The 222960-nt window shown below is 65.2% G+C and carries 228 protein-coding genes, 1 tRNA gene, 4 pseudogenes and 1 riboswitch (2 of these 234 cut by a window edge); of the genes and pseudogenes, 121 read left to right on the top strand and 112 right to left on the bottom strand.

Translation table 11 applies throughout. From position 1 onward, the window contains the following. Window positions 1–662, top strand: partial view of a 2-keto-4-pentenoate hydratase gene (locus tag WI560_RS21685; RefSeq protein ID WP_375304781.1) — the 3' portion only. 118 nt of this gene lie to the left of the window's left edge; 662 of the gene's 780 nt are visible here — the last part of the coding sequence; its start codon lies off the left edge, out of view; its stop codon occupies window positions 660–662. Window positions 663–936: 274 nt separating this feature from the next. Here WI560_RS21685 and flgH read toward each other — a convergent pair whose 3' ends face one another. Genes flgH through flgF form a run of 4 tightly spaced genes read right to left on the bottom strand, consistent with a single transcriptional unit; the run spans window position 937 to window position 4431 of the window. Further along, window positions 937–1701 carry a flagellar basal body L-ring protein FlgH gene (flgH, locus tag WI560_RS21680; protein WP_257196246.1) on the bottom strand — a complete coding sequence of 255 codons (765 nt, stop codon included), beginning with the start codon at window positions 1699–1701 and terminating at the stop codon, window positions 937–939. 9 nt (window positions 1702–1710) lie between these two features. Next, window positions 1711–2844 (bottom strand): flagellar basal body P-ring formation chaperone FlgA, encoded by a 1134-nt coding sequence (gene flgA / locus WI560_RS21675; RefSeq protein WP_375304780.1) that lies wholly within the window; start codon window positions 2842–2844, stop codon window positions 1711–1713. 20 nt (window positions 2845–2864) lie between these two features. After that, window positions 2865–3653: a flagellar basal-body rod protein FlgG gene (flgG, locus tag WI560_RS21670; RefSeq protein ID WP_375304779.1), complete on the bottom strand. Its 789-nt coding sequence runs from the start codon at window positions 3651–3653 to the stop codon at window positions 2865–2867. 16 nt (window positions 3654–3669) lie between these two features. Further along, the gene (flgF, locus tag WI560_RS21665) at window positions 3670–4431 is read right to left on the bottom strand and encodes a flagellar basal-body rod protein FlgF (RefSeq protein WP_375304778.1); all 762 of its coding nucleotides are present in this window, start codon (window positions 4429–4431) and stop codon (window positions 3670–3672) included. Between the two features lie 377 nt (window positions 4432–4808). On the opposite strand from flgF, the gene fliL reads away from it, so the two are divergent. The 5 genes from fliL to WI560_RS21640 all read left to right on the top strand — a co-directional run bounded on the left by fliL (window position 4809) and on the right by WI560_RS21640 (window position 8557). Next, a complete protein-coding gene (gene fliL, locus WI560_RS21660) occupies window positions 4809–5309 on the top strand; it encodes a flagellar basal body-associated protein FliL (RefSeq protein WP_028137460.1) in 501 nt (166 codons plus the stop codon). A 30-nt stretch (window positions 5310–5339) separates the two neighbouring features. Next, the gene (gene fliM, locus WI560_RS21655; RefSeq protein WP_018321852.1) at window positions 5340–6542 is read left to right on the top strand and encodes a flagellar motor switch protein FliM; all 1203 of its coding nucleotides are present in this window, start codon (window positions 5340–5342) and stop codon (window positions 6540–6542) included. After that, complete coding sequence (locus WI560_RS21650; protein ID WP_028137458.1) at window positions 6539–6985, top strand: DUF6468 domain-containing protein; 447 nt, start codon at window positions 6539–6541, stop codon at window positions 6983–6985. Before fliM ends, WI560_RS21650 begins: the two co-directional genes overlap by 4 nt. Before the next feature lie 9 nt (window positions 6986–6994). Then, window positions 6995–7759, top strand: coding sequence for a MotE family protein (locus WI560_RS21645; RefSeq protein ID WP_375304777.1), 765 nt, complete (start codon window positions 6995–6997; stop codon window positions 7757–7759). A gap of 600 nt (window positions 7760–8359) precedes the next feature. Then, window positions 8360–8557, top strand: a complete 198-nt coding sequence (locus tag WI560_RS21640; RefSeq protein ID WP_375304776.1) for a hypothetical protein — start codon at window positions 8360–8362, stop codon at window positions 8555–8557. A 20-nt stretch (window positions 8558–8577) separates the two neighbouring features. Here WI560_RS21640 and WI560_RS21635 read toward each other — a convergent pair whose 3' ends face one another. Further along, window positions 8578–12729, bottom strand: a complete 4152-nt coding sequence (locus WI560_RS21635; protein ID WP_375304775.1) for a VCBS domain-containing protein — start codon at window positions 12727–12729, stop codon at window positions 8578–8580. Between the two features lie 367 nt (window positions 12730–13096). On the opposite strand from WI560_RS21635, the gene WI560_RS21630 reads away from it, so the two are divergent. From WI560_RS21630 to WI560_RS21620, 3 genes are all read left to right on the top strand, one after another. Next, window positions 13097–13747 (top strand): FecR domain-containing protein, encoded by a 651-nt coding sequence (locus WI560_RS21630; protein WP_375304774.1) that lies wholly within the window; start codon window positions 13097–13099, stop codon window positions 13745–13747. A 92-nt stretch (window positions 13748–13839) separates the two neighbouring features. Then, entirely contained in the window at window positions 13840–14703 is an 864-nt protein-coding gene (locus WI560_RS21625) for a tetratricopeptide repeat protein (RefSeq protein ID WP_375304773.1), read from the top strand. 226 nt (window positions 14704–14929) lie between these two features. Then, window positions 14930–18673 (top strand): tetratricopeptide repeat protein, encoded by a 3744-nt coding sequence (locus tag WI560_RS21620; RefSeq protein ID WP_375304772.1) that lies wholly within the window; start codon window positions 14930–14932, stop codon window positions 18671–18673. Window positions 18674–18931: 258 nt separating this feature from the next. On the opposite strand, the gene fliP is transcribed toward WI560_RS21620, so the two are convergent. Next, complete coding sequence (gene fliP / locus WI560_RS21615) at window positions 18932–19690, bottom strand: flagellar type III secretion system pore protein FliP (protein WP_375304771.1); 759 nt, start codon at window positions 19688–19690, stop codon at window positions 18932–18934. Continuing rightward, window positions 19687–20649, bottom strand: coding sequence for a flagellar biosynthetic protein FliO (locus WI560_RS21610; RefSeq protein WP_375304770.1), 963 nt, complete (start codon window positions 20647–20649; stop codon window positions 19687–19689). The genes fliP and WI560_RS21610 overlap by 4 nt, the downstream gene beginning before the upstream one ends. A 351-nt stretch (window positions 20650–21000) precedes the next feature. Between WI560_RS21610 and flgB the strand changes: the two genes are divergently transcribed. The 10 genes from flgB to WI560_RS21560 all read left to right on the top strand — a co-directional run bounded on the left by flgB (window position 21001) and on the right by WI560_RS21560 (window position 30258). Beyond that, window positions 21001–21405 (top strand): flagellar basal body rod protein FlgB, encoded by a 405-nt coding sequence (flgB, locus tag WI560_RS21605; protein ID WP_257175499.1) that lies wholly within the window; start codon window positions 21001–21003, stop codon window positions 21403–21405. Between the two features lie 41 nt (window positions 21406–21446). Further along, window positions 21447–21872, top strand: coding sequence for a flagellar basal body rod protein FlgC (gene flgC, locus WI560_RS21600; protein ID WP_375159591.1), 426 nt, complete (start codon window positions 21447–21449; stop codon window positions 21870–21872). A 16-nt stretch (window positions 21873–21888) separates the two neighbouring features. Next, window positions 21889–22197, top strand: coding sequence for a flagellar hook-basal body complex protein FliE (gene fliE / locus WI560_RS21595; protein WP_257196237.1), 309 nt, complete (start codon window positions 21889–21891; stop codon window positions 22195–22197). A gap of 177 nt (window positions 22198–22374) precedes the next feature. Beyond that, entirely contained in the window at window positions 22375–22638 is a 264-nt protein-coding gene (fliQ, locus tag WI560_RS21590) for a flagellar biosynthesis protein FliQ (RefSeq protein ID WP_007612284.1), read from the top strand. A 17-nt stretch (window positions 22639–22655) separates the two neighbouring features. Continuing rightward, entirely contained in the window at window positions 22656–23426 is a 771-nt protein-coding gene (gene fliR / locus WI560_RS21585; RefSeq protein WP_375304769.1) for a flagellar biosynthetic protein FliR, read from the top strand. A gap of 13 nt (window positions 23427–23439) precedes the next feature. After that, window positions 23440–24519 carry a flagellar biosynthesis protein FlhB gene (flhB, locus tag WI560_RS21580; RefSeq protein ID WP_375304768.1) on the top strand — a complete coding sequence of 360 codons (1080 nt, stop codon included), beginning with the start codon at window positions 23440–23442 and terminating at the stop codon, window positions 24517–24519. A 154-nt stretch (window positions 24520–24673) separates the two neighbouring features. Continuing rightward, window positions 24674–27250 carry a cell cycle histidine kinase CckA gene (gene cckA, locus WI560_RS21575; RefSeq protein ID WP_028137448.1) on the top strand — a complete coding sequence of 859 codons (2577 nt, stop codon included), beginning with the start codon at window positions 24674–24676 and terminating at the stop codon, window positions 27248–27250. A gap of 186 nt (window positions 27251–27436) precedes the next feature. Continuing rightward, a complete protein-coding gene (locus tag WI560_RS21570; RefSeq protein WP_375304767.1) occupies window positions 27437–28450 on the top strand; it encodes a Tim44 domain-containing protein in 1014 nt (337 codons plus the stop codon). Between the two features lie 150 nt (window positions 28451–28600). Further along, window positions 28601–29284: a lectin gene (locus WI560_RS21565; protein WP_375304766.1), complete on the top strand. Its 684-nt coding sequence runs from the start codon at window positions 28601–28603 to the stop codon at window positions 29282–29284. A 266-nt stretch (window positions 29285–29550) separates the two neighbouring features. Further along, window positions 29551–30258, top strand: a complete 708-nt coding sequence (locus tag WI560_RS21560; RefSeq protein ID WP_375304765.1) for a glutathione S-transferase — start codon at window positions 29551–29553, stop codon at window positions 30256–30258. A gap of 185 nt (window positions 30259–30443) precedes the next feature. On the opposite strand, the gene WI560_RS21555 is transcribed toward WI560_RS21560, so the two are convergent. Next, entirely contained in the window at window positions 30444–30617 is a 174-nt protein-coding gene (locus WI560_RS21555; RefSeq protein WP_196236045.1) for a hypothetical protein, read from the bottom strand. Window positions 30618–30914: 297 nt separating this feature from the next. After that, the gene (locus WI560_RS21550) at window positions 30915–31388 is read right to left on the bottom strand and encodes a hypothetical protein (RefSeq protein WP_257196231.1); all 474 of its coding nucleotides are present in this window, start codon (window positions 31386–31388) and stop codon (window positions 30915–30917) included. Window positions 31389–31598: 210 nt separating this feature from the next. Between WI560_RS21550 and WI560_RS21545 the strand changes: the two genes are divergently transcribed. Further along, window positions 31599–33254: a fumarate hydratase gene (locus WI560_RS21545; protein WP_375304764.1), complete on the top strand. Its 1656-nt coding sequence runs from the start codon at window positions 31599–31601 to the stop codon at window positions 33252–33254. 148 nt (window positions 33255–33402) lie between these two features. Here WI560_RS21545 and WI560_RS21540 read toward each other — a convergent pair whose 3' ends face one another. The 5 genes and pseudogenes from WI560_RS21540 to WI560_RS21520 all read right to left on the bottom strand — a co-directional run bounded on the left by WI560_RS21540 (window position 33403) and on the right by WI560_RS21520 (window position 37249). Then, complete coding sequence (locus tag WI560_RS21540; RefSeq protein ID WP_375304763.1) at window positions 33403–34317, bottom strand: SH3 domain-containing protein; 915 nt, start codon at window positions 34315–34317, stop codon at window positions 33403–33405. Between the two features lie 14 nt (window positions 34318–34331). After that, the gene (locus WI560_RS21535; protein ID WP_375304762.1) at window positions 34332–34628 is read right to left on the bottom strand and encodes a hypothetical protein; all 297 of its coding nucleotides are present in this window, start codon (window positions 34626–34628) and stop codon (window positions 34332–34334) included. A 106-nt stretch (window positions 34629–34734) separates the two neighbouring features. Then, window positions 34735–35288: pseudogene (locus WI560_RS21530) on the bottom strand (inner membrane-spanning protein YciB). A gap of 228 nt (window positions 35289–35516) precedes the next feature. Then, window positions 35517–35774 (bottom strand): hypothetical protein, encoded by a 258-nt coding sequence (locus WI560_RS21525; protein ID WP_375304761.1) that lies wholly within the window; start codon window positions 35772–35774, stop codon window positions 35517–35519. 77 nt (window positions 35775–35851) lie between these two features. Beyond that, the gene (locus tag WI560_RS21520; protein WP_375304760.1) at window positions 35852–37249 is read right to left on the bottom strand and encodes a carotenoid oxygenase family protein; all 1398 of its coding nucleotides are present in this window, start codon (window positions 37247–37249) and stop codon (window positions 35852–35854) included. 106 nt (window positions 37250–37355) lie between these two features. Between WI560_RS21520 and WI560_RS21515 the strand changes: the two genes are divergently transcribed. After that, window positions 37356–38087: a TetR/AcrR family transcriptional regulator gene (locus WI560_RS21515; RefSeq protein WP_375304759.1), complete on the top strand. Its 732-nt coding sequence runs from the start codon at window positions 37356–37358 to the stop codon at window positions 38085–38087. Window positions 38088–38136: 49 nt separating this feature from the next. Next, on the top strand, window positions 38137–38766 hold the full coding sequence (locus WI560_RS21510; RefSeq protein WP_375304758.1) for a DUF6321 domain-containing protein: 630 nt from the start codon (window positions 38137–38139) through the stop codon (window positions 38764–38766). Here WI560_RS21510 and WI560_RS21505 read toward each other — a convergent pair. Next, window positions 38763–39368, bottom strand: coding sequence for a hypothetical protein (locus tag WI560_RS21505; RefSeq protein ID WP_375304757.1), 606 nt, complete (start codon window positions 39366–39368; stop codon window positions 38763–38765). The two genes, WI560_RS21510 and WI560_RS21505, sit on opposite strands and share 4 nt — an antisense overlap. Window positions 39369–39528: 160 nt before the next feature. On the opposite strand from WI560_RS21505, the gene WI560_RS21500 reads away from it, so the two are divergent. After that, window positions 39529–40092 carry an SET domain-containing protein gene (locus tag WI560_RS21500; RefSeq protein WP_257175480.1) on the top strand — a complete coding sequence of 188 codons (564 nt, stop codon included), beginning with the start codon at window positions 39529–39531 and terminating at the stop codon, window positions 40090–40092. A gap of 133 nt (window positions 40093–40225) precedes the next feature. Here WI560_RS21500 and WI560_RS21495 read toward each other — a convergent pair whose 3' ends face one another. The 5 genes from WI560_RS21495 to WI560_RS21475 form a co-directional block, all read right to left on the bottom strand. Continuing rightward, window positions 40226–40624, bottom strand: coding sequence for a hypothetical protein (locus tag WI560_RS21495; protein ID WP_257175479.1), 399 nt, complete (start codon window positions 40622–40624; stop codon window positions 40226–40228). A 32-nt stretch (window positions 40625–40656) separates the two neighbouring features. Further along, complete coding sequence (locus WI560_RS21490) at window positions 40657–40887, bottom strand: hypothetical protein (RefSeq protein WP_375304756.1); 231 nt, start codon at window positions 40885–40887, stop codon at window positions 40657–40659. A 139-nt stretch (window positions 40888–41026) separates the two neighbouring features. Further along, window positions 41027–42106, bottom strand: a complete 1080-nt coding sequence (locus tag WI560_RS21485) for a YeeE/YedE family protein (RefSeq protein ID WP_375304755.1) — start codon at window positions 42104–42106, stop codon at window positions 41027–41029. 71 nt (window positions 42107–42177) lie between these two features. Beyond that, a complete protein-coding gene (locus WI560_RS21480; protein WP_028137430.1) occupies window positions 42178–42528 on the bottom strand; it encodes a metalloregulator ArsR/SmtB family transcription factor in 351 nt (116 codons plus the stop codon). Between the two features lie 28 nt (window positions 42529–42556). After that, window positions 42557–42940, bottom strand: a complete 384-nt coding sequence (locus tag WI560_RS21475) for a thioredoxin (protein WP_375304754.1) — start codon at window positions 42938–42940, stop codon at window positions 42557–42559. Window positions 42941–43027: 87 nt separating this feature from the next. On the opposite strand from WI560_RS21475, the gene WI560_RS21470 reads away from it, so the two are divergent. After that, entirely contained in the window at window positions 43028–43759 is a 732-nt protein-coding gene (locus WI560_RS21470; protein ID WP_375304753.1) for a cytochrome c biogenesis CcdA family protein, read from the top strand. 11 nt (window positions 43760–43770) lie between these two features. Here the strand turns inward: WI560_RS21470 and WI560_RS21465 are convergent, their stop codons facing one another. After that, entirely contained in the window at window positions 43771–44490 is a 720-nt protein-coding gene (locus WI560_RS21465) for a hypothetical protein (protein WP_375304752.1), read from the bottom strand. Window positions 44491–44577: 87 nt separating this feature from the next. On the opposite strand from WI560_RS21465, the gene WI560_RS21460 reads away from it, so the two are divergent. The 14 genes from WI560_RS21460 (at window position 44578) to WI560_RS21395 (ending at window position 55306) form a co-directional block, all read left to right on the top strand. Beyond that, window positions 44578–45159, top strand: coding sequence for a SoxW family protein (locus WI560_RS21460; protein ID WP_375304751.1), 582 nt, complete (start codon window positions 44578–44580; stop codon window positions 45157–45159). 131 nt (window positions 45160–45290) lie between these two features. Next, window positions 45291–45734 (top strand): sulfur oxidation c-type cytochrome SoxX, encoded by a 444-nt coding sequence (gene soxX / locus WI560_RS21455; RefSeq protein WP_257175473.1) that lies wholly within the window; start codon window positions 45291–45293, stop codon window positions 45732–45734. Between the two features lie 18 nt (window positions 45735–45752). Continuing rightward, window positions 45753–46205 carry a thiosulfate oxidation carrier protein SoxY gene (gene soxY, locus WI560_RS21450; protein ID WP_257196213.1) on the top strand — a complete coding sequence of 151 codons (453 nt, stop codon included), beginning with the start codon at window positions 45753–45755 and terminating at the stop codon, window positions 46203–46205. 18 nt (window positions 46206–46223) lie between these two features. After that, complete coding sequence (gene soxZ, locus WI560_RS21445; RefSeq protein ID WP_375304750.1) at window positions 46224–46550, top strand: thiosulfate oxidation carrier complex protein SoxZ; 327 nt, start codon at window positions 46224–46226, stop codon at window positions 46548–46550. Between the two features lie 28 nt (window positions 46551–46578). Continuing rightward, complete coding sequence (soxA, locus tag WI560_RS21440) at window positions 46579–47400, top strand: sulfur oxidation c-type cytochrome SoxA (protein WP_375304749.1); 822 nt, start codon at window positions 46579–46581, stop codon at window positions 47398–47400. A gap of 27 nt (window positions 47401–47427) precedes the next feature. Beyond that, window positions 47428–49119, top strand: coding sequence for a thiosulfohydrolase SoxB (gene soxB, locus WI560_RS21435; protein WP_375304748.1), 1692 nt, complete (start codon window positions 47428–47430; stop codon window positions 49117–49119). Window positions 49120–49125: 6 nt separating this feature from the next. Then, the gene (gene soxC / locus WI560_RS21430; RefSeq protein WP_375304747.1) at window positions 49126–50397 is read left to right on the top strand and encodes a sulfite dehydrogenase; all 1272 of its coding nucleotides are present in this window, start codon (window positions 49126–49128) and stop codon (window positions 50395–50397) included. Further along, window positions 50381–51073, top strand: a complete 693-nt coding sequence (locus tag WI560_RS21425) for a c-type cytochrome (RefSeq protein WP_375304746.1) — start codon at window positions 50381–50383, stop codon at window positions 51071–51073. Before soxC ends, WI560_RS21425 begins: the two co-directional genes overlap by 17 nt. Beyond that, the gene (locus tag WI560_RS21420) at window positions 51070–51534 is read left to right on the top strand and encodes a hypothetical protein (protein WP_375304745.1); all 465 of its coding nucleotides are present in this window, start codon (window positions 51070–51072) and stop codon (window positions 51532–51534) included. Before WI560_RS21425 ends, WI560_RS21420 begins: the two co-directional genes overlap by 4 nt. 14 nt (window positions 51535–51548) lie before the next feature. Continuing rightward, window positions 51549–52451, top strand: coding sequence for an alpha/beta hydrolase (locus tag WI560_RS21415; RefSeq protein ID WP_375304744.1), 903 nt, complete (start codon window positions 51549–51551; stop codon window positions 52449–52451). Between the two features lie 10 nt (window positions 52452–52461). Continuing rightward, on the top strand, window positions 52462–52905 hold the full coding sequence (locus WI560_RS21410) for a DsrE family protein (protein WP_375304743.1): 444 nt from the start codon (window positions 52462–52464) through the stop codon (window positions 52903–52905). Between the two features lie 94 nt (window positions 52906–52999). Then, complete coding sequence (locus tag WI560_RS21405; protein WP_375304742.1) at window positions 53000–54091, top strand: YeeE/YedE family protein; 1092 nt, start codon at window positions 53000–53002, stop codon at window positions 54089–54091. Window positions 54092–54198: 107 nt separating this feature from the next. Then, the gene (locus tag WI560_RS21400) at window positions 54199–54750 is read left to right on the top strand and encodes a YeeE/YedE thiosulfate transporter family protein (RefSeq protein WP_375304741.1); all 552 of its coding nucleotides are present in this window, start codon (window positions 54199–54201) and stop codon (window positions 54748–54750) included. A gap of 10 nt (window positions 54751–54760) precedes the next feature. Beyond that, window positions 54761–55306 (top strand): YeeE/YedE thiosulfate transporter family protein, encoded by a 546-nt coding sequence (locus WI560_RS21395; protein ID WP_375304740.1) that lies wholly within the window; start codon window positions 54761–54763, stop codon window positions 55304–55306. 42 nt (window positions 55307–55348) lie between these two features. Here the strand turns inward: WI560_RS21395 and WI560_RS21390 are convergent, their stop codons facing one another. Beyond that, on the bottom strand, window positions 55349–55666 hold the full coding sequence (locus tag WI560_RS21390) for an ArsR/SmtB family transcription factor (RefSeq protein ID WP_375304739.1): 318 nt from the start codon (window positions 55664–55666) through the stop codon (window positions 55349–55351). 101 nt (window positions 55667–55767) lie between these two features. On the opposite strand from WI560_RS21390, the gene WI560_RS21385 reads away from it, so the two are divergent. Then, the gene (locus tag WI560_RS21385) at window positions 55768–56589 is read left to right on the top strand and encodes a helix-turn-helix domain-containing protein (RefSeq protein WP_375304738.1); all 822 of its coding nucleotides are present in this window, start codon (window positions 55768–55770) and stop codon (window positions 56587–56589) included. 172 nt (window positions 56590–56761) lie between these two features. Next, window positions 56762–57427: a DsbA family oxidoreductase gene (locus WI560_RS21380; RefSeq protein WP_257196203.1), complete on the top strand. Its 666-nt coding sequence runs from the start codon at window positions 56762–56764 to the stop codon at window positions 57425–57427. 7 nt (window positions 57428–57434) lie between these two features. On the opposite strand, the gene WI560_RS21375 is transcribed toward WI560_RS21380, so the two are convergent. The 5 genes from WI560_RS21375 to WI560_RS21355 form a co-directional block, all read right to left on the bottom strand. Further along, the gene (locus tag WI560_RS21375) at window positions 57435–58598 is read right to left on the bottom strand and encodes a GNAT family N-acetyltransferase (RefSeq protein ID WP_375304737.1); all 1164 of its coding nucleotides are present in this window, start codon (window positions 58596–58598) and stop codon (window positions 57435–57437) included. Window positions 58599–58748: 150 nt separating this feature from the next. After that, complete coding sequence (gene ccoG, locus WI560_RS21370) at window positions 58749–60188, bottom strand: cytochrome c oxidase accessory protein CcoG (protein ID WP_375304736.1); 1440 nt, start codon at window positions 60186–60188, stop codon at window positions 58749–58751. A 37-nt stretch (window positions 60189–60225) separates the two neighbouring features. Further along, complete coding sequence (locus WI560_RS21365; protein ID WP_375304735.1) at window positions 60226–60429, bottom strand: DUF2892 domain-containing protein; 204 nt, start codon at window positions 60427–60429, stop codon at window positions 60226–60228. Window positions 60430–60457: 28 nt separating this feature from the next. After that, window positions 60458–60901, bottom strand: a complete 444-nt coding sequence (gene trxC / locus WI560_RS21360) for a thioredoxin TrxC (RefSeq protein WP_375304734.1) — start codon at window positions 60899–60901, stop codon at window positions 60458–60460. Continuing rightward, complete coding sequence (locus WI560_RS21355; protein ID WP_375304733.1) at window positions 60898–62184, bottom strand: NAD(P)/FAD-dependent oxidoreductase; 1287 nt, start codon at window positions 62182–62184, stop codon at window positions 60898–60900. The genes trxC and WI560_RS21355 overlap by 4 nt, the downstream gene beginning before the upstream one ends. A 115-nt stretch (window positions 62185–62299) precedes the next feature. On the opposite strand from WI560_RS21355, the gene WI560_RS21350 reads away from it, so the two are divergent. The 4 genes from WI560_RS21350 to WI560_RS21335 all read left to right on the top strand — a co-directional run bounded on the left by WI560_RS21350 (window position 62300) and on the right by WI560_RS21335 (window position 67306). Continuing rightward, a complete protein-coding gene (locus tag WI560_RS21350; protein ID WP_375304732.1) occupies window positions 62300–62626 on the top strand; it encodes an ArsR/SmtB family transcription factor in 327 nt (108 codons plus the stop codon). A 96-nt stretch (window positions 62627–62722) separates the two neighbouring features. Then, window positions 62723–63718 carry an efflux RND transporter periplasmic adaptor subunit gene (locus tag WI560_RS21345; RefSeq protein WP_257197878.1) on the top strand — a complete coding sequence of 332 codons (996 nt, stop codon included), beginning with the start codon at window positions 62723–62725 and terminating at the stop codon, window positions 63716–63718. Further along, window positions 63715–66939 (top strand): efflux RND transporter permease subunit, encoded by a 3225-nt coding sequence (locus tag WI560_RS21340; protein WP_375304731.1) that lies wholly within the window; start codon window positions 63715–63717, stop codon window positions 66937–66939. The genes WI560_RS21345 and WI560_RS21340 overlap by 4 nt, the downstream gene beginning before the upstream one ends. 10 nt (window positions 66940–66949) lie before the next feature. After that, window positions 66950–67306: a carboxymuconolactone decarboxylase family protein gene (locus WI560_RS21335; protein WP_375304730.1), complete on the top strand. Its 357-nt coding sequence runs from the start codon at window positions 66950–66952 to the stop codon at window positions 67304–67306. 79 nt (window positions 67307–67385) lie between these two features. Here the strand turns inward: WI560_RS21335 and WI560_RS21330 are convergent, their stop codons facing one another. The 3 genes from WI560_RS21330 to WI560_RS21320 all read right to left on the bottom strand — a co-directional run bounded on the left by WI560_RS21330 (window position 67386) and on the right by WI560_RS21320 (window position 68852). Beyond that, window positions 67386–67718, bottom strand: coding sequence for a hypothetical protein (locus tag WI560_RS21330; RefSeq protein WP_375304729.1), 333 nt, complete (start codon window positions 67716–67718; stop codon window positions 67386–67388). A gap of 102 nt (window positions 67719–67820) precedes the next feature. Beyond that, window positions 67821–68225 carry a hypothetical protein gene (locus WI560_RS21325; protein WP_375304728.1) on the bottom strand — a complete coding sequence of 135 codons (405 nt, stop codon included), beginning with the start codon at window positions 68223–68225 and terminating at the stop codon, window positions 67821–67823. Between the two features lie 384 nt (window positions 68226–68609). Then, complete coding sequence (locus WI560_RS21320) at window positions 68610–68852, bottom strand: PilZ domain-containing protein (protein ID WP_375304727.1); 243 nt, start codon at window positions 68850–68852, stop codon at window positions 68610–68612. A 182-nt stretch (window positions 68853–69034) separates the two neighbouring features. On the opposite strand from WI560_RS21320, the gene WI560_RS21315 reads away from it, so the two are divergent. Beyond that, window positions 69035–69328: an HdeA family protein gene (locus tag WI560_RS21315; RefSeq protein ID WP_164718979.1), complete on the top strand. Its 294-nt coding sequence runs from the start codon at window positions 69035–69037 to the stop codon at window positions 69326–69328. A gap of 105 nt (window positions 69329–69433) precedes the next feature. On the opposite strand, the gene WI560_RS21310 is transcribed toward WI560_RS21315, so the two are convergent. After that, window positions 69434–69898, bottom strand: coding sequence for a PaaI family thioesterase (locus WI560_RS21310; RefSeq protein WP_375304726.1), 465 nt, complete (start codon window positions 69896–69898; stop codon window positions 69434–69436). 321 nt (window positions 69899–70219) lie between these two features. Here WI560_RS21310 and WI560_RS21305 point away from each other — a divergent pair, with 321 nt between their 5' ends. Together WI560_RS21305 and WI560_RS21300 are read left to right on the top strand one after the other, a co-directional pair. Beyond that, entirely contained in the window at window positions 70220–70519 is a 300-nt protein-coding gene (locus WI560_RS21305; protein WP_375304725.1) for a hypothetical protein, read from the top strand. A 106-nt stretch (window positions 70520–70625) separates the two neighbouring features. After that, the gene (locus WI560_RS21300) at window positions 70626–70880 is read left to right on the top strand and encodes a hypothetical protein (protein ID WP_257196189.1); all 255 of its coding nucleotides are present in this window, start codon (window positions 70626–70628) and stop codon (window positions 70878–70880) included. Between the two features lie 23 nt (window positions 70881–70903). Here WI560_RS21300 and WI560_RS21295 read toward each other — a convergent pair whose 3' ends face one another. After that, window positions 70904–71137: a DUF6894 family protein gene (locus tag WI560_RS21295; RefSeq protein WP_018316629.1), complete on the bottom strand. Its 234-nt coding sequence runs from the start codon at window positions 71135–71137 to the stop codon at window positions 70904–70906. A 344-nt stretch (window positions 71138–71481) separates the two neighbouring features. Here WI560_RS21295 and WI560_RS21290 point away from each other — a divergent pair, with 344 nt between their 5' ends. Continuing rightward, on the top strand, window positions 71482–71739 hold the full coding sequence (locus WI560_RS21290; RefSeq protein WP_375304724.1) for a DUF2798 domain-containing protein: 258 nt from the start codon (window positions 71482–71484) through the stop codon (window positions 71737–71739). Between the two features lie 524 nt (window positions 71740–72263). Here WI560_RS21290 and WI560_RS21285 read toward each other — a convergent pair. Beyond that, window positions 72264–72431 carry a hypothetical protein gene (locus tag WI560_RS21285; protein WP_375304723.1) on the bottom strand — a complete coding sequence of 56 codons (168 nt, stop codon included), beginning with the start codon at window positions 72429–72431 and terminating at the stop codon, window positions 72264–72266. 144 nt (window positions 72432–72575) lie between these two features. Next, complete coding sequence (locus WI560_RS21280; RefSeq protein WP_375304722.1) at window positions 72576–72776, bottom strand: hypothetical protein; 201 nt, start codon at window positions 72774–72776, stop codon at window positions 72576–72578. A gap of 368 nt (window positions 72777–73144) precedes the next feature. Between WI560_RS21280 and recA the strand changes: the two genes are divergently transcribed. Continuing rightward, entirely contained in the window at window positions 73145–74233 is a 1089-nt protein-coding gene (recA, locus tag WI560_RS21275; protein ID WP_126260835.1) for a recombinase RecA, read from the top strand. 193 nt (window positions 74234–74426) lie between these two features. Here the strand turns inward: recA and gcvP are convergent, their stop codons facing one another. From gcvP to gcvT, 3 genes are all read right to left on the bottom strand, one after another. Next, the gene (gcvP, locus tag WI560_RS21270) at window positions 74427–77294 is read right to left on the bottom strand and encodes an aminomethyl-transferring glycine dehydrogenase (RefSeq protein WP_375308882.1); all 2868 of its coding nucleotides are present in this window, start codon (window positions 77292–77294) and stop codon (window positions 74427–74429) included. 178 nt (window positions 77295–77472) lie between these two features. Continuing rightward, window positions 77473–77841: a glycine cleavage system protein GcvH gene (gene gcvH, locus WI560_RS21265; protein WP_375304721.1), complete on the bottom strand. Its 369-nt coding sequence runs from the start codon at window positions 77839–77841 to the stop codon at window positions 77473–77475. Between the two features lie 9 nt (window positions 77842–77850). Next, window positions 77851–78999 carry a glycine cleavage system aminomethyltransferase GcvT gene (gene gcvT / locus WI560_RS21260; protein WP_375304720.1) on the bottom strand — a complete coding sequence of 383 codons (1149 nt, stop codon included), beginning with the start codon at window positions 78997–78999 and terminating at the stop codon, window positions 77851–77853. 141 nt (window positions 79000–79140) lie between these two features. Beyond that, window positions 79141–79231, bottom strand: a riboswitch (glycine riboswitch). Window positions 79232–79552: 321 nt separating this feature from the next. Here gcvT and alaS point away from each other — a divergent pair. Both alaS and WI560_RS21250 read left to right on the top strand, forming a co-directional pair. After that, on the top strand, window positions 79553–82234 hold the full coding sequence (gene alaS, locus WI560_RS21255; protein ID WP_375304719.1) for an alanine--tRNA ligase: 2682 nt from the start codon (window positions 79553–79555) through the stop codon (window positions 82232–82234). A 6-nt stretch (window positions 82235–82240) separates the two neighbouring features. Then, window positions 82241–83473, top strand: coding sequence for a cyclic nucleotide-gated ion channel (locus WI560_RS21250; protein WP_375304718.1), 1233 nt, complete (start codon window positions 82241–82243; stop codon window positions 83471–83473). A gap of 148 nt (window positions 83474–83621) precedes the next feature. Here the strand turns inward: WI560_RS21250 and WI560_RS21245 are convergent, their stop codons facing one another. Continuing rightward, window positions 83622–84836, bottom strand: coding sequence for an NADP-dependent isocitrate dehydrogenase (locus WI560_RS21245; RefSeq protein ID WP_257175440.1), 1215 nt, complete (start codon window positions 84834–84836; stop codon window positions 83622–83624). Between the two features lie 342 nt (window positions 84837–85178). Between WI560_RS21245 and WI560_RS21240 the strand changes: the two are divergent. Then, window positions 85179–86374: pseudogene (locus tag WI560_RS21240) on the top strand (TrmJ/YjtD family RNA methyltransferase). A 488-nt stretch (window positions 86375–86862) separates the two neighbouring features. On the opposite strand, the gene WI560_RS21235 reads toward WI560_RS21240, so the two are convergent. After that, window positions 86863–87060 (bottom strand): hypothetical protein, encoded by a 198-nt coding sequence (locus WI560_RS21235; RefSeq protein ID WP_375304717.1) that lies wholly within the window; start codon window positions 87058–87060, stop codon window positions 86863–86865. 74 nt (window positions 87061–87134) lie between these two features. Between WI560_RS21235 and WI560_RS21230 the strand changes: the two genes are divergently transcribed. Further along, window positions 87135–88574 carry a DUF1254 domain-containing protein gene (locus WI560_RS21230; RefSeq protein WP_375304716.1) on the top strand — a complete coding sequence of 480 codons (1440 nt, stop codon included), beginning with the start codon at window positions 87135–87137 and terminating at the stop codon, window positions 88572–88574. Between the two features lie 203 nt (window positions 88575–88777). On the opposite strand, the gene WI560_RS21225 is transcribed toward WI560_RS21230, so the two are convergent. Continuing rightward, on the bottom strand, window positions 88778–89425 hold the full coding sequence (locus WI560_RS21225; protein WP_375304715.1) for a TetR/AcrR family transcriptional regulator: 648 nt from the start codon (window positions 89423–89425) through the stop codon (window positions 88778–88780). Between the two features lie 246 nt (window positions 89426–89671). Here WI560_RS21225 and WI560_RS21220 point away from each other — a divergent pair, with 246 nt between their 5' ends. From WI560_RS21220 to WI560_RS21185, 8 genes are all read left to right on the top strand, one after another. Next, window positions 89672–90214 (top strand): OsmC family protein, encoded by a 543-nt coding sequence (locus tag WI560_RS21220; RefSeq protein WP_257175433.1) that lies wholly within the window; start codon window positions 89672–89674, stop codon window positions 90212–90214. 35 nt (window positions 90215–90249) lie between these two features. After that, window positions 90250–91383, top strand: coding sequence for an acyl-CoA dehydrogenase family protein (locus WI560_RS21215; RefSeq protein ID WP_375304714.1), 1134 nt, complete (start codon window positions 90250–90252; stop codon window positions 91381–91383). Between the two features lie 51 nt (window positions 91384–91434). Then, the gene (locus WI560_RS21210; protein ID WP_375304713.1) at window positions 91435–92313 is read left to right on the top strand and encodes a sulfurtransferase; all 879 of its coding nucleotides are present in this window, start codon (window positions 91435–91437) and stop codon (window positions 92311–92313) included. A 117-nt stretch (window positions 92314–92430) separates the two neighbouring features. Then, on the top strand, window positions 92431–93813 hold the full coding sequence (locus tag WI560_RS21205) for a CmpA/NrtA family ABC transporter substrate-binding protein (protein WP_375304712.1): 1383 nt from the start codon (window positions 92431–92433) through the stop codon (window positions 93811–93813). 169 nt (window positions 93814–93982) lie between these two features. Then, window positions 93983–94822 (top strand): nitrate ABC transporter permease, encoded by an 840-nt coding sequence (gene ntrB, locus WI560_RS21200; RefSeq protein WP_375304711.1) that lies wholly within the window; start codon window positions 93983–93985, stop codon window positions 94820–94822. A gap of 5 nt (window positions 94823–94827) precedes the next feature. Then, window positions 94828–95751, top strand: coding sequence for an ABC transporter ATP-binding protein (locus tag WI560_RS21195; RefSeq protein ID WP_375304710.1), 924 nt, complete (start codon window positions 94828–94830; stop codon window positions 95749–95751). A gap of 16 nt (window positions 95752–95767) precedes the next feature. Then, window positions 95768–96256, top strand: a complete 489-nt coding sequence (gene cynS / locus WI560_RS21190; RefSeq protein WP_025037304.1) for a cyanase — start codon at window positions 95768–95770, stop codon at window positions 96254–96256. 112 nt (window positions 96257–96368) lie between these two features. Then, window positions 96369–96749 (top strand): hypothetical protein, encoded by a 381-nt coding sequence (locus WI560_RS21185; RefSeq protein ID WP_375304709.1) that lies wholly within the window; start codon window positions 96369–96371, stop codon window positions 96747–96749. Between the two features lie 16 nt (window positions 96750–96765). Here WI560_RS21185 and WI560_RS21180 read toward each other — a convergent pair whose 3' ends face one another. Beyond that, a complete protein-coding gene (locus tag WI560_RS21180; protein WP_239624998.1) occupies window positions 96766–97089 on the bottom strand; it encodes a DUF1476 domain-containing protein in 324 nt (107 codons plus the stop codon). Window positions 97090–97411: 322 nt separating this feature from the next. Between WI560_RS21180 and purC the strand changes: the two genes are divergently transcribed. After that, window positions 97412–98179 carry a phosphoribosylaminoimidazolesuccinocarboxamide synthase gene (purC, locus tag WI560_RS21175; protein WP_173015815.1) on the top strand — a complete coding sequence of 256 codons (768 nt, stop codon included), beginning with the start codon at window positions 97412–97414 and terminating at the stop codon, window positions 98177–98179. A gap of 13 nt (window positions 98180–98192) precedes the next feature. Further along, entirely contained in the window at window positions 98193–98435 is a 243-nt protein-coding gene (gene purS / locus WI560_RS21170) for a phosphoribosylformylglycinamidine synthase subunit PurS (protein ID WP_063682443.1), read from the top strand. A 158-nt stretch (window positions 98436–98593) separates the two neighbouring features. Here purS and WI560_RS21165 read toward each other — a convergent pair whose 3' ends face one another. Continuing rightward, window positions 98594–99610 carry a magnesium and cobalt transport protein CorA gene (locus WI560_RS21165; RefSeq protein WP_375304708.1) on the bottom strand — a complete coding sequence of 339 codons (1017 nt, stop codon included), beginning with the start codon at window positions 99608–99610 and terminating at the stop codon, window positions 98594–98596. A gap of 177 nt (window positions 99611–99787) precedes the next feature. On the opposite strand from WI560_RS21165, the gene purQ reads away from it, so the two are divergent. Beyond that, window positions 99788–100489 carry a phosphoribosylformylglycinamidine synthase subunit PurQ gene (gene purQ, locus WI560_RS21160; RefSeq protein WP_375304707.1) on the top strand — a complete coding sequence of 234 codons (702 nt, stop codon included), beginning with the start codon at window positions 99788–99790 and terminating at the stop codon, window positions 100487–100489. Further along, the gene (locus WI560_RS21155; protein ID WP_375304706.1) at window positions 100486–101457 is read left to right on the top strand and encodes a tripartite tricarboxylate transporter substrate binding protein BugD; all 972 of its coding nucleotides are present in this window, start codon (window positions 100486–100488) and stop codon (window positions 101455–101457) included. Before purQ ends, WI560_RS21155 begins: the two co-directional genes overlap by 4 nt. A gap of 20 nt (window positions 101458–101477) precedes the next feature. Here WI560_RS21155 and WI560_RS21150 read toward each other — a convergent pair whose 3' ends face one another. Then, the gene (locus WI560_RS21150) at window positions 101478–101876 is read right to left on the bottom strand and encodes a RidA family protein (protein WP_375304705.1); all 399 of its coding nucleotides are present in this window, start codon (window positions 101874–101876) and stop codon (window positions 101478–101480) included. A 136-nt stretch (window positions 101877–102012) separates the two neighbouring features. Between WI560_RS21150 and WI560_RS21145 the strand changes: the two genes are divergently transcribed. Further along, window positions 102013–102609, top strand: a complete 597-nt coding sequence (locus WI560_RS21145) for a TetR/AcrR family transcriptional regulator (protein WP_375304704.1) — start codon at window positions 102013–102015, stop codon at window positions 102607–102609. A 31-nt stretch (window positions 102610–102640) separates the two neighbouring features. Here the strand turns inward: WI560_RS21145 and WI560_RS21140 are convergent, their stop codons facing one another. Together WI560_RS21140 and WI560_RS21135 are read right to left on the bottom strand one after the other, a co-directional pair. Then, window positions 102641–103606, bottom strand: a complete 966-nt coding sequence (locus tag WI560_RS21140) for a DMT family transporter (protein ID WP_375304703.1) — start codon at window positions 103604–103606, stop codon at window positions 102641–102643. 75 nt (window positions 103607–103681) lie between these two features. Next, a complete protein-coding gene (locus WI560_RS21135; protein WP_257196164.1) occupies window positions 103682–104161 on the bottom strand; it encodes a PaaI family thioesterase in 480 nt (159 codons plus the stop codon). A 184-nt stretch (window positions 104162–104345) separates the two neighbouring features. Here WI560_RS21135 and purL point away from each other — a divergent pair, with 184 nt between their 5' ends. Further along, window positions 104346–106556, top strand: coding sequence for a phosphoribosylformylglycinamidine synthase subunit PurL (gene purL / locus WI560_RS21130; protein ID WP_375304702.1), 2211 nt, complete (start codon window positions 104346–104348; stop codon window positions 106554–106556). 156 nt (window positions 106557–106712) lie between these two features. Here the strand turns inward: purL and WI560_RS21125 are convergent, their stop codons facing one another. Further along, window positions 106713–107903, bottom strand: coding sequence for an acyltransferase (locus tag WI560_RS21125; protein ID WP_375304701.1), 1191 nt, complete (start codon window positions 107901–107903; stop codon window positions 106713–106715). Window positions 107904–108068: 165 nt separating this feature from the next. On the opposite strand from WI560_RS21125, the gene WI560_RS21120 reads away from it, so the two are divergent. Continuing rightward, window positions 108069–108242 carry a DUF1328 domain-containing protein gene (locus WI560_RS21120; protein WP_007612121.1) on the top strand — a complete coding sequence of 58 codons (174 nt, stop codon included), beginning with the start codon at window positions 108069–108071 and terminating at the stop codon, window positions 108240–108242. Window positions 108243–108303: 61 nt separating this feature from the next. Here WI560_RS21120 and WI560_RS21115 read toward each other — a convergent pair whose 3' ends face one another. Beyond that, window positions 108304–108663 carry a DUF427 domain-containing protein gene (locus WI560_RS21115; protein WP_257175415.1) on the bottom strand — a complete coding sequence of 120 codons (360 nt, stop codon included), beginning with the start codon at window positions 108661–108663 and terminating at the stop codon, window positions 108304–108306. A gap of 196 nt (window positions 108664–108859) precedes the next feature. On the opposite strand from WI560_RS21115, the gene WI560_RS21110 reads away from it, so the two are divergent. Both WI560_RS21110 and WI560_RS21105 read left to right on the top strand, forming a co-directional pair. Beyond that, window positions 108860–109114: a BolA/IbaG family iron-sulfur metabolism protein gene (locus tag WI560_RS21110; protein WP_028137365.1), complete on the top strand. Its 255-nt coding sequence runs from the start codon at window positions 108860–108862 to the stop codon at window positions 109112–109114. 23 nt (window positions 109115–109137) lie between these two features. Next, on the top strand, window positions 109138–110319 hold the full coding sequence (locus WI560_RS21105; protein WP_375304700.1) for a low temperature requirement protein A: 1182 nt from the start codon (window positions 109138–109140) through the stop codon (window positions 110317–110319). A 10-nt stretch (window positions 110320–110329) separates the two neighbouring features. Here the strand turns inward: WI560_RS21105 and egtD are convergent, their stop codons facing one another. Together egtD and egtB are read right to left on the bottom strand one after the other, a co-directional pair. Continuing rightward, window positions 110330–111301 (bottom strand): L-histidine N(alpha)-methyltransferase, encoded by a 972-nt coding sequence (gene egtD, locus WI560_RS21100; RefSeq protein ID WP_375304699.1) that lies wholly within the window; start codon window positions 111299–111301, stop codon window positions 110330–110332. 53 nt (window positions 111302–111354) lie between these two features. Next, window positions 111355–112650, bottom strand: a complete 1296-nt coding sequence (gene egtB, locus WI560_RS21095; RefSeq protein WP_375304698.1) for an ergothioneine biosynthesis protein EgtB — start codon at window positions 112648–112650, stop codon at window positions 111355–111357. Between the two features lie 240 nt (window positions 112651–112890). Between egtB and grxD the strand changes: the two genes are divergently transcribed. From grxD to WI560_RS21075, 4 genes are read left to right on the top strand one after another with little or no spacing between them, the layout of a single operon-like run. Next, the gene (grxD, locus tag WI560_RS21090) at window positions 112891–113217 is read left to right on the top strand and encodes a Grx4 family monothiol glutaredoxin (protein ID WP_080140390.1); all 327 of its coding nucleotides are present in this window, start codon (window positions 112891–112893) and stop codon (window positions 113215–113217) included. After that, window positions 113217–113774, top strand: coding sequence for an O-acetyl-ADP-ribose deacetylase (locus WI560_RS21085; RefSeq protein WP_375304697.1), 558 nt, complete (start codon window positions 113217–113219; stop codon window positions 113772–113774). The genes grxD and WI560_RS21085 overlap by 1 nt, the downstream gene beginning before the upstream one ends. A 43-nt stretch (window positions 113775–113817) precedes the next feature. Then, window positions 113818–115104 carry a serine hydrolase domain-containing protein gene (locus WI560_RS21080; RefSeq protein ID WP_375308881.1) on the top strand — a complete coding sequence of 429 codons (1287 nt, stop codon included), beginning with the start codon at window positions 113818–113820 and terminating at the stop codon, window positions 115102–115104. Further along, the gene (locus WI560_RS21075) at window positions 115085–116350 is read left to right on the top strand and encodes a serine hydrolase domain-containing protein (RefSeq protein ID WP_375304696.1); all 1266 of its coding nucleotides are present in this window, start codon (window positions 115085–115087) and stop codon (window positions 116348–116350) included. Before WI560_RS21080 ends, WI560_RS21075 begins: the two co-directional genes overlap by 20 nt. Before the next feature lie 99 nt (window positions 116351–116449). Here the strand turns inward: WI560_RS21075 and WI560_RS21070 are convergent, their stop codons facing one another. From WI560_RS21070 to WI560_RS21030, 9 genes are all read right to left on the bottom strand, one after another. Continuing rightward, window positions 116450–117517, bottom strand: coding sequence for a threonine aldolase family protein (locus WI560_RS21070; protein ID WP_375304695.1), 1068 nt, complete (start codon window positions 117515–117517; stop codon window positions 116450–116452). A gap of 20 nt (window positions 117518–117537) precedes the next feature. After that, the gene (locus WI560_RS21065) at window positions 117538–117852 is read right to left on the bottom strand and encodes a type II toxin-antitoxin system RelE/ParE family toxin (RefSeq protein WP_375304694.1); all 315 of its coding nucleotides are present in this window, start codon (window positions 117850–117852) and stop codon (window positions 117538–117540) included. Then, entirely contained in the window at window positions 117827–118042 is a 216-nt protein-coding gene (locus tag WI560_RS21060) for a hypothetical protein (RefSeq protein WP_049820196.1), read from the bottom strand. Before WI560_RS21060 ends, WI560_RS21065 begins: the two co-directional genes overlap by 26 nt. 68 nt (window positions 118043–118110) lie before the next feature. Next, the gene (gene rpsD, locus WI560_RS21055) at window positions 118111–118728 is read right to left on the bottom strand and encodes a 30S ribosomal protein S4 (protein ID WP_028137354.1); all 618 of its coding nucleotides are present in this window, start codon (window positions 118726–118728) and stop codon (window positions 118111–118113) included. A 199-nt stretch (window positions 118729–118927) separates the two neighbouring features. Next, window positions 118928–119695 (bottom strand): acyltransferase, encoded by a 768-nt coding sequence (locus WI560_RS21050; protein WP_375304693.1) that lies wholly within the window; start codon window positions 119693–119695, stop codon window positions 118928–118930. A 239-nt stretch (window positions 119696–119934) separates the two neighbouring features. Beyond that, window positions 119935–120708 (bottom strand): HpcH/HpaI aldolase/citrate lyase family protein, encoded by a 774-nt coding sequence (locus WI560_RS21045; RefSeq protein WP_375304692.1) that lies wholly within the window; start codon window positions 120706–120708, stop codon window positions 119935–119937. A 61-nt stretch (window positions 120709–120769) separates the two neighbouring features. Continuing rightward, on the bottom strand, window positions 120770–121567 hold the full coding sequence (gene murI / locus WI560_RS21040) for a glutamate racemase (protein ID WP_257175401.1): 798 nt from the start codon (window positions 121565–121567) through the stop codon (window positions 120770–120772). A gap of 151 nt (window positions 121568–121718) precedes the next feature. Then, on the bottom strand, window positions 121719–122525 hold the full coding sequence (locus tag WI560_RS21035; RefSeq protein WP_375304691.1) for a Crp/Fnr family transcriptional regulator: 807 nt from the start codon (window positions 122523–122525) through the stop codon (window positions 121719–121721). 249 nt (window positions 122526–122774) lie between these two features. Beyond that, window positions 122775–123854, bottom strand: coding sequence for a preprotein translocase subunit SecD (locus WI560_RS21030; RefSeq protein ID WP_375304690.1), 1080 nt, complete (start codon window positions 123852–123854; stop codon window positions 122775–122777). Between the two features lie 250 nt (window positions 123855–124104). On the opposite strand from WI560_RS21030, the gene WI560_RS21025 reads away from it, so the two are divergent. Then, window positions 124105–126012, top strand: coding sequence for an acyl-CoA synthetase (locus tag WI560_RS21025; RefSeq protein WP_375304689.1), 1908 nt, complete (start codon window positions 124105–124107; stop codon window positions 126010–126012). 191 nt (window positions 126013–126203) lie between these two features. Continuing rightward, window positions 126204–128018, top strand: coding sequence for a caspase domain-containing protein (locus tag WI560_RS21020; RefSeq protein ID WP_375304688.1), 1815 nt, complete (start codon window positions 126204–126206; stop codon window positions 128016–128018). A gap of 114 nt (window positions 128019–128132) precedes the next feature. Here WI560_RS21020 and WI560_RS21015 read toward each other — a convergent pair whose 3' ends face one another. Together WI560_RS21015 and purB are read right to left on the bottom strand one after the other, a co-directional pair. Next, window positions 128133–129305 (bottom strand): M20 aminoacylase family protein, encoded by a 1173-nt coding sequence (locus WI560_RS21015; protein WP_375304687.1) that lies wholly within the window; start codon window positions 129303–129305, stop codon window positions 128133–128135. A gap of 145 nt (window positions 129306–129450) precedes the next feature. Further along, a complete protein-coding gene (gene purB, locus WI560_RS21010; protein WP_375304686.1) occupies window positions 129451–130758 on the bottom strand; it encodes an adenylosuccinate lyase in 1308 nt (435 codons plus the stop codon). Between the two features lie 553 nt (window positions 130759–131311). On the opposite strand from purB, the gene WI560_RS21005 reads away from it, so the two are divergent. Beyond that, window positions 131312–131899, top strand: coding sequence for a TetR family transcriptional regulator (locus WI560_RS21005; RefSeq protein ID WP_375304685.1), 588 nt, complete (start codon window positions 131312–131314; stop codon window positions 131897–131899). A 35-nt stretch (window positions 131900–131934) separates the two neighbouring features. Here WI560_RS21005 and WI560_RS21000 read toward each other — a convergent pair whose 3' ends face one another. The 3 genes from WI560_RS21000 to WI560_RS20990 all read right to left on the bottom strand — a co-directional run bounded on the left by WI560_RS21000 (window position 131935) and on the right by WI560_RS20990 (window position 134379). Beyond that, on the bottom strand, window positions 131935–132240 hold the full coding sequence (locus WI560_RS21000; RefSeq protein WP_375304684.1) for a hypothetical protein: 306 nt from the start codon (window positions 132238–132240) through the stop codon (window positions 131935–131937). Window positions 132241–132350: 110 nt separating this feature from the next. Then, the gene (locus WI560_RS20995; protein WP_257175394.1) at window positions 132351–133001 is read right to left on the bottom strand and encodes a response regulator transcription factor; all 651 of its coding nucleotides are present in this window, start codon (window positions 132999–133001) and stop codon (window positions 132351–132353) included. Window positions 133002–133008: 7 nt separating this feature from the next. Then, window positions 133009–134379, bottom strand: coding sequence for a sensor histidine kinase (locus tag WI560_RS20990; protein ID WP_375304683.1), 1371 nt, complete (start codon window positions 134377–134379; stop codon window positions 133009–133011). Between the two features lie 199 nt (window positions 134380–134578). On the opposite strand from WI560_RS20990, the gene WI560_RS20985 reads away from it, so the two are divergent. The 5 genes from WI560_RS20985 (at window position 134579) to WI560_RS20965 (ending at window position 138939) form a co-directional block, all read left to right on the top strand. Next, a complete protein-coding gene (locus tag WI560_RS20985; protein WP_375304682.1) occupies window positions 134579–135358 on the top strand; it encodes a MotA/TolQ/ExbB proton channel family protein in 780 nt (259 codons plus the stop codon). Then, entirely contained in the window at window positions 135355–136041 is a 687-nt protein-coding gene (locus WI560_RS20980; protein ID WP_028137341.1) for a hypothetical protein, read from the top strand. Before WI560_RS20985 ends, WI560_RS20980 begins: the two co-directional genes overlap by 4 nt. Further along, window positions 136034–136639 (top strand): hypothetical protein, encoded by a 606-nt coding sequence (locus WI560_RS20975; protein ID WP_257196139.1) that lies wholly within the window; start codon window positions 136034–136036, stop codon window positions 136637–136639. Before WI560_RS20980 ends, WI560_RS20975 begins: the two co-directional genes overlap by 8 nt. A gap of 114 nt (window positions 136640–136753) precedes the next feature. Further along, window positions 136754–137494 carry a metallophosphoesterase family protein gene (locus WI560_RS20970; RefSeq protein ID WP_375304681.1) on the top strand — a complete coding sequence of 247 codons (741 nt, stop codon included), beginning with the start codon at window positions 136754–136756 and terminating at the stop codon, window positions 137492–137494. Window positions 137495–137499: 5 nt separating this feature from the next. Next, window positions 137500–138939, top strand: a complete 1440-nt coding sequence (locus WI560_RS20965) for a serine/threonine protein kinase (protein WP_375304680.1) — start codon at window positions 137500–137502, stop codon at window positions 138937–138939. 26 nt (window positions 138940–138965) lie between these two features. Here WI560_RS20965 and WI560_RS20960 read toward each other — a convergent pair whose 3' ends face one another. The 5 genes from WI560_RS20960 to rpe form a co-directional block, all read right to left on the bottom strand. Continuing rightward, complete coding sequence (locus WI560_RS20960; RefSeq protein ID WP_028137337.1) at window positions 138966–139157, bottom strand: hypothetical protein; 192 nt, start codon at window positions 139155–139157, stop codon at window positions 138966–138968. 24 nt (window positions 139158–139181) lie between these two features. After that, the gene (locus WI560_RS20955) at window positions 139182–139355 is read right to left on the bottom strand and encodes a hypothetical protein (RefSeq protein WP_375159676.1); all 174 of its coding nucleotides are present in this window, start codon (window positions 139353–139355) and stop codon (window positions 139182–139184) included. A gap of 5 nt (window positions 139356–139360) precedes the next feature. Then, window positions 139361–139504, bottom strand: a complete 144-nt coding sequence (locus tag WI560_RS20950) for a hypothetical protein (RefSeq protein ID WP_375304679.1) — start codon at window positions 139502–139504, stop codon at window positions 139361–139363. Window positions 139505–139595: 91 nt separating this feature from the next. Further along, complete coding sequence (locus WI560_RS20945; RefSeq protein WP_375304678.1) at window positions 139596–140186, bottom strand: hypothetical protein; 591 nt, start codon at window positions 140184–140186, stop codon at window positions 139596–139598. A 51-nt stretch (window positions 140187–140237) separates the two neighbouring features. Continuing rightward, window positions 140238–140939, bottom strand: coding sequence for a ribulose-phosphate 3-epimerase (rpe, locus tag WI560_RS20940; RefSeq protein WP_375304677.1), 702 nt, complete (start codon window positions 140937–140939; stop codon window positions 140238–140240). A gap of 251 nt (window positions 140940–141190) precedes the next feature. On the opposite strand from rpe, the gene WI560_RS20935 reads away from it, so the two are divergent. After that, a complete protein-coding gene (locus WI560_RS20935) occupies window positions 141191–141979 on the top strand; it encodes an EF-hand domain-containing protein (protein WP_375304676.1) in 789 nt (262 codons plus the stop codon). Between the two features lie 13 nt (window positions 141980–141992). On the opposite strand, the gene WI560_RS20930 is transcribed toward WI560_RS20935, so the two are convergent. The 3 genes from WI560_RS20930 to WI560_RS20920 all read right to left on the bottom strand — a co-directional run bounded on the left by WI560_RS20930 (window position 141993) and on the right by WI560_RS20920 (window position 146216). Next, the gene (locus WI560_RS20930; RefSeq protein ID WP_375304675.1) at window positions 141993–142205 is read right to left on the bottom strand and encodes a KTSC domain-containing protein; all 213 of its coding nucleotides are present in this window, start codon (window positions 142203–142205) and stop codon (window positions 141993–141995) included. Between the two features lie 150 nt (window positions 142206–142355). Continuing rightward, on the bottom strand, window positions 142356–143351 hold the full coding sequence (locus tag WI560_RS20925) for a P1 family peptidase (RefSeq protein WP_375304674.1): 996 nt from the start codon (window positions 143349–143351) through the stop codon (window positions 142356–142358). Between the two features lie 57 nt (window positions 143352–143408). Continuing rightward, window positions 143409–146216, bottom strand: a complete 2808-nt coding sequence (locus tag WI560_RS20920; RefSeq protein WP_375304673.1) for a PAS domain S-box protein — start codon at window positions 146214–146216, stop codon at window positions 143409–143411. A gap of 236 nt (window positions 146217–146452) precedes the next feature. On the opposite strand from WI560_RS20920, the gene WI560_RS20915 reads away from it, so the two are divergent. Further along, entirely contained in the window at window positions 146453–146839 is a 387-nt protein-coding gene (locus WI560_RS20915) for a response regulator (protein WP_375304672.1), read from the top strand. 83 nt (window positions 146840–146922) lie between these two features. Here WI560_RS20915 and WI560_RS20910 read toward each other — a convergent pair whose 3' ends face one another. From WI560_RS20910 to WI560_RS20890, 5 genes are all read right to left on the bottom strand, one after another. Then, window positions 146923–148041, bottom strand: coding sequence for a branched-chain amino acid ABC transporter substrate-binding protein (locus WI560_RS20910; RefSeq protein ID WP_375304671.1), 1119 nt, complete (start codon window positions 148039–148041; stop codon window positions 146923–146925). A gap of 161 nt (window positions 148042–148202) precedes the next feature. Then, entirely contained in the window at window positions 148203–148946 is a 744-nt protein-coding gene (locus WI560_RS20905) for an ABC transporter ATP-binding protein (RefSeq protein WP_375159682.1), read from the bottom strand. Next, on the bottom strand, window positions 148943–149776 hold the full coding sequence (locus WI560_RS20900; RefSeq protein ID WP_375304670.1) for an ABC transporter ATP-binding protein: 834 nt from the start codon (window positions 149774–149776) through the stop codon (window positions 148943–148945). The genes WI560_RS20905 and WI560_RS20900 overlap by 4 nt, the downstream gene beginning before the upstream one ends. Then, window positions 149773–151074 (bottom strand): high-affinity branched-chain amino acid ABC transporter permease LivM, encoded by a 1302-nt coding sequence (gene livM, locus WI560_RS20895; RefSeq protein WP_375304669.1) that lies wholly within the window; start codon window positions 151072–151074, stop codon window positions 149773–149775. Before livM ends, WI560_RS20900 begins: the two co-directional genes overlap by 4 nt. A gap of 27 nt (window positions 151075–151101) precedes the next feature. Further along, window positions 151102–152019: a branched-chain amino acid ABC transporter permease gene (locus tag WI560_RS20890; protein ID WP_028137325.1), complete on the bottom strand. Its 918-nt coding sequence runs from the start codon at window positions 152017–152019 to the stop codon at window positions 151102–151104. A 280-nt stretch (window positions 152020–152299) separates the two neighbouring features. Here WI560_RS20890 and WI560_RS20885 point away from each other — a divergent pair, with 280 nt between their 5' ends. Beyond that, the gene (locus tag WI560_RS20885) at window positions 152300–152470 is read left to right on the top strand and encodes a hypothetical protein (protein WP_164718993.1); all 171 of its coding nucleotides are present in this window, start codon (window positions 152300–152302) and stop codon (window positions 152468–152470) included. Between the two features lie 275 nt (window positions 152471–152745). After that, entirely contained in the window at window positions 152746–153285 is a 540-nt protein-coding gene (locus WI560_RS20880) for a hypothetical protein (RefSeq protein ID WP_257175375.1), read from the top strand. On the opposite strand, the gene WI560_RS20875 is transcribed toward WI560_RS20880, so the two are convergent. The 3 genes from WI560_RS20875 to WI560_RS20865 form a co-directional block, all read right to left on the bottom strand. Next, window positions 153247–153639 carry a carboxymuconolactone decarboxylase family protein gene (locus WI560_RS20875; RefSeq protein WP_128920868.1) on the bottom strand — a complete coding sequence of 131 codons (393 nt, stop codon included), beginning with the start codon at window positions 153637–153639 and terminating at the stop codon, window positions 153247–153249. The two genes, WI560_RS20880 and WI560_RS20875, sit on opposite strands and share 39 nt — an antisense overlap. Window positions 153640–153764: 125 nt before the next feature. Beyond that, window positions 153765–154547: a 3-oxoadipate enol-lactonase gene (gene pcaD / locus WI560_RS20870; RefSeq protein WP_375304668.1), complete on the bottom strand. Its 783-nt coding sequence runs from the start codon at window positions 154545–154547 to the stop codon at window positions 153765–153767. A gap of 28 nt (window positions 154548–154575) precedes the next feature. After that, window positions 154576–155931, bottom strand: a complete 1356-nt coding sequence (locus WI560_RS20865; protein WP_375304667.1) for a 3-carboxy-cis,cis-muconate cycloisomerase — start codon at window positions 155929–155931, stop codon at window positions 154576–154578. Window positions 155932–156103: 172 nt separating this feature from the next. Between WI560_RS20865 and WI560_RS20860 the strand changes: the two genes are divergently transcribed. The 12 genes from WI560_RS20860 to WI560_RS20805 all read left to right on the top strand — a co-directional run bounded on the left by WI560_RS20860 (window position 156104) and on the right by WI560_RS20805 (window position 166605). Then, a complete protein-coding gene (locus tag WI560_RS20860) occupies window positions 156104–156550 on the top strand; it encodes a carbon monoxide dehydrogenase subunit G (RefSeq protein WP_028137320.1) in 447 nt (148 codons plus the stop codon). Window positions 156551–156684: 134 nt separating this feature from the next. Beyond that, a complete protein-coding gene (locus tag WI560_RS20855) occupies window positions 156685–157170 on the top strand; it encodes a (2Fe-2S)-binding protein (RefSeq protein WP_028137319.1) in 486 nt (161 codons plus the stop codon). Between the two features lie 27 nt (window positions 157171–157197). Beyond that, window positions 157198–158004, top strand: coding sequence for a xanthine dehydrogenase family protein subunit M (locus WI560_RS20850; RefSeq protein WP_257175371.1), 807 nt, complete (start codon window positions 157198–157200; stop codon window positions 158002–158004). Between the two features lie 60 nt (window positions 158005–158064). Then, window positions 158065–159003: a MoxR family ATPase gene (locus tag WI560_RS20845; RefSeq protein ID WP_257175370.1), complete on the top strand. Its 939-nt coding sequence runs from the start codon at window positions 158065–158067 to the stop codon at window positions 159001–159003. A gap of 146 nt (window positions 159004–159149) precedes the next feature. Next, window positions 159150–160352, top strand: coding sequence for a VWA domain-containing protein (locus tag WI560_RS20840; RefSeq protein WP_257175369.1), 1203 nt, complete (start codon window positions 159150–159152; stop codon window positions 160350–160352). 10 nt (window positions 160353–160362) lie between these two features. After that, a complete protein-coding gene (locus tag WI560_RS20835; protein WP_007602422.1) occupies window positions 160363–160686 on the top strand; it encodes an XdhC family protein in 324 nt (107 codons plus the stop codon). A 2-nt stretch (window positions 160687–160688) separates the two neighbouring features. Next, window positions 160689–161390 (top strand): XdhC family protein, encoded by a 702-nt coding sequence (locus WI560_RS20830; RefSeq protein ID WP_375304666.1) that lies wholly within the window; start codon window positions 160689–160691, stop codon window positions 161388–161390. Then, on the top strand, window positions 161387–162991 hold the full coding sequence (locus WI560_RS20825; RefSeq protein WP_375304665.1) for an NTP transferase domain-containing protein: 1605 nt from the start codon (window positions 161387–161389) through the stop codon (window positions 162989–162991). The genes WI560_RS20830 and WI560_RS20825 overlap by 4 nt, the downstream gene beginning before the upstream one ends. Window positions 162992–163203: 212 nt before the next feature. After that, entirely contained in the window at window positions 163204–163593 is a 390-nt protein-coding gene (locus tag WI560_RS20820) for a DUF4189 domain-containing protein (protein ID WP_375159689.1), read from the top strand. Window positions 163594–163731: 138 nt separating this feature from the next. Continuing rightward, window positions 163732–164142, top strand: a complete 411-nt coding sequence (locus WI560_RS20815) for a DUF2000 family protein (RefSeq protein ID WP_375304664.1) — start codon at window positions 163732–163734, stop codon at window positions 164140–164142. 139 nt (window positions 164143–164281) lie between these two features. Beyond that, complete coding sequence (adhP, locus tag WI560_RS20810) at window positions 164282–165307, top strand: alcohol dehydrogenase AdhP (protein ID WP_375304663.1); 1026 nt, start codon at window positions 164282–164284, stop codon at window positions 165305–165307. A gap of 17 nt (window positions 165308–165324) precedes the next feature. Then, window positions 165325–166605, top strand: coding sequence for an alpha-glucosidase/alpha-galactosidase (locus tag WI560_RS20805; RefSeq protein ID WP_375304662.1), 1281 nt, complete (start codon window positions 165325–165327; stop codon window positions 166603–166605). 29 nt (window positions 166606–166634) lie between these two features. On the opposite strand, the gene WI560_RS20800 is transcribed toward WI560_RS20805, so the two are convergent. From WI560_RS20800 to WI560_RS20790, 3 genes are read right to left on the bottom strand one after another with little or no spacing between them, the layout of a single operon-like run. Beyond that, complete coding sequence (locus tag WI560_RS20800) at window positions 166635–167048, bottom strand: GFA family protein (RefSeq protein WP_375304661.1); 414 nt, start codon at window positions 167046–167048, stop codon at window positions 166635–166637. 12 nt (window positions 167049–167060) lie between these two features. After that, entirely contained in the window at window positions 167061–167525 is a 465-nt protein-coding gene (locus tag WI560_RS20795; protein WP_375304660.1) for an SRPBCC domain-containing protein, read from the bottom strand. Beyond that, window positions 167522–167857: a helix-turn-helix transcriptional regulator gene (locus tag WI560_RS20790; RefSeq protein WP_011088398.1), complete on the bottom strand. Its 336-nt coding sequence runs from the start codon at window positions 167855–167857 to the stop codon at window positions 167522–167524. The genes WI560_RS20795 and WI560_RS20790 overlap by 4 nt, the downstream gene beginning before the upstream one ends. 114 nt (window positions 167858–167971) lie before the next feature. Between WI560_RS20790 and WI560_RS20785 the strand changes: the two genes are divergently transcribed. The 6 genes from WI560_RS20785 to WI560_RS20760 all read left to right on the top strand — a co-directional run bounded on the left by WI560_RS20785 (window position 167972) and on the right by WI560_RS20760 (window position 174025). After that, complete coding sequence (locus WI560_RS20785; RefSeq protein ID WP_375304659.1) at window positions 167972–168658, top strand: TetR/AcrR family transcriptional regulator; 687 nt, start codon at window positions 167972–167974, stop codon at window positions 168656–168658. Then, the gene (locus WI560_RS20780; RefSeq protein WP_257196106.1) at window positions 168655–169443 is read left to right on the top strand and encodes an HlyD family secretion protein; all 789 of its coding nucleotides are present in this window, start codon (window positions 168655–168657) and stop codon (window positions 169441–169443) included. The genes WI560_RS20785 and WI560_RS20780 overlap by 4 nt, the downstream gene beginning before the upstream one ends. Continuing rightward, a complete protein-coding gene (locus WI560_RS20775) occupies window positions 169440–170369 on the top strand; it encodes an ABC transporter ATP-binding protein (RefSeq protein WP_375304658.1) in 930 nt (309 codons plus the stop codon). The genes WI560_RS20780 and WI560_RS20775 overlap by 4 nt, the downstream gene beginning before the upstream one ends. After that, window positions 170366–171529 (top strand): ABC transporter permease, encoded by a 1164-nt coding sequence (locus WI560_RS20770; RefSeq protein ID WP_375304657.1) that lies wholly within the window; start codon window positions 170366–170368, stop codon window positions 171527–171529. Before WI560_RS20775 ends, WI560_RS20770 begins: the two co-directional genes overlap by 4 nt. A gap of 129 nt (window positions 171530–171658) precedes the next feature. Next, complete coding sequence (locus tag WI560_RS20765) at window positions 171659–172966, top strand: adenylate/guanylate cyclase domain-containing protein (protein WP_375304656.1); 1308 nt, start codon at window positions 171659–171661, stop codon at window positions 172964–172966. A 144-nt stretch (window positions 172967–173110) separates the two neighbouring features. After that, window positions 173111–174025, top strand: a complete 915-nt coding sequence (locus WI560_RS20760) for a PhzF family phenazine biosynthesis protein (protein ID WP_375304655.1) — start codon at window positions 173111–173113, stop codon at window positions 174023–174025. A gap of 117 nt (window positions 174026–174142) precedes the next feature. On the opposite strand, the gene WI560_RS20755 is transcribed toward WI560_RS20760, so the two are convergent. Together WI560_RS20755 and WI560_RS20750 are read right to left on the bottom strand one after the other, a co-directional pair. Further along, the gene (locus WI560_RS20755) at window positions 174143–174604 is read right to left on the bottom strand and encodes a DUF488 family protein (RefSeq protein ID WP_375159699.1); all 462 of its coding nucleotides are present in this window, start codon (window positions 174602–174604) and stop codon (window positions 174143–174145) included. 7 nt (window positions 174605–174611) lie between these two features. After that, entirely contained in the window at window positions 174612–175433 is an 822-nt protein-coding gene (locus WI560_RS20750; protein ID WP_375304654.1) for a DUF72 domain-containing protein, read from the bottom strand. A 117-nt stretch (window positions 175434–175550) separates the two neighbouring features. Between WI560_RS20750 and WI560_RS20745 the strand changes: the two genes are divergently transcribed. The 4 genes from WI560_RS20745 to WI560_RS20730 all read left to right on the top strand — a co-directional run bounded on the left by WI560_RS20745 (window position 175551) and on the right by WI560_RS20730 (window position 179090). Continuing rightward, on the top strand, window positions 175551–175931 hold the full coding sequence (locus WI560_RS20745; protein WP_375304653.1) for a hypothetical protein: 381 nt from the start codon (window positions 175551–175553) through the stop codon (window positions 175929–175931). 71 nt (window positions 175932–176002) lie between these two features. Continuing rightward, window positions 176003–176206, top strand: a complete 204-nt coding sequence (locus WI560_RS20740) for a hypothetical protein (protein ID WP_257196098.1) — start codon at window positions 176003–176005, stop codon at window positions 176204–176206. A gap of 241 nt (window positions 176207–176447) precedes the next feature. Next, a complete protein-coding gene (locus tag WI560_RS20735; RefSeq protein WP_375304652.1) occupies window positions 176448–177581 on the top strand; it encodes a glycosyltransferase family 2 protein in 1134 nt (377 codons plus the stop codon). Window positions 177582–177587: 6 nt separating this feature from the next. Beyond that, window positions 177588–179090 (top strand): glycosyltransferase family 39 protein, encoded by a 1503-nt coding sequence (locus WI560_RS20730; protein WP_375304651.1) that lies wholly within the window; start codon window positions 177588–177590, stop codon window positions 179088–179090. A 2-nt stretch (window positions 179091–179092) separates the two neighbouring features. Here WI560_RS20730 and WI560_RS20725 read toward each other — a convergent pair whose 3' ends face one another. Together WI560_RS20725 and WI560_RS20720 are read right to left on the bottom strand one after the other, a co-directional pair. Further along, window positions 179093–180982 (bottom strand): CHASE2 domain-containing protein, encoded by a 1890-nt coding sequence (locus tag WI560_RS20725; protein WP_375308880.1) that lies wholly within the window; start codon window positions 180980–180982, stop codon window positions 179093–179095. A gap of 47 nt (window positions 180983–181029) precedes the next feature. Further along, complete coding sequence (locus tag WI560_RS20720; protein WP_375304650.1) at window positions 181030–181554, bottom strand: FecR domain-containing protein; 525 nt, start codon at window positions 181552–181554, stop codon at window positions 181030–181032. Between the two features lie 680 nt (window positions 181555–182234). On the opposite strand from WI560_RS20720, the gene WI560_RS20715 reads away from it, so the two are divergent. Then, window positions 182235–183314, top strand: a complete 1080-nt coding sequence (locus WI560_RS20715; protein ID WP_375304649.1) for a DUF2778 domain-containing protein — start codon at window positions 182235–182237, stop codon at window positions 183312–183314. A 31-nt stretch (window positions 183315–183345) separates the two neighbouring features. Here the strand turns inward: WI560_RS20715 and WI560_RS20710 are convergent, their stop codons facing one another. The 3 genes from WI560_RS20710 to WI560_RS20700 all read right to left on the bottom strand — a co-directional run bounded on the left by WI560_RS20710 (window position 183346) and on the right by WI560_RS20700 (window position 186053). Beyond that, entirely contained in the window at window positions 183346–184701 is a 1356-nt protein-coding gene (locus tag WI560_RS20710) for a caspase domain-containing protein (RefSeq protein ID WP_375304648.1), read from the bottom strand. A 108-nt stretch (window positions 184702–184809) separates the two neighbouring features. Further along, window positions 184810–185448: a glutathione binding-like protein gene (locus WI560_RS20705; protein WP_375304647.1), complete on the bottom strand. Its 639-nt coding sequence runs from the start codon at window positions 185446–185448 to the stop codon at window positions 184810–184812. An 11-nt stretch (window positions 185449–185459) separates the two neighbouring features. Then, window positions 185460–186053, bottom strand: coding sequence for a cysteine hydrolase family protein (locus WI560_RS20700; protein WP_375304646.1), 594 nt, complete (start codon window positions 186051–186053; stop codon window positions 185460–185462). Between the two features lie 130 nt (window positions 186054–186183). On the opposite strand from WI560_RS20700, the gene WI560_RS20695 reads away from it, so the two are divergent. Both WI560_RS20695 and lepB read left to right on the top strand, forming a co-directional pair. After that, window positions 186184–187023, top strand: a complete 840-nt coding sequence (locus WI560_RS20695) for a LysR family transcriptional regulator (protein WP_375304645.1) — start codon at window positions 186184–186186, stop codon at window positions 187021–187023. A 128-nt stretch (window positions 187024–187151) separates the two neighbouring features. Continuing rightward, on the top strand, window positions 187152–187898 hold the full coding sequence (lepB, locus tag WI560_RS20690) for a signal peptidase I (RefSeq protein WP_375304644.1): 747 nt from the start codon (window positions 187152–187154) through the stop codon (window positions 187896–187898). Between the two features lie 145 nt (window positions 187899–188043). Here lepB and groL read toward each other — a convergent pair. Both groL and WI560_RS20680 read right to left on the bottom strand, forming a co-directional pair. Beyond that, window positions 188044–189683: pseudogene (groL, locus tag WI560_RS20685) on the bottom strand (chaperonin GroEL). Window positions 189684–189728: 45 nt separating this feature from the next. After that, window positions 189729–190043 carry a co-chaperone GroES gene (locus WI560_RS20680; protein WP_025037205.1) on the bottom strand — a complete coding sequence of 105 codons (315 nt, stop codon included), beginning with the start codon at window positions 190041–190043 and terminating at the stop codon, window positions 189729–189731. A gap of 379 nt (window positions 190044–190422) precedes the next feature. Between WI560_RS20680 and WI560_RS20675 the strand changes: the two genes are divergently transcribed. Both WI560_RS20675 and WI560_RS20670 read left to right on the top strand, forming a co-directional pair. Continuing rightward, window positions 190423–190710: an usg protein gene (locus WI560_RS20675; protein ID WP_049820194.1), complete on the top strand. Its 288-nt coding sequence runs from the start codon at window positions 190423–190425 to the stop codon at window positions 190708–190710. A gap of 151 nt (window positions 190711–190861) precedes the next feature. Then, window positions 190862–191374 carry a cupin domain-containing protein gene (locus tag WI560_RS20670; RefSeq protein WP_375304643.1) on the top strand — a complete coding sequence of 171 codons (513 nt, stop codon included), beginning with the start codon at window positions 190862–190864 and terminating at the stop codon, window positions 191372–191374. A 141-nt stretch (window positions 191375–191515) separates the two neighbouring features. Here WI560_RS20670 and WI560_RS20665 read toward each other — a convergent pair whose 3' ends face one another. The 7 genes from WI560_RS20665 to WI560_RS20635 form a co-directional block, all read right to left on the bottom strand. Beyond that, entirely contained in the window at window positions 191516–192766 is a 1251-nt protein-coding gene (locus WI560_RS20665) for a NupC/NupG family nucleoside CNT transporter (protein WP_375304642.1), read from the bottom strand. Window positions 192767–193060: 294 nt separating this feature from the next. Continuing rightward, window positions 193061–193819: an SDR family oxidoreductase gene (locus WI560_RS20660; protein ID WP_375304641.1), complete on the bottom strand. Its 759-nt coding sequence runs from the start codon at window positions 193817–193819 to the stop codon at window positions 193061–193063. 24 nt (window positions 193820–193843) lie between these two features. Beyond that, a complete protein-coding gene (locus WI560_RS20655) occupies window positions 193844–194602 on the bottom strand; it encodes a proteasome-type protease (protein ID WP_126257829.1) in 759 nt (252 codons plus the stop codon). A gap of 224 nt (window positions 194603–194826) precedes the next feature. Continuing rightward, window positions 194827–195234: a carboxymuconolactone decarboxylase family protein gene (locus WI560_RS20650; RefSeq protein ID WP_257196073.1), complete on the bottom strand. Its 408-nt coding sequence runs from the start codon at window positions 195232–195234 to the stop codon at window positions 194827–194829. 63 nt (window positions 195235–195297) lie between these two features. After that, the gene (locus tag WI560_RS20645) at window positions 195298–196146 is read right to left on the bottom strand and encodes a transglutaminase family protein (protein WP_126257830.1); all 849 of its coding nucleotides are present in this window, start codon (window positions 196144–196146) and stop codon (window positions 195298–195300) included. Window positions 196147–196260: 114 nt separating this feature from the next. Next, window positions 196261–197205: an alpha-E domain-containing protein gene (locus WI560_RS20640; protein ID WP_257175332.1), complete on the bottom strand. Its 945-nt coding sequence runs from the start codon at window positions 197203–197205 to the stop codon at window positions 196261–196263. A 4-nt stretch (window positions 197206–197209) separates the two neighbouring features. Next, window positions 197210–198628 carry a circularly permuted type 2 ATP-grasp protein gene (locus tag WI560_RS20635; protein ID WP_257175331.1) on the bottom strand — a complete coding sequence of 473 codons (1419 nt, stop codon included), beginning with the start codon at window positions 198626–198628 and terminating at the stop codon, window positions 197210–197212. Between the two features lie 279 nt (window positions 198629–198907). Between WI560_RS20635 and WI560_RS20630 the strand changes: the two genes are divergently transcribed. The 3 genes from WI560_RS20630 to WI560_RS20620 all read left to right on the top strand — a co-directional run bounded on the left by WI560_RS20630 (window position 198908) and on the right by WI560_RS20620 (window position 200960). Continuing rightward, a complete protein-coding gene (locus WI560_RS20630) occupies window positions 198908–199645 on the top strand; it encodes a competence/damage-inducible protein A (protein ID WP_375304640.1) in 738 nt (245 codons plus the stop codon). A 41-nt stretch (window positions 199646–199686) separates the two neighbouring features. Then, complete coding sequence (gene gpt, locus WI560_RS20625) at window positions 199687–200214, top strand: xanthine phosphoribosyltransferase (RefSeq protein WP_063195254.1); 528 nt, start codon at window positions 199687–199689, stop codon at window positions 200212–200214. Between the two features lie 128 nt (window positions 200215–200342). Continuing rightward, window positions 200343–200960 (top strand): hypothetical protein, encoded by a 618-nt coding sequence (locus WI560_RS20620; RefSeq protein WP_375304639.1) that lies wholly within the window; start codon window positions 200343–200345, stop codon window positions 200958–200960. Between the two features lie 25 nt (window positions 200961–200985). Here the strand turns inward: WI560_RS20620 and WI560_RS20615 are convergent. Next, window positions 200986–202006: pseudogene (locus WI560_RS20615) on the bottom strand (methionine synthase). 322 nt (window positions 202007–202328) lie between these two features. On the opposite strand from WI560_RS20615, the gene WI560_RS20610 reads away from it, so the two are divergent. Together WI560_RS20610 and WI560_RS20605 are read left to right on the top strand one after the other, a co-directional pair. Beyond that, window positions 202329–202937: a 2-hydroxychromene-2-carboxylate isomerase gene (locus WI560_RS20610; protein ID WP_257196067.1), complete on the top strand. Its 609-nt coding sequence runs from the start codon at window positions 202329–202331 to the stop codon at window positions 202935–202937. Then, a complete protein-coding gene (locus WI560_RS20605; protein WP_375304638.1) occupies window positions 202937–203914 on the top strand; it encodes an NADPH:quinone oxidoreductase family protein in 978 nt (325 codons plus the stop codon). Before WI560_RS20610 ends, WI560_RS20605 begins: the two co-directional genes overlap by 1 nt. 103 nt (window positions 203915–204017) lie before the next feature. Here the strand turns inward: WI560_RS20605 and WI560_RS20600 are convergent, their stop codons facing one another. The 8 genes from WI560_RS20600 to WI560_RS20565 form a co-directional block, all read right to left on the bottom strand. Beyond that, window positions 204018–204908, bottom strand: a complete 891-nt coding sequence (locus WI560_RS20600; RefSeq protein ID WP_375304637.1) for a crotonase/enoyl-CoA hydratase family protein — start codon at window positions 204906–204908, stop codon at window positions 204018–204020. Between the two features lie 302 nt (window positions 204909–205210). After that, the gene (locus WI560_RS20595; RefSeq protein WP_375304636.1) at window positions 205211–206629 is read right to left on the bottom strand and encodes an amidase; all 1419 of its coding nucleotides are present in this window, start codon (window positions 206627–206629) and stop codon (window positions 205211–205213) included. Then, on the bottom strand, window positions 206622–207794 hold the full coding sequence (locus WI560_RS20590; RefSeq protein ID WP_375304635.1) for a M20 aminoacylase family protein: 1173 nt from the start codon (window positions 207792–207794) through the stop codon (window positions 206622–206624). The genes WI560_RS20595 and WI560_RS20590 overlap by 8 nt, the downstream gene beginning before the upstream one ends. Window positions 207795–207807: 13 nt before the next feature. Next, window positions 207808–209313 (bottom strand): M81 family metallopeptidase, encoded by a 1506-nt coding sequence (locus tag WI560_RS20585; protein ID WP_375304634.1) that lies wholly within the window; start codon window positions 209311–209313, stop codon window positions 207808–207810. Window positions 209314–209581: 268 nt separating this feature from the next. Further along, window positions 209582–211231 (bottom strand): ABC transporter ATP-binding protein, encoded by a 1650-nt coding sequence (locus WI560_RS20580; RefSeq protein WP_375304633.1) that lies wholly within the window; start codon window positions 211229–211231, stop codon window positions 209582–209584. A gap of 135 nt (window positions 211232–211366) precedes the next feature. Then, window positions 211367–212254 (bottom strand): ABC transporter permease, encoded by an 888-nt coding sequence (locus WI560_RS20575; RefSeq protein WP_028137266.1) that lies wholly within the window; start codon window positions 212252–212254, stop codon window positions 211367–211369. A gap of 21 nt (window positions 212255–212275) precedes the next feature. After that, window positions 212276–213217 carry an ABC transporter permease gene (locus WI560_RS20570; protein WP_257196060.1) on the bottom strand — a complete coding sequence of 314 codons (942 nt, stop codon included), beginning with the start codon at window positions 213215–213217 and terminating at the stop codon, window positions 212276–212278. Window positions 213218–213464: 247 nt separating this feature from the next. Beyond that, complete coding sequence (locus WI560_RS20565) at window positions 213465–214595, bottom strand: M20/M25/M40 family metallo-hydrolase (protein WP_375304632.1); 1131 nt, start codon at window positions 214593–214595, stop codon at window positions 213465–213467. Between the two features lie 269 nt (window positions 214596–214864). Here WI560_RS20565 and WI560_RS20560 point away from each other — a divergent pair, with 269 nt between their 5' ends. Beyond that, the gene (locus WI560_RS20560; protein WP_375304631.1) at window positions 214865–216472 is read left to right on the top strand and encodes an ABC transporter substrate-binding protein; all 1608 of its coding nucleotides are present in this window, start codon (window positions 214865–214867) and stop codon (window positions 216470–216472) included. Between the two features lie 278 nt (window positions 216473–216750). Here the strand turns inward: WI560_RS20560 and WI560_RS20555 are convergent, their stop codons facing one another. The 3 genes from WI560_RS20555 to WI560_RS20545 form a co-directional block, all read right to left on the bottom strand. Further along, window positions 216751–218001, bottom strand: coding sequence for a multidrug effflux MFS transporter (locus WI560_RS20555; RefSeq protein WP_375304630.1), 1251 nt, complete (start codon window positions 217999–218001; stop codon window positions 216751–216753). A gap of 158 nt (window positions 218002–218159) precedes the next feature. Beyond that, a complete protein-coding gene (locus tag WI560_RS20550) occupies window positions 218160–219677 on the bottom strand; it encodes a hypothetical protein (protein WP_375304629.1) in 1518 nt (505 codons plus the stop codon). Window positions 219678–219902: 225 nt separating this feature from the next. Further along, window positions 219903–219991: transfer RNA gene (locus tag WI560_RS20545), tRNA-Leu, on the bottom strand. 173 nt (window positions 219992–220164) lie between these two features. Here WI560_RS20545 and WI560_RS20540 point away from each other — a divergent pair. Next, window positions 220165–220596 (top strand): twin-arginine translocation pathway signal, encoded by a 432-nt coding sequence (locus WI560_RS20540; RefSeq protein WP_375304628.1) that lies wholly within the window; start codon window positions 220165–220167, stop codon window positions 220594–220596. A gap of 18 nt (window positions 220597–220614) precedes the next feature. Here WI560_RS20540 and WI560_RS20535 read toward each other — a convergent pair whose 3' ends face one another. After that, entirely contained in the window at window positions 220615–221817 is a 1203-nt protein-coding gene (locus WI560_RS20535) for an FAD-dependent monooxygenase (RefSeq protein ID WP_375304627.1), read from the bottom strand. Window positions 221818–221836: 19 nt separating this feature from the next. Beyond that, on the bottom strand, window positions 221837–222082 hold the full coding sequence (locus tag WI560_RS20530; protein ID WP_007602543.1) for a zinc-finger domain-containing protein: 246 nt from the start codon (window positions 222080–222082) through the stop codon (window positions 221837–221839). A 307-nt stretch (window positions 222083–222389) separates the two neighbouring features. Here WI560_RS20530 and WI560_RS20525 point away from each other — a divergent pair, with 307 nt between their 5' ends. After that, on the top strand, window positions 222390–222960 hold the 5' portion of the coding sequence (locus WI560_RS20525) for a hypothetical protein (protein ID WP_375304626.1). It continues 566 nt past the right edge of the window; only the first 571 of its 1137 coding nucleotides appear in the window; its start codon is at window positions 222390–222392; its stop codon lies beyond the right edge, outside the window.

Below are 222960 nucleotides of genomic sequence, written 5' to 3'. Positions count from 1 at the left end.
CGCTGCACGATCTGCTGCTGGCGCATGTCGGGCCGCAGGTCGGCTACAAGATCGGCTGCACCAGCCAGGTGATGCAGGACTATATCGGCATCCCGCATCCCTGCGGCGGCGGCGTGTTCCAGAAGGGCGTGCATGACAGCGGCGCCAGGCTGGCCGCCTCCGACTATGTCCGGGTCGGCGTCGAATGCGAGATCGCGGTGCGGCTGAAGCGGGATCTCGCCGCCGGCGAGGCGCCGTTCACGGCCGAATGGGTCGGCGAGGCGGTCGAGGCCTATCATCCCGCCATCGAGATCGTCGACGACCGCTACGTGAAGTGGGAGACCATGGGCGCCCCGACGCTGATCGCGGACGATTTCTTCGCGGCCGGCTGCGTGCTGGGGCCGTCCGTGCCCCGCTCGTCCGTGCCGGATCTGAAAGCGGTCAAGGGCCGCGCCATCGTCAACGGCGAGGAGGTCAGCCACGGCACCGGCGCCGACGTGCTCGGTCACCCCCACAACGCGCTCGCCTGGCTCGCCAACCATCTCGCCGCCGAAGGCAAGGGTCTTCACGCGGGGCAGCTGGTGCTGACGGGCAGCCTGGTCAAGACGCTCTGGCTCAAGGCCGGCGACAAGGTGCGGATGGAGCTGGACGGGCTGGGCACGGTGGAGGCGGAGTTTACGTGAGGATGGAGGGATCCCTCCGCCGTCATTGCGAGGAGCCCTTCGCGACCAAGCAATCCAGGGTCGCTCCGCGGAGGCACCCTGGATTGCGTCGCTTGGCTCGCAATGACACTGGTTGAGTAGCGATCTCGCTGCAATGGCGCGACCTCGCTCGCGGCCGCGATGGCACACCGCTCAAAATACATGCGGCCTCCGGCAGGGGAGCTACCGGAGGCCGCGTCGTACATCGTCGTTCGCGCCTAGGTTCGCGAACACGATGTGGGAGCTCTTGAAGAGGCTAGAAGGGCAGCAGCACGTCCATCACCTGCTGGCCGTAGCGCGGCTGCTGCACGTCCATGATCTGGCCGCGGCCGCCATAGGCGATGCGGGCCTGGGCAATCTTGGTGGAGTCGATGGTGTTGTCGCTCTGGATGTCCTCGGGGCGCACGATGCCGGCCACGATCAGCTCGCGAATTTCGAAGTTGACGCGGATCTCCTGCTTGCCTTCGACGACCAGGTTGCCGTTCGGCAGCACCTGGGTGACGACGGCGGCGACGTTGGTCTGCAGGGCTTCCTTGCGGTCGACGCTGCCCTTGCCCTCGCTCGATGAGGTCGAGTCGGCGGTCAGGATGCGGCCCGGCAGGACCTTCTGCGCCTGCGTGCCGAGCGTCTTCGCGCCGATGAAGTCGGTGATGCCCGAATCTTCCTTGTTGGTGCGGCTGCGCGAGGTGTCGTTCTCGATGTTGGCCTTGTCCGTGATGTTCACGGTCACGGTCAGGAGGTCGCCGACCTGGCGGGCGCGCTGGTCCTTGAAGAAGGCGCGGCTGCCGTTGCGCCACAGCGAGTTCGGATTGTAGGAGGCGACTTCCGGCTTTGGCATCGGCATCTGCACCGGCTTGTAACCGGGCTGCGCCGTCGGATTCTCGATCGCCGACAGCTTCGGTTGCTCGCCGATCTGCGACAGGCGGTCGATCGAGGAGCAGCCGCCAAGCGCGCAGGAGGCGAGCAGCAGGGCAGAGATCGCGATGCGACGAAGGCGGAAAGCCGAACTGGAAGCGGACATGACGAACTCTTACTTGGCTTGAGCTTGCGAGACGCGAGCTTGCGGGGGGTGGGCTTCTGCGATCTGGGCCGGCGAGGCGGGGGCCTGCACCAGGTTCCGGAGGAGAGCTGCGGTGTCGACGGGGGCCGGCGTCTCGTCGCGCCGGAGCGAGGAGGTCTGGTCGACCGCCGGCGCCATCGGCGCGGACTGGCTCGCGCCCTGGATCGTCACCTGGCCGCGGCCGGTGACGACCCCGGTCAGCGTGCGCTTGGAATGCAGATTGAGCACGCTGACGGTGTCGCCATCGGCGCCGCTCTCGATCGCCTTGCCGCGCGTGGTGAGATAGAGGCCGGGCGCCTGAAAGATGATGGTCACGCTCTGGTCGCGCACCACGAAGTCGGGCTTGACGATGTCGGCAGCGCGAAGCGGCATGCCCGCCCGCATCGCCCGACGCAGCTGCATGCCGACGCTGCGCTCGCGCGAAGCCGGCTCGCCGGTGACCTCGGCCTTCGGCCGGCGCTCCAGCGCGATGTCGGAGGACTTCAGCACGTCGGCACGGTCGATGTCGCGCGTCAGCACGGCCACTTCGACCGTCTCGATCGCGGTACCGGCGAAGCGCAGCTTGGTCGGGGTCGGATTGTTGTCGTTGGCGATCTCGAAGGCGACGTCGAAGCGGCCGCTGCGGGCATCGTAGCGGGTTGCGACCGGCTGCAGCGCGCCGCTGTAGGCGGCGTCCAACCGCATCTCGGTGACGGCGCGGTCGAAGGTGATGGTGATGTTGGCGGCATCGCCGAGGCCGAAGCGGCGCTCGAGCGCCGAGGCGACCGCGCTTTCGATATCCTTGCCCGCGAGCGTGCGGGCGAGGCGGGTGACGTGGACCTCCTTGATGTCGCCGGTCATCACGCCGATCACCTGCTTGGCGCGGAGCACCGACAACACCTGGCCGACGGTCAGCGTGCCGGTGGTGCCGAGATCGGGCGAGCGGTAGACCGGGATCGTCGCGGCCGATCCGGCATTGTCGATGAGATCGCCGACCCGCACCACGTCCGAGGTCACGCTGACGCTTGCGCGCAGCGCCGGGGCGGCGATGAAGTCGTCCGCGGCCGCTGCCGGCAGGGCCAGCGCGAGCAGGGCGGAGATGGTGGCGAGAGTGGTGCGGATCATCGTCATTGCTTCAGTTGGCCTCAGCGGAACAGCGCCGTGGTCGATTGCATCATCTGGTCGGCGGCGCTGATCACCTTGGCGTTCATCTCGTAGGCGCGCTGGGCGGCGATCAGGTCGCTCATCTCGGAGACCACGTCGACATTGGCCTGCTCGAGGCTGCCTTGCGTGATCTTGCCGTAGCCCTCGGAATTCGCGGTGCCGTCCTGCGGCGGGCCGGACGAGGGGGTCTCGGTGAACTGGTTGCTGCCGACCGGCTGCAGGCCCGCTTTGTTGATGAAGCGGGTCACGCCGATCTGGCCGACGATCGAGGAGGTCGATGAGCCCGGCAGCGTCACCGAGACCTGGCCCTGCTCGCTCACGGTGATGCCGGAAGCGTTGTTCGGGATCGTGATGGTCGGCTGCACCGGGTTGCCCTGCGCGGTGACGACGCGGCCCTGGTTGTCCATCTGGAAGGTGCCGTCGCGGGTGTACTGGTAGGTGCCGTCGGGCATCAGGATCTTGAAGAAGCCTTCGCCCGACACGGCGAGGTCGAGATCGTTGCCGGTCTGCGACAGCGTGCCCTGGGTCATGCTGCGCGGGGTGCCGACGGTCTTGACGCCGCCGCCGATGTCGACGCCGACGGGCAGGATGGTGCCCTGGTCCGAGGCCTGCGCGCCGACGCGGCGCACGTGCTCGTAGATCAGGTCCTGGAACGCCGCGGTCTGCTTCTTGAAGCCGGTGGTGCGCAGGTTGGCGATGTTGTTGGAGATCACCTGAACGTTGAGCTCCTGTGCCGCCATTCCGGTCGCTGCGGTGTGAAGTGCCTGCATCTCAGTTCTCCCTCAATCAGGCCGGAACGTCGGCGAGCTTTTCGATCGCCGATTTGTGGAGGTCGCTCTGCTGCTGGAGCAGGTTGGCGACGGCGGTGTAGCTGCGCATGACCTCGACCATGCGGGTCATCTCGATGACCGAATTCACGTTCGACTTCTCGACATAGCCCTGCTCCACGGTGGACTTGGTGGCGGGCTGCAGGGTTGCTCGGCCGGTGTCGTAGAGATTGGCGCCGAGCTTGGTCAGCTTGGCCGGATCGTCGAACGACACCATCTTGATCTTGCCGCGGATCGAGTCGTTCCTGGCGGTGCCCTCGAGCACCGTGATGGTGCCGTCGGGCGCGATGTTGATGTCGTGGTCGGTCGGCTGGAAGGTGATCGGGCCGCCGGTGCCGAGCACGAGGTTGCCGTCGGAGGTGACGAGCTGGCCGGTCGAGTTGAGCGAGAACTTGCCGTCGCGTGTGTAGCGCTCGCCACCATTGACCTGCACCGCGAAATAGGCGTCGCCGGTGATCGCCAGGTCGAGCGGGTTCTTGGTCATTTCCATCGGCCCTGGGCCGACGTCGCGGAAGGTGCCGCGATCCTGCACGTAGGAGACGCGGCGGTCGGCGCCGATGAAATTGTCCTCACGCGCGTTCGAGTTGAGATACTCCTCGAACAGCGAATGGTCGGCCTTGAAGCCGTTGGTGTTGGCATTGGCGACGTTGTTGGCGATGACATCCATCTGCCGTTCCAACGTCATCTGCCGTGACAACCCGATCAGAAGCGCGTTCTGCATCGGAAATCTCCCCTGAGTGGATCCGCCATCTCGCTCTCCCAAGCGCCTTGGCCGACCCCGTGGACGAGACCTTCAGGTTCTCCCAAACCGGTGGGTCTCGGCCCTTTCTCAGCGAAAGCCGTGCCAACCTGGAAAAATTTGCGATTTCAATGTCTTGCCGATTTTCGAGGGGCGCGGGAGGGCGGCAGAAAGGTTCTGTTAGCCATGTCTGCCCGGCAGATTTTTCCTAGCGCGAGCCCGATCGAAAGATTCCGTTAACCATTATTACCGTAGCGTTTGCCATGAAAAGGAGCGCATTGCGCCGGGGCATTTGTATCGCGTCACTGTCTTGAGCCTTCGCTCTTTCGACCCCTTTGAGAAATCCGGGCGCGGCGACCATGGCAGAGAACGAAGCGGAAGGCGGCGCAGCCGGTGAGGGCACCGAAGGCGCTCCGCCGAAGAACAAGCTGAAGCTCATCATCATGGCCGTCGGCGTGCTCGCCATCCTCGGCGGCGGTGCTGCGACCTGGTTCTTCTTCTTCCGTCACGGCGATGCCGAGCACCATGCCGAGGCCGCGCCGCCGCCGAAGCCGCCGGCCTTCGTCGACGTCCCCGACCTGATGGTCAACCTCGCCGGTTCGCCCGGCGAGCGCGTGCAATATCTGCGGCTGAAGATCGTGCTGGAGCTGAAGGAAGAGAAGCAGATCGAGGCGATCAAGCCGACGATGCCGCGCGTCACCGACATCTTCCAGACCTATGTGCGCGAGCTGCGCCCCTCCGACCTCAACGGGTCCGCCGGCATTTTCCGCCTCAAGGAGGAACTGACCAAGCGCGTCAACGCCGCGGTCGCCCCGATCCAGGTCAGCGCGGTGCTGTTCAAGGAAGTCGTGGTCCAGTGATGGCGCTGCGGGAGGCAACGGACTAGCGCCATGGCCGGCAACGAGCAAATGGACCAGGATGCGATTGCCGCCCAATGGGAGGCGTCGCTCGATTCCGAGGATCCCGCGGAGGCCGCAAAGGCTGCCGCCGAAAACGAGCTGTCGGAGACCATGGCCCTGCAATGGGCCGCCATGGTCGAGGACGGCAGCCGCGATCTCGGCAGCGGCAAGAACTCCGGCGAGCGGGTACTGTCGCAGGAGGAGATCGACAATCTCCTCGGCTTCACCGTCGGCGACGTCACGCTCGACGACCATTCCGGCATTCGCGCCATCATCGATTCGGCGATGGTCTCCTACGAGCGTCTGCCGATGCTCGAAATCGTCTTCGACCGCCTGGTGCGGTTGATGACAACGTCCCTGCGCAATTTCACCTCCGACAACGTCGAAGTCTCGCTCGACCGCATCACCTCGGTGCGCTTCGGCGACTACATGAACTCGATCCCGCTGCCCGCCGTCCTCACCGTGTTCAAGGCCGAGGAGTGGGAAAACTTCGGCATGGCGACGGTCGATTCCAACCTGATCTATTCGATGATCGACGTGCTGCTCGGCGGGCGCCGCGGCACCAGCCAGCTCCGCATCGAGGGCCGGCCCTACACCACGATCGAGACCGAGCTGGTCAAGCGGCTGGTCGAGGTGGTGCTGGCCGACGCCGAGCAGGCGTTCCGGCCGCTGTCGCCGGTGACCTTCACGATCGACCGGCTCGAGACCAATCCGCGTTTCGCCGCGATCAGCCGTCCGGCCAATGCCGCGATCCTGGTGCGCCTGCGCATCGACATGGAAGACCGCGGCGGCAACATCGAGCTGCTGCTGCCCTATGCGACCATCGAGCCGATCCGGGGCGTCCTGCTCCAGATGTTCATGGGCGAAAAATTCGGCCGCGACCCGGTCTGGGAAGGCCATTTCGCCACCGAGATCGTGCAGGCCGAGATCGCCGTCGATGCCGTGCTCTACGAGGCCGACATCCCGCTCAAGCAACTGATGCGGCTCAAGGTCGGCGATACGCTGCCGCTGGACATGCGCGCCGACGCCAACGTCACCGTCCGCTGCGGCGACGTCACGCTGACCGAGGGGCGGATGGGCCGGGTCGGCGACCGCGTCGCGATCCGCGTGACGAAGCCCTTGCGCAAGCCAAGCACGACACTTGCGATGTTCGAGAAGGTGGACGAGCAGAACAAGATGATGGAGGCCCCATGAACCACTCCCTGGGAATGGCGATCGAGACGCTGGTGGCTATCCTGCTGATGCTGACGATCGTCTACTGCGTCATGCTCAACAAGCGGCTGACGCGGCTGAAGGCGGACGAGCATTCGCTGAAGGCGGTGATCGGCGAGCTGATCACCGCGACCGAGATCGCCGAGCGCGCGATCGGCGGGCTGAAGCTAGCGGTGCGCGACGTCAACGAGAATCTCGGCAGCCAGCTCGCCGCGGCGACGCAGATGTCGGACCAGCTCTACAAGCAGCTCGGCGAAGCCGACAACGTGGTGCGGCGCCTGTCAAAGATCGCGATCGCCGCGCGCCCCGTCACCAATCCGGAAGCGGTCTCCGCGCCCACGCCCAAGCCCTCGACCGCGAAGGCGGTGGCGGCGGCGGCCGAAGCCTTCTCCGAGCGCCGACGCTCCAACGGTCTTGCCGCATGAAGTCAGGGCATGAAATCCTTTCGTAACATCCGCGTCATCCCGGTCGTCCTGATCGCCGTCGCGGGCCTCGCCACGTTGAAGGTGGCGGGCCTCGCGATCAACGGCGGCTACGTGTTCGACTACAAGCCGAACCAGGGCAAGAAGTCCTGGGCGGAAGAGAACCTGAATTTTCCGACCGGCCGCGACGATCCCGATATCACGGGATCGACCCATGGCGCGCCGAAGGAACCACCGAAGCCGGCCGCGCCCGAGACCAAGATGGAAGGCGGCACCCCGGTCAAGATCGACGAGACCCAGCCGCAGGTCTCGGCCTCCGAGCGCGCGATCCTGGAGCGGTTGCAGGCGCGCCGGCAGGAGATCGAGGCGCGCCAGCGCGAGATCGACATCCGCGAAAGCCTGCTCAAATCGGCCGAGAAGCGCATCGAAGGCAAGGTCGAGGAGATGAAGGCGGTGGAAACCCGCATCTCCGCGACGCAGGCCGAGCAGAAGGCCGCCGAAGCCCAGCGCATGAAGGGCCTCGTCACCATGTACGAAGGCATGAAGCCGAAGGATGCCGCACGGGTGTTCGACCGGCTGGAGATGGGCGTGCTGATCGAGATCGCCTCGGCCATCGCGCCGCGGAAGATGTCGGACATCCTCGGACTGATGTCGTCGGAGGCCGCCGAGAAGCTGACGGTCGAGATGGCGCGGCGTGCCAATGGCGGCGGCGACCAATCGGCCTCGGCCGCGGAGCTGCCCAAGATCGACGGCAAGCCGACGCAAAAGCCGAATTGAGGGCGCGAGGCGAACAGTGCTATCGCGGCCGGTCGCGTCGTGGCGTGGTCGTTCGACTGAATCCCAGCGAGACGCCTTGCGTGCCTAATTCACGAAAACCTGTTGCACCCTCCGAGCAGGCGGGCGCCACCGCTTCTCCACCCGAGGAAGAATATCTACCTGCTGCTTGATCGGCGGCGCTTCCGTGACGCGAGTCACGAGCTGCAGCGTGCTATGGCAACAGGAGCACTCAAATGTTTTCAGGGCATATCCTCTGGCAATCGGAACGATCGCGACGACGGCTCTTGCCCTGCTACACACAATGCAACCGGCTTCTCCGTTCATTGATTACCCCCGAAGCTAACCAATGCGATTCGCATCGCCGAGGTCACATCTGATTCAGAGTCGCGCGCGGACCGCAACCTCCCGCAGGTTGTGAGCGCGCGCCCGGCAACTCATCAAGGCGACAGATCGAACTCCCGCGGCGGATGCAGTCGCACCAGGGGGCACCCTCTGAGACTGCGATGAGTTGACGCGCGCAGGTGTGAACTGGCGTACAGGGGCGCTCAAGGCGCGGTCCTACGCTTCGGCCATTCGCAATCGGCAGCGCAGGAGAAGGCCATGAACTACTCGTCCGCAGCAGAACGCGTCATTGAGGCCGTCAACCGGCTGCTCATAGCGGCGATGACATCCGCGTGGACGTCCGCCCTGAGCCATCAGCATTCAGCTCCGCCAGAAGTTGACGACGGCTACGAGGAAGACTCTTCTCTCGACGAACAGAGCTCCTCGGCGCCGGAAGGCGCTGACAAGCAACACTGACGAGGCAATCGACTTGAGCGTCATAGGATTAGATCGTGCAACACATGGCCGTGAACTGTTCCTGCCCCGTGAGGTGGGGCAGCATCGGATGGCGACGTTTCAGCCATGAACGCCAGCTCGGACCCATGGAATCCCTCAGCCTGCCCATGCTGACCGACGAAGTCCGAGGGATTCTCCAACACTGCGCTGTGCAGCGAGCCCGGCGAAGCGTCATCTGTAAACTGGAACGAGTCGCCGAGCTGCTGCGGATTGACGGGCTTGGATCCGGACGCTCCCTGGGACGGGTTGTGCTGCTCCGCCTCGCTTGACGGCAAATGGTTGGCGCCGCCGCTCGCTGACTTCAGGGGGCTTGGGTTGGGCGTCGTGTCTGCCGTTTCATCGCTGGCATGATCATGGGCATGAGCCGCCTTGGCGGCGCTTCCCGGTGGCAAGATGCCGTCGTCAGCATTGCTCCCCGGTGCAAAACTGCCCCCGGCGTGGTGTTCGGCACCGTCATGGACAGACTTCAGCATGGCGACCGGAATGCCGGGCACCTGGCCGCTCGCGGCAATCGCGCCGCTTTTGCCAGCCATTGAGGCCGCGTCGAGCCCGGTCAGGTTGTCGAATATAAAGCTGGTCTCCGTGTGTGTGACGATGTGCTGCACGATCAGCGCCAGTGCGCCGGCTGAGGGAGGTGCCGCGTCGCTGCGCAGCGGCTCGATCGCGAGCGTTTGCACTTCGTCTGAACTGGAGAAGCTGGAATATTCGGTCCGTCCGATCTGGTCCCAGCTCGAATCGAGGCTGTAGACCGGCTCGGTCGATTGGATCGTCGAACTCTCCGCCGCGAGAAGCGTGCCGTCGATGCTGCCGAAATCGGACGAGACTCCGGAGGCGGTCGTCGCCTCAGCGCTTGCGTCACTCTGCGCGGTTGCGGTGAAGTCGAGCAGTTCTCCGGAAACCGCCATCACAGGTGCCGCCGCCGGCGCCATGATGAAGTCCGACGCGTCGATCGTTGCAATCCCCTGCAAATGAATTTCGAGCAGAGCGGAATCGCCAACGTGCAGGGTCTCGTCGGTTGGATTGACGTACACGATCGTTTCATTCGCCGCGCTGTCATAGAGCCAGGCGATCGTATGTGGCGGCACGGCCGTGCTGGTTGAGCTCAAGGCCAATATGACAAACCCAAGCGCGCCAAGAGCAGTCAAGTCGATCTTGTCGGCCCCCGAGGCGAAGTCGGTGATGGTGTCGAACTGGCTTGCGTTGGAATCGGCTACGAACAAATAAGCGAAGCGGTCGTTCCCATTGCTGCCGGTGAGTTGATCCGCACCAAATCCACCGGTTATGGTGTCGCTGCCGTTATTGCCGTTGATTGTATCGCTGCCCGAGCCGCCGTAGATGGTGTCATCCCCGTCATTGCCTTTGATCGTGTCATTTCCCGAGCCGCTATAGAGGACGTCGGCTTTGCCGGTCCCGTTGACGGTGTCGCTGCTGGCCCCTGCGTAGATGATCTGACCTTCATCGCCGCCGCCGGCAATGGTTTCGCTCCCCGGCGTTCCATACACGTTGGGTGGATCGGAGATCACTGCAGATCCGGTGGCCAAATTATCAAAATCGTTGGGGTCAGCGTCGCTGGCGCCATGAATGGCGACGGTGACCGTCTGCGTCGTACCGTCGATGGCAGTTACCGTGAATGTGTCGGTCAACATGTCGCCGACATCGAGCGCCTGAACCACGCTGTTGTTATTATCAAGAGTGTAAGTCCATACGCCGGCCGCGGTCATCGTGAAGGTACCGTACCCGCCGTCACTTGCTGTCGAAGAGACTGCGGTGAACGTGTTCGGCGCGTTGTCGACGTCTGTATCGGCGAGCGTGCCCGTCGCGATCCGAGCGCCAGATGAGAAGGTTCCTGCCTCGGTCACTGAGCCGGTCGTGGTGCCAAAAATGAGGGCCGCGTCGTTGCTGCCCTGAATGGTGATCGTCACCACCTGCGGCGTGCCGTCGAGGGTCGTGACGGTGAAACTGTCGGTGAGCGTGCCGCCGACATTGAGCGCCTGCACCGCGCCATTGGCGTTGTCGAGCGTGTAGGTCCACACGCCGGTGGCGGTTAACGTAAAAGCGCCATAACCATTCGTGCTTGCCCTGGGTGAACTCACCACGGCGAAGGTGTTAGGCGCATTGTCGACGTCGGCGGCAGAGAGCGTGCCAGTTGCGCTCGGGCTGCCGGGTGACGCATTGGCAATGCCGCCCGCCTCAGTCACCGAGCCGGCCGTGGTTCCTGAAACGATGGCAGCATCGTTGGTGCCATGGATGGTGACCGTCACGACTTGGGCAGTTCCGTCCAGTGTGGTGACTGTGAACGTATCGGTCAGTGTCTCGCCGGTATTGAGCGCCTGCACCGCGGCGTTGGCATTGTCGAGCGTGTAGGTCCAAGCGCCGGCGGCCGTCATGGTGAAGGTGCCATAGCCGGCGGTGCTCGCTGTTGGCGAGGTGACTGCCGTGAAAGCATTTGCAGTCGTGTCGACGTCTGTGTCGGTGAGGATGCCGGTCGCGGTCGGCGTGCCAGGCCTTGTATTGGCGAGACCGCCAGCCTCGATCACTGCACCGGTCGTCGCGCCGGAGATGATCGCGGCGTCACTGGCTCCGTGGATCGTGATCGTCACCACTTGGGCGGTGCCGCCGATCGTGGTCACCGTAAAGGTGTCGGTGAGCGTGTCGCCGGCGTTGAGCCGCTGCACTGTGAGATCGGCATTGTCCAAGGTGTATGTCCACACGCCGGACGTCGTCATCGTGAAGGTGCCATAGCCACCGGTGCTCGTGGTTGGCGAACTCACTGCCGTGAACGTATTGGGCGGATCGTCGACGTCGGTGTCAGAAAGGGTGCCGGTCGCAATCGGCGTGCCAAGCGCTGCATTGTCTATGCCGCCGGCCTCGACGACCGAACCGGTCGTATTGCCGGAGATGATTGCAGCGTCGTTGACACCGTTGACGGTGATTGTGAACGTCTTGCTCGCGGAGGTGAGGCCGTCGGAAACCGTGATAACGAAACCGTCGGTCGAGGGCGATTTCAGCGCGTTGATCGCGACGCTGTTCGGCACGAACGTGTAGGCGCCGCTCGTACTGTTGACGTAGAGCGTCCCGTACGGACCTGGCTTTGACAGATCGTATGCCACTCCTTCGAGGATCGTCTCGTTGGCGGCCGCCCCAATGACCCCAAAGGTCAGCTTGGCGCCGCTGCTGGTGCTGCTGGCGGTGAAAACTCCGCTCGTCGGAGTGAATGTATCAAACACCACCGTATCGAGCTCGGTTGGCCCCGCTCCGGTGCTGAGCGTCGGCGGCACAGGGTCAAGAATGGGAATAACGAATGGTGACACGGGGGCCAGCAGGTTCTGCGGCGCGGGCGCATCGGATGGAATGAAATTGATTGGCTGCAGCGACAGCGATTTGACAAAGGGTGGTGTGCTCGATCCGCGTGGACCTTGCCCGTCTGTGAGATTGGCGAGCACGTCCTGCTGAGCGGCGCGCAACTCGTCCATGCGAGCGGCCGTGTTCGCGACTTGGTTGATACTGATGGTGGAGCCCACCTTCTTGAGGACGATCGTCTCGCCGGGATCTTCGACGATGATGTGTCGCGGGATCCGCTCCTTGGTCACGAGCTCGAATGCGCCGTGCGCAAGGTCCTTGTAGGTAATGGAATCGTCATCCAGGAAAGTGACATCCGGATCCGCGGCTTCGGCATCTTGCGCGGTCGAGAAAGTCAATGCTGCCAGCGTCAGCATCCCGAAACCGCCCGCGTGGCTCCGGGCGCGAATGCCTGCAATGGGCGTATTCACCTGGAGCGCCCCGCCTTTTGCCAGCCGGCCCGGGACGAAACTGAAGCTCCCTCGGGTCACGTCGAACAGGGCTGCGAGTGGCATGCCTTCGACGTCCAAGACGAACTCGCTCAGCTCAACGTGAGTGCCGCAGCCGATGCCGAAAAAAGTACCGTCGATGAAGCAAATTGTGATCTGTCCGTCGGCATCGCTCTCCAGCACGTCGCCCCTGTAGATCGGCGCACCAGCTACCGCTTGTGTGGCGATGCCGCTCGCTCGCGTAAGCGTACAGCAACCGATCACCGTATGAATATGGCCGATGAATTCGGCGGGCAGGGCCATGGCGGCCCCGTTATCAGCCTGGATGCCGGAAGCTACTAACATGGCTCGCCCTCGCCTGGGTGATCGTTTCAGGCTCGGCGTGCCGCCTTGCTCGGGGTCCTCGCCAAGGCACAAAATTTCCTAGCGCCGGCAGCCCCGAAGGCTTGCCCGCCGAAAAATCAAGTCTGAGAGGGAGAGACGCATTGTGCCGGGGACAACGAAGCGTACCGCCATCCCCCGCCGTGCCCCTCCCGCCAATGTGATTAAATGGACAAACGAGATGTATTTAATTTGTGGCGCTCGCTTGGCGCTGGATATAAGGTAGTCCGGTTAATAAGATTAAACAATAATTATATTTATAGTGGCGGCGTTGCGCGGTTCAAAAAATGGACCGCCGATAGCGGCAAGATCTTCTCAGAAAGGGGGGATCATGTGCAGACCTGCGATAGCCGCTCTGGCGACCGTCCTTGTTGTGGCACTTGCCTGCTTCTTGCCGAGTGCCGCTCGAGCGCAAATCGATTCCGCCAAGCCCGCCGTCGCTACCGCGTCACCGAAACCGATTGGGAAGGTGGTAGCGGCCACAGGCTCGGTCACCATCGAACATGCGGGCGCAGTGATCGTTCAGGCGAATGTGGCGAGCGACCCCGGCCGGGCCAACACCGGTGACCCCGTATATCTTGGTGATGTGGTGCAGACCGGGGCCGACGGCCGAGTCGGCATCAATTTTACCGACGGCAGCTCGTTCAATCTATCGAGCAACGCCCGTATGGTGCTGGATCATTATGTATATGAGCCGGCCGGCAAGTCCAATGCGAGCCTATTCAATCTCGCCAAGGGAACGTTCACTTTTGTTGCAGGCAGCGTCGCAAAGACAGGCGACATGAAGGTCGATACCCCCGTCGCCACGCTCGGGATCCGGGGCACGACGCCGCATATCGAGATTTCGGATGATGGGTCGGTCAGATTCTCTACCTTGATCGAAGAGGGCAAGAGCAAGCTCGTGAAGAAGCCGCCGACATCCGCGGCGCCGGAGCCCGATCGAAGCAGCAATCGCAGGCTCAATATCTGTCGGGGATGCTGAGAAACTGGCCTGGTCCGAAGCCGTGTTGATGCCGCAGCGCCGGCCGGGCATTGGTGCTTCGCTCGCTGTCGGAGTGGGATTTTGGTGTGGCAATGACCGCAAGAGCCGGTTTCATCAACGCGGTGATGCTCGTTCTTATCATTGTGCTGTCCAGTTCGGCTGGCTGGGCGCAGAAGACGAAGAAGGGCAGCTCCCTCAAGAACGTCGAACTGTGTAACAGCTCAGACCGCGTGTCGCCCGAAGCCCGGATCGATGGCTGCACGGCGTTCATCGAAGCGGGCGAGGGGGCGGTGAACGGCTTCGTTATCGCCTACAACAACAGGGGGAATGCCTATAGCGCTAAAGCCGACTACGAACGCGCGATCAAGGATTTCCTCGAAGCGGCCAGGCTTGACCCGAACTATGCGAAAGCCTTCAACAACCTCGGCGTGGCCTATCTGAGAAGGGGCGCGAACGATCTAGCGATCGGCGCTCTTGAGGAGGCGCTCAAGCTCAACCCGAACTATGGCGCTGCCTACGCCAACCGCGCGGCAGCCTACTTGAAGACGAACGCGTTCGACCGTGCGGCGCGGGACTATGACGAGGCAATTCGCCTTGATCCGAAGCTGGAGGCGGCGCGGAGCGGCCGCTGTTGGACCCGCGCCGTCCTTGGCGCCTTACAGGCTGCGCTGGAAGACTGCGATATTGTGCTTCGATCGGAAACAAACAACGCGGCAGCATACGACTCGCGAGCTCTTATAAATCTGAAAATGGGGCAATTCTCCGCGGCTATAGATGACTACAACTCAGCACTGCGGCTCGTGCCCAAGCTTGCCAGCGCGCTGTACGGCCGAGGGCTTGCCCGATTCAAGCTGGGCGACACAGACGGTGGCCATAGCGACATCTCCGCGGCTAAGAGGATCGACGCTGCAATTGACGAAGCTTTTGTCCGCTATGGGGTGCCGCGAAGGGACTGACCATCCGCGACAGCACCGTTGTGCAGGCGTTAACAAGTCCTTAACCATCGGCGCCTCAAATTCAAATCCAGCGGATCCGTCGACGCTCGATGCGGCACGGCGTGCAGCTCCCCAGAGCAAATCAAGATTTAGCATTAACAAGTCCTTAATTGGCGAGACCTACAGTCGAGGGCAGGGGCCGGCGTCAGGACCGGCGTCGACCGTCGAAACGGAAGAAATGCCGCCAATGGCGCGAGAGGCTGCCGCTGGATTTGTGTCGCGAGCCCGCGCTTTCGCGCCGGGCCTGTCGCGTCGTGTCCGCTCGGCAGGCATGCTGGCGGTCTGTCTGCTGATCGGTTTCGGTGCACCTAGCCGGGCGGCCGATCCGGTCAGGGGCGAGGCGACTTTTTCGGCCGGCGGCGGCTTTGCCCGCCTCGTCATCAAGCTCGGCGAGGACGTTCCCTCCGAGGTGGCGACCGCGGGCTCCATCCTCATCATCCGCTTCGACCGGCCCGTCGAGGTTCCCGTCGACCGCGTGCCGGAAGGCGCCCCCGATTACATCAATTCCGCGCGCCGCGATCCCGATGGCACCGCCATCCGCCTGTCGCTGGCGCGGCGCGTCACGGTCAACACCATGAACGCCGGCGAGCGCACCTTCATCGACCTCCTGCCCGAGGGCTGGAAGGGGCCGCCGCCGAGCCTGCCGATGGACGTCGTCAAGGAACTCGCCGAGCGTGCGCGCATCGCCGAGCGCGCGCTGCGCGCCCAGCGCGCCGCGGCCGAGACCAGGAAGCGTCCGCCGATCCGCGTGCGTGCCTCGGTGCAGCCGACCTTCGTGCGCTTCGTGTTCGAGATGCCCGACGGTGTCGGCGTCTCCTCCGTGCTCAACGAGCAGAAGCTCACGCTGGCTTTCAATGCCAACCTCAACTTCGACCTGGCGGACGCGGTCGTCGCGGCGCCGCCAAACGTTGCCTCGATCAAGCAGAAGGCCGACATCGACCAGACCAACGTCGAGATCGCGCTGATCGGCGATTCCGACGTGCATTCGTTCCGCGACGAGAAGAACTACATCGTCGACGTGTCTTTCCAGCCCGACAAGGGCAAGAGTGCCGCGACGCCCGAGGCGGCGTTCACACAGATGAAGCCCGGAGGTTCCGGACCTCGGCCTTCGCCCGACAAGCCCGCGGCCGAGAAGCCGAAGGATGCCCAACGCGAGATCGTGCCGCCGACCTCCGAGACGATCGCGCGCGAAGCCAAGGTCGACGTCAAGCCGGACGTCAAGCTCGAGCTGAAGCCGGAAGCGCCGGCGGCGATGCCGGCAGCCGAAGCGCCGAAACCGGTGCCGGCTCCCGCGACCGAGGCGGCGCGCGCTCCAGAGGCGGCCAAGGAGGCCGCGAAGGAAGTTGCGAAGCCGGCGCCCCCTGCTGCCGAAGCTGCGACCGTGCCGGCCAAGCTCGCGCCGGCCGAAGAGGCCGCGAAGGAGCCGGTCAAGGAAGCCGCCAAAGAAACTGCCAAGGAAACTGCCAAGGAAATTGTCAAGCCTGCGCCGCAGCCCACGGTCGCCGGCGTCGATGCGCGTCGCGACAGCGACGGCTTGCGCGTGACGTTCCCGATTCAGGTCGCAACGGCCGCGGCCGCGTTCCGCCGCGGCGATACCGTCTGGCTGGTGTTCGATACGCCGAAGCCGATCGACGTCGAGGCGATCCGCACCAAGGGCGGCGCGATGATCGGCGAGGTCGGTCGCATCCCCCTCGACAAGGGGCAGGCGGTGCGCATCCGTCTCACCCGCCCGCTGGTCTACTCGCTGGCGAGCGAGGAGGTCGGCAAGGAAACCAACTGGCTCCTCACGCTGGCCGACAAGATCCAGTCGACGCCGCTGCCGCTGATGATGTCGCGCAACATCACCGACCCCGCGCTTGCAAACATCGCGATCCCCTTCGCCAACCCGGGCCAATTGCACAAGCTCACCGACCCCGATGCCGGCGACATGCTCTATGTCGTCACCGGGCAGCGGCCGGTGCGCGGCTTCATCAAGCGGCAGGACCTCGTCGATCTCTCGCTGCTGGAATCCGCGCACGGCATCGCGATCCGGCCGAACTCCGACGAGGTCGGCGTCGAGGTCGGCGCCGACAAGGTGATCCTCGGCAAGAAGGGCGGATTGACGCTGTCGCCAGTCGACATCTCGGCCGAGCGGGCGCCGACCGCGGTGCGCCCGGTGTTCAGCCCCGAAGCTTGGCGCAAGGGCCAGTCGGAAAACTTCATGGCGCGCCAGAACGAGCTGATGACGGCGATCTCGGCGGTCGAGCCGGCGCTGCGCTCGCTGCCGCGGCTCGACCTCGCGCAGTTCTACATGTCGCGCGCGATGTATTACGAGGCCAAGGCCGTCACCGACGTCATGCTGACCGATCCCCTCAACAAGGAGGAGAGCGGCGCGCTGATCATTCATGCGATCGCCAGCATCCTGATCGGCCGCCCGGCGCAGGGCCTGAAGGACCTCGCCAACCCCGTGATCGGCAACAGCCATGATTCCCAGCTCTGGAAGGCGCTCGCCTTCGCGCGCCAGGGCAAATGGGCGGACGCGCGCGAGAAGTTCAAGAACGTCGAATTCGCCATCGCCTCGCTGCCGCTCGACATCCAGCGCATCGTGACGATGGATGCGATGCGCGCGTCGCTCGAGGTGAAGGACTATGCCGGCGCCTCCAAGCGCCGCAGCGAGCTCGAAGTGGTCGGCGTCTCGCCCGAGGCAGGGCCCGGCTTCGCCGTGCTGCGCGGCCGGCTCGCCGAGGCGCTCGGTCACGACAAGGACGCGCTCGACGACTACAGGTTCGCAGCCGCCTCGGCCGACCGGCCGGCGGCGGCGGAGGCCAAGCAGCTCGAGATCGCGCTGCGGCAGAGGCGCGACGAGATCGGCAAGGAAGACGCGCTGCGCGAGCTCGAGACCCTGTCCATGACCTGGCGCGGCGACTCGATCGAGGTCAAGACGCTGCAGATGCTGTCGCAGATGTATGCCGAGAGCGGTCGCTACCGCGACGCGCTCACCGCGGCGCGCACCGCGACGAGGCTTCAGCCGAACGCGGAAGCCTCCCGTCAGGCGCAGGACCTCGCCTCCGAGCTGTTCACGCAGATCTTCCTCGGACCGAAAGGTGACGACCTGCCGCCGGTCGAAGCGCTCGGCATGTTCTACGAGTTCCGCGAGCTGACGCCGATCGGCCGCCGCGGCGACGAGCTGATCCGCCGGCTCGCCGACCGTCTCGCCTCGATCGACCTGCTCGACCAGGCCGCGGAGCTCCTGCAATACCAGGTCGATCATCGCCTCGAAGGCGCCGCGCGTGCCCAGGTCGCCGCGCGCCTTGCCATGATCTATCTCGCCAACCGCAAGCCCGACATGGCGATCACCGCACTGCGCGCCAGCCGCATCAGCGATCTCTCCGGCGAGCTCAGGCAGCAGCGCCTGCTGCTGGAAGCGCGCGCGCAGAGCGACGTCGGCCGTCACGATCTCGCGCTCGACATCGTCTCCAACGTCGCCGGGCGCGAAGTGCTCCGCCTGCGCTCCGACATCTTCTGGGCGGCACGGCGCTGGCGCGAGGCCGCCGAGCAGATCGAGCTCTATTACGGCGAGCGCTTCCGCGACTTCAAGCCGCTCAACGCGGTGGAGAAGAGCGACATCATCCGCGCCGCCGTCGGCTATGCGCTCGCCGACGATTCGATCGGCCTGTCGCGCTTCCGCGAGAAATACGCGCCGCTGATGAGCGAGAGCGCCGACCGTCTCGCCTTCGACATCGCCAGCAAGCCGGCCGCGGCCTCCAGCGCCGAATTCGCCGAGATCGCCAAGCTCGCCGCCAGCGTCGACACGCTCGACGGCTTCCTGCGCGAGATGAAGCAGCGCTTCCCCGACGCCTCCGCCCGCGCGCCGCAGGCCAAGGAAGAAGCCGACCACACCGGCTCGCTGCCGACGATCCCCGTCGTGCGGCAGATCAAGATGACGCGGTAGGGTCTGCGCGAAGCGCGGCGCGGGACCGTGCCGCATCCTCCGTCATTTTGCGAGCGCCGCCGCTCTATCCGCCGTCATTGCGAGCGTAGCGACTTGTCCGCCGAAGCCTTGGCGAAGGCGGAAGCTATCCAGGAGTCTTTCCGCGGAGGCAGTGGTGGATTGCTTCGTCGCAAGGGCTCCTCGCAATGACGGGGAGGGGGCGGTGGCTCTTGCGGGAGAGCGGAGAGGATGCGGCGCTGACTGCATTCGAGTCCGCCGTCACCCGCCGTAACTCTGCACCAGGCTTCCCGCCACCAGCGACCAGCCGTCGACCAGCACGAAGAAGATCAGCTTGAACGGCAACGAGATCGTCGCCGGCGGCAGCATCATCATGCCCATCGACATCAGCACCGAGGCGACGACGAGGTCGATGATCAGAAAGGGCAGGAACAACAGGAAGCCGATCTCGAAGGCGCGCTTCAGCTCGGAGATCATGAAGGCGGGGACGAGGATGCGCAGTGCGAGGTCGTCGGGGGTGGCCGGTGCCGGCTCGCCCGACAGATCCAGAAACAGCCTGAGGTCCTTCTCGCGCACGTTCTTCTGCATGAAGCCGCGCAGCGGGACGGAGGCGCGCTGCAGCGCGTCCTCGACGCCGATCTGGTTGGCGACGAGCGGCCGGATGCCGTCGTCGTAGGATTTCTGCAGGACCGGGCCCATCACGAAGAAGGTGAGGAACATGGCCAGCGCGATGATCACCGAGTTCGGCGGCGCGGTCGCCGTGCCCAGCGCGGTGCGCAGCAGCGACAGCACGACCACGATGCGCGTGAACGACGTCATCATGATCAGGATCGACGGTGCGATCGACAGCACCGTGAGCAGGGCGATGAGCTGGATCGCGCGCTCGGTGACGCCGCCACCGCCAGCGCCGCCGCCGAGGTTGATGCTGATGTCCTGCGCATGCGCAACGCCTGCGAGCGAGGCCGCGACCAACAGGACAGAAAGGAAAAGAACTCTACGCGGGAGGGACGGCAGCCTCACGAAGACGGCTTCGGACGGCCGAGCAGCGAGGCCATCTCGTCTTCGAGATTTTCAAAGCTGGTCTTTTCCGCGGCCGGCTTTTGCGGCGGGGCCGGTGGCGCTGCCGGCTCGCTGCGAGCCCCCCGCGGGGGAGCGGCCGGCGGCTCCGGCGCGACGGGCGGGGCGACCGTTTCGCCGGCGGGGCGGCGAAGCGCTGCCTCCAGCCGCTGCGCCATTTCCGCGAGGTTCTGCTCGGCGCTCGACGGGCCCGCGGCGGGCGCCGGCGGTGCAACGGGCGGAGCCGGCGGAGGAGGCGGTGGGGCAGCAGCGCGCTCGGCCCGCACGGGCGGCATCTTCATCGGCTCGCTCTGGCGCGGCGGCCTCGGCATCAGCGGCGGCTCGCTGCGCGGAACGCGCGGCGGCAGCGGCTCTGGCCGTGGCTCGCGCTCCGGGCGCGGCGCGATCGTATCGGCCGTGAAGCCGGCCAGGGGATCGCTGCGGCGTTCGGCCAGAGCTGGAGCGGGCCGGCGCACCTCGTCGGCGAAGGACGGGCGCGAAGGCCGCGGCGGCGGCTCGGGCATTTGCGGCTCGGGATGATCGAGCATCTCGGGCCGCGGCGCCTCCTCGGCCCAGCCGCCGGCGTCCGGCATCGGAGCAAGGCGGGGCGGCTCGGCGGCGTTGGGACGCTGGGGAAGCTGATCGCGGCCATGCGCGGCGCGAACGATGTTGGGCTCGACCACGATGTCGGTGGGGCCGCCGATCATCAGGAGGTGCTCGACATTGTCGCGCCGGACCAGCACCAGGCGGCGCCGGCCGTCGACCGCGGCGGCATCGATCACGGCAAGGCGGGGCATCCTGCCGCGCTGGGTGTTGGCGCCGAGCCGGCTGGTGGCGAATCGGCGAACCAGCCAAGCAGCGACGCCGATCAACGCCAGAACGACGATGAACGCGACGATGAAGGTGATAGGGCTGCCTTGCATACTAGTCCCCGACAAATGGCGCTTCTCTCGTGCCCATGGTCGGATACGCCAACCACCGGCCTACGATGCCCCAAACTGCGATTTCTTAACGTCCCACGGCAAGTTTTGCCGTCCCCAACTCTTAATAACCCATGAATCGCTCGATCCAAAACGACTTCTTGGCCTGTGCACGGCCGCCAAACGGTTGGGTTAATGCTGATTCTGGAGGGCGTAGAATCACGGGGTGCGGAAATCCTGTCCCGCTCGGGGACATGCGTCGGGGATCCCTTAACCAGCTGTTAACCATACACGCGGCAAATTCTGCCTAGCTGCGGACCTCGAGGTCCGTGTCAGGCGGAAGGAGCCGCGACGATGTCCATCAACGACCTCCCGGAGCTGTCGGCGCTTCGCACCAAAATGCAGTGGCACCAGGAACGCCAGCGCGTCCTGTCCGAGAACGTCTCCAATTCCGATACGCCCAAATTCCGGCCGCGCGACCTGGTCGAGCCGAAACTCGACAAGAGCGGGGCCGTCACGGGCTCGATGGGCCCCCTGGCGCTGACCCGCACCAGCGGCTCTCACATGACGCCGTCAGGCGCGGCTTCCGTATTCGACCAGAACAAGAACGCGGGCTTCGAAACCCGCCCTGCCGGCAACGCCGTCAATCTCGAAGAGGAGATGATGAAGGCCGCCAGCAACCAGATGGACTACGCGGCGGCGACCTCGCTCTATTCGAAGAGCCTGCATCTGCTCAAGACCGCGATCGGCAAGGCCTAGCCGCATGATCTTCGGAACAGAACAGCTAGAGAAGGCGCATCATGGCCAATGACAGCAGCGACTTCGCCCGCTCGATGGCGATCGCGACCTCCGGTCTGCGGGCGCAAGCCGGCCGCATGCGGGTAATCTCGGAAAACATCGCGAACGCGGATTCGACCGCGCAGACCCCAGGCGGCGACCCCTACCGGCGCAAGGTTCCGACCTTCTCCTCCGCGCTCGACCGCTCGCTGGACGCGCAGGTCGTCACCCTCGGCAGGATCAAGCCCGACCAGTCGAACTTCCGCGTCAAATACGAGCCGAACAATCCGGTCGCGGACGCCAGCGGCAACGTCAAATACCCCAACGTGAACTCGGTGGTCGAGATGACCGACATGCGCGACGCGCAGCGGTCCTACGAGGCCAATCTCAACATCATCAGTGCGACGCGCCGGATGATCCAGCGCACGATCGACATCCTCAAGAGCTGAACAGGATAATTGAGCCATGGCATCACCGACAATCGCAGCCAATGCTTACGCGAGCCTTGCCCGGGTGCTGGAGACCGGCGGTGCCGGCAAGGGCACCGAGGCAAGCGGGCAATCCTTTGCCTCGATGCTGAAGGACGCCGTCGGCAGCGTCATGGAATCCGGCCGCAAGGCGGACGCGCAGACGATCGCGATGGCCTCCGGCAAGGCCAACGTGATGGACGTCGTGACCGCGGTCGCCGACACCGACGTCGCGGTGTCCACGCTGGTGTCGGTCCGCGACCGCGTGATCGCGGCCTATGAAGACATCATGAAGATGCCGATCTGATGGTTCGGCGCTGGCGCCCGCTCCGGGCGTCATTGCGAGCGCAGCGAAGCAATCCAGGATCTTTCCGAGGCGGCAGTCTGGATTGCTCCGTCGCAAGGGCTCCTCGCAATGACGGGGAGGGGCCGGGTGGTCCTCGCCGGAGTGGTTGGGGATGAAAGTGGACAAGGAATTCTGCGAATGACCGGCCCCGAGACCCTCGACGTCGCGCGCGATGCCATCTGGACGATCGTGATCGTGTCCTCCCCGCTGATGGTGGTCGGGCTGGTGGTCGGCGTCGTCGTGTCGCTGTTCCAGGCGCTGACGCAGATCCAGGAACAGACGCTGATCTACGTGCCGAAGATCCTGGCCATCTTTGCCACGATGCTGCTGGCGCTGCCGTTCATGGCCGATGCGCTTCATTCCCACATGCTGCGGATCTCGTCGCGAATCATCGGCGGCTGAGGCAAGATGCAGCGATTATGCGCATCGACGTCTCGCTGCTGCCGGAGCTCGCCGCGTCCTTCATGCTCGCCTTCGCCCGGGTCGGCGCGATGGTGATGCTGCTGCCGGGGCTGGGCGAGACCAATATCCCGACGCGGATCAAGCTGTCGATCGCGCTGCTGCTCACGCTGATCATCCTGCCGCTGCATCGCAACGCCTACCAGGTCGACATGGGCTCGCTGGCGCCGCTGCTGGTCCTGATGCTGCATGAGATCGCGATCGGCATCGTGCTGGGCGCGACCGCGCGCGTGACGCTGTCGGCGCTCCAGGTCGCGGGATCCGTGATCGCGCAGCAGATGGGGCTCGGTTTCGTCACCTCGGTCGATCCGACGCAGGGACAGCAGGGTGTGCTGGTCGGCAACTTCCTGACTATCCTCGGCGTGACGCTGCTGTTTGCCACCGACAGCCATCATCTGGTGATCGCCGCGCTGAACGACAGCTATACGATCTTCTCGCCGGGCGAGACCGTGTCGAGCGGCGACGTCGCCTCGCTGGCGACGCGTGCCTTTGCGGCAGCGTTCCGCCTGGGCTTGCAGCTCTCGGGACCGTTCCTGGTGTTCGGCCTCGTCTTCAACATCGGGCTCGGCGTGCTGGCGCGGCTGATGCCGCAGATGCAGGTCTATTTCGTCGGCGTGCCGCTGTCGATCTTCGCGGGCTTCCTGGTGCTCGCCGTGGTGCTGACCGCGATGATGGGCACGTTTCTCGATTATTTCATCGGTGTCATGCACCAGATGATGCCGCTCAAGTGACAGGGGTCGAACGATGGCGGAAGACAACGATCCCGAAAGTCAAACAGAAGACCCGACGCAAAAGCGCCTCGACGATGCGCTCGAACGCGGCGACGTCGCCAAGAGCCAGGAGATCAACACCTGGTTCATGATGGCGGGCGGCACGCTCGTGGTCGCAACCTTCTCGGGCTCGGTCGGCAGCGGGCTGCTGACGCCGATGCGCAACCTGCTGGCCAACTCCTGGATGATCAAGACCGACGGCAAGGCCCTGCTCGCCCTGATGCAGCAGATCGAGCTCGCCGTGCTCGCCGCGGTCGGCGTGCCCCTGTTGATGCTGGTGCTGGCGGCCATCGCCGGCAACATGCTCCAGCACCGTCTGGTGTGGTCGGCCGAGTCCCTCAAGCCCAAGTTCAACAAGATCTCGCCCGGTGCCGGCTTCAAGCGCATCTTCGGCAAACAGGCGGCCGCCAATTTTCTCAAGGGCATCGGCAAGCTCGTTGCCTTGGCCGTGGTCATGACCATGATCCTGTGGCCGGAGCGGCATCGCATGGAGGCGATGGTCAGGCTCGATCCGGTCGCCATGCTTGGCGCCAGCACCAGCATGACCGTCCAACTGCTTGGCGCGGTGGTCGCCGCGCTCGCGATCGTCGCCATCGCCGATTATTTCTTCCAGTATCGCAGCTGGTTCCAGCGGCAGAAGATGTCGCTCCAGGAGATCAAGGAGGAGTTCAAGCAGTCCGAAGGCGATCCGCACATCAAGGGCAAGATCCGGCAATTGCGGCAGCAGCGCGCCAAGAAACGCATGATGGCGGCGGTTCCCAAGGCCTCGGTGATCATCACCAACCCGACCCACTATTCGGTGGCGCTGTCCTACGAGCGCGGCATGACGGCTCCGGTCTGCGTCGCCAAGGGCGTCGACAACCTCGCTTTCAAGATCCGGGAGATCGCGCGCGAGCACGACATCCCGATCGTGGAGAACGTGCCGCTGGCCCGCGCGCTCTATGCCACCGTCGAGATCGACCAGGAAATCCCGACCGAGCACTACCACGCGGTCGCCGAAGTGATCGGCTACGTCATGCGGCTGAAGCGCGGATTTGGCGCGGGGCGGGGATAAAGCACCCGAAAAATACCGGAAATGGCCGTAATCTGGGAATCAGCGTACCTTTCGCCCCTGCTGCCCTTGCACCTCAGGGTCCGATTCAGGCAGGGAGGACCCCACGCGCCCCGTGGCGCGTTGATTCTCTGCCGACAGGCCGCGCCAGCTTGAGATGACCGCCGAGACCGACCACGACCTCACACGCGAGCCCGGTGCGGCGCACGAGCCGTCGCCGCGCTCGGGCAGCATTGCGCTGGTGCTGCTGGTGGCCGCCGGCCTCGTCGCCGTCGCCGTCGGACTGATGACGCTCGGGCGGGTGCAGGCGCAGCCCTATATCCTCGGTGTCCTCGCCGTGCTGGCGATGGTCGGCCTGTTCAACCTGTTCGCGTTTGCCGCCGGCATCATCCGCTTTGCCGATCGCAATCTCGACGATCCGATCATTCGCCGCATTTCCGATCACGCCTTCGACGGGCTCGCGGTCACCGATGCCCGCGGCCACGTGATCTATTCCAATGCCGCCTATCTGACGCTGACCGGCGCCAGCGGTCCGCAGGACGTGCGCCCGGTGGAACGCGTCTTCATCGGCAACCCCGATGTCTCCGAAGCCGTGTTCCGGCTGCTGAAGGCCGCGCGAGAGGGCAAGCGCCAGCAGGAGGAGGTGCGCATCTCCGGCCACGACGGCAGCCAAGGCCGCTGGCTGCGCATGCGCGTTCGCCCGCTCGGCACTGAAAAGCGCGAGGCCAAATACGCGGTATGGTCGATCGCCGACATCACCCGTGACCGCGAGCGCCAGGAGGACGTGTTCCAGGAGCTCCAGCACGCCATTGAATATCTCGATCACGCGCCGTGCGGCTTTTTCTCGGTCAATCCGGCCGGTGAGCTCGCTTATGTCAACGCGACGCTGGCGAACTGGCTCGACTACGACCTCGCCGAGATCGGTTCGGGTGGCCTCAAGCTGACCGACATCGTCTCCGGCGACGGCGCCTCGCTGCTGACGTCGATCGTGGCGGTGCCGGGCGAGGTGAAGACGGAAGTCTTCGACATCGACCTGCGCATGCGCACCGGCAAGACCATGCCGGTGCGGCTCTATCACAAGCTCGCCTTCGGCGCCGATGGCGCGCCGGGGCCGTCGCGCACGCTCGTCATCAGCCGCGCCCGCGACGAGCGCAGCGATCCCGATCGTGCCGCCGAAGTGCGCTTCATGCGCTTCTTCGACCATACGCCGATGGCGATTGCGACCGTCGACCGCGCCGGCAACGTCGTGCGCGCCAATGCCCGCTACGCCAAGCTCGGCCAGGCGTTGGGGCTCGACAGCGCCTCCAAGTCGATCTTCCGCGCGGTCAATGCGCGCGACCGCCACCTCCTGATCGCGGCCATCAACCAGGCCGCCGAAGGCCAGGCCGACATCGCGCCGGTCGAGGTGGCGCTGGAAGGAACCAAGGAGCGCTGGGGCCAGTTCTTCGTCACGCCGGTCGATTCGGCCGAGAACGACGCGGAAGCCGCCATCGTGCACATGCTCGAGACCACCGAGCGGCGCGCGCTGGAGAACCAGATCAACCAGTCGCAGAAGATGGAGACGGTCGGCCAGCTCGCCGGCGGCATCGCCCACGACTTCAACAACGTGCTGTCCGCCATCATGATGGCGAACGACTTCCTGCTGAACGCGCACAAGCCGACCGACCCGTCGTTCCAGGACATCATGCAGATCAAGCAGAACGCCACGCGCGCCGCGACGCTGGTGCGGCAGCTGCTGGCGTTCTCGCGCCGCCAGACGCTGCGGCCGCAGGTGCTCGACCTCGGCGACGCGCTTTCCGATCTCACCATGCTGCTGCGCCGGCTGATCGGCGAGAAGGTCAAGCTCGACCTCGTTCACGGCCGCGATCTCTGGCCGGTGAAGGTCGACGTCTCCCAGTTCGAGCAGGTGATCGTGAACCTCGCGGTGAACGCGCGCGACGCCATGCCCGACGGCGGCAAGCTGATCATCCGCACCGCCAACGTCTCCACCGAGGACGCCGGCAAGCTCGCCTACAAGGGCATGCCGGCGGCGGATTACGTCCGGATCGAGGTCGCCGACACAGGCACCGGCATTCCCGCCGACATCCGCGACAAGATCTTCGAGCCGTTCTTCTCGACCAAGGAAGTGGGCAAAGGCACCGGCCTCGGCCTTTCCACGGTCTACGGCATCGTCAAGCAGACCGGCGGTTTCATCTACGTGGACTCCGAGCCGGGGCAGGGCACCTCGTTCCACATCTTCCTGCCGCGCCATCACGCCGAGCCGGAGGTGCAGGTCGAGCAGCCGGCTGTCGCCAGCGCGACCAATGGCGCCGCGAAGGACGCCGCTGCCGTCGAGGCCAAGCCGCGCACCGATCTCACGGGACAGGGCACCATCCTGCTGGTCGAGGACGAAGAGGGCCTGCGCGCGCTGAACGCACGTGGCCTGCGCTCGCGCGGCTATACCGTGGTCGAGGCCGAGAACGGCGTCGAAGCCATGGAGATGCTGGAGGAGCAGAGCGGGGCGATCGATCTCGTCGTCTCCGACGTCGTCATGCCCGAGATGGACGGACCGACGCTCTTGAAGGCGATGCGGGAGAAGAACCCCGACATCAAGTTCATCTTCGTCTCCGGCTACGCCGAGGACGCCTTCGAGAAGAGCCTGCCCGAGGGCCAGCAGTTCGACTTCCTGCCAAAACCGTTCACGCTCAGCCAGCTCGTGGCGGCGGTGAAGGAGACGATGACGAAGCAGGGCTGAGGGCGCGCTCTCGCCGCGCATCTCCGGCCCCGCCGGTAACCCGTAACGACGGTTTCCCCGCCGGATCCGGCCAGATCCCGCCCAATATGGGCTTTTGCCACATCCCCGCGACTGAGGGCCGCAGCCACAAGTTCCGAAACCGGCTTCACTTTTGGGGAAGTCTGCCCATCTTAAGAGCACGTCCCCATGCCGGGGATTTGGGAAACGAACATGAATTTCTCGCTACGCTCCCGCAATCTCTTCAAGACGCTCGCCGTCATGCTGGCGCTTGCGCTGCCGACAGCGCTCGTCATCTCGTCCGCCGACGCGCGCGTCGGCGGCGGCGGCTCGTCCGGTTCGCGCGGCTCGCGCACCTATTCCGCTCCGCCCCCGACCACGACGGCGCCAGGCTCGGCCTCGCAGTTCAACCGCACCTACACCCAGCCGGGCGCAGGCATGAACTCGGCTGCTGCCGCGCCCGCGCGCGGCGGCCTGTTCGGCCGCGCCGGCGGCTTCATGGGCGGCCTTGCGGCCGGCTTCCTCGGTGCCGGCCTGCTCGGCATGCTGTTCGGCGGTGGCCTGTTCGGCGGCCTCGGCGGTCTGTCCTCGATCCTGGGCCTGATCATCCAGATCGTGCTCGTGGTGCTGGTGGTGCGGCTGGCGATGTCCTGGTGGCAGCGCCGTCACGCGCCGCAGGCGGCCTATGCCAATGCCAATGCCGACGCGGGCGCAGCTCCCGGACCGCAGGCGAATCAGCGCAGCGGTCTTGCCGGTGGTCTTGGCGGCTTCGGTTTCGGCGCCAATGCCAACAACGCGCCGCTCGAGATCAAGCCGGACGATTACGAGGCGTTCGAGCGCCTGCTCGGCGAGGTTCAGGCGGCCTGGTCGAACGAGGACGTGGCCAAGCTGCACACGCTCGCGACGCCTGAGATGGTCTCCTATTTCGAGCAGGACCTCGCCCAGAACCGTGCGCGGAACGTCGTCAACAAGGTGACCGACGTCAAGCTCTTGCAGGGCGACCTCGCCGAAGCCTGGCGCGAAGGCGAGACCGACTACGCCACGGTGGCGCTGCGCTTCGCGCTCACCGACAAGACGCTGGACCGCAACAGCGGCACGCTCGTCGCCGGTAGCGAGCAGCCGGGTGAAGTCACCGAGGTCTGGACGTTCGCCCGCCGGCCCGGCAGCGGCTGGGAATTGTCGGCGATCCAGCAGACCAACTGATCGCAAAGCGATTGAAGACAAGGGCGCCGTGCTTCCCGCACGGCGCCTTCTCTTTTGCGCCCCCTGCATCGCGGCATCGGAATAAGCGGGGGTTCAGCGGGTTGAAATCAGGCAGTCAACGACAAACGACAAACAAAACGGGAGGACAACATGATCCGTATCAGGAGATCCCTGACGATTTCCGCGCTGGCCGCGGTTCCGCTTGCATGGTTTGCAGCGCCGTCGGCGCAGGCGCAGTCGGCCGACATGACGTTCTTCGTGACCTCCAGCGGCCCTGGCAAGGGTGCCGATCTCGGCGGCCTGGAGGGAGCCGATGCGCAGTGCCAGAAGCTGGCTCAAGCCTCCGGCGCCGGCGCGAAGACCTGGCGCGCCTATCTCTCGACACAGGCCGCCGAGGGCAAGCCGGCCGTCAATGCGCGCGACCGTATCGGCAAGGGACCGTGGCAGAATGCCAAGGGTGCGGTGATTGCCAAGGACGTGGCCGAGTTGCACGGTCCCGCCAACAACCTGACCAAGCAGACGGCCCTGAGCGAGAAGGGTGACGTCATCAACGGCCGGGGCGACACGCCGAACCGGCACGACATCCTGACGGGAACCCAACCCGACGGCACCGCGTTCGCGGCCGGTGACGACAAGACGTGCAAGAACTGGACGTCGAGCACGCAAGGTGCGGCGGTGGTCGGCCATGCCGATCGCCAGGGCCTGCGCGACGACGAACCGTCAAAGTCCTGGAACAGCTCGCATCCCTCGCGCGGTTCCGATGGGGGCTGCTCGCAGGCCGACCTGAGGAGCACCGGCGGCGACGGGCTGCTGTATTGTTTTGCTGCGAATTGAACTGAGGCCTGACACTCTCTCTGCGCGTCATTGCGAGGAGCTCAGCGACAAAATTGCGTAGCCATTTTGCGTAGATGCGACGAAGCAATCCAGACTATTCCGCCGAGACGGACTGGATTGCTTCCGCCTTCGCCGAAGGCCTTCGGCGGACAAGCCGCTACGCCCGCAATGGCGGCTATGTGGCGCGAGTATTCCGTCTCACCTGACGGAACCTCCGAAGGCATGTTACATTAGTTCGCACGTGTTCACGTTCGCGGACCCCTCCCATGACATACGAGCTCTATTACTGGCCCGAGATTCAGGGCCGCGGCGAATATGTGCGGCTGGCGCTGGAGGAGGCAGGCGCGGCTTACGTCGATGTCGCGCGCGGAGCGCGCGGGACGGCGGCGATGATGAAGATGATGGACGCGCGCAAGGGCACGCCGCCCTTTGCGCCGCCGTTTCTGAAGGCCGGCAAACTCGTCATCGGCCAGACCGCCAACATCCTGCTCTATCTCGGCAGCCGCCACGGGCTTGCGCCGAAGACGGAGGCGGGAAAGCTCTGGGTGCACCAGCTCCAGCTCACCATCACCGACTTCGTGGTCGAGATCCACGACACCCATCATCCGCTCGGGCCCTCGCTCTATTACGAGGACCAGAAGCCGCCGGCGAAGAAGCGCACGGCCGCATTCTGGGACGAGCGGGTGCCAAAATATCTCGGCTATTTCGAGCAGCTTCTCGACGCGAATGGCGGCGTCTATGTCACGGGCCGCCGGCTCACCTATGTCGATCTCTCGCTGTTCCAGATCGTCGCGGGGCTGCGCTATGGCTTTCCCAAGCGCATGAAGGCGTTCGAGACGGACGTGCCGGGCCTCGCCGGCCTGCACGATCGGATCGCTGCACGGCCCAACATCAAGGCCTATCTCGCAAGCCCGCGCCGCATTCCCTTCAACGAGCAGGGCATCTTCCGCCGCTACAAGGAGCTGGACGGGTAAAGCGTTTCAAGCGAAGTGGATACCGGTTCGCGTCAAGGAAACGCGGGCAGTTTCCTCGCCGATGATGCGCGAAGGGGGCCGGCGCCTTAGGGCAGGGAATGCCGGGGGCACATCGACGCGAACGGGAACAGCCGCGCGCCCGTGGCGGCGACCAGGACCAGGTTCGGCAATTGCGAAAGGACCGATCAGGCCAGCTGATCGATCCGCGTGCCCTGACCCGGAGGCAGCGGTACGGGCGGCTGCGGCTTGTAGGTCGGGTCGGCGTCCCTGGTCTTGGTCTGATCGTCCTGCTGCTTGGTCGTGTCGTAGCTGGGAACCACGATCGCGATCGGCGGCGGTGCTACGGTAGAAACCTTCATCCGCAAATCCTCACATATGGAAACAATTCAGCCTGCGCTGTGAGGAGCGAAAATTCCTTCAAGGCGATCGTTAAAATGCGAGGGATTTGGCGGGAGGATCGCGGTGTTTGCGTCATCCGCATACGACAAGTCTCCCCCCGTCATTGCGAGGAGCTCTCGCGACGAAGCAATCCAGACTGTCTCCACGGAGAAATTTCTGGATTGCTTCGCTTCGCTCGCAATGACGGAGTCGGTGGCGGGCAGCGACGCGTCACATGTGGACTGTGCGCGCAGCAAGTGCAGGGAGAGAGCCGCCGCCTATTCGTCCTTGCCGCGCGTGATCGCGATCGACGCCTCCGTCTTGGTGCGGATGCATTCCATGTTGAGCCGGCGATAGCGCATGCTGACCTTGTCGCCGCGGAGCAGGCCCATGCGCTTCAGGCAGCGTGTCGCGCCCGTCGTGGTGTCGTCCTTGGTCACGGTGAAGACGATCGCGGCCATCGATCCCACCAGCGTATAGAACTCCGGCTTGGGCTTGCGATCGCCCTTGGCGTAGAGCTCGATGGAATACTTGTCGCCGCGGCAACTCACGGAGAGCTCCTTGGCCGCCGGGTGCGTCATGTAAACGACGTTTGCGGCACGGAAATTCACCTTCAGGCGGTCGACCTGGTTCGCCAGCTCCTTGGCGCTGTCATCGCAGCGGTCGGCCCGGGCCGGCGAGGTGAGGGTCACAAGGCCGGTGATGGCGGCGGCGACCAGGATCGCGCCGCGGACGTTCAGTTTCAATGTCATGATGAAAAGCCCCTTACGGCGCGCATTCAAGCGTCGGCGGACGCCAAGCGCAAGGGTGAGGGCTGGCCTTTCCACGTGCTGCGCCACGCCTTCTCAAGAGCGGGCGCCGCCCGCTCCCATGCGTCCCGGTCCCTTCCTTTTCCGTCCAAAATGGGCTTAGAACGCTTCTACGCGAGGGCCCGCGCGTGGCCCCAAACCCTGGATTCGCCCATGAACGCCCCGACCGCCTTCCCCGACCAGTCCAAGCCCGTTCCCCCCTACAAGCACACCCCCCTGTTCCCGCTGGGCAAGGACGAAACGCCCTACAGGAAGATTTCGTCAGAGGGTGTCAGGGTCGAGAAGGTCCTGGGCAAGGACATGCTGGTGGTGTCGCGCGAGGCGCTGCGGGCGCTGTCGGAGGCGGCTTTCGGCGACATCAACCATTACCTGCGCCCCGGCCATCTGAAGCAGCTCCGTGCCATCCTGGAGGACGATGAGGCCAGCCCCAACGACAAGTTCGTCGCGCTGGACTTCCTGAAGAACGCCAACATCGCGGCTGGTGGCGTGCTGCCGATGTGCCAGGACACCGGCACCGCCATCATCATGGGCAAGAAGGGCTGCAACGTCATCACCGACGGCGAGGACGAGGCGGCGCTGTCGGAAGGCGCGCGCGATGCTTACCTGCGCCGCAATCTGCGCTACTCGCAGGTCGCTCCGCTCTCGATGTATGAGGAGAAGAACACCGCCAACAACATGCCGGCGCAGTGTGAGATCTACGCCGAGGGCGACGATGCCTACAAGTTCATGTTCATGGCGAAAGGCGGCGGCTCCGCCAACAAGAGCTTCCTGTTCCAGGCAACGCCCTCGGTGCTGACCAAGGACCGGCTGCTCGCGTTCCTGAAGGAGAAGATCCTGACGCTGGGCACTGCGGCGTGCCCGCCCTATCACCTCGCCATCGTGATCGGCGGCACCTCGGCCGAGCTCTGCATGAAGACGGTGAAGCTCGCCTCCGCCCGCTATCTCGATGCGCTGCCGACGCACGGCTCGCCTGACGGCAACGCCTTCCGCGACGTCGAGATGGAGAAGGAAATCCACAAGATGACGCAAAGCCTCGGCGTCGGCGCGCAGTTCGGCGGCAAATATTTCTGCCACGACGTGCGCGTGATCCGCATGCCGCGTCATGGCGCATCGCTGCCGATCGGCCTTGGCGTGTCCTGCTCGGCCGACCGCCAGGTGCTCGGCAAGATCACCAAGGACGGCGTGTATCTCGAAGAGCTCGAGCACAACCCGGCGCAGTACCTGCCGCGGGTCGAGCAGTCGCTCGGCGGCGAGGTGGTCAAGATCGACCTCAACCAGCCGATGAAGGACATTCTGGCGACCTTCTCGAAATATCCGATCAAGACCCGGGTCTCGATGACCGGCACCATGATCGTCGCGCGCGATAGCGCCCATGCCAAGCTGCGCGAGCGGCTGGAGAAGGGCGAACCGCTGCCGGACTATTTCAAGAACCATCCGGTCTATTACGCCGGCCCCGCCAAGACGCCCGACGGCTACGCCTCCGGTGCGTTCGGTCCGACCACCGCGGGGCGCATGGATTCCTTCGTCGACCAGTTCCAGGCCGCCGGCGGGTCGATGGTGATGGTCGCCAAGGGCAACCGCGCCCCCGCCGTGCGGGAAGCCTGCAAGAAATATGGCGGCTTCTATCTCGGCTCGATCGGCGGCGCTGCGGCCAATCTCGCCGAACACTGCATCAAGAAGGTCGAGGTGCTCGAATATCCCGAGCTCGGCATGGAAGCGATCTGGCGCATCGAAGTCGTCGACTTCCCCGCCTTCATCATCATCGACGACAAGGGCAACGACTTCTTCAAGGAGTTGAATTTGGGCTGAGGCGGCGTTCCCCGCACGCTGCGTAGGGTGAAATGCTGCGCTGCTGATTCGGGGTCGATCGGCGAGAGATGGGTCCCGACTCAGCGGAGCAGCGCTATGCGCTGCACCGCGTCCGGGACACGAAAGGGCCCGAGGTGGCTCTATTGCGCTAGCTGCAATTCGTGACCTGGTTGGAGTAAAGCGCGCGCCACCAGCCGCGCACGCCGTCGTGGCTCTCGACCAGACCCCAGAAGCCGCTGCAGGCGAGGAGGCGCTTGGGTCCGCCGTCGCCGTCGATCGGGCCGCCGAGCTCGCGCTGCGCCGGCATCCAGTTGGCGTCGACGAAGGGCGCCTGGAACAGGCCGCCCGCGCGCGTGCCGCCATTGGCGTAGTTCGCGCCGATCTTGCTCGCCGCAACCCAGCCGCGCCCGGCATAGGGCTTTGGCGCGTTGCGCGGATATCGCTTCTCGTCCTCGTAGTCCTTGCCAGGCGGCCTTGCACCTTCGATCAGAAACCAGCCTTTCTTGAAGCCGATGATGCGGAATTCGGTGAGCCAGCCGCCGTCGGGCGTGTTCTCGGCGCCGCCCAGTTTGAGCCGGTAGGGCGGCGGCAGCGTGCCGAGCACGCGCGCCGTCGTTGACGGCTCGGCGCGCACGTTGAGCCCGTGTGGATCCTTGTCGATGGACCAGGCGTCGAGACTGCAGGGCTCGGTGCGATCGGGAAGCGTCCTGCGCTTTCCGGCAAGCTCGGCGTGCAGCTTGGAGAAGTCGCTGTCATCGCGATCCGGATCGCTGCGCGGCTTGATCTCGGCTGACAAGGCGCGTGTCGCATCCGGTGTCAGCGCGGCGACGAGGGTCTGGCGTGCGGCGAACACGCTGGCCGGTGTCTTCGGATCATTCGAGGTTGCCGGATAGACCGCGAGATAGCCGGTCGAGCCTTCGGTGCGATACGCAGTGCCGGCAACGTAGCCGGCGGGCACCATGGCGAGCGCGCTTGCGCGCCACGCCGGCCCGGTGTCGTCCGCGCGCGCCGCTTGCGTCGCGACGGACAGGATCGCCGCCGCGATGAGACGGAGCACGCGCATGATGGTGCGCGGCCTTACGCGCGTGAGCCCGTGAACGGGAAGCTGCCCATCGGGCCGATGCCCATCTCGCCGCTGATGCTGTCGCCGGCGACGGTGCCCGTGAATTCGAGCGTAAGCGGCATCGGCTTGTCGATCGAGACCTTCCAGGAGACGTTGTCGCCGGAGACGGTGCCGTCGAAAATCTCGGCGGTATTACCTTCCGCGCCCTGCGTGCCCGTGAGCGTGCCGCCGGCGGCCTTCAGGCTCAGCGTCGCCTGGCGCTCGCCCATCGGCGTCGTCATGGTCAGATTCCAGTTGCCGTCTACGGCCATTCCCGTCTCCCGAACAAATCCCGCTGACCGCGACGATCCGCAGCCAGTCCTGGAGCCGAGCCTATAGCCCAACTCGCAGCTCCTGCCTAACCCTCGAATAGGGCATTTAGGCGCGGGCGGCGGCGCGCCGGCGGTTGGTGACGATCAGCCGCAGAACGAAGTACTGCACAGCAAAGGCCAGGATCTTGGCGCCGCCTGCGACCACCATGAGATAGAACGCCCACAGCTTCAGATCGCCGGTGGCGGCGACCGCCATCATGCCGGCGCCGATCACGAACATCAGCACCGCCCAGGCATAGCCCGCAACGGTGACATATTCCGGAACGGTCTCGACGATGACGGGAGGCATGTAGCGCAGCATCCAGCCGCGCTTGAGCATGATCGCGCCGATCGCGAAATGTGCGATCGAGGGTTTTGCCAGCATGAGCGCGGATCATTGGTCAGCAGCGTGATACCGCCCAGCACGACGACCAGAGCGAGGCTCGCATAGGTCATGTAGTGGAGCGGTTGTCCCTTGAGGCGCGCATAGATCACCTGCGCGATCGCGCCGGCAATCGCCACCGCCGTTGCGAGGATCACGTTGTCTGTGACGAGATAGACGGCCAGGAAGATGATAACGGAGAGGAGGTCGGAGGCGAGGCGGGCGAATACGTCCTTCATCGTCATTCCTGTTCAGCGGCGCGGGCAAGGCGCGGACCGGCGCACCCTACTTGATCCGGCGATACCCGGCATATCACTTTGTGAGGACAGGCGCGCCGTTGCGAGATGGCGCAGGGGCCCCATAAACCGACCGGAACGCCCAGGTCGGGACCCCGCAGCGCGGGATTCGGAACCGCAATAGCCGGAGCGGCGCGGTCAAGACAGGGAGCCGCGCCGGTCAACCATCTCTTACAATGTCAAGACGACGTAAGCGACCTCCAGAAAATGAAGTGCTGCAGCGAGCTGGTCGGTCATCTCGTCGATCAATCCTGTCCAGGGCAGGGGCGGCAACATCGGGAGTGTGGCGGCGAGTAGAAAGCCGGCAGCGAGCAGGATGCCGCCTTCGAAGAACGTGAGGCTTCGCCGGCGTAGCCGGATCGCCAGGAATGCAAGTGCAGCGCCCGCCAGGGCGAGGACAGCGACGGAGTGCGCGGCGATCGGGAGCATGTGCATCGGGCCTCCTTGATGACGCAATATTCACGGGGATTCCGGGCTCGCGCCCGCGTTGCGCCCCGCATTGAAGGCTACGCCGCCCCGACCCAATTGCCGTGGAAGCCATCGGGCACGCGGTGGCCGAGCTGCACCAGCGCGACGGGACCCGCCTCGACGTCGGTGGCGTTGAACACCGCGAGGTCGCTGCGGTTCTCTCGCGCCCGCCAGACCACCGCGAGCAGCCAGCCATCGCCCTCGGCCGCATCCTTCGCGCGCTCGACGAACACGGGCTCGGAGATGGTGTCGCCGGAAGGCAGCAGATATTGGCCGAGCCGTCTGCCGTTGCCGTCGACGTGGACGATGCCAGAGAGTGCGCCGAACATCGGCAGTTTCGGATTGGCGCAGGCGTACCAGCCGTGACGGCTCTTCAGTCCGGCCCGGCGGTCGTCGATGCGCGGGAATTCGCCGGTGAGATCGTCGAGATAAGTCTGCTGGAAGCGGTCGGTATTGCCCGAGAGGTCGAACGTCCAGCGGCAGAGGCGTGCGCGCGACTTCTCCGGATCGGTCGGCCGGCCATCGGGATGCGGAAACAGCGGCGCTTGCTCGAACTGCATGACGTCCGCGACGATGCGATTGTCGTCCTCCCACGCGTTCATGACGTGGAAGACGTAGCAGGCTTCGGCACGGAACCAGACGATGTCCTTTGCGGTGCCGCTGCGCTTCATCACGCCGACATAGGCGCCCTTGTCCGGCTCCCAGGCGTAGGGCGGCCGCCCGCTCATGGCGCGCTCCATGCTGCCGGTAATGGGAAGAATCGGAAACAGCACATGGTTCGCGGTGACGATGAAGTCGTGCACCATGCTGGCATAGGGCGCCTCGAACCGTTCGAAGCGCGTCGCCTTGCCGGAGGCATCGATCGAGCCGTAGGAGAGGGCAGGGGTCAACGGACCGGCGGCGTTGTAGCCGAAGAACACCAGCTCGCCGGTGATGGGATCGATCTTCGGGTGCGCCGTAAAGCTGCCGGCGACGCGGCCCTGATAGTTGTGATAACCGCGCGTCGCCAGCGTGCCCGGCTCGATCTCGGTCGGCAGATGCGCCTCTTCCAGCGCGAGCAGCTTGCCGGCATGGAAGATGATGTTGGTGTTGGCGACGCCGCCGTCGGTGAGATCAGCCGGGGCATCCGGCAGCTTGCGGCCGAAGCCGCCGAACAAAGCGCGGCCGGCGTCGTGCTCGGCAAGCCATTTCGGCGTGCGGACCCAGCGGTTGCGATAGCTGGCGCGTCCGTTCTCGAGGTGGAAGGCGTGCAGCATGCCGTCGCCGACGAACCAGTGCGCGCCGGGCGATTCGAATTGTGGGTTGGGGCCGTTGCGATAGAGCGTGCCGTTCAGATCGCGCGGCAATTCGCCGATGATCTTGAGGAAGGGCGCATCGGCCTCGAACGGGATCGATGCGATATTGTTGCGGCGCTCGGCGGTGGCGTCGTTCTGCACGGCATATCCCTCCCTATCTTTACATCGTAAAGATCAGATAGCGCCGATCGCCAGGTCGGTCAAGCGAAATCTTTACACTGTCAATATTGCGTCATATAGCTTGCAAATGGCCAAGACCGACACCAAGAGCGAAACCACGCGAGGCTCGCGCCCCCGCCGAAGCGCGACGCCGATTACTGCATCGCGACCGACGCGGCGCACGGCGAGCGCGAAGACCGAGACGCCATACCATCACGGCGCCTTGCGTGAAGCGCTGCTCCAGGCTGCCGAACGTGTGCTGGAGCGTGACGGGCTCGGCGGCCTGACCTTGCGGGCGGTCGCGCGCGAGGCGGGCGTTTCGCATGCCGCGCCTACCCATCATTTCGGCGATCTCACCGGCCTCCTCAGCGAGCTTGCGGCCGTGGGCTTCCGCCAGTTCAACGCGGCGATGACCGCCTCGTGCGATGCCGCCACCACGCCGCTCGAAGCCGCGCTGGCGCGGCCGAAGGCCTATGTCGCCTATGCGCAGGCTCATCCCGGCATGTACGGCATCATGTTCCGCAGCGAACGTCTCGATTATTCGAGGCCCTCTCTGCACGAGGCGGCCGAAGCTTCCTTCGCGGGACTTGCGAATGCGATCGGCATGATGCGGCAGGAGCAGATCAGCGGCGACGCGCTGACGCTGAATCAGGGCGCCGCCATCGCGCGCGCCTGGTCGATGGTGCACGGCTTCACCATGCTGCTGCTCGACGGCCGGCTCGAGGATATCCTCGAGCGGCTCCCCGAGGGGACCACGGCCGAACGCCTGCTCGAGGCGATGCTGACCGCGCCCATCACGAGCAAACCGCCCGGACACTGATCCATCAAGGATCAACGCAACCCTTGCCGTGATCAGGCGTTGACGCCGAATGGCAAGAACAGCACGCGCTCCCTGGAAACGCGCCAATCCGCGGAAGCGGACCGGCGAGGCCTCCAAGCACCTCAGTCCCGCAAAGAAATCGGCGGCGAAAGCGCGCGCCCGCCGCGCCGGCCGCCGCTATCCCAACCTCGTGGACAACATGCGCATGGCAGCAAAGAAGACCTCCAGGAAGAAGGCCTCGAAGAAAGCTTCGAAATCGAAATCCTCGAAAGCAAAGAAGACGTCCGCGAGGAAGACCCGCAAACGCACCGCGAAGAAGGCCAAGTCTCGCAGGCGCAGCGCATCCGCGCGCGAGAAGGATCCCCGCGGCGGCCTGACCGCGGCTGGCCGCAAGGCCTTTGCGCGCAGGCAGGGCGCCGATTTGCGGCCGGGCGTCACCAAGAAAGAGTCGGAGATGACGCCGCAGGAGATGCGGCGGAAAGGAAGCTGGGCCGTGCGCTTCTATGGTCGCGCCAAGCTGCCGCCGCTGGTCGATGCAAAGGGGCGGCCGACCCGCCACGCGCTGTCGGCGCATGCCTGGGGCGAGCCAGTTCCGAAAACGGTCGCGGCGGCGCGGCGCATCGCTGCGAAAGGAGAGCGTCTGCTGGCGCGCTATCGGCGGGCCAAGTCGGGAGGCTAGCGCATCGTTGCCAGTTCGACGGCGCGGCCGCGCGTGCCGATGATCTTCACCTCGTCCTCGCCGCAAGCGAAGCCGCGGGCGAAATCGTCCGCCGCCTTGCGCGCCAGCTCGTTGGCGGTGGGATTGGCGATCGCATCGACATAGGCGACGTGGCAGACCGGGCCGGGCGGCAGGCGGGTCACGACCAGCATGGCTTTGGTGTTGGGCCGTCCCTGCTTGTCGGGATCGCCGTTGTCGGCGATGTGCCAGCGCTGGATGATCGCGAACGGCTTTGCGCCCACCGCGCGCCATTCGATCGTGGTCTCCGACGAATTGAACGGTGCGAACCAGGCCTTGGCCGCCGGTTCCTCGGCCGCTTGCTTGCGATTGCGGCCGACCGAGACGATTTCGCGGAGATCGTCCTCGGCGATCAGCACCATGAGCCCGCCCTTGCCCGGACAGACCCGCGTGGTGCTGCCGTCGAGGTCGCTGGGCTTGCCGATCTGGCGGCAATCTTTTGACGCCGTCGAGGTGTAGGTGCTGCCCACGGATTGGGCGTCGGCGCCGGTCAGGCCGATGCAGGTCATCAGGACGGCAAGACCTATGCTGGTGCGGTTCATCATGAGGCTTCGAGGCAGTGGGAACTTGATCCCATCAGACGTCTTGATTGTGGGCAAGGTTCAAACAGGCGTGGGATATACCTGACAGCGCCGCGGAATCGTTCTAGAAGAGCGGCTTCGCTTGGGCTTCTCCCGCCTCGTTCGCGTCCTCATTTTCTCGATCATGCCAGCCATCTCGAACAAACCTTATCGTGTCGGCCGCTCCAAGACCGGACTCGGCCTCTTCGCCACCAAGCCGATCAAGAAGGGCACCAGGATCATCCGCTATTTCGGACCGATCCTGGATTCGCGGATTCCAGCGCACGACGAGATCGAGAACAAGTACCTGTTCGAGCTCAACGGGCGCTGGACCATCGACGGTTCGGTGCGCAAGAATCTCGCCCGCTACATCAACCATTCCTGCCGGCCCAACGCCGAGTCCGACGTCCGGCCGCGCGAGCGCAAGGTGTTCATCCGCGCCATCAAGAACATCGAGCCGGGCGACGAGATCAACTACGATTACGGCACCGACTATTTCAAAGCCTATCTGAAGCCGATCGGCTGCAAGTGCGAGTCCTGCGAGAGGAAGCGCAAGAAGCTGCGCGCCGAAGCGCGGGCCGAACGTGCCAAGGTGAAGGCGCGCAGCGAGCGCAAGGCCGAGAAGGCGGGCGCGAAGGGCCTCAAGAACAAGGCGGCCAAGAAGAAGCTCAACGGTCACGCCGTCGGCAAGGCCCGCGCGCGGGCCTAGCCCCACTCGTGCCCCGGACGCGGCGCAGCGCTCTTCGGCGGTGCGCCGCAGAACCGGGGTCCATTACAATCTGGGTCCCGGCTCTGCGCCGCAACGCCGAAGCGTTGCAGCGCGTCCGGGACAAGAGCGGCCTTCACGCCGCCGCCACACTCCCGCTCTTTCGCAATCCCACATATTGCAGCTCGGCGAACACGCCGGTCGCGATCGCCTGCGCCACGACCATGAGCTCGCCGGCGAGGTTCGGCGACACTGCGCCGGAGAGCAGCAGCGCGATGCTGCCGACGGTCCAGGCCGCGTTGCCGACCACGACCAGCAGCACCAGCGCCTTCGCCACCGCGGCGCGCGAAGCGAGCCAGCCGACCAGCGCGGCGTAGCCGATCAGGAACAGGCCGGTCTCGCGCAGCAGCGCCTCGGGCAGGTTGAAGAGCGCAGCGAACGTGCTCGCGCCGAAGGTGAAGCCGAGGGCGGCGACGCCGCTGAAGACGGCATCGGCGAACAGGGCGCGGCGGAGGAAGGTGGATGCAACGATCATGGTAGGTCTCCTTGCTTGGGGTGGGGTGGGGCTCAATGCCATCCGCGCCACCAGGCGCGGAGCAGGCGGGCGAGACGGTAGGGGCAGAGGCTTCTGCCGACGCCGTGCTCGAAGGCGATGACCTGTGCGACCACATAATCGCCGGTCGAATGCACCAGCGGCTCGGGCACGTTGAGGCTGCGCGCCAGCATGCGGGTCGCGAGCGCCATGGCCCAGGGAACGAGGTGGTCTGCGATGGTCCGGTAGAGCAGCAGCGCGATCATGGTCATCTCCTGTTGCAACAGAAGATGCGCCGGCCCGCGGGCCAATTCGATTACCTCAGGGGTAAGGCAGGGCGCTATTCAGGGCACTGTGGGACGTTCGACGCAGCTCGCAATTCGCGTGAAATCGCGGTGGTCCTGGCTACGTCGAGGCGCCGAACAGCCGCCGCAATGCCGGCAGCCACTCGCCTGTCATCGTGAATTCGAGCCCGAGTCGGGCTCCGCAGGCGATCGCCAGCAGGGTGATCGGCGCCGAGACGGCGAGGGTCGAGAACGCGGTCAACCCTTGCCCGATCGTGCATCCCATCGACAGGACGCCCCCGATGCCCATCAGGAGCGCGCCGGTCATGTGACGCTTCAATTCGCGGGCGTCGTCGCAGGCCTCCCAACGGAAGCCGCGCGCGAGCATCGCCGCGGCGAATGAGCCTGCCACCACGCCTGCGACGGAGCCGATGCCAAAATTCAGACGCGCCCCGGAGAAGGTCGCGATGTAGAGGATGGTGTCGCCGAGCGGCGCGACGAAGCTGAGCGAGGAGACTCGGACGGGATCGAATTCGTCATCGGCAAGCCAGCCGGTCGCGAACCAGCCGAATGCGATCGCGGCGCCGACGGCAAGGCCGGAGGCCAGCAGTCGGGGCGATCGCAGCAGCCTGCCGTCGGCGAGGGCCCAGACGGCGAGCGCAGTGGCGATCGACACGACGAGCAGCGCGCGCATCGCGCCGCCCGCGCCGAGAAGCGAGGCCAGCCTCTGGTCGGTGCCTGCGGAGAGCCGCAGCGACAACGGCTCGACCAGCATCACGCGCAGTATGCCCGTGATCCCGCGCATGGTTGCGAGCGCCGAGAGGCCGAGCACCAGAAAGACCACGATGGCGCGCAGATCTCCGCCGCCGACGCGGACCAACGTGCCGAAGCCGCAGGTGCCGACCAGCGCCATGCCGATGCCGAACATCAGCCCGCCCAGAATCGCACCGCCAAGCCCGATCGACGGCGTCAGGTAGATCGACCGCGACAGATCGATGATGCCGAATTCGGCCAGCGCCTGGGTCGCCAGCAGCGCCACGGCCGCGGCCAGCGCAAAGGATTTCAGCCGGCGCAGATCCGACCCGAAGAACGCATCCTCGAGCATCGCCAGGGTGCAAAATCGTCCCGCGCGACCCGCGACACCGAGCATGGCGCCGGCTGCAAGCCCGCATGCGAACGCTATGGTCGACGGGTTCAGCATTCCTCCCGGAGATGTTTGTTGTCCTTCCGGTCAGCTTGCGCCGGAGGGTTGTGGAAAGCCAGAGCGGATAATTACCGGCGCCGCCGGCGCACCGGCTCGCAGAACACGTCGTAGACGGCGGTCAGTATCTTGCGGACGTCCTCGCTGGCGAGGCTGTAATAGATAGTCTTGCCGTCGCGGCGGGTGGTGACCAGACGGTCGAGCCTCAGCCGCGCGAGCTGCTGGGATACCGTCGATTGCCGCTCGCCGAGGAATTGCTCGAGCTCGGTCACTGACTTCTCGCCCTCGGCGAGGATGCAGAGCAGCAGCAAGCGGGATTCATGCGACAGCGCCTTGAGCATGTCGCTCGCCTCGCGCGCCTTCTCGATCATCTGCTCGAGTTCGGCGGATCCCTCGATCTCCTTCAGCTTTGGCAACGGCATCGCGTCAAGTTCCTCATGACATCTCTGGTCACGACCTGCCCGGCATCGATCCCGAACCCGTCAGGATGCGGTTCAGCAGGCCGAAGAAGAAGGTATCCCCCGGATAGCCGCGAATGCGGCCGATCTCCCGGCCCTCTTTTACCACGACGAAGGTCGGCGTGAAGGCACCCGGATCGATTCCGGAGAGATCGGCCGGCAGGGGACGGCCGAGATCGACGCGGCGCAGCGGCGCGGCCTGGCTTTCCTCGGTCTTGCCGTAGATCGGCGCAATCTCGGAATCAAAGCGCGCACACCAGACGCAACCGGCCCGCTCGAACATGACCAGCTCGGCCGCGCGGGACCCCGTCGCCGGCAGGGCGAGCGTGATCGCGGCCAGGAGCAATGCCGAGAGAAATTCGACGTGTCGGCTCATCCCGCGCCATGACCTCCGGACTTCGGCCCTCTGGACTTCCTTAGCTCTTTATATCATTAAATTCGTATATGTAATAGGTGGGAGGCAATGACCTTGGATGTCACGCTTGGGGCGGCCTTTGTCGCTGGCCTGTTGTCGTTTCTGTCACCCTGCATCCTGCCGCTGGTCCCGCCGTTCCTGTGCTACATGGCCGGTGTCTCGGTCTCCGATCTCTCCGATGGGCAGCCCGCATTGCGGCCGCGCATCCTGGTCTCTGCATTGGCCTTCGTGACCGGCTTCTCGCTGGTCTTCGTCGCGCTGGGTTCGACCGCCTCGATTGCGGGGCGCTTCATCTCCGCCCATATCTCGACGCTCGGCATCGTCGCGGGCGCCCTGATCGTCTTGATGGGTCTGCACTTCCTCGGCGTGCTCAGGATCCCGCTGCTGTATCGCAGCGCGACGCTGCAGGTCGAGAACCGGCCTGCCGGTGTTGCGGGCGCCTTCGTCATGGGTCTGGCGTTCGCGTTCGGCTGGACACCTTGTGCAGGTCCCATCCTCGCGGCCGTCCTGTTCATGGCGGGGTCCGAGGACACCACGGCGAGGGGGGCTCTGCTGCTGCTGTCCTATTCGGCAGGGACCGGCATTCCCTTCCTGATCGCTGCCGCTTTCACCGGTCGCTTCGTCGCCGCGCTTGGCCGTGCCCGCCGGCACCTGGCCCTGGTGGAGAAGACGATGGGCGCCTTTCTGGTTGCGACCGGATTGATGTTCCTGACCGGCTTGATGCCAGCCGTCTCGGAATGGCTGCTGCAGCATTTCCCTGCATTGACCAGCATCGGTTGACCATCACGGTTTCAGCCGAAGCGGAAATCGATGAGCTGCGCGTAAGACTGCAGCTCGATCAGGTAGCGATGGACCAGCGGCCCGTCGCCGGCCATCGCCGCACGGGAGATCTCGGTGCTGCTGGCGATCGCACCGTCGATCAGCCGACGGAACTCGCTCGTTTCAGCAACGTCCGCCCGGGCCCAATCGTTGCAGCGTTGCAGACGGTCGCGCAACGCGCTTGCGCTGGCGATGGTATCCTCGGCCCGTGCCGGGGCGGGGTGCTCGCCGTAGTGCGTGGCCGCGACCCGCAGTCTGTCCATCGCGGGTGCGATCTCGAAGACGCAATCGGCAAGATCGTAGAGGCTGGATCGACGCCTGAGGTCGTGGAACGACCGGCGGAGCAGGAGCAGCTCTCGTCCGGCGGCGACAACGTCACCGCCATCGAGTGCCCGCGCGACCGCACCCAGCTGCTCGCTGCCGCGGCCGAGAAATTCCGTCAGCGCGGCAGGCGTGTAAGCGGGGCTGGGAGAGGGCGCATTTGTCGCGAGCTGCTTCCAGGCCGCCGTGGCCTGTTCGACTTCCATCTGCGCCAGCGCGATGTTTCCGGTCCGCGCATAGCTCGCGGCGCTGCGCAGATTGGCCCTGATCGGCTGCATCGCCGCTGCGAAATCTTTCGCAGGGTCGCCCTGGGCGCCAAGCGCAAGCGCTCCGGAGGCCAGCCACGTCAACAGCACGATGATGCAGCGCAAGATGGGAAATCCTTGTTACATTCGAGTATTCGAATATTATAATGGACCGGCTTCGACCCGCAATGTTGTCCAAGGTTGAAATTCCCGATGCATCTCTTCAGGCCGACGCGGCGAGATCTTCTGGCACTGGCTCCGGGGGCCGCGATTGCCGCAAGCTGCCGCGTGGCCGTGGCCGAACCCGCGCTCGGAGACGACGGGCTCTACCACGAGCCCTGGTTTCTGCAGAGCTTTCTCGATCTGCGCGAGGATCTCGACAGCTCTGCCGCCAACGGCAAGCGCCTCGCCATCATGTGGGAGCTGCGCGGCTGTCCCTATTGCCGCGAAACGCATCTGGTGAATTTCGCCGATGCCGGCATTGCGAGCTACATCCGCGAGAATTTCGAGGTTCTCCAGCTCAATCTGATCGGATCCCGCAAGGTGACGGATTTCGACCGTCAGGAGCTGTCCGAGAAGGACCTTGCCCAGAAATACGGGATCAGGTTCACCCCGACGTTCCAGTTCTTCCCGCCAACATCCAGCGGCATCGAGAAACGGGAGCCGATGGCGCGAGAAGTCGCGCGGGCGCCTGGCTATCTGAAACCGCCGCATTTTCTCGCGATGTTTCGTTTCGTGCGGGATCGCGCCTACGAGCGCGGCTCGTTCAAGGACTTCCTCGCCGCCGGCGGCTAGTCCGACGCCGTACGCAAATATGTCTTGACGCCATCAAAGACATGATCATATCATAATAAATGAATGTGATGGATCGTCAGATTCGTCATGAACGAGGCGGGCGTCACCTCGCCATCCCTGGGGTAGGAAATATGCGGCGCTCGCTTGCGGCTGCGTTTGCTTGGTGTCTCACGATCGGAAGCGCCTGCGCGCAGGAGCCGATCAAGCTCGACGTCGTCGATGATTCTCTGCCGAAATCACTGACCGGCGCGCCCGGCGACGCCGCCGCCGGCAAGAAGGTGTTCCTGACGCGCACGCTCGGCAATTGCCTGGCCTGCCATCAGGTCACCAGCCTGAAATCCCAGGAATTCCATGGCGAGTTCGGCCCGTCGCTCGACGGTGTCGCCGGCCGCTATAGCGAGGCGCAATTGCGCCTCATCATCGCCGACCCCAAGCGCATCTTCACCGGCACGGTCATGCCCGCATTCTTCAAGAACGATGGGCTCAGCCGGGTGCGCCCGGAATTCGTCGGCAAGTCCATTCTGACGGCCGCGCAGGTCGAGGACGTCATCGCTTTTCTCAAGACGCTGAACTGACGGCGAGGAGGATCAGGAATGAAAGCCATCAATCGACGGCAGGCATTTGCACTCGGGGGCGGCTTCGTCATGCTGACCCTGATGCCCATGGCAGCCGATGCCGAGGTCTCGAACGACGCGGCGAAGTGGATCGAGAAGTTCACCGGCGGCAAGCAGCCGGCCAAGGGCAAGATTTCACTCGATCTGCCGGAAATCGCGGAGAACGGCAACACTGTGCCGCTGTCGATCAACATCGAGAGCCCGATGACCGCGGACTCCCACGTCAAGGACGTGCTGATCATCGCGGACGGCAACCCGAATGCGGGCGTGGCGACGCTGTCCTTCACGCCGCTGTCGGGCAAGGCGGAAGCCTCGATCCGGATCCGGCTCGCGTCCACGCAGAACGTGGTTGCGATCGCGAAGATGAGCGACGGTTCGCTGTTCACGGAGCAGAAGACCGTCAAGGTCACCATCGGCGGCTGCGGCGGCTAAGGGCTCAGGAGAAGACAGATGGCAGAAAAACCGCGCATCAAGCTTCCGAAGGAAGCCGCCAAGGGCGAGGTCATCCAGATCAAGACCCTGGTTTCGCACGTGATGGAATCGGGCCAGCGCAAGGATGCGCAGGGCAAGCCCATTCCGCGCAAGATCATCAACAAGTTCGCCTGCGAGTTCAACGGCAAGCCGGTGTTCGGCTGTGCGCTGGAGCCGGCGATCTCGGCCAACCCCTACATCCAGTTCGACGCCAGGATCGACGAGGCCGGCACGTTCAAGTTTTCCTGGACGGACGACGACGGCACGGTGATCACGGCCGAAGAGAAGATCGCGCTCAAGGCATGATGCGCATCGCGCATTGAGGGAGGCTCGAATGGCGCCACGATACACAGGGTTGGCCGCTGCGATCGTGGCCGCTGCATCGGTTGTAACGCTCGCATCCGCGGAGGAGGCCGAGCGCAAGGGCATCGCGGCGCCGCCCGGCCACGTCTTCAAGACCATCATTTCCGGCTACGAGTTCCGCAGCAAGGAGACCCGTGCGCTGCAGGACGACGATCTGGAAAATCCGGGGTTCCTCGCCGTAGAGCGCGCGGCGGAGGCCTGGAAGAAGGTCGAGGGCAGCGAGGGCAAGTCGTGCATGAGCTGCCACGGCGAGGCCGCGACCAGCATGAAGGGCGTCGGCGCCGCCATGCCGAAATGGGACGACAAGCTCAAGAAGCCGGTCAATCTCGAGCAGCGCATCAACATCTGCCGCAGCGAGCAGATGAAGGCGGAGCCCTGGAAATTCAAATCCCGGGAGCTGACCGACATGACCGCCTTCGTGCGCTACCAGTCGCACGGCATGAAGGTCGCGGTGAAGACCGACGGGCCGATGTCGCCCTGGTTCGAACGCGGCAAGCAGATCTATTACACGCGCTACGGCCAGCTCGATCTGGCCTGCGAATCCTGCCACGAGCGCAACAACGGCAAGTTCATGCGCGCCGATTTCCTGAGCCAAGGCCAGACCAACGGCTTTCCGACCTATCGGCTGCGCGACCAGCGCCTGGTGCCGCTGCATGAGCGTTTCGAGGGCTGCATGTTCGACGTCCGCGCCGAGCCGTTCAAGCCGCTCTCGGACGAATTCCTCGCGCTCGAGCTCTATGTGGCCTGGCGCGGCATCGGGTTGCCGGTCGAGACGCCGTCGGTGCGCAACTGAAACGATGAGATTGCAGGAGTCTTGCGCATGATCTCTCGCCGCGAGTTCATTCAGGTCGCCGCTGCAACGGCGGCCCTCTCGAGCGGTGTCGGCTCCGGCCTGACCCGGGCGGTCGCCCAGCAGCGCCTGACCGAGAAGGAATTGCTGGCATTCGAGCCGCTCGGCAACGTCACGCTGGTGCACGTGACCGATATCCACGGCCAGCTGATGCCGCTCTATTTCCGCGAGCCCTCGACCAATCTCGGAGTGGGCGAGGCCAAGGGCCTTCCGCCACACGTCACCGGTAAGGAGTTCTTGACGCGGTTCGGGATCGCGCCCGGCTCGTCGGCGGCCTACGCCCTGACGTCGGAGGATTTCGAGGCGCTGGCCAAGAGCTATGGCCGGATCGGCGGTCTCGATCGCGCCGCGACCGTGATCAAGTCGATTCGCGCCGAGCGCGGCGACAAGGTCGCGCTGCTCGACGGCGGCGACACCTGGCAGGGCTCGTGGTCGTCGCTGAAGACGCGCGGCCAGGACATGATCGACTGCATGGCGCTGCTGAAACCGGACGCCATGACCGGCCATTGGGAGTTCACCTACGGCACCGAGCGGGTCAAGCAGGCCATCGACGGCCTCGGCTTCCCGTTCCTCGGCCTCAATATCCGCGACACCGAATGGAACGAGGCGGCATTCGAAGCCTCGACCATGATCGAGCGCGGCGGCGTCAAGATCGCGGTGCTGGGCCAGGCCTTCCCCTATACGCCGGTCGCCAATCCGCGCTGGATGATTCCGACCTGGTCGTTCGGCGTGCGCGAGGAGGACGTGCAGGCGCAGGTCGACAAGGCGCGCAAGGGCGGCGCGCAGCTCGTCGTGCTGCTCTCCCACAACGGCTTCGACGTCGACCGCAAGCTCGCGAGCCGCGTCAAGGGCATCGACGTCATCCTGACCGGACATACCCATGACGCGCTGCCCGAGGCCGTCAAGGTCGGCAAGACCCTGCTGATCGCGTCGGGCTCTTCCGGAAAGTTCGTCTCGCGGCTCGATCTCGACGTCCGCGACGGCGAGGTGAAAGCTTACAGGTATAAGCTCATTCCGCTGTTCTCCGACGTGATCGCGGCAGACGCCGAGATGGCGGCCAAGATCGCCGAGGTGCGCAAGCCGTTCGCGCCCGATCTCGCCAAGGTGCTCGGCAGGACCGACTCGCTGCTCTACCGGCGCGGCAATTTCAACGGCACGTTCGACGATCTGATCTGCCAGGCGCTGCTGCAGGAACGCGACGCCGAGATCGCGCTGTCGCCCGGCTTCCGCTGGGGCACCAGCGTGCTGCCGGGGCAGGACATCACCTTCGAGGACGTCACCAACGCAACCGCGATCACCTATCCCGCGGTCTACCGCATGGGCATGACCGGCGCGCGGCTGAAGGAGATCATCGAGGATGTCGCCGACAATCTCTTCAACGTCGATCCCTACTACCAGCAGGGCGGTGACATGGTGCGGATCGGCGGACTGTCCTACGCGATAGACGTCGCCAAGCCGCAGGGGCAACGCATCTCGGACATGCAGATGGCCAAGACCGGCGCGCCGATCGATCCCGCTAGGGAATACCAGGTTGCGGGCTGGGCCAGCGTCAACGAAGGAACCGAGGGTCCGCCGATCTGGGACGTCGTCGCGAACTACCTGACGCGACAGAAAACCGTTCGGCTCGAACCCAACCGGGCCGTCAAAGTTACCGGAGCGTGAGAAGCGATGTCGAAGATGGACAGTTCCCGCCAATCCCGACGCAACTTCCTGGCCGCTGGGGCCGGTGTTGCCGCATCGGTGCTCGCCAAGCCCGCTCTTGCGGGCGGCGGCAATCCGGCCAATCAGCCGCCCAACGTGCCGGAATGGACCAGGTCGCTCGGCGAGGGCGTCGCCGTGCGTCCGTATGGCAAGCCGTCGAAATTCGAGAAGGACGTGGTGCGGCGCGACGTCGAATGGCTGACCGCCTCGCGCGAGTCCTCGGTGAGCTTCACGCCGCTGCACGAGCTCGAAGGCATCATCACCCCGAACGGGCTCTGCTTCGAGCGGCATCACGGCGGTATTGCCGAGGTCGATCCGGCTGATCATCGCCTGATGATCCACGGGCTCGTGGAGCGTCCGTTGATCCTCACGCTGGAGGAGCTGAAGCGCTACCCGCGCGTCAACCGCATCCACTTCATGGAATGCGCGGCGAACTCGGGCATGGAATGGCGCGGCGCCCAGCTCAACGGCTGCCAGTTCACCCACGGCATGATCCACTGCGTGCAGTACACCGGCGTGTCGCTGCGCACGCTGCTGGAGGAAGCCGGCGTCAAGACCAACGGAAAGTGGCTGCTGGTCGAGGGCGCCGATGCCGCCGCGATGGATCGCAGCCTGCCGATCGAGAAGGCCCTCGACGACTGCATGATCGCCTACAAGATGAACGGCGAGGCGCTCTATCCCGAGCAGGGCTATCCGATGCGCCTCGTGGTGCCGGGCTGGCAGGGCAATCTCTGGGTCAAGTGGCTGCGCCGCATCAAGGTCGGCGACCAGCCCTGGCACACCCGGGAGGAGACGTCGAAATACACGGACCTCATGCCGAACGGCAAGGCGCGCCGCTTCACCTGGTCGATGGACGCGAAGTCCGTGATCACGAGCCCGAGCCCGCAGGCGCCGATCAGGCACGGCAAGGGCTTCACCATCGTCTCCGGGCTCGCCTGGAGCGGAAACGGCAAGGTCAAGCGCGTGGATGTCTCGCTCGACGGCGGCCGCAACTGGTGGCCTGCGCGGCTCGACGGGCCGGTGCTCGACAAGGCATTGACGCGCTTCTATTACGAATTCGACTGGAACGGCGAGCCGCTGCTGTTGCAATCGCGCGTGCAGGACGAAACCGGATACGTGCAGCCGAGCAAGGCCGAGCTGCGCAAGATCCGCGGCGTCAACTCCATCTATCACAACAATGGCATCCAGACCTGGCATGTGCAGGCCAATGGTGAGGTCGAGAATGTCGAAGTCGCTTAAGCTCATCACGGCCGCGCTGCTCGCCTGCGCGCTGAGCGCGCCTGCGCTCGCGCAGCAAAAGGCGGATGCCAAGGGCGGGCCGCGCTATCACATCGGCCGCGCGCCGACCGCAGACGAGATCCGCGGCTGGGACATCGACGTGCGGCCCGACGGCCAGGGCCTGCCGGAAGGCAAGGGCACCGCCGCCCAGGGCGAGAAGCTGTTCATGGACAATTGCGCGAGCTGCCACGGCGAGTTTGGCGAGGGCAGCGGCCGCTGGCCTGTGCTGGCCGGCGGCAAGGGGTCGCTCACGAGCGACAATCCGGTCAAGACGGTGGGCTCGTACTGGCCCTACGCCTCCACCGTGTTCGACTACGTCAGGCACGCCATGCCCTATGGCAACACGGGGTCGCTGTCCGTCGACGAATATTATTCGCTGGTCGCCTACGTCCTCTATCTGAACGACGTGGTCACCGATCAGAATCTCGAGCTGAACAAGAAGACCCTTGCCACGATCAAGATGCCGAACGAGCAGGGCTTCGTGATGGACGATCGCGCCAGCAGCGAGAAGGCGTTCTGGCAGAAGGACCCCTGCATGAAGAACTGCATCGCCCCGGTGAAGATCACCGGGCGCGCTGCCGCCATCGACGTGACGCCTGAGGATGGCAAGGAGAAGAAGTCGCGGGGCGTGGAGTGAGACGCGGCCGGGCGAGCCGCCGCACGCTGCTGCATGCGGCTCTCGCTGTCGGCTCGCTCATCGCAATCTTTCCGGCCGCGGCCGAGGCCGCTGAGCCTCACAGGCTCGCGCTGCAGATCAGCGACGACGACCCGGTCAAGATGCGCGCCGTCCTCGATGTCGCCGCCAACGTCTCGCGGCATTATTCCGGACAGGGCGAGGACGTCGAGATTGCAGTGGTCGCCTTCAATGGCGGTCTCGACATGCTGCTCGACGACCGTTCGCCGGTGAGGGAGCGCCTGGTGAATTTCCTGAAATCGATGCCCAATGTGAGCTTCATTGCCTGCGGCAACACGCTGGAGACGCTGGCGGCGAAGGAGGGCAGGCGGCCTCCGCTGCTCGAAGGCATCAGCGTCGCCCAGGTCGGGGTTGCCGCGCTGATGGTTCTTGCCGAAAAGAACTGGACGATTGTCCGGCCGTAGGGAGATAGCCGACGATGCGATGGTTGATGGGACTGGCTATCGTGCTTGTACTCGCGGGGCCTGCAGGTGCGGCCGAGCAGGAGCTCGAACTGTCGGTCGAGGGCCGCACGACGCTCGCGACACTGCGCACGCCAGCCTCGATGGGGCCGGACACACCGCTCGTCGTGATGACCCACGGCACGCTTGCACACAAGGACATGGAGGTCGTTCAAGGTATTGCCAAGGCGCTGGAGCAGCGCGGCATCGCCTCGCTCGCGCATACGCTGTCGCTGGGAGTCGATCGCCGCAAGGGCATGTATGATTGCGCAGTGCGACATGACTATGTCGCCGAGGATGCGATCGCCGAGATCGGCGCCTGGGTTGCGCGGGCAAGAGGCGTGTCCCGGCTCGTCTTCGCGTTCGGCCATTCGCGCGGCGGCAACCAGGTCGCGCGTTATCTTGCAGCAAGCGAGACGCCAGTGGCGGGTGCGGTGCTGCTGGCGCCCGTGACCGCAAAGGCGGAGGCCGATTTGCGCGCCGCCTACGCGAAGACCTATGGCAAGCCGCTCGAGCCGTTGCTGGAGGGGGCGACGAAGGCGGTCGCGGCCGGGCGCGGCGGGGAGTGGCTGGACGTGCCCGGCTTCATCTATTGCCGCAACGCCGTGGTCACCGCGCGGGCCTTCGCGTCTTTCTATGCCGCCGATGCCGGCCAGGACACGGCCGCCCTCGTGGCCCGCGCGAAGCTGCCGGTGCTGGTGTTCGCCGCGACCAAGGACACGGTCGTGCCTGATGTGGCCGCGTCCTTCGCGCCGCTGGCCGCTTCGAGCGGCGGCAGGGTTCAGCTCGACACAATCGAGGATGCCGATCACTTCTTTCGCGATCTGTTTGCGGAAGACGTCGCCGACCGCATCGCCGAGTTCATCAAGCAGACACGATAGGAGGGAGGCTATGCAGCGTCGATCCATGCTTCGCGCCAGCCTTGCCGGACTATTCGGCATCTTCGCGGTGCGCCAGGCGTCCGCGGCGACGGAAACGCCCGCGCGGCAGCGCGTGGCCTATCATCTCGCCGATGCCGATCGTGTCGTCTTCGTTCTGGGCAATCTCCAGAACCATGTCGACGGCGTCGGTGGGCCCGGCAAGGCCGACATCAGGCTGGTCGTGCATGGGCCGGCGCTGCGGGCCTTCCACGCGCTTGCGGCCCAGGATCACACCGTCGCGATGATGACGAAGCTCGTCGCTGCCGGCGTCGGCTTCGACGCTTGCGCCAACACGATGAAGGCGCAGGGCGTCAAGCTGGACGACCTCACGCCCGGCTTCATTGTCGCCGAGAAAGGCGGCGTGGTGCGGCTCGTCGAGCTGCAACAGCAGGGATTTGCCTATCTGCGTCCCTGAACAGGCGTGGGCTGCGCCCTGGGCTTGATCTCGCTCATACAGAGCGGCCGCGCCTGGCGATAGATTGGCAAGTTCAGGGCATACCGAGGCGGCCGTGCTGACGACACTCATCGATCTCATGGGAGAAGACCGGCTGTCATGGCTGGGGGGCCTCCTGGTCGGCGGTCTCTTTGGATTCTTCGCCCAGCGCAGTCGCTTCTGCCTGCGCGCAGCCGCCGTCGAATTTTCCCGTGGCGAGGGTGGACCGCGCCTTGCGGTGTGGCTGTTGACCTTTGCTGCGGCGCTGCTGGGCACGCAAGGCCTGGTCGCGCTCGGCTGGCTCGACGTCTCCGAGGCGCGCCAGCTCGCGCAGCAGGGCAGCATCTCCGGTGCCCTGGCCGGGGGGGTGATGTTCGGCTGCGGCATGATCCTGGCTCGCGGCTGCGCCAGCCGGCTGCTCGTGCTCTCGGCCAACGGCAATCTGAGGGCGCTGCTGTCGGGCCTGGTGTTCGCGGTCGCCGCTCAGGCTTCCTATCGCGGCCTGCTGTCGCCCGCGCGCGAATGGGTGAGCAATCTGTGGCTGGTCGACGGCGGCCCGTCGCGCGACATCATGGCGATGTTCGGCGCCGGCACCCCCGAAAAGCTCGCCTTCGGAGGCGTGTGGCTGATTGCGGGGCTGTCGTTCGCCTTTCGCAGCCGGCTGCCGCGCCGGCTGATCCTTGCCGCGCTCGCAGCCGGCGCGGCCGTCGTCGCCGGCTGGCTTTTCACCTACCAGCTGGCGCAGGCCTCGTTCGCGCCGGTGACGCTGAAGAGCCTCACCTTCAGCGGACCGTCGGCCGAATTGCTGATGCTGGTTCTGAACAGCTCGCAGCTCCGGCTCGGCTTCGACCTCGGCATTGTTCCGGGCGTGTTCCTCGGCTCGTTCGCCGCGGCGGCGCATGCGGGTGAGCTGAAGCTGGAAGGATTCTCGGACGGGCTCGGCATGCGCCGTTACCTGCTCGGCGCGGTGCTGATGGGATTCGGCGCCATGCTCGCCGGCGGCTGCGCGGTCGGCGCCGGCGTGACCGGCGCCTCGGTCTTCGCGCTCACCGCCTGGCTCGTGCTCGGCGGCATGTGGCTGGGGGCGGGGCTCACGGATTTGATCGTCGACCGCGCCGGCATGCCGCAAGCCCGACCGGCCGCGGGCTCGCCGGCGTCCGGCACCTGAAAAGTCTTTAGAGATTGCTAAATTAAATTTTTTGAATATGATGCTTGCCGGTGCAGTCTGATCGTGCCGCAACGATGCTGGTACACAATGCTTCCGGGGAAACGCACATGACCACCGTCACGGAAAGCTACGCTCGCGAAGCGCCGCGCACGGCGCGGATTGACTGGTCGCCTTATCTCGTCGGTGCGGGAATTGGCCTGCTGAGCTGGATCGCCTTTGCCGTGTTCGGAGATCCGCTCGGCGTCACCACCGCCTATTCGCGCATCGCCTCCCTGTTTGCCATTCCCGTGATCGGACCCGAGGCGGTCGCACAGAACGCCTATTGGAAGAGCATGCCGCTGAAATGGGACTACGGTGTCTGGTTCCTCGTCGGCATTCCCGCCGGCGCTTTCATCTCCGCGATGATGTCGGGGACATGGCGGCTTGAGCTCGTGCCCGAGGTCTGGAAGGAGAGGTTCGGGCCGTCGATCGCAAAGCGCTTTGTCGGCGCGTTCCTCGGCGGAGCCGTGATCATGTACGGCGCGCGGCTTGCCGGCGGCTGCACCAGCGGACACGGCATCTCCGGCGGATTGCAGCTCGCGCTGTCGAGCTGGCTATTCCTGGCGGTGATGTTCGCCACCGGGCTCGGAATTTCCGCGCTCATGTTCCGCAAACGGTGAGGGACCTCCGATGACAGCGATGATGGCAATCCTTGGTCCGATGCTGATGGGCGCGGTTTTCGGCTTCCTGCTCCAACGCGGGAAGGTGACCAATTGCAACGTCATCGAGAACCAGTTCCGCCTGCGGGATTTCACCGTGCTGAAGGTGATGGGCACCGCGATCGTGGTCGGTGGGATCGGCGTGCTGTTGCTCGTCGACACCGGCAATGCGAAATACTACGTGAAGGATGCCAACCTGCTGGCGGTCGCGCTCGGCGCCGCCCTGTTCGGCACCGGCATGGTGGTCTACGGCTATTGCCCGGGAACGGCGCTCGGCGCCATCGCGACCGGCAGCGTCCATGCCTTGGTCGGCGCGCTCGGCATGGTTGCCGGGGCCATCCTCTACGCTCTGAGCTTCGACTGGTTGAAGGCGCACGTGCTCAACGTCTGGGCGCTGGGCAAAGTCCGCCTTCCGGACGTGACGCACGTTCCCGACATCGTCTGGTTCGCCGCACTTGCGGCCGGCGCCGCGCTGTTCTTCTGGTGGGTCGAATCCGCCGAAGCCAGGCGGAAGTGAACGCAGCAAATCCCCGCGATCCCAAACGGTCAGGGTCGCATATCACCGTTTTGGTGTCTTGCAGAACAGCCTGTGCAGCGTCGAAATCAGCTCTTCGATCCGCCGGTCCGCGATACGGTACCACATCGTCTGCCCGTCGCGCCGACAGGCAACGATGCGTTCGGCCTTCAGCTTCGTCAGGTGCTGCGACAGAGCCGAAGCGGAAAGGCCGACATCCTCGGCAAGCGCGCTTGCGTTGATTTCGCCATATTCGACGAGCTTGCAGACGATAAGCAGACGATGCTCATTGGCCAACATGCGCATCAGGGCGGCCACCCCCTTCGCCTGCCTTTCGAGTTCGCTGGTATTCATTCGGCGCATGACGGTGTTTCATTAGCATTTCCGTGCCGGGGGTCAAAACGGGGAAATCATGACCTCGCAGGTAATGGAAGGGCCGGCACCTGCATGCTAGATTTTCGGTCATGAACGCACATGCATCCACGGCACGTACCGAGCGCAGCCAACCAGTCCATATCGGCGACCATTTGCGCGAATGGCGGCAGCGCCGCCGCATGAGCCAGCTCGATCTCGCGGGCGAGGCCGAAATCTCGGCGCGTCACCTGAGCTTCGTCGAGACCGGCCGCGCGGCGCCCTCGCGCGACATGGTGCTGAGGCTCGCCGAACGCCTCGACGTGCCCTTGCGCGAACGCAACGTGCTGCTGGTCGCGGCCGGCTATGCGCCGGCCTTCCAGCAGCGGCCCCTGGAGGATCCTGCCTTGAAATCAGCCCGCCAGGCGATCGATCTCGTGCTCAAAGCCCATGAGCCCAATCCGGCGCTGGCCGTGGACCGGCACTGGAACCTGGTGTCGGCCAACCGCATGGTGGCGCCGCTGCTCGACGGCATTCCCCAGCGGCTACTCGGCCAGCCCTTGAACGTGCTGCGGCTCGCCTTCCATCCCGAGGCGCTGGCGCCGCGCACGGTCAACCTCGCGGAATGGTGCGGGCACCTCCTGGAGCGGCTGCACCGGCAATGCGAGGCGACGGCCGATCCTGAATTGATCAAGCTCTACAGCGACCTCAAAAGCTATCCGATCCCGGCGCGAGCGGGGCCGCTGTCGAGCGACAATGTCGCGATCCCCTTCAAGCTGCGCCATCAGGGCGAGATCCTGAGTTTCTTCTCCACCACCATGGTGTTCGGCACGCCGGTCGACATCACGCTGTCGGAGCTGGCGCTGGAAACCTTCTTCCCGGCGGACGAGCGCACCGCCCAACGGCTGAAGCAGATGGCGGCCGGGCTGTCATAGCGGCGTTTACAGATGGTAGCCGCCCCCTGGCCGCGAGTGTCCCCGCGGGCCGGAGCCATCACAATAACCGCAGGGGTGCAGTCCCGAGCCATGCGGGATCGGTGCCTTGCGCCGTCCCCGGTTCGGCTTATCTTCCGGCGAACCCGTGACCCGCCCGAAGGAGGCGCCTGACATGAGCACGCTGAAACCGCTCCAGATCGACGTCGTCTCCGACGTGGTGTGCCCCTGGTGCTATATCGGCAAGCACCGGATCGAGAGCGCGCTGGCGCTGGTGCCCGACGTCCCGGTCAAGCTCAATTTCCGCCCGTTCTTCCTCAATCCGTGGGTGCCGCGCGAGGGCATCAGCCGCGAGGCCTATCTCACCCAGAAGTTCGGCTCGGTCGAAGCCTACAAGGGCATTGCCGGGCGCGTCGTTGCGGCCGCAAGCGAGGAGGGCCTCGTCTACAAGCCCGAGCTGGTCGCGCGTCAACCCAACACCACCGACTGCCATCGTCTCATCCTTTGGGCGGAAGCGATCGGCAAGGCGCCCGAGATGAAGCAGCGCCTGATGGAGCTGTATTTCCGCGACGGCGGCGATCTCACCGATGTGAACGTGCTGGTGCAGGCGGCCGCCGATATCGGCCTCGATGCCGAGGACGTGCGCAGGCGCCTCGCCACCGACGAGGACGTCGCGCGCGTCTCGGCGGACGCCCAGGAGGCCGCCGAGAAGGGCATCTCCGGCGTGCCGACCTATGTCTTCGCGCAGAAATACGCGGTCTCAGGCGCGCAGGATCCGAACCTGCTCGCCCGCGCCATCCGCCAGGTCTCGGCGGAGATCAACGCGCAGGCGGCGGAGTAGCGCTCGCTTATTTGCGGAGGCGGCGGACCAGGCGTCGCGCGGTCTCGTGCGCGGTGTTGAGGCCGACCAGTGCTCCGTGAATGAGCGCGACGACCGGATCATGCTGCCGCAGCGGGATCAGCACGTCGCCGACCGCGAAACGTCCCCGCCAGATCGGGTTGATCATGGGATGGTCGGCGCTCGCGGTGGAATCGGCGCTGGCGATGGCGGGATCGGCGCAGAGATGGCGGGTGAGCTCGAGCGTGAGCTGCACGCCCGGCGAATACCTGGCAAAGCGCTCGTCGATGCCGAGCTTGAAGAAGAAGGCGCGATCCTGGTGGCGCAGCACGATGCCGGCTGCCACCGCAATCGTGCCAGCGCGAAGCGTGATGATCTCGCACTGCGCGGTCTCCGCCAGCGCCGGAACGGCGCGGCGAATGAAGGCCGCATCGCCGGCATGCTGGACCAGCGCGGTGCCGCGCTTGCCTTTCCAGCCGCTGGCTTCGAGCTGCAGGAACGTTTCGAGCGCGGGGCCGATCTCGTCGGGCCGGCGTGCGGCCTCGAACGTAACGGGGCCGTGCTCTTCGAGGCGATGGCGCAGGCGGCGCAGCTCCTTGAGCTTCTTGCTGCCGAGCGCGTCGCGCAACAGCGTTTCGTCGTCCTGCGTCGCATCGAGGCTGGCGCGGAGATAGGAGGACAGGATCCGCGGCTTCAGGCCGTCGCGGCTCAAGGCCTGCTCGAGCGCCTTCATCGCGGCGCCATCGAGCGCGACGTCGTTCAGCACGAGCGCGTGCGCACCGGCCTTGCGCGCCTGCTGCAACAGCTGCGTGGCTGCCGCGATCGGAGCGTCGCGATCGATCAGCGGGCTGCACAACGTGCCGTAGGGATGCGCGCTCACCAGCGCGGGCAGGGGAATTCTCCAGGCTCGCCACAGCGAGATCACGGGCATCAGGCCGATCAGCCGCGTCGAAGAGCCGTCGAATGCAGGCAATGCCGAGGCGTCCATGCGGCCGCGCGCGGTGGCGCTGACGGCGAGCTCCCAGGCGGGCAGGTAATATCCGTTCGGCTCGACCGCCCGCTGCGCGAGTGCGCGCCATTGACCGGCGTCGATCGCAACGAGCGGGACGCGCGCCGCCATGGCATCCTGTGCGGATGCCGGATGAATCGCCGCCTGCTGCGCGATGTCGACCACGTCCCCTCGTCCCGTTCACGCGGGCAAGTGCCGCGTCACGGGGCCATGCTTAGCGCAAAGATTGGAAAATACCGTTGGCGCGCCGTTTCAATTCGAACGGTAATGTTAACGTCTCATTGAGCATCCGTTGCCGGATGCTCAATGCCAACCCTACTTGTCGCCCGGCAAGAAATGATCCCGGGCGCTTGCCCGGCCGCCGCCAGCGGTATCGGTGATCGTGACCTCGAGATCGCGCGAGGTCTTCGGCAGGTCGGCGGGCCCGACCTGCACCGACAGCCGGACCTCGCGGGTCTGGTCCTGCCCGACCTCGACGACGGGCTTGGCCCCGGGAGCGGCCTCGATGCCGGCAACGCGAATGGTCGCGCCGGGCAGCCCGGAGACCTCGATTGCAAACGATCGCTGTGCGCCCTTGTTGAGAATGCGCACGGTGTAGTCGTTGCGGACCCCGCCATCCGACAGCTGGACGAACAGCGGATTGCGCTCGTGCAGCACGTTGACGTCCATGGTCGCGCGCGTGGCGAGCGTGTACAGCATGATGCTGCCGACGATGGCGATCGCTGCGGTGTAGATCACCGTGCGCGGACGGACGATGCGATAGATCGGCGGCTTGCCCTCGCGCCGGCGCTGCATGTTGATGTCGGTGTCGTAGCCGATCAGCCCTTGCGGACGTCCGATCTCGCGCATGACGTTGTCGCAGGCGTCGATGCACAGGCCGCACTGGATGCAGCCGAGCTGGATGCCGTGTCGGATGTCGACGCCGGTCGGGCAGACGTTGATGCACTGGTGGCAGTCGACGCAGTCGCCGGCGAGGCCACCCTGCGCACGGGCAGCTTCCGCCTTCTTCACCGACATGCGCGGCTCGCCGCGGTCGCGGCGATAGGTGACGTTGAGTGCCCATTCGTCGGTCAAGGCCGCCTGGATGCGCGGCCACGGGCACATGTAGATGCACATCTGCTCACGGGCATGGCCGGCGAAGACGTAGGTCGTCGCAGTCAGGATGCCGATCCAGAGATAGGCGATGAACGGGGCCTGGAAGGTCGCAAGCTCCTTCACCAGCGTCGGCGCATCGTCGAAATAGAGCACCCAGGCGCCGCCGGTCCACCAGGCGATCATGATCCAGAGGAAATGCTTCAGCGCGACCTTTCGGATATGGTCGAACGTCCAGTAGTGCTTGTCGCCCTGCATGCGCTCGCGGCGGTCGCCCTCGACCCAGCGCTCGACGGCGTAGAACAGGTCGGTCCACACCGTCTGCGGGCAGAGATAGCCGCACCACAGCCGTCCCGCGACCGCGTTCATCAGGAAAAGCATCATCGCGGCGAGGATGAGCAGGCCGGTGAAATAATACACCTCCTGCGGCCATAGCTCGATGAAGAAGAAATAGAAGCGGCGATGCGGCAGATCGATCAGCACGGCCTGATCGGGCAGCCCGGGGCCTCTATTCCAACGCACGAACGGCAGGAGATAGTAGACCCCGAGCGTGACGCAGAGGATCGCCCATTTGATGCGGCGGAACGGCCCGTGGACCGACTGCGGATAGACCTTTCTGCGCTTCTCGTAGAGAGGTCCCTCGATGAAGGTGTCGTCGGTCATGGCAAATTCCCCCGCATTACAGGCTGCGTCCGCGCGTTCAGGAGAACGCGCAGCCGCTGCTCAGGCCCAGCTTCTTGAACACGATGGCGGCGGGGCAGAAGCCCGTGAACGAGGCCTGCAGCATGTTGAGTCCGGCGAAGGCCGTCAGCAGGTACCAATAGGTATTCACATAGGTGCCCAGTGCGAGACCGAGCAGGACGACGAACCCCGCAAACGCGAGGACGGCTTTATCGACATTCATGGCAGGCTCCTTTTTTGATCTTGCGACGTTACGAACGGGTCAAGTTGGCTTCGGTCCAGGCGACGATGCTGCGCGCATCCATCGCGCCGGAATGGCGGGCGATCTCCCGGCCGCCGCGCATCAGCAGCAGCGTCGGAATGCCGCTGATGTTGAGCTGCGACGACAGAGCAGGTGCATTGTCCGAGTTCAGCTTCAACAGCCGCACGCCGGGCTCGAGCTGTTGCGCCGCGCGTGCGAACATCGGGGCCATGGCGCGGCAGGGTCCGCACCATGGTGCCCAGACGTCGACGAGCACGGGAATGTCGTTGCTGGCGACATGACGGCCGAAGGCGGCTTCGTCCACGTCGATCGGTTGGCCCGTGAACATCGGCTGGTGACAGGCGCCGCAGCGCGCACCTTCCGGTGCGCGCCCGGCGGGCAGGCGGTTGATGCGTCCGCAATGTCCGCAGACGATCTGGCGTGTCGTGCTCATGTGCCGGTTCGGACCTCCTTGATCTTGGCGATGTTCAGCCGGTCGAGCAGGAAGCGCTCGTAGAACGGCTCACTCTCGCCGCGCCGCATCTTGCGCAGGAAGTATTTCTCGAAAGCGACCTTGGCGAAGTGCACCCATTCGCCCTTTGAAGACCAATTGACGTTGCGCGGCGGAATCTGCGGCTGCGCGAGGAAGGCGACGCCGGAATCGCCGAAATCGGCGAGGCAGATCGCGTTCCAGGTTGGCTGCGCCGTCGGCGCCTTGCCACGGAGCAGGGCACCGATGTTGATCGCGGTCGCCGTCACCATGGATTCGATCATGAAGCCGGTCTTGGGCACGCCGACCGGCACCGGCGTCGCACCGAGCGGCGGGATCGCCACGCAGACGCCGATTGCAAAGATATTGGGGAAGGCCGGGTTCTGCTGATGCTTGTCGACGATGACGAAGCCGCGCGGATTGGTCAGCTTCTCGATGCCGCGCACCGCCTCGACGCCGCGAAAGGCGGGCAACATCATCGAATAGGCGAATGGCAGCTCATGAGCCTTGCGGGACGTACCGTCGTCGGCAAACTCCTCCACCGACATCAAGCCAGGAGCGACATTGTCGACGCGGGCATTGGTGATCCACTTGATGTGCTTCTCGCGCATCTCGCGTTCCAGCAGGCCCTTGGTATCGCCGACGCCGTCGAGACCGAGATGGCCGATATAGGGCTCCGAGGTGACGAATGTCATCGGCACCCGGTCACGGAGCTTCCGCCGGCGCAATTCCGTTTCCAGGATGAACAGGAACTCGTAGGCCGGCCCGAAGCAGGAGGCGCCCTGCACGGCACCGATCACGACCGGACCGGGGTTGGCTACGAGCTTCTCCAACGCGTCACGGGCATGTGCGGCGTGATCGACGTGGCAGATCGACTGGGTATGGCCCTGCGGCCCGAGACCCGGAATCTCGTCGAAGGCGAGTTCGGGGCCGGTCGCGACGACCAGATAATCATAGTCGATCGACGTGCCGTCACCGAGCTCGACACGATTCTCTCCGGGGTGGACGCGCTTTGCGCCCTGCGTCAGCAGCCGCACGCCCTTGCGTTTCATGACATCTGCGAGATCGATCTCGATCTCTTCGCGCTTGCGCCAGCCGACGGCCACCCAGGGATTCGAGGGCACGAAATGATAGACCGCGCCTTGCGAGATGACGCTGACGCGATCCTCCTTTCGCAACTGGGGCAGCAGTTCATAGGCCATCAGCGTTCCGCTCAGACCGGCTCCGATTACGACAACTTCCGCCATGGGTACCTCCGTTGGACCAAGCCGCTCCGCCAGTTCAGCTCCGGCCGTCATGCAGCGCTTGACTATATATTCGTATTTTTGTATATACGCAAGTATGAAAATAGATAGCGAAGTCATGGAGCGGGCGGCGGATCAGGCGAGCGTGCTGCTCAAGGCGCTCTCGAACCGTCACCGTCTGCTCATCATCTGTCAGTTGATCGACGGCGAGCGGTCGGTCGGCGAGCTGGCCGAGTTCCTCAGCCTGCGCGACTCCACGGTCTCCCAGCATCTTGCGCTCCTTCGCAAGGATGGCCTGGTCGCATCCAGGCGCGACGCGCAGACGATCTTTTATTCGATCGCCAGCGAGCCGGCGCGTGAGGTGTTGAAGACGCTCTACCAGGCATTCTGCGCACCGAAGCCCGCCAGGAACAAACCTACGAGAGTTCGGGGAAGGGCGCCTTGACCAGGATCAACACGCTTCTCTCCCATGCAGATGAAATGAGCTGCGCTGCGGCGTGGTGATGCTTTGGTCGTGACACGGAAAAATCCCATGCGATGTATGGCGAAATATTTTGGCCTGCTGGCTGCTTTCGCGGCGACAGGCTTGTCTGCAACACCGGCGACGGCAGCCGAGACACTCGTGGTCGCGCGGCAATCGACCGCGGACGAAAAGGCGGTATTCGCCACGGTCGAAAGCACCAGCGTGGTGCCAGCGCGCGGACGCATCGGCGGCACGGTGGCCCAGCTCAATGTCAGGGAAGGGGATCGCGTTGCCGCCGGCCAGGCGATCGCGGCCATCGGTGACGAGAAGCTCGTGCTGCAAATGAAATCACTCGACGCCCAGATCGAGGCACTGCAGGCGCAGGCCAACCAGGCGCAACTCGACTTCACCCGAACCGAGGGGTTGGTCGAGCGCGGTATCCTGCCGCGGATCAAGTTGGACGAGCAGCGCACGGCGCTCAACGTCGCCGAGAACGGGCTGCGGGCCAAGACCGCCGAACGTGCCGTCATCAACGAGCAGCTCAACCAGGGACAGGTGCTCGCGCCGGCGGACGGACGTGTGTTGAAACGGCTGATCACCGTGGGATCCGTCGTGCTCGCGGGCGATCCCATCGTCACCGTCGCCCAGCAGAATTTCAAGCTGCGGCTGCGCGTGCCGGAGCGCCACGCGCGCTTCCTCAAGGCGGGCGACAAGGTCCGCGTCGATGGCGCGGAGCTGGCGGGAGAGGCCTCGAAATGGGGCGTGGTCGACCTCGTTTATCCCCAGATCGAGGAGGGGCGCGTCATTGCGGATGCGACGGTCGATGGGCTCGGCGAATATTTCGTTGGCGACCGCTTGCGGGTCTGGGTCGCCGCCGGAACGCGGACAGCCTTCGTCATTCCCGCGGGCTATGTGACAACGCGGTTCGGTATCGACTATGTCCGGATCCGGAAGGGCGACGAGGCGATCGACGTGCCGGTGCAGCGCGGCCGCGACGTGCCGACGCCGTCGCTTCCCGACGGCCTCGAAATCCTGTCGGGTATCCAGGCCGGCGACCAATTGGTGCGGCCGTGAATCTCGGGCTGTCAGGACGGTTGACCAGGTCGACCATCGCATCGCCGCTCACCCCGCTGTTCCTGATCGGAGCGCTGGTCGTCGGGCTGATCGCCGTCGTGGCGATCCCGCGCGAGGAGGAGCCGCAGATCAGCGTTCCCATGGTGGATATCCGCGTCAATGCCGACGGCCTGCGCGCGCCCGACGCCGTAGAGCTGGTGAGCAAGCCGCTGGAATCGATCGTCAAGGGCATCGACGGCGTCGAGCACGTCTACAGCCAGACCGAGGACGACCGCGTGATGGTCACCGCGCGCTTCCTGGTCGGCACCAAGTTCGAGGACGCCATCCTGCGGGTGCACGAGAAGATCCGCGCCAACCTCGACCGCATTCCCGTCGGCATTCCCGAGCCGCTGATCGTCGGGCGGGGCATCAATGACGTCGCGGTGACGGTGTTGACGCTGTCGCCGAAGCCCGAGGTCGCCAGCCGCTGGACCGACAAGGACCTCTACGAGCTTGCCGACAAGCTGCGCGCGGAGCTGATGAAGGTCGACGACATCGGCCTGACCTACATATCCGGCGGCGCCGCGCAACAGATCCGGGTCGAGCCCGATCCGGAGAAGCTGTCGCTGTTCGGCGTCACGCTTCAGCAGCTCGTGGCCAAGGTCAAGGACGCCAACCGCTCGTTCCTGGCCGGGCAGGTTCGCGATGCCGGCATCGTGCGGGGCGTCGCGGCGGGGCAGACTTTGTCCGGCATCCCCGACATCGGACTCTTGCTGATCACGAGCCGCGACGGCCGGCCGGTTTACGTCAAGGACGTCGCCTCCGTCATCGTCGGCCCGAGCACCGTCGAGCATCGGGTCTGGACGGATTCGCGCGGGACCGCCGGGCAGTGGGCGCGGACGCCCGCCGTCAGCCTGGCGCTGGCCAAGCGGGCCGGCGCCAATGCGGTCGTGGTGTCCGAGCATATCGCGGAGCGCCTCGAAGGATTGAAGTCGCGCCTGATCCCCGAAGATGTCCAGGTGACGGTGACGCGCGATTACGGCGAGACCGCCAACGAGAAGGCCAACGAGCTGCTGTTCCACCTCGGCCTTGCGACCGTCTCGATCGTCGTCCTGATCGCGATCGCGATCGGCTGGCGCGAAGCGCTGGTGACCTTCGTCGTGATTCCCACCACGATCCTGCTCACGATGTTCGCCGCCAACCTCATGGGCTACACGATCAACCGCGTCAGCCTGTTCGCGCTGATCTTCTCCATCGGCATTCTCGTCGACGACGCCATCGTCGTGGTCGAGAACATCGCGCGGCACTGGGCCATGCGCGACGGCCGCCCGCGCCTGCAGGCCACCATCGAGGCGGTGGCGGAGGTCGGCAACCCCACCATCGTCGCGACGCTGACGGTGGTCGCCGCGCTGTTGCCGATGCTGTTCGTGTCAGGCCTGATGGGACCCTATATGGCGCCGATCCCGGCCAACGCGTCGGCCGCCATGCTGTTCTCGTTCTTCGTCGCGATGGTGGTCGCGCCCTGGCTGATGCTCAAGCTCGCGCCGAGGGGCGAGGTTGCCTCGGCGCATGCGGAGCACGACGAAGGCCGGCTCGGCCGGCTTTACCGGCGCTTCGCCACGCCGATCGTGCGGAGCAAGCGGTCAGCCTGGTTGTTCCTGCTCGGCGTCGGCATCGCGACGCTGCTGTCGATGACGCTGTTTGCGACCAAGTCGGTGACGGTCAAGCTGCTGCCGTTCGACAACAAATCCGAGATCGCCGTGGTCGTCGACCTGCCGGAAGGCGCGAGCCTGGAGGCGACCGAGCGCACGCTGTTCGGCGCGGCCGAGATCGCACGGCAATTGCCGGAGGTCACCTCGGTGCAATCCTATGCCGGCACGCCGGCGCCCTTCAATTTCAACGGCCTGGTGCGGCACTATTACCTGCGCGAGAGGCCCGAGCTCGGTGAGGTGCAGGTCAACCTGGCTTCGCGCGGCGAGCGCAAGCGCGCCAGCCATGAGATCGCGCTCGATCTGCGCGAGAAGCTGAAGGCGCTCGATCCGCCGGCGGGCACCAGCATCAAGGTGGTCGAGGTGCCGCCCGGGCCGCCGGTGCTGTCGACGCTGCTCGCCGAAGTCTATGGCCCGGATGCGACGACGCGCCGGGCGGTGACGGCCGAGCTCAAGAAGATCTTCGCCGAAGTGCCGTTCATCGTCGACATCGACGATTCCATCGGCGAGAAGCGGCCGCGGCTGCGGCTCTCGATCGACCAGGACCGGCTCGAATTCTTCGGCGTCGAGCAGCGCGACGTCTACGACACGATCCAGACGCTGTTCGGCGGCACCTCGATCGGCTATTCGCACCGCGGCGAGGACCGCAACCCGATCGAGATCGCGGTGCGTCTCGGAAAGCGCGGTCTGGTCTGGGACGAGGCGCTGGCTTCGACGCCGGTGCCGGCCAACACCGTGCCCGGCAGCAAGACCGTGGTCGAGCTCGGCCAGGTCGTGAAGGCGACCATGGAAGAGGGCTCGCCGACCATCTTCCGCCGGGACGGCCGCTTCGCCGACATGGTGATGGCCGAGCTCGCCGGGCGCTTCGAGGCGCCGCTCTACGGCATGCTCGCGGTTGCCGATCGTGTCGATGCGCATGATTGGGGCAAGCTGCCGAAGCCCGCCATCAGCCTGCACGGCCAGCCATCGGACGAGTCGCGCCCCACGCTGCTGTGGGACGGCGAATGGGAGATCACCTGGGTGACCTTCCGCGACATGGGCGCCGCCTTCGGCGCGGCCATCCTCGGCATCTATGTGCTGGTCGTCGCCCAGTTCAGGAGCTTCCGTCTGCCGCTCGTCATCCTGACGCCGATTCCGCTGACGCTGATCGGCATCCTGATCGGGCACTGGCTGCTGGGAGCGCCATTCACCGCGACCTCGATGATCGGCTTCATCGCACTCGCCGGCATCATCGTGCGCAACTCGATCCTGCTGGTCGACTTCATCAGGCACAGCGGCGGGGACGGCAAGTCGCTGCGCGAGGTGGTGCTGGAGGCCGGCGCGGTTCGCTTCAAGCCGATCCTGCTCACCGCGCTTGCGGCCATGATCGGGGCTGCGACCATCCTGCTCGATCCGATCTTTCAGGGATTGGCGATCTCGCTGCTGTTCGGGCTCGCCTCGTCAACGCTACTCACGGTGCTGGTGATTCCCGCGATCTACGTCGCCTTGCGCGCGCCGCGCGAGGCGGCTCCGACCACCGCCAAATCCAGCTAACGAGGGTCCGATGGACAAGAACTACGTCGACATCACAAGGAACATCTCCGCCAACCTGAAGAAGCTGCGAGGCGACATTCCCGATACGATGAAGGGATTTTCCGCACTCGCCCAGGCTGCCACGCGTGACGGCGCGTTGGACAAGAAGACCAAGGAACTGATGGCGCTGGCGCTCGGCGTCGCCGCGCATTGCGACGGCTGCATCGGCTTTCACGTCGAGGCGCTCGTCAAGCTCGGCGCGAGCCGCGAAGAGATCGAGGAGACGCTCGGCATGGCCGTCTATATGGGCGGCGGGCCCTCGCTGATGTACGCCGCGGATGCGATCGCGGCGTACGAGCAGTTCCAGCAACAATCGACCGCCGCATGACGGCGGTCACCTCGTAGGGGCATACGAACGGGACCGGGCGAATCGTCTCGTCCGGTCCCGACCATCACGTCTTCACGGATTACCAGCGGTCGCCGACGCCCACGCCAACGCTGACGCCGGGCGCGCGAATGCCGACGCCGGCGCGCGGGCCGTCATCGTAGTGACGATGATACGTCCGGCGCTCATAGTAGCGATCACGCGGCATGTAGTTATAGGAATCGCGCACGATCACGCGCGAACCGCTGCGCGTGCGATAGCAACGGCCGGCGTCGTCGCAGACGAGCCGCACCTGCTGAACCAGATCCGGATCGGTGTACTCGCTGGTCGTATAGATATCGGAAGCCCTCGCCCCCGAGACGGCTGCCAGGGCGCCCACGCCCGCCAACAGCGCAATCGTGAATGTCTTCATCATGTCCTCCTCGAAACTGCCCTCGGCGGTAACAAGAAGGGGAGGCGGCGATCGTTCCCCGCCGCAATGCTCGTTTTTCCCGGAACCGTCGGTCGGCGACGGTTCCTAGACCGGCTCGTATGTCTCGGTGCCGCAGATGTCGTCGGCTTCCGCCCGCCGGCGGTCCACGACCTTCCCGCCGTTGATCGTCACGATGTAGGTCTGGGCACCCAGCGACGTGCCGGCCGCGGAGGTGAGCTGGGCGCGCACGCAAGCCGTCCAGCCCGGTCCGCGCAGCTCACGACGGGGCGGGGCGACGTGCACCTCGCGCGGATAGGAGGTGGCGAGGAAAACCACATCGATCTGCTCGCGCACCACACGCTTGACGTCGGGAGGCGCTTCGGGCGGGGGGTGCTCGGCCTCCTTGATGCGCATGAACTCGGGCACCGGCGCGCGGCTGTCGGCAAAGCCGCAGGCACCGAGCGCGAGCGCGCCGGCGAGCAGCGCCGCAAGAGCAATGATCCGTAACATCCGTGAAAGTCCCCTGCGGGCGGACAGATAGGCACGAATGCGGTCGGGCGAAGTCCTTGCCGATCAAGATTTGCTGAGGCCTCCACAAGCCCTTGAACCCGCGGCATTTGCTATTCCGCGATGGCGGGCGAGTTTGTACCCCAGAGGAAGGGGATTGCGCCGATGAGGGTTTTGGTCATCGCGGCCAGCCGTGCCGGCGCGGACCGCTGCCTCGGGGCAGGCGCAGGGCCGGCGGCCGCGCCGCCTCACTTGCGGGATCGACGACGAGGCGGCCGCGCCTGCCGCGCGGGTGACCGCAAGCCTGCGCTGGCGTTGTCGTCGCCGTGCCGCGCAATCATCATTGCCTTGTGGATGCGATGCGAACGCTCGTTCACATCGCGGGCGCTAACGCACAAAGGCGAGGCCGACGCGCTTGTCACGGCGCCAAACTGTGCGACAATTCCGCACGAACTCGTCGCGCGCGATCGAGAGCGTGAAAGATTGCGGTAACGTGACGGGAGCGTCGAGGTCGATCGCCGCGCCGCCCGCCGACATGTTTCGCACCGTGCAGGCGATGCCGTTGTTTTCGAAGGTGATCGTTCCACCCTTGAAAACACGGTAGCGCTGCGCTGTACGCTTCTCGATCATCGGCGTCGGTCCATCACGATGATTGTGGAGTAATGCATAGAAATTACGTTGAACTAAACTCAATATCGGCGCTGCTCGCGCGGCGCTTCAGACTTCGTTTACGACGTTCGAGCGGAGAGCCTCTCCGCCGATTTCCCTGCAACCTTTTCTTTTATGGCGTCACGGCGCCGATGGAGATTCCGATGAAGACCACGCTTTCGCTTCTGTTCGCCGCTGCGCTTTCGCTGTCGTCGATGCCCGCCCACGCCGTCAAATGGGACCTTTCGACCATGAGCTGCAAGCAGTTCCTCGAGAGCGGCGAAGACAACATCCAGGTCGTGCTGACCTGGATGGATGGCTGGTACAAGGGCGACGAGGACAACGCGATCATCGACACCGACGTGTTCATCGCGAACGCCAAGAAGTTTGGTGCCTATTGCGGAAAGAATCCGACCGCCAGCATCGTCACGGCGGCTGACGAGGTGCTCGGCAAGTAGCTGGAAGAGCGGACCGAAGCGCCGGCCGCAGTCGCGGCTGGGGTCTCGATGCGACCGTGATGGAGAGCCGCGGTGCGCTTTGCGCGCGCGGCTCTCGCTTTTTGATCAGCCCGGCAACATCGCGAACGCGCTGGATACCATCGCGGCCGGCTTGTTGTCGGTCGCCGACAGCAGCGTGACGCGGCCGAAGCTCATGGTGCGCCCGAGCCGCACCACGCGCGCGTCCGCCAGGACGTCCGACGAGGACACCGCGCGCATGAAATGCGTGGTCTGGTCGACCGTCGTCATCGGACGATAGCCACGATTGGCCGCAAGGATCGCGATCACCATCGCGGTGTCGGCGAGCGCCATCAGGGCCTGGCCGCAGACCACGCCGCCATGGCGGCACAACCGTTCCGAGAACGGCATGCGCAGCAGCGCGCCCGGCTGCCAGTCCGGCGCGTCCGCCGGCTGCGCGTGTTCGAGGCGCTCGACCGCGAGGTTGAGGTCCTGGACCCAGGGCGCAAAAACCTCGCCGAGGATGCGTCTGGCGTCGGTGAGGCCGAATTCGGCGTCTGGCTGGCTTTGCATTGCTGTCGCGCTCTCCTGTATTGCCGGATGTTTCGTCCCATTGTGAGCGCATCGGCGCCGCAAAGTCACCCGGTCTCGCGGCGGTCCCGTCGGCTTGAAAATGCCTGACTTGGCCCGGTATGATGCCTCGCTTGGGAACGGGTGGATGATGTTGCGTCGGTGTGTCCTCGTCTTTGGTATGATCGCGCTCGGCCTTGCGCTGAGCGGGTGCACCAGATGCGGCCCGATCTGGGACGATTGGCTGCATGGGCCCAAATCGTGCCGGTCGGACCGGTCCTAGCGGGCCCCCCCTGTGCCTCATGGATGATCAAGGAGTAGACGATGAAGCTTTTCCGTATGGCGGCGGTGCTGCTGCTGGCAGCGCTGGCGGGACCTGCCTATGCGCAATTGCCCAATATCAATTTGATGCAGGACGGCCCGAGCAAGACGCCGGAGGAGAAGGCGGTCGAGGCCGAGCGCGAGAAGGCCTACAAGGAAACGCTGAAGAAGATCCCGGAGTCCAAGGCGTCCAATGATCCCTGGGGCGGCATGCGCGCCGATCCGCCGAAGCAGCCGGCGCCGAAGGCATCGGCCGCAAGCAGCGCGCCGAAGAAGACCAAGAGCGGCACGGCCGCCAACTGACCAAAGCTTCGTCCGGGGGCAGCACAGGCCTTCGGACAGGACTCCTCTTCGGCCGGCTCGCGCCCTACATTTGCCTCTGAGCGTAGCGCGTAGAGGAGGGCAGGACATGGCCGATCGTCCGCGGGATCTCGCCGAGCGTATGGCGCGCCGGCGCAAGGCGGCCGGCAAGCCCGGCCCAACTTTCGGCGACGGCTATCTGCGCGAGACCTTCACGCTGCCGCGCGCAGCGGCGCGGGAACGGGCCCAGGCGTTCTTCGCCCGCTACCCCAAGGCCGGCTATATGAGCGCGGTCGAGACCTGGCGCGAACTGCCGGGCGGCGACATCGAATTCACCATGCGGCGGCTGCCCAGCGCGGACTGAAGCCGGCCTGCTCGAGCCTCTTCCTAGTCGAGGGTTTCGGCGACGATGCGGATCCGGAAGACGGGCTCCTTGGCCTCGTCCAGCAGCTCCATGTGCCATTCGGAATTTTCCTGGAGCTTGCGCGCAATGCCGGCGGTCATGTCGGCGCAGACATTGGTCATCTCTTTCCAGGCCGAATCGCGATCGGCAAATTCCGTCGCCTGGTCGGCGCAGCCGGAATAACGGCCATTCCGGATACGAAAGAAATAGAGCGGCATGGCTGGCACCGATCGCGCGCGTGACGGCCTCGCCCCCAAGGCCACGGGCGCGCGCAGTCCAATCCCAAACCCGCGTCAGATCAATTCCGGGCGGCTACGGGTGATGCCGCCGCCCGCAGACATGCTGATCGTGGTCATATTCCCGCGACGAGGAAAATCTGTTGGTTGACGGTAGGTTACCCCGTGGTTCTCCGACCAAGAACAGAGTTCCTGGGCTCCATCCGGTCGCGTTCTTTGCGCCGCTGGGGGAGACGCAACGCAGGCCGGACCCGCCAACGGCTTCCGATGCACGCGGCGGCATGTGCCTTGCTTGCCGTGATGACGGCCAACAACATGGGTCCGTCATGCTCGGCATTCCCCGCCGCTACAGTCATTTCGTGTTCGGGATCATCCAGTCCGGACTGACCTCGCTGATCGCGGCGGGGATCGCCAGCTTGCCCGCCGGCAGCGCGACGATCTTCCTCGGCCACTGGATGGCGTCGTGGCTGATCGCCTGGGCCGCGATGCTGCCGATCGTGCTCCTGGCCGCGCCCGCGATCCGCGCCTTCGCGCTGCGCCTGACCCGGGAAGAGAGGGATCCGCGCGCCGGCAGCCAGGCATGAAGTAGCACAGCCTGACCGGCGGCAGGTTTGCCGGCCTGTACTGAGGCCGCAGACTGGCCCCGCAGCGGTCCCAATTTCGACATCCGTTCGCACAACTGCGGTCACACAGGTCGGCAAGATTCCAGACCGTTCGGCGCGGCCATGGGGGAAACGTGGCACGCCGACGATGGGGTGGCATCATGGATAACGTAGAGCGGTCGTTCGCCGCCGCGACAGCGGCTGGCTTCGTGGTGCTGGTGATCGGCCTCGTGCTACTCGCGCTGCTGTAGGGCGGGCACTGCCGGCAGTCGCGTCCTGCGATGATCGCGGGCGGCGTCATGCGGCCAATCTAAAAAATGGGAAAACAACCCCATGCACAGTAGCGTGAATGAAATTCTGCTGTTCTTTCAGTGGGTTGATTGAGGTGTTTGGATACCTCAGCCGTTCGCGACTCGCCAAGGAGGGCCTGCGATGACGCGCTCTTGCCGGTCGATTGATCCGACCGGCTAAAGCGTCAGTTGTTGCGGGTCAGGTCGCAGCAGGCCCTAGTGGATCTTGATTTCATTCAGGGGAAGATGGAGCTCGCTGGCCCGCTCTTCGCGATCCTTCCTGCGGAACTCGTTTTCCGTGCGCTCGAACTTCATCATCTCCTCATGCGCCGCCTCCGGCAGAGGTTTGCGCCTGATCGTTTCGCGGTGCTCGTTGTCCGTCATGACTGAGGTCCCCAGAGTTGCGGTCTCATCCTGAAGAAGGCCCCAGACCGCGAAAGGTTCGGTGCCATGCGATTGCGGAACGATGACGGCGACCGCTATTGGGCGCGTCGAGCTCGGTCGGACAAGGACGTCGGGGCCGCTCGGCTATTTCGGCGGTTGCAGCCCGGGGGATTTGACCCAGTCGTGCAGATGATTCGCCATTTCGGCCTGGCGCGCCTTCTTGAGCAGGGCGTCCCGCTCGGGGCCGGGAGGCAGGCTGGCGGCGTCCTCCTTGACCTGCTTCACCCATGCGGAGAGCCGGTCTTGAAGGGTCAGTTGTTGCTTGAAACGTCGCCGCTTGAACATGGCACGATCCTATCCGTGCGCGGTCCCGCGCGGGTGAGGATCAATTAGGATCCATAAGCGGAACGGCGTCTGTTCAGTTGTGTACACAAAGCCCGTGGCGAAGCCGGCTGACTAAAGATCGACATGGATCGGGCGCCAAAGCGCCGCGCGGAACCGCACCGTTTCTGGCCTGAATTTGGATCATCGTTGTGGGGTTGCAATAAATCAAGTCTTCAATTTCAGGTTTGGGGCGGAATGGACGGACAGTCGCCAATTTCAGAAAGAACATATTGCGAACCTAGAACAAATAGGGTACATTGCTTTTATTGCCGCGCCGCCTCGCAACCGTTTGTCCCTCACGCGAATCCTCGCCATAAGGAGCACGACCTATGTCCGCCACTGCCCTGCGTATCGTCGAAGGATCTTCCATGGACAAGAGTAAAGCTCTGGCCGCCGCGCTCTCCCAGATCGAGCGCCAGTTCGGCAAGGGCTCGGTGATGAAGCTCGGCAAGAACGACCGGTCCATGGACATCGAGGCGGTGTCGTCGGGCTCGCTCGGGCTGGATATCGCGCTCGGCATCGGCGGCCTGCCCAAGGGGCGCATCGTCGAGATCTACGGGCCGGAATCCTCAGGCAAGACCACGCTGGCGTTGCATACGGTCGCGGAAGCACAAAAGAAGGGCGGCATCTGCGCCTTCATCGACGCCGAGCACGCGCTCGACCCGGTCTACGCCCGCAAGCTCGGCGTCAACATCGACGAGCTCCTGATCTCGCAGCCCGACACCGGCGAGCAGGCGCTGGAGATCTGCGACACGCTGGTGCGCTCCGGTGCGGTGGACGTGCTGGTGATCGATTCGGTCGCGGCGCTGGTGCCGAAGGCCGAGCTCGAGGGCGAGATGGGCGATGCGCTGCCGGGTCTGCAGGCCCGTCTGATGAGCCAGGCGCTGCGCAAGCTCACGGCCTCGATCAACAAGTCCAACACCATGGTCATCTTCATCAACCAGATCCGCATGAAGATCGGCGTGATGTACGGCTCGCCTGAGACCACGACCGGCGGCAACGCGCTGAAGTTCTACGCCTCCGTCCGCCTCGACATCCGCCGCATCGGCGCGATCAAGGAGCGCGACGAGGTGGTCGGCAACACCACGCGCGTCAAGGTGGTCAAGAACAAGCTGGCGCCCCCGTTCAAGCAGGTCGAGTTCGACATCATGTACGGCGAGGGGGTCTCCAAGATGGGCGAGATCCTCGATCTCGGCGTCAAGGCCGGCATCGTCGAGAAATCTGGCGCCTGGTTCTCCTATGACAGCCAGCGCCTCGGCCAGGGCCGCGAGAACTCGAAAGCGTTCTTGAAGGCCAACCCCGACATCACCGCCAAGATCGAGACCGCGATCCGCCAGAACTCCGGCCTGATCGCCGAGCAGATCCTGGCCGGCACGCCCGAGCGCGATGCCGACGGCGAGGAGCCGACGGACGAGTAGATCTTAGACACCCAAGTTTTTCGCGAGGAGCGGGCGCTGAGGACGTTGAGTTGCCGACGTCTTCGGTGCCCGTTTCTTTTTTGGCGTAGGGTGGGCAAAGGCGCGTCAGCGCCGTGCCCACCATCTTTCACCGCATACAAAGGTGGTGGGCATGCTTGCGCTTTGCCCGCCTTACGAAACCTTCCGTCGCGGCTTACTCCGCGGCTTGCGCGTAGTCGCTCACCGGCGGGCAGGAGCACACCAGGTTGCGGTCGCCATAGACGTTGTCGACGCGGCCCACGGGGCTCCAGTATTTGTCGGTGCGTGAGACGCCCTGGGGGAAGCAGCCCTCGCTGCGGGTATAGGCGCGCTTCCAATCATCATCGGCGATGTCGTGCACGGTGTGCGGGGCGTGACGCAAGGGCGAGGCTTCGATCTTGAAGCGGCCGGCCTCGACCTCGGCGATTTCTTTGCGGATCGCGATCATGGCGTCGCAGAAGCGGTCGAGCTCGGCCTTCGATTCCGACTCGGTCGGCTCGATCATCAGCGTGCCCGGCACCGGGAAGCTCATGGTCGGGGCGTGGAAGCCGTAATCGATCAGGCGCTTGGCAATGTCATCGACGGTGACGCCTGAGGTCGTCTTCAGCGGACGGGGATCGACGATGCACTCGTGGGCGACACGGCCCTTCTCGTTCTTGTAGAGCACCGGGAAGTGCGGATCGAGGCGGGCTGCGATGTAGTTGGCGTTGAGGATCGCGATTTCGGTGGCGCGCTTCAGGCCTTCGCCGCCCATCATCAGGATGTAGATGTAGGAGATGGTCAGGATCGAGGCCGAGCCGAACGGCGCGGCCGAAACCGGGCCGACTGGGGCATCCGCCTGCGTTGCCGGGTGTCCGGGCAGGAATGGCGCAAGGTGCGCCTTCACGCCGATCGGGCCCATGCCGGGGCCGCCGCCGCCATGCGGGATGCAGAAGGTCTTGTGCAGGTTGAGATGGCTGACATCGGCGCCGTAATCGCCGGGCCTGCTCAGGCCGACCTGGGCGTTGAGGTTGGCGCCGTCCAGATACACCTGGCCGCCATGGCCGTGCACGATCTCGCAGATCTCGCGGATATGCTCCTCGAACACGCCGTGGGTCGAGGGATAGGTGATCATGATTGCGGCGAGATCGTTCGAATGTTTCTCCGCCTTGGCGCGGAGATCATTGACGTCGACATCGCCGTTCTTCTCGCAGGCGACCACCACCACGTCCATGCCGGCCATCGCGGCTGACGCCGGATTGGTGCCGTGGGCGGAGGAGGGGATCAGGCAGATCTTGCGGTGCGTCTCTCCGCGCGCGGCGTGATAGCCGCGGATCGCGAGCAAACCGGCATATTCGCCTTGCGCGCCCGAGTTCGGCTGCAGCGAGATCGCGTCATAGCCGGTGATGTCGCACAGCCATTTTTCCAGCCGCGCGAACAGCGCGTGATAGCCCGCGGCCTGCTCGCGCGGCACGAACGGGTGCAGCGTCGCGAATTCCGGCCAGGTCAGCGGCATCATCTCGGTGGTCGCGTTCAGCTTCATGGTGCAGGACCCCAGCGGGATCATGGCGCGGTCGAGCGCGAGGTCGCGATCTGAGAGCTTGCGCATGTAGCGCAGCATCTCGGTTTCCGAGCGATGCGCATGGAAGACGGGATGGGTGAGGAACGCGGTGGTGCGCTTCAGCGCCTCCGGCAGCACCTCTCGCGTGGTCGCGTCGATCTCGGCGTAGGCAAGCGTGCCGCCGAACGCGCGCCAGACCGCTTCGACCGTAGCCGGCGACGCGGTCTCGTCGAGCGCAATGCGCAAGGCGGTTTCGCCGACGCCGAGATTGATCTTCTCGGCGGTCGCGCGCGCGACGATCTCGGCGCGCTTGGCGCCGGCATCGACGCTGAGCGTGTCGAAGAAGGTCTCCGATTGCGGCGCAAAGCCGAGCTTGCGCAGACCGCTCGCCAGCACCGCGGTGCGGCGATGCACGTTGCGCGCGATCTGCGAGAGGCCCTCGGGGCCGTGATAGACCGCATACATCGAGGCGATCACGGCAAGCAGCACCTGCGCGGTGCAGATATTGGAGGTCGCCTTCTCGCGGCGGATGTGCTGCTCGCGGGTCTGCAGCGCGAGCCGATAGGCCGGCATGCCGCGCGAATCCACGGACAGGCCGACGATGCGGCCGGGCAGCGAGCGCTTCAGCGCATCGCGCACCGCCATATAGGCCGCGTGCGGTCCGCCATAGCCCATCGGCACGCCAAAGCGCTGCGCCGAGCCGATCGCGATATCGGCTCCGAGCTCGCCGGGCGAGGCGATCAGCGTCAGCGCCAGCAGGTCGGCGGCGAGAATCGCGAGCGCGCCCTTGGCCTTCAGCGCCGATATCGCGGGCCTGAGGTCGCGCAATGCGCCCGATGAGCCCGGATATTGCAGCAGTGCGCCGACCACGTCCGCCTTGTCGAGATCGGTGAGGGGATCGCCGACGATCAGGCTCCAGCCCAGCGGCTCGGCGCGGGTGCGCATCACCGCCAGCGTCTGCGGATGCACGTCCTTGTCGACGAAGAAGGCCTTTGCCTTGACCTGCGAGTGCCGCTCCGCCAGCGCCATGGCTTCCGCGGCGGCGGTCGCTTCATCGAGCAACGAGGCGTTGGCGACATCGAGCCCGGTGAGGTCGCAGATCATGGTCTGGAAGTTGAGCAGCGCTTCCAGCCGGCCTTGGCTGATCTCGGGCTGGTAGGGCGTGTACGCCGTGTACCAGGCCGGATTTTCCAGAATGTTGCGCTGGATCACCGCGGGCAGGATGGTGCCGGAATAGCCTTGGCCGATCAGCGAGGTGAAGACCTGGTTCTGTCGCGCCAGCTCGGTCATATGCGCGATCGCCTCGGTCTCGCTCAGCGGCTTGCCGAGATCGAGCGGGGCGGCCTGCCGGATCGAGGCCGGCAGCGTCTCCGCCATCAGCGCATCGACGCTTTTCGCGCCGACGGCCTCCAACATGGCGGTGACATCGGGCGCCGAGGGGCCGATATGGCGGCGAACGAAACTGGCGGCGGTGTCGCCGTTGGTCTTGCGGTGCGCGGTCATCATGGGTCCTCGCTTTGGGTCCTCTGTCGTCGCCGTCATGCCCGGGCATAGCCGTCTGAAGGACGGCGTCGCTTCGCTCGCCTATGTCCCGGGCATCCACGTTCTTCGTGCCGTGAGAAGACCGTGGACGGCCGGGACAAACCCGGCCATGACGATGTGGAGAGATCGAGCTTCATCCTCACGCCGTATGCGCCTTGTAGGCGGCCTCATCCATGAGGCCGCCTAGCTCGCTTTTGTCGGCAATTTTGATCTTGAAGAACCAGGCTTTGCCTTGCGCGTCCGAGTTCACCAGCGCCGGCTCGGCGGCGAGCTCGGCATTGGCTTCGAGCACTTCGCCGGTGACGGGCGCGTAGACGTCGGAGGCGGCCTTGACGGACTCGACGACGGCGGCGGCCTCCGCCTTCTTCAAGCTCCGGCCGACCTTGGGCAGCTCGACGAACACGACGTCACCGAGCTGCTGTTGCGCGTAATCGGTGATGCCGACGGTCGCGACATCGCCGTCGATCGCCAGCCATTCGTGGTCGGAGGTGTACAGCGTCGTGGTCATTTCGAATCCTCAGCGTTTGTAGGTGTTCTTGACGAAGGGCATGGCGGCGACGGCGAGCGGCAGTCGCTGGCCGCGCACCTCGGCGAACAGCTTGGTGCCGAGCGCGCTCAGTTTGGTCGGCACGTAGCCCATCGCGACCGGCGCATTCAGGCTCGGGCCGAAGCCGCCCGATGTGACTTGTCCGATCGGCTCGCCGGCATTGGCGTCGGCAAACAGCAGCGCGCCCTCGCGGATTGGCGCGCGGCCCTCGGCACGCAGGCCGACGCGGCGGCGGGTGGCGCCGTTGTCGAAATGCGCGAGGATCTTGTCGGCGCCGGGAAAGCCGCCGGCGCGCGGGCCGCCGCTGCGGCGGCTCTTCTGCACCGACCATTCCAGGGCGGCCTCGACCGGCGTGGTCGTGGTGTCGATGTCGTGGCCGTAGAGGCAGAGGCCGGCCTCCAGCCGCAGGCTGTCGCGGGCCCCGAGGCCGATCGGCAGCACGTCGGGATTGTCCAGCAGCGTCCTGGCGAGGCGGTCTGCATCGCCTGATGGAACCGAGATCTCGAACCCGTCCTCGCCGGTGTATCCGGAGCGCGAGACGAAGCACTTGATGCCGGCGACCTCATGCGGACCGGAATCCATGAACTTCATGGACGGCGCCGCTGCACACAATTTCGCCAGCACCGTTTCGGCCTTCGGGCCCTGCAGCGCGAGCAGCGCGCGGTCGGCGAGGGGATCGATCATGCAGTCGTCGGACAGATTCTCCCGCAGATGCGCCTCGTCCTCCGCCTTGCAGGCGGCGTTGACGACCAGGAACAGGTGATCGCCGAAATTGGCGACCATGAGATCGTCGAGGATGCCGCCGTCCGCGTTGGTGAACTGGGCATAGCGCTGCCGTCCCGGCGCGATCGCCACGATGTCCTGCGGCACCAGCCGCTCCAGCGCGCGGGCGGCGTCCTCGATCCTCCCCGACTTCGGCCGCAGCGCGAGCTGGCCCATATGGGAGACGTCGAACAGGCCGGCTTTGGAGCGGGTATGGAGGTGCTCCTTCAACACGCCCGCGGGATATTGCACGGGCATGTCATAGCCCGCGAACGGCACCATCTTGCCGCCCAGGGAGACATGAAGCCCATGAAGGGGCGTCCGTTTCAGGGAGTCTTGGTCGTGCGCTAGCATCATGGGGGCCCTCGGCGGTTCCCCGGGGACGATTCCCCGAGACAACCAGTCGAAGCCCCATCTGTCGCTGTGCCTGAGAGTATTATCCCGTCGGCGGACGCAGTCCGGGTCTAGACCCGTCGGCGCCTCTTTCCAGATGCTGTCAAAGCCACGCGGTCCTTTTGCCTGAGAGTTTCCGGGGCGGTTGCTCCTTCGGCGCCGGCTGCCTAAAGCCGGTCTCTCCCGACGTGGCCGTACGATACAGATGGGTACAGACCACAGGCCAGCCAAGCCTGTCAACGCGTCCGCGCGCCCTATCAACGGGATTGCAGCGGAATTGAGCGGCTGCGGCAACCCTCTGATCTGCTTGCACAGTTTCTGGACAGGAAAGCTGGCCTTGTCTAAAAGCGCTTTGGCCCGCAGATATCAGCCTTAACGTTACGGTTTGGATGGCGAGAAGCGGGTCCTAAAGCGCGATGAAAGCATCGCGCTTTGGCTCTTTGTTCGAGCAGGATCTTTTCGGAAAACCGCTTCGCACTTTTCCGGATCATGCTTTAGCACACCCGATTGGATGAACATGAGCGGCGTCAACGAGATCAGGTCGACCTTTCTGAACTTCTTTGCCGAGAACGGCCACGAGATCGTGGCGTCCTCGCCCCTCGTGCCGCGCAACGATCCGACGTTGATGTTCACCAATGCCGGCATGGTGCAGTTCAAGAACGTCTTCACCGGCGTCGAGAAGCGGCCCTACCAGCGCGCCACCACCTCGCAGAAATGCGTGCGCGCCGGCGGCAAGCACAACGACCTCGACAATGTCGGCTACACCGCGCGCCATCTCACCTTCTTCGAGATGCTCGGCAACTTCTCCTTCGGCGACTACTTCAAGGAGCGGGCGATCGAGCTCGCCTGGAAGCTGATCACCAAGGAGTTCGGGCTCAACAAGGACAAGCTGCTCGTCACGGTCTACCACACCGACGACGAGGCGGCGGGCCTGTGGAAGAAGATCGCCGGCTTCTCCGACGACCGCATCATCCGCATCCCGACCTCGGACAATTTCTGGGCGATGGGCGACACCGGCCCGTGCGGTCCGTGCTCGGAAATCTTCATCGACCGCGGCGAGCACATCTGGGGCGGACCTCCGGGCTCGCCGGAAGAGGACGGCGACCGCTTCCTCGAATTCTGGAATCTCGTGTTCATGCAGTTCGAGCAGGTGACGAAGGAGGAGCGCCAGCCGCTGCCGCGTCCCTCGATCGACACTGGCATGGGCCTGGAGCGCATGGCCTGCATCCTCCAGGGCGTCGAGAGCGTGTTCGAGACCGACCTGTTCCGCCACCTGATCGACGCGACCGCGTCCGCGCTCGGCAGCGGGCCGAACGAGCAGAACGTCGCCTCGTTCCGCGTCATTGCCGACCATCTGCGCTCCTCCGCGTTCCTCGTTGCCGACGGCGTGCTGCCCTCGAACGAGGGCCGCGGCTACGTGCTGCGCCGGATCATGCGCCGCGCGATGCGCCATGCGCAGCTGCTGGGTGCGAAAGAGCCGCTGATGCATCGGCTGGTCTGGGCGCTGGTGCGCGAGATGGGCCAGGCCTATCCCGATCTGATGCGCGCGGAGAATCTGATCGAGGAGACGCTGCGGCTGGAAGAAACCCGCTTCCGCAAGACGCTGTCGCGCGGCTTGGCAATTCTGGACGAGAAGAGCGCGAGCCTGAAGAAGGGCGACATGTTCGATGGCGACGTCGCCTTCACGCTGTACGACACCTACGGCTTCCCGCTCGACCTGACGCAGGACGCGCTGAAGTCGCGCGGCATCGGCGTCGACCAGGCCGCGTTCACCGACGCGATGGAGCGTCAGAAGGCCAAGGCGCGCGAGTCCTGGAAGGGCTCTGGCGAGGCGGCGTCAGAGGCGATCTGGTTTCCGCTGCGCGAGAAGCTCGGCGCCACCGAATTCCTGGGCTACGAGACCGAGCGCGCCGAGGGCGTGGTGTCGGCGCTGGTCAAGGACGGCACTGAGGTCACCAGCCTGAAGGCTGGCGACAGCGGCGCGATCGTGCTGAACCAGACGCCGTTCTACGCGGAGTCAGGCGGCCAGGTCGGCGACACCGGCGTGCTGACGGGCGAGGGCGGCATCAAGTTCCGCGTCACCGACACGCAGAAGAAGCTCGGCGATTTCTTCGTCCACATCGGCACGGTGGAGAGCGGCGAAGTGAAGCTCGGCACCGCGCTGCAGCTCGAGGTCGATCATACTAGGCGCTCCTCGATCCGGGCGCATCATTCGGCGACGCATCTGATTCACGAGGCGCTGCGCCAGGTGCTCGGCGATCACATCGCCCAGCGCGGCTCGATGGTCGCGCCGGACCGGCTGCGCTTCGACTTCGTGCATCCGAAGCCGATCACGCCGGAGGAGCTCGCCCGTGTCGAGGACATCGCTAACGAGGTGGTGCTGGAGAACGACGAGGTCACCACGCGCGTGATGGGCGTCGACGAGGCCCGCGAAGCGGGGGCCCGCGCGCTGTTCGGCGAGAAATATGGCGACGAGGTCCGTGTCGTCTCGATGGGCAGGACGGCGCGCGAGCGCGGCGCCAACGCGCTCGGCTGGTCGGTCGAGCTGTGCGGCGGCACGCATGTCAGGCGCACCGGCGACATCGGCCTGATCACGGTGACGAGCGAGAGCGCGGTGGCGTCCGGCGTGCGCCGCATCGAGGCGCTGACCGGCAATTACGCGCGCAGGCACGCCAACGACACCATGGCGCTGGCGAAGACCGCGGCGAACGAGCTGCGCACCTCCCTCGACGACGTCCCGGCGCGTATCGCCGCGCTGATGGAGGAGCGCAAGAAGCTCGAGCGCGAGCTCTCCGACGCCCGCAAGAAGCTGGCGATGGGCGGCGGCGCCTCCGCCGGCGGCAATGGCGCGGCTTCGGCGGTGCGCGAGGTCGGCGACGTCAAGCTAATGGCGCGCGCGGTCGAGGGCATCGAGATGAAGGATCTCAAGAGCCTCGCCGACGACGGCAAGAAGCAGATCGGCTCCGGCGTCGTCGCCATCGTCGGCGTCACCGAGGACGGCAAGGCCGGAATCGTGGTCGGCGTCACGCAAGACCTCACCGCGCGCTTCAACGCCGTGAACCTCGTCCGCATCGCCTCCGAGGCGCTCGGCGGCAAGGGCGGCGGCGGCCGGCCCGACATGGCGCAGGCCGGCGGCCCCGACGGCGCCAAGGCGACCGAGGCATTAGCTGCGATCGAAAAAGCGATGGCAGGCGCTTAAGTCGCCATGTCCTCCGTTCCGCGAGGACGTGGGCTTCGCGATCCCAACGTGAGGGATCGCCTCTACGAATTGCTGGAGCACGACCCGCTGGCCTATTCGGCCGGGTCGCGCTTCATCCAGCTCATCATCGGCCTCATCGTGCTCAATGTGGCTGCGATGATCCTGGCCTCGGTGCCAGAGCTCGACGCGCGGTTCGGCGCGCTGTTCGCGGGCATCACCATCCTCTCGGTGATCGTGTTCGCGCTGGAATATGCCGCGCGGCTGTGGACGGTGGCCGGCCACACCCAGCGCAAGGCCTCGGCGCTGTCCGACCGGCTCGGCTATGCCTTCTCGGCGCTCGGCCTCATCGACCTCATGGCGTTCCTGCCTGCGGCCATCGTGCTGGCCACCGGCGAGCACCCGACGCTGGCGGCGCTCGGCGTGCTGCCGTTCTTCAAGCTGATCCGCTATTCCCCGGCGATGCGCTCGCTGCTCGCCGCCGTGCATGCCGAGCGGCGGGCGCTGATCGGCTGCATCGTCATCCTGATCGGCGCGGTCCTGACCTTCGCCTCGCTGCTCTATGCCATCGAACGCGACGTGCAGCCGGACAAACTCGGCACCATCCCGCAGGCGATGTGGTGGGCGATCGTGACGCTCGGCACCGTCGGCTATGGCGACGTCGTGCCGGTGACGCCGCTCGGCAAGCTGATCTCCACCTTCGCCATCGTCAGCGGCTTTGCCATGATCGCGCTGCCGGTCGCGATCATCTCCACCGCATTCGCCGAAGAGGTGAAGCGGCGCGACTTCGTCGTCACCTGGGGCATGCTGGCGCGGGTGCCGCTGTTCTCGCATCTGTCGGCGGCGGAGATCGCCGACATCATGCGGCTTCTGAGGGCCCGCACCATCGAGCAGGGCGAGGTCCTGGTGCGGCGGGGCGATGCGGCCTCGTCGATGTATTTCATCGCCGCCGGCGAGGTCGAGATCGCGCTGCCGAGCCAGCATGTGCGCCTTAGCGACGGCACCTTCTTCGGCGAGATCGCGCTGCTCCACAAGACCAAGCGCAGCGGCACGGTGACGGCGACCCGCAAGACGCGCCTGCTCGTGCTCGACGCCCAGGATTTTCACGCCTTGATCGCGCGCATGCCGACGCTCGCCGACCACGTCCACACCACCGCCAAGGCAAGGCTCGCCGACACCGGCGACCTCGCGCTCGCCGAGCTGGCGCAGGCGGAGGAGGAGAGTGGACGCCGCAGCAACTAGCCTCGCTGCATTCCGTCAGCTGACGATTGTTTGAAGCTCGCCAGTGTCCGTCATTGCGAGGAGCTCTTGCGACGAAGCAATCCAGGCTGTTCCCCCGGAGGGATCTGGATTGCTTCGCTGCGCTCGCAATGACGATCTGGTTGGCAGCTTACGCCGCCAATTCCTTGCCGAGGTTCTCGGCGACCTTGTCGAGGAAGCCGGTGGTCGAGAGCCAGCGCTGGTCGGCGCCGACCAGGAGCGCGAGGTCCTTGGTCATGTAGCCGGCCTCGACGGTGTCGACGCAGACCTTCTCCAGCGTGTTGGCGAACTTGGCGAGCTCGGCATTGTTGTCGAGCTTGGCGCGGTGGGCGAGGCCTCGCGTCCAGGCGAAGATCGAGGCGATCGAGTTGGTCGAGGTCTCCTTGCCCTTCTGGTGCTCGCGGTAGTGGCGGGTCACCGTGCCGTGAGCAGCTTCCGCTTCCACCGTCTTGCCGTCGGGGGTGAGCAGCACCGAGGTCATGAGGCCGAGCGAGCCGTAGCCCTGCGCGACCGTATCGGACTGCACGTCGCCGTCGTAGTTCTTGCAGGCCCAGACATAGCCGCCGGACCATTTCAGCGCCGAGGCCACCATGTCGTCGATCAGGCGGTGCTCGTAGGTCAGGCCCTTGGCGTCGAACTCCTTCTTGAACTCGCGGTCGAAGATGTCCTGGAAGATGTCCTTGAAGCGGCCGTCATAGACCTTCAGAATCGTGTTCTTGGTCGACAGGTAGACCGGGTAGCCGCGCAGCAGGCCGTAATTGAAGGAGGCACGGGCGAAGTCAACGATGGAATCGTCGAGATTGTACATCTCCATGGCGACGCCGGCGCCGGGGGCCTTGAACACCTCCTTCTCGATCACGGTGCCGTCCTCGCCGACGAACTTCATCGAGAGGGTGCCCTTGCCCGGGAACTTGATGTCGGTGGCGCGGTACTGGTCGCCATAGGCGTGGCGGCCGATGATGATCGGCTTGGTCCAGCCCGGAACCAGGCGCGGCACATTCTTGCAGATGATCGGCTCGCGGAAGATCACGCCGCCGAGGATGTTGCGGATGGTGCCGTTCGGCGACTTCCACATCTGCTTGAGGTTGAACTCCTTCACCCGGGCCTCGTCCGGGGTGATGGTGGCGCACTTGACGCCGACGCCGACCTTCTTGATGGCCTCGGCCGCGTCGATGGTGACCTGATCGTTGGTGTGGTCGCGGTACTCCATGCCCAGGTCGAAATAGAGCAGCTCGACATCCAGGAACGGGTTGATCAGCTTGTCCTTGATGTACTGCCAGATGATCCGGGTCATCTCGTCGCCATCGAGCTCGACGACGGGATTGGATACCTTGATTTTTGCCATGATCGGGGAAGCCCTCTTGGGAACGGCGCCATCGGCGCCACGTGAATATCCGCCGCCTCTTAGCACCTGATAGCACCGGGCGAAAGCCAAGGGATTATGCACTTTTAGCCGATCCAGCCCCCACGGATGGGGAGCAAGGTCGGGCCGCGCCGGACCGGCAGGGACGAGGTTTCAGGCGCGATTCAAAAGTCGAATCCAACCCGTTATTTCCCTTGAGAATTTCGTCAGGACAGGCAAACGACGGGCGGACAACCCGGCCGGCCCAACGCGAGCCTGAAAGGCCGGCCTGAATCAATTCCTGAGAGCGCCTTGCCAAGGCCTTGAGAGTGAAAGCGAAGCGAGATGTCGGGGACTGACAAGAGCAAGGCGGGACTTTCCCTCGACGGTCCCATCGTGATCCTGGTCGAGCCGCAGCTCGGCGAGAACATCGGCATGGCCGCACGCGCCATGGGCAATTTCGCCCTGAGCCGCTTGCGCATCGTCAACCCCAGGGACGGCTGGCCCAACATCGCCGCCCAGCGCGCCGCCGCCGGCGCCGACCACATTCTGGAGAAGGTCGAATTGTTCGGCACGGTGGAGGAAGCCGTCGCCGACCTCGACCTCTTGTTCGCCACCACCGCGCGCCCGCACGACCAGGCCAAGCCCGTGGTCGGGCCGAAGCGGCAGCCGCCGAAATATCCGGGCACATCGCCACGGGAGGCAAGGCCGGTATCCTGTTCGGCCGCGAGCGCTGGGGGCTGACCAACGAGGAGGTCGGGCTCTCCAACCGCATCATCACCTTCCCGGTCAATCCGGGCTTCGCCTCGCTCAACCTCGCCCAGGCCGTGCTGCTGGTCGGCTATGAATGGTTCAAGCGGATAACCTCGGGCGAGCTGCCGCACGCCATGCCTGAAAGATCCGAGCGCGCCTCGCAGCACCAGATGCAGGCCTTCTTCGACAACCTCGTGCGCGAGCTTGACAAGGTCGAATTCCTGCGCCCGGCCGAGAAGCGCGACACCATGCTGGTGAACCTGCGCAACATCTTCACCCGGATGGAGCCGACCAAGCAGGACATGCACACGCTGCACGGCGTGATCATGGCGATCGCGGAGGGGCGCAAGGGCCCGGCCAAGGGCGGCGTGCTCGACGGCGAGCAGGCCACGCGCCTGCGCGCGTTGCTGGCCGAACACTGGCAGGGCGGCGGCGTGCCCGACAGCGGCTCGACCGTGCGCGGCCTTGCCCGCCTGCTCCGCCGCAACCCCACCGACGCCGAGCGCCTGCTGTGGCAGGCGCTGACCCGCGACCGCCGCTTCGCAGGCGGGTTCAAGCGGCAGACTCCCGTGGGGCGCCACATCCCGGACTTTGTCTCCTTCCCGCACCGGATCGCGATCGAGCTGGTCAACCCGGGCGAGGGCGAGGCGATCGCCGCCGACCGTGCGAGCCGGCGGAGCTGGCTCGAGGCGCGGGACTATCGCGTGCTCGACATCCGGGCAGTGGATGTGGAGCGCGATCTGGAGGCGGAGCTGGTGCGGCTTGCCGGGATGATGGGGGCCTCGTAGGGAGCTTTGCCTTGGGGCAGCGCCAAGCGCGGGCCCCAAGTGGTCGGCAAGACGCTTTCCGACGAGCAGCGGGTTCATCTAGCGCAAAGCTAGCGACCTAGCCTTCGCGCCTTACGTGTTTGTTAGACCTACTTCTTTTTCCCGGGTCGCCGCTGGTCTTTGAGCGCCCAACGGAGGCTTTCTGATGCGCTTGCCTCCAGTACCTGCTCCTTTCTTAGCCGCCGTATTGCTTGCCACTTTGGAGATTCCCTTTTTCAAGCGGCCCGCAGGAGCCCCCGACTTTGCATTCTTCGCGACCTTAGTGCGGGGCTTTGCGGAAGCGGCTGAATTTGCGCGACTTGTCTTGCGAGGCTTCGCTACTTTAACCGTCCCCTTATTGCGCTTGGCAACCTTCTCGCGCGATACATCGAACACGTAAACGTCAATCCTGCCGGTAAGCTCCGCCGGCATCCTTCTGATAATTTCCTCGCGCAGCATAGCGGGCGAGATTATCGAAGGATTTTTCCGGCCTGCGATTTTTTCATCGGCGCCGAAAACAACTGACGCTGTTCATCGTCGTCGAATGGTTCGAGACGCAAAATGGTCGGCTTGACGCCGAAGCAATCGCGAACCGCAGCCGTGCGTGCCTCATCCCAAACGTATGAACGGCTCACCGATGCCGAGGTGGGCCCGGCGCCGCGCACCATCCATCTTCCTTGATACATGTCAAAGAACGGGGAACCCCGCCGCCTACGCTTTGAGCGCACAGGGAGGGTTCGAGATGTCGATCAGCCGTCGCCAAGCACTTGCTGCCTTCAGCGCCGCCGTGTCGGCGCTTGCGATGTCCCGCATAGCACGCGCCGAATTTGACGGTCCTGTCGTCAGGGCCCTGGAAGGCGGCGAAGATTTCTGGCTCGCCCAGGACGCCTATATCTACGGCTATCCGCTCGTGACGATGGAAATGACCCGGCGGGTTATGACGAACGTCGCGACGGTGGAAAGCACGCGCGGGCCGATGGGCCAGTTCGTCAAGGTGCGCAAGTATCCGGATGCCAGCTTCAAGGATGTCACGGCGCCCAATGCCGACACCCTCTACACGACCGCCTGGGTCGACGTCGGAGACGAGCCCTGGATCCTGAGCATGCCCGACATGAAGGACCGCTACTTCCTGTTTCCGATGCTGGATGGCTGGACCAACGTCTTCCAGATGCCGGGCAAACGCACCACCGGCACCAAGGCGCAGACCTACGCGATCACCGGCCCGGGCTGGAAAGGAACGCTTCCCGCCGGCATCAAGGAATACAAATCGCCTACGAGCATGGTGTGGATTCTGGGCCGGATTTACTGCACCGGCACGCCGGAAGACTACGCGGCCGTGCATGCGGCACAGGACGAGTTCAAGCTCTTCCCTCTCAGCGCCTACGGCAAGTCCTACACGCCCCCGGCAGGCAAGGCCGATGCGTCGATCGACATGAAGACGGCCGTTCGCGACCAGGTCAATCGTATGGACGCCGTCGCCTATTTCACGCTTCTCGCGCAATTGATGAAACGCAATCCGCCGGCCGCCGCGGATGCGCCTGAGGTTGCCAAATTCGCGAAGATCGGTCTCGTCCCCGGCAGGGATTTCGACGCGGGCAAGTTCGATGCTGCCTTCGCCAAGCGGGTCCCCCAGGTGGCATTCGACCGCATCATGCTCCAGTTCAAGGTCAACAAGGCGATCAGGAACGTCAACGGCTGGGCCTTCGACGCCGAAGCGGGCGTCTACGGCACCAATTACTTCAACCGCGCCCTCGTCACCGCCATCGGACTTGGCGCCAACCGGATTCAGGATGCGTGCTATCCGACATCCCAGAAGGATGCCGACGGGAAGGAGTATGTCGGCAGCAACAAGTACGTCATGCGGTTTCCCAAGGGGCAGCTTCCTCCGGTCGGCGGCTTCTGGTCACTGACGATCTATGACGAGAACTATTTCTTCGTCGCCAATCCGATTAATCGCCAGTCCATCAGCGCCCGCCAGAACCTCAAAGCCAATCCGGATGGTTCAGTCGATCTCTACATCCAGAAGGACAACCCGGGGCCCGGCAGGGAGAGCAATTGGCTTCCCGCACCCGCCGGCAAGTTCGTGCTGATGCTGCGGATGTACTGGCCCAACGAGAAGTCGCCCTCGATCATCAACGGGACCTGGAAGCCGCCTCCCGTCCGGGTGGTGACGAGCAGCTAAAGCGGAATGGCTTCAGGTTGAATCGTTTGCCAAGGGCTCGGTGCAACGTCTGCCGCTTGCTTGCGGGAGAGGGAGTGCGATCAAACCTGATCCCATCGTGCTTTTGGGGCTCTATGAAATCCTCGTAGCCCGGATGAGCGAAGCGATATCCGGGACGGCGTTCCCCCATCTCGCTGCGCGCATGCGGGCTACGGATGAGACGATCACACCGTCTCCAGCTGATCCGCCGCCCGCTTCTTCTTTGCTTTGGCCTGCCCGAGCAGGGGACCCGCCGTGAGTGCCGCCGTATCGGCGACGCCCGGGTCGCGCGAGATCATGGCCGCGACGATGGCGCCGTCGATGAGGAGGCCGAGCTGGTGCGCGAGCACGGCGGGCTCGCTCGATCCGAGCTCGCCGGCGAGCTTCTCGATGTGGCCGAGAACGATCTTCTTGTGCTTCAGCGCGATGTTGCGAAACTGTTTTGCGTCCTTGTCGTGCTCGCCGACCGCGTTGATGAAGGGGCAGCCGTAGAACCGCTCTTCGGCGAACCAGCTCTTCAGCGCCGGGAAGATGCGCGTCAGCTTGGCCTGCGCGTCGCCGCCGCCTTGCTCCATGGCGGCGATGAACCATTCGCGCCACTGCTTGCCTTCGCTTTCCAGCACCGCGTTGACGAGATTGGTCTTGGAGCCGAACAATTTGTAGAGCGTGGTCTTCGCGGTGCCGGCCTCCTCGATGATCGCATCGATGCCGGTGGCGTTGATTCCGTTCTTGCAGAATAGATGCGACGCGGCGCTGAGCAGGCGCCCGCGCGCGGATTCGTCGTCGCCGGTGGCGGCGTGGGGCGAGGTCTTCTTCGATGACGTCTTTGCCATAAGCTGCAACTTAATCGCAGCTGCATCACATCAGCAAGCCGCATCTGGTTGGCGCTGAAAAGATTCGCATCCGCTTAAGCATCTGCTCCGCCTTTGGGCAGGAGGGGGCTGATCGATCCCCTGGTCGCGACGCTAAGCGGCTCCAATGCTTCGCTTTTCGCTTTCTGGCTGGTCCTGGCACGCTCCATGCAAGGAAACAGACCGTTCGGTATCCTGCCGATTTCCACTTCTGCCAGGGAGAAGACGATGACTGCGGTCGTTCAAAAGACAGTGCTGACGGGGTGCCTCGCGCCCATCGACAAGAATGGGCTCGAGCAGCTGATCGCCAACGGCAAGGCGAATCCGAAGGTGGTCAAGACCTTGAAGTGCAAGACGGTCGCGGAAGGAAAATTCCGCCACGCCAACTACATCCGCAATCTGCCGCCCTACATCGTCGATGAGCCGCCGGGGCTGCTCGGCGACGACACCGCGCCCAATCCGTCGGAAGCCTCGCTCGCCGCGCTCGGCTCCTGCCTCGCGGTCGGCCTGCACGCCAACGCCGTGCATCGCGGCTGGATCGTCAACAAGCTCGAGCTCGAACTCGAAGGCGACCTCAACATCACCGCGGTCTGGGGCACCGGCGACACCTCGGACAAGCCGGTCGGCTTCACCGACGTTCGCGTCAAGGTCGACATGGAATGCGAGGGCATCGCGCAGGACGAGATCAACGCGCTGGTCGCGCATGTGAAGAAATGGTCGCCGGTTGCCAACACCTTCACCCGGCCGGTCAATCTCGAGGTCGGCATCTAGCAGGCGGCAATCAGGACAAGGTGCGGGAGACGATCATGGGTTCACTGGCTTTATCGCGGGTCGACGTTCTGGATCAGCCCGCACCGTCCATTGCAGGCGAGGTGGCGCGGATCGCGCGGGAGCAGCTCGCTCCGCTCGCCGCCGGCATCGACGACGGTTCGGTCTATCCGGTCGAGGTGCTGCGCAAGTTCGGCGAGGTCGGCGCCTGGGGCAGTCACGTGCCCCACGAAGGTCCCGCCGATCTGCGCTGCGCCATCCAGACGATGGCGGCGATCGGCGAGGTCTGCGGGGCGACCGCCTTCATGGCCTGGTGCCAGGACACGCTGGTCTGGTACGCCGCCAACTCGACCAATATGAAATTGGCGAAACGCTTCGGCGATGCGTTCTCGACCGGCCGAGTGCTCGGCGGCACCGGGCTCTCCAACCCGATGAAGAGCTTCTTCGGCATCGAGAAGCTCAAGCTGAAGGGGCGCAAGGTCGAGGGCGGCTATATCGTGCGCGGCGCGCTGCCCTGGGTCTCCAATCTCGGCCCGGACCATTATTTCGGTACGATCTTCGAGCGTGAGGACGACGCTGGCGCCGCAAGCGGCGAGCCTGGCACTGTGATGTTCCTGGCCGATTGCTCGGATCCCGCGATCACCCTGACCCCGTGCAAGCCGTTCCTCGCCATGGACGGCACGGGCACTTATGGTGTGCAGTTCCGCGACGTCTTCGTGCCGGACGAGCTGATCCTCGCCGATCCCGCCGGACCCTTCGTCAAGAAGATCCGCGCCGGCTTCATCCTGCTGCAAGCCGGCATGGCGCTCGGCCTCATCAAGGACTGCATCAACATCATGGGCGAGGTTGATGGTCCGCTCGGTCATATCAACCGCTATCTGCCGCAGCAGCCGGTGGATTTCGACGATCTCGCCGCCGAGATCGAGGCCGAGACCATGGCGCTGGCGCGCGACCCCTACAACGAGGAGGAGACCTACTGGCGCCAGGTGATCGCGCTGCGCTTGCGCGCCGGCGAAGCCAGCGTCGCGGCGGCGCATGCGGCGATGCTGCATTGTGGCGCGCGCGGCTATTTGAAGGGCCATCGCGCGCAGCGGCGCCTGCGCGAGGCCTATTTTATCGCGATCGTCACGCCGGCCACCAAGCAGCTGCGCAAGATGCTCGCTGATTCCTGAGCTCACGAGTCCACCCCAGAAGACCACTTAACCTCAACGGAGAGGCTGCCAATGACGGACGTTCTGATCTCTGCCAGCGAACTTGCCGATCTCTTGAAGACGGAGCCGTGTGTCGTGATCGACACCCGCAATCCCGACGCCTATGCCGCCGGGCACCTGCCCAATGCCGTGAACGTGCATGAGATATTCACGTTCCTCGCGACCTCGACGCCCGAGGGCATCAGCGAGCTGAAGACCAAGTTCGCCGACGCCTTCGGTGCCGCCGGCCTCTCCGGCAAGGAGACGGCGGTGATCTACGAGCAGTCGATGAATTCCGGCTTCGGCCAGTCCTGCCGCGGCTACTATCTCCTCACCATGCTCGGCTATCCCAAGGTCAAGGTGCTGCATGGCGGCTTCGATGCCTGGACCGCCGCGGGTCTTCCGGTGACGAAGGATGTGCCGACGCCGGCAAAGGCCTCTTTCGCGATCGTGCCCGAGGCCGGCGAGATCCTGATCGATGCCAAGACCATGCTGTCCGCGGTCGGCAAGCCCGGCATCGCCATCCTCGACGTGCGCGACGTCGACGAGTGGATCGGCGACAGCTCGTCTCCCTACGGCAAGGATTTCTGCCCGCGCAAGGGCCGCATCCCCGGCGCGGTGTGGCTGGAATGGTACCGGATGATGAAGCCGACCGCCGAGGGTCCGCGCTTCAAGTCCAAGGACGAGATCCTGGCGGAATGCGCCACCGTCGGCATCACGCCAAGCACACCCGTGTACCTGTATTGCTTCAAGGGGGCGCGCGCCTCGAACACGTTCCTGGCGCTGAAGAACGCCGGCGTGAAGGACGTGCGGATGTATTTCGGCTCCTGGAACGAATGGTCGCGCGATCCGTCGCTGCCGATCGAGCAGGGCCTGCCGGTGGCTGCCCAGGTAACAGGCAAGGCGGCATAGAACCTGCATGTTTTTCGTGGTCCGGCTGCGCAAGGCTTGGCCGGACCACGATGGAGTTTGAGCCGACGCGGCGGACAACGGCGTTCGCCGCGCGATGTGACAAAGGGGCGCAGCAGCATGTCCACGTTCGACGATCCGTTTGACTCCGACCGCAATCTCCAGGCCGGTTGCGTGTGCGGCCAGCACCGTTCGGCGCAGGAGCACGAGCAGGCGGCTTCGGCCTTGCGCTGCGACCCTGCCGAGAGTGAAGAGAAGCGCTACGAGGGCGTGGTCGCCTCCGCGGTGATGCGCGCGATGTTTCCGCAGGACGTGGCGCGGCGTGCTTTCCTGAAGTCCGTGGGCGCGTCGACTGCGCTCGCGGCACTGTCGCAGTTTTTCCCGCTCAAGACGGCAACCGAGGTGTTTGCGCAAGCGGGCGCGCCCGAGAAGAAGGATCTCAAGGTCGGCTTCATCCCGATCACCTGCGCCACGCCGATCATCATGGCGGCTCCGCTCGGCTTCTATTCCAAGCACGGTCTCAACGTCGAGGTGGTCAAGACCGCGGGCTGGGCCGTGATCCGCGACAAGACCATCAACAAGGAATACGACGCCGCCCACATGCTGGCGCCGATGCCGATCGCGATCTCGCTCGGCCTGGGTGCCAACGCCATTCCGTTCGCAGTGCCCGCAATCGAGAACATCAACGGGCAGGGCATCACGCTTGCCATGAAGCACAAGGACAAGCGCGATCCGAAGGACTGGAAGGGCATGAAGTTCGCCATCCCCTTCGACTATTCCATGCACAATTACCTCTTGCGCTATTATCTCGCCGAGCACGGCCTCGACCCCGATACCGACGTGCAGTTGCGCTCGGTGCCGCCGCCGGAGATGGTGGCGAATTTGCGTGCCGACAACATCGACGGCTTCCTCGCGCCCGACAACATCTGCCAGCGCGCGATCTATGACGGCGTCGGCTTCATGCACCTGTTGTCGAAGGAGATCTGGGACGGCCATCCCTGCTGCAGCTTCGCCGCCAGCCGCGAGTTCATCACGACTGCGCCGAACAGCTTTGCGGCGCTGACGCGGGCCATCGTCGATGCCACGGCTTACGCGTCGAAGGCGGAGAACCGCAAGCAGATCGCGGAGGCGATCGCGCCGGCCAATTACATCAACGCGCCGGTCACCGTGCTGGAGCAGGTCCTGACCGGCACCTATGCCGATGGCCTCGGCGGCGTGAAGACCGACGCCAAGCGCGTCGATTTCGATCCGTTCCCCTGGCAGTCCTTTGCGGTCTGGATGCTGACGCAGATGAAGCGCTGGGGCCAGATCAAGGGCGACGTCGACTACAAGGCCGTGGCCGAGCAGGTGTATCTCGCCACCGACACCAAGAAACTGATGACCGAGATGGGCCTGTCGCCGCCCGCGACCGCCTACAAATCCTTCGCGGTGATGGGCAAGAACTTCGATCCGGCCAAGCCGGAGGATTACGTGGCGAGCTTCAAGATCAGGAAGTCGTCATGATGGACGGCACTCTCTCCCCAGCGTCGTCCCGGCGAACGCCGGGACCCATACCACGTGATCTATCGATCGCGGTAGGTCGCAATACCGAACGACCGGTCTTCGCCAAATGTCGTCCTGTGGTTATGGGTCCCGGCGTTCGCCGGGACGACATGCGGAGAGATCGCGCCATATGACATCCTCCCTCCGTCTCCGCGCCGGCCTCGTTTCCATCGTGCTGCTCGCTGCGTTTCTCGGGATCTGGCACCTCGCCACGCGCTCGACCGGCACCGCGGCGACGATGAGCCCGGAATATGCCAAGCTGATGGGCCTGACTGCGACGCAAGGCAAATCCGCCATGCCCGGGCCACTCGATGTCGGCGCCAAGCTCTGGGAGCATCTGAAGCGTCCGTTCTACGACAACGGACCGAACGACAAGGGGCTGGGCATCCAGCTTGGCTATTCCATCGCGCGCGTCGGCACCGGCTATCTGCTGGCGGTGCTGGTCGCGATCCCGCTCGGCTTCCTGATTGGCATGTCGCCGCTGCTGAGCAAGGCGCTCGATCCCTTCATCCAGGTGCTGAAGCCGATCTCGCCTCTGGCCTGGATGCCGCTCGCGCTCTACACCATCAAGGATTCCTCGGTCTCGGCGATCTTCGTCATCTTCATCTGCTCGATCTGGCCGATGCTGCTCAACACCGTGTTTGGCGTCGCCAGCGTGCGCAAGGAATGGATCAACGTCGCGCGCACGCTCGAGGTCGGCACCGTCAGGCGCGCCTTCACCGTGATCCTGCCCGCAGCGGCGCCGACGATCCTGACCGGCATGCGCATCTCGATCGGCATCGCCTGGCTCGTCATCGTCGCCGCCGAGATGCTCGTCGGCGGCACCGGCATCGGCTATTTCGTCTGGAACGAGTGGAACAACCTCTCGATCACCAACGTCATCATCGCGATCCTGCTGATAGGGGTCGTCGGCATGCTGCTCGACCAGATCCTGGCGCGGTTCACGCGCATGGTCACGTTTCCGGAGTAGGGCAAGTGACCGACAAGTTCATCTCCATCGAAGCCATCGCCAAGCGCTATCCCGGCGCGGGCGGTGCCACGACCACTGTGTTCGAGAATCTCTGGCTGTCGATGCCGCGCGGCGAGTTTGCTTGCGTGATCGGCCATTCCGGCTGCGGCAAGACCACGGTGCTCAACATTCTCGCCGGGCTCGATGCGCCGAGCGAGGGCGCGGTCATCGTCGACGGCCAGGCCATCTCCGGCACCAGCCTCGACCGCGCCGTGATCTTCCAGAGCCATGCGCTGCTGCCCTGGCGCACCGTGCTCGGCAACGTCGCCTACGCCGTCAGCTCGAAATGGCGGAGCTGGGACCGTGCCAAGGTCAAGGCACATGCGCAGCGCTTCGTCGATCTCGTCGGTCTTTCGGGCTCCGAGCACAAGCGGCCGTCTGAACTGTCGGGCGGCATGAAGCAGCGCGTCGGCATCGCGCGAGCGCTGTCGATCACGCCGAAGATGATGCTGATGGACGAGCCGTTCTCGGCGCTCGACGCGCTGACGCGCGGCACGCTGCAGGACGAGGTGCGGCGCATTTGCCTCGAGACCGGGCAGACCGCGTTCATGATCACCCACGACGTCGACGAGGCGATCTATCTTGCCGACAAGATCTTCCTGATGACCAACGGTCCCGGCGCGGTGCTTGCCGAGGTAGTCGAGAACCCGCTGCCGCGGGATCGCGGCCGCACCGATCTGCACCGCCATCCGCTGTACTACGCGCTGCGCAACCACATCATCGATTTCCTGGTGACGCGCAGCAAGACCTTCACGACTGAGACGCCCGATCACGATCCACGCAACGTGCCGCTGGTGCAGATCGGCAAGCCGGGACTGACGGTCGCGGCTGCCAGCGATGAGCCTCGGCAAACGTGGATGCCCGGGACCAGCCCCGGATTAAGTGCCTAACCAAGGAGACCTCCAAATGAAACGCGAAGACCTCACCGAGAAGCTGCTCGACATCAAGCGCGAGAAGGGTTGGAGCTGGAAGCACATCTGCGAGAAGATCGGCGGCTATTCCGAGGTGCTGATCGTCGGCGCGATCATGGGCCAGATGAAGCTGACCAAGCCGCAGGCCGCCAATGCCGGCGAGCTGTTCGGCCTGTCGAAGGCGGAAGTTGCGATGCTCAACGAAGTGCCGATGCGCGGGACCGGCACGCCGATGCCGCCGACCGATCCGCTGATCTACCGCTTCTACGAGATGGTGATGGTGAACGGTCCGGCCTGGAAGGCGCTGATCGAGGAGGAGTTCGGCGACGGCATCATGTCGGCGATCGACTTCGACATGGGGATCGAGCGCGTCGCCAACCCCAAGGGCGACCGCGTCAAGATCACCATGAGCGGCAAATTCCTGCCGTACAAATATTACGGCGCCAGCGGCAACGTGCCGGAGTACGGTTTCAAGGAGGAGTGAGTAGCGGTTAACCGGTGGTGAAGCGACGGCGCGCTGTTTGCAATTCAGAGTTTGCCTGATCGCAACCTCTGAGAGCTAGCAAGCGGCGTCACTTCAACCACAGGTAAATGTTATGAAAGTTCGCTCGCTCCTCGTTTCCGCAGGCACTGCCCTGTCTATCATGACTGCCTCCGCCACGGCTCAGTCGCTCGGCCGCGCCGAACTGGGGAGTGGTGGGTTACGGCAGGACGGACCGGTCCGTGTGCAGACGTCGATCAACTTCTTCGTCGCTGGTCCGAGCGGCGACAGCGAAGAGGCCCAGAAGCTGCGGGAACGGGCGCGCCGCGCGGTCTACGAGATGGCCGCGCGCGAATGCGATATCCTGCGCGAGGTGCTAGCCCGCGATTGCCGGATGGAGTCGGTCAACACCAACGTCAACCGGCAATTCGGACCTCAACAAACGGAGGGCTTCAATATCAGCGGCTCGATGGCCTTTCAGATCACGCTGAAATAGAAGCGCAAGGCGGGGTCTATTTCCCCGCCTTCACCTCGGCGGCGGCCACCGCGAGCAGCTCGCTCATCTTGGCGCGAATCGCCTGCTCGGTGACCGCGACGTTCTTGGCGGCGAAATCGGCCGCCAGCTTGCGCACGACGTCGGCATCGCCGGCCTCCTCGAAGTCGGCAGCGACCACTTCCTTGGCATAGGCGGTGGCGGCATCGCCGGACATGCCGAGCTTTTCCGCCGCCCACAGCCCGAGCAGCCGGTTGCGGCGGGCCTCCGCCTTGAACTTCTGCTCCTCGTCGAGGGCGTATTTCTTCTCGAAGCCTTCCTGGCGCTTGTCGAACTCGCTCATGCCTTGTTCCAAATCCCTGCTGAATGGCGCGGGAGCCTTCCGTTGCGGCGCCCCGGCTGCATGCCTACATAGATAGCACGAATCGGCAAAACAACGGGCCGTTAAGCCGCAGGCAAGACGGTATAAGTTGGCGCCGGACGGCCGGATCGATTGTGCTCGGACAGCCAATCGGATAGGTTGCCTGAAGGCTTGGTTCCCGTTCTGTTTCCAAGGGTTTATGGATGGGTTCCGGGCTGTTCACGGCAGCTCCGCTGTGGGTCGTAAATCCTGGTAATCGGAGCACACCAAATACATGGATTTCAACAAAACACGGTACATCCCCATGAGCCGTCGGCGTCGCATTTATGAAGGCAAGGCAAAGGTTCTCTATGAAGGCCCGGAGCCCGGTACCCTGATCCAGCACTTCAAGGACGACGCCACCGCGTTCAATGCGAAAAAGCATCAGGTGATCGAGGGCAAGGGTGTCCTCAACAACCGGATCTCGGAGTACCTGTTTCAGCACCTCAACGACATCGGGGTGCCGACCCATTTCATCCGCCGCCTCAACATGCGCGAGCAGTTGATTCGCGAGGTCGAGATCGTGCCGCTCGAGGTGGTGGTTCGGAACGTCGCCGCCGGCTCGCTGTCGCAGCGCCTCGGCATCGAGGAGGGCACCCAGCTGCCCCGTTCGATCATCGAATTCTATTACAAGAACGACCAGCTCAACGACCCCATGGTGTCGGAAGAGCACATCACCGCCTTCGGCTGGGCGACGCCGCAGGAGATCGACGACATCATGGCGCTCGCCATCCGCGTCAACGACTTCCTCACCGGCCTCTTCCTCGGCATCGGCATCCGCCTCGTCGACTTCAAGATGGAGTGCGGCCGCTTGTTCGAGAACGAGATGATGCGCATCATCGTCGCCGACGAGATCTCGCCGGACAGCTGCCGTCTCTGGGACATCAAGTCGAACGAGAAGCTCGACAAGGACCGCTTCCGCCGTGACCTCGGCGGTCTGTTGGAAGCCTATACGGAAGTTGCAAAGCGTCTCGGCATCCTCATGGAGAACGAGCGTCCGCAGGGCTCCGGCCCGGTGCTGGTGAAGAGCTGAAGAGGATCCTGACGTGAAGGCACGTGTCACCGTTACCCTGAAGACGGGCATCCTCGATCCGCAGGGCAAGGCCATCGAAGGCGCGCTGAAGTCGCTCGGCGTCGACGGCGTCGCCAGCGTCCGCCAGGGCAAGGTGTTCGACATCGAGCTCGCGGGCGCCGACAAGGCCAAGGCGGAAGCCGCGCTGAAGGAAGCCGCCGACAAGCTGCTGGCGAACACCGTGATCGAGAATTATCGGGTGGAGTTGATCGGCTGAGCTGCCACTCCTCATCCTGAGGAGCGCGCTGTTCGCGCGCGTCTCGAAGGATGAAGGCCGAGCTGCAAGAGCTGGGCCTGCATGGTTCGAGACGGCGCTTGCGCGCCTCCTCACCATGAGGGTCTATTAGCTGAGCTGCCGCTGGCTGAACGCTTTGCTCACAGCCATCCCACGCTGCGAAACCGCCAATACAGCGATCCGCATGCCGTCAGCATCACGCCGAGCAGCACGAAATAGCCGTACTCCCATTCCAGCTCCGGCATGTGCTTGAAGTTCATGCCGTAGATGCCGGCGAGCGCGGTCGGGACCGCGATGATGGCGAGCCAGGACGCGAGCTTCTTGGACACCGCGGTTTCCTGCGCCTGACCGACCAAAAGGCTCGCTTCGAAGGCGAACGCCAGCACCTCGCGCATGGAATCGATGCGTTCCTGGATGTTACGAACGTGGTCGGTGACGTCGCGGAACAGCGGCTGCATGGCCTTCCGCACCATCGACAGCTCGTCATGCTCCAGCCGGCGGCAGACCTCCACCAGCGGGCCGATCGCAGTCCTGAGCCGTAAGAGGTCGCGGCGCAGCATGTAGAGCCGCTCGATCTGCGCCTTGCTGATCTGCTTGGAGAGCACGTCGTCCTCGATGTCCTCGACCTCGTCGTGGATGCTCTCGAGCACGGGCGAGTAATTGTCGACGATGAAATCGAGGATGGCGTAGAGGATGTAGTCCTCGCCGCGAGCCAGCGCCCGTGGGCAGCTCTCGCAGCGCTCGCGCACCGGCGCGTACGAGGTCGAAGCGCCGTGGCGTACCGAGACCAGATAGCCTTCGCCGACGAAGATGTGGGTCTCGCCGAAGGCAATGCGTCCCTCGATCAGTTGCGCGGTGCGGGCGACAATGAACAGGGCCTCGCCATATTGCTCGATCTTCGGCCGCTGATGGGCGTGGTTGGCGTCCTCAATCGCGAGGTCGTGCAAATCGAACTGCTTCTGCACCGCGCCGAGCAGCGCCATGTCGGGCTCGTGCAGCCCGATCCAGACCACATGCCCGGGTTTGGCCCGCCAGCTCGAAGCCTCGCTGATCGCGATATTGGCAACGCGCCGGCCGTCGACATAGGCGCCGGCCGCGACGACGCCCTCGGCGGAGACCGGCTCGGCGGGGGAGGGGGGCAGCGACGGGACGTTCATGGCTTCAATCCCGGGCAATCGATCGGCCGAGCGGCGCGTCGCCGACCGAAGTGCATGGCCTGTGTACAAGGCCCTCTGCGAAGGCTAGCACTGGTAAAATCCCCGTCAAATGGTTATGTCTCTTCACGAAATGGCCTGTTGGCCAACCGGATTCCCAGCCTCGTCGGAACCTCTGCCATGAAAGCCGCCATCCTCGTCTTTCCCGGAATCAATCGCGAGCGCGACATGGCGCGTGCGCTGAGGCTGATCTCCGGCACCGAGCCGGCGATGGTGTGGCACGCCGAGACGTCGCTGCCTCCTGGCACCGATCTCGTGGTGGTGCCGGGCGGCTTCTCCTATGGCGATTATCTGCGCTGTGGCGCCATCGCGGCCCGCGCGCCGGTGATGGACGCGGTACGCGACTATGCGGCCAAGGGCGGCCTCGTGCTCGGCGTCTGCAATGGTTTTCAGATACTCTGTGAATCCGGCCTGCTGCCGGGCGTGCTGATGCGCAACGCGCGGCTGAAATTCATCTGCCGCGACGTGCATCTGCGCGTCGAGCGCTCCGACACCCCGTTCACCCGCGGTTACAATGCGGGCCAGGTGATCCGCGTGCCGGTCGCCCATGGCGAGGGCAATTACGAGGCGGATGAGGAGACCATCAAGCGGCTCGAAGGCGAGGGGCGGGTGCTCTATCGCTATTGCTCGGCCGCCGGCGAGGTCGACGATTTCAACAACATCAACGGCGCGGCGCATTCGATTGCCGGCATCGTCAACGACAAGGGCAACGTGCTCGGCATGATGCCGCATCCGGAAAACCACGTCGAAGACATCATGGGCTGCACCGACGGCCGTGGCCTGTTCGCCGGCCTGGTCCAGCATCTGGAAAAGGCCGCGTGATTGCGTTCGCGCTGAAGCGGCTCTCGGTCGCTGTCGCCGCCGTCGCCTTTGCGACGGCCGCGTTCGCCCAGGACTATCCCAAGCGTCCGATCACCATGATCGTGCCGTTCGCGGCCGGCGGTACCTCGGACGTGATCGCGCGCGCGGTGGCCGAGCAGATGGGCATCGCGCTCGGCCAGACCATCGTGATCGAGAACGTCGCCGGCGCCGGCGGCTCGACCGCGCTGGCGCGCGCCTCGCGCGCCGAGCCCGACGGCTACACCATCGCGATCGGCAATGCCGGCACCAATGCCGCGAGCTACACGATCTATCCGAAGCTGCCGTTCACGCCTGATTCCTTCGTGCCGATCGCCATGGTGGCGAAGACGTTCGGCATCATCGCGCTGCGCAAGGACTTTCCGGCCAAGGACCTGAAGGAGTTCATCGCCTACGCCAAGGCCAATCCCGGCAAGATCAATCTCGGCCATGCCGGCGTCGGCTCGTCGAACTATCTGATCTGCAAGAGCTTCGTCACCTCGGCCGGGATCGACGTGACGCTGGTCGGCTATCGCGGCGCCGCGCCCGCGCTGACTGACGCTGTCGGCAGCCAGATCGACGGCGTCTGCGACGCGGCCGCCTCGGTCTCGCAGTCGATCAACGACAAGCTGGTGAAGGGGCTCGTGGTCGGCTCGACCGTGCGGCTCGCCACGCTGCCGGATCTGCCGACCTCCGCGGAGGCCGGCCTACCCGGATTCGAAGCGCAGGGCTGGAACGGCCTGTTCGCGCCCAAGGGCACGCCGCCGGCCGTCATCGCCAAGCTGAACGCCGCCGCGCGCACGGCGGTCGAGACCGACGCGGTGAAGAAGCGCTTTGCCGACCTGTCGACCGTCGCGCCCGATGCCAACGAGCACGCGCCGGAGCTGCTACAGCAGCTCGTGACGCGCGATGTCGAAAAATACCGGAAGATGCTGGCGGACGACGCCAAGTAAATAGCCCAGCCCGACAGGCCTCATTGAGCTGCAGGGATCCGGGCGATGGCCTTGATCTCGAAGTCGAACCCGGCCAGCCAATTCACCCCAACGGCGGTCCAGTTTGGATAGGGCGGTTCACCGATCTCGGCTGAGCGGACAGCCATCACCGTTTCAATCTGGTTGGCGGGATCGGTGTGGAACGTGGTGACGTCCACCACATCGTCCAACGTGCATCCGGCCGCCGCGAGCACGGCACGCAAATTGGCAAACGCGCGCCGCACCTGATCCTCGAACACCGGTTCGGGCGAGCCGTCCTCGCGGCTGCCGACCTGGCCGGACACGAACAGCAGGTCGCCGGAGCGGATCGCCGCGGAGTACCGATGCACTTGGTATAGCGCGTGGCGGTTTGCGGGGAAGATTGCCTCTCGCTGGGGCATGGCAGGACCTTTCAATCGATGAATGGGCGGGGAGGACGTGGGCGCTCGACGGGTGGCGCGTCACGGCAATTTCAGATACGGTTCGTATGTGAGAGATAGTTCACATACGAGCCGTATGTCAAGAGGGTCAAGGGGCATGGCCAAGGGAAAGCGCGCCGCGGCCATGGCGGAAAATCGGGCCAAGCTCATCCGTGCCGCGCGCACGGCATTTGCCACGCAGGGCTATGCAGACGCGTCAATGGACGAGCTCACTGCCGCCGTCGGTCTGACGCGGGGCGCGCTGTATCACAACTTCGAAGACAAGAAGGGGCTTCTCTGGGCCGTCGTCGAGCAGATCGACGGTGAAATGGCGGAGCGGCTGCGCGTGGTTCGCGAGCGCGCGCCCAGCTTGTGGGAAGGCCTTCTCGCAGAGGGGAGCGCTTATATCGAAATGGCACTCGATCCCGAGATCCAGCGCATCATGCTGCTGGATGGACCCGCCGTGCTCGGCGATCCCTCCAAATGGCCCGGTGAGAATGCCTGCCTCGACATCACCATGCGAACGATCGAGTCGCTGATCGAACAAGGCGTGGTGAAGCCGGTCGATGTCGAAGCGGCGGGGCGATTGCTCAACGGTGCCGCCCTCAGCGCCGCCTTATGGGTTGCGGCGGCCGACGATCCAAAATCCGTATTGAACAAGGCCGTTGATGCGTTTCGCGAGTTGGCGAGCGGATTGCTGCGTAAGGCGATCTGATTGCGCGCCGCGACCGGACGTTCCGACACCGCTAGCGCAGCTTCAGCCGCTCCGCCGGCACCGTCATGGCCGCGACGCCGGCCATCACCAGCAGCAGCCCCAGCGCGAGGTTCGACGGCACGCTCTCGCCGAGCAGCAGCACGGAGAGGCCGACGCCGATCGGGATGCGCAGATAGCCTTGCGCGTTCGTGGTCAGCGTGCCGAGCCGGCCGAGGCAGACGTAGAACAGCATCAATCCCAGCGCGCTGGAGACGATGCCCATGACGATGGTGGCGACGATCGCGGTCGGCGTCGGGTGCAGCGTCCAGGGCTGGTCGATGATCAGCGAGGGCGGCAGCAGGATGAGGCCGCCGAACAGCAGCGAGCCGGCCGCCACCACCATCGGGTCGTAGTCGGACAGGCGGAGGCCGAAGATCGTCGCGCAGGCAAAGGAGATGGTGGCGAGCAGGATCGCGATCTCCGCCACGATCTCGCTGCCAAGGCCATGCAGAGCATCGAGCCCGACGATGGCGACAGTGCCGGCGAGCCCCAAAATCGCGCCCGCGAGCTTGAGCAGCGTTGCCGGCTCGTGCCGCGTGATCAGCGAGGTGATCAGGAAGGCGAAGATCGGCGTCGTCGAGGCCAGCACCACCGTGTTCGAGGCCGGCACATATTGCTGCGACCAGGTGATGATCAGGAACGGGAAGGTCGAGTTGATCAATTGCTGGGTCGCGAACAGCTTCCACGCCCTGGCGTCGGTCGGGACCTTGATGCCGCGCATCCACAGGATCGCGAACAGGAAGGCGGCCGCGATCAGCGAGCGCGTTGAGATGAAGGTGATGGGCGGGATGGCGGGAAGCGCCAACTTGGTCAGCGGATAGGTCGAGCTCCAGCAGCAGGCGAGTGCGAGCAGCAGCGCATAGTCGCGCCAATTACGCGCGCCGGTGGCGGGCATGGACGGCAACGGCGATGCTGCGGAGGCCGCTGTGCGACCCCTCGACGGTGTGCTCTGCGGCACCTTGTTCCTGCTCCCCGGCGCACAAGCGCTCGCTCCGACTGTGGGCGAGGGCGTGCGAAAAGGGAAGGCGCCGAGCTATGCGTTTGGCTGAGGGAGCGCCTTCCGCTTCATCCGCTTGATCGTGCCGGAAAAGGTCAGCAGCACCCGCCCCCCGGACATCATCTTACCGCGCAGGAAGATCAGCGAGCCGCCGGCGCGGGTGACCTCGCCGGTGCATTCGATCAGCTCACCCTCCCGTGCCGCGTCGAGGAATTCGCAGGCGAAGTTGGTCGTTACCGCCCGGCTGTCCAGGACATGGGTGGCGATCGCGAACAGGGAATAGTCGGCAAAGGCCATGTAGCAGCCGCCATGGACGTTCCCGGAGCCGTTGAGGTGCTTCTTCTCGACCCGGAAGGCGCAGCGGACGCTGCCGTCCGCCTCGATCTGATGCCAGAAGGGGCCGACATGGGCCTCGAAACTGTCGCGAATCCAGGTCCGCCAGCCCACAAACTCGCCTTCGGTGGCGATATGGAGGTCGGGGCGGCGGGGCGGGGGCGCTTTGGTCAATTCGTGCAAGGAAATGGGCCTTCAATTGCGGGTCTTCAGCCCTTAAATCCGATCCGTCCGCGCCGTGCAATTCCTGTTCCCGCCGTTCCTCCCTGCAAAACGTGGGACAGCGGGAAAATGCGCCATAAAGGGCTTTTCCCGGCCCTCCGATCTTCCTAAGAACGGCCAAACGCCGCCGAAAGCTCCTGAAGCCATGAAGAACGAACCCAAGATCACCCCCGAGCTGGTTGCCGCCCACGGGCTCAAGCCCGACGAGTACGAGCGCATCCTGAAGCTGATCGGGCGGGAGCCGACCTTCACCGAGCTCGGCATCTTCTCGGCGATGTGGAACGAGCACTGCTCGTACAAGTCTTCGCGCATCCATCTGCGCGGGTTGCCGACCAAGGCACCCTGGGTGATCCAGGGCCCCGGCGAGAATGCCGGCGTGATCGACATCGGCGATGGCCAGGCCGTGGTCTTCAAGATGGAGAGCCACAACCACCCGAGCTATATCGAGCCCTATCAGGGCGCGACCACCGGCGTCGGCGGCATCCTGCGCGACGTCTTCACCATGGGCGCGCGCCCGATCGCCTGCCTCAATGCGCTGAGCTTCGGCGCGCCCGAGCATGCCAAGACCCGGCATCTGGTCTCCGGCGTCGTCGCCGGCGTCGGCGGCTACGGCAATTCCTTTGGCGTGCCGACGGTGGGCGGCCAGGTGCGCTTCCACACCCGCTATGACGGCAACATCCTCGTCAATGCGATGGCGGTCGGCCTCGCCGATACCGACAAGATCTTCTATGCGGCGGCCTCCGGCGTGAACATGCCGATCGTCTATTTGGGCTCCAAGACCGGGCGCGACGGCATCCACGGCGCCTCGATGGCCTCGGCCGAGTTCGACGACAAGTCCGAGGAGAAGCGTCCGACCGTGCAGGTCGGCGATCCCTTCGCCGAAAAGCTGCTGCTGGAAGCCTGCCTCGAGATCATGGAGAAGGGCTGCGTCATCGCGATCCAGGACATGGGCGCGGCGGGGCTGACCTGCTCGGCGGTCGAGATGGGCGCCAAGGGCGACCTCGGCGTCGACCTCGATCTCGACGCGGTGCCGACCCGCGAGACCGGGATGAGCGCCTACGAGATGATGCTCTCGGAGAGCCAGGAGCGCATGCTGATGGTGCTCAAGCCCGAGAAGGAAAAGGAAGCCGAGGCGATCTTCAAGAAGTGGGGCCTCGACTTCGCCGTGGTCGGCTACACCACGCCGAGCAAGCGCTTCGTGGTCAAGCATGGCGGCGACGTCATGGCCGATTTGCCGATCAAGGAGCTGGGCGACGAGGCGCCGGTCTATGATCGTCCGCACGTCCCGTCTGCCGCGCTGCCGGTCGTGCATGCGCGCGAGGTGCCGGCGCCGATGGGTCTCGGGCCTGCGCTGGAGAAGCTGATCGGCACGCCGGATATGTGCTCTAAGCGCTGGGTCTGGGAGCAGTACGATCACGTCATTCTCGGCAACACCATGCAGCGCCCCGGCGGCGATGCCGCCGTTGTGCGCGTCGAGGACGGGCCGAAGGGCCTCGCGCTCACCGTCGACGTCACGCCGCGCTATTGCGAGGCCGACCCGTTCGAGGGTGGCAAGCAGGCCGTCGCCGAGGCCTGGCGCAACATCACCGCGGTCGGCGGCAAGCCGCTCGCGATCACCGACAATCTCAATTTCGGCAACCCTGAGCGGCCTGAGATCATGGGCCAGTTCGTCGGCTGCCTGAAGGGCATCTCGGAAGCCTGCCGCACGCTGGACTTCCCGGTCGTATCCGGCAACGTCTCGCTCTACAACGAGACCAATGGCCGTGCGATCCTGCCGACACCCTCGATCGGCGGCGTCGGCCTGCTGGACGATTTCACCAAGTCGGCGTCGCTCGCCTTCAAGGCCGAGGGCGAGGCCATCCTCCTGATCGGCGAGACCCATGGCTGGCTCGGCCAGTCCGTCTACCTGCGCGACATCTGCGGCCGCGAGGAGGGCGCACCCCCGCCGGTCGATCTCGCCGCCGAGAAGCGCAACGGCGATTGCGTGCGCGGCATGATCCATGCGGGCACCGCGACCGCCGTGCACGATCTCTCCGACGGCGGCCTGCTGATCGCGCTTGCCGAAATGGCGATGGCGGGCGGCATCGGCGCCAAGCTGCTGGCGGCGCCGACCGCGCTGGTCCCGCAGGCCTATTGGTTTGGCGAGGATCAGGCGCGCTATCTCGTCACCGTGCCGGAAGCCGAAGCCGGCCGCGTGCTCGCCAAGATGCGCGGTTGCGAGGTGCCCTGCGCGCGCATCGGCACCACCGGCGGCGATGCGATCGCGATCGCGGGCGAGGCGCCGGTGGCGATCGACACGCTGCGGGCCTCATTCGAGCGGTGGCTGCCCGAGTACATGGGCGGCAAGGCGGCGTAAGGCGCTGCCACGCAATTCGTCATTGCGAGGAGCAAAGCGACGAAGCAATCCACACGACCTCCGCGGAGGGATTCTGGATTGCTTCGCGGAGCCTGTCATCGGGCCGCGCTACGCGCGGACCCGGTGGCTCGCAATGACGAGTGGAGAGACCGCGCCTCACAACACGCGTGACGCGCCCGGGATCTGCCGCAAGGCGCGCGTCAGCGCCCAACTCGCTGCGACAGTCAGTACAAACCCGATCGCGGCCTTGACGATCGCCGGCAGATCATAGTCGAACAGCCAGTATTGCAGCCACAGTGCGATCGGATAGTGCACCAGAAACATGCCGAACGCGTCGCCCTGCATCGGATCGAGCAGCATGGCTGAGCCTGATTGCTTGAATCTCTGGAACAGGGCCAGGATCAGAAACATGATGGCCACGCTGAAGACAGTGAAGCAGATGGCATAGAGCGCTTCATACCAGTCCGGCAAAGGCGACGGGTTGCCCAGTATTTCGCGCTTGATGAAGATCAGTCCCCACAACAGACAATACGGAACGATCGCCAGGACCATCCAGTCCCAGCTCACCTTTGCCATGCGGCCGTCGACAGCGAGCAGCCCACGATCCATTTGCGCAACGCCGATGCCGGCACCGAAAAAGAAATAGGTCGCGTACAGCATCACGCGCCCGTGCTGGACCGAGAATGGCCCGAACTCGAACCAGCTGCTGTGTCCGTAGTGAACCAGCCCGGGAATGTAGAACGCCGCGGTGACGGCCAGCATGACCGCGAAGAACACGGCGGGCCGGCGGCGACCATGCAGCGAGAGGCGATTGATCGGATCGAGCAGATTGGGTGACAAACGGTACAAAAGGCAGGCAACCAGGTCGAAGGCGAACAAGACCCACAGGAACCAGATCGGCCCGCTCGGCCACGGGCCCTTCGTGACCATATTCCACCAGAATTCCGAAAACCCGATCTCGGGATCCTGCCGCAGGGAGATCGCGTAATAGGCGACCGGAATGACCGTTAAGGCGCAGATCGCGAAGGGTAGGCCAAGCCGAAGCAGGCGATCCGCCAAATAGCTCCGGATTCCCTTCCGGGCGATGCCGGACCAGGCGAACAGCCCCGACAAGAAGAAGAACATCGCCATGAAGAAGCTGTCGGTGGCGAGCACGACCATGTCGAAGCCGAAGAAATAACTCGGATCGGTATGGCCGAAATAGGTATAGGGAATCACCGCGTGATGCAGCAGCACCACCAAAGTGAGGAAGGTGCGGGCGCGATCAATCGCCAAATTGCGCATCTTGCTCTTCGGCGCGGCCTGCACCTCCGCGCCGATCGTCGCTGAATGTGACATCGTCATCATGGTCGCCCCGCGCTCTTGCTCCCGGCGGGACTGTGCCGCCGGGAACCGGTTTCAGCAAGATCGTTTCAGCAGGATGAGGAACCAGCTCCGCTCCGCGATGTTAGCGTCTGCGAAAGAGGGCGTGGAAGGGCCGCAGGCGAGCGGCCACCGATTGCGGAGCTGGTGATGACGATCCTGAAATGGGCGCTGATCTTCCTACTTGTTTCGATCGTGGCCGGCGTGCTCGGCTTCACCGGCATCTCAGCAGCCTCCGCCGATATCGCCCGCTTCCTGTTCTACGTGTTCGTCGTGATCTTCCTGGTGCTGCTAATATTGGGACTCACGATTTTCAGGGCGTAGCTCTTCCCTCGTCATTCCGGGTTCGATGCTTCGCATCGCCCCGGAATGACGGCATCCCAAACTACCCCACTTCCTCGATCTTCACCTTGTCGGGATAGAACGCCAGATGGCCGGAGATCTCGGCCATGGCGGGGAAGGGCGTCTCGTAGGTCCAGATCGCGTTGTCGAGCGTCTTGCCGTTGGCCTTGACGCTGTAATAATTGGCATCGCCCTTGTAGGGGCAATGGGTGGTGCGCTCGGTGCGCTCGAGCAGGGCCATATTGGCGTCCTGGCGCGGCACATATTGCACCGCCGGATATCTGGCTTCCTTCAGGGTCAGCGCCTTGTCGGTCTCGGCAATCACGATGTCGCCAGCCGTGACGCGGACACGCCGGGGATTTGCGGTGATGGTGATGGGGTGGTCGGGCCCTGGAAGCTTCATGATGTCACGCCTTTTCGATCGATCTGCCACGCGCGGCACTTTGTCGTGCCTTTATCCTGATGCGATCAGGGATATAGTGCCGGAAAGCGTGACCTAGAAGGCCGTTCACGCTAAGTTTGGCCCTGCCGGGCCGGGGACCCCGGCAGCGATTCGACGACGAGGCTGATTCGCAGCCGAGACAAGGAGCACGACCCGAATGCCCATGGACGCCCACGATATCGAGGCGATGATCAAGGCAGCAATCCCCGATGCCGAGGTGACCATCCGAGACCTCGCCGGCGATGGCGACCATTACGCCGCGACCGTGATCTCGGAATCCTTCCGCGGCAAGTCCCGCGTCCAGCAGCACCAGATCGTCTATCAGTCCCTGCGCGGCCAGATGGGCGGCGTGCTGCACGCGCTGGCGCTGCAGACCGGGGTGCCTGGCGGGCCCGGGGCACCCGGCACCTGATCCAAGCTTAGCGGGGGATGACGATGGCTGCGGACAATCCTCGCGGCGCGATGTTTCGCGTCACCGGACCGAACCAGCACAGCCGCGTCACTTTTGTCGAGCTGTTCTTCGACCTCGTCTTCGTCTTCGCCGTCACGCAGATTTCTCACACGCTGCTGCACCATTTCACGCCGCTGGGCGCGGTGCACGTCATGGTGTTGTTCCTGGCGGTGTGGTGGGTGTGGGTCTTCACCGCCTGGGTCACGAATTGGCTCAATCCCGAGCTGACTCCGGTCCGCATCCTGCTTTTTGCCATGATGCTGGGCGGCCTCGTGCTGTCGACCACGATCCCGACTGCGTTCGAGGGACGGGGCCTGTGGTTTGCGATCGCCTACGTGACCCTGCAGGTCGGACGGACCGCGTTCTGGATGTTTGCGACCCCGCATCACCGGTCCGCAGTGCGACACAATGCGATCCGCATCCTGACTTGGTTCTCGGTCTCCGCCGTGTTGTGGATTGCCGGCGGTCTGTCCGAGGGAGACACGCGGCTATGGCTGTGGATCGCGGCGGTGAGCTGGGAATATATCGCGCCGGCCGCACGGTTCTGGGTGCCGAAGCTGGGCTTCTCGTCGGTCGAGGCCTGGGCCGTCGAAGGCGCGCACATGGCCGAGCGCTGCTCTCTCTTCGTCATCATCGCGCTCGGCGAAGCCATCATCGTCAACGGCGCAACATTTGCCGAGCTGGAATGGACCGCGAGCAACATCCTCGCTTTCGTCTCGGCGCTGATCGGCGCCATCGCGATGTGGTGGGTCTATTTTCACAAGGGTGCCGAGGCCGGCGCCGAGCGGATCTCGAAATCCGCCGAATCCGGCCGGCTGGCGCGGCTCGCCTACACCTATCTGCACACGCCGATCGTGGCCGGCATCATCCTGACGGCCGTGTCGGACGAATTGGTGCTGAAACACCCGGCCGGACACTCCGACATGCGCACGATCGTGAGCACGATCGGTGGGCCCCTGGTGTTCCTGGTCGGCACGATCCTGTTCAAGCACGCGATCCGCGGCTTCCTCCAGCTCTCGCACGGCGTCGGGATCGCGCTGTTGCTGGTGCTGAGCTGGTTCGCGTCAGACCTCTCGCCGCTCTGGCTATCGGTCGCGACGACCGCGATCATGATCGTGGTGGCGGTGTGGGAGTCGGTGTCGTTGGGGACGGAGCCGGTGGAGTAGGCGCGGAGGTCTACTGCGCGACCTCCAACGCGTGCACCGAGAACATTCCGGCCACATCCGTCCAGCTCTCCCGCACGCGCCAGCCGGCGCCCTGCGCCAGCGCTGCAAAACGCTCGATGCTGTACTTGTAGCTGTTCTCGGTGTGGATGCTCTCGCCCGGCTTGAACGAGAAGCTGGTGCCGAGCAGGCGCACGGTCTGGCTCTTCCTGCTGATCAGGTGCATCTCGATGCGGTGCCGCTCGCGATTGTAGATCGCGCGATGGGTGAAGGCGGACAGATCGAAATTGCCCCCGAGCTCGCGGTTGATGCGCACGAGAACGTTGAGGTTGAAGCGCGCGGTGACGCCGGCGGCATCGTTGTAGGCATCATAGAGCACGCGCTCGTCCTTCTCGAGATCGGCGCCGATGATCATCTGCGCACCCCGGCCCAGAATCTTGCGGGCGCTGTTCAGGAAGGCCTGGGCTTCCTGCGGCTCGAAATTGCCGATGGTCGAGCCCGGGAAGAAGCCGACCTTCGGCATGGACGCGACCTGCTTGGGCAGCTCGAACGGCGTGGTGAAATCGGCCGCGACCGGATAGATGCCGAGCGAGGGAAAATCCCGCTTCAGGCCGTTCGCCTGCGCCTTCAGGAAGTCGCCGGAGATGTCGACGGGGACATAGGCCGCGAACTTGCAATGGTTCAGCAACAGGCGGACCTTGGTGGTCGCGCCGGCGCCGAACTCGACCAGGGCGGCGTGCTCCGGAATGATCTTTGCGATCTCGCTGCCGCGTTCCCTCAGGATCGCAAGCTCGGTGCGCGTCGGATAATATTCCGGCAGCTTCGTGATCGCCTCGAACAGCTCCGAGCCGGTCGCATCGTAGAAATATTTCGGCGACAGTTTCTTCGGCTGCTGCGACAGGTCCGCGATGGCCTCGCGGGCGAAGGCGGTGGTCTGCTCGTCGGGAAGATGGGCTTCGGCCAAAGCGCTGGCGTGCACATTCATGATACTCTCCAGAACGCGCTGTCCGGCGCGCATTTGTCGTCGGATAAGAATGTTTACTCGTAGTCGGCAAGCCGCAGTCCCGTGAACTGCCAGCGGTGGTGCGGATAGAAGAAGTTCCGATAAGTGATACGGCTATGGCCCTCCGGCGTCGCAAGCGAGGAGCCGCGCAGCACCAATTGGTTGACCATGAACTTACCGTTGTATTCGCCGAGCGCGCCTTCGATGGCGCGGTAGCCGGGATAGGGTGAGTAGGACGATCGCGTCCATTGCCAGACGATGCCGAAGGCGTCGTTGAGCTGGCCTGTGCGCGCTGCGACCTCCCATTCCATTTCGGTCGGCAGATGCTTTCCGGCCCAGCGCGCGAAGGCGTCGGCCTCGTAATAGCTGATGTGGCAGACCGGCGCGTCGGGATCGACCGGCTTGAGGCCGGCAAGCGTCATGACCTGCCATGCGCCATCGACCTCGCGCCAATGGCCCGGGGCTTGCCAGTCGTCCTTGCTGGCCGCGGCAAAGCCATCCATCAGCCACAACGTCGCGGTCCGGTAGCCGCCATCGCGCATGAAGGCGAGCCACTCGCCGTTGGTGACGAGATTGCGTGCCAGCTTGACCGGGCCCACGAGGGCGCGATGGGCGGGCTTCTCATTGTCGAAATGGAAACCGCCGTCGACATGGCCGACGGTGTGGATGCCCTCGTTGAGTTGCAGCCATTCATCGCCGGTGCGCGTCGCCGAGGGAAAGCGCCAGTCCGGATCGTAGGCCGGATAGACCGGGTTCTGCGCAAATGCGTGCAGGATGTCGGTGAACATCAATTCCTGATGCTGCTGCTCATGGTTCAGCCCGACCTCGACCAGCGGCGCGATCTCACGAAGCTTGTCCGCGCCGGCCTCGCGGAAGAATTTGACCACGGCCGCATCGACATATTTGCGATAGGCGCCGACTTGATCGGCGCTGGGACGGGTGATGTCGCCGCGATGATTGCGCGCATGACGCGGTCCGGCGCTGACGTAATAGGAATTGAACAGGAACGCGAAATCGGGGTGGAAGGGCCGATAGCCTGCGGCGTGCTCGCAGAGCAGGAATTGCTCCCAGAACCAGGTGGTATGCGCCCGATGCCATTTCGCCGGGCTCGCATCGGGCATGGACTGGATCTGCTGGTCCTCCGGCGAGAGCGGCGCGGCCCGGCTTTCGGTCTCGTTGCGGACGGCAATGAATGCGTCCTGCAGCCTCTGGGCGAGACCGCCCGGACCGGACAGTGACGAAAGCGGGGCGGCGGCCGTGGCGGAGGCTTGTTTCGTCACGTTTTTCTCCAGACAGGACAAGAGAACGTTGTTCGCACCACCCGGTTCCATGAACAGGGTTCGTCCTAGATAGGGGCTCCGTTACGGTATGAAAGTCCTTTCCGGCGATGATATTGATGTCATCAGCCTATGGGCCCGACCCCGGCCAAACCGGTCGCAGGGGACCTGTCGCCGCCATTTTACTTTGGATGCACAACGGTTTGGGCTACATATATGGATAGGTATCGGGTTAGATCGGCTGAGCCGGCCCGAGGGATATTGGTGAGGGCTCTGCCCCAGAAGGACACGGATATGAGCATCGCGGAATTCATCGACAACGAAGTGAAGTCGAACGACGTGGTTCTGTTCATGAAGGGTACGCCGCAATTTCCGCAGTGCGGTTTCTCGGGCCAGGTCGTCCAGATCCTCGACCATATCGGCGTCGGCTATAAGGGCCTCAACGTGCTTGAATCCGCCGAGCTCCGCAACGGAATCAAGGAATATTCGAACTGGCCGACCATTCCGCAGCTCTATGTGAAGGGCGAGTTCGTCGGGGGTTGCGACATCGTCCGCGAGATGTTCCAGGCCGGCGAGTTGCAGCAGCTTTTCTCCGAGAAGGGCGTCGTCGTCGCGGCCTGATGAATGACCGGCTGATGCGCCGGATTGGCGGCGCCGAGCTTGAGGTCATCGTTGCCGACATCACCACGCTGAGCGTTGACGCCATCGTCAACGCCGCCAACACGTCGCTCCTTGGCGGGGGCGGCGTGGATGGCGCAATCCATCGGGCCGCCGGGCCCGATCTGGTCGCCGAATGCCGCCTGCTCCACGGCTGCAAGACCGGCGATGCCAAGATCACCAAAGGTTACCGGCTCGAGGCCGCCCACGTGATCCACACCGTCGGGCCGGTCTGGAATGGCGGCAGGTTTGGCGAGGACGATCTGCTCGCCTCCTGCTATCGCCGTTCCTTGGAGCTGTGCGGGATGCACGAGCTGACCTCGGTAGCATTTCCGGCGATTTCGACCGGTATTTTCCGTTTTCCCGCCGACCGGGCGGCCGACATCGCCGTGCGCACCACGATCGAAGGCCTGACGGCTGCGCCGTCCGTGACCCGGGTCGTGTTCTGCTGCTTCTCCGAGCTAAGCGCCAAACTCCATGACGAGGCACTTGCGCGGCACGCCGGCCCTTGTGCCGACTGAGGCGGCCGGTACACTCCGCCGGACCATGTTCCGGGGAGGGGATATGATTTCACGATCTGGGTTGTGTGCGCTGGTTTGCGGCGTGCTGGTGTCGCTCGGCGCGATATCGCTGGCGCGGGCGGAGGGCACCTACGAGATACCGGCCGGCGCGCGTTTCAACCAGGACAAGCTCGCCAAGATCACCGAGTTCTTCAAGAACGAGGTCGCGACCGGCAAGATCGCCGGTGCGAACGTGCTGATCCAGCAGCATGGCAAGCCGGTCTATCACGAGGTCTTCGGTGTGCAGGACGTGGTCAGCAAGGCGCCGATCACCGACAAGACCATCTTCCGCCTGTCGTCGCTAACCAAGGTGATCACCTCCGTTGTGGCGATGCAACTGATCCAGGACGGAAAGATCAAGCTCGACGATCCCGTTTCGAAATACATTCCCTCCTTTGCAAATGTGAAGGTCGGTGAGGAGAAGAAGGCCGAGGACGGCACCAAGACGCTTGAGCTGGTACCACTGGCCCGGCCCATTACCATTCTCGATCTGATGCGCCATACCTCCGGGATAACCTACGGTTTCTACGGCGATAGTCTGGTTCGCAAGGCCTATCGCGACGCCAACATCTACGCGGGCGAATTCGATCTCGCCGAGTTCGCCGAGCGGATCGCCAAGTTGCCGCTGCACAATCAACCCGGCGCACTCTGGCAGTACGGCCATTCCACTGACATTCTGGCGCGGATCATGGAAATCGTGTCCGGGAAGACATTGTTCGAACTCGAGAAGGAAAAGCTGCTCGATCCGCTCGGTATGACCGATACAGGCTTCTTCGTCACCGAACCGGAGAGGCTGAAACGGCTCGCCCAGCCGCTGCCGAACGACAGCAATTTCCGGGTCGGCCGCGAGTACAGGACTGAGGTTCGCCAGAAGTGGGAATCCGCCAGCGGCGGCATGGTTTCGACCATGGCGGACTTTTCCCGCTTTGCGCAGATGCTGGTCAATGGAGGAACGTTCGAGGGCAAGACCTATCTCAGCCCGCAGACGTTTGAGCTGATGGCATCGGACCATGCCGGCAAGGACTCCGGCGTTGAGCGGGACTACTTCTATTTTCCCGGTGACGGTTTTGGCATGGGACTTGGGTTTGCCGTGCGCACCGATCCGGGTAATGCCAAACCTCCGCCGCCCGGCGATCTCGGGGAATTGAAATGGGACGGCGCCAGCGGTTGCTATTTGGTGGTTGATCGCAAGCAGGACATGTTCTTCCTGCTGCTGGAGCAGACCCCGAGCGAGCGCCAGCGAATCCAGCGAACATTGAAGCAGCTGGTTTATGAAGCCATGGAGAAGTGAGGCTTTCGTTCGGATCGTCCTCGCCGCCGCCTTTGTCCTGCTGGCGGGCGCGGCGAGCCAGCTTCGTGCCGAAGCGCCGGCTGCCCGCAGTTTCTCGACGGCGGGACTTGCGCGCGTCAGTGCGTTGCTCGACGAGGCGGTCGCCGCCGGCAGGATCCCCGGCGCGATCCTTCTGATCCAGCAGCACGGCAAGCCCGCACTCTACCGCAAGTTCGGCCAGCGCAATGTCGCGACGGCGCAGCCAATGACGGACGACACCATCTTCCGTCTTTATTCGATGTCGAAGCCGATCACCTCGGTGGCGGCGATGATGCTGGTCGACGACGGCAAGCTCGCTCTCGATGACCCCGTCGCGAGATACATTCCGGCCTTCGCCGATGTGCAGGTCGGCGTCCCGCAAGCAGACGGCAAGCTGGCCCTCCAGCCGCTGGCGCGGCCGATCACGGTGCGCGATCTGCTCCGGCATACGTCCGGCATCACCTATGGCTTCTACGGCAGCAGTCCCGTCCGCAGGCTCTATACGGAAGCCGGCCTGTTCGACGGCGATCCCGACAATGCGCAATTCGCCGAGCGGCTTGCGCGATTGCCCTTGGCCGAGCAGCCGGGGACGCTGTGGGACTACGGCCATTCGACGGACGTGCTGGGCCGGGTGATCGAGACGGCATCGGGCCGGTCGCTCTATCAGTTCGAGAAGGAGCGGTTGCTCGATCCCCTTGGCATGCGGGATACGGCGTTCTTCGTCGCCGACCATGCCAGGCGGCCGCTGATCGCCGAACCCTTGCCCGGCGACTGGTTCGATCGTCCCGTCGCCGGCATCATCGAGGCGACCGCGCCGCGTCGCTGGGAATCCGGTGGTGCGGGCATGGTCGGCACCATCGGCGACTATGCACGTTTTGCACAGATGCTGCTCAATGGCGGCGAGCTCGAAGGTCGCCGCTACCTCAAGCGCGAGACCGTGGCGCTGATGGCGTCGGACCAGCTCGACGGAGCCAATGGAATCGCGAGAGATTCGGAATTCTATTTTCCGGGCTCCGACAGCAGCTTTGGTCTTGGCTTTGCCGTGCGCACGCGCGCGAAGCCGCCGCTGCCCGCAGGCGAATATCGCTGGGACGGTGTCGGCGGCACCTTCTTCTTCATCGATCCCGCCGACGACATGTTCGTCATCTGCATGATGCAGTCGCCCTCGCAGCGGGGCCCGATCCAGGACGAGCTGAAGCGGCTGGTCTATGACGCGATGGGACGTTGACCAAAGCGCGATGAGATTTGGATGAATCGTCATCGCGCTTCAGGTGGTGTTTACGCATGATCTTTCCGGAAAACCGCTTCGCAGCTTTCCGGATCATGCTTACGCGCCGCGCACGATCTCGCGGACGTATCCGATCGTCTCCTCGATTTGGGCCGCATTGACGTCGAGATGGGTGCAGGCGCGGATGCGTCCGTCCATCATCGCAAGCGTGACGCCGCGCTGGCGCAGCGCTGCGACCATCTTGTCGCCGGCAATGCCGGCGCCGTCGGGCTTGAAGAAGACGAGGTTGGTCTCGGGCTCCTGGACCTCGATCCCTGCGATCTGCGACAGACCGCGGGCGAGCGTGCGCGCATTGGCATGGTCGTCGGCCAGGCGCTCGACGTGATGGTCGAGCGCGTAGATGCAGGCGGCGGCGCAAATGCCGGCCTGGCGCATCGAGCCGCCGAGGCGCTGCTTCCACTGCCAGACCGCATCGATGAAGGCGCGCGAGCCCGCAAGCACGCCGCCGATCGGCGCGCCCAGGCCCTTGGAGAAATCGATCCAGGCCGAATCCCAGCCTGCCGTCATGTCGCGCGGGGAGATGCCGCTGGCCACGGTGGCGTTGAGCAGGCGCGCGCCATCCATGTGGGTGACGAGGCCGTGCTGCTTGGCGATCGTCACGATCTCGTCGAGCGCGGCCTTCTTCCAGATCGTGCCGCCACCGATATTGGCGGTCTGCTCGACGCTGACGACGGTCTGCGGCGGCTGGTAGCGCGTGCGCGGATGTAGCGCCTTGCGAAAGGTCTCTGGCGTGAACTGGCCGTCTGGTCCCTTCAGCTGCGTGACCTGGAAGCCGCCGATCGCGGCGTGAGCGCCGCCTTCGCGGGCGATGATATGCGCGGTCTCATGGGCGAGGATCTCGTCGCCGGGGCGGCAATGCACCAGCGTCGCGGTGACGTTGCACATGGTGCCCGAGGGCATGTAGACCGCCGCCTCCTTGCCGAGCAGATCGGCCACGCGCTCGCACAGCGCGTTCACGGTCGGATCATCGCCGACCTGCTCGTCCCCGACCTCCGCGCGCGCCATTGCCTCGCGCATCCCGGGCGTCGGCTTGGTCTGCGTGTCCGAGAGCAGATTGATGCGCACCGGCGGCGCATTGGGATCTATCGGGGGAGGGGTGTAGAGCATGGCTGATCTCGTCATTTCATCTAGTCGAACAATTGCGGTCTGATGTCTTGTGCGCCGTGAAGAATGGCGCGGATTTCGACGTGGTCGGGCTGGACGGTGTAGAAAATCAGATGGGATTGGAAGCGGAAACGTCGATATCCTGCCGCGAGTTCATCCACCTGCCGGCCGATCAGGGGAAAGTCGGCAAGAAGTTCGAAGGAACGGACAAGACCCGCGTAATAGGCTTCAGCCTGATACTTGCCGAACCGGCTCTCGGTGAAATCGTAGATGGCGATCAGGTCGGCTCGGGTGCGCTCCGATAGCCGATACTCAGCCATGGCGGCGCTGAGCAACACGTTGGCGCGCGGCAGCGAGGATGTCGTCCGGCGTGTCCGAGGTGAAGTTGTTGCAATCAGGCTGGGCGAACAGTGCCTGATATCGGCGGACTTGCTCGTCACGGGGCAGCTTGGCCCATGCTTCAAGCTCCGCCTCGGAAGGCGTTGCCGATGGGGTGATGTTGGCGAGCTGGTCGGTCGTCTGGGACATCGAAACCAGGTTATCACAATAAAAAGGCCCCGGAAACCGGGGCCTTTGAGCAATGGATCGCGAAGATATCAGCGCGAATAGAATTCGACGACCAGATGGGGCTCCATCTGCACCGGGAACGGCACGTCGGAGAGGCCGGGGATGCGGATGTACTTGGCGGTCATCTTGCCGTGGTCGACTTCGAGATAGTCGGGCGTGTCGCGCTCGGGGAGCTGGCTGGCTTCGAGCACGTGGGCAAGCTGCTTGGAAGCTTCCTTGACCTCGACGACGTCGCCGACCTTGAGCTGGTAGCTCGAGATGTTGACCTTGCGGCCATTCACCTTGATGTGGCCGTGGTTGATGAACTGGCGCGCGGCGAAGATCGTGGAGACGAACTTGGCGCGGTACACGACCGCGTCGAGACGACGCTCCAGGAGGCCGATCAGGTTCTCGCCGGTGTCACCCTTGAGGCGGCTCGCCTCGACATAGATGCCGTGGAACTGGCGCTCGCTGATGTTGGCGTAGTAGCCCTTCAGCTTCTGCTTGGCACGCAGCTGCACGCCGAAGTCGGAGAGCTTGCCCTTGCGGCGCTGGCCGTGCTGGCCGGGGCCGTATTCACGACGGTTCACGGGGCTCTTCGGGCGGCCCCAGATGTTCTGGCCCATACGGCGATCGATCTTGTACTTCGCCTCACTGCGCTTAGTCATCGCGTCCTCTTCAGGTCATGGTTTGAGGAAACGCGCCCTCCTGTGTGACGGACCTAGGCCCGGCACCGACAGGTCCGTTCCCCAAAGCTTAAGGGAAAGGACCACGGGTCGCGAAACGCTTCGCGGGCCGAAATCGGCCCGCGAGCAGGCGGCTTTTAGGGGAGTTTGGGGCTCACTGTCAATGCGAATGGACCCAGTATCAGGTTCTTAACGCCCGAATCGGCTTGGCCCCCGCCGCCCCCAATTCGGCAGCGATTTCAGTGTTCAAGACCTGTTCCAGCCGGGTCAGGACCCGGGCGATCGGAGCAGCGTCCGTAACCCGGTGATCCCAGCGGATCACGACACGGATGGTCTGGTCGGGCTCGACCACCCCATAGCTGACGACAAAGGGGCCCGGCGTGATCGGATGAAGCTCACCGCCGCCATAGGCGGCCACCGAGCTGACCCCAAAGCTACCAAACCAATTGCCGCGCTGCCGGCCGAAATTCAGGCCGATCGCCCAGGACAAGCGGCGCAGCGGCAGCGGCAGGCGGGTCGCCCGCATGATCTTGCGGAACATCGGGACGTCCTCGACCGGGGCCGTCTTGCCGAGCCGGATCTCGGCGTCAATCGCTTCCAGTGAAAGGGCTTCGGGAGCGGCAATTCGCTGGGGCAGCACGCATTCCTCGCCATCGTCCACCCGCGCGATCGCGACCGTCGCCACGCTCTTCGGCAGCTCGTAGAAGCCTGGCCAAGGCCATTTGACGTAGAGAGTGCGCAGGATCGGCTCGTCCCGCGCAACCAGGGCGAAAGCCTTGACGAACATCGCGGCCCAGCCGGCGGGCGCCGTTGCGCGTGCGCGGGCCTCCAGCAGGGGACGGATATTGAGCGAGCGGGAGAGTGAAACGAAAGGCACGCCCATCGAGGCATGCATCAGGTCGCAGATCAGGCGACGCCGCAGCGATATGGTTTTGGGCGTCCCGCGCATTGGTCTTCAGTTCCAAATCAAAGCTCAAAATATGTGCAGCGAGCGGTGCCCGCCCGCTCGCTCTAGCATGAACCAACCCTCTTGGGGCCGGCCGGTTCGCCACATCACGGCCTGGCGAGGCTGCCGGCTTGGTAATGACAAAAATCTGTATCATTTTCAATGGCTTGTTGCCTGGGTCTTGGCGTCATCCGCGCAAAGTCGCTTGAGCCTGTTTCTCCTGTCACCCTCGTTGCGGCTATTCAGAGCTTGATTCCCTGGAATGCCGCCATGATGCCGCGCTGGAACAACGACCAGTCGAAGCCGAGCGCGATCGCGCGGTAGCCGCGGTCGATCAGGGCATTGGCCTGATCTGCGGTGCGGGCGACGCCGCCGATCGGCACGCCGCTTCTGAGGATGCCGGCCTCGGCGCGCGCGATCAGCTCCAGCAGCTCCGGGTCGTCCATCTGGCCGCGCTTGTTGATGGACGTGGCGAGATCGCCGGGGCCGATCACCGCGACGTCGATGCCGGGCGTCGCCATGATCTCGTCAATGCGGTTGACGGCATCGACATGCTCGATGGTGACCATGCAGATCATCTCGTCGTCGGCGCTGGCCATGTAGTCCGGCATCGACTGGCCCCACCGGAACGGGGCGTGGAACGGGCCCCAGAGCCGGTCGCCGCGCGGCGGATAGCGCACGCTGCGCACTGCCTTTTCGGCGTCCGCGCGGCTGGTGATCATCGGGAAGTTGATGCCGAAGGCCCCGATGTCCATCGGCGCCTTCGCAAGCCACGGCTCGTTCGCCGCGATTCGCACCAGGGGCGTGCACGGCGTGCCCGTGGTGGCGGCGATCATCGCATGCGCTTCGGTCAATCCGATCGGGCCGTGTTCGAGATCGACGATGATCCAATCGAGCGAGCGCGCCATGATCTGCACCATCTGCACGCTCGGGATGGTCGCGATCGCACCGAAGGCGGGGCGGCCCTCGCTCCACAATTGGCGGAGACGGTTGAGTGGCGTGGACGGGACCGACATCGAAAGACCTGCAGCTGGGGGACGACGGCAAAACGTAGCAGCGCGGCGCCGAGGCGGAAAGTCAGGCCAGCGCGCGTCCGCCGAAGAACGGCGTCAGCGTGGCCGAAAGGCCGTGCACGCGGTTCGAGGTGAAGATCATCTCGGCGCCGGCCTGTGCGATGTCTCCGCTGCGCGGACCGAGCAAGTCGGAGACGCGCCGGGCGATCGCCGGCGCGGGATCGATCCAGTCCACCGGCCAGGGTGCCAGCCGTTTCAGCCGGTCGAGCAGCAGCGGATAATGCGTGCAGGCGAGCACGACCGTGTCGGTGCGTGCGCCGGCATCCGCGGTATCGCCGACGAAGCAGGGCGCGAGCTCGGCCAGGATGTCGCCGTCGCTGACGGAAGCGCCGCCCAGCGCGGCCTCGGCGAGCGAGGCGAGTTCGGGCGAGCCGACCAGCGTCACCTCGCAGCCTTGCGCGAAATCGCGGATCAGGGCTTTGGTGTATTCGCGCCTCACCGTGCCCTTGGTGCCGAGCACCGAGACGCGGCGGGTCCTCGACCGCGCGCAGGCCGGCTTGATCGCCGGCACGGTGCCGACGAACGGCACGGAATAGGCGGCGCGCAAGTGCGACAGGACCAGGGTGGACGCCGTGTTGCAGGCGATGACGACGATATCAGGGTCGTGCGTGCCGATCAGCTCCCCCATCAGCGGCACGACGCGGGCGATGATCTCGTCCTCGCCGTGGTGGCCGTAGGGGAAGAAAGCGTCGTCGGCGACGTAGACAAAGTCCGCTTCCGGGCGCGCGGCCACGACCTCACGGAGCACCGTGAGCCCGCCAAGGCCGGAATCGAACACCAGGATGGTCGGAGAATGGGTCACGTCGTCACCTTAAGGCGCCATGGTTACCATTCGGTTTTTGGGGCGGTTTTGCGGCGGGGCCGCTCGGCGTCATGGGAGGGGAGCCAGGTACCAGCGGCATCCGCAGAATTCCGGGACCGACATGATGCGGCCCGGCGTGGGCTGCCCACGTTCACGCGATCCTGTTCGTCGTGGCTGCCCGTTCCGTGGCCAGCTGCTTCTGCAGGCGGTCGATGTTCTGCAGGAGGCGCTGGCTGGTCAGCACCAGGAAGTAATAGCCGAACTGCGGATCCTGGAAATAGATCTCGAGCAGCCGGTCATAGGTGATCGTCAGCACCTGGCCGTCTTCGATGCATTGAATCGTTCCGGTGCGCCGGTTGTCGGGTGTGAGGAAGCCGAGCTCACCCATCAGCGCTCCGGGCCCAATCTCGACGTTGATCTCCTTGACCAGGAACTTGCCGGTGACCGTGAGGAGCATTTCCTTCGCGGGATCGCCCAGCTTGAACAGCGTGTCGCCGCGGCGATACCGGCGCTCGGTCATGAATGGCTTCAGCCATTCGATCGACATGTCGCCTTCGGCGGCATGACGCGCCTTCTTGACCAGCTTGAGCATCTGCCGGAGGCGCAGGGCGTTGATCGGAAGCATCAGCAGGTAGAGCAGGAACGTTGCGACGTTGGCGGAGAGCGCGCCGAAGATGGCAAAGAACGCGCAGCCGATCATATTGGCGACGCGCAGCGGCACCATCGTCCGCATCAAGAGCGTGGCGACAAAGAAGACCGCTCCGACCACGGCGAACATATTGGCCAGCGTGATGTTGCTGACGAAGATCTCCAGCAGCCGGTTGAAGATCGCGTCGTAGGTGACATTGTTGGGATCGAGGCCCATCTGAACCAGGATCTTCGCGATCCTGAGATTGTCCGTGGCCGCGTCGAGAATGCGGTCGAGGATCGAGGAAATGTCTGCGCTGCCGGACGGCATGGTACTAACCCCGCGTAAGGCCTTCAGTCCTGGTCGGTGTGCTCGACACCTATAGCCGAAATCGGATGACGGTCGGCTGAAATGAAGCCTTCGGCCGCCATGTCGCAAGAGGCAAATTCTAGCCCGATCGAGCCTTTCGGCAATTGCCCGTCGGTTGTCCATCAGGCCGTGGCGGCGGCGATTCGGACCGGGAGACGGCGTCGCGGAGGGGGATGCGCCCCTGGCGGGGGTGCCGGGACGATCTTCGCCTTACGGCTTCGTGGCGGGCTGCACGACCTGCTGCTCGACGAGGCCAAGGCGCCCCGGCAGCGAAGCGGCCCGCAGCATCATGGCGACGCTGTTGGCTTCCTCCAGTGTCAGGTTTCCGGAGATCTGGCCCGAGCCGCCGGTGATCGGCTCGCGGATCACCGGGGCGGAGATCACCTTGTCGTCGAGCACGATGGCGAAGGGCTTGCCGACGTTCTCGCTGGTGATGTGCGCGAAGCGCCGCGTGCCGCGGCCGTTGAAGCGGAACGAGGCGATGGGCTCGTTCGTTTCGATTGCAAATCCCGGACCTGCGAAGCTGATGTCGTCCCCGTCGAGCGCGCTGTGCTTGGCGACGAGGTGGGGTTGGTTGTCCTTGAAGCCGAGCAGAACTTCCGTGCCGTCCGGCGGCGCGCCGCGCTGTGCCTGGTCGGCAGGCATCGAGAGGTCGACCTGGCGGAAGCTGACCTTGACCTTCCTGGCGAAGATCGCGGTGATGCGCTCGGGCTCCGTCGCGCCCGGCAGGAAGATACGGATGCGATCTGCGCCCTCGGGCTGGACGCTGGTGAGCGTGACGCCGGCGTCCTTGAGGCGCTGCTCGATCATGGCGATGGAATCGTCGACCAGCTCGTGCAGCCGAGCGGCGGATGCGGCCTCGGTCGGCGCCAGCCTGACCGGTCCGTCGCCACTGCCGCTGACGGTGAGCGCGTGCGTTGGCAATCCCTCCGCTGCCGAGGCGAGCTTGCGTGTGAGCTGCTCGCGGCCCTTCGCGTTGGGGATATTCACCTCGACTCCGCCCTCGCGGATCGCGAGGCCGGAGAAGGCGATCCGGCCCTCGCGCAGGATCTTGTAGACGTCGTCGCGCAGGTCCGCGACAGCTGCCTCGCGCAAACCGTCGGCGTCCACCCGATAGACGATGCGCGATCCGCCCAGCTTCTCCATCTTGTCGGCAATGAAAGCCGCGACCTTGACTCGCATCTTGTCGAGCTGGGCGTCGGCCGACGCCGCGCCCGGCATGGCGATCGCCGCTGCCATGGCGAGCGCTACGCCGAGGGCGGTGATGAAGTTGCTCCGATGCCCAGGCATGATCACCTCAAGTCTTGCGGCAGGACGCTGGCCAGCGAATCCGACGCCAGTTCTTGGTCCCGGAATTGGGTGTGAAGGTTCAATTCCGGTGTCGATTGAGGCCCGCCGCCGCAGCGGGTAAGGCCATGGACGAACGGCAAATCATCCATCATTCTGCGCTCGCTCGACCGGCCATTGGTCGAGGCCTCGCCGAACAAGATGTCAAAAGACAGCGGGCGGGGGACATGCATCTGAGGGAGGACGGAATTCCATGGCGGGCATCCATGCGCTCGATCGGCTTATCGGCAACGACTATCCGGAACTTTTGACGGACGCGGACGTCCGCGCTTTCGAGCAGGTCCCTTACGCTGAGCGCATTGCGGCCGAGAGCACCTATGATGCCATCAAGCTGGGTGCCGAGCGCAACCCCGACGGCGCGGCGATTCAGTTCCTGCAGAATGCCGATCCCGCCGACACGCCGGCCGTGGTCACGTACCGCGATTTCATCGCGCGCGTCACGCAGGCCGCCAACATGTTTCACGCGCTCGGCGCGGAAAAGGACGACGTCATCAGCTTCATGCTGCCGCTGGTGCCCGATGCTTTCGTGACGCTGTTCGGTGCGGAGGCCGCCGGCATCGCCAATCCCGTCAATCCGCTGCTGGAGCCGCACCAGATTGCGGAAATCCTGGAAGCCGCGAACACCAAGATCCTGGTGGCGCTCGGTCCGATGCCGGGCACCGACATCTGGCAGAAGGTCGAGCAGATCCGTCCGCAGCTCAAGCACCTCAAGGCGATCGTGCAGGTGTTCGGCGGCGGCGATCCTGACAAGGGCATCTTCGCCTTCGGCGACCTGATCAAGCAGCAGCCGTCGGACCGGCTCGTCAGCGGGCGCAAGATTCTCGGCCGTGACATCGCCGCCTATTTCCATACCGGAGGTACCACCGGCACGCCGAAGCTGGTGCGGCACACCCATGCCAACCAGGTCTATCAGGCCTGGGCGCTCAATCTGCTGCTGAAGGGAAAGCCCGGCGTCAATCTGCTGTTCGGCATGCCGCTGTTTCACGTCGGAGGCTCGCTGACACAGGTGCTGACGACGCTGTCGAGCGGCGGTTCGCTGGTCGTGCTGTCGCCGGGCGGCTGGCGCAACCCAAATGCGGTGAAGAATATCTGGGGACTGGTCGAGCGCTACAAGCCCGAGGCGCTGTCGAGCGTGCCGACGGTGCTGGCCGCGACCCTCGCGGTGCCGCCCGGCAATGCGGATATCTCCAGCCTGAAATATGCCGCCGGCGGCGGCTCGGCGATCCCCGTCGCCGTCGGCTCGGCGATCCAGGATAAACTGAAGCTGCCGGTGGTCGAGGTCTACGGCATGACCGAGACCTCGAGCGTGCATACGCTGGCCTATCCGGCGCGACCGATCCGGCTCGGCTCGGTCGGTCTGCCGATGCCTTATTCGCGCGTGCGCATCGTGCAGTTGGACGCCGACGGCCGCCTGATCCGCGACTGCAAGCCGGACGAGATCGGCGTCGTCATCATGGCCGGGCCCGGCGTGTTCAGCGGCTATCTCAACGACGAGCACAACAAGGGTGCCTTCGTCGAAGAGGTCTGGGTCAATTCCGGCGATCTCGGCCGTCTCGATGCCGACGGCTATCTCTGGATCACCGGCCGCGCCAAGGACCTCGTGATCCGTGGCGGCCACAACATCGATCCGGCGCCGATCGAGGAGATCATGTTCCGCCATCCCGCCGTCGGCTTTGCCGCCGTGGTCGGCCAACCCGACGCCTATGCCGGCGAATTGCCCGTGGGATACGTGCAGCTGAAGCCGGGCGCCAAGGTCGAGCCGGGCGAATTGGAATCGTGGGTGCGCGAGCGCACGCCGGAGCGCGCGGCCGTCCCGGTGCAGGTAATTCCGATCGATCCGATGCCCGTGACGGGCGTCGGCAAGGTGTTCAAGCCGCAACTGCGCTGGGACGCGGCGGAGCGCGTATTCGCCAAAGTGCTGGCGCCGCTGGTCGAGCGCGGCATCGATTGCAGGGTCAAGGTCGGCGCCCATGGCAGCCACGGCTCGATCGCGACCGTCACGCTGGTCGGCCTGCCGCCGGATCAGCGCGAGACGATTGCGGCCGAGGTGCACACGCTGCTCGCGCCGTTCGTGATGCGGCACGAGGTGGTGCAGATGTAGCGCGGTTTCGGCATGGCTGAAGCTGGGCTTGGCTTCGCCGCATTAGCCTTACCCACGTTCGGGATGCCTATGTGACCGAAATCACATAACAACAATTGGTAACCGGCGACGCTATCGAATAGTCTCAGGACATTGCATCCGGGGGGACGCAAGTGATTCCGTTTCGGCTATTTGCTTTGTTGATATTGGCAATGGGGCTTGCCTGCGGGCCCGCGCAGGCCGAGCGCCGGGTCGCGCTCGTCATTGGCAATTCCGCTTACAAGAGCGCGCCCAAGCTCAACAACCCCGTGAACGATGCCACCCTGATCGGCGGCATGTTCAAGAAGGCGGGTTTTGATTCCGTCGACGTCAGGTTGGATCTCAGTGCCGGCGAGATGCGACGCATGCTGCGCGAGTTTGCCGGCAGGTCGCGCGATGCGGACATGGCCGTGATCTATTATGCCGGCCACGGCATCGAGCTCGACGGCAACAACTATCTCATCCCGACTGACGCGACGCTGGAGACGGATGGCGACGTTCTCGACGAGACCATTCCAGTCGAACGCGCATTGTTCGCAGTCGAGCCGGCCAAGCAGCTACGCCTGATCATCCTCGATGCCTGCCGCGACAATCCGTTCGCGAAGACGATGAAGCGCACGCTGGCCTCGCGGGCGATCGGACGCGGCTTGGCCAAGGTGGAGCCAACCAGTCCGAATACGATGATCGCCTTCGCCGCGAAAGCCGGTTCGACCGCATCCGACGGCGATTCTCGAAACAGTCCGTTCGCGACCGCGCTGGTCGAGCATCTGCCGAAGCCGGGTCTCGATCTGCGCAAGGCGTTCGGCTTCGTGCGCGACGACGTGCTCAAGACCACGGGCTACAAGCAGGAGCCTTATGTCTACGGGTCGCTCGGCGGCGATGATGTGCCGCTCGTGGTCAAGCCGGCCGCGACCGGTCCCCAGGCCAACCCGCAAGAGGCCGTGCGCAGGGACTACGAGCTCGCGCTCCAGCTTGCGACACGAGATGGCTGGGAAGCGTTCTTGGCGGCGTATCCGGATGGCTTCTATGCCAGTCTTGCCAAGGGCCAGCTGAACAAGATCGGCGCCGAAGAGACGCGTGCGGCCGCCGAACAGAAGGCCAAGGCGGCCGAGCAGGAAAAGGCAAGGCTCATTGCCGAGCGCGCCCAGAAGGCCGAGCAGGAGAAGGCTGCCGCCGCGGCCAAGGCCGCCGAAGAGGCGCGAATTGCTGCGGAGAAGCAAAAGCAGATCGAACAAGCCAAGGCGGCGGCGGCCGAGCAGCAGCGCAAGGCCGCCGAGGCAGCAGCCGCGAAGGCGTTGGCTGAGAAACAAGCGGCGGAGAAGGCCAAGGCCGAACTCACCGCCAAACAGGCCGCCGAGAAAACGGAGCAGGGCGCCAAGCCGGCGGCTGATCGGCAGCTGCCTGAGGTCGAGAACCAGAAAGTGGCCGCGCTTTCGCCTGAGCCGAAGCCAACCTTATCGGGGGCCGACCTCGCGAGATCCGTGCAGAGCGAATTGCGCCGGGTTGGCTGCCTTGCATCGGCGGCGGAGGGCGAGTGGACTTCGGCCGCGCAGCGCTCGTTGACGCTCTTCAACAAATATGCCGGTACCCAATTCGACGTGAAGCTCGCCAGCATCGACGCACTGGACGCGCTGAAGGCCAAGCCGGGACGGATCTGCCCCCTGGTATGCAATTTCGGCTTCAAGGCAGACGGCGATCAATGCGTGAAGATCACCTGCCGGGCCGGTTATCGCGTCAACGACGACAACGAATGCGAAAAGGTACAGGAGAAGAAGCCGGTTGCGACGCGCGAGAATTCGAGATCGCGAGACAATGATCGGAAGACAAGCGAGTCCGCGCCGTCAAAGCCGCAGGCAACCGGCCAGATCTTCTGCAACAGTGCGGGGTGCCGGCCGGTTCGGCAGGGATGTCGGCTCGAAGGATGGGGCAACAGGAACGCCGGCTTGATGAGCGGCGGCGGCACCAGCGTCGTCGAAAACTGCCAATGAAATGCAAGTGACGCTGGCAGCCCAGCTCTTTCGACCCGACTACTTGTCAAGCGGTGCGCACGAACAAGCCTCGCGTCGTCTCGACGTTAGTGCCGCGGCATCGCCGTAGCTGAGCTAGCCAGCCGGCATCCTCGTCTCGACGAGGCGTGCCCAGAACGAGGCGCCGTGGCCCAGAATGTTGTCGTTGAAGACGTAGGCCGGGTGGTGGCACTCGTTGCCGTCGCCCATGCCGACCAGCACCATCGCGCCGGGACGCGCCTCCAGCATGAAGGAGAAGTCCTCGGCGCCCATCATCGGAATGAACTTGTCGTTGACGCGGTCAGCACCGACGATGTCGCGGGCGACGTCGGCGGCAAGGCCGGCCTCGCGGGCATGGTTCATGGTCACCGGATACATCCGCGTGTACTTGGTCTCGGCCGAGCCGCCATAGGCGCGGGCGACGCTCTCGGCGACTTCGCCGATGCGGCGTTCGACGAGATCGCGCACTTCAGGGTCGAGCGTGCGCACGGTGCCGCCGAGCTCGGCGATCTCCGGGATGATGTTGAAGGCCGTGCCGGAGTGGAATTGCGTGATCGAGATAACGGCGGATTTGAGCGGATCGACGTTGCGCGCCACGATCGATTGCAGCGCATTCACGATCTGCGAGCCGATCAGCACGCTGTCGACGGATTTGTGCGGGCCGGCGCCGGCGTGGCCGCCCTTGCCGTGGACCGTGATCTGGATGTTGTCGGAGGAGGCGAGCATCGCGCCGGGCGTGGTGGCGAAATGGCCCTCCGGCAGGCCCGGCATGTTGTGCATGCCGTAGACCTCCTGGATGTTCCAGCGCGTCATCAGCCCGTCCTCGACCATGGCCTTGCCGCCGCCGCCGCCTTCCTCGGCGGGCTGGAAGATCATGATCGCGGTGCCGTCGAAATTGCGGGTCTCAGCCAAGTACTTTGCGGCGCCGAGCAGCATCGCGGTGTGGCCGTCATGGCCGCAGGCGTGCATCTTGCCGGGGACCTTGGAGGCGTAGGGCACGCCCGACGTCTCCATGATCGGCAGCGCGTCCATGTCGGCGCGCAGGCCAATGGTCTTGCCTGAGGCGGACTTGCGGCCGCGGATCACCCCGACCACGCCGGTGCGGCCGATGCCGGTCACCACCTCGTCGCAGCCGAACTCTCTGAGTTTGTCCGCGACGATCCCCGCGGTGCGGTGGACTTCGTAGAGCAGCTCGGGGTTCTCGTGGAAGTCATGGCGCCAGGCGGCCATTTCGTCGGAGAGGGCGGCAACGCGGTTGACGATGGGCATGGGGGATCCGTTTCTTGTGGGTTCACTTGTCATTCCGGGGCACGCGAAGCGTGAACCCGGAATCTCGGAATCGTAGCGCGAGATTCTCAGGTGCGCGATTGCGCACCTGAGTTCACGCGTCGCGTGCCCCGGAATGACAGGGATATCAGCTCTCGCCGAACACGCGCTTGAAGATCGTGTCGACGTGCTTGAGATGATAGCCGAGGTCGAACTGCTCCTCGATCTCGGCGTCCGAGAGATACTTCCGCACCTCCACGTCCTTCTTCAGGAGCTGGAGGAAATCGCCTTCGCCGCGCCAGACCGGCATGGCGTTGCGCTGCACCAGCTTGTAGGCGTCTTCGCGGCTTGCGCCCTTCTGCGTCAGCGCCAGGAGCACGCGCTGCGAATGCACGAGGCCGCCGAGGCGGTCGAGGTTCTTCTGCATGTTGGCGGGGTACACCAGCAGCTTGTCGATCAGGCCGGCGAGGCGTACCAGCGCGAAGTCGAGCGTGACGGTGGCATCCGGGCCCATCATGCGCTCGGCCGAGGAGTGCGAGATGTCGCGCTCGTGCCAGAGCACGACGTTCTCCAGCGCGGGCGTCACGTAGGCGCGCACCATGCGCGAGAGGCCGGTGAGGTTCTCCGACAGCACCGGGTTGCGCTTGTGCGGCATGGCGGAGGAGCCCTTCTGCCCCTCGGAGAAGAACTCTTCGGCCTCCAGCACCTCGGTGCGCTGCATGTGGCGGATCTCGACCGCGATCCGCTCGATCGAGGAGGCGATCACGCCGAGGGTCGAGAAGTACATCGCGTGGCGGTCGCGCGGGATCACCTGGGTCGAGATCGGCTCCGGCACGAGGCCCATCGCCTTCGCCACGTGCTCTTCGACGCGGGGATCGATCTGCGCGAAGGTGCCGACGGCGCCTGATATGGCGCAGGTCGCGACTTCCTTGCGCGCCGCGATCAGGCGCTCCTTGGCGCGGGTGAACTCGGCATAGGCATAAGCGAGCTTGAGGCCGAAGGTCACCGGCTCGGCATGGATGCCGTGGCTGCGGCCGATGGTCGGCGTCATCTTGTGCTCGAAGGCGCGCTTCTTCAGCGCGGCCAGCACCTTGTCGAGGTCGGCGAGCAGGAGGTCGGCGGCACGGGTGAGCTGCACGTTGAGGCAGGTGTCGAGCACGTCGGAGGAGGTCATGCCCTGATGCACAAAGCGCGCCTCGGGGCCGACGATCTCGGCGAGATGGGTGAGGAAGGCGATGACGTCGTGCTTGGTCTCGCGCTCGATCTCGTCGATGCGGGCGACGTCGAAGGTGGCGTTCCTGGCCTTGGCCCAGACCGTCTTGGCCGCCTCCTTGGGGATGGTCCCGAGCTCGGCTAGGGCGTCCGCCGCATGCGCCTCGATCTCGAACCAGATCTTGAACCGGGTCTGCGGCTCCCAGATCGAGGCCATTTCGGGACGGGTGTAGCGGGGGATCATCTGATGGCTCCAGGAAGGTGGGCGGGCGATCCTGAGGAGGCGGCGCCGGCCAAAATGCTTTTTACGCCGTGATTTAACAGAGCCGACAGGGCGAAACAAACGGTCTGACCTGCGAGAGAGGGGGATCGCCGAGCTATCCACCGGACCGGTTCGCAGGGGGGAGGCGGCCCCGCGCAGAAATCAGCTGTCAATCACGGATCATTGAATGACAGATATTGAAATCTGTCAGCGAGACATGTATATCCGTTCTCGGACGCTCCAATTGGGCGTCCCGCGACAAGCCCCGGGGAGCCCGACATCCGACGCGGATCGGAGGGCGAATTGAAGAACGGGACCGCGGACGAATGGAGACTTAAGACGATGACGACCGAAATCCTCAATTTGACCGGCGTGATTGGGCATTGGCTCAATCTGCTGGTGGCGCGCCAGATCGCGGCGCAGGCTGCGAAACTGCCTCATTAGGGCATAGGCTTTCCGAAACGACCGGCCAGGGCGCTTCGGAAGCAGCTCTACTGCCGGGAAACTGAGCCCTCAACGGGAACATGGTGCTGGCATGAATGAAGCTGTTGTCTTGACGCCGGAGCGGATCCTCGACGTCACCGAGGACGTGCTCCGGCGCTTCGGACTTGCCAAGGCCACCGTGGTCGACGTGGCCCGTGCGCTCGATGTGAGCCACGGCAGCGTCTACCGCCATTTCCCCAGCAAGGCCTCGCTGCGCGAGGCGGTTGCCAAGCGCTGGCTGGACCGCATCGACGCGCCGTTGCGCGCGATCGTCGAGGAGCAGGGCCCGGCGCCGGCCAGGCTCGACCGCTGGCTGCGTACGCTGTTCGCTGCCAAGCGCTCGCGCGTGCTCGACGACCCCGAGATGTTCGAGACCTACCTGACGCTGGCGCGCGAGGCCTGCGCGGCCGTGAAGTGTCACAAGGACACCATGATCGACCAGATCGCGGCGATCCTGAGCGACGGCGTGAAGCAGGGCGTGTTTGACGTCGCCGACGCGAAGATCACGGCGCGCGCGATCTTCGATGCGACCGTCCGTTTCCACCATCCGGCTCATGCCGAGGAGTGGAAGGATGCCGATCTTGCTGCGCGCGTCGACGCGACGCTGGCGCTGCTGCTGCGCGGTCTGAAGGCGGCCTGAGGCCGCAGGACTCATTCACTTCGCTGTGCGGCCGATCAACCTCTCGCCTTGTGAAGAAGGGCGCCGTCGCGAAGCGAGGGCGAGGAAGCCGAATGTCTTCGCGTTTGGTAGGCCGAATCGGACGACGGCACGACCGGCGGACTAACCGGATAGACATCGACCGCGATTTCTACGGCGTCTTTTGACCGCTTTCGAAGCCGGTGGAATGTCAGCTCCTGATCGAGCATCGGACAGCGGAAGTGGACGACGGCGGTGTCGGGCAGGCGGCAGAGCTCGTCGATCAACTCGCCGACCGTGATGACGGGGGGATGGTCGACTGACTTGTGGTGACCCTTACTCATGACCCTGTACTCCTTCATTGCCGTGTTAACCGGAGCCGGAGGGTCTGCGTTCCAATTTCGTTCGGCAGATCGAGAAGCTTCAGGGGCAAACCGGTGCGGCAGCTCTGCTGCTAGATCCTCGTCAGACCGCAGGTTGCGGCCAGCCGCACCAGCTGCGCGTCCGTGCGTGCGCCGGTCTTGGTCTTGATCAGGTAGTGATAGTTCTGCACCGTCTTCACACTGAGATTGAGATGCGCCGCGATCTGCTCGGTGGTGGCGCCGCCGGCGAACTGGCGCAGGATTTCGATCTCGCGCTCCCCCAACTGATCCAGCACCGAACCCGACGACAGGCTGTCCTCGGCCAGGATATGCGCGATGTCGTCGCTCATGGCGCGCTCGCCGCGGGCGACGGCACGGATGGCGCCGACCACCGAGGATGGCTCGCTGCTCTTGGTGACGAAGCCGCTGGCGCCGGCGCCGAAGGCGGCTTTCACCAGCACGGCCTCGTTGTGCATGGTGAAAACCAGGATCCGCGCCCGCGGGCTGCGGGCGCGGATGTTGCGGATCGCCTCCAGCCCGCTTGCACCCGGCATCGAGATGTCGAGCACCACGACATCGGGGTCGTGCGCCTTGAAGGCGCCATAGGCGTCCGCGGCGTTGTCGGCTTCCGCGACGACATGCAGATCGCCCTGGCTTTCCAGCACACGCCGGTAGCCTTGCCGGACGATCGGATGGTCGTCGACCAGCAGCACGGAGATGCCTGTTGCCGCCACCTCGCTCATGGCGGCCTCACGCGGCGAGCGGGATGGTGGCGGCGACGCTGAGGCCGCCGCGGGCAGGCAGGATCGAGAGCGATCCGCCGGCCGCATTGACGCGCTCGCGGATGCCGGTCAGGCCGAAGCCGGCCGACTGTGCAACACGCGCCGCATCGCCGCCGCCGTCGTCCTCGACGCGGATCAGCAGCGCGTTGTCGTCGCCGGTCCGGCGTTCGATGCGCAGGGAAATCTCGCGCGCCGCACTGTGGCGTAGCGCGTTGGTCAGGCATTCCTGCGCCACGCGATAGGCGGTGGTGGCGGCCGCTCCCCGCACGTCCGTCAGGTCGCCCCTGAGGTCGAGCCGGATCGTCGGCCGCGCCGCGCTCTGCGAGCGCCAGCTGTCGACGAGATTGACGAGGCTCGCCTCGAGCCCGAGCTCCTCGGGCAGCGGATTGCGCAGACGCTTCAGCGCATCGCGCAACGAGGCCATCAGATGATGGGTGGCCTGCGAGATCATGCGCGCATCTTGCGCGATCCCGATGTCGGCGTTTCCCTTCTTGCTCGCCGTCTCGATCGTGTTGGCGAAAGCGAGAATGGCGGATAAATTCTGCCCGAACTCGTCGTGCAGCTCGCGGGCGAGGGCGCGGCGCTCGTCGTCGCGGATCTCGATCAGGCGCCGCGTCAGCGCGGCGCGCTGCTCGGTGGCTTCCTCCAGGCGGCCGCCGAGCTCCTCGACGGCGCGGCCGATCATCGCCAGCTCCATCGAGCGGAAACGCGGCAATTGGGTGCGATATTGTCCGCGCGCCATGCGCTGCAGCGCCGTCACGATCGCGCGCGCCGGGGCCAGCGCATGGGCGATCGCGAGCGATGCCAGCAGGGCGATCGCCGCCGCCATCAACAGCGCGACGTCGATCACGTTGAGGATGTACTCCCAGGCGAGCGAGATCGCGGCGGCCGCATCCGGCGTCGCGACCACCGTGCCGGCGGAAGCGGCCCGGGGACTGACCGGCCGTATCACCTCGGCGTGGCTGCCGAGGATCATCGGCACGATGGCGGCGAACCAGCGCGGCGGCGTCTTGCCCAGCCCCTCGCTCTGGCCGCACAGCGGCTTCTCAAAAGCGATGGCCGGCTGGAACTCGACGCAGACGCCCGGCGCGATCAGCTTCATGGTCTCCAGGGTGCGCCAGTCCGGAACCGGCAGGATATGCTCGCGCGCCCTGCTGCTGCGCAACAAAAGCTCGCGCCAATACAGCCCCTGAAGTGCCTGCGCGACGCGCTGCGCCGAGGCTGCGGTCGCCCGATCGACGCTGCGATAGGCGTCGAACGTGGCCCATATGGTTGCCGCGCCCAGGCACAGGGCCACGATGAGCAGCAGACGGGCGACAAGCTGAAGCACGAGGCGCATGCGATCACCCTCGACGTTTGATAAGGTCAGCCTAACAACGCCGCCGCGCCTTGCCAATTGCGGGGTTAGGCAGGATCGCAGCTCGGGCAAATTTCCCAAGCCGGATTGGGCATGGGTCTTTGGACCTGATACGGCGGCTTTGATCTAATCGGGTGGAATCTTGATGGGCCGATCGGTGCGGCCCGAGGAGCGGTGCAGCATGAGTTCGATGACGATTGGACCGATCGCGCCTGTAGCGACCGACCCGTCCGAGCGCAGCGCGCTCCTGTTCTGGATGATCTTCACCGGACTCTCGATCTTCGCCGTCGTGCTGCTGTGGCGGTTCGGTCTGATCCATCTGATGCTGACCTCAGACCGCACCTACATTTCGAGCGTGATCGCGGTACTCTATGTCCTCACCTGCGGCCATTGCTTCCTGCGCACGCGGGCGATCGCGCGGGAGGGCGCAGCGGCGCGGCGCTGCCGCGCGGTGCTGGCGGCCCCCGATGGCGGCAAGGCCCTCGATGCGCGTGCGGCGGCGTTGCCGCGCGGGCTGGTACGCGATCACATCGAAAGCCTGGTGACCAAGGCCGCAGCGCAGGACTATCGCCCGGTGGATCAGACCCTGCTGCTGCGAACGCTCGCCGATCGCCTGCGCGGCTCCAACGGGTTCGGAGCCTTCGTCTCGGACACGCTGATGAAGCTCGGCCTGCTCGGCACCATCATCGGCTTCATCATCATGCTGGCGCCGATCGCGGGCTTGGATGCCGCCGACAAGGTCGCGATGCGCTCCTCGATGGGGTTGATGAGCGACGGCATGGCGGTCGCGATGTACACGACGCTTGCCGGCCTCGTCGGCTCGATCCTGGTCCGCATCCAGTATTACATGCTGGACGCCGCGACCCAGCGGGTGTTCTCGGACGCGGTGGTGCTGACCGAGACCTTTGTGACGCCGGTGCTCGAGCGCAAAGGCGCAGTCAAGGGCGCCACCTCGTCATGATGGATGATTTCGGTCTCTATCCGCGCGAGGAGGCGTTCGACCCCCTGGGCGTGATGCTGTTCAAGGCGCTCCAGGTGATCGCGTTCCTGTTCTTCCTGGCGTTGCTGGCGGTCTCCCCGGACGCCAAGGAGGGCAAGATCGACTCCAAGGCCGAGTTCATGATCACCTTGGACTGGCCGGACAATCACCCCGACGATCTCGACCTGTTCGTGCAGGATCCCGCCGGCAACATCGCCTGGTATCGCCACCGCGAGGCCGGCTTCCTCACCCTCGACCGCGACGACCGCGGCGGGGCCAACGACTTCATCATCGTCGCCGGCAAGAAGATCGCCTCGCCGATCCGCGAGGAGATCGTCACGGTGCGCGGCATCCTGGCCGGCGAATACACCGTCAACATCTCGCATTTCGTGGCGACGACCGGCGAGCCCGTCACGGCCAACGTGAAGGTGCAGAAGCTCAATCCGACGGCGCAGGTGGTGTTCGACAACAAGTTCACGCTCGACCACACCGGCGACGAGAAGACCGCGGTCCGGTTCCGGATCGATGACGAGGGCAAGGTCGTCAACGTCGATCAGCGGCCGAAGTCGCTGCTGGAGACGTTCCGCAGCGGCTGGCGCAACGGCGCCGATCTCGACCCGAGGACCGGAGTGAGCAGGAACCCCACGAGGATACGCCGTGACTGATCTGCAGACGGTCATCCTGACGCTGTCGGTCGCCTACGCCGTGATCGGCGCGCTGCTGCTGGTCGTGTTGGTCTATGCGCGCCTGCACTGGTCGCTGAAGGCGGTCGCGGTGATCGTGACCAGCGCCTTCTATGTCGTCAGCTTCACCGAGATGCGCGGGCTGCTCGGCTGGGCCAGTTCCGACCGGCTGCCGGCGTCCTTCAAGCTGTTGAAGGCCCGCATCGTCGAGCCGCACTCGCTTCAGGGCGATCCCGGCTCGATCTATCTGTGGGTCGAGCAGCTCGACGAGGACAATCGCCCGAGCGGCATTCCGCGTGCCTTCCGCGTGCCCTACAACGACAGGCTCGCCGACAAGACCCATGCCGCGGAGAACGAGATCGCGCTGGGAAATCCGCAAGGCGGCCGCGCCGCCGACTTCGGCGGCGGCGATGGCAGCATCATCGACATGGTCCGCGAATATGTGACGCCCAAGACCATCTTGGAGACGACCGGCGGCGATTCCTCGACCGGCGAGTTCATCGCCCCGCCGGCCGGCGCGCAAGGCGCCGTGTTCACCCCGCTGCCGCCGCCCCGAATGCCCCCGAAAGACGAGCAATAGGCTCTCCGCCATCGTCGGCGGGCGCTGGCAAAGGCCGCCGCGCTGGCGCATGGTCTTGACCTCCCTCAAATTGGCCTTATCGGCTTTCAATAAGAATTCGAGGGTGGAGGGTGCGTGCTTCTCGCTGTCTTTTCGGATATTCACGGCAACCGGCAGGCCTTCGAGGCCTGCCTGAAGGTCGCCCGTGCGAAGGGCGCGGAGCAATTCGTGCTGCTCGGCGATTTCGTCGGCTATGGCGCCGATCCCGAATGGGTGGTGGATACCGCAATGGAGCTCGTTGCCCAAGGTGCTGTCGCCGTGCGCGGCAATCACGACCAGGCGGTCAATTCCTCCGCAGAGACCATGAACGCCGAGGCGCAGGTCGCGATCGAATGGACCCGTGGCCGGCTTGACGGGGCGCAGCGGCGGTTCCTGACCGAATTGCCGATGCTGGTCGAGGACGGCGATCGCCTCTTCGTGCATTCGGAAGCCTCCCACCCCCAGCGCTGGCACTATGTCCGCTCGACCGTGGAGGCCGCCAAAAGCCTGATCGCGACACCGGCCCATGTCACGTTCTGCGGCCATGTCCATCGTCCCGCGCTCTATTCGATGTCGGTGACGGCGAAGATGACGAGCTTCGTGCCGAAGACCGACGTCCCGGTTCAGCTCCTGCGTGGACGGCAATGGCTCGCCGTGCTCGGCTCGGTCGGCCAGCCCCGCGACGGTGATCCGTCGGCAGCTTTCGTCTTGTTCGACACCGAATCGTGCCAGATCACCTATTGCCGCGCGCCCTATGACATCGCGACCGCAGCGGGCAGAATTCGCGACAACGGTCTGCCGCATTGGCTCGCCGATCGGCTGTCGCAGGGGCGCTGAAGGCAATGCCGAAGCCTCTGGTCAAATCCGGCGCAGTGATCGATGGCTACACCATCGGCGAATGCGTTCACGCCGGCGGCATGGCAACGCTGTGGACCGTCACCCATCCTGGCATCGACGTGCCCCTGCTGATGAAGATACCGCGGGTCTCGGAGGGCGAGGATCCCGCCGCGATCGTCTCCTTCGAGATGGAGATGATGATCCTGCCGCGGCTTGCGGGGCCGCACGTTCCGACCTGTTTCGGCACCGGCGATTTCGCGCACCAGGCCTATGTCGTGATCGAGCGCATCGGTGGCGCCACGCTCTACAAGCGGCTGCCCGACCTGCCGCTGCCTTATGACGAAGCCCGGCAGCTCGTCGCCAGGATCGCGAGCGCGCTGGCCGACCTGCACCGGCAGAACGTGATCCATCACGACATCAAGCCAAGCAGCATCATGTTCCGCGAGAGCGGCGAGGCCGTGCTGATTGATTTCGGCCTGTCGCATCACAATCACCTGCCGGATCTGTTGCAGGAGGAGTTCCGCCTGCCTTACGGCACTGCGCCCTACATGGCGCCCGAGCGGCTGTCGGGGGTGCGCGACGATCCGCGCAGCGATCTGTTTTCGCTCGGCGTGCTGCTCTACTTCTTCACCACCGGCGAGCGGCCGTTCGGCGAGGGCGAGACGCTGCGCGCGATGCGGCGCCGGCTGTGGCGCGATCCGCATCCGCCGCGCAAGCTCCGCGCCGACTATCCGCCCTGGCTCCAGGAGGTGGTGCTGCGGTGTCTCGAGATCGAGCCGGTGTGGCGCTATCCGACGGCGTCCCAGCTTGCTTTCGATCTCGCCCATCCGGACCAGGTCAAGCTCACCACGCGCTCGGAGCGGATCAAACGCGACCCGATCAGCGTCGCCTGGCGGCGCCGGTTCAATCTGGGTGTCATGGCGCCGCGCGCGAAGTCGGATGTCGCCGCCCAAATCGCATCGAGCCCGATCCTCGCTGTCGCGCTCGACACAGTGGAAGGCGCACCGGAGCTCAACGAGGCGCTGCGCGTGACCACCCAGCGCATCCTCGCCACCCTGCCGTCAGCGCGGCTCGCCTGCCTCAACGTGCTCAAGCTGAGCCGGATCGCGGTCGACCGCACCTTGGACGAGCAGGGGTCCAACAAGCATATCGACCGCCTTGTCGCACTCCGGCACTGGGCGACGCCGCTCAAACTGGATGAGAGCCGGCTGACGGCTCATGTGCTGGAGGCGGTTGATCCCGCCGCCGCGATCCTGGAATTCGCCGAGGTCAACCAGGTCGACCACGTCATCATCGGAGCGCGGCAGGACTCGTTCAGGCGCACGCTGCTCGGCAGCGTCTCGGCCAAGGTGGCCGCGGAAGCGGCCTGCACCGTCACCGTGGTACGGCCGCCGCGGATGGCCGGCGATGCCGGCAAGTCCAATGCCGGCGAAGCACCTGGATAGGCTGCCGGCCGATTTGAACTGGCGGATCAGGCCGCGTGAACGGCGTGAGCGACCCGCTTGCGGCGGATCGGCCAGGAGAATTGCGGGCCGGGCTCGCCGTGATCCGCGCTGCCGCCGAAAAACTGGATGATCTCGCGGCAGGGCTCGCAATTGAACAGGTTACGCGACGCGGATGCCTTGGTCATTTCCTTCAGGCAGTTCGGGCAGTGCGGTTTCATGGGGTGGTCCGAAAGAGGGAAGTATCAGTGCTGTGACGCCAACGAATGATCGAGGTCGGTCGTGTCGAGCCTGGCATCGTCGTCCATCGCGCCGTCGGTGCGATCGAGGCGGCCGAAGAAATAATCAAGGCCCGGATGCGGGCGGCGCGGGATCCGGCACCTGCGCTTCGGCTGGCGCTTCACGAGCGTGATCTGCATGGCGTTCAGCCCCGATGCCGATGAAGGTGAATGACGCGGGCAGAAGCCTCGGCCTTCAGCGGTCGCGCCACATGCAGGCTGCGAGCCGCAATCGCCGCGTTGAACGCCAACCACAACGCTACACCAGTCCAGAGCAGGATCGCCGTCATGATGTCCTCCCGTCAAAAGCAGGCAGGAATCACTTGCGGTGATTTGCGCGAATCAGTGAAGTCCGGATGAGTACGGATCAAGACTGCAATTTTAGGCATTGCGCATTGCAGCACCCGTAAGAGCCGCGACTTTTTTTCCGTGCTGTCGCATCGCGCCCGTGCGCGCACCTTCGAGGATCTCCCGTATGCGCGGCGCTTCTCGAAGACAGCGAAATCCGTAGCGTCCAGTATAGTCGGCATCGGGCGAGCGGGTCGACCTTCCCGACGCGAAATTGAGGTGACCGGCGCCACGGCCGATGTCGAGGATTTCGCAATCCGGGTCCATCGCCTGGAATGACGTTTGGCTCACCGTCCGTCTGCCCCAGGCCGTTCGCAAGATGAGCGCGCGACGATCGGTAATGAGATAGAGCGTTTGCAAGTCCTGAAGCAGCATCACCAGCGGGGCCGCAACCATCGCAACGCCGAGCATCGCGAGAGGCTGGGCCGCGCCGCCGATCCAATCGAAGCCGATGGCGGTCAGCAACAGCCAGGGAAATCCGATCCACCAAAGATACCGCCACATCATCATGTGGGCGACGCCGTCGGGCTGGCCCTGCCAGATCACCCGCTCTCCGTCCTGCAGGGATTCGGCGCGCAGGCGTTCCAAGCCTGCGGAAAACGGGGTGGCGTGAATTCCATTCATTGCCTTTGGTCGCAGCGGCGGAGCCGCCGGTTCGGGACCCGCGAATGGTTCTCAAATCGCTTCGCCGCGGGCCCCTAGCGCCGCGTTGCGGATCGCGGCGATGTTGGCCTTGTAGGCATCCTGCGTGCCGCCCCGGAATACGGATGTGCCGGCGACGAAGGCGTTGGCACCGGCCGCAGCGAGCGCGCCGGCGACGTCGGGGCCGACCCCGCCATCGACCTCGATGTCGATCGGGCGCCCCGCCGTCATCGCGCGGATATCGCGGATCTTTCCGATCGCCAAGGGAATGAAGGCCTGGCCGCCGAAGCCGGGATTGACCGACATCACCAGCACGAGGTCGACGAGATCGAGCACGTATTCGAGCGCGCTGACCGGCGTGCCTGGATTGAGCGAGACGCCGGCCTTCTTGCCGAGCGCGCGGATCGCCTGCAGCGAGCGGTGCAGATGGGGGCCGGCCTCCGCATGCACGGTGATGTGGTCGCAGCCTGCTTTCGCAAAGGCTTCGAGATAGGGGTCACATGGCGAGATCATCAGATGCGCGTCGAACACCTTCTTGGTGTGCGGGCGCATCGCCTTGATGATGTCGGGGCCGTAGGAAATGTTGGGAACGAAGTGCCCGTCCATCACGTCGAGATGGATCCAGTCGGCGCCGGCGGCGTCGACGGCACGCACCTCCTCGCCGAGCCTGGAGAAATCCGAGGCCAGAATCGAGGGCGCGATGGCCAGCGGGCGGGGGGTAAAGGCTTGGGTCATGGCGCGGTTTCCCGGTGCGGCCGTGAAAGATGGCCTCGCCTAACATGGGCCTCCATGGCGGGCAATGCAGGACAGGCGTGCTTGCTGTGGGCGGAAAATTCTGCCGCGGCCGGCACGAATTGCCGGTGTTCCCCGGCCGTCCAGGGCGCCGCGTAGCCGGATTTCATTGAACTTTTTGCGCTGGCACGACGCTTGCTGCCGACACCTGCAGAACATTGGCCGCGGCATGCCGCATCGGTTGGAGTTGTGCAATGTTGTTTGCCCTTGGGGCCGTCGGGGCCGTATCGAGCGCACTCGACGCGATTCAGTCGCTGACGAACTCGAAATCGTCCTCGTCGACGCACAAGACGGGATCGGCGCAGGGCGCGACCAACCCATTCGCGATCGACAGCGGCAGCAGCAATACGACCAGCGGCGCGACCTCATCGGTCAATTCGGGCAATTGCGCACAGATTTCGCCGGAAACGATGAGCGCGCTGATCGCGGCACAAAGCCAATCGTCCGACGGTAGCAGCGTGGCGACCTCGACGTCGTCGAACGCGACGTCGAAAGGCCGGGACGCTGCACTCAAGGATCTGTTCTCGCAGATCGATGCGGATGGCGACGGCAACATCACCAAGTCCGAGTTCGAGGACGCACTGGGGGCTGGCGGAACCAACCTCGCGAAGGCCGATGACGTGTTCTCCAAGCTCGATGCGAATTCCGACGGCAACGTCAGTCTCGACGAGATGTCGAAGGCCCTGAAGAGCGGTCACCACGGCCACCATCACGCGGAGAGTGCCGGCGGCTCGGGCGATGGATCGGATTCATCGTCGAAGTCCGTCGGCGGATCGACCTCGACGACGACGATTGCTGCCGACGGCTCGACCACCACCACCGTCACCTATGCCGACGGCTTCAAGATGTCGACGACGGTGCCGGGCCCCTCCAGCCCCCGCAATTCGGCCTATGATCTGTTCGCGCAGTTGATGCAGCAGCAGGGCGGCCAGGGCCAGGGCTCTTCGGCGGCGGCCGGTTCGTCGATGTCGATGAGTGTCTGAGCGGCATCCGCGATCAGCCGGCATATTCGTGCGTGATGTCACGATAGACGTAGCGGTCACGGATTTCGTGGTTGAAGAACGCGCCCTTTGAGCGCGCTTGCCGGAACGCTGCGGCAACCTCGGGCGGAACGTCCTCATAGACATAGAGGCGTCCGCTGACGAAAGTCACCTTCAGCTCCCGCGTGTCGGGCGCATAGCGGAAGAACCTGATCACGGATGACGGCATGGCAGCACACCTGAGGCCGCCGGGGTAACGCCGCATCAGTCGTTTCGTTTCCAAAGCGCGAAGAGCTTTGGATGCACGTCACCGCGCTTCAGGTTGTTGTTTGCGCATGGTCTTTCCGGAAAACCGCTGCGCACTTTTCCGGATCATGCTTCAGCCGAATCTGTCCTTCCACGCCGGCTGCGCCCCCGGGAACGGCAGCGCGGTCGCGCTGTACACGGCGCGGCCAATCGCGCGTGCGACCACGTTGGCGGCGACGGTGCCGAGCTCGGTGAGGCCGATCAGCGGCTCGATTGGCTTCTCCCCGGTCGCCGCCGCAAACAGCACGTCGCCATCGGTCGGTGCGTGCACCGGATAGATGGCGCGGGCAAAGCCGGTGTGCGCGATCATCGCCAGGCGCTTGGCCTGGGGTTTGGTCAGCACCGCGTCGGTGACGACGGCCCCGATGGTGGTGTTTTCGCGCGCGCTTGCCGCGGGACCGCCCTTGATGCGCATGCGAAGCATGTCGTCGGTGAACGTGTCAGGCAGGCCGCGGCCGCCGAATTCGCCGCCGAGCTCGAACGGCGCCGCCCAGAACCACGGCCCGTCGCCGACGGTAACGGTGCCCACCGCGTTGACGGCGACGATCGCCGCGACCTTCACGCCATCAGGAGTCGCCGCCGAAGCCGAGCCGAGCCCGCCCTTGAACGTCGCGGTGGTAGCGCCGAGGCCAGCGCCGACGCTGCCGAGCGCGAAGTCGGTGCCGGCGGCAGCGGCCGCGGCATAGCCAAGGTCGCGATAGGGCGAGAAGCGGCCCCAGGCCTTGTCACCGCCGTTGAGCAGATCGAACAGGATCGCGCCCGGCACGATCGGGATCAGGGCTTCGCGAACCTTGAAGCCGCGCCTTTGCTCGGCGAGCCAGGCCTGGACGCCGCCACCGGCATCGAGGCCGAAAGCGGAGCCGCCGGACAGCGCGATCGCATCGACCCGCTCGACGGTGTTGGCGAGATCGAGCAGGGCGTCCTCGCGCGTGCCGGGACCGCCGCCGCGCACGTCGATCGCGGCGACAGCGGGGGAATCGAAGATGATCGCGGTGGTGCCGCTGGCGAGTTTGGCGTCCTCGGCATGGCCGACGCGGACCCCGGCAATGTCGGTGAGCAGATTCTTCAAGATGGCCTCGCGCGCTGAAAGGAGCTCGCCTTGCGATAGCGCAGGGATGCCGCAGGCTCAACTCGCCAGTGCCGTCCTGAGCATCTTGGCGAGTTCGGTCTTGCGGTAGGGCTTTGCCAGCAGCAGCACACCGGAATCGAGCCGGCCGTGATGGACGATGGCATTCTCGGTATAGCCCGAGGTGAACAGGGTCTTCAGGTCGGGGCGGCGGCGGACGGCTTCGTCGGCCAGCTGACGGCCGTTCATGTTGCCCGGCATGATGATGTCGGTGAAGAGCAGGTCGATGGTCTTGTTGTTGTCGAGGATGGTCAGGGCCTCGGCGCCGTTGGCGGCCTCGAGCGCGGTGTAACCGAGGCTCTTGACCTGGGTCACCACATATTGCCGCACCAGCGCATCGTCCTCGACGATCAGGATCTTCTCGTTGCCGCCGGTGACGGGCACATTCTGCAGCGCCTCGAACTCGCTCTCCTGCACGCCGCTCGAGCGCGGCAGGTAGATCTTCACGCTCGTGCCGTGGCCCTGCTCGCTGTAGATCTTGATGTGGCCGCCGGATTGCTTGACGAAGCCGAACACCATGCTCAAGCCCAGCCCGGTGCCCTTGCCGACCTCCTTGGTGGTGAAGAACGGGTCGAACACGCGGTCGATCAGCTCCGGCGGGATTCCGGAGCCGGTGTCGCTGACCGCGATCATCACGTAATTGCCGGCGACGACGTCGGGGTTCATGCTGGCATAGCCGTCGTCGAGGAAGATGTTGCGGGTCTCCAGCACCAGCGTGCCGCCCTCGGGCATGGCGTCACGGGCGTTCAGCGCGAGATTGAGGATCGCGGTGGACAACTGGCCGGGATCGACCAGCGTCGGCCAGGCATCCTCGGTGAGCTGCGGCACGATGGTGATCTGCTCGCCCAGGGTGGGGTGCAACAGCTTGGCGGCTTCGAGCGCCAGCGCGTTGACGTCGATTTCGCGGGGCTGGAGCGGCTGCTTGCGGGCGAAGGCCAGCAGATGCTTGGTTAGCTGCGCGCCGCGCTCGGCGGCGTCGTCGATCAGCTTGGTGATCGCAGCCAGCTCGGGGCGGTCGGCGACCGCGTCGGCCAGGATGCCGATCGTGCCGGTGATGACGGTCAGCACGTTGTTGAAATCGTGGGCGACACCGCCGGTCAGCTGGCCGATCGAGTCCATCTTCTGGACGTGCCGGAACTGGGCTTCGGCGGCCTGCTTCTCCGTGAGATCCCGGCCGATGAAGAAATGGCGCTTCACGGGCTCGGACCAGGTGCCCATCCAGTTCAACGTGACCTCGTGACCGTCGTAGTGATAGTAGCGCGCCTCGAAGCTGCGCTTGACCGCGCCGCGCCGTGCCGCCCGCATCTCCTCCCGCGTCTTCTCGAGGTCGTCAGGATGGATGAACTCGGTCGCGCTGTGCCCGATCATGTCTTCGGGGGTGAAGCCGAGGATGTCCTTCACGCTCGGGCTGACCTGGACGAAATTGCCGAAACCGTCGGTGACCAGGATCAGGTCCTGCGAGGTCTCGAAGATGCGCCGGCGCTCCTCGGTCTCGCGGCGCAGCTTCTCGCGCGCCTCCTTCTCCTCCGTGATGTCATGGGCGATCTTGGAGGCCCCGATGATCTCTCCGTTGTCCGATCTCAATGGCGAAACATTCAGGACGACGTCGAGCGCGCGGCCATCCTTCCGAATCCGCACCGTCTCGTGCTGGGCGATCGACTCGTTGCCGGCGATCCGGTTGAGGATGCTCCTGACTTCGTGCTTGCGGTCCGGCGGCACGATGATGTCGATCGACCTTCCGACCGCCTCCGCGGCGGAATAGCCGAACAGATGCTCGGCGGCCTTGTTCCAGCCGGTGATGATGCCGTCGAGCGTCTTTGTGATGATGGCGTCGTTGGAGGATTCCACGACGGCGCCGTACAGCGCGAGGCGCTTGCCGTAGTAATCGCGTTCCGAGGCCGATTGCTGGCGCAGCCTGCCGACGAGGCCGACGGTGTGCACCTGAAGGCGGACATTCTCGATCAGCAGCACCGCGAGCACGAAGCTCGACGCGCATAGGCCGTAGAGACGGCCGGCGTAGAAACCGAGATCGAAGCGCGCGACGTTGACGATCGCAGACAGCGCGATGTCGAACAGCCATGCGCACATCACGACCATGAGCCAGACGTCGATCACGGAATGCGGGCGGCGGAACCACAGCGAAACGAGCGCGGCGAAGCTCAGCGACCACACGAAGGACACGACCCCGATCATGGTCGCCGTGTAACGGCCGTCGCGGAGCAGCACCGGCAGCAAATCGTGCTGGGCTGTGACGATCCAGGTAAAGGCAGCCATGGCCGCGATGACGCCGAGCGCCATGGCGCAGATCGCGTTGCTGGTCGGGCCCTTGATCGTGGGGCCGCCGTCCTTTTCCTTCTGCCAGGCATAGCCGAGCACGAGCAGCGGGAAGACGCCGTGCCAGATCATGTAGAGCCAGACGGTGGTCTGGCTGCCCGCGCCGAACAGTCCGGTCGGGGTGAACAGGCCGGGGAAGGTAAGGGCGTGGGCCAGCGCCGCCGCGGCGGTGAAGAGATAGCCGGTCGACAGCCACAGCAGCGCACGGGTCCGCAACACCGAAAACTGCGACAGCAGCAGCACCGCCGTGATGATGTCGCTCACAGCCAGGGCGGATTGATAGCTGGCGACGAAGGCCGGAATCGGCGGCAACGGGATACCGGCGAACGGCACGGCCAACGCGAACAGGATCGAGGACACGCCGACGATCCACAGAGCCGCGCTGCGGTCGGTTGAGGTGGCCGGGAGAGTGGAAAGAAATGTGCTTCGGTCGATCGCAGGCGCGTTCATCTCGTGCAGACCCGTGTTGAGCATCTCCGCAGTTCCAAGATCTGGCAGCCTTGACCTCCACGGTAGCCCGTTCCGGGCCCGGGTTGTGAACCGATGCAGCGCCGACTCAACCGAGGGTTACAGCTTACCTAACTTGGGTGGGAACGCGGAATAGGGATCGGGTAAGATGCGCTTTACTGCGCGGTGTCATAATGCCCCGCCACGGTCCCGGGTTCCAGGCTTGAAACATACGATTTGATTGATCTGCGGGAGTTGTTCCCATGTCTCGCGTTCTCATCATCGACGACCAGAAGGATGTGCGTGCGATGGTCGCGATCGTGCTTCGGGTCAACCATTACGAGGTTGCCGAGGCCGACAGCGGCGCGGCCGGGCTGAAGGCCTTCGCTGAAGGTCCGTTCGACGCGGCGATCGTCGATATCTTTCTCGGTGACATCAGCGGCGTCGACGTCATCGCGGCCCTGCGCGAATGTGCGCCGGGGCTGCCCGTTGTAGCGGTGTCCGGAATGACGGCGCTGGACTTCATGGAAGAAGCGCCCCACCTCGCCAACGTGATCTGCCTGCAAAAGCCGTTTCGGCCGAACGATCTCCTGCAAGCGCTTCGCAAGGCCCAGGCCACGGCCGCCGGCGAGCTGCCCGCAGCCGTCTGATCCTGCCGCACAAAGAAAAACGCCCCGGGCAAGCCGGGGCGTTGGTGAGGTTCGCATGCGAGGTTTGAGCCCCGGAGCCGCCTTCAGGTGCCGTTGCCTTTGATCTCGGCGTAGCCGCCCTTGGCGTCCCACTTGTAGACGACGTAGTCGATCTGCTTGATGTCGCCCTTGGAGTCATACTCGATCGGGCCGATCACGGTGTCCCACTTGCCGGCCTTCATCGCTTCCATGACCTTCTTGGCGTCGGTGGTGCCGGCTTTCTTGGCCGCCTGCGACCACACCTGCATCGCCGCATAGGTGTAGAGGGTGTAGCCCTCCGGATCGATATTCTTGGCCTTGAAAGCCTCGACGATCTTCTTTGCGGTCGGCTTGTTGCGCGGATCGGGACCGAAGGTGAACAGCGTGCCTTCGCCGGCCGGGCCGGTGATGGAGGCGTACTCCTTGTCGGCGAGCGCGTCGCCGGCCATCAGCACGGTCTTGAGGCCCTGGTCGCGCATCTGACGCAGGATCAGGCCGCTCTCCTGATGGTACCCGCCGACATAGACGAGGTCGATGTTGTCGCGCTTCAAGCGCGAGACGATCGCGTTGAAGTCCTTGTCGCCCTTATTGTAGGACTCGTACATCTTCTCGGTGACGCCGGCCTTGTTGAGCGCCTTCTTGGTCTCGTCGGCAAGACCCTTGCCGTAGGTGGTCTTGTCGTTGAGGATCGCGATGTTCTTGCCCTTGTAGTTCTTGGCGATGTACTGCGCCGCGATCAGGCCCTGCTGATCGTCACGGCCGCAAACGCGCGCCACGTTCCAGAGCTTGCGTTCGGTGAACAGCGGGTTGGTCGAGGCCGGCGTGATCTGGAGCACGTTGCCGTCGGCATAGGCCTCCGAGGCCGGGATCGACGACGACGAGCAATAATGCCCGGCCACGAACGGGATCTTCGCGCCGGCGATCTTTTCGGCGATCGAGCGCGCCTGCTTCGGGTCGCAGGCGTCATCCTCGACGGAAAGCGCGAGCTTCTTGCCGTTGACGCCGCCGGCGGCATTGATATCGGTCACGGCCATTTCGGCGCCGTTCTTCATCTGGCGGCCGAAGGCGGACTCGCCGCCGGTCATCGGACCTGCGACTGCGATGGTGACATCCTGCGCGAACGCCGCGCTCGACAGCGCGATCGATACGCCGAATGCCAGACCGATGAGCTTCAGTGATTTCATGAGATACCTCGCGGGTGGTCGCCTGTGGAAGTTGCCGGGCAGGCCCGGTCCAAACCGGCGCCATTCTTGAATGAATTTCCGGAGAAGTCACCGGCAAAATACGGGCATTGGCGCAGATATCTCGCCACATTCGGCCGCACGCGGGAGCGCGTGCGGCTCGGTCAGCCGTGCCGGCCGCCTTCCAGATAGGCGGCGCGAATCTCAGGGCGCTGCAACAATTCGGCGCCGGTGCCGGCCAGCGTGATCAGGCCATTGACCATGACATAGCCGCGATGGGCGAGCTTGAGGGCATGGTTGGCGTTCTGCTCGACGATCAGGACGGTGAGGCCATCCTGTCGGTTCAGGGTGCGGATCGCATCGAAGATCTGGCGCGCGATCAGCGGTGCGAGGCCCAGCGAAGGTTCGTCGAGCAGGAGCAGGCGCGGACGGCTCATCAGGGCGCGGCCGATCGCCAGCATCTGTTGCTCGCCGCCGGAGAGGGTGCCGCCGCGCTGGTCGTATCGTTCCTTCAGCCGTGGAAACAGCGTGAAGACGCGCTGGAGCGTCGCCTCGCGTTCGGCCTCGGTGCATTCGGTGGCGTCCGCCCCCATCTGGAGGTTTTCCGCCACGCTCATGCGCGGGAAGATGCGGCGGCCCTCCGGCGATTGCGCGATGCGCAGATGCGCGATCTCGTGGGTCGGGACGTTGGTGATGTCGCGGCCTTCATACAGGATCTGGCCGGCCCGGGCGCGCGGCTTGCCGAAGATCGTCATCATCAGCGTCGACTTGCCGGCGCCGTTGGCGCCGATCAGCGCCACGATCTCGCCGGCATCGATATCGACGTCGACGCCCTTCAGCGCCTCGATCTTGCCGTAGGCGGCGCGCAGGCCCCGGATCGCGAGCAGAGGAGAGGGCGCCGGCGTCACGATCCGGCCTCCATCACGGCTGCCGCCTCTTCCTCGTCGGCGCCGAGATAGGCCGCGATCACCTTGGGATCGTCGCGGATCTCGCGCGGCGTGCCTTCCGCGATCTTGACGCCGTGGTCCATCACCACGATGTGGTCGGAGATCTCCATCACCACCGACATATCGTGCTCGATCAGCAGGATCGAGGTGCCGAGTTCGTCGCGGATCGAGAGCAGCAGCTCGCTCAAGGCCGCGCTCTCGCGCGCGTTGAGACCGGCGGCGGGCTCGTCCAGGCACAAAAGCGCGGGCTCGGTGCACATTGCGCGCGCGATCTCGAGCCGGCGCTGGTCGCCATAGGCGAAATTGCCGGCGGCATCGTCGGCGCGGTCGATCAGCTTGACCCGCTTGAGCCAGTCGGTGGCGAGGTCGATGGCGCGTTGTTCGGCGTCACGGTAGGCGGGAACGCCGAGCAGGCCGAGCAGGGTGAATCCGGAGGCGCGCATCAGCGCGTTGTGCTGCGCCACCATCAGGTTCTCCAGCGCGGTCATGCCGGGAAACAGCCGGATGTTCTGGAAGGTGCGTGCGACCTTGGCCTGCTTGGCGATGCGAAAATCGCTCAGCCGCTCCAGTGCGATCGTCTTGCCGTCGTCGTGGGTGAGACGGATGGTCCCACTGCTGGGTTTGTAGAAGCCGGTGATACAGTTGAACACGGTGGTCTTGCCGGCGCCGTTCGGCCCGATCAGCGCGGTGATCTTCTTCCGCTCGGCGGCGAAAGACAGGTCCTGCACGGCAACGATGCCGCCGAAGCGCATGGCGAGCCGATCGATGCTGAGAATCTTGTCGCCGCTCATCCGTGCCCTTCCTTGACGAGGTCGGAGGAGATCGCTTTCGCCTTGGTCAGATAGACGGTGGGCGCGCGATGGCCGACCAGGCCGCGCGGCCGCCAGATCATGATCAGCACCATGGCCATGCCGAACACCAGCATGCGGTAGGTCTCGAGGCCGCGGAACAATTCGAAGCCGCCGATCATGGCGAGCGCGGCGAGCGCGACGCCGAGCTGCGAGCCCATGCCGCCGAGCACGACGATGGCCAGCACCAGCGCCGATTCCTGGAAGGTGAAGGATTCCGGGCTGATGAAGCCCTGGCGGGTGGCGAAGAACGCGCCGGCGAAGCCGCCGAACATGGCGCCGGTCGCGAACGCCGTCAGCTTGGTGGTGGTGGTGTTGATGCCGAGCGCGCGGCAGGCGACCTCGTCCTCGCGCAAGGCTTCCCAGGCCCGTCCGATCGGCAGGCGGCGCAGGCGGATCGTCGCCCAGTTGGTGAGCAGCGCAAGCGCCAGGATCAGGTAGAACAGGAAGATGATGCGGTGCGTCGGCGAATATTCGATGCCGAGCCTGGCGGCGAGGCCGTCGTCGCTGTTGTCGAGCGGGATGCCGAAGAACGTAGGACGGGGAATGCCGGAGACGCCGTTGGGGCCGCCGGTGAGCTCCTGCCAGTTGATGATGACGAGGCGGATGATCTCGCCGAAGGCGAGCGTCACGATGGCGAGATAGTCGCCGCGCAGGCGCAGCACGGGGAAGCCGAGAAGGACGCCCCAGAACGCCGCGAGGATGCCGGCGAGCGGCAGGCAGATCCAGAACGACCAGTCGAAATTGGTCGCAAGCAGCCCATAGGAATAGGCGCCGACCGCATAGAAGGCGACGTAGCCGAGATCGAGCAGGCCGGCGAGCCCGACCACGACGTTCAAGCCCCAGCCCAGCATGACGTAGGTGAGCACGAGGATCGCAAGGTCGAGGATGTAGCGCTGGTCATAGAAGATCACCGGCACCAGCACGGTGAAGATCAGGAGCGCCGGCGCGAGGTAGCGGCCGATGAAAGACATGCCGCTCTGCACCGCCGGCGGCACCAGCTTCTCGGCGCCGGTCGGGCCGATCCATTGCCGCAGCAGCTCGATCACGATCGAGCCGCCGAACACGGCGGCGACGAGGGAAGCGAGCTCCCCGAAGCGTGTCCAATAAGTGAGCTGGCCGGAGGCGCCCGCCTCGGTGCGGATGCCGACCATCAACGAGAACAACACCAGCGCGATCAGAGCGTTGACGAAAGCCGTCTTCAGGATGGAGGCGATGCCCGTTGCAGGTTTGGCAGTCATGGGTGAGGAAGTTGCCACGCGCGACCGTCAGACTTTTTCGACTTCGGGACGACCGAGCAGGCCGGTCGGCATGAAGATCAGCACCACGATCAGGATCGAGAACGCCGCGACGTCCTTGTATTCGACCGAGAAATAGGCCGACCAGAACGTCTCGATCAGGCCGATCGCGAGGCCGCCGAGCATGGCGCCGGGCAGCGAGCCGATGCCGCCGAGCACGGCGGCGGTGAACGCCTTGATGCCGGCGACGAAGCCCATGAAGAAGTCGACGAGGCCGTAATAAAGCAGGTACATCAGACCCGCGACGGCGGCGAGCGCGGCACCGATCACGAAGGTCATGGAGATGGTGCGGTCGACGTCGACGCCGAGCAGCGCCGCCATGGTCTGGTCCTGCTCGCAGGCGCGCATGTCGCGCCCCAGCCGGGTGCGCGACACCAGCCAGGTGAAGATCGCCAGCAGCACGATCGTGGTGATGACCACCACGATCTGGATGTTGGAGAGCTGGATCACGAAGCCATCGGCGCTCTCATGCAGCGTGTAGCCGCCGGTGATCACCGGCGGCACCGGCTTCACCCGCGCGCCTTGCGCCACCTGCGAATAATTGGTCAGCACGAAGGACATGCCGATCGCCGACAGCATCGGGGCGAGGCGGAAGGAGTGGCGCAGTGGACGGTAGGCGATGCGCTCGATGGTCCACCCATATAGGGCCGTGATCGCCATCGAGACCAGGATGACGACAAGCAGGATCACCGGGACCGCGGTCAGGCCGGTCGAGACCAGAAGAAGGAAGGTGATCAGCGCGATGAAGCCGCCGATCATGAAGACGTCGCCATGGGCGAAGTTGATCATGCCGACGATGCCGTAGACCATCGTATAGCCGATGGCGATCAGGCCGTAGATCGAGCCCAGGACGAGACCGTTGATGAGCTGTTGGGCGAAATAATCCATGGGCTGCCGTACCAAACCTGAGGCGGGCTCAAAGCGAGCTCTTGGGAGAGTGGGTTGGAGATGGTTTTCTTGGGCCCCGGCAGCCGCTTAGCATTCTGCACGTTTTGTAACAGGAGGGAACTGACGGCTGCAACAGCTCACGCGATGGCAGCAGGTCTTGTACAGAGGTCATTTGGCTTCCGATGGGTTCCGCAGGTGCGAGAAATCGGGTTCCGCCGGCAACCTAACTTGGCGGCGGCCGTTGTCTCGTCTCTGACGTCCAACAAAGGGAGTTCCCCGAATGACGAAGCAGCAGAACCAGAATCCGGGCCAGCAGAGTCAGAACCCCGGCCAGCAGCGCCCCGGGCAGCAGCAGGGCGGCGGTCAGAAACCCGGACAGCAGCAGCAGAACGACCCGATGCGCCAGGGCGATCGTCCCGGCCAGCAGGGCGGTCAGCGCGACCAGGAATAGTGCGCTTGGGTGAGCCGAGGAATAACAAGAGGGCGACGAGGGCCCCGCCGAAAGGCGGGGCCTTTTTGTGGCCGCCTTCCAGCGTCGTCATTCCGGGGCGGCTCGCAGAGCCGAGCCCGGAATCTCGAGATTGCGGCTTCGACTGCCCGGAATGGCCGCCTCGGCGAGGCCAGTTAAGGTAAACAAAGGGTTTAAATTGCCGCCACAGTCTGATGCGAGTTAGCTCCCCGCAAGCCTTTGATTGAAGGCGAACGGCAGGCGAGGCGGGAAGCGGCATGTTCAGGAATTGGCGGATCGGCTCGGTCAACGGCGCGCTGCTGGCGGCCTATTTCATCCCGGTCTGGGCCCTTGTCGTCTTCAATATCATCGTCGCACCGGTGCACGGCCTCTACGAGCGGCCGAGCGTCGCGGTTGCGCTTTACCTCAGCGACCATCTCCAGATGGCCGGCATGGACACGGTGCGCGCCGCCTGGCTGCTGGCGCTGGGCCGGCTGACGGTCGTGGCGTTCTTTGCGATCTATCTCGTGCTGCTCTGCATTCCTCGGATCCGCAAGAACGGCGGCAGCGACGAGGCGCTCGGCATCGCCCTGGCGATCGGCAGCCTGATTTCGTTTGCCAGCATGATCATGGCTTCGAAGGTCGGCGAGATGGCGGCGCTCCGGCTTCACGCCACCGAGCTGTTGCTCCTGCTCGGTGCCGCCATCGTGGTGGTGATCGAACGGCCCGAGGCCGCGCCCAAGACCGTTCAGCAGAAGACCGTCGAGACCGCGGCGCCCTTAGGGCTTGAGCAGGCCGAGCTCCTGCACAATCGCTGAGGCTTCCTTGACGGCGTGGTTCACGGCCGGCACGCCGCAATAGATCGCCTGCTGCAGCAGGATCTCCTTGATGTCGTCGGGCGTGAAGCCGCCTTCGGCAAGCGCCGCCCGCACGTGCAGGCGGAATTCGTCCCATTGCCCGAGCGCGACCATGGTGCCGATCACCAGCACCCGCCGCGTTCGCTCGTCGAAATGTGGCCGCGTCCAGATCTCGCCCCAGGCATAGCGCGTGATCATGTCCTGGAAATCGGTGTTGAAGGCGTTGCGGTTCGCGATCGACTTGTCGACCCAGGCATTGCCCAGCACCTTGCGGCGCACGTTCATGCCGGCATCGCGGCGCTTCTGGTCGTCCATGGTGTTTCTCCGATCGGTCATTCCGGGGCGCCTCGAAGAGGCGAACCCGGAATCTCGACGTGATGAATGCGGATCGAGATTCCGGGTTCGATGCTGCGCATCGCCCCCGGAATGACAGTGAATGACTAGCGTTGCGTCAAAAAGCCCACCACGGCGTCTGTGAAGGCGTGCGGCTGCTCAACGTTGGAAATGTGCGCGGCGTCGATGATGGTCATGCTCGCGCCGGGAATCTTAGAGCGGATCAATTCGCCCGCCGAGATCGGCGTCGCCACGTCGTGGCGGCCGGCGATCACCAGCGTCGGGCTCTTGATCTTGGGCAGCAGCTCGCGCTGGTCGAGCGTCGACAGCGCCTCGCAGCAGGCCAGATAACCTTCGACAGGCGAGGCGAGCAGCATCGACTTCATCCTCGCGGTGATGTCAGGCTCGCGCTCGCGAAAATCCTGCGTCAGCCAGCCCGCGATCACGGCATCGGCGACGGCGGCGATGCCACCCTCCTTCACCGCCTTGATGCGGTTATGCCAATTAGTTGGATCGGGATAATAGCAGGACGTATTGGCCAGGATGAGCTTGCCGAAACGCTCCGGCGCGTTGGCGCCCAGCCATTGCCCGACCATGCCGCCCATCGACAGGCCGCACCAATGCACCTTCTCGATGTTGAGATCGTCGAGGATCGCCAGCACATCGCGGCCGAAGCGCTCCATCGAATAAGGGCCGGGCGGCACGCTCGACTTGCCGTGGCCGCGGCGGTCGTAGCGGATGACGCGGAACAGCTGCGTCAGCGCCTTCATCTGCGGCTCCCACATCTGAAGCGTGCAGCCGAGCGAGTTGGACAGCATCAAGGTCGGCCCGCCGTCACGGCCCTCGACGGAGACGTTGAGCAGGCATCCGTCGGCATCGATCATGGGCATGCGGCGTCTCCGTCGTATCTTGCGGTTCTTATTCGCGGTCGAGGCTGTCGAGCAGCCGGTCGATCAGGGCTTGGGAAGCCCCTTGATAGGCCATCGGCTCGAACAATGCCGCTATTTTTTCCGGCGAAAGCTGCGCATTGACCTGCGAATCGGCCGAGAGCACCTCGCGCAGATGCTTCTTTTCGGCGACCGCGCGCTTGCTGGCGGCCTCGACGAGGTGATGCGCCTCGCTCTTGCCGATCTTCTCCGCCAGCGCGAAGGTGACCGCCTCCGCCATGATCAGCCCATGCGTCGCATCAAGATTGCTGCGCATGCGCGCGGCGTCGACATCGAGGCCTTCCGCGATGTCGACGATGGCGGACAGCGCGCCCGAAGTGACCAGCATCAATTGCGGCAGCGTCGGCCATTCCGCATGCCAGGGACCGGCGCTGCGCTCGTGGTCCTGCACCTGAGCCGCGAAGATCGTCGCGGCAAGCTGCGGGGCCATCGTGGCGGCGCCGAGCGCGCTTGCGGCGGCGACCGGGTTGCGCTTGTGCGGCATGGTCGAGGAGCCGCCGCGGCCTTCGCCGGCCGGCTCGAAGGCTTCGGCGACGTCAGTCTGCATCAGCAGCGCGACATCGCGCGCGATCTTGCCGCAGCTTCCGGCCAGAATGGCGAAGCAGGAAGCGGCCTCCGCGATCCGGTCACGATGGGTGTGCCAGGGCGCTTCCGGCAGCGGCAGGCCGAGCTCCCGCGCGAGGCGTTCCGCCACGGCCAGGCCCTTGTCGCCGAGGGCCGCGAGCGTGCCGGCGGCGCCGCCGAATTGCAGCGCGAGGCCCTCGCGGCGGAGCCGCCTTAGGCGGCAGCGGGCGCGGGCGAGGCTTGAGGCATAGCCGGCGGCCTTGAGGCCGAACGGCATCGGCAGCGCGTGCTGGAGCCAGGTCCGTGCCACCATCGCAGTGTTGCGATGGTGGCGCGCCAGTGCGGCAAAGCCCTTGATGGCGCGGCCGAGGTCGGCGTCCAGCGCATCAATGCCGGCGCGAAGCGTGAGCATGGTGGCGGTATCGATGACATCCTGGCTGGTGGCGCCCCAATGCACGTAGCGCGCGGCGTCCTTGTCGGCCTTGCCGACATTGGCGGTCAGGGTCTTGATCAAGGGAATCGCAAGATTGCCCGAGCGTGTGGCGGCCTCTGCCAGCGCGGCCATGTCGAAGGAATCGGCCTTGCAGGCGGCCTCGATCGGCCCCACGGCGGATGCCGGAATCACATCCGTGGCGGCCTCGGCGCGTGCCAGGGCTGCCTCGAAATCAAGCATGTTCTGCAGCGTCGACCGGTCGTCGCAGACCGCGCGCATGGCAGCGCTCGACAGCATCGGTGCGAGCAGGAGGGAGAGGGATGTGCTCATGTTGCGCGCGACCTAATCATCATGGCCCGGTCATGCCAATCCCCAACCACCCGCACGGGCCTTTTTGCAGTTGCGAATATGCATTGCACTTGACCGAGCGCCGCCCTTTCCTTTGCCGCGTCCCTGCGTTACTTGATCAGCACTATAGTTACGCGATCCGGGAGGCACTCTCATGGCCATGACGATGAACGGCGAAGTCCAGCTTGCGGCGCCGCGCGAGGCCGTTTGGGCCAAGCTCAACGATCCTGAGGTGCTGAAGGCCTGCATCCCCGGCTGCGAGGAGCTCGAGAAGACCGACGATGGCGGCTTTCGTGCAACGGCGAAAATGAAGGTCGGCCCGGTGTCGGCGCGCTTCAAGGGCAAGGTCACGCTGTCCGATCTCGACCCGCCGAACGGCTACAAGATCTCGGGTGAGGGCGAGGGCGGGGTCGCCGGCTTCGCCAAGGGCGGCGCTGCGGTCAGGCTGGCGGAGAAGGACGGCGGCACGCTGCTTTCCTACGACGTCGAGGCGCAGATCGGCGGCAAGTTGGCGCAGCTCGGCCAGCGCCTCATCAACGGCGCCGCCAAGAAGCTTGCCGACGAGTTTTTCGCGAACTTCGCCAAGGCCGTACAGAGCTGAAGGTCATCGCCTTCGGCATGGCGCCTTGCGCCCGGGGCGATGTTGCCCCCGGGCATAATGGCCCATATGATGGGTTGGAATAATTATAAGAACCGCTTCGATGGGACCCGTCGGGGCGCTGATAGAGAGTGCTTATGGCAAAAATCTCCCTCATCGTGAACGGCAATCCAGTCACGGCCAATGTCGATCCCCGCACGCTTCTGGTGCAGTTCCTGCGCGAGAATCTGAAGCTGACGGGCACCCATGTCGGCTGCGATACCTCGCAATGCGGCGCCTGCGTCGTGCATCTCGACGGCAAGGCCGTGAAGTCCTGCACCACGCTTGCGGTGATGGCCGACGGCCACGAGGTCAAGACGATCGAGGGGCTGGCCGCCGACGGGGCGCCGCTGCATCCGATGCAGGAAGCCTTCCGCGAGCATCATGGCCTGCAGTGCGGCTTCTGCACGCCGGGCATGATCATGACCGCGATCGACATCGTGCATCGCAAGGGCCACGAGCTCGACGACCATACGATCCGGGAAGAACTGGAAGGCAATCTCTGCCGCTGCACCGGCTACCAGAACATCGTCGCCTCGATCTCCGCCGGCGCCAAGGCGATGGCGAAATCCGACCTCGCGTAACGCACATCCCGCGATCAGGACATTCAGATGTACGAATTCAAATATCATCGCCCCGGGACCGTTCGGCAGGCCGCGAACCTCCTGGTGAAGAACGAAGACGCCAAGGTGATCGCCGGCGGCCACACGCTGATTCCCGTCATGAAGCAGCGCCTGGCGAGCCCGCCGCATCTGGTCGACCTCTCCCATATCGAGGGGCTCAACACGATCGAGATGAAGGGCCGCTCGCTGGTGATCGGCGCCACCGCCAAGCACGCCGAGGTCGCAGCCTCCGCGATCGTCGGTGAGGCGATCCCGGCGCTGGCCAATCTGGCCAGCCAGATCGGCGATCCGGCCGTGCGCCACAAGGGCACGATCGGCGGCTCGCTCGCCAACAACGATCCGACCGCGGACTATCCGGCCGCGGTGCTCGCGCTGGGCGCGACCATCGTCACCAACAAGCGCCGCCTCAAGGCCGAAGAATATTTCCAGGGCCTGTTCACGACCGCGCTCGAAGCCGACGAGATCATCACCAAGGTGATGTTCCCGCTGCCGAAGAAGGCGGCCTACATCAAGTTTCGCAACCAGGCCTCGCGCTATGCGCTGGTCGGCGTGTTCGTGGCGCGACGTCCGTCGGACGTGCGGGTGGCCGTAACCGGCGCCGGCTCCGAAGGCGTATTCCGCGTCGAGGCGTTCGAGGAAGCCCTCAAGAAGCGCTTCTCGTCCAAGGTGCTCGACGGCATCAACGTGCCGGCGGAAGGCCTCAACAGCGACATCCACGGCAGCGCCGAATACCGCGCGCATCTCATCGGCGTGCTGACACGGCGCGCCGTCGATGCAGCCAACGCCAAGGAATGAGCGGGCGACCGACGGGCCCGATGCCTGCCCCCATGAGGGCGTAACCGAGACTGGCGTTTCATGACTTCAGTGGCCAATACTTCCGGTGCCAGTACTTCAGTTGGAATGCCGGCATCGGTCGATGCGATGCTCGAACTCCTGACCTCGCGCGGCTATCTCGCCGAGCGATCGCTGGCGACGGTGACGTACCTGTCGCTGCGGATGGGGCGGCCGCTGTTCCTGGAAGGCGAAGCCGGCGTCGGCAAGACCGAAATCGCCAAGGTGCTCTCGGCGGCCCTGGGGCGGAAGCTGATCCGACTGCAATGCTACGAAGGCCTCGACGTCTCCTCGGCGGTCTACGAGTGGAACAGCGCGGCGCAGATGATCGCGATCCGGATGGCGGAAGCCGCCGGCGACACCGATCGCGACCAGCTATCGAGTGACATCTTCGCCGACCGCTACATGATCAAGCGGCCGCTGCTCCAGGCACTGGAGCCAGACGTCGCGGGACCGCCGGTGCTGCTGATCGACGAGCTCGACCGCGCCGACGAGGCGTTCGAGGCTTACCTGCTCGAAATCCTCAGCGACTTCCAGGTGACGATCCCCGAGTTCGGCACCGTGAAGGCGCCGCACCCGCCGATCGTCATCATCACCTCTAACCGCACCCGCGAGATCCACGACGCGCTGAAGCGGCGCTGCCTCTATCACTGGGTCGATTATCCCGCCGCCGAGCGCGAGCTCGCGATCGTCAAGTCGCGCGTGCCCGGCATCTCCGCCAAGCTGTCGCAGCAGGTCGTGCGCTTCGTGCAGGCGCTGCGCAACCAGGACTTCTACAAATCGCCGGGCGTTGCCGAGACCATCGACTGGGCCACCGCTTTGTCCGAGCTCGATGCGCGTTCGCTCACGCCCCAGGTGGTCGGCGACACGCTGGGCGCGCTGCTCAAATATCAGGACGACATCACCCGGATGCAGGGAGATGCCTTGCAGAAGGTGCTGAAGGAAGCGACAAGCGAGAATTAGCCCCGCGTTAGATTGAGCTCGTCATTCCGGGGCGCGACGAAGGCGCGAGCCCGGAATGCATCGGGCCGCAGGGATTGCGGGTAAATGGATTCCGGGCTCGCGCCCAAGAGGGCGCGCCCCGGAATGACGGCTGAGAGTGTGGATCCATGGCCATCAACCACCTTGCCCCGGAGCAAACCGAGCAGTTCGCCGACAACATCGTCGGCTTCGCCCGCGCGCTGCGCGCGGCAGGCATGCCGGTGGGGCCGGGCGCCGTCATCGACGCCATGAGCGCGCTGCAGGTGATCGAGATCGGCAACCGCGCCGACGTCTTCACCACGCTGGAGTCGATCTTCGTCAAGCGCCACGAACATGCGCTGATCTTCAGCCAGGCCTTCAACCTGTTCTTCCGCGCCTCCGAGGAGTGGAAGCACATGCTGGATTCGGTGCCGTTGCCGGACGAGGCCAAGAAGAAGCCGAAGGCCGGCTCGCGCCGCGTGCAGGAGGCGATGTCGCAGCCGCGCATGACGGAGACGCCGCAGCACCAGGAGCAGGATCTGCGCCTGTCGGTCTCCGACAAGGAAATCCTTCAGAAGAAGGATTTTGCGCAAATGAGCGCGGCGGAGATCGCCGAGGCGCTGCGCGCCATCGATCGCATGCACCTGCCGCAGGCCCAGCTTTTGACGCGCCGACACCGGTCCGACCCGCGCGGGCTTCGCCTCGACCTCCGCCGCACGCTGCGCGCATCCTTGCGCACCGGCGGCGACATCATCGACATCCATCGCCTGGGACGGATCGAGAAGCCGGCCCCGATCGTGGCGCTGCTCGATATTTCGGGCTCGATGAGCGAGTACACTCGCCTGTTCCTGCATTTCCTGCACGCCATCACCGATGCCCGCAAGCGCGTTTCGGTGTTCCTGTTCGGCACCCGTCTCACCAATGTCAGCCGCGCGCTGCGTCAGCGCGATCCCGACGAGGCGCTGGCGAGCTGCTCGGCTTCGGTCGAGGACTGGGCCGGCGGCACCCGGATCTCGGCCTCGCTGCACAACTTCAACAAATTGTGGGCGCGCCGCGTGCTGAGCCAGGGCGCCATCGTGCTGTTGATCTCCGACGGGCTGGAGCGGGAGGCCGATTCCAAGCTGGCCTTCGAGATGGACCGGCTGCACCGCTCCTGCCGGCGGCTGATCTGGCTCAACCCGCTGCTCCGGTTCGGCGGCTTCGAGGCCAAGGCGCAGGGCATCAAAATGATGCTCCCGCACGTTGACGAATTCCGCCCGGTACATAATTTGAGTTCGATCCAGGAGTTGATCACGACGCTCTCCCGGCCGCTGCCGCCGCATCACCGCAGCCTGATCCGCTCCGCAGCTTGAGAGGCCACCCATGCTCGATCGCGACGAGGATATCCTGAAGGCGGCGGAGGACTGGCAGAAGGCCGGCCGTGGCGTCGCGCTGGCGACGGTCGTCGAGACCTGGGGCTCGGCGCCGCGCCCGGCGGGCTCGAGCCTCGTCATCAACGACGAGGGCACGTTCCTGGGCTCGGTCTCAGGCGGCTGCGTCGAGGGCGCCGTGGTCACCGAGGCCATGGATGTGATCCAGAGCGGCAAGCCCAGGATGCTGGAGTTCGGCGTCGCCGACGAGACCGCCTGGAATGTCGGGTTGTCCTGCGGCGGAACCATCCGCGTCTTCGTCGAGAAGGTCGGCTAGCCGTGAAGCTCGAGATCCTGCACGAACTCAATGCCGAGCGGGCCGCGCGCCGGCCGGCGATCCTGGTGACGGACACCGAAAGCGGCGAGCAGCGCCTGGTGACGGCGAAGGATTTTGCCAAGGATCCGCTGCGCAGCGAGCTGGAGAAGCAGCTTCGCATGGGCAAGAGCGCCAGCGTCGAAGCCGGCGGCAAGAAGCTGTTCCTCAACGTCTACGCGCCGACTGCAAAGCTCGTCATCGTCGGCGCGGTGCACATCAGCCAGGCCCTGGCGCCGCTGGCGCGCTCGCTCGGCTACGACGTCACGGTGGTGGATCCGCGCACGGCCTTTGCCAGCCCCGAGCGCTTCCCCGATATTCCGCTGGTGGCCGAATGGCCTGATACCGCGCTGCCGCCGCTCAATGTCGATGCCTATACCGCTTTCGTCGCGGTGACGCACGATCCCAAGATCGACGATCCCGCGCTGCTGCATGCCTTCGAGCGCGGCTGCTTCTATATCGGTGCGCTCGGCTCGCGGAAGACGCACGCCAAGCGGGCCGACCGGCTGCGGGCGCAGGGCGCGAAGGAAAGCGACATCGCGCGTATCCACGCGCCGATCGGGCTTGCGATCGGGGCGGTCTCTCCGTCCGAGATCGCGGTCGCGATCATGGCGGAGATCACGGCAGTGCTTCGGCTGCCTCCGAAAGAAAAAGAAGAAGCGGCATGAAGTTCGGCCCGGCGAGCCCCAGGGATGCGATCGGCGGAGTAACCGTCCATACCCTGCGCCAGGGCCCGCTGGTGCTGAAGAAGGGCACGACGATCGGCCCCGCCGAGGTCGAGGCGCTGGAGCGCGCCGGCATCAAGGACATCGTCGTGGTGCGCATGGAGGCGGGCGACGTCTCCGAGGACGTCGCGGCCGCCAGCATCGCGCTCGCCGTCGGCGGCGAGGGCATTCATGTCGAGCGCGCCTTCACCGGCCGCGCCAACCTGTTCGCCGCGCGTCCGGGCGTGCTGGTGATCGACCGCGCCGCAGTCGACCGCATCAACAATATCGACGAGGCCATCACCTTTGCGACGCTCTCCGCCTACAAGCCGGTGGTCGAGGGCGAGATGGTCGGCACCGTCAAGATCATCCCGTTCGGCGTCGCCGGAAGCCTGCGCGATGCCGCGGTGAAGGCGGCGGGCAAGGACGTGCTGAAGATCGCGCCTTACGTGATCCAGCGCGTCGGCGTGGTTTCGACCCTGCTGCCGGGCCTGTCCTCCAAGGTGATCGACAAGACGCTGCGGGTCACCGCCGAGCGGCTCGCGCCCGCGGGTGCCAGCATCATCGCCGAGCGCCGAGTCCCGCACGAGGAACGCGAGCTGTCGGCGGCGATCAAGGAATTGCTCGGGCTCGGGGCCGAGCTCGTCATCGTGTTCGGGGCGTCCGCGATCGCCGATCGCCGCGACGTCATCCCCGCGGCCGTCACCGCGATCGGCGGCGCGATCGAGCATTTCGGCATGCCGGTCGATCCCGGCAATCTCCTGCTGATCGCGCGCGCCGGCGGCGTGCCGGTGCTGGGCGCGCCGGGCTGTGCGCGCTCGCCGGTCGAGAACGGGTTCGACTGGGTCTTGATGCGGCTCCTCGCCGGCATCAAGGTGACGCGCGCCGAGCTGATGGGCATGGGCGTCGGCGGCCTGCTGATGGAGATCGTCACGCGCCCGCAGCCGCGCGCAAAACCCGAGATCGAGGGCAATAGCCAGGTCGCGGCGATCGTGCTTGCGGCGGGCCGCTCCACGCGCATGGGCGGACCCAACAAGCTGCTCGCCGAACTCGATGGCAAGAAGCTGGTGCGCCTCGCGACCGAGCAGGCGCTGGCCTCGAAAGCCTCCGAGGTGATCGTCGTCACCGGCCATCAGGCCGAGCTGGTCGAGCAGGCCCTGCAGGGCTTGAAGGTGCGGTTCGTCCGCAATGCGGAATTCGCCGGCGGCATCGCGAGCTCAGTCAAGGCCGGCATCGCCGCCGTGCCGGAGGCCTGCGACGGCGCCGTGGTGTGTCTCGGCGACATGCCGCTGATCGATTCCGGCCTGATCGACCGTCTCATCGACAGTTTCGCGCCCGACCGCGGCAATCTCATCGTCGTGCCCGTCAGCGAAGGCCGCCGCGGCAATCCCGTGCTGTGGTCGCGCCGCTTCTTCAAAGAGCTGATGACGCTCGACGGCGACGTCGGCGCGCGCCATCTGATCGCCAAGCATGCCGAGGCGGTCGCCGAAGTGCCCGTCGAGGGCGAGAGCGCCTTCCTCGACATCGACACGCCACAGGCGCTGGAAGCGGCCCGGCGCGGATGAAGGGTGCCGTAATCGATGGTGTCGTAGGTGGGCAAAGGCGCGCAGCGCCGTGCCCACCATCTCGTCGTTGCGGATCGACAATTCGTGGGCACGCTGCGCTTTGCCCACCCTACGGCACTTTCCAGGCCTGCCGATTTCAACCACCCGTTCACCAAGTGGAAACGACCCGGGCTTAAAGTCGCCTCCACCTGCCTTGGGGGGAGGGGATTTCCATGGCTTCGAACGTCGTCGCGCGCCGTTGCGCGATGTTTTGCTTTGTCTTGTCGGTTGCCGTCACGGGCGCCCGCTATATCAGTGAAGCCCGCGCCGCCGGTGCGTTTGCGGTCGGCAAATGCGGCGCCTATGGCCAGGCCTTCGATTACGGTCACGAGCACGAGGCGCGCGCCGCGGCGCAGAAGCAGTGCAAGGGCGATTGCACCACCGTGACGATGAAGCACGCCTGCGCGGCCATGTCGATCGACCTCGCCAACCCCTGCGGCGCCTACGGCTACGCCGTCAAGCCGAAGATTTCCGCCTCGCTCAACGCCGCCACGCGCGAATGCTACAAATACGGCGGCAAGGAATGCGTGATCCGCGCCTGGGCCTGCGACGCCAAGGGGTGATGAGGGTTGATTTATCTTGCCGTCATTCCGAGGCGATGCGTAGCATCGAGCCCGGAATCCATCGTGCTACGGAGTAGGTGGACGAATGGATTCCGCTCGCGCCAGGTGGCGCGTCCGGAATGACAATCGAGGAATTGCATGCAGTTCGATACCAAGATCGCCGTGGTGATCCGCACCGATCTTCAGGTCTGGCAGAAGCTCAACGTCGCCTCCTTCCTCACCAGCGGCATCGCCGCCGCCTTTCCCGAATGCATCGGCGAAGCCTATGAGGACGCCTCGGGCACGCAATATCATGCGCTGATCGGCCAGCCGATCCTGATCTACGGCGCCGACGGGCCCGCATTGTCGCGCGCGCTGGAGCGTGCGCTCGCGCGCAACGTCAAGGCGGCGGTGTATACCGAGGACATGTTCAGCACTACGCACGATGCCGCCAATCGCGAGGCGGTAAGGGCGGTGGCGCGCAACGATCTCAATCTCGTCGGCATCGCCATGCGGGCCGATCGCAAGGTGGTCGACAAGATCCTCGACGGCCTCAAGTTCCATAGCTGACAGGTCGAGATTCCGCGCAGCGTCATCGTGGTGTCATGATCGGGGCTGCCTTGCGCAAAGTTTGCGCTGTTTGACCCCCGTCAAAAGGGGCGCGGAGCGGCATTGCTAGTCTGCATCACAACCTGCAGAGGAGCCGCAGATGCCGACCATGAAAGCCGCAATCGTCAAGCAATTCGGCAAGCCATTGGTGATCGAGGACGTGCCGGTGCCGCAGCCCGGTCCCGGCGAGGTTCTGGTCAAGGTCAAGGCCTGCGGCGTCTGTCACACCGATCTGCATGCGGCCTCCGGGGACTGGCCCGTGAAGCCGGTTCCGCCCTTCATTCCCGGCCACGAGGCTGCCGGCATCGTCGCCGCGCTCGGGGCCGGCGTGAAAAATCTGAAAGTGGGGGACGCCGTCGGCGTCGCCTGGCTGCACGATGCCTGCATGGCCTGCGAATATTGCGAGACCGGCTGGGAGACCCTGTGCGAGCACCAGCACAACACCGGCTACAGCGTCAACGGCGGCTTCGCCGAATATGTCGTCGCCTCGGCTGCCTTTGCGGCAAAGCTGCCGGCGAGTGTCGATTTCGCCGCCATCGCGCCGATCCTGTGCGCCGGCGTCACCACTTACAAGGGCCTGAAGGAAACGGAGGCCAGGCCCGGCGAGTGGGTGGTGATCTCAGGCGTCGGCGGGCTCGGCCATGTCGCGATCCAGTACGCCAAGGCAATGGGGCTCAAGGTCGCCGCCATCGACATCGCCGAGGACAAGCTCGCGCTGGCGCGCGAGACCGGCGCCGATCTCGCGGTCAATGCGCTCGCGGACGGCGCGGTGGACAAGGTGCTGACGGCGACCGGCGGCGGGGCGCACGGCGTGCTGGTGACGGCGGTCTCGACCGCCGCCTTCGGCCAGGCGCTGAAGATGGTGCGCCGCAAGGGCACCGTCAGTCTCGTCGGTCTGCCGCCGGGCGAATTCCCGACGCCGATCTTCGACGTCGTGCTCAAGCGCATCACGGTGCGCGGCTCGATCGTCGGCACGCGGCGCGACCTCGACGAAGCCGTCGCATTCGCAGTGGACGGCAAGGTCAAGGCCGAGGTGACCAAGGTGCCGCTTGCGCAGATCAACGACGTCTTCGAGCGGATGAAGGCCGGCAAGATCGACGGCCGCATGGTGCTCGACTTCGGCTAACGCGCGGCGAGCAGAGCGTGACCCGGCCAACGAAGATCGTCTTTCTCGGCGCCAGCAGCGCATCCTTCGGGATGAGCATGTTCCGGGACCTGTTCTCGGCCCGCGATCTGTCCGGCTCGACATTGGTGCTGGTCGGACGAAACCTCGACCGGCTCGGTCGGTCGACACGGCTTGCGAAACTGCTGAACGAGAAATCCGGCGCCGGTCTTTCAATCGAGGCGACGACGGATTGGCGCGCGGCGCTCGACGGCGCCGAGTTCATCGTGCATTCCACCGCAATTGATCGGAATCGGCTGTGGCGGCTGGACTTCGAGGTTCCGCGCAAGTTTGGCGTCCGTCATACGCTGGGCGAGAACGGAGGGCCCGGCGGTCTGTTTTTTACGCTGCGCACCTTGCCGGTGGTGTTCGACTTCGTGCGTGAGATGGAGCGCCGCTGCCCGCGCGCGACCTTCATCAACTTTTCCAATCCGGAGAGCCGCATCATCCTGGCGCTCGGGCGGTACAGCAGGATTCGCAGCGTCGGCCTCTGCCACGGAATATTCCTTGCCCGCGAGAATGTCGCCCGAATTTTGGGGATGCGAAAAGACCAGGTGGATGTGTGGGGTGCAGGCCTCAATCATTTCCAGTGCCTGACCGAAATTCGGGATCGCGAGACGGGTGAGGATCTCTATCCGCTTTTGCGCGAGAGGGAGAGGGATTTCGATCCCACCTTCTCACCGCTGACGCGGAAGTTGTTGCATGCCTTCGGCTACTGGCTCGGATGCGGGGATGGTCACGTTGGCGAGTATCTCTCGTTCGGTTGGGAGGCTGGCGAGGGTGGCTACAATTACGACTGGGACGAGAGCGAACGCGAGAAACTGACACGGCTGATCGACGACGTGCTTGCCGGTCGTGCCGGCGCGCCGGACTGGTGGTCCGTGCCGTCGGGGGAGCGCGCCATCAGCATCATCGCCGGCATCGTTCATAACCGGAAGCAACTCATCGAATCCGCCGTCGTCCACAATCGACAGGTGATCCCTAATCTGCCGGCCGATGCCGCGGTCGAGGTGCCGGTGGTGGCAGATATCGCAGGCATCCACCCGGTCTCGCTCGGGCCGTTGCCCGACGCCGTAGCCAAGCTGATGACGGTCCAGGTTCAGGTTCAGCAGATGGCTGTGGAAGCGGCGATGCATGCCTCGAAGGAGATGGCGCTGCAGGCGTTGCTGCTTGACCCCGTCATCCAATCCGAGGAGGCGGCGCGGGGCCTGCTTGATGAGCTGTGGGAGATCAACCGGCCTTATATCCGGACGTGCATTTGAGCCGCCGACCAGTCTCGGCGCGCCCAATCTCACGCCGGCGGCATGCCGGCAAATTTCGCCAGGTCGGAGTCAAGACAATCCCAGCCGTGACCGCGCGCGGCGAAAGTGACCACCTGCGGCTTGTAGCGGGCGGGCTCGTCGAGGCTTCCGGCGCGGATCGTGAAGACATCGGGCTGTGCCGCGAAGGTCATATGGACGGCCACGCCGCATCGTGGGCAGAAGCCGCGCGTCTTCACATTGCCGTTGTCGGCGACCATGTCCCAATGCCTGGCTTCGCCGGTGAGCGTGACGCCGGCCCGCGCGAACGTCGCGTAGGAGCCATGGCCGCTGCCGCTTTCCCGCTGACAGTCCCGGCACTGACAATGATTGCTGAACAGGGGCTCACCCGGAATCGAATAGCGGATCGCGCCGCAGGCGCAGCCGCCGGTGTAGGGCTTGTCCATGATGATGCGTCCTTACTTGTCTTCGCCGGAGATGGCGTCGAGCCGCTGCAGTACCTTGACCCAGCCGTCGCTCATGTTGCGATAAGCGGTATCGTTTTTCGGCGTCACGAAGCCCGAATGCACCACACGCACGCGCGTGCCTGCCTCGACCGGTGTGAGCGACCAGGTGACGACGGTGTCGAGCGCCGAGCCGTAACCGGTATTGCTCTCGTCGCCGCCCTTCCAGGCGTAGGCCAGGCGCTGGTTCGGCACGACCTCCAGAACGCGGCAATCGATCGTGCCGTCCCACGCACCGGCCGGATTGGTCTTGAAGGTGAAGGTGTTGCCCACGACGGCCTCGAAACCTGTCGGCGGCATCAGCCAGCGCGCAATCAACTGGGCGCTGGTCAGCGCCTTCCAGATCGTCGCGGCGGCGTGCGGGAAGACCTCGTCGATGACGATGTCTTGAGTCTGGACTTTGGAAGCAACTGCACTCACGGGTCGATCTCCTTCAAGAGGTCACGCAGGTTCTGGAAACGCTCGCGCCAGAACACGCCGTAATGGTCCATCCAGGTGACCAGGGGCTCGAGCCCCTGCGGCGCGGCGCGGTAATAGACGTTGCGGCCCTCGGCCCGCTCGGCGACGAGACCCGCCTGCTTCAACGACTTCAGGTGCTGCGAGATCGCGCCCTGGGTCACGCCGCTGCCCCGCGTCAACTCGGCGACGCTGATCTCCTTGCTCTCGAACACGCGCTCGAACACGGCCCGCCGCGTCGGATCGGCGAGGGCACGCATCACGGTGGTGACGGGGTTTGGGGCAGCTTCGATCATGGGATTAAATTAGTATGCACTAATTCATTAGTCAATACTAATTCATTGATCCCTGGCTTCGAGCAGCTCCTGGCTTAGCTGACCATGACTGACTAGTCAGTCATAAATCATCGCATGATGAAGAAGTCGCCCAAGTCCGCCAAACCGTCTCCTGCAGGTGGAGACCACCCGTCCGCGACCCGCGGAGAGCTGCCCGCCTCGAACCGCGCCACGCGCGCGGCCGAGCGGCGCGCCGCGATCGTCGAGGCGGCGATGGAGGAATTCATCGCCCGCGGCTTTGCCGCGACGCGGCTCGACGACATCGCCAAGCGCGCCGGTGTCGCCAAGGGCACGATCTATCTGCACTTCAAGGACAAGGAATCGATGTTCGAGGAGCTGGTGCGCGTCGTGATCGTGCCGGTCGTGGAGCGGCTGACTGCGCTGCCGCCGCCGACGGGCTCGGTGCGCGATCTCATCGAGGCCTTTGCCGGCAACTTTCTGAAAGAGGTCATCGGCACCAGGCGCGGCGATCTGGTGCGGCTGATCGTGGCGGAGGGGCCGCGCTTTCCGGCGGTCGCCGACTTCTACTACCGCGAGGTCGTCTCGCGCGGCATCGCCGCCATGCGCGGGCTGATCGAGCTCGGCATCGCCCGCGGCGAGATCCGCCAGCAGGATCTCGCGCGCTATCCGCAGATCCTGGTCGCGCCGGCGATGATCGCGGTGATCTGGCAGAGCCTGTTTGCGCGGCATGCGCCGCTGGACGCGCAGGACATGCTGCGCGTCCATCTCGATTTGATCTTTGGCGAACGGAGGACGACATGAGGTCGTCGCACGCACTTTTCAGTATTGCATTGGCTATTGTGCTCGCAACCGCGCTCGCCGGGTGCAACGAGAAGCGCGATCCCGGCTTCCAGGGTTGGGTCGAGGCCGACATGATCTTCGTCAGTCCGGACGAAGCGGGGCGGGTGACCAAGCTCGATGTCCGCGAGGGCGACGAGGTCAAGGTCGGCGACGCCCTCTATTCCGTCGACGACGATCTCCAGCGCGCCGATCTCAACCAGCAAAAGGCGACGCTGGCGAACGCGCAGCAGACCTATGATCGCGCGGCCTCGCTGAGCAAGACCGGGTCGGGCACGCAGGCCAATCTCGACTCCGCCGTGTCCGCATTGCGTGTCGCGGAAGCGCGGGTGGCGACGTCGGAAACGCGGATGGCGCGGCGCAAGGGCTTTGCGCCCGTTGCCGGCACCATCCAGCAGATCTATTTCCGCGAGGGGGAGATGGTGGCGGCGCAGCGGCCGGTGCTGTCGATCATGCCGCCCGGCAACATGAAGCTGCGCTTCTTCGTGCCGGAGACGGCGCTGCCGAAGCTTGCGATCGGCGATACGGTGCGCGTCTCCTGCGACAATTGCGCGGCCGATCTCACCGCAAAGATCTATTTCATCGCGACCTCGGCCGAATACACCCCGCCTGTCATCTACAGCCTCGATGAGCGCAGCAAGCTGGTCTATCTGATCCAGGCGCGGCCCTCGCGCCCCGACGCGCTGCGGGTCGGCCAGCCGATCGACGTCTATCTCAACCCCAGGACTCCGGTGGCGGACAAGCGATGAACGGTGGCAACGGCATCGCGATCGACGTCAAGGGCCTGAGCAAATCGTTTGGCGGCCGCGAGGTCGTGCACGATCTGTCGATGCAGGTGAGGCGCGGCTCGATCTACGGATTCCTCGGGCCGAACGGCTCGGGCAAGACCACGACCATCCGCATCCTCTGCGGGCTGCTCACGCCCGACAGCGGCGAGGGCACCTGCCTCGGCTACGATATCCGCCGCGATTCCGAGAAGATCAAGCGCCAGGTCGGCTACATGACCCAGCGCTTCAGCCTGTACCAGGATCTCTCGGTGCGCGAGAACCTGGAATTCGTCGCGCGGCTCTATGGCCTGGCTGACCCGTGCGGCGCCGCACGCAACATGGTCAAGCGGCTCGGGCTCTCGGGGCGCGAGGGGCAGCTTGCGGGCGAGCTCTCCGGCGGCTGGAAACAGCGGCTGGCGCTCGGAGCCTGCACGCTGCCCAATCCACAATTATTGCTGCTCGACGAGCCCACCGCCGGCGTTGACCCCAAGGCGCGGCGCGATTTCTGGAACGAGATCCATGCACTCGCTGCCGAGGGCCTCACCGTGCTGGTCTCGACCCATTACATGGACGAGGCCGAGCGCTGCCATGAGATCGCCTACATCGCCTACGGCCACCTGCTGGCGCGCGGGACCGTGGACGAGGTGATCGCGAAGTCCGCGCTGACGACCTACACCGTCACCGGCGAGCTCGGTGGCCTCGCGGCCGAGCTCGAGGGCAAGCCCGGGGTGGACATGGTGGCGCCGTTCGGCACCTCGCTGCACGTGTCCGGCCGCGACGTTACTGCGCTCGAGGCCAGCGTCGCGCCGTGGCGCGAGAAGAGTGGCCTGCACTGGCAGAAATCGCATCCATCGCTGGAAGATGTCTTCATCGAACTGATGAACCGCTCAAGGGACAATTTCCAATGAGCACCGTCCAGGCAACCGGGCCCGAACCGGACATCCGCGACCGCTTCGGCTTCTGGCGCCGCACCTATGCCATGATGGCGAAGGAGTTCATTCAGCTTCGGCGGGATCGCGTCTCGTTCGCGATGATCGTGGCGATCCCGGTGATGCAGCTTCTGTTGTTCGGCTATGCCATCAACACCACGCCGCACCACCTGCCGAGCGCGGTGCTCATTCAGGAGGAATCCGATCTCGCCCGCTCGGTCCTGAAAGCGCTGGAGAATACCGCCTATTTCCGTTTCGTCTACGAAGTGCACGACGTGGACGATTTCGACAATTTGCTGAAGTCCGGCAAGGTGCTGTTCGGCGTCGAAATCCCGCGCGGCTTCGAACGAGCGGTGCGGCGCGGCGACAAGCCGGCGCTGCTGGTCGCCGCCGACGCCACCGACCCGGTCGCCGCAAGCTCCGCACTCGGCTCGCTCGGGATGCTCGTGCAGACCGCTCTCCGGCACGATCTCCATATCGGCGATGCGCCGGCGCTGCCGTTCGAGATCCGGGCGCATGCACGCTACAATCCGGCTGCGGAATCGCGGCTCAACATCGTGCCGGGACTGGTCGGCACCATCCTTACCATGACCATGCTGATCTTCACGGCGCTGTCGGTGACGCGCGAGATTGAACGCGGCACCATGGAAAGCCTGCTGTCGATGCCGATCAAGCCGGTCGAGGTCATGCTCGGCAAGATCATTCCCTACATCCTGGTCGGCTTCATTCAAGCCTTCCTGATCGTCAATATCGGAGTGTTCCTGTTCGGTGTGCCGGTGCTCGGCAATCTACTCCTGCTGGCGGCACTCTCGACCCTCTTCATCGCCGCAAATCTCGCGATTGGCTATACGTTCTCCACCATCGCGCAGAATCAGCTGCAGGCGATACAGATGTCGTTCATGTTCTTTCTGCCGAGCATATTGCTGTCCGGCTTCATGTTCCCGTTCGCGGGCATGCCGGCCTGGGCGCGATATCTCGGCGAATGCCTGCCGCTCACCCATTATCTGCGCATCGTCCGCGCCATCATGCTGAAGGGCGCGACCATGCAGAATCTGCATTTCGACACGCTGGCGCTGGCGGCCTTGATGCTGCTCGCCATGACCATCGCCGTGACGCGCTTCCGCCGCACGCTGGATTGAGGCAGACTGTCTCGACGTCATTCCGGGGCGATGCGCTGGCATCGAACTATGGTACGCAATTGCGCACCTGAGAATCTCGAGATTCCGGGTTCGGGGCTTCGCCGCGCGCCGGAATGACAAGGGGGTGGAATGGTCAGGTTTGCAAGCAGGAGGACACGGCACCACGCCGTGCTATCGGAGGATTTCGAGCGCGAGCTGACGCGGGAGGTGCTGCGCACCGAGCTGCTGCGGGTGCGGGCGCTGATCGCGACGGGCTGCGTCATGCTGCTGCTGCTCACCGCGATCTATCTGATCGACCCCGGCGTGGTGAACCGGGTCTGGCGTGGAACGAAAGGCATCTTCGAGGTCTACGGTCTGCTGGCCGGCTTCATCCTGTTCGAGGTTTGGGTTCATACCCAGATCAGGAAGAACCTCCGGCTCGATCGCGACCTGCCGGTGGTCAGGCGTTATATCGGCACGCTGATCGAGACCTCGCTGCCCACGGTGATCCTGGTCCTGCAGACCAGGACCATGGGCGCAAGCCAGGCGATCGGCTTCGCCGTGCCGCTGATGTACTTCATCTTCGTCATCCTCTCGACCCTGCGGCTCGACTTCTGGCTCTCGGCGTTCACGGGTTTCGTCGCCGCGGCCGGGCTTTTCTCCGTCGCGCTGCTCTACAACGCGGCCGACGAGACCGGCGAACCGCTGATCTATTTCCACGCCGTGCGCAGCATCGTCATCCTGATCTGCGGCGTGCTGGCGGGCGCCGTCGGCGCCCAGCTGCGCCGCCAGTTCGCCGCCAGCATTGCGGCGGCGACCGCGCGCGACCGGGTGACGAACCTGTTCGGCCAGCACGTCTCTCCGCAGGTGGTGGAGAGGCTGATGGCGGCGGGCACCGGCGGGGGCGGCGACGTCCGCCGCGTTGCGGTGATGTTCGTCGATTTCCGCGGCTTCACCGCCGGCGCGCAATCGCGCAGCCCGCAGGAGGTGGTCGACCGGCTGGACGGCGCCTTTGCGGTGCTGGTCGACATCCTCGACCGTCACGGTGGCATCGTGAACAAGTTCCTCGGCGACGGCTTCCTCGCTTTGTTCGGCGCACCGCTGGAGGCCTCCGACGCCGCGCAGCGGGCGGTTGCCGCCGGCCGCGAGATGCTGCAAGCGATGGCTCTCATCAACGCGCAGACCAGCTGGCCGCTGCGCATCGGCATCGGCATTCATTTCGGCGAGGTCGTCGCCGGCAATATCGGCTCGCCCCGCCGCAAGGAGTATACAGTCATCGGCGACACCGTGAACTTCGCCTCGCGGCTGGAGGCGCTCAACAAGGAGTTCGGCTCGCAGCTGTTGATCTCCGCGACCGTGCGCGAGGCGGTGGGCGAGGCCGGCAGCGATGCCGTCGCGCTCGGCGAGGTCGAGGTGCGCGGCTACGCGCAGAAGGTGCCGGTGTTTCAGCTGGGCTAGCGCTGCTTCTGACTGACGTCCGACGCATCGTTGCGATTGCTCCGATTGCACCGAATTTTGGGGCATGACGAGCGATATCGCCGGCTTGTAGACTGCCGGCGATGCGGCCGGTTATTGGCCGCGACTTGCATGGGGAAGTGCACGATGCAGCGCCGCTACATCACCGTCGACGTGTTCACCGACCGCGCCTTCGGCGGCAACCAGCTTGCCGTGGTGCTCGATGCCGGCGGGCTGACGACGGCGCAGATGCAGGCGATTGCCACTGAGTTCAACTATTCCGAGACCACCTTCGTGCTGCCGCCGCGCGACAAGGCCAATGATGCGCAGGTGCGCATCTTCACGCCGGTGCAGGAGATTGCCTTTGCGGGCCATCCCAATGTCGGCACCGCCTTCGTGCTCGCCTCGATGGCGAAGGAGCCGAAGCCGCGCCTGCTGTTCGAGGAGAAGGCCGGGCTCGTGCCCGTCGACGTCGTGAGAGAGCAGGGCCGGGTGACCAGAACCGAGCTGACCGCGCCGCAGCCGCTGGAGCGGCTTTCACGGCTGTCGGCTGCCGAGGCCGCGAGCTGCATCTCGCTCGGCGCGGACGACATCAAGACAGACAATCACGAGCCCCAGATCGTCACCGTCGGAAACGCGTTTCTGGTGATGGAGCTGCATTCGCGCGAGGCGCTGAAGCGCGCGCGGTCCGATGCGGCAGCCTACGGCAAGCTGTTGCCGCGCGATGGGGCCCGCTCGGTCTGGTTCTATACGCGCGACGTGCCCGCGGCGGAGGCGCCCTGCGATCGTCAGGCGCGGATGTTCATGCGCGGCGCCAGCGGCCTCGTCGAAGACCCCGCCACCGGCAGCGCGACCGTCGCCGCCGCCGCGCTGTTCGCCGATCTCGATCCCGTGCGCGACGGCGAGCTCAAGCTCACCGTCGGCCAGGGTTTCGACATGGGCCGGCCGAGCCTGCTGCTGACGCGCGTGCGCAAGCAGGGCGGCAAGATCGTCTCCGCCCATGTCGGCGGACAATCCGTGCAGATGATGGAAGGAACGTTCAGGCTCACGGGGGAGGGGTAGGTCGTCGTCATTCGGGGGCAGCGCGAAGCGCTGAGCCCGGAATCCATCGGGCGGCAGAGCGGGTGGAGAAATGGATTCCGGGCTCGCGCTGCGCGCGCCCCGGAATGACGGGTGTGGTTACACCTGCCGTCCCGCCAGATTCTTCACCGTCACCCCATCGCGTTCCTCGATGATCTCCGCGATCATCTGGCGGTGGCAATGGGTATGGTCGCGCTCGTAGCATAGCAGGCAGACCGGGCCCGCCTTCTTCACCAGCGCTGAGAGCTCGTCCATCGCTTCCCTGGCTTCGGGCGCCTTCAGGTGCTTTGAGAAGATCTTCTCGAGCACGTCGTACTGTCCGCTGCGGGCGGCGAGGCGGCCTTCCCTGGGCGTGCCGAGCGCGGCGAGGTGGACATAGGCGATGCCGCGTTCGTCCAGCCCCGCCGCAAGCTGCTTCTTGGAAAAGCCCGGACGGCGCGACGACGTCACCGCGCGCACGTCGACCACAAGCTTGACGCCGGCCTCTTCCAGCTCGTCCAGCACCGCCTTGGGCGGCGTCTGCTCATAGCCGATGGTGAACAGCTTTTTCGCCTTTGCCATGGATCCCTCAGCTCACCCGCGCGATCAATTCCATGGCGCCGGCCGGTGCGCGCACCTTGCCCTCGTGGATGACGTAGGCGAACACGTCGCGCGGTTCCTTCTTCGGCTTGGCTTTGTCGACTTTCGGCAGGTCGTCCGGTTCGCCGCCCGACGCCCAGGCTTGCAAGCGTTCGGCCCAGGCATCGAGCTGCTTCGGCGGGTAGCAGGTCTTGATCTCGTCATCGCCTTTCTGAAGCCGGGCATAGACGAAATCGCCAGCAACGTCGGCGATGGCGGGATATTTGCCGTGCTCGGCGAACACGACGGGCGTCTCGAACTCGCGGATCAGCGCCACGAAATCCGGCGTGCAGAAACTGTCGTGGCGAACCTCGACGACGTGGCGCAGCGCGCGCCCCTCGAGCTTGCGCGGCAGCAGCTCCAGGAACTTGCCGAAATCGGCGCCGTCGAATTTCTTGGTCGGCGCGAACTGCCACAGCACCGGCCCGAGATGGTCGCCGAGTTCCAGCACGCCGGAATCGTAGAACCGCTTGATGGAATCGCCCGCTTCCGCCAGCACGCGGCGATTGGTGGCAAAGCGCGGACCCTTCACCGAGAACACGAAACCCTCGGGCACCTCGCTCGCCCATTTGCGAAAGCTCTCCGGCTTCTGCGAGCCGTAATAGGTGCCGTTGATCTCGATCGAGGTCAGCTTCGAGGCGGCATAAGACAGCTCCTTCGCCTGCGCCAGCTTCTCCGGATAGAACACGCCGCGCCACGGCTCGAAGGTCCAGCCGCCGATGCCGATGAAGATGTTGCCGGATTTTTTTGACGCGGTTTTTGCTTTGGCCACGGAGGATCTCGCACCGACGGGGAGGGAAGACGTCATCCTAGTCAAACGAGATGTGATTGGCCAGTTCTCGCCGCCGGTCTAAGCTCGACAGTGCGATCTGCGAACAAGGAGAACAAGATGCGGATGCCAATGCTGGGAGCGGCGCTCATCATGATGACATCTGCCGCCATGATGTCCCCGGTCATGGCGGATGACGATGATGCCAAGGGCGCGCAGAAACTCGCCCAGCAGGGCCGCGACGCTTACTGGCATTGCCTGGCGCGGGAATACTCGCGCGACAGCAATCAAGGCATGACGGAGCAGGATTTTGGCCGCTCGGTCGCGGGCGCCTGTCGGTCGGAGCGGCAATATTACCGGGTGGCGCTGCTCGACTATCTCACCACGCAATATCCTGACATCGATGCCGGCGCCCATCTCGCGACCGCGAACAGGGCGGTGGAATCCGCGCAGAAGGACATCGTGACGGCCTTCGTCAAGCACAGGCCACCGGCGAAGTAGGGCCGTGGCCCTTCCGGCTCCGCACGCATCCGTGATATCACAGGCCGCATCTGGAACAGGGATGGGTGTCCATGGCGTCTGAATCGTTGGGGGGCATTTTGGGCGCGATCGTTGCCGCTATCGTGCTTGCGGTCGCCGTCGTGTTCGGACCGATCGGCCAGTACGGCAAGCCGCCCAAACCGGCGAAAGCCGAGCCGGCCCCGATCGCGGCACCCGCAGCTCCCGCCGCGCCCGCTCCGCGCGGCCCGATCATCCGGGAAGTGCCGAACCAATAAGGCGCAAAATTCCAGTTTCCGGCCCCTTGCGGAGCGGCCTTGTCGTTCCTATCTTGTCTGTAACGGCGCTGTTGAGCGAAAACTCCGGCGCTGGAACGACCTTGGAATAGCTTGGGCTTGCGCCGGATGTACGCGCGGCTCGCCGTTCCGGGGTCGTTGGCATTTTAGGCCCCTTTTTGGGGCCTTTCCCACAGACCTCCCGGCTTGGCAGCGCAGGATGCGGCAGATATACGCTGCCGTCATGAACGAAGCGATCAGACCGGCCTCCGACATTCCGCAGCAGGCTCACGAGGGCCCGGAACTGTCGGTCATTGTCCCGACCTTCAACGAGCGTGACAACGTCACGGTGCTGTACCGGCGCCTGGAGGCGACGCTTGCCAACGTCGCCTGGGAGGTCGTGTTCGTCGACGACAATTCGCCCGACGGCACCTGGGACGTCGTGCGCGCGCTGGCGCAGCAGGACAGCCGCGTGCGCTGTATCCGCCGCATCGGCCGCCGCGGCCTGTCGGGCGCCTGCATCGAGGGCATCCTGGCTTCGAGCGCTCCCTTCGTGGCCGTGATCGATGCCGACCTCCAGCACGATGAGACGCAGCTGCCGAAGATGCTGCTCTTGCTCGCGAGCGACCAGGCCGACCTCGTGGTCGGCAGCCGCTACATCGAGGGCTACAAGAGCGAAGGCTTCAACAAGCAGCGCGCCGGCGCCAGCGCGCTGGCGACCGAGGTCGCAAGGAAGATGTTGCGGGTCGAGATCGCCGACCCCATGAGCGGCTTCTTCATGATCCGCCGCGACCGCTTCGAGCAGCTCGCGCCAAAACTGTCCGTGCACGGTTTCAAGATCCTGCTCGACATCGTGGCGACCGCGCACGGCAGCTTGCGGGCAATCGAGATTCCCTACACTTTCGGCGCCCGCCAGCACGGCGAGAGCAAGCTCGATTCCATGGTCGCGCTCGACTTCCTCGGCCTCGTCTTCGCCAAGCTGACCAACGACGTCGTCTCGCTGCGCTTCATCCTGTTCGCGATGGTCGGCGGCATCGGCCTCGTGGTGCATCTCGCCACGCTGTTCATCGCGCTTCGCCTGTTCAACGCGCCGTTCGCGGAGGCGCAGGCCGCGGGCGCCGTCGTCGCCATGACCAGCAATTTCATCCTCAACAATTTCCTCACCTATCGCGACCAGCGGCTGAAGGGATTTGCGCTGCTGCGCGGCCTGATCGCCTTCTATATCGTCTGCAGCGTCGGTCTGCTCGCCAATGTCGGCGTCGCCTTCTCGGTGTACGACCAGGAGCCGATCTGGTGGCTGGCCGGCATGGCCGGGGCGCTGATGGGCGTGGTGTGGAATTACGCGATGTCCGGACTGTTCGTCTGGCGCAAGAAATAGCGCGATATGGGCGGGGCTGACGCGCGGATCGTCCGCAACGGCGCGCTGCTGATTCTCGCGCTGGTCGGCTTACGGCTCGTCGCGGCCGCGTTCACGCCGATCACCTTCGACGAAGCCTATTACTGGATGTGGTCGAAGAACCTGGCCGGGGGCTATTACGACCACCCGCCAATGGTCGCCTACGTGATCCGGGCCGGCACCATGATCGCCGGCGATACCGAGCTCGGCGTCCGCCTCGTCTCGATCCTGCTGGCGCTGCCGATGAGCTATGCGGTCTACCGCTCCGCGGTGATCCTGTTCGGCGGGGTGCGCGTTGCGGCGACCAGTGCCATCCTGCTCAACGTGACGCTGCTGGCCTCCGTCGGGACGCTGATCGTGACGCCGGATGCGCCGCTGCTGGTCGCATCCAGCTTCGTGCTGTTCTTCCTCGCCAAGGTGCTGGAGACCGGCCGCGGCATCTGGTGGCTCGCGGTCGGCGCGGCCGTCGGCGCGGCGCTGCTGTCGAAATATACCGCGATGTTCTTTGGCGCTGGCATCCTGATCTGGCTCGCTTTCGTGCCGAAGCTGCGGCGCTGGTTTCTCTCGCCCTGGCCCTATCTCGGTGGCCTCGTTGCGCTGGCGTTGTTCGCGCCGGTGATCCTCTGGAATGCGGACCATCAATGGGTCTCGTTCGCAAAGCAGCTCGGCCGTGCCAGGATCGAGGACTTCCGCCCGGTCTTCATCGCCGAGCTGATCCCGACCCAGATCGCGTTCGCGACCCCGCTGGTCTTCATCCTCGGCGCGATGGGCCTGCACGCGCTGACCTGGCAGCGCGCCGGCGCGCTGGCCTCGCGCGTGCTGATCGAGGCGATGTTCTGGACCATCGTCGCCTATTTCGTCTGGCATTCGCTGCATGCCCGGGTCGAGGCCAACTGGTTCGCGCCGGTCTATCCGCCCTTTGTCATCGCTGCCGCGGCCGCCGCCAACCTCGTGCAGTGGAAGCCGCGTGCACGGCGCCTGGCGGATTTCTGCCTGCGCTGGGCCGCGCCCGTCGGCATCGTGATGTTCGCAGCCTTGATCGTTCAGGCCAATACCGGCTGGCTTTCGGGCTATCGGCGCGACGCCACCGTGCGCAGCGTCGGTGTCGGCTGGCGCGAGCTCGCCTCGGAAATCGAAGCGGTGCGCGCGCGCCACGGCGCGAGCTGCGTGCTCGCGCAGGACTACGGCACCACGGGCTGGCTCGCCTTCTATTTGCCGCGTGGCACTTGCGTGCTGCAGCAGACCCAGCGCATCCGCTGGGTCAACATGGCCGAGCCCGATCCAAAGCTGCTCGCCGGCAAGCTGCTCTATGTCGACGAGCTGCGCTCCGGCGGCCACCCATTCCTCAACGACCGCTTTGCGAAGGTCACGCAGGTTGCGCAATTGCAGCGCAAGCGCGGGCCGCTCGTGGTCGAGACCTACAGCATCGACCTGCTGGAGGGCGCCAAGGGCGACGTGCTCGACCGCTCGCCGCCGCCGGAAGCGCGATAAGTTCAGTCGATCATCTCGGCCCTGGCCGCAGCCTGGCCCGGGCCGCTCTGATCGCGCCAGAACCACACCGTCACGACGGCTGAACGGCCGCGGACCTGCGCGAGCAGGGGGCCCGATAGAACGCCGTCGGGAGCGCCGTGGAAGTCGGCCGCATCCAGCAGCGTATCGCTCAGCGCGAGCCGCGCACCGTTCCGGGCGGCCACCTCCATCAGCCGGCTCGCGACATTGACGGTGTCGCCGGTTGCGGTGATGTGCTGGTGGCTTTCGCCGAGGCGCGAGGCGACGATCTCGCCGAAATGCGCGCCGATCTTGAAGCCAAGCCGATTGCCGATGGCCGATGGCAGCGAGGCGATCCAGCGTTCGACGCTGCGATGCAGGTCGATCGCGCATTTCAGCGCGCGCGCCGAATCATCGGGCATCGCACCCGGAAGTCCGAACAGGATCATGGCGCCGTCGCCGAGAAAACCCGTGATCGTGCCGCCGCAATCGACCGCAATCCTGTCGATCAGCGCGTGAAACGCCTTCAGAAGATTCCTGACTTCGTCCGGATCAATCCGCTCGCTCAGACCGGTGAAACCGGAGAGATCGATGAAGACCACGGCTGCGTTTTGCCGGACGGGTTTTGACAGGAAGTTCGGGTCGCGCGCCAGCCATTCCTGCACTGCAGGCGACTGCAACCGGGCAAGCGACCTGCTCTTGGCGGCGAGATATTGCGTGCGGCGGCCTCCGGCCCACAGCTGCACACCGGCAAAGACCGCAACCGGCGGCACTGCCGCGGCAAGCGTGGTTGCCGCATTCAGCCAGACGCCATGCGTGAACGCGAACGCATTGAGCCCGGCCCAGGCGATCATCAAAGCGGCGGCTGCCGCGATGCCGAGCGCGCTGCGGCGCCAGGCGAGCAGGCCGACCAGCAGCATCGGCAGCAGGATCGCAGTGAGCGCTTCAGCGATGCGGACCCTGCGGTCGCGCACGATGCCGTCGCCGGCGACAAGATGCGTGATCGCCGTCGAGATCACCTCGACGCCGGGCATCAGGGAGTCGAACGGCGTCGGGAAGAAGTCGCCGCCGCCGGCCACCGAGGCGCCGATCACGACGATCCGGTTCTCGATCGCCGCGCGGTCGAGCGTGCCGTCGAAGACGCTCTGCGCGCTGACGGTGCGAATCGTGCGACGCGGGCCGTAATAGGTGATCGGCAGCGCGAAGTCGCTGTCGGTCGGCACCACGCGGTCACCCAATCTCAGATGGTCCGGCGCGACCGTCAGGGGCTCGTCGAGCGCACGGGCGGCCACGCGCAAGGGGAATGACAGCTCGACCTTGTCGCGCGTCCGGAACAGCATCGGCACCGAGAGCGGCGAGCCGGATTGTCCTGTCGCGACATTGACCACACCGACCTCGGCGTGATCGGCGAATGCGGGCAGGGGCTGCAGGAAGCGCTCGGCCTGCGGCAGCACGGCGAGGGGTCCGTCTTCACTGCTGGGCGTCACGGTTTCGCTGTCGGAGGGGAAGATCGCCGCGGCGGCAAGCACCATGGGGCCGGTGGCAAGCGTGTTGGCCAGCGTGGCGTCGCCGATCGCGGCGCTGCGGTCGACCAGCAGGAGATCGATCGCGACCACCTTCGGCTTGAACTGCACGATGGTGTCGACGACGCGAGCGAGGTCGGCGCGCGGCAACGGATAGCTGCCGCCGCGCTTCACCACGGTATCGTCGATCGCAACGATGGTGACGAGATCGGGCGGCCGCTGCACGCCGCGAACCTGGGTCCGCCAATCGGTCAACGTGGCTTCGAGGCGGTCGAGAAAGCGCAGATGCCCGTAGGCGTGCGCGGCATAGATGCCCGCACCCCACAGCGCGGTGAGGACGAGTGCCACCAGGATCTGAACGCGTCTAGTCACTGTGAACTGCAATCTTCCTTGTTCTGAGTCCCGTCGGCCGATAAGTCCTACTGGCCGAGCCTTGCCATCAGCGCGTCGACGCGCGGCTGGCCCCAGGTCTTGACGGTCAACGGGCCGGTCGCTTCCACGTCGACGCCTTCGCCGGGGCCCAGAACGACGCCGCGCCCCCGGGGCCTGCGGTTGACGCCGACACGGCCGTCAGCGACGAAGACGGAGGTCCTGGCCTCGGCGACATCGACGGCCCATCTGGTGCCGCGCACCGCGGCGATCGCCTGCGGCGTCAGCACCTTGAAGGCATTGCCCCGGGGCTTCCTGGGCACCTCGACCAGCAGCGCTTTGCTGCTCAATTCGACGGAGTCTATATATCCGTCGCGGTTGGCGTCCTTTAGTTCAAATCGGGCGCCGTTTTCTGCGACGATGGTGATGCCGCTGCCGCAGCGCCAGACTTGTGTGCCTGCGGTGGATGGCGTTGCCGTGCAGCCCGCATTGGCGGCAGGCTGTGCGATTGCAGAACCAATCAACAGAAACGACCACGCCAGGGCGAAAAATCCGGCGCGCGCGAACCCTCTCATGCCAGCCTCCGTTTGCGTGCTTGGCACAGTTCAAGGCGACGTTGATACGGTACCGTATCCCACGCAGAGGCTGCTGAAAAGTGCCGCTCTGCCAGCTATTTCCCCGCTGCGGCATTTTCCAGTCCGGCCCGATCAACTTTCGGTCAGGGAAGACCGGTGCCACGTCGCGCTGTACGAAGCGTGATGGCGTGGGCGGCCCACCGCGGACGCCAAGCGAGTCAGGCAAGAGCGCGCGGAGAGGCGCATGCACGCCGGCCTCGCGCAAATGCTTTCCCCGTCATCATCCGGGCATTGAAGACCACGAAAAGGACTTGGTTGGATGCGCTTAAAGGGGCGACCGGAGAGGTTCGCAGAATGCGCCGATCCGGCCGAGAATGATAGTTAACAGACGCGCCTAAGTCCGTAATTCTGCGGGCTTTTTTCCCAGAATGAGACAGCGTTGACGAGCCGCCCTACATCCGCCCGAACTTAATCCGCATTTAACTAAAAGTCGCCTTAATGACGCTCCGACCCTCTGCGAGATGCTGTTCCCGGATCGTGACCAGCGGCACTTTGAAGGGGGACTGAGTGACACCGTCCTGGACGCAAGGCGAATGAGTACGAGTATCGCTGCGCCGAGTAACGCGGCACGGAAGTCGAAAAATTTCTCGCAAAGCCATTCGCGGAAATCTTCCCGGCAAATGACCACGACCAATTGGCTTGGCGCCGCGGCGATCGGCTGCGTCGTGATGGGCGCCGGCTGGACCATCTACAGCAACGTCTTCGGCGCGAGCGTCTATCCGACCATGGGCGGCATCGGCTACGACGAGCCGGTGATCAAGCGCGCCCCCAAGGTCGTGCTGCGCGAGGCAGGCGATGCCATCAAGGAAGCCTTCGCGCTGCTGCCCGACCGATTGCAGGTCACAGCCCCGATCTCGCGGGAGATGTTCAACGAGCGCTTCGCTGCGGCCGCGACGCAAGGCGTGCCCTCGAATGCAGCGAGCGCCGTGCCGTCCACCCAGATCGCGGTGGCCAAGGACCCGCCGAAGCAGAGCGTGATCGCGAAGGTCGCCGAAGCGCTGAAGCCGGCGGCTCCGGCCAAAACCACTGATAAGGCCACTGACAAGGCCAAGCGCGCTCCGGATGCCCAGATCCAGCTCGCCTCGGCCGATCCGGCCCAGATCGTGCCGGCGCCTGAAGCGAAGACATCGTTCGCGGACCGCGCCAAGGCTGCGGTGATGTCGATCACCGGGCCGCGCCAGTCGATGGTCGAAAAGCTCTGGGGCAAGCGTGAGCCGTCCGGCGGGCTGCTCGCCTATGCCTCGGCCGACGCCAGCATCACCGCTGCCATCGCGCCGAAGGAGCAGAATCCGATGCTCGGCGGCGCGCCGCCCTATGAGCGCGACACCGCGGTCTACGACATCATGGCCAAGACGGTGTATCTGCCCGACGGCACCAGGCTCGAGGCGCATTCCGGCCTTGGCGCCAACCGCGACGATCCGAGCTCGCGTCGCCTGCGCATGCGCGGGGTGACTCCGCCCCACATCTACACGCTGAAGCCGCGCGAGGCCCTGTTCCACGGCGTGCCGGCGTTGCGCCTGACCCCGATCGGCGGCGAGAGCGCGATCTACGGCCGCGATGGCCTGCTCGCGCACACCTTCATGCTCGGGCCGGGCGGCGATTCCAACGGCTGCGTGTCGTTCAAGGACTATTACGCGTTCCTCGACGCCTACCGCAACAAGGGCATCCGCAAGCTCGCGGTGCTGGCGCGGGTGGAGTGAGGCGCGGCGCGCCTCACCGCCTTCTGCACGATCAGCGTTTGACGAAGACGAGATTACAGGCGCGCGCCTCGTTGCGCTTGCCGCTGCCGCGGGTGCGATCGAACTGCGCATCGATCGTGAAGGCGTAAGGCGAGCCCGGCGCGAGGTTGTTGAGTGTATACGCGCTTGCTCCGGTCGTTCCGCGCGCGCTCAACGTCGTCTTGCCGTCGGCCGGGATCTGGCCGTCGATCTCCAGGCGGATGACGCCGTTCTTGCCCTGAGACTCGGCGTGAAACACGCCGTTGGTGACGGTGCCGGCCAGGGGCCTGGTGAAACCCTGCGCTTTGCCGGTCGGCGCGCAGTTCAGGGTCACGTCCCAGTTGCCGTCGAACTCAGTGCTGCCGGTGGATCTGGCATTGCCGCTCGGTGCCACCGCCACCTTCTGCTTCAGGCTGTCGATCCGCGCCGTGGCGAGGCCGGCGAAGCTGCAACTCGAAAATCGCGCCAGATGGTCCTCGAAGACGCTGACGGTGCCGATGCCCTCCGCAGCCTTCCAGTGGGCCTCCGCGGCCGCGCAAGGGTCGGGCCGTGGCGCGGCTTGCGGTGCCGCGGGGGCGACCGTGACCGCAACCGGGCCGTTCAGATAGAACTTGCCGATGATCGACAGTGACAGCTCCGGCAGCTGGGTCTTGCCGCTGGCATCGTAGACGTCGCTGCTGATGTCGCGAAAGACGTCGCCGATCTCCTGCGGCTGCTCGATGTGTTTCAGGAACGCCGTCGTGTAGGGGCTGTTGCGGCCGACGCCGTCGGCAGCGACCTGGCCGGATTGCGTCGAGAACGACACGATGGTGCCGCGCGGCGCCTCGACCTTCGACAGGCCGCGCCCGATCGAGGCGGCTCGCGTTGTGCCGGCGGAGCGTTTGAGCGTTTCCGCCAGTGGATTGTCGCGGCAGGAATCGAGCACCAGGATGCGCAGGTTCTTGGCCTGCTGCAGATCGTTCACGATTTCGTCGACCCGGACGAAGCGCTTGAGGTCCGCTTCGTCGGTCAGCGTGGCGTCGACGGGCATCAGATAGTTCACGCCGTTGTACTGCATCGCATGGCCGCTGTAGTAGAACAGGGCGACGTCGGCCCTGCTCGCTGCGCGCGCGAAGCGGATGGTCAGGTCCTGCATGTCGGCCTGGCGCAGATCGACGCCTTGGATCACCTCGAAGCCGCTGCGCCTGAGCGAAGCCGAAACGTCCTCCGCATCGTGCGACGGATTGGGAAGTCGCGCCGTCGAGGCATACGCGCCGTTGCCGATGACGAGCGCGACCCGCGTCTCGGCAGAAGCGGGACCGAGGCCAAGCCAGCAGCCGAGGAGGGCCAGAGCGAATCCGGGCAGGTGAAGACTTGAAGCAGCGCGCATCAAAGCCGTCCGGGAAATATCGAAAAATATCTCCCAGATTAGCGCATGCCGCGCCGGCATCAATGCCCTTGCGATGGGGCGATCGGATCGGCCGGACGTGGCATCCTGTCACGCGGCGCCGGCTGCCATGGTCTTGCGCAGCGCCATCTCGGTCGCGATCGCTTCCCGCACGGCCGGGCGCGCCTGCATGCGCGCGAGATAGGCCGACAGGGCCGGCCATTGCGCGATGTCGATTCCCGCCGGACGCAGCAGCAGCAAGGCCCAGGTGAGGTGCGCATCCGCCACCGTGAAGCTGTTGCCGACGAGGAATTCGCGCTCCGCCAGATGCGCAGATGGCACCGACAAGGTCTGCGTGATCCTTGCGCGCGGCTTGGCGAGCGAGCCGTCGTCCTTGTACCAGAAGGTCGGAAACAGGAACGCCTTGTGGATCTCGGCGCCGACGAAGCTCAGCCATTCCTGGAGGCGATAGCGAGCGGGATCGCCGTTGGTAGGCGCAAGGCGGGCCTCCGGCTTCACGTCGGCGATGTATTGCAGTACCGCCGCGCTCTCGGTCAGCCGTTCGCCGTTCTCCAGCACCAGAACCGGCACCGCGCCCTTCGGCGACAGGTCGCGGAAATCGCTGCCGTCATCCACGATCCGCTTGGTCCAGATATGGGCGAGGTGATATTGCGCCTCGATACCGGCCTCCATCAGCGCGATGCGGCTCGAGAGCGAGCAGGCCATTGGAAAGAAATAGAGTTGCAGCATGGCCAGCTCCGTCAGGTCAGCGCATCGCTCTGCGCGATGATCGCGAAGCGGTCGGCGAGCTCGGCCAGCGCGACCTCGTGAATGGTCCGGGCGTCCAGCGTGCCGCCGCGGCCGTCCGGCAGGTCGCGGGTGGCACAGGCATCGGCGGCGATCGTCGTGCGCAGGCCGAGATCGAGCGCGGCGCGGGCGGTCGAGGAGACGCACATGTGGGTCATGAAGCCGGCCAGCACGATGTTCTTGCGCCCGGTTGCGGCAAGGCGCGCTTGCAGATCGGTGCCGGCGAACGAGTTCGGCAGCGCTTTCTCGATCACCGGCTCGCTCGCAAGCGGTGTCAGGCGCTCGACGATCGCGCCGCGCGCGGCCTCGCGGTCGAACAGGCCGCCGGCGCGGCCCTTGTGCGCGACATGGAAGATCGCGGCGCCGCTCTCCCGTGCCCGCGCCAGCAGGCGCGCCGCCGCGGCGATCGCGGGTTGCGCATCGGGCAGGGCCAGCGGACCGGCGCAATATTCGTTCTGGATGTCGATCAGCACGAGGCAGGCCTCGTGGAGCTTCGGCGGATCGAGATCGGCGCCGGCGAGTTCGAGCAGGGTCTTCGGAGCAGTCATGCGGGTTAGGCCTTAAGGGGATAGCGGATGGCGCGACATTAGCGCGGCGCCGGCCTGCCATTGTGCAGGACTATTGCAGCTTACGGCTGCGAATTTGCAGGGCGCGGCATCGCCTGCTAGGCTCGCCGCAATGAATTGGGACGATCTTCGCATTATTGCCGCGGTGAGGGACGAGGGCACTTATGCCGGCGCCAGCGCGCGGCTGCGCATCGACGAGACCACGGTCGGCCGCCGACTGGCGCGGATCCAGCGCGATCTCGGCGTGCCGCTGTTCGATGCGGTGGACGGGCTGCGGCGGCCGACGCGCCATTGCGAGACGGTACTCGAACATGTCGGGGCGATGGCCGCCCACGCCGCCGCGATCGATCGCATCAAGGAGAGTCAGGTGGGCCCGGTCGGGCGCCTGCGCATCGCCTCGACCAACGCAGTCGCCGAAGAGCTGCTGGCGCCGCGGGCCAGCAGCTTCCTGCGCGATCATCCCGGCCTGACCCTGCAATTCCTCACCTCCAGCGGCAACGTCAAGTTCTCGCGCTGGCAGGCCGACCTCGCCATCCGCCTGCGCAAGCCGGAGAAGGGCGACTTCACCATCTCCAAGCTCGGCGATGTCAGGCTGTATTTCTTCGAGCCCGCCGACCGCTCCGGCGGCGAGCCGATCGCCTGCGTCTATCCGGACGAGCTGGACAGCATTCCGGAGGCGCAATTCCTGCGCGCGAAGCGGCTGACGAACGTGCGCTGCATCACCGACAATGTCCGGATCATCCGGACCATGATCCAGTCACACCAGGCCGTCGGCGTGCTTCCCGAGCACAGCTGCACCGCGCTGCTCGCCGACCGCGGCCTGCGTGCCACGCTGTTGTCGAAACGGCGCGACGTCTGGCTCCTGGTGCAGAACCATCTCAAGCGCGACGCAGCGACCCGCGTGACGATCGACTGGGTCAGGCACTGCTTCAAGGACGTCCCGCAGCTCTGACGGCGGCGACGTTCAAGGCCTTCGCATTGAACGAGGTGCGCGCGAGGCGCGACCAAGATCACGGAGCAGGGATTACGTGCGCGCCAAGGTTGCGTAATCTCGTGAGGAGACCTGACCGGGGCAAGCACATGACCAGTCTTTCGCAAACCATGCGGCCTTCGCGAGCCCAGTCGCGGGAATGGAAGGCGATTCTCATCCTGATCCTGCTGGTCCCGGTACTGTGGTCGCCGCTGCTCCTGTTTCGCTTCGTCGTGTACCAGCCGTTCAGCATCCCCTCGGGTTCGATGGCGCCGACGCTGCTGGTCGGCGACTACGTCTTCGCCGCGAAATATGCCTATGGCTACGGCCGCTATTCCCTCCCGTTCGCGCCATCCTGGATCTCGGGCCGCGTCCTTGCCGCCGACCCGGAATACGGCGACATCGTCGTGTTCCGGACGGCGAAGGACAATTCGGTCGACTACGTCAAGCGCGTGGTCGGGCTGCCCGGCGACCGCATCCAGATGCGGCAGGGCCGGCTCGTCCTCAACGACCGTCCGGTGACGCGCGTCGCCCTGGAGGCGAAGCCCGCCGGCTCAGCCTGTGGCGGCGACGACGAGGCGAAGGTCAAGCGCTGGCGCGAGACGCTGCCGAGCGGCGCGTTCTATGTCACCATCGATTGCGACGACGACGGTTTCCTGGACAATACCGCCGTCTTCACCGTGCCGCCGGGCCACTTCTTCGTGCTCGGCGACAACCGCGACAATTCCACCGACAGCCGCATGTCGACGTTCGGTTTCGTGCCGATGGACAATTTGATCGGCAAGGTCACGCGGATCTTCTGGTCCCTCGACGAGGACGGCGAGCCGCGCTTCGAGCGGATGGGCAAGGTGGAGTGAGGGGAAGGCCCTCTCCCCCTGTCATTCCGGGCTCGCGCCCAAGAGGGCGCGCCCCGGAATGACAACGGGAGAGAGTTTGCCACAAGCAAAAACCCCGGCATCGCTGCCGGGGTTTCGCATTTCGCATCTTGCCTGAACGGCCGGATCAGAAGTCCATGCCGCCCATGCCGCCGCCGGGGGGCATTGCCGGGCCGGCGCCGCCCTTCTTGGGCAGCTCGGCGACCATGGCTTCCGTGGTGATCAGGAGCGCGGCAACCGAGGCTGCGTTCTGGATCGCGGTGCGGACCACCTTGGTCGGGTCGATGATGCCCTTCTTGACGAGGTCGCCATATTCGCCGGTCTGGGAGTCGAAGCCGTAAGCGTAGGCTTGTTCTCCAGGATCTTGCCGACGATCACCGAGCCGTCTTCACCGGCGTTGATCGCGATCTGGCGGGCGGGAGCCGACAGCGCCTTGCGCACGATCTCGACGCCGGTCTTCTGGTCGTCGTTCTTGGTGCGCAGGCCCTTGAGCTGCTCGGAAGCACGGAGCAGGGCGACGCCGCCGCCCGGGACGATGCCTTCCTCGACAGCCGCACGGGTCGCATGCATCGCGTCATCAACGCGATCCTTGCGCTCCTTCACCTCGACCTCGGTCGCGCCGCCGACGCGGATCACCGCGACGCCGCCAGCGAGCTTGGCCAGACGCTCCTGGAGCTTCTCGCGGTCGTAGTCCGAGGTGGTCTCCTCGATCTGCGCCTTGATCTGGGCCACGCGCGCCTCGATGTCGGCCTTCTTGCCGGCGCCGTTGACGATCGTGGTGTTCTCCTTGTCGATCATCACCTTCTTGGCGCGACCGAGCATGTTGAGCGTGACGTTCTCGAGCTTGATGCCGAGGTCTTCCGAGATCGCCTGGCCGCCGGTCAGGATCGCGATGTCCTGCAGCATGGCCTTGCGGCGATCGCCGAAGCCCGGAGCCTTGACGGCAGCGACCTTGAGGCCGCCGCGCAGGCGGTTCACGACCAGGGTCGCGAGCGCCTCGCCTTCGACGTCCTCGGCGACGATGACCAGCGGCTTGCCGGTCTGCACCACGGCCTCGAGCAGCGGCAGCAGCTCGTTCAGCGAGGAGAGCTTCTTCTCGTTGATGAGGATGTAGGCGTCGTCCATCTCAACGCGCATCTTGTCGGCGTTGGTGACGAAGTACGGCGAGATGTAGCCGCGGTCGAACTGCATGCCCTCGACGACGTCGAGCTCGGTCTCGAGCGACTTGGCTTCCTCGACGGTGATGACACCCTCGTTGCCGACCTTCTTCATGGCGTCGGAGAGGAACTTGCCGATCTCCTGGTCGCCGTTGGCCGAGATGGTGCCGACCTGGGCGATCTCGTCGTTCGAGGTGACCTTCTTGGAGTTCTTCTGGAGGTCCGCAACCACGGCCTCGACCGCAAGGTCGATACCGCGCTTGAGGTCCATCGGGTTCATGCCGGCGGCGACCGACTTGGCGCCTTCGCGCACGATGGCCTGGGCCAGTACGGTGGCGGTGGTGGTGCCGTCGCCGGCCGCGTCAGCGGACTTGGAGGCGACTTCGCGCACCATCTGCGCGCCCATGTTCTCGAACTTGTCCTCGAGCTCGATCTCCTTGGCGACGGTGACGCCGTCCTTGGTGATGCGGGGAGCGCCGAACGACTTGTCGAGCACGACGTTGCGGCCCTTCGGGCCGAGCGTGACCTTCACCGCGTTGGCGAGGATGTCGACGCCGCGCAGCATCTTGTCGCGCGCATCAACCGAGAATTTGACTTCTTTGGCTGCCATGTGGGTTTTTCCTTGAGATGTTTGACTGGAGGGAGAGAGGGGCTCTTAAGCCGCCTTCTTCTTGGACTCGCTGACTTCGAGAACGCCCATCACGTCGCTCTCCTTCATGATCAGCAGGTCCTGGCCGTCGATCTTGACCTCGGTGCCGGACCACTTGCCGAACAGCACGCGGTCGCCGACCTTGAGGTCGATCGGGATCAGCTTGCCGGCTTCGTCGCGGCCACCGGGACCAACGGCGACGACTTCGCCCTGGGAGGGCTTTTCCTTGGCAGTGTCGGGAATGATGATGCCGCCAGCGGTCTTCTCTTCTGCGTCGATGCGCTTGACCACGACGCGGTCGTGAAGCGGACGGAATTTCATGCAGTCCTCCTAAGCATTTGCTCGGGTTGAGGTTTTGAGATTGTTAGCAGTCGGTGCCCGTGAGTGCTAGCACACGCGGAGCTGAAATAGGACAGGAATTTTGCGGGGGCAAGGGTTTGTAGCAAAAAAATCAGCACTCGGAAGCGCGGATTGCCAGCTTCTCTCGCCATCGTTAACCGAGCCTCGCGCCCGTATTAGCACGGAGTGTTCTCTGCTGCTAACGCGTTGAATTTCAACAGCTTGTTAAACTTTTGGGCTTGAGATGAATTGTCAGTTTGCGTCACATTTCTCTCATGTGAGCGCATCAGTACCGGGTGGCTCGTAAGGCGCACACCGACCAAGCCGCCCCTCGAATGCGCTCCTGCAAAGGAGGTTTGGCATGGGACTGCGGAATGGGGCCGTTTCCGAGGATTTCCGGAAACAGATGCTGGGTTACGGGCTGACGACGGCACAGATCCTCTATCGGATGCCGGATCATCCCTCGCTGCTTCAGACCTACGTCTGGCAGAACTACGACATGTTTCCGAAATTCCCGGCGCTGAAGGATTTCCTGGCGTTCTGGCAGGAGAAGCTCGACGGCCCCCTCCATTCGGTCACCGTGGCGCATTCCAAGCTGATCAAGCCGGCCGAGCTGCGCGCCGTGGACGGCGTGTTCCGGCTGCATTGAAACGGAGACGGTGCAGAGAGCGGGCAAAGGCGCGTGCGCGCCGTGCCCGCGATCTCTCGCGATCCTCAACGGTGGGTACGCCTCGCTTTGCGCACGCCACGAGACCCGTTTCCGTGCTAGCCTCTCAAAATAACAACAGGGGAGGCACCCAATGGCCACGAAGACCAAATCGCGCGGTGCAGTGCAGGCCGTTGCCCAGAAGCGAAGCAGCGCCAAGGCCGCTGTGCGCGTGCCGGTCAAGCAGCCGGCGGCTCTGGCTTCGAAAAAGCCCGCGCGCCCGCGGCAACGCATCGCCATCAGCCATCACCGCGAGGAAGACTTTAGGGCCGACGGCCTGCGCGCCTACGCGAAATACCGCGACCTCGGCATTGCCGAGGCGACCCACGGTCTCGCGCAGGCGCATGTCATCCGCCTGCAGGGCCCCTGCAATCCCGCCGAGGTCTCCAAGCTGCACTTCCACGACGTCGAATTCCAGATGGTCTACGTGCTCAAGGGCTGGGTGAAGACCTACATGGACGGGCAGGGCGAGACGCTGATGAAGGAAGGCAGCGCCTGGACCCAGCCGCCGAAGATCAAGCACATGATCCTGGATTACTCCGACGACGTCGAGCTGCTGGAGGTGATCCTGCCGGCGGAATTCAAGACGGTGGAGTTGAAGGCCTGATGTCATTCCGGGGCGCGCGTAGCGCGAGCTACGGTGCGCAATTGCGCACCTGAGAATCCATCAGGCGGCGGAGACGGTGGAAGAATGGATTCCGGGTTCGCGACTTCGTCGCGCCCCGGAATGACGGCCGGTGGAGATAGTCTAAGCCACCACCCCCACCACCGCGCCCATCAAGCACGTGGTCAGCGTCCCCGACACGATCGACTTCAGCCCGAGCGCGTTGATCTCCTCGCGCCGCTCCGGCGCCATGACCCCCAGGCCGCCGACCATGATGCCGAGGCTGGCGAAATTGGCGAAGCCGCACATCGCGTAGAGCATGATCAGGCGCGAGCGCGGATCGAGCGCGCCGGGCGGCAGCTTCGAGAAGTCGACATAGGCGATCAATTCGTTGAGCACGGTCTTGGTGCCCATCAGGCTGCCGGCGGTGACCGCCTGATCCCACGGCAATCCCATCAGCCAGCACACCGGCGCCATCACCAGGCCGAGCAGTCGTTGCAAGGAGATCGCGGCCCCGCCGATGTGAGGCAGCAGTCCGAGCATGGCGTTGACGAGATAGACCAGCGCCACCAGCACCAGCAGCATGGCGACGATGTTGAGCAGCAGCTCGAGGCCGGCGGTGGTGCCTTTCACGATCGCGTCCATCGGGCCGGACATTTCCATTTCGGGATCTTCAAGCGCGCCGCCGGTGCGCCGGTCCGAGATTTCAGGCACCATGATCAGGCTGACGAGGATCGCGGCGGGTGCGCCCAGAACCGAGGCGATGACGAAATGCGCGGCGGCGTCGGGGATGAGGGGCGCCAGCAGCGTTGCATAGAGCACCAGCACGGTGCCGGCGATGCCCGCCATGCCGCCGGTCATCACCAGGAACAATTCGCTGCGCGTCATCTGCTTGAGGTAGGGCCGCACGAACAGCGGGGCCTCGACCATGCCGAGAAAGACGTTGGCGGCGGTCGACAGGCCCACCGCGCCGCCGACGCCGAGCGTCCGCTCCAGCAGCCAGGCCATGCCGCGCACGATCGGCGGCAGCACGCGCCAGTAGAACAGCAGCGTCGTCAGCACGCTCATGACCAGAACGATCGGCAGCGCCTGGAACGCCAGGATGAAATCTGCCCCCGGCACCTTGACGTCGAAGGGCAGGGGCCCGCCGCCGATATAGCCGAACACGAAGGCGGACCCGGCGCGCGAGGCCGCGGAGATCGCACCGACCGCGTCATTGATGGTGCCGAAGGCGTGCGCGACGATCGGCAGCTTCAGCAGCACGATCGCGGTGGCGAAGGTGATGAAGAGGCCGATCGCCGCCTGGCGCAGCGACACGGCGCGCCGGTTCTCTGCCAATGCGAAGGCGATCAACAGCAATGCGAAGATGCCGAGTGCCGATTGCAGCCGCAGCATGATGTCCCCGAACCCTCGGCGATTATGGCCGCACCGGCCTTGCAAAGGCAATGCCGTCGTGGTGGCCCTGGAGGAAGCTGTCCCGAGCCAGCGTCAGGTGGAGAGTTTGAAGTCGAGATGGTCGCGTGTCCCGGACAAGCTGCAACGCGTCAGCGTTGCGGCGCAGAGCCGGGACCCAGCTTCGCTTCGCGAGCCGCAGCATGGGCTCCGGCTCTGCAGCGCAACGCCGAAGGAGCGCTGCGCCGCGTCCGGGGCACGAGATCGTGGGTTTCGTAACGCGCTTCGCTCGACGTGTCAGCCCCGTCCGACGAACGGCATCTTGGTCGCCATCACCGTCATGGTCAGCACGTTGGCATCGAGCGGCAGGCCGGCCATATAGGCCACGGCGTCGCCGACCGCCTTGGCGTCCATGCGCGGTTCGTGCTTGGTGGTGCCGTCCGGCTGCAGCACGCCAGGGCCGTTGACCATGCGATCGGTCATCGGGGTCGCGGCATTGCCGATGTCGACCTGGCCGACCGCGATGTCGTACATGCGGCCATCGAGATTGCTGGCCTTGGTCAGGCCGGTGATGGCGTGCTTGGTCGAGGTGTAGGCGGCCGAAAACGGCCGCGGCGCATGCGCCGAGATCGAGCCGTTGTTGATGATGCGGCCGCCGCGCGGGTTTTGGTCCTTCATGATGCGGAAGGCGTGCTGGGTGCACAGGAACGGCCCGGTGAGGTTGGTGTTCACCACCGCCTGCCATTGCTCGAGGCTGAGATCCTCGAACGGCACGGCGGGCGCGCCCATGCCGGCATTGTTGAAAAGTACGTCGAGCCGGCCATAGGTCGCCTTCACCTTGTCGAACAGCGCGGCGATGGAATCCGGCTTGGTCATGTCGGCGGTGACGCACAGGCTTTTTCCTGCCGGGCCGAGCTTTGCGGTCTCCTCAAGCATGTCGAGCCGGCGCCCGGTGAGCACGACGGTGAAGCCGGTATTCATCAGCGCGAGCGAGGCCGCGCGCCCGACGCCGGTGCCGGCGCCCGTCACCACTGCGATCTTTTTTGCTTCACTCATCGTTTCCTGCCTTTGCTCATGTTGTCAGGTTTTCGGTTCTTTTTCGTTCTTGTAGGGCGGCCGCGGAATGTTCTGATGCGCTGCGCGCAGCGCCGCCGACCAGCGCGAGCGCAGGTCGTGGAAATAGGGCTCGCCCGCTTCGATGCGGTGGTTGAGGTCGGCCTCGCAGGCGTCCGAGCGCACCACCAGCACGTCGATGGGCAGGCCGACACCGAGATTGGAGCGCATCGTCGAGTCCATCGAGATCAAGCCGGTCTTCAGCGCCTCGTAGAGCTCGACGTCGTAATGCATGGCGCGGTCGAGCACCGGCTTGCCGTATTTGTGCTCGCCGATCTGCAAATAGGGCGTGTCGGTGGTGCACTCGATGAAATTTCCGGCGGTGTAGACCATGAACAGGCGCATCCGCGAGCCCTTGATCTGGCCGCCGAACAGGAAGGAGACGTCGAAAGACACGTCCTCGGACTTCAAGGCAGGGCCTTCGGTGGCGTGCACCGCCCGGATCGCCCGGCCGATGCGCTGGGCGGCCTGGAACATCGTCGGCGCGTTCATCAGCGTCTCGAGCTCGCCCGTGTTGGGGTCCTCCAGGCCTTCGGTCAGCGTGGAGAGCACCGACTGGCTGATGGCGAGGTTGCCCGCGCTGGCGATCGCCATGATGCGCTCGCCGGGCTTGGAGAAGATGTGGAGCTTGCGGAACGTGGAGACGTTGTCGAGGCCGGCATTGGTGCGGGTGTCGGCGATCATCACCAGACCGTCCCGAACCAGGATTCCGCAGCAATAGGTCATTTCCACTCCCCGAACGCGTTTGCGCGGAATTACTAGCCAATTTCAAGGAGGCATGAAACCCCCGATTCCGGCCGTCATTCCGGGGCGCGCGTAGCGCGAACTACGGTGCGCAATTGCGCACCTGAGAATCCATCAGGCGGCAGGGTCGGCGGAGGAATGGATTCCGGGCTCGCGACTTCGTCGCGCCCCGGAATGATAGGTGCGCTCTGCGACCGGCCCGCCGTTCAATCCGCTGCATCCACCAGAAACGCCTCGTCTACGGGCACGCCGAGCGCCGTCACCAGGCGGTTGGTCTCCGCGGCCATGCCGACAATGGCGAGCATCTCGGCATATTCGGCCTCGCTCATGCCCTTGGCGCGTGCAGCGGCGGTGTGCGAATGAATGCAATAGCTGCAGCCATGCGCGATCGAAACCGCCACGTAAAGCATTTCCTTCACCTTGGGATCGAGCGCGCCGGGCGCCATCACCTCCTTGATGCTCTCCCAGGTCCGCCGCAGCGTCTTCGGATCATGCGCCAGCGCGCGCCAGAAATTGTTGACGAAGTCCGACTTCCGCACCTTGCGGATATCGTCGAAGACGGCGCGCGCTTCAGGGGAGAGCTCATCGTCCGAAAGCAGTTTTACAGTGGCCATGGGTACCTCGCGGAGGGCTGGTCCGGCGAGTGTAGCATGGCTGATGCGATCCGACGGCTGCGGCTAGCCCTGCCGCTGGGATTGCGATTGCGACGGCCCGCCGCGGCCGGCCTGCTCGACCTTTACGGCCACCGTCAGCGTCTCCGTGCCGCCGCCGTAGCGGGTGCCGCGCACCGGGGCCGCGCCGAGATAGTCGAGCCCGATCGCAACGCGGACATGGGCGTCGGTGGCGCAGATGCTGTTGGCGGGATCGAAGCCGACCCAGCCGAGGTCGGGCACGAAGGCTTCCGCCCAGGCGTGGCCGGCGTCCTGATGCAACAGGCCGTCCGCGCGCAGGAAGTGGCCGGAGACGAAGCGCGCCGGCACGCCGCCGGCGCGGGCGCAGGCAATGAAGATGTGCGCATAGTCCTGGCAGACCCCGCGCTTGAGCGTGAACGCCTCCGCCGCCGAGGTGCCGCTATGGGTTGGGTCCTCGTCGAAAGTCATGTGGTCGGCAATCTCAGTCATCAGCGTATGCAGGAAGCCGAGCGTGTCGCTCTCGGCCTCGCTGCGCAGCTGGCGCGCGACCGCCGTCATCGCCGGGTTGACGGAGGTGAGGTCGGTCGAGCGCAGGAACATGCCGGCCGGAAAACGTTCGTCGGCGCCGCGCAGCACGCCGCCGGTGTCGTGGGTCTCGATCAGCCCTTCGGCGGTGATCTGGATGTCGCCGACGGGCCCGCAGGACAGCACGTGGGTGACGTTGCCGAACGCATCCTCGTGCGTATCGAGCTTGGTGTCGGTGGAGACGTCGATCTGCCATTCCGCCACATATTGCCCGTCATGGCTGCCGGGCGTCATGCGCAGAATCTGGATCACGCTCGTGGCCGGCGGCTCGTAGCGATAGGTCGTGGTGTGCAGGATTCGCAGGCGCATGGCGTTTTCCGTCATTCCGGGGCGGCTCGAAGAGCCGAACCCGGAATCTCGAGATTCCGGGTTCGATGCTTCGCATCGCCCCGGAATGACGAAGGGTGAGTGGTTCGGTCCTGGCTAGATCAAATACTGCTTCGTGATGATTTCGCCCAGCCTGGAATTGTCCGTGATGAATTCCTGAATGAATTCATGCACGCCGTGCTGGAAAATGTCGTTCATGTTGCTGTGCTCCAGCCGGTTGCGGATGCCGCGGGCGTGGCGCTGGGCCGCACCCTGGCGGCCATAGGCGACGCCGATCTGGTCGAGGTTGCGGACGAGATTGCCGTAGCAGCTGGCCAGCGAGCGCGGCAGCGTGTCGTTGAGGATGAGCAGGTCCGCGATCAGCCACGGCTTCAGCGTCTCGCGATAGACCCAGTGATAGGCGGTCAGCGCCGAGACCGAGCGCAGGATCGAGCTCCACTGATAGAAGTCGAGGGGGCCGCCGACATGCTCCTCCTCGGGCAGCAGCACGTGGTACTTCACGTCGAGAATGCGCGCGGTGTTGTCGGCGCGTTCGAGGTGCACGCCCATCCGCGAGAACCAATAGGCGTCGTTGCGCAGCATGGTCCGGTAGGCCGAACCGTCGAAGCGCAGCGAGGTCTCCTGCACGAAACGGAGGAATTTGGCGAGCTCCTCGCGCGTCGAGGCGCCCTTGCTCCACACCGCCTGAAGCTCGATCCAGGCCGAGTTGATGGTGTCCCACATCTCGCTGGTCAGTGCCGTGCGTACCGAACGCGAGTTCAGCCGCGCCGCCTCGATGCAGTTCCTGATCGAGGACGGATTGTCCGCGGAGAACGACAGGTATTCGACGACGTTGTGCTCGTTGGCTTCCTCGTAGGTCTGATAGAAGCTGGCGGCGACGCCGGCGGTGAGCAGCGCCGAGTCCCATTCGTTGGTCTTGCCGATATAGGCGGCGGGAAGCGCGGTGACGCGCAAGGTCGCATCGATGGTGCGCGCGAGATATTCGGCCCGTTCGACGTAGCGGGCGAGCCAGTAGAGGTTTTCGGCGGTACGCGACAACATCTCTCTACTCGTCCAGGATCCAGGTGTCTTTGGTGCCGCCGCCCTGGCTCGAATTCACCACCAGGGAGCCTTCCTTCAGCGCAACACGTGTCAGGCCGCCCGGCACGATGGTCGTGCTCTTGCTGCCGGTGAGCACGAAGGGCCGAAGATCGACATGGCGCGGTGCGAGGCCGGATGCGGTGCAGGTCGGGCAGGTCGAAAGCGCCAGGGTCGGCTGCGCGATGAAACCCTCCGGCTCGCGCTTGAGCTTGTCGCGGAACGCTTCGATCGTGGCTTTCGTCGCAGCCGGGCCGATCAGCATGCCGTAGCCGCCGGAGCCGTGGACTTCCTTGACGACGAGCTCGCTCAGATTGTCCAGTACGTAGGCGAGATCCTTCGGCTCACGGCAGCGCCAGGTCGGCACGTTCTTCAGGATCGGCTCCTCGCCGAGATAGAATCTCACGATGTCCGGCATGTAGGAATAGATCGCCTTGTCGTCGGCGATGCCGGTGCCGACGGCGTTGGCGAGCGTGATGTTGCCGGCCGCATAGGCCGACATCAGCCCGGGGACGCCAAGCACGGAATCGGGGCGGAAGGTGAGGGGATCGAGGAAATCGTCGTCGACGCGGCGGTAGATGACGTCGACCCGCTTCAGCCCTTCCGTCGTCCGCATGAACACTTCGTTGTTCTTGACGATGAGATCGCGGCCCTCGACCAGCTCGATGCCGAGCTTGTCGGCCAGGAAGGAGTGCTCGTAATAGGCCGAGTTGTAGACGCCCGGCGTGAGCAGGGCCACGGTCGGCTCGCTGGACGCGCTTTGCGGCGCGACCGAGCGGAGCGCGGCGAGCAGCTCATCCGGATAGCGCTCGACCGGCGCCACCTTGTGGCGGGCAAACAGATCCGGAAACAGCCGCATCATGATCTCGCGGTTTTCCAGCATGTAGGACACGCCGGACGGCGTCCGCGCGTTGTCTTCCAGCACGATGAAGTCCTCGGCATCGACCCGGACGATGTCGATGCCGGCGATGTGCACGTAGACGTCGTGCGGCACGTGCTGGCCGTTCATCTCGGGCCGGAACACCGGATTCTGGAAGATCAGATCGTCAGGCACGATCTCGGCGCGGAGGATGTCGCGGCCGTGATAGATGTCGCGCAGGAACATGTTGAGCGCGCGCACGCGCTGCTTCAGGCCCTTCTCCAACAGGGTCCATTCCTTGCCGGACATGATTCGCGGGATGACGTCGAAGGGGATCAGGCGCTCGGTGGACTCGGCCTCGCCGTAGACCGCGAAGGTGATGCCGATCCGGCGGAACAGGAGCTCGGCCTCCTGGCGGCGATATTCGAGCGCCTCGGGGGGCGTCTCCTTGAGCCAGCGCGCCAACTCCTGATAGGCGGGGCGAAGGTCCCCGCCGGGAATGTTCATTTCATCAAACGCGACTGCCATAGATCCCGACTTGTCTCCGCAAGGCGTTGCGCCATTGGACAGGCCGCAAGGCCTTGTTGAAGACCGCAACGTCCTGTGGCCATGCGGCAAGAGTGCATGACTTTCATGTGGTAGCAAGGGCCGGGCCAGCGCGATAAGCATGGCTTGGCAGCATTTGCCGGGGGTGGCCGGCGGCCTGCCCGAAAAAATGGCGGAGGACTGCTTATTTCGGCAGCAAAACCGCGTGACTTCAACGCGTTACCCCGGCAAAGTCGGCGCTACAGGTGAGGGACTTGAGTTATGAGCGAGATCGTCACGGCGGGCATTCTGGTCATTGGCGACGAGATCCTGTCCGGCCGAACCAAGGACCAGAATATCGGCTTCATCGCCGAATACCTGACCAATATCGGCATCGACCTGAAGGAAGTCCGCGTCGTCTCCGACGACGAGGCCGACATCATTGCGGCCCTGGATGCACTGCGGCATCGCTACACCTATGTCTTCACCACCGGGGGCATCGGGCCGACCCATGACGACATCACCGCCGATGCCGTCGCCAAGGCGTTCGGCGTCGGCATCGACCATCACCCGGAGGTTGTCGCCCGCTTCCGCGAGCGCTGGAGCGAGCAGGACCTCAACGAGGCCCGCCTGCGCATGGCCCGCATCCCCGACGGCGCCGAGCTGATCCAGAGCGCGACCATCCTGGCCCCCGGATTCAAGATCGGCAATGTCATCGTCATGGCGGGTGTGCCCTCGATCATGCAGGCGATGATGGACATCGTCGCGCCCAAGCTGAAATCGGGCGTGCGCATGCTCTCCGACACGGTGCGCGCCAACGCGCGCGAGGGCGACATCGGCGGTCCGCTGCGGGCGATCGCCGCCGCCCATCCCGACACCATCATCGGCAGCTATCCCTTCATGGACGAGGACTCGAAGCCGAACACCAACCTGGTGGTGCGCTCGCGCGATCCCGAGAAGCTGGCGGCAGCGATGGCTGCGGTGAAGGAGATGCTGGCAGGATTGAACGTCAGCCGTTAAGCCCGCGGCTTGCCGGACGTTCTACGACGCAGGAGACGACAATGGCTGGTGAAGCACCGGAACTGAGCGCACAGGAGCGGGCGGGCAGGGCCTTTCCGGTCTCGTGGGACCAATTCCACCGGGATTGCCGGGCGCTGACCTGGCGGCTCAATGAGGTCGGTCCGTTCCACGCGGTGATCGCGATCACGCGCGGCGGCCTCGTGCCGGCCGCGATCGTGGCCCGTGAGCTCGGCGTGCGCGTGATCGATACGGTCTGTATCGCCAGCTACGATCACGACAAGCAGGGCGAGCTCCAAGTCCTCAAGGGCATTTCGGAACAGGCCATGAAGCTTGGCGGCGGCACCGGCAAGGGGCTGTTGATCGTCGACGACCTCGTCGACACCGGCAAGACCGGCCGGCTGGTGCGCGAGATGCTGCCCGATGCGCATTTCGCCACCGTCTATGCCAAGCCGAAAGGGCGCCCGCTGGTCGACACCTTCATCACCGAGGTCTCGCAGGACACCTGGATCTTCTTCCCCTGGGACACCGCGCTGTCCTACCACCCGCCGCTGCGCGACGGGGCGGCGTGAGTTGTTCGTCGTTCCGGGCGATGCGAAGCATCGAACCCGGAATCTCGAGATTCCCCGGTGCGCAATTGCGCACCTGAGGTCTGGTCCTTCGGACCATCCCGGAATGACGGCAGCAGAATAGTCGCGCCATGCCCCTGCAAAACCGCGTCACGCCCACCGGCGACATCATCGCCACGCCGCATCGCGGCATGTTCACCGGCAATCGCGGCATCATCCACGATCCCGCGACGAAGACGCTGCTGAAGAAGCGCTGGTCGTCGCCGGCCTGGATCACCTGCCTGTGCGAATTCCGCGGCTGGCGGCGGCCGGTGATGGCGCGGCGGAGCTGGACCGAGCTGTTCTTTCTCGATGAGGCGACGGCCTTTGCCGCGGGGCACCGCCCCTGCTTCTTCTGCCGCCGCGACGACGCCAATCGCTTCCGCGCGGCATGGGAGCAGGGCAATGGCGCAAGCAAGGTGAGCGCAAAGGCAATGGACGCGCAGCTGCATCGGGAGCGTCTGGATCACGGCCGCAAGCGGCTGCACGCGCTGCCGGGACCGCTCGCGGGACTACCCGATGGCGCGATGGTGCAGCAGGGCGAGCAGAGCTTTCTGATCGTGAAAGGCGAGCCGCTGCTATGGTCCCCCGCCGGCTATGCCCGCACCCAGCGCGAGCTGGAGAGGCCGATGTTGCTGACGCCTCCATCCACATTGCGGGCGCTGAGCGCCGGATACCGGCCGGCGCTGCATTCGACCGCGCTGGACTAGCGGAGCCTTTTGCAGGTTGCCGCCGTCACCCCAGCTTCTCGCGCGCGAGCGCGGCGCCGGCGCCGAGCGCCATCAGCTTGGCCTCGGCGATCTCGCGCCGCATCGGGGCCATGCCGCAATTGGTTGTGGCGATGATGTTGCTCTTGGGCACGAACTTCGACACGGCGTCGATTACCTGCACGACGTCCTCGGCGGTCTCCACCGCGTCGCTGGCGACGTCGATCACGCCGGCCTGCACGATCTTGTTCTTCAGGAGCGCTAGCAGGTCGAGGCACCTTCGAGTTGCGGCATTCGACCGCGACCTGCTGGATCGGGCTCGCGTCGATCGCCGGGAAGATCTGCTCGTATTGCCGCCACTGGCTGCCCAGCGTCTCCTTCCAGTCGGTGTTGGCCTTGATGCCGTAGCCGTAGCAGATGTGCACGGCGGTGGTGCAGGTCAGCCCCTGCGCGGCGCGCTCCAGCGCGGTGATGCCCCAATCATTGACCTCGTCCATGTAGACGTTGAAGGCAGGCTCGTCGAACTGCACGACATCGACGCCGTCGGCCTGCAAGGCCTTGGCTTCCTCGTTGAGCAGCTCGGCGAAGGCAAACGCCATCTTGACGCGATCGCCGTAATAGCGGTCGGCGATGGTGTCGATGATGGTCATCGGGCCGGGCAGCGTGAATTTCAGCTTCTTCTTCGTATGCGTACGCGCCACCCGCGCCTCGAAGGCGTGGACGCGGTCCTTCAGCCGGAGCGGCGCGATGACCTGCGGCACCATCGCCTTGTAGCGGTCTTTCCGGATGCCCATCTCGACCTTGTGGGCGAAATCGATGCCTTCGATTTTCTCCAGGAAGCCGTGGACGAAATGCTGACGGGCCTGCTCGCCCTCGGTGACCACGTCGATGCCGGCGTCCTCCTGGATCTTCAGCCAGATCAGCGTCGCGTCGCGCTTGGCGCGGAGAAGCTCGTCGCCCTGCGACTTCCAGGGCGCCCAGAGCATGTTGGGCTCGGCGAGCCATTCCGGCTTCGGCAAGGAGCCGGCGATCGTGGTTGGAAACAGCATGGCGGCCCTCCCGGCAGGTTGTGTTGCGCCCCTTCCTGCCATGTCCTAACGTCGAGGTACAGAACAACGAAAGTCGCTCGCCATTCCAGCCGCGGCGACAGGGAAGGGCCGAGGAAAGAGCCGTTCGGCGAGGAATCACGCAAGATCATGTTCGGGCAGAGGGCTAGGGAATTGTTGAGAAGGAAGTAGTGCTCGTTCCTCATGGTGAGGAGCGCCGTAGGCGCGTCTCGAACCATGAAGGCCCGACTGTCACGCGCGGCCATCCTTCGAGACGGCCGCTACGCGGCCTCCTCAGGATGAGGTCCGTCACAAAGGAACCCCCATGATCGAATTCTTCTTCGACTGCTCCAGCCCCTGGACCTATCTCGCCTTCCACAACATCCAGCCGCTGGCCAGGGAGCTCGGCGCCGAGATCGTCTGGCGGCCGATCCTGGTCGGCGGCATCTTCAACACCGTCAACCCGAGCGTCTATGCGCAGCGCGAGAAGCCGGTGCCGCTGAAGGCGCGCTACATGCAGAAGGATCTTCAGGACTGGGCACGCTCGGCGGGCCTTCCGATCAAGATGCCGCCGACGGTGTTTCCCGTGAACAGCGTCAAGGCGATGCGCGGCTGCATCTGGCTCGGCAAGGACATGGTGCCGTTTGCGACCGCGGTGTTCCAGGCCTATTGGGGCGGTGACAAGGACATTTCGCAGGACGCCGTGCTGGCCGAGATCTGCAAGAAGGTCGGCATCGACGAGCAGAAATTCTTCGCAGGGATCTCGGAGCAGGGCATCAAGGACCAGCTCAAGGCAAATACCGAAGAGGTCGTCGCCCGCGGCGGCTTCGGCTCGCCGACGATCTTCGTGAACAAGACCGACATGTATTTCGGCAACGATCGTTTGCCGCTGATCCGCGAGGCGCTTCTGCGCGGCAAGGCGAGCGCGGCCTGATGGTGCGCGCAATCGTCTGCCGCACGCTCGGCGAGCCCGAAGCGCTTCGGCTCGAGGAGTATCCGTCTCGCGTCCTGAAGCCGGGCGAGGTGCGCGTTGCGATCCGCGCCGCCGGGCTGAATTTTCCCGACGTGCTGATGGCGGCCGGGCAATATCAGCTCAAGCCGGAGCTGCCGTTCACGCCCGGCATGGAAGCCGCCGGCGACGTCACCGAGATCGGCCCGGAGGCGAGGGGCGTCGCCGTCGGCGACAAGGTCATCGTCAAGATGCGGCACGGTGCGTTTGCGGATGAAGCCGTCGTCACGCCGTCTCAGCTCACTCCCAAGCCGTCGACATTCGACTACGCGGAAGCCGCGACTTATCTTGCCGGTCATGGCACGGCCTATCATGCGCTGATCGACCGTGGCCAGGTCGAGCCGGGCGAGGTGCTGCTGGTGCACGGCGCCGGCGGCGGCACGGGATTGGCCGCGGTCGAGATCGGCAAGATGCTCGGCGCGATCGTGATCGCAACCGCATCCAGCGACGAGAAGCTCGCCGTCGCCAAGGCGCGCGGCGCCGATCATCTCGTCCGCTACGACCGCGAGCCGTTTCGCGATGCCGTCAAGCGCATCACCGACGGTCGCGGCGCGGACGTCGTCTTCGATCCCGTCGGCGGCCAGGTCTTTGAGGATTCGATGCGCTGCATCGCCTGGGGCGCGCGGCTCCTGGTGATCGGCTTCACCGGCGGAATCGGTTCGGCGAGAACCAACCTCCTGCTGATCAAGGGCGCCAGCGTGCTCGGCGTGCGCGCCGGCGAGGCCGTGCGCAAGAATCCGGCTCTCGGCGAGGTCCGCCTGAAGGCGCTGCTGCAATGGGCGGAGGAGGGCAAGCTGCGCCCCAACGTCTCGCACCGCTTGCCGCTGGAGGACTATGCGAAGGCGATGCGGCTGTTGATCGACCGCAAGGCGATCGGGCGTGTGGCGCTGATGATGCAGTGATGGCGCCGTAGGGTGGGCAAAGGCGCTCTCGCGCCGTGCCCACCATCTCTCTCGGTTGAAAAAAATGCGTGGGCACGCTTCGCTTTGCCCCCCTACGAGAGCGTCACTTGTATTCCCGCTCCGTCCACCACGGGAAATAGTCCGGCATGTCGGTCGAGACCTTGTTCTTGAATTGTGCGGGACGCTTCTCCAGGAACGACGCCACGCCTTCCTTGACGTCGTCGGAACGGCCACGGGCGTAGATGCCGCGGCTGTCGACCTTGTGCGCCTCCATGGGATCGTCGGCGCCCATCATGCGCCACATCATCTGGCGGATCAGCGCCACCGAGACCGGCGCGGTCTTCGCCGCGAACTCCTTGGCGAGCGCGCGGGCGGTCGGCAGGAGATCATCGGGGGCGACAACCTTGCTGACGAGACGGCCGGCGAGGGCCTCCTGGGCCGGGAAGACGCGGCCGGAATAGCACCATTCCAGCGCCTGCGAGATGCCGACGATGCGCGGCAGGAACCAGCTCGAGGCGGCCTCCGGCACGATGCCGCGCTGGGAGAACACGAAGCCGAACCGCGCGTCCTCGGAGGCAATGCGGATGTCCATCGCGAGCTGCATGGTGACGCCGATGCCGACCGCCGGCCCGTTCACCGCGGCGATCACGGGCTTCAGGCACTTGAAGATGCGCAAGGTCACCTGGCCGCCGCCGTCGCGCACCTGCGGATCGCTGTAATCGACCTTGCCGTCGGCAAGGCGCCTCACCGGTCCGCGCCGCGCGTCGCGATCGAACGTGTCGGCGCCGGAGGAGAGATCGGCGCCCGCGCAGAAGCCGCGGCCGGCGCCGGTGACGATGATGGCGCGGACATTGTCGTCCTTGTCGGCGGCGTCGAACGCGTCGATCAGCTCGGACTGCATCTGCGCGTTGAAGGCGTTGAGCTTGTCAGGCCGGTTCAGCGTGATGGTGAGGATCTGCTCGGCGACCTCGTATTTGATCGTCTCATACGCCATGGCTGGTTTCCTTCCTTTGTTTCTTCGCTGCGCAGATGGCAGGGCTCGAGTTTTCATTACCCTCCCCTGGAGGGGGAGGGTCGATCGCGCGCAGCGCGAGCGGGGTGGGGTGATCTCTCCACACGAGCACTGTTGGAGGTGGAGAGACCGTCACCCCACCCCGTCTCACACTTCGCTGCGCTCAATGTGAGCCGACCCTCCCCCTCCAGGGGAGGGTAAGCAAGAGGCTCCGCATGATGCCTGTACCAAATCCTCCAGGCTTGCGCCTAAAGGGTGCGCTTCCTGGGATGACGAGAGCGTCGCTACCTCGCCGGCGGCTTCGGCCAGGGCCGCTGCGCGCCGCGCAGGGCCTCGAACGCCTTGGCCAGGCCGAGCACGCCGATATCGTCGAAGCGGCGGCCGACGATCTGGACGCCGATGGGAAAGCCCTTGGCGTCGAAGCCGCCGTTGACGGAGACCGCGGGGTTCTCCGACATATTCCACGGCACGGTATAGGCGATGTGCTCGAACGGCTTCATGGGATCGTTGGTCGGCGAGGCCCATTCCGCCGGATAGTTCACGTTCGGCGCGGTCGGGGAGATCACATAGTCGAGCTCGCAGAACAGTTTTGCTGCCGCGGCCCGGATCGCCATGGTCTGGTTGAAGCCGCGGATCACGTCGACGCCCGAGAGCTTGGCGCCGGACTCGCCCCACTTGAAGATGTAGGGCAGCACCTTGGCCTGGTCGGCCGGCGTCAGCTCCGACAGATCGTCCCACATCCTTGCGCGCCAGAAACTGTCGAGGCCGTCGAGCATCTCGCGCGTCAGGATGCCGTCGACCTCGGTGACGCTGCCCGCGGACTCGAACGCCTTCGCCGCCTTCACCGCGACCTCGCGCACCGGCTTCTCGGGCGCGAGGCCGCAGCCGGCATCGAGCATCAAGCCGATCCGCAGTTTGCGCGGAGATTTTTCCAGGCCCTTCCAGTTGAGCGGCTCGGCGGGCAGGCTCATGCCGTCGCGCCGGTCGGGCTTGGCGATCACGCTCATCATCAGCGCGCAATCGTCGACCGTCCGGGTCATGGGCCCGGCGACACGGCCGACATAGGCGGGATCAATCGGCACGCGGCCAAAGCTCGGCTTCAGGCCGACGAGTCCGCACCAGCCGGCGGGCAGGCGCACCGAGCCGCCGATATCGGTGCCGAGATGCAGCGGGCCATACCCGGCCGCAGCGGCTGCGCCCGCGCCCGCGCTGGAGCCGCCGGGATTCTTGGTGAGGTCCCAGGGGTTGCGCGCCAGCGCGTGGAAGCTGGAGAGGCCGGAGGACAGCATGCCGTAATCGGGCATGGTGGTCTTGGCGAAGATGATCGCGCCGGCCTCGCGCAGCCGCGCCGCGGGCGGGGCGTCCTTCTCGGCCGGAACCAGCTTGACGCTGGCCGCGCCCAGCGGCACCGGCACGCCCTTGGTCGCGATGTTGTCCTTCACCGTGACAGGGACGCCGTCGAGCGCGCCGGACGGCTCGCCGCCGGTCCAGCGCGCGGTCGAGGCCTTGGCGGCCTCGCGCGCGCCGTCGGGGTCGAATGCATAGAGCGCCTTCAGATGCGGTTCCCACGCAACGACATGCGCGAGCAAATCCTCCAGCACCTCGCTCGGCGAGAATTGCTTGGCGCGATAGCCCGCGATCAGATCGACCGCGGACAGATCGTGCAGCGAGGTGACCGCCTCGTCGGCACGCTTCTTATGCATTGGCACCCACTGGCATGCGCGTCTCGATGATGCGGGCGAACATGCTGGCGCCGATCGGCAGGATCTTGTCGTCGAGCACGAAGCCGGGATTGTGCACCGGCACCGAGCCGTCATGGCCGACCCAGAAATAGGCGCCGGGAATGGTCTCCAGCATGTCGGCGAAATCCTCGCTGCCCATCTTGGGTTGGGCGCGGGTGATCACGTTGGCGGGGTCGACGATGGTGCGTGCGACCTCCTCGACCACCTTGGACTGCTCGACCTGATTGATCAGCACGCCAAAGGTGTCGCGGATGTCGACGTCGATCACGCATTGGTAGGCGCTTGCGACGCCGGCGCAGATCGTGCGGATGCGTTCGCTGACCAGGGCGCGAACTTCCTTCGAGAAGGTGCGGATGGTGCCGCACAGATGCGCGTCGCCGGGAATGACGTTGTAGGCGGAGCCCGCGTGGATCTGGGTGATCGACACCACGGCGGCCTGCAGCGGATCGACGTTGCGGCTGACGATGGTCTGGATCGCCTGCGCCAGCGTGGTCGCGATCACTACCGCGTCCTTGGAGCGTTCGGGCATCGCGCCATGCGCGCCATAGCCGGTGATGCGCAGGTCGAAGAAGTCGGCGCTGGCCATCGCCGGGCCCGGCAGGATCGCGATCTCGCCGTGGTTGAGGTCGGGTGCGTTGTGCAGGCCGTAGAGCTCGTCGCACGGAAACTTCTCGAACAGGCCGTCCTTGATCATAGCGCGGGCGCCGCCGAGGCCTTCCTCGGCCGGCTGGAAGATCAAATGCACGGTGCCGTCGAAATTCCGGGTCTCGGCGAGGTAGCGCGCGGTGCCGAGCAGCATGGTGGTATGGCCGTCATGGCCGCAGCCGTGGAAGCGGCCGGGGATTTTCGAGCTCCATTTCAGATTGGTGTTCTCTTCCATCGGCAGCGCGTCCATGTCGGCGCGCAGGCCGATGCGCTTGGTGCCGGAGCCCTTGCCCTTGATGACGCCGATCACGCCGGTGCCGCCGAGGCCGCGGTGAACCTCGATGCCCCAGCTCTTCAGCTTGTCGGCGACGATGCCGGAGGTGCGGACCTCCTCGAAGCCGATCTCGGGATGGGCGTGGAGGTCGCGCCGGATGGCAGTGAGTTCGTCGGCATAGCCGTCGATGCGGTCGATCGTGGGCATGTGCTTTGTCCAGTCAGCGTGAGGGAGGAGTGAAAACGGGGCCGTTCGGCTTGATGCGGATACCCGGGCGCAGCCGCGTCCAGGGCAGGGCGGCGGTGTCGGCCGGCATCGCGCCGGGCGCGGCGCAGATCATCAGCTTCTCCGCGATCGGCTCGAAATCGGCGCGGAAATGCACGGAGCTCTTGTTGACGAGAATCTTCTCTCGCGTCGGCTCGATGCCGACATAGCGGTACATCGCCTGGTCGGCGAGCTGGGCCTTGTACGAGCTCACCACGACGCGGACGTCGCCGATGCGCAAGGCTGCGGAAGGGCCCATCTCCATCTCGCGGCCGCCGTAATATGGACCCGGTGCGATGAAGCGGCCGTCGGAGAGCTTTTCGACCACGAAGGTCTCGGTGTAGGGCTCGTCGCCGGGAATGCCGGACTTGCCGCCGAGCGACAGCGTCACGGTGGCGCCGACGCCGGCCGCATGCGCGGCCTTGGCCGATTCCGGATCGTAGATCGCGCCGGTCGCGGCGCTCGCCTTGTTGCGCACCAGCGCGCGCAGCATGCCCGTGGTGTCGGAATCGCCGCCGGCGCCGGGATTGTCCTGGGTGTCGGCGATGATGATCGGCTTGCTCGCGCTCTTCGCAAGTTCCATGGCGTGGCGCACGCCGTCGTCGGGCGTCCAGATCTTGCCGTCGAAATCGTCCTCATGGCTTTCGACCAGCCTCACGATCGCGTCCGCGGCGCGATCGGCCTCCGCTTGCGTCGTGCCATAGGCGAACACGCTCGGCCCGCAATCGCGGAAGTCGGCGGCGGGAAAGCCCGGCGCGAAAGACAGTGTCGGAACCGCATCGCCCTCCAGGGCGGCGAGCTTTTCGTAGATGCCCTTGGTGGGCTGGTCGTTGGTGCATTGCCAGCTGATCGGGATCAGGAACGGCAATTGCCGGAACGCCTTTGCGAAACGCTGCTTCGTCTTCAGCAGCAGAGCGAGATGTCGCGCCGAGGCGCGGCCGGTCTCAGCCATGTCGACGTGGGGATAGGTGCGGTAGGCGATCAGCGCGTCGGCATGCTCGATCATCTCGGGGGTGACGTTGGCGTGGAGGTCGAGGCTGGCGACCAGCGGAACGTCCTTGCCGATGATGCGGCGCACCCGCGCCAGGATCTCGCCTTCGCCGTCGTCGAGGTGCTCGGTCACCATCGCGCCGTGCAGGTCGAGATAGACCGCATCGATCGGGCCCGCGGCTGCGATGCCGTCGACCATCACCTTCACGATGCGCTCGAAGGCGTCCTCGGTGACATGCGCGGAGGGGCTCGCCGCGGCGGCAATCGTCGGGACGAGTTCCCAGCCGTTGGTCTCGGCGCTGTCGACGAAACCGGCGAGGCCGACATTGATGCGCCGCATCACCTTCAGCACGTCGGCCCCCTCAGTCATCGCCGGCCAGCCGCCGCCATGCTGGAAGTCGGCGAAGGTCGCCTTGGTGGGAGCGAACGTGTTGGTCTCGTGCAGAAAGCCGCCGACGGCGATACGTGTCATCAATTTCAAGTCCAGCGTTTGAAAGTGCGCGACGTTAGCCTTGGCCTTGCGAGGAGAGCAAGGCAGGAAGCAATCGCGCCGTGCATAGGGTCAAGACGTTTTGGGAATGCTGCGGATGCGCCCACACTCCGCTGTCATTCCGGGGCGCGCGGAGCGCGAGCCCGGAATCCATTGCGCTACAGAATCCGCTGTCCGATGGATTCTCAGGTGCGCAATTGCGCACCATAGCTCATCGCTTCGCGATGCCCCGGAATGACAGCGGAGAGAGCTACACCGCGGCCCCCACACCTTCCGCCACGGGGCGGAAGTTCGCAAAATCCCAGCCCCGCCCTGGTGCGGCGTCGAGCAGCGCCTTGGTGTAGGCCTGCTGTGGATGCGTCAGCACCTCGGCGGCCGGGCCCTGCTCGACCACGCGGCCGTGCTGCATCACCACGACCTCGTCGCAGATTTGCGCCGCGACGCGCAAATCGTGGGTGATGAACAGGATGGCGATGCCGAGCCGGGTCTGGATCTCGTCGAGCAGGTCCAGCACCTGCGCCTGCACCGAGACGTCGAGCGCGGAGACCGCTTCGTCGGCCACCAGCACGTCCGGATCGAGCGCGAGCGCGCGGGCAATGGCGATGCGCTGGCGCTGGCCGCCGGAGAACTGGTGCGGATAGCGCGACACCGCATCGGGGGGCAGGCCGACCAGCTCGAGCAGCTCGCGCGCTCGCTTCATGGCGTCAGCGTGCGCGACGCCGTAATTGATCGGGCCTTCGGCAATGCTCTCGCCGACGGTGACGCGCGGGTTGAGCGAGCGGTAGGGATCCTGGAACACGATCTGGATCTTTTGCCGGTGCGGCTGCAGCAGGCGCCGCGAGATGTCGGCGATCTCGCGGCCGGCGAGGCGGATGCCGCCGGAGGTCGGGTCGATCAGGCGGACGATGCAGCGCGCCACCGTCGACTTGCCCGAGCCGCTTTCGCCGACGATGCCGAGCGTGCGGCCCTTGCGCAGGGTCAGCGTCACCATGTCGGCGGCGACGACCTCGCGGCCTTTGCCGAAGAAGGCGCGCTCTTTGTAGACCTTGCTGAGCTCGTTGGCTTCCAGCACGACCGGCTCCTTGGTCTCGGGTCGCGCCGCGCGCGGCACCAGGCTCGGCACCGCAGAGAGCAGATTGCGGGTGTACTCCATGGTGGGATTGCGCAGCACGGTGTCGAGCGGGCCGGTCTCGACCAGGCGGCCCTGCCGCATCACTGCGACGCGGTCGGCGATCTCGGCGACCACGCCCATGTCGTGGGTGATGAACAGCACCGCGGTACCGTGATCGCGCTGCAGCTCGCGGATCAGCGTCAGGATCTGCTTCTGCGTGGTGACGTCGAGCGCGGTGGTCGGCTCGTCCGCGATCAGCAGCTTCGGCTCCAGCACCAGGGCCATCGCGATCATGATACGCTGGCGCTGGCCGCCGGAGAGCCGATGCGGGTAGGAGGCGAAGATGCGCTCGACCTGAGGCAGGTGGACCTGCTCCATCATGTCGAGAATGCGCTTCTTGCGCGCCTTGGCGTCGAGGCTGGTGTGCGCGCGCAGCACCTCGTCGATCTGGCGGCCGACCGGAACCACCGGATTGAGCGCGGTCATCGGCTCCTGGAAGATCATCGCCATCTGCGTGGCGCGAAGCTGTCGCAGGCGGCGGTCGGTGGCGGCGAGCAGCTCCTCGCCGACCAGCTTGATGCTGCCGGCGGTGGGCACCAGCGTGCCCTTCGGCAGCAGGCCCATCGTGGTGAGCGAGGTCACCGACTTGCCCGAGCCGCTTTCGCCGACAAGACACAGCGTCTCGCGCTCGCGCACCTGGATCGAGATGTCGTCGATGATCTTCGGTCCGCCTGGCTTCTTGCCGACGGAGACGACAAGGTTGTTGATGTCGAGGATAATGTTGGTCACGTCAATTCTCTCCGCCGTCATTCCGGGGCGCGACGAAGTCGCGGGACCGGAATCCATCGGGCCGCAGCACGAGGGGTGAAATGGATTCCGGGTTCGCGCCAAGAGGCGCGCCTCGGAATGACCCTGTTGGCTGTCTCACTTCCCCTCCCGCTGCTTCATGCGCGGATCGAGGGCGTCGCGGGCGGCGTCGCCGATCAGATTGATGCTGAGGATGGCGATCGAGAGCAGAAGGCCCGGCCAGAAGATCAGCGACGGCTTGATCTGGAAGTACTGGCGGCCCTCGGCCATGATGTTGCCCCAGGTCGGCGTCTCCGGCGAGATGCCGGCGCCGAGGAAGGACAGGATGGCCTCGGTGAGGATCGCGCTGGCGCAAATATAGGTGCCCTGCACGATCAACGGGGCGACCGTATTCGGCATCAGGTGCCGCAGCATGATTTTCGGCAGGCTGGAGCCGACCGAGATCGCGGCTTCGACGTAAGGCTCCTCGCGTGCCGAGAGCACGACGGAGCGCACCAGGCGCGCGACGCGCGGGATCTCCGGAATCGTGATTGCGATCAGCACGGTCCAGAGGCTGGCGCCGGACAGCGACACCACGGCGATCGCGAGCAGGATGCTCGGCATCGCCATCAGGCCGTCCATGACGCGCATCAGCACGGCATCGACCAGCTTGAAGAAGCCGGAGACGAGGCCGATCGCGAGCCCGATGGCGATCGACAGGATGGCCGCGCCGATGCCGATCAGCAGCGAGATGCGACCGCCATAGAGGACGCGCGAGGCCAGGTCACGGCCGTAGGCATCGGTGCCGAGCAGGAATTGCGCGGACGACGGCTTCAGCCGTTGCGACGGCGCGAGCTGGATCGGATCGTGGGGCGCGATCAGCGGCGCGAAGATCGAGACCAGCACGATCAAGGCGAGCAGGACCGTCGCCGTGGCGATGATCGGCGTCGAGGTGAGGAATCCGAACCGCGGCCGCAGCGGCGACGTGATCGGAATGGAGGACTGGGGAAGGGTATCGACCGACATGTTCGTTCTTAAATCCTTGCCTCAGTACCGGATCCGGGGATCGAGCAGGGTGTACGCGACGTCGATCAGAAGATTGACGACGACATAGACGAGCGATGTCAGCAGGATCATCGCCTGGATCACCGGATAGTCGCGCGCCAGCACCGCGTCCACGGTGAGGCGGCCGATGCCGGGTATGTTGAACACGCTCTCGGTGACGACGACGCCGGAGATGAGCAGTGCGAAGCCGGTGCCGATCACGGTGATCACGGGTACTGCGGCGTTCCGCAGCGCATGGCGCATCATCACCGCAACCTCGTTGATGCCTTTTGCGCGCGCCGTGCGCACATAATCCTCGCCGAGCACGTCCAGCATCGCCGCGCGCGTCATGCGGGCGATCAGCGCGATGTAGATGAAGGAAAGCGCGCAGGTCGGCAGGATGATGCGCTCGAAGAACGGCCCGAAGCCGTTAAAGACGCTGCGGAAGCCTTGCACCGGGACCCAGCGCAGTTCGATGGCGAAGATCTGGATCAGCACATAGCCGACCACGAACACCGGCACCGAGAAGCCGAGCACCGACAGGCCCATCACGAAGCGGTCGATCCAGGTGCCGTGCTTCCATGCCGCGATCACGCCCAGCGGGACTGCGATGATGACTGCGAGGATGATCGTCGACAGCGCGAGCGAGATCGAGGGCTCGACGCGCTGGCTGATCATCTTGATCACCGGCAGGTTGGAGATCAGCGAAGTCCCGAGGTCGCCGTGCAGCAGCTTGTTGACCCAGGTGATGAACTGCACGATCAGCGGCTCGTTGAGGCCGAGCGAGGTGCGGATGCGCTCCAGCCGCTCGGGCGTCGCATTGTCGCCGGCGAGGATCGCGGCGGGATCGCCAGGGGTGAGGCGGAGCAGGAGGAAGACGAACAGCGCGACGACGCCCATCACGGGCACGGCGGCGAGGATTCGGCGAAGGAGATATCCGAGCAAGTTGGATCCGTCAGATTAGAGTCAAATCGTGGCAGCGAGGGTCTGTTCTGCCATCAGCCTAACATTTCAGCAATTCCCGTGCCATCAGGGTCGCGGTTTTTGCAGTGCGGTCAGCTGTTTTGGCAGCGCGTAGCTAGTAGGGTGGGCAAAGCGGAGCGTGCCTACCGTTCCCTCCATTTGGCAGAATGGTGGGCACGGCGCTACGCCTTTGCCCACCCTACCGAATGGCTACGGAATAGCTGCACCATTACTCCAGTGTCGCCAAGAGTCCCGCCATCAGCCGACCGCGCTCAACGAGGCTCTCGACTTCGATATACTCCTCCAGCGTGTGGCCGTTGCCGCCGCGCACGCCAAGGCCGTCGAGCGTCGGGATGCCCATCGCACCGGTGAAGTTGCCGTCGGAGCCGCCGCCGGAGCTCGCATGCGGTAGTTCCGCGCCGAGAGATTTGGCGATGCCGCGCGCCTTCTCGTACAGCGCCATCGTGCCCGCGTCCGGCTCCCACACCGGGCGCGTCACGCCGCGCGTCACCTTGAAGGTGACGTCGTTGGTCGTGCCCGACAGCGCCAGCATCCGCTCGACGCCGCGGTCGAGATCGGCTTGGCGCTTGGCCATGGAGAGCGCTTCGCCGGTGGCGGTCGTGGCAACGCAATTGACCCATTGCCCGCCATGCACGACGCCGACCGAGAAGGTGCAGTCCTCCGTCGTCATCGCGTCGATCGCGAGGATCTGCCGCGCCATCTCGCGGATTGCCGAACGGCCCGCCGACAGCGTCGCGCCGGCGTGGCTCGGCCGTCCGGTCGCCTCGAGATTGAAGCGTGCGATGGCGTAACGTCCGGTGGTGACGCCGTTGTCGGCCCGGCCGGGCTCGGGCACCAGCACATATTTGTTGCGCGCGGCTTCCGCCTCGATGATGTCGCGCGTCGAGGGCGTGCCGACTTCCTCATCCGGCGTGAACAGCACGGTGATCGGCAGCGGCGTGGTGAAGGATGCGCGCGCCAGCTGCCGGATCGCTTCCAGCGAGAGGTAGTTGCCGCCCTTCATGTCATAGATGCCGGGGCCGTAGCACTTGTTGCCCTCGCGCCTCCATTTCAGCTTCTCGATGGTGCCGACCGGGTGGACGGTATCCATGTGTCCGGCGATCAGGATGCCGGGCTCGCCCTGTCTCGGATGCGGAAAGCGCGCGCGGATCACGCCGCCAAAGCCCTGACGGCCCGCGATGCGCTCGATCGTCGCACCCATGATGGCCATATCCCGCGCTGCGATATCGAGCATCCTGTCGACGGCGTTGGCATCCCAGGTCGGGCTCTCGCATTCCACCCAGGTGCGCAAGCCTTCGAGCATGGCCTCGGAATCGAAGGGAAGATTGGCTGGATTCATCTCAATGTCTCTCAAGCTTCGAAAGATGGAACGCGCATTGCATCGCCGCGGGGCGAGACGAGCGGAGAGTGTTGTAGTGCCAAACCGATCCTTGTGGAGCCCGTGCGCACGCCGCCAGGGCCTGCAGCGAAACCGGATTGACGCGCTCGGCACTGTCTGCAAGTCTCGAAAGACAAAGGCATTGCATGGGGTTAGTTCGCCCAAGGAACGAACCATATGCTCAATCAATAACCCGCCTTTGAACAGTTTCACGTCAGGAGAAACTTTTTATGTTGCACTTCATGCGCCGGGGGCCTCGCGCGTTTGCCTCCAAACTCGCGCTGTCTGTGGTCGCGCTTTCGACGGCGCTCGCCTCGCCGGTGCTCGCCGCCGGCAAGACCATCACGGCGGTGATGCATTCCGATCTGCGCATCATCGATCCGATCTTCACCACGGCCTACATCACGCGTGACCACGGCTACATGGTCTACGACACGCTGGTGGCCACCGATTCGAGCTTCAAGGTCCAGCCGCAGATGGCGGACTGGAAGGTCTCCGACGACAAGCTCACCTACACCTTCACGCTTCGCGACGGGCTGAAGTGGCATGACGGCGCGCCGGTGACGGCGGAGGATTGCGTCGCTTCTCTGAAGCGCTGGGCTGCGGTCGACGGTATGGGCCAGAAGCTCATGGACTTCACCGCCAGCATCGAGGCGACCGACGCCAAGACCATCACGTTGAAGCTGAAGGAGGCTTACGGCCTCGTGCTCGACTCCATCGGCAAGCCGTCCTCGCGCGTCGCCTTCATGATGCCGAAGCGCCTCGCCGAGACGCCGCCGGACAAGCAGATCCCCGAGCAAATCGGTTCGGGTCCCTTCAAGTTCGTGCAGGGTGAATTCCAGCCCGGCGTGAAGGCGGTCTACGTCAAGAACACCGATTACGTGCCGCGCAAGGAGCCGGCGAGTTGGACCTCCGGCGGCAAGGTCGTGAAGGTCGACCGCGTCGAGTGGATCACCATGCCGGACTCGCAGACCGCGGTGAACGCGCTGCAGTCGGGCGACATCGATTTCATGGAGAACCTGCCGTTCGACATGCTGCCGGTGCTGGAACCCAACAAGGAGCTCACGATCGAGGTCCTGAACAAGTTCGGATTTCAGACGCTCGGCCGGATGAACTTTCTTCATCCACCGTTCGACAACGTGAAGGTGCGTCGCGCCGCCTTGCTGGCGATGAACCAGAAGGACGTGCTCGACGCGCTGGTCGGCAACGCCAAATATCAGAAGATCTGCGGAGCGTTCTTCATTTGCGACACGCCGCTCGCAACCGATGCGGGCTCCGAGACCTTGATCAAGGGCAACGGAATGGCGGAAGCCAAAAAGGCGCTTGCCGAGTCCGGCTATGACGGTACGCCGATCGTGATCATGGCCCCCGGCGACGTCACGACGCTGAAGGCGCAGCCGATCGTTGCGGCCCAGCTGCTGCGCGAGGCCGGCTTCAAGGTCGACCTTCAGGCGACAGACTGGCAGACGGTGGTGAGCCGCCGCGCCAGCCAGAAGCCGCCGAAGGAAGGCGGCTGGAACATGTTCTTCACCAACTGGGTCGCGGCCGACGTGTCCAACCCGATCGCCAATCTCTCGATCGGCGGCCAGGGCAAGAAGGGCTGGTTTGGCTGGGCGGAGGACGCCAAGATCGAGCAGCTCAAGGACGCTTTCGTCCGCGCGGCCTCGGTCGACGATCAGAAGAAGATCGCCGCCGACATCCAGAAGCAGGCCTATGAGCAGGTGATCTACATTCCGCTGGGGCAGTATCTGATCCCGAGCGGCTGGCGCAAATCGCTGGCCGGTGTGCTCGACGGTCCCGCGACGCCGGTGTTCTGGAACATCGACAAGAAGGAATAGGCGCTGCGCGCCTGCGCTTGAAAAGCGAAAGGCGCCGCGGGTGAAACCGCGGCGCCTTTTCTATGCGAGGATATCGGTCTGGATCAGCAGTGGCTGTCGCGCACCTGCTCGAGACCTTCACTTGCGAATGGCAGGCTTCGGTTCGGCCGCTCCTCGGATATTTCGCCTGGGGCAGGCCGCTCGGTCTCCCACGCGGGCTGATCCGCTCTGCTCTCGTGTTCCATCTCGCCGATCCCTTCAATTGCTGCAGTACAACATCGAGAGGTCCGGGAAGTTCCTCAGGCGATGGGGCGATGATGCGGCCTGAACAGCCGTCCCTTCTCGACCACCAGCACGATCGCGAGCGCGGCTAGCGTCGACAGGAAGAATCCGATCGAGAACGGCAGCAGCGTGCCGTCGAAGCTCTGCCCGATCGCCATGCCGACCGCGATGCCGATCAGGGTCGTGATCGAGCCGTAGAGTGAGGAGGCGGTGCCGGCGATGTGGCCCTGCGGCTCCATGGCGAGTGCGGTGAAGTTCGCGACCATCATGCCGAACGAGAACATCATCAGGGCCGAGAGCACCATGAACAGGCTCAGCGGCAGCATGCCGAGGCTTTCCGTCAGCAGCATCACGCCGGCCACGGCGGTATAGAGCGCCAGCGCGCCGTGCGAGATCACGCGCATGCCGAGCCGCCCGACCAGCCTTGCATTGAGGAAGCCGGCAATGGCGACGCCGACCGCGACCGCCGCGAAAGCGAGCGGGAAGTAATGGCCGAGGCGATAGATGCCGGTGAAGACCTGCTGCGCGCAGAACACGTACGCGAAGAGTGCGCCCATCACGCTGCCGGCAGCCGTGGCATAGCCGATGGTCTGGCGATGGGTCACGGTCTGCCGGAAGGCCGAGAGCACGTCGGCGGGCGCCAGCGACCTGCGTTCCGACTCGGGAAGCGTCTCGGGCAGCCGCAGCACGCACCATGCGAGCGCGAGCAGCCCGTAGAGCATCAGCACCACGAAGATGCCGCGCCACGCCGTCACCAACAGCACCGCCTGTCCGAACGAGGGTGCGATCACGGGCACCGCGATGAACACCATCATGGCGAGCGACATCACGCTCGCCATGCGGCGGCCGACATAGCAGTCGCGCACGATCGAGGTCGCGATCACGCGCGTCGCCGCGGTGCCCAATCCCTGCAGCGCGCGCGCCAGCAGCAGCGTCTCGAACGAGGGCGCTGCGACTGCCAGCACGCTCGCCACCGCATAGACCGCCATGCCGCCGAGCAACACCGGCCGGCGGCCGAAACGGTCCGACAGAGGGCCCATGACGAACTGGCCGACACCGAAGCCGATCAGGAAGGTCGACAGCACCAATTGGAGATGGTTGGCGACGGGAATCCTGAAGGCTGCCCCGATATTGGGCAGCGCCGGCAGCATCATATCCATCGCGAGCGGATTCAGCGCCATGATGGACGCGATCACGATGACGAATTCCGGAAAGCGCATCGGGCGGTGTCCCGCGGACACCCAGTCGTCGGCATTGACGTCAGACAAGAAGCTCACCTCTCGATTTCAGGGGCTTTATCCGCCGGCCATGCTGCGCTGCACAACCCACGTTTCGGGATGGCTGGCAGGCAGAGCAGGTGCGGACAAGACTTGGTGAGCGGTCAGCCCTGGGCGGGGGACGACCCTGGCATCGGTCGCGGGCGGCCTTACCTGGAAGCGGCCTCTTGCCGTGTGTAGAGGCTTACATACGCGCCGGTATATTCCTCTTTCCAGCCCCTCTCGCCGACCAGGAAATGCCGCAGCTGGTCATGTGCTCTGATCCAGAGCACCGCATCGATCTTGTACTTGGCGATCACCTTGTCCCAGGTCCCGGCGTCGATGTCCCACCGGACCAGCGCGAGATAGTCCCGCAGCAACGCGTCGGGGTAGGCGGTTGCGGCCCGGCCGTCGACGAAGAGGGGCACCGATCCCTGGGTTCTGAAGATCAGAAGCCCGCCGACGTTCCAATGGTTGAGCAGGTGCCCGCGCGGGCTGTGCGCCTCGAGATAGCGGGCATCTGCTTCCGAGAGCATGTCGGGCAATGCCAGCGCCGGTCTCACCTGCATGAACGTGACGGGCAGCAACAACATGCCGACGACGCCTGCCGCCAGCATCGCGCGCCGGACATCGAGGCTCCGGAGCTTCGGCAGCAGCCGGTCGATGTGCAGCGCCATCGGGACGCTCGAGAAGATGAAGAAGAACGCGGTGTACCTGAACTGGTAGAGACCCAGAAAAAGGAAGAGCCACGCCAGCACGCGCGCCTCGAGCGGCACGCGCGTGGAGTTTCGGTAGCGCAGCTCCAGGACCGCGAATGTCAGCGCATAGGCGATGCCGGGAAGGCTCCCCGGCAGCTCCACGTTGTGAAAATAGGACCGCCATTCGCTGATGTCGGCCTGCACGAAATGACCCAACGTCGCCGTCACGCCGTCATAGATGTGCCATCCCAGCGGATTGACGAAGATCGCGACGAAGCACCCGACGCCCGCCAGGCAGTGATCGCGAAAGCCTGTCCAGTCCCGCCGCAGCAAGGCGACGCCGGCGAAGACGCCGAGAATCGGAAAGGCGAGCATGAAGCCGCCATGCAGATTGACCCAGACGATCATCATCGGCGGCAGCAGGAACCATCGCCCCCGCCGCAGGCATTCCGCGTAGAACACCACCGCGAACAACATCGTCGCGATGTTCGGCGATGCCGCCAGATACATGTTGGGCGAGGCTTCGTAGCAGGGATAGAGCAGGCACGCGGCAAACACCGCAATGCAGACCGCGGGGGCCGAAGCGCCGCTGCTCAGGCCGCAGAAGGCGAGATAGCCGGCGATGACCGCGCCGGAGGCGACGACCATGAGCACGATCCCGGCAAAGCCGGCCTGCTGATACAGCGCGCTGGCCATCACGTCCCAGAGCCAGGACAGATTGTACCATCGCTTGTCGCCGACGGTGAAAGCCCATGGATCCTGCAACGGGACTTCGCCCCGCTGCCTGATCAGGTCCCCGGCGGCGAGGTGCCAGCCCAGATCGTAATGGCCGAGCAGAAGCGGGCCGTTCGACAGGTAGAATACGGCGAGGAAGGCGATCAGGAAGACGTAGACCTCGACCCCGTGCAGGTGAGATGCGGACGCCGCGCCTATTCCGCCAATCCTGGACCGGGACCAATCCTCGCGCGCGTCCATCGGAGCTCTCACCATCGAAGCCAGCCGCTCCAGGCCCTGCGTGTCCCTGGGTCTGCATCGACGGGGCAGACATCGCTCGCTTTAGGCGAAGACGATCTAAGGTGGAGTAAAGGCCGGTCATGCCGCCCGGATTCGGCTCGCGGAAGGGCAGCTTGGTAAACGAACGGTTGCGTGCCCGCCGCACGTCATGGGCTGCGAGCCCGCTTGCGGAGGCGGCGGCTCTTCGAGCGTCAGATCTCGTGGTGCGGGCAGCCGGGGTCGAACCGGCACAGCGCTTGCGCACCGAGGGATTTTAAGTCCCTTGCGTCTACCAATTCCGCCATGCCCGCTTTGATCCAACGAGATCAAACACTTAAGTCCATCGCCGGCGGTCTGGAATTGGCGCCTTGCGTCACCGGGGGACGTTTCTTCTCTAAGCGAGCCGGCGGCACAAGGCAAAGCCTCAATCCGGACATGTGTTATTGCTTTAGGCATTCTCATCCACGGGGACTGTTCATCCGACATGCCTGCTTCGTTTCTCTCCCGCTGTCGCTCCGGGCGCGGACTGCTTGCGCTGGGCCTGCTCTGCGCGGCGCTCGCCGGCTGCGCGAGCGTCAGCGACACCATCAGCCCGGCCTTCGTGGACCCGGCCCGCTACGACCTCTGGGATTGCAAGCAGCTTGCCCCCGAACGCAAGAGTCTCGTCAACCGCATCCAGGAGCTCGAGCGGCTGATGGCGAAGGCCGAGACCGGGACGGGGGGCGTCGTCGTCGCAGAGCTCGCCTATCGCAACGATTACGTCGCCGCGCGGGGCCAGCAGAAGCTGCTCGAGGAGACCTGGCGCAGGAACAGGTGCCGCGAGAGCGACATGGAGGCGGCAACACCGCCCGCCGAGCCGGCGGCGCCGGCCGCAGCGGTCAAGCCTGCTCCGAAATCCGGCCGAACGGCACGCTGAGACCGCGGCCGCGCCGGTTCACGGCCGCCAGCCGTAGATCCAGTCCTGCCGCGCCAGCATGCGGTCGGGACCGAGCGCGCGGATCGCAACATCGCGCGCGATCGCCAGCGCCCCGCCGAGATGATAGATGCGGCCCTGTTGCCGCGCGGTCCGCTGCACCCGCCGCACCCGCGCCTCGCGCGCCCGGCCGTATTGCTTCAGCGCCGCAGCGATATCAGCGCTGCTCTCGGTGGCTTCAAAGCTGAGATGACGGGCGAGCACCGCGGCATCCTCGATCGCCATGCCGGCTCCTTGCGCTGCAAAGGGCAGCATCGCATGCACGGCATCGCCGAGCAGTGCCACCGGCCCTTTGCTCCAGGGACAGCCGTCGGGCACGCCGAACAGCGCCCATTTCCGCCAGCTCTCGACCGGGGCGAGCAGCATCCGCGCCGACGGCGGCCAGCGCGGGGCGGCGAAAGCGTCCATCACCTCGCGAAAATCGCCGGGCGTGCTCCAGCCCGGAATGTTCCAGGTGCCCGGCAGCACCGCGACCACGTTGATCTGGCGTCCGCCGGCGATCGGATAGGCGACCAGATGGGCGTTCGGGCCCATCCAGAGCTGCACCCGGCGCGCGGTGTAGTCCTTCGGCAGTTGGGTGGCGTCTAACGTGCCGCGCCAGGCGATCAGCCCGGAGAAGCGCGGCTGCACCTCGGGAAACAGATGCTGGCGCACCGTCGACCAGATGCCGTCGGCGCCTATCAGGGCGCTGGCGAGATCGCTGCGGCGGATCGTGCCGCTGCGATGGACCACCGTCAGGCCCTTGGCATGCGGCGCGACGTCCTCGAAGGTTGCCCCCAGCTTCAGGTCGATATCGGGATGATCGGCAACGGCGCCGGCCAGCGCCGATTGCAGGTCGGCGCGGTGCACCACCCAATAGGGGGAGCCGGCCCGCAGCGAGGCGGCTTCGCCGAGCGGCATGCGCAGCAGCTCGCCCCCGGCCCGCGCGCTCATGATCGAGACCGCTTCCGGGACGACGGCGCGCAGCGCGAGGCGCTCGGTGAGGCCGAGCTCGACCAGCACGCGGCTGGCATTGGGGGAGAGCTGCAGGCCGGCGCCGACTTCCTCGAGACGCTCGGCCTTCTCCAGCACGACGATGCGGAACCCGCGCGCCGCGAGCGCCAGCGCGGCCGTCAGTCCACCGATGCCGGCACCGGCGATGACGATCGTTCGGGAGAGCGCCACCCCTGACCGACGGATACGGTCAGGCCACCTTGTCCTTCAGGACGCATTCCGGCGGGCGGGCTTCGCCCGCCTTCAGGTCGGCCGCGAAGCGGTACAGCGTCGAGCAATAGGGGCAGATGATCTCGTTGTCATTGCCGAGGTCGAGGAAGACGTGCGGATGGTCGAACGGAGGGTTGGCGCCCACGCACATGAACTCTTGCGAGCCGATCTCGATGACGGGGACACCGGCATCGTTGTGGAAGTGCGGGACGACATGGTCGGACATCGTAACTCATCCTGGAGTGGCAATGGCGGCAGACACAATCAAGAACTGACGCGGCATCTTTAAGGCGCCGCGGACCATACTGGCGGGTGCAGCTGATTGCTAGTCCGGCGGAACCGAAAGCTCCGCAATTGCCCCATGCTCATTTGCTCATGCAAATTCGACACAATCTTGCGGCCTGAGAGAAGCCCTTCTTTCGTCGGGGACGTTGTGTCGCAATTTTGGCATACTATCTCTGTGGGCGCGTGCATTCGAGACGAAAGACGAATTGTCGGCGCGAGCGATCCCAGGGGCATCCGGGCTGTTCCACATGAAGTGGCTGCGAATCAGTACGGCGTTGGCGGGCATTGCCGCGTGCAGCTTCCTGCTCGCGCAGGTGGCGCCGCATGCCCGTGAGGCCGGCGCGATCCTCGCCGCCCAGGACGATCCGGCCGCGCTGTCCGAGCTGAAGCTCGATGCGCTGCTGCGCCAGAACGAGCGGGTGGTTCAGGACAACATCGAGGCCGCGCTTGCGGCGGGTGATGCCGATCTCGCCGACAGTTTCGTCGCGCTCGCGCGCGACCGCAACATCGCGCTGCCGGACGATCTCCTGAGCCGCGTCAGCGATGCGGTCAAGGCCGAGAATTCCACCTCGCAGTTTGCCAAGAGATTTGCCACCGGCCTCGTCACCGGCAATGCCGATGACGTCGCGAGCCTGTCGGGAACGGTGGCCGGCGATCTCTTCGTGTTCGGCGACATCAGGGACATCGTCCGCGAGGGCAAGCACCTCGCCATGGGCGAGGACACCGATCGCCTCGTGCTCGGGCTTGCGGCCGCCGGCCTTGCGGTGACGGCGGCAACCTATGTGTCCGCCGGTGGTGCGGCGCCGGTGCGCGCCGGAC

This window comes from Bradyrhizobium sp. A11, assembly GCF_042077125.1.
In the GTDB taxonomy this organism is placed as follows: domain Bacteria; phylum Pseudomonadota; class Alphaproteobacteria; order Rhizobiales; family Xanthobacteraceae; genus Bradyrhizobium; species Bradyrhizobium japonicum_B.
The sequence above is the reverse complement of the archived record's forward strand: the minus strand, read 5'-3'. Positions and strand labels throughout refer to the sequence as shown.

Coding starts and splice junctions, on each gene's coding strand:
- flgH (WP_257196246.1), bottom strand. CDS start 1,701: ATGTCCGCTTCCAGTTCGGCTTTCCGCCTTCGTCGCATCGCGATCTCT.
- flgA (WP_375304780.1), bottom strand. CDS start 2,844: ATGATCCGCACCACTCTCGCCACCATCTCCGCCCTGCTCGCGCTGGCC.
- flgG (WP_375304779.1), bottom strand. CDS start 3,653: ATGCAGGCACTTCACACCGCAGCGACCGGAATGGCGGCACAGGAGCTC.
- flgF (WP_375304778.1), bottom strand. CDS start 4,431: ATGCAGAACGCGCTTCTGATCGGGTTGTCACGGCAGATGACGTTGGAA.
- fliL (WP_028137460.1), top strand. CDS start 4,809: ATGGCAGAGAACGAAGCGGAAGGCGGCGCAGCCGGTGAGGGCACCGAA.
- fliM (WP_018321852.1), top strand. CDS start 5,340: ATGGCCGGCAACGAGCAAATGGACCAGGATGCGATTGCCGCCCAATGG.
- WI560_RS21650 (WP_028137458.1), top strand. CDS start 6,539: ATGAACCACTCCCTGGGAATGGCGATCGAGACGCTGGTGGCTATCCTG.
- WI560_RS21645 (WP_375304777.1), top strand. CDS start 6,995: ATGAAATCCTTTCGTAACATCCGCGTCATCCCGGTCGTCCTGATCGCC.
- WI560_RS21640 (WP_375304776.1), top strand. CDS start 8,360: ATGAACTACTCGTCCGCAGCAGAACGCGTCATTGAGGCCGTCAACCGG.
- WI560_RS21635 (WP_375304775.1), bottom strand. CDS start 12,729: ATGTTAGTAGCTTCCGGCATCCAGGCTGATAACGGGGCCGCCATGGCC.
- WI560_RS21630 (WP_375304774.1), top strand. CDS start 13,097: ATGTGCAGACCTGCGATAGCCGCTCTGGCGACCGTCCTTGTTGTGGCA.
- WI560_RS21625 (WP_375304773.1), top strand. CDS start 13,840: ATGACCGCAAGAGCCGGTTTCATCAACGCGGTGATGCTCGTTCTTATC.
- WI560_RS21620 (WP_375304772.1), top strand. CDS start 14,930: ATGGCGCGAGAGGCTGCCGCTGGATTTGTGTCGCGAGCCCGCGCTTTC.
- WI560_RS21610 (WP_375304770.1), bottom strand. CDS start 20,649: ATGCAAGGCAGCCCTATCACCTTCATCGTCGCGTTCATCGTCGTTCTG.
- flgB (WP_257175499.1), top strand. CDS start 21,001: ATGTCCATCAACGACCTCCCGGAGCTGTCGGCGCTTCGCACCAAAATG.
- flgC (WP_375159591.1), top strand. CDS start 21,447: ATGGCCAATGACAGCAGCGACTTCGCCCGCTCGATGGCGATCGCGACC.
- fliE (WP_257196237.1), top strand. CDS start 21,889: ATGGCATCACCGACAATCGCAGCCAATGCTTACGCGAGCCTTGCCCGG.
- fliQ (WP_007612284.1), top strand. CDS start 22,375: ATGACCGGCCCCGAGACCCTCGACGTCGCGCGCGATGCCATCTGGACG.
- fliR (WP_375304769.1), top strand. CDS start 22,656: ATGCGCATCGACGTCTCGCTGCTGCCGGAGCTCGCCGCGTCCTTCATG.
- flhB (WP_375304768.1), top strand. CDS start 23,440: ATGGCGGAAGACAACGATCCCGAAAGTCAAACAGAAGACCCGACGCAA.
- cckA (WP_028137448.1), top strand. CDS start 24,674: ATGACCGCCGAGACCGACCACGACCTCACACGCGAGCCCGGTGCGGCG.
- WI560_RS21570 (WP_375304767.1), top strand. CDS start 27,437: ATGCCGGGGATTTGGGAAACGAACATGAATTTCTCGCTACGCTCCCGC.
- WI560_RS21565 (WP_375304766.1), top strand. CDS start 28,601: ATGATCCGTATCAGGAGATCCCTGACGATTTCCGCGCTGGCCGCGGTT.
- WI560_RS21560 (WP_375304765.1), top strand. CDS start 29,551: ATGACATACGAGCTCTATTACTGGCCCGAGATTCAGGGCCGCGGCGAA.
- WI560_RS21555 (WP_196236045.1), bottom strand. CDS start 30,617: ATGAAGGTTTCTACCGTAGCACCGCCGCCGATCGCGATCGTGGTTCCC.
- WI560_RS21550 (WP_257196231.1), bottom strand. CDS start 31,388: ATGACATTGAAACTGAACGTCCGCGGCGCGATCCTGGTCGCCGCCGCC.
- WI560_RS21545 (WP_375304764.1), top strand. CDS start 31,599: ATGAACGCCCCGACCGCCTTCCCCGACCAGTCCAAGCCCGTTCCCCCC.
- WI560_RS21540 (WP_375304763.1), bottom strand. CDS start 34,317: ATGCGCGTGCTCCGTCTCATCGCGGCGGCGATCCTGTCCGTCGCGACG.
- WI560_RS21535 (WP_375304762.1), bottom strand. CDS start 34,628: ATGGCCGTAGACGGCAACTGGAATCTGACCATGACGACGCCGATGGGC.
- WI560_RS21525 (WP_375304761.1), bottom strand. CDS start 35,774: ATGCTCCCGATCGCCGCGCACTCCGTCGCTGTCCTCGCCCTGGCGGGC.
- WI560_RS21515 (WP_375304759.1), top strand. CDS start 37,356: ATGGCCAAGACCGACACCAAGAGCGAAACCACGCGAGGCTCGCGCCCC.
- WI560_RS21510 (WP_375304758.1), top strand. CDS start 38,137: ATGGCAAGAACAGCACGCGCTCCCTGGAAACGCGCCAATCCGCGGAAG.
- WI560_RS21505 (WP_375304757.1), bottom strand. CDS start 39,368: ATGATGAACCGCACCAGCATAGGTCTTGCCGTCCTGATGACCTGCATC.
- WI560_RS21500 (WP_257175480.1), top strand. CDS start 39,529: ATGCCAGCCATCTCGAACAAACCTTATCGTGTCGGCCGCTCCAAGACC.
- WI560_RS21495 (WP_257175479.1), bottom strand. CDS start 40,624: ATGATCGTTGCATCCACCTTCCTCCGCCGCGCCCTGTTCGCCGATGCC.
- WI560_RS21490 (WP_375304756.1), bottom strand. CDS start 40,887: ATGATCGCGCTGCTGCTCTACCGGACCATCGCAGACCACCTCGTTCCC.
- WI560_RS21485 (WP_375304755.1), bottom strand. CDS start 42,106: ATGCTGAACCCGTCGACCATAGCGTTCGCATGCGGGCTTGCAGCCGGC.
- WI560_RS21480 (WP_028137430.1), bottom strand. CDS start 42,528: ATGCCGTTGCCAAAGCTGAAGGAGATCGAGGGATCCGCCGAACTCGAG.
- WI560_RS21475 (WP_375304754.1), bottom strand. CDS start 42,940: ATGAGCCGACACGTCGAATTTCTCTCGGCATTGCTCCTGGCCGCGATC.
- WI560_RS21470 (WP_375304753.1), top strand. CDS start 43,028: ATGACCTTGGATGTCACGCTTGGGGCGGCCTTTGTCGCTGGCCTGTTG.
- WI560_RS21460 (WP_375304751.1), top strand. CDS start 44,578: ATGCATCTCTTCAGGCCGACGCGGCGAGATCTTCTGGCACTGGCTCCG.
- soxX (WP_257175473.1), top strand. CDS start 45,291: ATGCGGCGCTCGCTTGCGGCTGCGTTTGCTTGGTGTCTCACGATCGGA.
- soxY (WP_257196213.1), top strand. CDS start 45,753: ATGAAAGCCATCAATCGACGGCAGGCATTTGCACTCGGGGGCGGCTTC.
- soxZ (WP_375304750.1), top strand. CDS start 46,224: ATGGCAGAAAAACCGCGCATCAAGCTTCCGAAGGAAGCCGCCAAGGGC.
- soxA (WP_375304749.1), top strand. CDS start 46,579: ATGGCGCCACGATACACAGGGTTGGCCGCTGCGATCGTGGCCGCTGCA.
- soxB (WP_375304748.1), top strand. CDS start 47,428: ATGATCTCTCGCCGCGAGTTCATTCAGGTCGCCGCTGCAACGGCGGCC.
- soxC (WP_375304747.1), top strand. CDS start 49,126: ATGTCGAAGATGGACAGTTCCCGCCAATCCCGACGCAACTTCCTGGCC.
- WI560_RS21425 (WP_375304746.1), top strand. CDS start 50,381: ATGTCGAAGTCGCTTAAGCTCATCACGGCCGCGCTGCTCGCCTGCGCG.
- WI560_RS21415 (WP_375304744.1), top strand. CDS start 51,549: ATGCGATGGTTGATGGGACTGGCTATCGTGCTTGTACTCGCGGGGCCT.
- WI560_RS21410 (WP_375304743.1), top strand. CDS start 52,462: ATGCAGCGTCGATCCATGCTTCGCGCCAGCCTTGCCGGACTATTCGGC.
- WI560_RS21400 (WP_375304741.1), top strand. CDS start 54,199: ATGACCACCGTCACGGAAAGCTACGCTCGCGAAGCGCCGCGCACGGCG.
- WI560_RS21395 (WP_375304740.1), top strand. CDS start 54,761: ATGACAGCGATGATGGCAATCCTTGGTCCGATGCTGATGGGCGCGGTT.
- WI560_RS21390 (WP_375304739.1), bottom strand. CDS start 55,666: ATGCGCCGAATGAATACCAGCGAACTCGAAAGGCAGGCGAAGGGGGTG.
- WI560_RS21385 (WP_375304738.1), top strand. CDS start 55,768: ATGAACGCACATGCATCCACGGCACGTACCGAGCGCAGCCAACCAGTC.
- WI560_RS21380 (WP_257196203.1), top strand. CDS start 56,762: ATGAGCACGCTGAAACCGCTCCAGATCGACGTCGTCTCCGACGTGGTG.
- ccoG (WP_375304736.1), bottom strand. CDS start 60,188: ATGACCGACGACACCTTCATCGAGGGACCTCTCTACGAGAAGCGCAGA.
- WI560_RS21365 (WP_375304735.1), bottom strand. CDS start 60,429: ATGAATGTCGATAAAGCCGTCCTCGCGTTTGCGGGGTTCGTCGTCCTG.
- trxC (WP_375304734.1), bottom strand. CDS start 60,901: ATGAGCACGACACGCCAGATCGTCTGCGGACATTGCGGACGCATCAAC.
- WI560_RS21355 (WP_375304733.1), bottom strand. CDS start 62,184: ATGGCGGAAGTTGTCGTAATCGGAGCCGGTCTGAGCGGAACGCTGATG.
- WI560_RS21350 (WP_375304732.1), top strand. CDS start 62,300: ATGGAGCGGGCGGCGGATCAGGCGAGCGTGCTGCTCAAGGCGCTCTCG.
- WI560_RS21345 (WP_257197878.1), top strand. CDS start 62,723: ATGGCGAAATATTTTGGCCTGCTGGCTGCTTTCGCGGCGACAGGCTTG.
- WI560_RS21335 (WP_375304730.1), top strand. CDS start 66,950: ATGGACAAGAACTACGTCGACATCACAAGGAACATCTCCGCCAACCTG.
- WI560_RS21330 (WP_375304729.1), bottom strand. CDS start 67,718: ATGATGAAGACATTCACGATTGCGCTGTTGGCGGGCGTGGGCGCCCTG.
- WI560_RS21325 (WP_375304728.1), bottom strand. CDS start 68,225: ATGTTACGGATCATTGCTCTTGCGGCGCTGCTCGCCGGCGCGCTCGCG.
- WI560_RS21320 (WP_375304727.1), bottom strand. CDS start 68,852: ATGATCGAGAAGCGTACAGCGCAGCGCTACCGTGTTTTCAAGGGTGGA.
- WI560_RS21315 (WP_164718979.1), top strand. CDS start 69,035: ATGAAGACCACGCTTTCGCTTCTGTTCGCCGCTGCGCTTTCGCTGTCG.
- WI560_RS21310 (WP_375304726.1), bottom strand. CDS start 69,898: ATGCAAAGCCAGCCAGACGCCGAATTCGGCCTCACCGACGCCAGACGC.
- WI560_RS21305 (WP_375304725.1), top strand. CDS start 70,220: ATGAAGCTTTTCCGTATGGCGGCGGTGCTGCTGCTGGCAGCGCTGGCG.
- WI560_RS21300 (WP_257196189.1), top strand. CDS start 70,626: ATGGCCGATCGTCCGCGGGATCTCGCCGAGCGTATGGCGCGCCGGCGC.
- WI560_RS21295 (WP_018316629.1), bottom strand. CDS start 71,137: ATGCCGCTCTATTTCTTTCGTATCCGGAATGGCCGTTATTCCGGCTGC.
- WI560_RS21290 (WP_375304724.1), top strand. CDS start 71,482: ATGCTCGGCATTCCCCGCCGCTACAGTCATTTCGTGTTCGGGATCATC.
- WI560_RS21285 (WP_375304723.1), bottom strand. CDS start 72,431: ATGACGGACAACGAGCACCGCGAAACGATCAGGCGCAAACCTCTGCCG.
- WI560_RS21280 (WP_375304722.1), bottom strand. CDS start 72,776: ATGTTCAAGCGGCGACGTTTCAAGCAACAACTGACCCTTCAAGACCGG.
- recA (WP_126260835.1), top strand. CDS start 73,145: ATGTCCGCCACTGCCCTGCGTATCGTCGAAGGATCTTCCATGGACAAG.
- gcvP (WP_375308882.1), bottom strand. CDS start 77,294: ATGACCGCGCACCGCAAGACCAACGGCGACACCGCCGCCAGTTTCGTT.
- gcvH (WP_375304721.1), bottom strand. CDS start 77,841: ATGACCACGACGCTGTACACCTCCGACCACGAATGGCTGGCGATCGAC.
- gcvT (WP_375304720.1), bottom strand. CDS start 78,999: ATGATGCTAGCGCACGACCAAGACTCCCTGAAACGGACGCCCCTTCAT.
- alaS (WP_375304719.1), top strand. CDS start 79,553: ATGAGCGGCGTCAACGAGATCAGGTCGACCTTTCTGAACTTCTTTGCC.
- WI560_RS21250 (WP_375304718.1), top strand. CDS start 82,241: ATGTCCTCCGTTCCGCGAGGACGTGGGCTTCGCGATCCCAACGTGAGG.
- WI560_RS21245 (WP_257175440.1), bottom strand. CDS start 84,836: ATGGCAAAAATCAAGGTATCCAATCCCGTCGTCGAGCTCGATGGCGAC.
- WI560_RS21235 (WP_375304717.1), bottom strand. CDS start 87,060: ATGGTGCGCGGCGCCGGGCCCACCTCGGCATCGGTGAGCCGTTCATAC.
- WI560_RS21230 (WP_375304716.1), top strand. CDS start 87,135: ATGTCGATCAGCCGTCGCCAAGCACTTGCTGCCTTCAGCGCCGCCGTG.
- WI560_RS21225 (WP_375304715.1), bottom strand. CDS start 89,425: ATGGCAAAGACGTCATCGAAGAAGACCTCGCCCCACGCCGCCACCGGC.
- WI560_RS21220 (WP_257175433.1), top strand. CDS start 89,672: ATGACTGCGGTCGTTCAAAAGACAGTGCTGACGGGGTGCCTCGCGCCC.
- WI560_RS21215 (WP_375304714.1), top strand. CDS start 90,250: ATGGGTTCACTGGCTTTATCGCGGGTCGACGTTCTGGATCAGCCCGCA.
- WI560_RS21210 (WP_375304713.1), top strand. CDS start 91,435: ATGACGGACGTTCTGATCTCTGCCAGCGAACTTGCCGATCTCTTGAAG.
- WI560_RS21205 (WP_375304712.1), top strand. CDS start 92,431: ATGTCCACGTTCGACGATCCGTTTGACTCCGACCGCAATCTCCAGGCC.
- ntrB (WP_375304711.1), top strand. CDS start 93,983: ATGACATCCTCCCTCCGTCTCCGCGCCGGCCTCGTTTCCATCGTGCTG.
- cynS (WP_025037304.1), top strand. CDS start 95,768: ATGAAACGCGAAGACCTCACCGAGAAGCTGCTCGACATCAAGCGCGAG.
- WI560_RS21185 (WP_375304709.1), top strand. CDS start 96,369: ATGAAAGTTCGCTCGCTCCTCGTTTCCGCAGGCACTGCCCTGTCTATC.
- WI560_RS21180 (WP_239624998.1), bottom strand. CDS start 97,089: ATGAGCGAGTTCGACAAGCGCCAGGAAGGCTTCGAGAAGAAATACGCC.
- purC (WP_173015815.1), top strand. CDS start 97,412: ATGAGCCGTCGGCGTCGCATTTATGAAGGCAAGGCAAAGGTTCTCTAT.
- WI560_RS21165 (WP_375304708.1), bottom strand. CDS start 99,610: ATGAACGTCCCGTCGCTGCCCCCCTCCCCCGCCGAGCCGGTCTCCGCC.
- purQ (WP_375304707.1), top strand. CDS start 99,788: ATGAAAGCCGCCATCCTCGTCTTTCCCGGAATCAATCGCGAGCGCGAC.
- WI560_RS21150 (WP_375304705.1), bottom strand. CDS start 101,876: ATGCCCCAGCGAGAGGCAATCTTCCCCGCAAACCGCCACGCGCTATAC.
- WI560_RS21145 (WP_375304704.1), top strand. CDS start 102,013: ATGGCCAAGGGAAAGCGCGCCGCGGCCATGGCGGAAAATCGGGCCAAG.
- purL (WP_375304702.1), top strand. CDS start 104,346: ATGAAGAACGAACCCAAGATCACCCCCGAGCTGGTTGCCGCCCACGGG.
- WI560_RS21125 (WP_375304701.1), bottom strand. CDS start 107,903: ATGATGACGATGTCACATTCAGCGACGATCGGCGCGGAGGTGCAGGCC.
- WI560_RS21120 (WP_007612121.1), top strand. CDS start 108,069: ATGACGATCCTGAAATGGGCGCTGATCTTCCTACTTGTTTCGATCGTG.
- WI560_RS21115 (WP_257175415.1), bottom strand. CDS start 108,663: ATGAAGCTTCCAGGGCCCGACCACCCCATCACCATCACCGCAAATCCC.
- WI560_RS21110 (WP_028137365.1), top strand. CDS start 108,860: ATGCCCATGGACGCCCACGATATCGAGGCGATGATCAAGGCAGCAATC.
- WI560_RS21105 (WP_375304700.1), top strand. CDS start 109,138: ATGGCTGCGGACAATCCTCGCGGCGCGATGTTTCGCGTCACCGGACCG.
- egtD (WP_375304699.1), bottom strand. CDS start 111,301: ATGAATGTGCACGCCAGCGCTTTGGCCGAAGCCCATCTTCCCGACGAG.
- egtB (WP_375304698.1), bottom strand. CDS start 112,650: ATGGAACCGGGTGGTGCGAACAACGTTCTCTTGTCCTGTCTGGAGAAA.
- grxD (WP_080140390.1), top strand. CDS start 112,891: ATGAGCATCGCGGAATTCATCGACAACGAAGTGAAGTCGAACGACGTG.
- WI560_RS21085 (WP_375304697.1), top strand. CDS start 113,217: ATGAATGACCGGCTGATGCGCCGGATTGGCGGCGCCGAGCTTGAGGTC.
- WI560_RS21080 (WP_375308881.1), top strand. CDS start 113,818: ATGATTTCACGATCTGGGTTGTGTGCGCTGGTTTGCGGCGTGCTGGTG.
- WI560_RS21075 (WP_375304696.1), top strand. CDS start 115,085: ATGAAGCCATGGAGAAGTGAGGCTTTCGTTCGGATCGTCCTCGCCGCC.
- WI560_RS21070 (WP_375304695.1), bottom strand. CDS start 117,517: ATGCTCTACACCCCTCCCCCGATAGATCCCAATGCGCCGCCGGTGCGC.
- WI560_RS21060 (WP_049820196.1), bottom strand. CDS start 118,042: ATGTCCCAGACGACCGACCAGCTCGCCAACATCACCCCATCGGCAACG.
- rpsD (WP_028137354.1), bottom strand. CDS start 118,728: ATGACTAAGCGCAGTGAGGCGAAGTACAAGATCGATCGCCGTATGGGC.
- WI560_RS21050 (WP_375304693.1), bottom strand. CDS start 119,695: ATGCGCGGGACGCCCAAAACCATATCGCTGCGGCGTCGCCTGATCTGC.
- WI560_RS21045 (WP_375304692.1), bottom strand. CDS start 120,708: ATGTCGGTCCCGTCCACGCCACTCAACCGTCTCCGCCAATTGTGGAGC.
- WI560_RS21035 (WP_375304691.1), bottom strand. CDS start 122,525: ATGCCGTCCGGCAGCGCAGACATTTCCTCGATCCTCGACCGCATTCTC.
- WI560_RS21030 (WP_375304690.1), bottom strand. CDS start 123,854: ATGCCTGGGCATCGGAGCAACTTCATCACCGCCCTCGGCGTAGCGCTC.
- WI560_RS21025 (WP_375304689.1), top strand. CDS start 124,105: ATGGCGGGCATCCATGCGCTCGATCGGCTTATCGGCAACGACTATCCG.
- WI560_RS21020 (WP_375304688.1), top strand. CDS start 126,204: ATGGGGCTTGCCTGCGGGCCCGCGCAGGCCGAGCGCCGGGTCGCGCTC.
- WI560_RS21015 (WP_375304687.1), bottom strand. CDS start 129,305: ATGCCCATCGTCAACCGCGTTGCCGCCCTCTCCGACGAAATGGCCGCC.
- purB (WP_375304686.1), bottom strand. CDS start 130,758: ATGATCCCCCGCTACACCCGTCCCGAAATGGCCTCGATCTGGGAGCCG.
- WI560_RS21005 (WP_375304685.1), top strand. CDS start 131,312: ATGAATGAAGCTGTTGTCTTGACGCCGGAGCGGATCCTCGACGTCACC.
- WI560_RS21000 (WP_375304684.1), bottom strand. CDS start 132,240: ATGAGTAAGGGTCACCACAAGTCAGTCGACCATCCCCCCGTCATCACG.
- WI560_RS20995 (WP_257175394.1), bottom strand. CDS start 133,001: ATGAGCGAGGTGGCGGCAACAGGCATCTCCGTGCTGCTGGTCGACGAC.
- WI560_RS20990 (WP_375304683.1), bottom strand. CDS start 134,379: ATGCGCCTCGTGCTTCAGCTTGTCGCCCGTCTGCTGCTCATCGTGGCC.
- WI560_RS20985 (WP_375304682.1), top strand. CDS start 134,579: ATGAGTTCGATGACGATTGGACCGATCGCGCCTGTAGCGACCGACCCG.
- WI560_RS20980 (WP_028137341.1), top strand. CDS start 135,355: ATGATGGATGATTTCGGTCTCTATCCGCGCGAGGAGGCGTTCGACCCC.
- WI560_RS20965 (WP_375304680.1), top strand. CDS start 137,500: ATGCCGAAGCCTCTGGTCAAATCCGGCGCAGTGATCGATGGCTACACC.
- WI560_RS20960 (WP_028137337.1), bottom strand. CDS start 139,157: ATGAAACCGCACTGCCCGAACTGCCTGAAGGAAATGACCAAGGCATCC.
- WI560_RS20955 (WP_375159676.1), bottom strand. CDS start 139,355: ATGCAGATCACGCTCGTGAAGCGCCAGCCGAAGCGCAGGTGCCGGATC.
- WI560_RS20950 (WP_375304679.1), bottom strand. CDS start 139,504: ATGACGGCGATCCTGCTCTGGACTGGTGTAGCGTTGTGGTTGGCGTTC.
- WI560_RS20945 (WP_375304678.1), bottom strand. CDS start 140,186: ATGAATGGAATTCACGCCACCCCGTTTTCCGCAGGCTTGGAACGCCTG.
- rpe (WP_375304677.1), bottom strand. CDS start 140,939: ATGACCCAAGCCTTTACCCCCCGCCCGCTGGCCATCGCGCCCTCGATT.
- WI560_RS20935 (WP_375304676.1), top strand. CDS start 141,191: ATGTTGTTTGCCCTTGGGGCCGTCGGGGCCGTATCGAGCGCACTCGAC.
- WI560_RS20930 (WP_375304675.1), bottom strand. CDS start 142,205: ATGCCGTCATCCGTGATCAGGTTCTTCCGCTATGCGCCCGACACGCGG.
- WI560_RS20920 (WP_375304673.1), bottom strand. CDS start 146,216: ATGCTCAACACGGGTCTGCACGAGATGAACGCGCCTGCGATCGACCGA.
- WI560_RS20915 (WP_375304672.1), top strand. CDS start 146,453: ATGTCTCGCGTTCTCATCATCGACGACCAGAAGGATGTGCGTGCGATG.
- WI560_RS20910 (WP_375304671.1), bottom strand. CDS start 148,041: ATGAAATCACTGAAGCTCATCGGTCTGGCATTCGGCGTATCGATCGCG.
- WI560_RS20900 (WP_375304670.1), bottom strand. CDS start 149,776: ATGAGCGGCGACAAGATTCTCAGCATCGATCGGCTCGCCATGCGCTTC.
- livM (WP_375304669.1), bottom strand. CDS start 151,074: ATGACTGCCAAACCTGCAACGGGCATCGCCTCCATCCTGAAGACGGCT.
- WI560_RS20890 (WP_028137325.1), bottom strand. CDS start 152,019: ATGGATTATTTCGCCCAACAGCTCATCAACGGTCTCGTCCTGGGCTCG.
- WI560_RS20885 (WP_164718993.1), top strand. CDS start 152,300: ATGACGAAGCAGCAGAACCAGAATCCGGGCCAGCAGAGTCAGAACCCC.
- WI560_RS20880 (WP_257175375.1), top strand. CDS start 152,746: ATGTTCAGGAATTGGCGGATCGGCTCGGTCAACGGCGCGCTGCTGGCG.
- WI560_RS20875 (WP_128920868.1), bottom strand. CDS start 153,639: ATGGACGACCAGAAGCGCCGCGATGCCGGCATGAACGTGCGCCGCAAG.
- pcaD (WP_375304668.1), bottom strand. CDS start 154,547: ATGCCCATGATCGATGCCGACGGATGCCTGCTCAACGTCTCCGTCGAG.
- WI560_RS20865 (WP_375304667.1), bottom strand. CDS start 155,931: ATGAGCACATCCCTCTCCCTCCTGCTCGCACCGATGCTGTCGAGCGCT.
- WI560_RS20860 (WP_028137320.1), top strand. CDS start 156,104: ATGGCCATGACGATGAACGGCGAAGTCCAGCTTGCGGCGCCGCGCGAG.
- WI560_RS20855 (WP_028137319.1), top strand. CDS start 156,685: ATGGCAAAAATCTCCCTCATCGTGAACGGCAATCCAGTCACGGCCAAT.
- WI560_RS20850 (WP_257175371.1), top strand. CDS start 157,198: ATGTACGAATTCAAATATCATCGCCCCGGGACCGTTCGGCAGGCCGCG.
- WI560_RS20845 (WP_257175370.1), top strand. CDS start 158,065: ATGACTTCAGTGGCCAATACTTCCGGTGCCAGTACTTCAGTTGGAATG.
- WI560_RS20840 (WP_257175369.1), top strand. CDS start 159,150: ATGGCCATCAACCACCTTGCCCCGGAGCAAACCGAGCAGTTCGCCGAC.
- WI560_RS20835 (WP_007602422.1), top strand. CDS start 160,363: ATGCTCGATCGCGACGAGGATATCCTGAAGGCGGCGGAGGACTGGCAG.
- WI560_RS20825 (WP_375304665.1), top strand. CDS start 161,387: ATGAAGTTCGGCCCGGCGAGCCCCAGGGATGCGATCGGCGGAGTAACC.
- WI560_RS20820 (WP_375159689.1), top strand. CDS start 163,204: ATGGCTTCGAACGTCGTCGCGCGCCGTTGCGCGATGTTTTGCTTTGTC.
- WI560_RS20815 (WP_375304664.1), top strand. CDS start 163,732: ATGCAGTTCGATACCAAGATCGCCGTGGTGATCCGCACCGATCTTCAG.
- adhP (WP_375304663.1), top strand. CDS start 164,282: ATGCCGACCATGAAAGCCGCAATCGTCAAGCAATTCGGCAAGCCATTG.
- WI560_RS20800 (WP_375304661.1), bottom strand. CDS start 167,048: ATGGACAAGCCCTACACCGGCGGCTGCGCCTGCGGCGCGATCCGCTAT.
- WI560_RS20790 (WP_011088398.1), bottom strand. CDS start 167,857: ATGATCGAAGCTGCCCCAAACCCCGTCACCACCGTGATGCGTGCCCTC.
- WI560_RS20785 (WP_375304659.1), top strand. CDS start 167,972: ATGATGAAGAAGTCGCCCAAGTCCGCCAAACCGTCTCCTGCAGGTGGA.
- WI560_RS20780 (WP_257196106.1), top strand. CDS start 168,655: ATGAGGTCGTCGCACGCACTTTTCAGTATTGCATTGGCTATTGTGCTC.
- WI560_RS20775 (WP_375304658.1), top strand. CDS start 169,440: ATGAACGGTGGCAACGGCATCGCGATCGACGTCAAGGGCCTGAGCAAA.
- WI560_RS20770 (WP_375304657.1), top strand. CDS start 170,366: ATGAGCACCGTCCAGGCAACCGGGCCCGAACCGGACATCCGCGACCGC.
- WI560_RS20765 (WP_375304656.1), top strand. CDS start 171,659: ATGGTCAGGTTTGCAAGCAGGAGGACACGGCACCACGCCGTGCTATCG.
- WI560_RS20760 (WP_375304655.1), top strand. CDS start 173,111: ATGCAGCGCCGCTACATCACCGTCGACGTGTTCACCGACCGCGCCTTC.
- WI560_RS20755 (WP_375159699.1), bottom strand. CDS start 174,604: ATGGCAAAGGCGAAAAAGCTGTTCACCATCGGCTATGAGCAGACGCCG.
- WI560_RS20745 (WP_375304653.1), top strand. CDS start 175,551: ATGCGGATGCCAATGCTGGGAGCGGCGCTCATCATGATGACATCTGCC.
- WI560_RS20740 (WP_257196098.1), top strand. CDS start 176,003: ATGGCGTCTGAATCGTTGGGGGGCATTTTGGGCGCGATCGTTGCCGCT.
- WI560_RS20735 (WP_375304652.1), top strand. CDS start 176,448: ATGAACGAAGCGATCAGACCGGCCTCCGACATTCCGCAGCAGGCTCAC.
- WI560_RS20730 (WP_375304651.1), top strand. CDS start 177,588: ATGGGCGGGGCTGACGCGCGGATCGTCCGCAACGGCGCGCTGCTGATT.
- WI560_RS20720 (WP_375304650.1), bottom strand. CDS start 181,554: ATGAGAGGGTTCGCGCGCGCCGGATTTTTCGCCCTGGCGTGGTCGTTT.
- WI560_RS20715 (WP_375304649.1), top strand. CDS start 182,235: ATGACCACGACCAATTGGCTTGGCGCCGCGGCGATCGGCTGCGTCGTG.
- WI560_RS20710 (WP_375304648.1), bottom strand. CDS start 184,701: ATGCGCGCTGCTTCAAGTCTTCACCTGCCCGGATTCGCTCTGGCCCTC.
- WI560_RS20705 (WP_375304647.1), bottom strand. CDS start 185,448: ATGCTGCAACTCTATTTCTTTCCAATGGCCTGCTCGCTCTCGAGCCGC.
- WI560_RS20700 (WP_375304646.1), bottom strand. CDS start 186,053: ATGACTGCTCCGAAGACCCTGCTCGAACTCGCCGGCGCCGATCTCGAT.
- WI560_RS20695 (WP_375304645.1), top strand. CDS start 186,184: ATGAATTGGGACGATCTTCGCATTATTGCCGCGGTGAGGGACGAGGGC.
- lepB (WP_375304644.1), top strand. CDS start 187,152: ATGACCAGTCTTTCGCAAACCATGCGGCCTTCGCGAGCCCAGTCGCGG.
- WI560_RS20680 (WP_025037205.1), bottom strand. CDS start 190,043: ATGAAATTCCGTCCGCTTCACGACCGCGTCGTGGTCAAGCGCATCGAC.
- WI560_RS20675 (WP_049820194.1), top strand. CDS start 190,423: ATGGGACTGCGGAATGGGGCCGTTTCCGAGGATTTCCGGAAACAGATG.
- WI560_RS20670 (WP_375304643.1), top strand. CDS start 190,862: ATGGCCACGAAGACCAAATCGCGCGGTGCAGTGCAGGCCGTTGCCCAG.
- WI560_RS20665 (WP_375304642.1), bottom strand. CDS start 192,766: ATGCTGCGGCTGCAATCGGCACTCGGCATCTTCGCATTGCTGTTGATC.
- WI560_RS20660 (WP_375304641.1), bottom strand. CDS start 193,819: ATGAGTGAAGCAAAAAAGATCGCAGTGGTGACGGGCGCCGGCACCGGC.
- WI560_RS20655 (WP_126257829.1), bottom strand. CDS start 194,602: ATGACCTATTGCTGCGGAATCCTGGTTCGGGACGGTCTGGTGATGATC.
- WI560_RS20650 (WP_257196073.1), bottom strand. CDS start 195,234: ATGGCCACTGTAAAACTGCTTTCGGACGATGAGCTCTCCCCTGAAGCG.
- WI560_RS20645 (WP_126257830.1), bottom strand. CDS start 196,146: ATGCGCCTGCGAATCCTGCACACCACGACCTATCGCTACGAGCCGCCG.
- WI560_RS20640 (WP_257175332.1), bottom strand. CDS start 197,205: ATGTTGTCGCGTACCGCCGAAAACCTCTACTGGCTCGCCCGCTACGTC.
- WI560_RS20635 (WP_257175331.1), bottom strand. CDS start 198,628: ATGGCAGTCGCGTTTGATGAAATGAACATTCCCGGCGGGGACCTTCGC.
- WI560_RS20630 (WP_375304640.1), top strand. CDS start 198,908: ATGAGCGAGATCGTCACGGCGGGCATTCTGGTCATTGGCGACGAGATC.
- gpt (WP_063195254.1), top strand. CDS start 199,687: ATGGCTGGTGAAGCACCGGAACTGAGCGCACAGGAGCGGGCGGGCAGG.
- WI560_RS20620 (WP_375304639.1), top strand. CDS start 200,343: ATGCCCCTGCAAAACCGCGTCACGCCCACCGGCGACATCATCGCCACG.
- WI560_RS20610 (WP_257196067.1), top strand. CDS start 202,329: ATGATCGAATTCTTCTTCGACTGCTCCAGCCCCTGGACCTATCTCGCC.
- WI560_RS20605 (WP_375304638.1), top strand. CDS start 202,937: ATGGTGCGCGCAATCGTCTGCCGCACGCTCGGCGAGCCCGAAGCGCTT.
- WI560_RS20600 (WP_375304637.1), bottom strand. CDS start 204,908: ATGGCGTATGAGACGATCAAATACGAGGTCGCCGAGCAGATCCTCACC.
- WI560_RS20595 (WP_375304636.1), bottom strand. CDS start 206,629: ATGCATAAGAAGCGTGCCGACGAGGCGGTCACCTCGCTGCACGATCTG.
- WI560_RS20590 (WP_375304635.1), bottom strand. CDS start 207,794: ATGCCCACGATCGACCGCATCGACGGCTATGCCGACGAACTCACTGCC.
- WI560_RS20585 (WP_375304634.1), bottom strand. CDS start 209,313: ATGACACGTATCGCCGTCGGCGGCTTTCTGCACGAGACCAACACGTTC.
- WI560_RS20575 (WP_028137266.1), bottom strand. CDS start 212,254: ATGTCGGTCGATACCCTTCCCCAGTCCTCCATTCCGATCACGTCGCCG.
- WI560_RS20565 (WP_375304632.1), bottom strand. CDS start 214,595: ATGAATCCAGCCAATCTTCCCTTCGATTCCGAGGCCATGCTCGAAGGC.
- WI560_RS20560 (WP_375304631.1), top strand. CDS start 214,865: ATGTTGCACTTCATGCGCCGGGGGCCTCGCGCGTTTGCCTCCAAACTC.
- WI560_RS20550 (WP_375304629.1), bottom strand. CDS start 219,677: ATGGTGAGAGCTCCGATGGACGCGCGCGAGGATTGGTCCCGGTCCAGG.
- WI560_RS20540 (WP_375304628.1), top strand. CDS start 220,165: ATGCCTGCTTCGTTTCTCTCCCGCTGTCGCTCCGGGCGCGGACTGCTT.
- WI560_RS20530 (WP_007602543.1), bottom strand. CDS start 222,082: ATGTCCGACCATGTCGTCCCGCACTTCCACAACGATGCCGGTGTCCCC.